Here is a 188,024-nt window from a genome sequence, read left to right on the forward strand (position 1 = left end):
ACTGCGCATACGTTTAGGCACTCATTCGCAACCCAATTGCTATTAAATGGGGCTGATATTAGAACAGTTCAAGAACTCCTTGGACATAATGATTTAAAGACTACACAAATATATACTCATGTCGTTGGCCAGCATTCTTCAGGAACCTTAAGCCCAATTGATAGATAACTCGAACATTACAAAGTACCTAATTTTTTTCATTGATACAAAACACCCATATGCTCTATGGCGGTTTGTGCCCCATTGCGCCATAAAACCATACAAATTTAATGTCTAAAATCATATTAATATAATGACCGCTTTGGTATTTTTGAATCAAATTATAATTCTTGATTTTACAGTTTTTTGATTGAATTTAGTACAATTCTCTTATCAAATGCAGGGCTGATTTGTATCGGTTAAAATGTCGCTAGATAAGCCAAGGCTAACGTCCGTTCGTATCAAAGCTGCCTTTTTAAAATTAAGTAGCCAACTTCTTCTTGTGGCATATTGCTGCATATCAGATTTGATCAAACTCTAATTGGAGTATTTGTGAAATAAGGTACTGACTAATCCAAATTTTAGGATATAAAAAAAGCCCTTAACATTACATTAAAGACTTTAGATAAAAGTAAGTTGTAGCGAGTGTTGTTACTTTTCTATCACTTTACTTTGCTTTTTTTCAACGCGACGTTGTTCAATAATATCTTTAACTTCACCGCCAATATGAATATCGCCCCGTTGCTTAGCTAACTCAATTTGACGTTCGCGCTCTGCAAACCGTGATTTCTGCTCATCGGTCATTTTGTCATGACATTTAGGACAACTGACACCTTTAATATAGTGCTCACTTGCTTTATCTTGCTCGGTAATAGGATAACGACAAGCAAAGCATTGATCATATTCACCTTGTTCTAAGTTATGATTAACCGCAACGCGACCGTCGAAAACAAAGCATTCACCTTGCCATAATGTCTCACTTTCAGGCACTTCTTCTAAGTATTTTAAAATACCGCCTTCTAAATGGTATACTTCTTCAAAGCCTTGCTCTTTCAAGTAAGCGGTTGATTTTTCGCAACGAATACCACCTGTACAATACATAGCAACTTTTTTATGTTGCGTTTTATCTAAGTTATTTTTTACGTATTCTGGGAACTCTCGAAAGCTTTCTGTATTCGGATTAATGGCATTTTTAAATGTGCCTATTTCAATTTCATAGTCATTACGCGTATCTACTAATAACACTTCAGGATCAGAAATTAATGCGTTCCATTCACTTGGTTTAACATAAGTGCCTACCACTTGGTTAGGGTCTATTCCCTCAACGCCCATAGTGACAATTTCTTTTTTCAATTTAACTTTAGTACGCTGAAATGGATTATCTTTATGGTATGAGTATTTACATGAAATTTCATTAAGACGACTGTCTTGTTGGAGATAGTTTAATACCGACTCAATACCTTTAGCACTACCTGCAATAGTGCCATTAATACCTTCATTAGCAATTAATAAGGTACCTTTAACCTCATTTTCTAGCATATGTTTTAATAAAGGTTCTTTAATTTTTTGAAAATTATCTAAACGCACAAACTTATAAAGTGCGCATACTGTCACTTGATTCATAACTTACCCATTGAACTAACCATATCGCAAATATGGTGCTGTAGATTAAAATAGCCGCATATTCTAGCAAACTTCTTCATTATTTACTGTTCAATTTTTAATCAAAACATCTTTTATATTCAAGATTGTTTACTACACTTAAATGAAGGTTCTATTTACACCTTCACACATTAAGGATGATCAATATGAAAGCCATATCATTTTTATTATTAGTTACTGCAAATTTTCTTTTTATGACTTCGTCAATCGCTGGTGTAATTTTCAATAATAACGGTTTATCTGGAGGCTCCCGATGGGACGCAAGTGAACGTGAAGTTTTTGGCGTAGGTGAACGCTCACTAGCTGGCGGCTTACGTTATTCTGTACAAGGTGGGTCTTTTGAAGCTTATCGTGATATGTTTAGTTGGAATGAACAACCAACCGTGAACGCGTTTACTTACACCGTACAAAGTGCATTCGATGTTTGGACCACAGTTGACCCCATCTCAGGCTTAGGCACTAACTTACGGTTTGTCGCCGATTTAGATACCGCAGTTGTCGGTGACTTTCGTGGTAACGGACAAATTAATCGCGCTGGTGCAGAAATCGACCTTTTAGCAAAAACAGATGCTTACTTTTGGAATGAAGGCAATACAAATAGACAAGGCGAAAGTTGGTTTAGCACTTTAGGAAGTACCGTAGATTTAACATCCGGAACAAAAAATTACGCGGGTTCAAGCGCTATTATTGGTGCTGATATTTCATTAAACAGTAACCCAGGCGCCATTTACGATATAGACTTATTCTTCCGCTTGCTTACGCATGAAATAGGACACGCGTTAGGCTTTGGCGATGTAGATGTATTTAATACAAGGTTTATTGACGACAATTATGACGGTACAGCGGCATCATTAAACAACTCATGGGCATCGTCTGTAAATGTATTTAACCCTGCAGAATCACCTCTAAAAATGTACAATGTGGGTAACACGCCACAAGCTGATGGGGTTAATATTTTAATGGAGTCTTATGGTCTTGGTATCTCAGCGACGAACCCCATCAACAATCCTATTCCTTTATCAAATGATGAATATGGCATACGCCAGTTCTTATACCCTTTTATTTCGGTGCCAGAGCCAAGTTCAATGGCGCTCTTGTTTCTTGCATTGCTTTTACTTTATACATCAAAAAGAAGATTGTTACTCAATAATAATTTTTGATATCTCATCAAGTAAAAGCATATTCATCACCATTAATTTCGGTTAAAATTAACTTTTAATTGGTAGATTTAGTGGTAGCGTTATTAATATTTTTCTTAAAACGGCAAAGTATTTAATTGCTTTTGTTTTTGTTGTATTCATTTTAGTTTGGTTGTTTTCACCGCAAATTTCTAACTACTTTATTCAAAAGCAACTCACCCCAAACGCTTTAGTTTTAGGCGGACAGAGTCATGTGCGTTATAACCCATTTCTATCAAAACTCAGTGTTGAAAACTTTGTTATTACAAAAAATAAAAACATCGTTATTGCAATTAAAGAGCTTGAGCTAGGTATTAGCCTATATCAATTATTATTTGATCGTATTTATATTAAACAATTTGACCTAGATGGCTTATTTATAAAAGTAAGACAAGACAAAAACCGAGAAGAAATAGCCGGCTTTTCTATAACTAACGATCCTGATACACAGGCTGGAGAATCAACATCCGCTGAACCATTTAACTATGAAATTATCTTACCTTTACTCAAGTTACAAAATGCTAAAGTCGGTTATGAAAGTGATGGTAAAAAACTTGAATTTATCGCCACTTATTTCAATACAAAAAATATCGCAATAGATAACCAAAAACAATCAGGGCAATTCCAACTCAGTGGAAAACTTCAAGAAGCAATTATCAACCTTTCCGGCAAGTTTGACCTTATTGCTCAGCAAGGTGTAGTTGAAAATGAAATAGATTTAATGGCTCTCGACCTGTCGCTTTTTAGCCCGTGGTTACCTGAAACTAATCAATTAAAATCAGGGTTAGTCACCTTAAGTGGACAACAAAAAATACATCTTATTGATAATCAAACAAAGCTAGGATTAAAAAATTCCCAAGTAAAAATAGAACAACTTGAATTTGTGCACGACAACATTCTGTTATCAATTGATCAACAAGAGTTTTATGCTAAAGAACTGGAGCTTAACTTAAATGAAGCAAGTGAGGTAGAGTTATCAGGCCAAGGGCAATTTTCACTTAATCGATTAGCTTTAACTAATCATCAAAATAAACAACAGTTACTCGCAAGTGTTCGTAGTATATCTTTGCCAGTAATTAATATTGATCAAACACAAACAAGCCCATTAATAGCTCTACCAAGCATAGATATTAATAAAATTATTATCTCTGACGAACTCAATACTGATTTACCGCCACTATTACATATCGATCAAACACAGTTAATTGATGTAAATATTAGTGACCGTAAAACAGCGATCGACTCTGTCTCTGTCGGCGGATTATCAATAGACACCTATATTTCAGACACTAAAAATATTGATAATTTAAACCCTGTTCAAGCATTTATAAATAATGATGAAATAATTGAGGTAAATAAAAACCCTGATGATAGTGCGTTAACACAAGCTAACTCCGATGTTCAAAAAAATAATAAGCCAACATCAACGTCTAATGAAAACCAATACCGCTTTGTACTCAACCAATTAAATTTTAGTACCCCTGCAAGAATTAAATTAGTTGATGCCAGCATAAAGCCTAACTATAAGCGTAACTATACTATCGACACGCTAAAAGTTGGCCCTGTTGATACTCATCAACCCAATCAAGAAACACGTTTAACCGTAGCAGGTTACGGTGACGAGCATGAGAAATTTAACGTAACAAGTGTTAATAAGTTATTCGCTGAAAAGCCCAGTTACAGCGTTAAAGGTTATATTAACGAAATTGATCTATCATCTATTTCACCTTATATAAAAGATGCACTTAAGCATGAAATAAAAAGCGGCCAGTTCAATTTAGATATTGATACGGAAATTAATGATGGTAATTTGTCTGGTAATGCTGACATTTTAATTCGCCATATAGAGTTTTCAACTAAAATAGCTGATGCTCATAACGCGGTTAACACTACAGCAAGCATGCCACTAAACATCGCTTTAGATATGTTAAAAGACAGTAGCGGCAATGTAGAACTATCATTCCCTTTAGCCGGAGATGTTAATTCTCCCGAATTTGGCTTAATTAGTTTAACGACTTTTTTAGTGAAAAAAGCTTCTATGATGGCGGCCAAAGACTATTTAATGCAAACCTTTGTGCCTTATGCCAATGTTGTTTCAATTGCAATGACAGCTGCAGATGCCATCTTGAAAGTACGCTTTAATGACTTAAGCTATATAGCTAAGCAGGTTGAGCCCAGCGTTGAAGATAATGCTTATTTATCGCAATTTGCGCAACTACTAATTGATAAGCCAGATACACATGTGACTATTTGTCCAATAGCGGTTCCTGATGATATCAATTTAAAAAGTGGTGCTAAAGTAACTGAGCCAGAGCAAATAGAGCAACTGAACAAAATTTCAATGCAACGTTTTAATCACTTCAAAAGCCTAATGAATCAGCAATACAACATAGAAACGTCTCGTTTAATTTCATGCTCACCAAGTATCGATTCAAGTATTAAAGCTAAACCAAGACTTAGCTTTTCAACTTAACAAACACTTCAATTATGCCGTAAAAAAGGACCCGCTATTACAGGTCCTTTTTTTTGTTTAACCCTCCACTTAAATCAGTAATCTCTGATTTTTTTAATCATTTTAAAGAAAAAACTTTAACTTTATCACCTTAAAAATGAACAATTTATCAGCAAAACACGCTTAAATAAAATACCATATATTGTATACATTGTGACTTTTATGTTAACTTTATGTTACTTAAAATTATTTAAGTTGAAATATTCGTCATTAGTCAAAGCATTAACCTAATGGAATACCACATAAAAAAATAATGAAGGTAGTTATGAAAATTAATAATTTACTCGTAGCAACTTGTTTGCTTATGGTAGGTGCAAATACCTACGCAGAACAAATGCAAAAAACACCTAAACCACCTCAAACATCAAATAGAGAAGTAATTGATCATCACGGTGTACCTAATAAAAAAATTAACATTAGAGCCCCAAGTAAAGATCGAATTACACTGCCTACACCAACTCAAACATTCACACATTCGAAACACATTAAAAACAAAGTAAGTATCGCAAATGCTGTAGCAACAAGTTGTGACGTTAATGCCTTTGCAACATCAAATAGTACATCACTCATAAACGAACTAAAGTTACAAGGTCCTAATTGTATTAATGAGCTATTTTCAGCCTCATCAAATATCCAAGCGTCAACTTACACCTCAAACAATATGTTTGCAGTCGCAAATCATGTAAAAACTCTATCGACAAATTACGCTGGTGGTGGAGACACCGATATTGAAGGCTTATTTTTATACCTACGTGCAGGCTACTACGTTGAGTTTTATAATGACAACGTTAGTTTTGTATCGTGGGTAAAGCCTGCCGTAAAAAGCGCCATTGATGCATTTGTCAATAATGCTAACTTTTATCAAAACAATGATGCTCATGGTAAGACATTATCTGAAGTGCTGATCACAATGGATAGCTCAGAGCAACAAGATGTTTATTTGCCAATAGTAAAAGAATGGTTAAGCCGTTGGGATCAAAGCTATGCTGATAAATGGAATATGCGCGGCGCCGTAAATAATATTTTTACCATTTTATTTCGCGGTCAATACAATGCAAATTTTGTGTCGCTTGTAGCAACGGATACTACACTAGTAAGTCGCTTAAATAACTTTACTCAACAAACATGGATGATAAATAGCGACTCTGAGTTTTTAATCGCCAACGCAGCACGTGAGCTAGGTCGATTGAAAATGTCCCAATATGGTACAGCTATTCAAGCAACCGTTGATGCTGGCTTAAATGCTATTTTTTCATCTTATGTTAAGTATGGTAATGGTGATGCTGTTTGGTTAGGGGCAGCAGATACGGCAACCTACTACGCCAACTGCTCTACTTACAATATCTGTGACTATGATGTTGAACTTAAAGCATTAGCCTTATCACAAACTCATGTGTGTAGTCCGACACTTAAAATTCTATCTCAAGACCTAACGCCAACTCAGCAAGCTTCTGCTTGTACCACTTTAAGCGCACAAGAAACTTATTTCCATACAAAAACCGAGTCGGGCAACATCCCTATTCCTGGTGACAATAATACGCAGTTACATATTAATATCTTCAACAGCTCTGAAGATTATGGCAAATACGCAGGCCCTATATTCAATATTGACACCAATAACGGTGGTATGTATTTAGAAGGAGATCCGTCAGTTGTTGGTAACGTTCCAAATTTTGTCGCTTATGAGGCTTCTTACGCTGATGCTCCTCATTATGTTTGGAATCTTGAGCATGAATATGTGCATTACCTAGATGGACGATTTAATTTATTTGGAAGTTTTAATTCGCCAACAGAAGAAGTCGTTTGGTGGGCGGAAGGTGTTGCTGAATATGTGGCAAATAAAAATGATAACCAAGCCGCAATAGATACCATTCATGACGGTTCAACTTATACCTTAAGCACTATTTTTGAAACAACATATGATGGTTTTGACCAAGACAGAATATATCGCTGGGGCTATTTAGCCGTTCGCTTTATGTTTGAAAATCACTTTGATGAAGTTAAATCTATGATAGGCGAAACACGTGCTGGTGATTGGTCAGCCTACAAAACACGTATCAATAGATGGGCAAGTGATTACGGCACTGAATTCACTAATTGGACACAAACTGTCACAAGTTCAGGTGGCGGCTCTGACAATAATAATGCGCCAACAGCCAATGCAAATGGCCCTTATACCGCAGAAATTGATAGCACAATAACGTTTAATAGTAATGGCTCTATCGATACTGACGGTAGTATCGTTAATTATCATTGGGACTTTGGTGATGGTACATCAAGTACCCTAGCAAATCCTACACATAGTTATTCAGTAGCCAATAGTTATACCGCAACATTAACCGTTACAGACGACCAAGGCGCTACGGCAGTAGCTTCTGCAGATGTCATAATTTCCGCAGAGCCAAGCCTAGAAATTCTAAATGGTGGCACTAAAAGCAATTTAACTGCTAACATCGGTCAAACTACGGATACTTTCTTTATTAATGTGCCCACAAATGCCAGCAACTTAGTTATTAACATCAGTGGTGGTTCCGGCGATGCTGATTTATATGTACAACAAGGATCTGCGCCAAGTGATAACAATTATACATGCCGACCATATATCGGCGGCAATATAGAAACTTGTACCATAGCAACCCCCGCTGAAGGTACTTGGTTTATCAACCTAAAAGCCTATAACACCTTCTCTGGAGTAACCTTAACCGCCAGCTTTGATGAGGCGCAAACCACACCCAATGTAGCTCCCGTAGTATACATAAATGGTCCATACTCTGGTGATGAAGGGGTTGCAGTAGCATTTAACAGTACAGGTAGTTATGATCCAGATGGTAGTATTTCATCATTCCATTGGAGTTTTGGAGATGGCACCACAAGTACTCTAGAAAATCCTACTCATGTTTATGCAACAGCTAATACTTATAACGTAAGTTTAAGCATTACAGACAATGAAGGCTTAACTGAAACTTCAAGCACAACAGCAATAATTGAAGCAGTAGCTCCAGTAAGTAATGTTATTGATGCATGTGAAATTCAAGGAGCCCAATCAAATGGTGAAGTATTTGATGATACAACAATTTGCTTAGGTCAAACTAACACAACTTGGCTACATATTGCCGAGGTAAATAATCACAACAGTATCGCAATATCTACAGCCCATGGCACAGGCGATTTAGCTATTGAGTTTAGCAACCTAGGATGGCCAAATAGCAGTAATATACAAGGTTCTTCAAATAATGCAGGAAATGATGAATGTATATATTTAACAAATCTTAGTCATTACTGGGGCTATATTAAAGTATCTGGGGCGTCAGCTGGTGCCGCACTCGTAGTAGATTTTGATACAGCGGGTTGCCGTTAAAAAATAAAATAGTATTGATCTATTGAAGGTGTAACGCTAATAACGTTACACCTTTTTGATTTATACATAGCATTTTAAAAAGATGACACCTAGAATAAAAATATGTTCCTAAACAATTTATAAAAATGAATTATTGGTTATTTAAAACAGAGCCTGATGAATTTAACATCGATGACCTAGAAAAACGCGGGGAAAAAGGTGAATGCTGGGAAGGTATTCGAAACTATCAAGCACGTAACTTTTTACGCGATCACATAAAAGAAAACGATTTAGTATTTATATACCATTCAAGTTGTAAAAATCTAGGTATCGCAGGCATAGCGACTGTTGTTAAAGCTGCTTTTCCTGACCCATTTCAATTTAACGTTGAAAGTAAATATTACGATGAAAAGTCTACACAAGTATCACCGCGTTGGTTTGCAGTTCAAATTGCATTTAAACAAAAAATAACACCACTAATTACACTATCTTCCTTGAAAGAAATACCTCAACTACAAAGCTTTCCGCTGTTAAAAAAAGGTAATCGCCTCTCTGTCATGCCCGTTTCAGAAGAACATTGGAAATTGATAGAAAAGATTTATAAATAAACCTATAGGCCAAACTGTTTATTGATTACATACTACCCAAGGATAAGGTGAGTTAATTTACACTTCATCACGTACTACCGTTATAGACAAAAACTAGGGTTAAATTGATAAACCGCTTGCGTTTTGGAAGTACTTTTATTCTCCGCACAATAAAAACTCAATCTCTTAAAATATAATTTTGAAGTAATGCTGTTTGAACAATGACAGAGTTCAGGCACAAAAAAACCGACATCATGTCGGTTTGTAAGGCTTGATAAATCTTAATTATCAAGAAATGGTACCGGAGGACGGACTTGAACCGTCACGCTCGAAAGCAACGGATTTTGAATCCGTCGTGTCTACCAATTCCACCACTCCGGCGACACAGTGACTACAAACAAAGCTGTTTGAAGAGGCTGGCATTATACGAGATATCGTTGCTTGTGCAATAGTTTTTCTTAATTTCTCAGCTAACTGATGATTATTTATGCGCTTAACTACTACTTACATGGCTAACTGTATTTTTCAATAATTTAAATATAAAACATTAGGGTTTATAAGCTTTAATAAATAAGTCTACTGAAGTGTTGATATGCTCAGTAATCTCTTGATCGGTAATTTTAACATTAGGTATCAATGCCGCTTTAAAGTGTAAGCGATCTTTGATCATGGCTATCAGCATAAATGCGGCGTAACTACAGTCATCTATAGCCAAGTCACCTTTATTATTCAAATATGCTAAATAGTCACTTAATGGTGTAATACCGCTCAATGGTCCGCTTTCATATATTAGCTCGCCTACCTCAGGCATTTTAGGTACAACCTGTATGGCTAGTCGATATAATGATATTAACGTGTCAGACAAAAGGCCTTGTACAAAGCGTATTGCCATATCTTTAAGTGCTTGGGCAGGCGTTAGCTCGTAATTGATTGACGCTATGATATTTATTTGAATGTTTACTTGTTGTTGCATTACAGCTAACAGCAAGCCTTTCTTATTACCAAATTCGTTATAAATAGAACGACGCGATCCACCAGCTTCACTGATAATCATTTCAAGCGAGGTTTCATCATAGCCTTTTTTGAGAAATAACTTTTGTGAGACCTCAAGGATCAACTTTCCTCTGGCACTTAATTCATTTTTACATAGAGCGTTGCAACTGTTCATTTTTGCGTCTATACACTAATATTTGTTGACTTAGGTACTACATAGTACCAAAATACTCAGGTACTAAGTAGTACCAATTGTTATATTTAAATTTTTCATCAAATTTTTGACTACACTTTAACGACGCTGTTAACTTTTTAATTAGGACTTTTATGCGCATTCTATTTATTTTGCTGTTTACCTTTATGTTAAACGCTTGTAGCGAGCAAGCCGTTACAGCTGAAAAAGCAATACGCCCTATCGCTTGGGTAGAAGTTTCAGAATCAACGATTAAGCAATTACGTACTTTGTCAGGGATAGTTGCTCCTGTTGAAGCCACCCAATTAAGTTTTGAAGTGTCGGGGAAAGTTGAAACTGTTGACGTTAGATTAGGAGATGCTGTTGAGAAAGGTCAAATATTGTCACAATTAAACCATCGCAATTTCGATTTAAGTTTGCAGTCTGCCCAAGCCCAATTAGATAAAGCTAATTCAGCTCTATCAGAAGCAAAGAGCTCTTTCGAAAGATACAGCCAATTAATAAAGCAAGGTTTAGTTTCACAGTCAGTTTATGACAACGCACAAGCAAGCTTTGATTCAAGTAAAAGTGCTGTAGGCGTCGCGCAAGCACAAGTTGATATTGCCAATAAGAATTTACAAGACAGTACATTACGTGCTCCCTACAAAGGAATAATTACTAAGCGTTTAATTGAACCCTCTCAACAGATCAGTGCAGGCCAAGGTGCATTCGAAATAGAAGGCAATCACGGTTTAGAAGTACATGTTATGGTGCCAGAGACATTAATTCGAGAGTTGAAAAAAGATACCATTCTTCCTATTCGTTTCCCTGTATTAGCGCGTGTTGAAATGCAAGGACGAATTACAGAAATAGGCACACGTGCAGAAACAGCCAATGCTTTTCCTGTAACGGTGATTTTACAAGAAGATAACCCCATGCTTCGTGCTGGCATGACGGCAGAAGTTGATTTTACGTTCGAAGGTGTTGGCCAAACAGGCTATACCGGCGTAACAGTGGCGGTACCTTTCTCCGCATTACGTGCCGGTATTAATCAAAAAACATATACTTATGTTTATAATCCCCAAACTCAAACGGTGCATCAACGTGAAGTACAAACTGAAAATGTACTTAATAATATTGCCTTTATTTCTTCAGGTTTAAAAAGTGGGGAGGTTGTTGCGACTGCTGGTGTAGCCTTTTTAAGGGATGGACAAAAAGTCACTTTATTAGATCAAAAAACACAACGTTTTAATTAAAGGATAGATCAATGAACTTAACCCAGATCTCCTTTAAGTATCAAAAAACAGTTTTTTTAATTGTTGCCTTATTACTCATTAACGGGGTATTTGCTTATTTTACATTGCCCGCTCAAGAAGATCCTACCATCACCATCAGAGAAGCAATTGTAGGTACTTATTTTCCAGGTATGTCACCGGAGCGAGTAGAGCAACTCATCACTAAAAAATTAGAAGAAGAAATACGTAAAATTCCTGAAGTGAAAGAAATACGTTCACTTTCAACCTCTGGCGCTTCTACTATTCATGTAAAAATTTATGATCGCTATTTTAATTTGGACCAAATCTGGCAGGATGTTCGAAATAAAGCCAGTGCAGCTCATAGTAATATGCCAACAGGTACAAGCGAGCCTTTTGTTAATGATCAATTTGGCGATGTATCAGTTGTTACCTTAGCATTAACGGCAGATGGTTTTGATATGAGTGCGATGTACGATATTGCACAGCATATTCGAGATACGTTATATACAGTAGAAGGTACTAAAAAAATAGAAATATTAGGGCAATTAGACGAGCGAATATATCTTGAAGCATCGAATGCTCGACTGTCTCAATTAGGTATTTCCCCTAATGAGTTAATTAACGAACTAAAAAATCAAAATATTATTCGTTCAGGTGGCGAAATAGATACAGGCGCTAAAAGCTTTATTGTTGAGCCCTCTGGCAATTTCAACAATGTCTCAGATATTGCTAACACTCATATTAACATTCCAAATTCTGAAGATTTTATTGCCTTAAAAGATATACTCAGTATTAAACGTGATTATATCGATCCACCTGACAAACTCGCTTACTTTAATGGTAAGCCTGCTATTTTCTTCGCTATTTCAATGCTTTCAAGAAATAATATTTTAGAATATGCTCCGCGAGTTAAAAGTAAACTAGAACATATTACCGCAACATTACCTATCGGTTATCAGCTTGATATTGCAACTTACCAAGCTGATCAGGTAGACAAAACCGTTAAAGGCGTTTCAACTAATGTATTACAAACATTAGCTATTGTTTTAATTGTAGTTGTTTTATTTTTAGGGGTAAGAACAGGGTTAATTGTTGGTGCAATAGTGCCATTTGTTATGTTAACGACACTATCTTTTATGTTGTTTTTTGGCATGAAATTAGAGCGTATGAGTCTAGCCACTCTAATAATTTCATTAGGCTTGCTTGTTGATAATGGAATTGTAATTGCCGAAGACTTTAAACGTAGAATTGAAGACGGTATTAGTCGCTATAATGCAATGATAGAGGGTTGCCGAGAACTTGCGGTTCCATTACTTAGCTCTTCTATAACCACTATTCTATTCTTTTTACCCCTCATGCTTGCCGAACATGTTGCAGGTGAATATACCCGTTCAATTTCATTAGTGATATTAATAACGTTACTTAGTAGTTGGGTTTTAGCCTTATCGGTTACTCCTCTTCTTTGTTATTACTTTATTAAACCTTCAACAAAAGAAAAACAAAAAGAGTCGGTATTAGATAAAATTTACCGAATTTATGAAAAATTTTTACATTGGGTACTAAGATATAAGCTTTTATTTATGAGCTTAATATTGGTGTTATTTATTGGCTCTATTGGTTCAATGAAATTCGTCGCTAAGCAATTTTTCCCTGAATCTGACCGTACTCAAATTCTCATGTATATTGATCTACCCAACGGTACATCATCGCGTGAAACCGATCGTCAAATGAAAGAAATTTTCAAATGGCTAGACAATAAAGACAAGTTCAATTTCATTGATAACTATTCGGGCTACGTTGGTTTTAATGGCCCGCGTTTTGTTTTGTCTTTAAATCCGGAAGACCCTGCGCACAATAAAGGTTTTATTGTCCTCAATGTAGTTGAAGGTACAGACATAACCAAAAGAGTGCTGGAGCTCGATAAGCAACTAGAGGCTGAATTTCCTAATATATCTGCACGTGTGAAGAAAATGTTCTTAGGGCCTTCTGATGCTAAAACCATCAAAATTCAAGTTAAAGGCCCTGATAAAAACGTAATTTATCAAAAAGCCCAGCAAATTATGGATTTACTTCATAAAGTGCCCAACACTATTGATATACGAAATGATTGGGAAAATTTAATTGTTAAAATTGATGTAAAAATTGACCAACATCGTGCAAAAAGAGCCGGTCTTACCTCAACGGAAATTGCGGATGCTTTGCAAACCTATTTTTCAGGTGCTGAAATAACTCAGTTCAGGGAAGAAGATGAAATTATTCCAGTTATCTTAAGAGCTGAAGAAGTTGAACGCCATAATTTAGACCGCTTACGTACGCTTAACGTATATTCGAATAAAACAGGCAAAGCAGTTCCTTTATTTCAAGTAGCAACTTTTCAACCAGTTAACCAGTTTGCCGTAATACACCATGAAGATATGTTTAGAACCATAAGTATCGAAGCACGAAATAACAATATGGCTGCTGAAGACTTACAAGGTATTATTGATGATGAAATTCAAGCACTAGCTGCTGACTTACCTGTTAACCATCTGATTGAATACGATGGCGCAATCAAAGAGTCTAAAGCCGCCCAGAAAGCGTTAAGTGCAAGTATGCCAATGGTATTAGGTTTTATTTTAATTTTATTAGTCGCCCAGTTTAATTCCTTTAGAAAAGCAGCAGTTATCACGTTAACTATTCCACTTTCTTTTATTGGTGCGGTAATAGGACTACTTGTTATGCAAGCCCCATTTGGCTTTATGGTAACGCTTGGCTTATATAGCCTAGCAGGCATAATTATTAATAATGCTATTGTATTGATAGATAGGATAAAAATAGAGATTGAAAGTGGAAAAAGTGAATACCAAGCACTCGTAGATGCTTGCTTAACACGCCTGCGCCCAATAGCAATGACTACAATTACCACGGTAATGGGCTTATTACCGTTGATTTTAGGTAAAGATCCATTATTTTATGGCATGGCAAATGTGATTGCCTTTGGTTTAGGTATCGGTACTATTTTAACCCTCGCAGTTGTACCTGTACTCTATTGCAGTTTTTATAAAGTACAAAAAAGATAGATCTGCTAGTAACAGCCTAATCATTAAATAACTTAGGCTGTTACCTTATTTTTTATAACGCACTCGGATTAATTTTTTCTAACCTTTGCTAACCTTAACTAACCTTTGTTAAACTGTGATGACTTATTAAAGGATACTTTTCTGAGGGCAATTAATGCCTACTTTTGACTATACTCAATTTCCCCGCGCAGGCTTATTTCGAAGGTTAGCTTCTTGGGTTTATGATTTTTTATTAGCTATGGCTGTTTACATGGTAGCCGGTGCAGTAGGGTTTGCTATTTTTGGTATTTTTTATAAATTAGGATTAATCGATATGAGTGGTCATGAACATCTTATTGAAGTTCAACAGTCATCTCTATTTTATTCTAGTCTAATTTATCTTTGGAACTTAGCTTGGGTCGCTTACTTCTTTGTGTTTTTCTGGGTGAAGAGTGGACAAACATTAGGCATGAAAGCATGGCGTTTACGTTTACAAAATACAGATGGCAGTCTGATCACAAGAAAAACGGCTCTTATGCGCTTATTACCAACATTGTTAGGAATAGGTAATTTTTGGCTAATCATTGATAGAAAAAACAAACAAAGCTTACAAGACAAAGTGACAAATACTGAAGTGGTGTTATTAAGCCTTGCCGCTAATCGTGGCCGACTTTAATCATTTATTATTAGTAGAGTGAGACTTGAAAACTTAATCTTGTTAATCAAAATAGGTTTTTTGATTAACATTGCTATGAAATCTCCAAGCATTATGTATATCGCTTTCAACTGTTCTTCCTCTTGAAAGCGCGGGTAAATTATCTAAGCTAAAGTACTCGGCTCCCATAGTTTCAAGACCCGCTTTTAATTCCCCCTCACCTTGAGCTTTACAGAGAAAAAATAACTTATAAAAATCAAGAATATCAGGGGTATATTCACCTTTTGCTTTATGCCTAACCGCATATAAATAAGGCACTGTTACTGCGATACCCGCCTCTTCAAATATTTCTTTTTCAATATTTTCTGCTGGAGATAAACCAACATCAGCAAAGCCTCCTGGTAAGGTCCATAAACCATCTGATTTTTCCTGTACCAAGAGGACTTTATTATCTTGAAAAACAGCACCTCTTACATCTACTTTTGGCGTTATGTAGCCTTTTTTTCCTTCACTTATCAACCCTGTAATTACATCAACCGAGGTATTCCCCAAATCAGAAAGAAGCTTTAATGCAATGTCAGAAATCTCACTATAACGCTCTATGTCATACTTATCTTCAGCATAAACAAGTCCAGTTTCAGCAATAGCTTGAAGCTTTTTAGCATTTGCTAACCAGCTGTTTTCCATAAATCACTCCAACTTTCGATATTAAGGCAATAGCCTATCAGTTACGAATTTCTACACGCCAAGGCGGATTAAGACGGTTATTACCCGCCCAGTAAAGTTTGATTTTATTACCCGATGGATCATGTAATATAGCCTCTCGCCATAAGTAACTTTGATCTGTGGGTTCTTGATCAAAAACAAAGCCTTTTACTTTTAATCCATTAACTAATTCATCTAATTTTTGATGTTCGAAGTAAATCACAGTCCCGCCTGACGAAAATTCAGAATCTAATGATAATGAAAAAGTTGAATCGCCGTCAGGGCATTCAAAGCGCGCATAATGCGGAGTATCAACTATTTGAGTAAAGCCTAAGTCACGGTAAAATTTTGTCGAAACCACCATATCTTTTACCGGTAAGGTTATTTGATTTAAATTCATGAAATTTCCTTGAGTGGTTATGGCGCTAATAAAAATTAGCTTAACATAAATAGAGCGCTACACAATTTATATACAACGGTACTTCAAAGTGTATTTCGTACATTAGCGCAGCTAACAGGTTAATCTTTAAGGGAGAAAAATCCAATAAAGGGCTATACCTAGTGAGGAATTTTGTATTTTAATTATTTAAAGTAGCTATCAATATGATTATAAATACGTAGAAAACAATTCCTAATAAGCAAGCTAAATTAACCTTTGTAGATTTATGACCTTTATAAGCAGTTAAATCTTTAAACTCTATTTCAAACTTACCGAATGTAAGAACTTTCAAAAGTAAGCAGCCCGTAGAATAGAAAATAAAACCAACGATTGTTTCAATGAATAACCACGAAAATATTTCTATCACGATACTCATACTTATCTCTTTACATTGATTGATGCGGTTAATTATTATTTAACTTTTCGTTTTATTAAATAAATAGCAATGCTAACAAATAATAGACTCGGCGCAATTGCGCCAAATATTGAGGGTAATTGATATACTAAGCTTAACGAACCAAATACTTCGTTAGTTAAGAAAAATAAAATCCCCGTGCCTACTCCCATCATAATACGAGCCCCCATAGATACTGAACGCAAGGGACCAAATATATAAGATAACGCAAGTAATAGCATTACCGCCACTGTAATGGGTTGAACAATCTTACGCCAAAAAGCGAGTTGATATCGGCTTGGGTCTTGACCGTTTTCATTAAGGTAATCTAAATAATCGATTAAGCCTCGAATGGATAATGATTCAGGCTTCACAGTTACCACCCCTAATTTGTCTGGTGTTAGCGTTGAAACCCACTCTTTTTTAGCCAAGGTTTGAGTGGTTACTTTATCTTGTGAAACAAAAGTTTCTTTCACTTGCTGTAATTGCCATGACTCTGATAAATAACGAGCACTTTCTGCTGAAAGCCAGCTTGTCATTTTAAGTTGCGAGTCAAAGCGATAAATTTGTATACCTTTTAACGTACCTTTGTCTTGAACTTCAGCAATATGTACAAAAAAATCACCATCTTTTGCCCAAATACCATTCTTAGCGGAAATTAAGCTACCGCCTGAAAGTGCCTGAGCTTTTATTTCCCTAGCCGCAGCTTCTCCTGTGGGTGCTAACCATTCACCAATACACATACTCAAAATAACCAGTATTGCTGCAACTTTCATTACTGATTTAATAATATTCAAACGAGAAAGCCCTGCCGCTTGCATCACCACTAGTTCGCTGTTGCTTGCCAGCATGCCAATACCAATTAAACCACCAATTAATGCCGACCAAGGAAAAAAGATTTCAATATCTCTAGGTACAGCATAAAGTACATACAATGCGGCATGAGATAAATCATAATTCCCATTTCCCACAGCTTTCATCTGCTCAACAAATTTAATAATACCACTTAAGCTGACGAATACGGCTAAGGTAATAAAAGTGGTTGATGCGACGATGCGGCCAATATAAAGATCTAATATCTTCATGGTGTACTTCTCTTCAAGGTTTTAACGCTAGGTAATTTAGCTCGCAATTTCTTACCGCTTGAACGACCTTGAAAAATCAGTATTAATCCTAGTACAAGCGCCATAAAATGAATGGGCCATAAACCAATTACAGATGGAATACTTCCTCGCTCAATTGCTGAACGTAATGCGGTTAATAATAGAAAGTAACCTAAAAATAAGAGGAGTGCTGGTAGCATTTTTGCAAACTTTCCTTGCCGAGGGTTAACCACACTCAAAGGTACGGCTACAAAGGTTAAAATTAGGCAAGCTAATGGAAAAGCGATACGCCAATGTATTTCAGACTGGTAATCCGCTTGTTCGCTACTTAATAATTGCTCAGTAGGTATTGCACTAAGTTTTCTTCTTTTTTGTGCGACTTTTTGATCTTGTATCTGAATATAGTATTTACCAAAAGCAACCTTTCTAAATTCATTATTTTCAGCATCACTTTGATAACGAATACCATCGCTTAGTACTAACCGTTGAGAGCCGCTGTCTTCTTCAATGATCTGCCCCTTGTGAGCGTATACGATACTAGAATTGATGATATTTTCTTTTTGATGAGTACTATTATTCTCATCAGGTAATTGAGCTACGAATACTTTTTCTAAACTATTATCAGAACGATTTTTGTCATGAATAAATACGACCGATTTTTGGTTGCCCGTCTGTTGAAATCGACCAGCAATAAGAGTACTTAAACCAGAATCTGCAGATAATTTTTCTTTTACTTGATATTCATATTCAGAAGCAAGTGGCGATAAATACAAGGTAAATAATCCCGTTAGAGACGCAGTGACTATCCCTAAAATTAACATCACCCGAACGGTATACCATTCGCTAACACCACAGGCATGTAGTACTGTCATTTCGTTATCAGCGTAAATACGTCCGTAGGCTAACAAAATTCCTAAGAAAAAACTCAATGGTAGCATCATTCCCGCTAAATCCGGAATTTTGAGACCAATGAAAATCATCACCATATGACCGGGGATTCCGCCTTCAGATGCATCATCTAAAACACGCACAAATTTCTGACTAATAAAAATAGTCATCAAAACCATAAAAACCGCAAGTTGAGCTTTAGTTACTTCTTTTAATAAATAGCGGAAAATAATCACAAATAATACCTATAAAAACTTAGTTTTTTTCTGACATTTAGGCATTTTTTAAGTAAACTTGTCGTTTTCATAAGTAAAATAATTGATAAGCCTTTAGCTAAAATTGCTGTGTGCGGCTATAATTATAGCCTTTAGCGAAAAAAAATACAGTGTAAACTCAAGTTAAATTAAGTGATTTAAACATGTTATGACTGATATTTTTAATAAAAGTGCCCAATATACGCAAAATTAGGAGAAATCATGGAGTTCAGTGCAAAAAGTGGCAGCCCAGAAAAACAGCGCAGCGCCTGTATTGTTGTAGGTGTATTTGAACCTCGTCGCCTTTCAGCTATAGCAGAGCAACTTGATGAAATTAGTGAAGGTTATATTAGTAACTTACTTCGACGCGGAGATCTTGAAGGTAAGTCGGGGCAAATGTTATTACTTCATCATGTGCCCAACATTTTAAGTGAACGTGTTTTATTAGTCGGTTGTGGTAAAGAACGTGAATTAGATGAACGTCAATATCGCCAAATAATCAGTAAAACAATTAATACGTTAAATGAAACTGGTTCGATGGAAGCCGTATGCTTTTTATCTGAACTACATGTTAAAGGCCGCGATACCTATTGGAAAGTTCGCCAAGCGGTTGAAGCAACACAAGACTGCTTATATAGTTTTAATAGTTTAAAGACTCGAAAAGAAGAGCCTCGTCGTCCATTACGTAAAATTGTATTTAATGTCCCCACTCGACGTGAATTACCCATTGGCGAACGTGCTATTGCTCATGGCTTAGCTGTATCTGAAGGTATTAACACCTGTAAAGATGTTGCTAATATGCCGCCAAACATTTGTAACCCCGCATATTTAGCTGAACAAGCAAAAATACTTGCTAGCGACTATGAAAAGATTACCACTACGATTGTAGATGAAAAAGAAATGGAATCTTTAGGCATGGGCGCTTATCTCGCTGTAGGTCGAGGTTCTGTTAATGAATCATTCATGAGTGTTATTAATTACCAAGGCAGTGATACTGATGCTAAACCGATTGTTTTAGTAGGTAAAGGTCTTACGTTCGATGCCGGTGGAATTTCAATTAAACCAGCCGAAGGCATGGACGAAATGAAATATGATATGGGTGGCGCTGCTAGCGTTTTAGGTGCAATGCATGCCTTAGCTGAGCTAAATTTACCAATTAATGTTATTGGTATTATTGCTGGTTGTGAAAATATGCCAGGTAGCAATGCCTATCGCCCAGGTGACATTTTAACCACCATGTCAGGTCAAACCGTTGAAGTACTCAATACCGATGCAGAAGGTCGATTAGTGTTATGTGATGCATTAACTTATGTAGAAAGATTTGAGCCTGAAGCAGTAGTTGATGTTGCCACCTTAACAGGAGCTTGCATTGTTGCACTAGGTAAGCATGCTTCAGGGTTACTCAGTACTCACAACCCTCTTGCACATGAGTTATTAAATGCATCAGACCAAAGTGGTGATAGAGCATGGCGTTTACCATTATGGGAAGAATACCATGAACAATTAGAAAGCCCTTTTGCTGACTTTACGAACTTAGGTGGCCGAGGTGCAGGAACAATTACCGCCGCTTGTTTTTTGTCAAAGTTTACGAAAAAATATCATTGGGCACATCTAGACATCGCCGGCACCGCATGGCGTAGTGGTGGTAAAGATAAAGGCTCAACAGGCCGACCTGTAAGCATGTTGACACAATTTTTATTGAACCGCTCTGGTACTGAACAAAGCGAATAATCAAACACTAGAATAGTTGTTGCCAATGAACACACATGTAATGTTTTACATTTTAGAGCAAGAAAATACTAGCGCCGACCCACTGGCGTTAGTAAAACTGCACGTGTGTATTCAAGCGGCACACTTTTATCGTCAAAATCAGCGTGTTTTTATTTATACACAAGACCAAGAACAAGCACACGCTATTGATGAGTTATTATGGTCATTTGAACCAGACAGTTTTGTACCTCACAATTTAATAGGTGAAGGTCCTAAAAATGGTGCTGCGGTTGAAATTAGCTGGCAAGCGCCTGTTAATCGTCGCCCTGTACTTATTAATTTAACGAGCACTGTACCGCACTTTGCTCATCAATTTTCACAAATCGTTGACTTTGTACCAAGTGATGAACAATTAAAACAATTGGCAAGAGAGCGTTTCAAAGGCTATCGCCAATTAGGTTTTAAGGTTGATAATCAAAAAATCGGCCAAACTATCAATGCTGAAAAAGTTATCGATGATGCAATCAACAATTAAGTAGTTATTCTGATGGAAAAAACATTTAACCCCGCCGATATCGAACAATCGCTTTACCAAAGTTGGGAAGAGCAAGGTTACTTTAGCCCTACTGGAGAAGGCGATGGTTATTGCATTGCTATTCCACCACCTAACGTAACTGGTAGCTTACATATGGGACATGCGTTCCAGCAAACCATTATGGATACCTTAATTCGTTATCAACGTATGCAAGGTAAATGTGCTTTATGGCAAGCAGGTACGGATCATGCTGGCATAGCGACTCAAATGGTGGTTGAACGTAAAATTGCGGCAGAAGAAGATAAAACTCGCCATGATTACGGCCGTGATGCTTTTATCGACAAAATATGGCAATGGAAAGAGGAATCAGGCGGCACTATCGGAGAACAAATGCGTCGACTTGGTAATTCAATCGATTGGTCACGTGAACGCTTTACCATGGATGATGGTATGTCTGAAGCAGTACAAGAGGTGTTTGTACGCTTATTCGAAGATGATTTAATTTATCGAGGTAAACGCCTAGTTAACTGGGATCCTAAATTTCATACTGCTATTTCAGATCTTGAAGTTGAAAATAAAGATAAGAAAGGTCATATGTGGCATTTGCGTTATCCACTCGCTGATGGCGCTAAAACCGCTGAAGGCTTAGATTACTTAGTTGTTGCCACCACGCGCCCTGAAACTATGCTTGGTGATAGTGGTGTAGCAGTTAATCCTGAAGATCCTCGTTATAAAAACTTAATTGGAAAACAAGTTTTATTACCATTAGTTAATCGTTTAATTCCAATAGTTGGCGATGATCATGCTGATATGGAAAAAGGCACAGGTTGTGTAAAAATAACGCCAGCACATGACTTTAATGATAACGAAGTTGGCAAACGACATAACTTACCGTTAATTAATATTCTTGATAAAAATGCCGCGATCCTGACCCAAGCTGAAGTTTACAATACTACTGGAGAACCTTCAGATGCATATAGCACCGATTTACCAAGTGAATTTGCCGGTTTAGATCGCTTTGAAGCTCGTAAAGCAATTGTTGCAGCCTTTGATACTTTAGGCTTGTTAGTTGAAGTTAAAGAGCATGATTTAGTCGCGCCATACGGCGACCGCTCTGGTGTAATTATTGAACCATTATTAACTGACCAATGGTACGTTCGTGCTGCGCCTTTAGCAGGGCCTGCCGTAGCCGCCGTTGAAAATGGCGATATTGAATTTGTTCCAAAACAATATGAAAACATGTACAACGCTTGGATGCGCGACATTCAAGACTGGTGTATTTCTCGTCAATTATGGTGGGGACATAGAATACCTGCATGGTATGACGATAATGGCACTGTTTATGTGGGTAGAACAGAGGCTGAAGTTCGTGCTAAACATTCTATTGGAAACGATATTAACCTTCGTCAAGACGATGATGTGCTAGATACTTGGTTCTCATCGGCATTATGGACATTCTCAACCTTGGGCTGGCCAAACAATGTTGAGGATTTAAAGAAGTTTCATTCAACAGATGTACTTGTAACAGGCTTTGATATTATTTTCTTCTGGGTAGCTCGCATGATCATGATGACGATGCATTTTATCAAAGATGAAAATGGTAAACCCCAAGTGCCCTTTAAAAAGGTGTATGTTACAGGACTTATTCGCGATGAAAATGGCGATAAAATGAGTAAATCTAAAGGTAATGTAGTTGATCCGTTAGACATGATCGATGGCATTTCTTTAGACGATTTATTAGAAAAACGTACTGGTAATATGATGCAACCCAAGCTTGCAGCAAAAATTGCCAAACTCACTAAAAAAGAATACCCAGAAGGTATTGAAGCACACGGTACTGACGCCTTACGCTTTACTTTAACTTCTGTCGCTTCCACCGGCCGCGATATTAGCTGGGATATGAAACGCTTAGACGGTTACCGTAATTTCTGCAATAAGTTATGGAATGCCAGCCGCTATGTATTGATGAATACTGAAGATCAAGATTGTGGTAAAACCAATTCTAATATGGAATTATCGCTAGCTGATCGTTGGATATTAGGACAATTTCAACAAACGGTTAAAACCGTACATGAAGCCTTTGATACATTCCGTTTTGACTTAGCCTCACAAGCATTGTACGAGTTCACTTGGAACCAATTCTGTGACTGGTATCTTGAATTAACTAAGCCTGTGCTATTTAAAGGTAACGAATCCCAACAACGCGGAACTCGCCATACGTTAGTTACTGTCTTAGAGGGTTTGCTACGCTTAATGCATCCTATTATGCCATTTATTACCGAGACTATTTGGCAGCGTGTCGTACCATTAACTAATTTTGCAAAAACTGCCGATAGTATAATGGTACAAAGTTTTCCACAATTTGACGCCAGCAAAGTAGATACACAAGCCATTGCAGATCTTGAATGGGTGAAACAGTTTATTATTGCAATTCGTAATATTAGAGGGGAAATGGACATTGCCCCAAGTAAACCTTTACCCGTATTATTGAAAAATGTTAACGAAAACGATCAACGTCGTTTAGATGAAAACAATCAATTTTTAAGTGCTTTAGCAAAACTTGAGTCAATTGAAGTACTCGCTCAAGGTAACGAAGGTCCAGCATCGGCTACAGCTGTTGTAGGTGACTTATCAATATTAATTCCAATGGCTGGGTTAATTGACAAAAATGCTGAACTCGCTCGATTATCTAAAGCAATAGAGAAGCTTGAAAAAGACGTTCAACGCATTGAAGGTAAATTAAGTAATGAAAGTTTTGTAAGTAAAGCGCCTGAAGCAGTCATAAAGAAAGAGCAAGACAAGCTTAGCGATGCGCAATCAGCATTAACTAAACTTATTGAGCAAAAAGCGCAAATTGCAGCCCTATAACTAAGACAATTTAGTTATTGAGTTAGCCAATAAAAAAAACCAGCTTTATGCTGGTTTTTTATATTTCATTAAAGCAACCGTAACATTAACAAACTAAAATTTTTCATGATTATTTACAAACTATGTGATAGTCTATGTTCGCGTTGAGTTTGTGCGTTTCGGGAGAAGGATAGGTTAATTAAAATGTTAGTAAATGTTTACTAACCCTGTTAACCAACCTAGGCGCTTTAGTATTGTGTTATTGGATACCTTTCTCTGTCTGTACTACTAGGTAGAGAGCATTTACTCCGTGAGATTGGTCGTTTTGACCACAACAATTTAATATTATTAACTACGGGAAATGTAGGCATGTCTGATACTGTAACTGGTAAAGTAAAATTTTTTAACGAATCTAAAGGCTTTGGTTTTATTGAGCAAGAAAACGGACCTGACGTTTTTGTTCATTTTAGTGCAATTAGTGGTGACGGTTTCCGTACACTAACTGATGGCCAAGCTGTTACTTTCACTGTTAAGCAAGGTCAAAAAGGCCCAGAAGCAGAAAACGTTGTAGCTTCTTAATAAAAGAATTCTTTAAAAAAGCGAAACATTTATGTTTCGCTTTTTTTTTCGTCTTTTTCTCTAACAATAATTTTATGTAATAAGTCATTATCATCACTTCATTTATATAATTCCCTACTTATTTTCATCACTTAAAATGTGCTAAGCTACTTAATCATCACAAGTTTAAAATAATTAAAAGAATATACTCTTGAAACTGTTAAACCTTTTAAAATATATTATTAACTCTGCAAGTTACGGCGTAATACTCGCTGTAGTGCTATTACTATTGATACCTGAATTACGAGAAGGTAATCGCTCTTGGTGGAATATTTTCGCCCCTTCAAAACAAAATGAACAGCCGCTTTCCTATGCTAGAGCAGTACAACAGGCAAGTTCTGCAGTAGTTAATATTTATTCAGAAAAAATTCAATCTACTTTTAATTATAATAAAGGCCAACGCACTACAGAGTTAGGCTCTGGCGTTATAATGAGTACAAATGGTTACCTGCTAACTAATTATCATGTAGTACAAGATGCTGATTTAATTGGTGTAGTACTTCAAAACGGCGATCGTTACCCTGCTGAACTCATAGGTTATGATGTTTACACCGATTTAGCCGTATTAAAAGTCGCGGCAACTAATTTACCTACTATTCCACAAGATGAAAACTTGACAACGTATGTTGGTGATGTTGTTCTCGCTATAGGTAATCCATTTAACCTTGGGCAAACAGTAACCCAAGGCATTATAAGTGGAACAGGCCGTAGCGGTTTAAGTAGTACCAGCTATCAAGAGTTTATTCAAATGGATGCAGCTATAAACGAAGGTAATTCAGGTGGTGCTTTAGTTAATAGTAACGGGGTACTTGTGGGAATTAACTCTCGTAAATACATCAATCCGCAGATCAGTATCCAAGGAATATTTTTTGCTGTTCCCTATAAATTAGCACATAAAGTTATGCACAAAATAATTGAGAATGGTCGTGTGATTAGAGGCTGGCTAGGCGTTTCAACTAATTCTCGCTTTTCCAGTGATAAAGGCTTTTTAATCGGCGGCATTGAGCCCAATAGTCCTGCTCAAAAAGCAGGTTTACAAGCAAATGATTTAATTTACCAGATAGATGGGATTGAAATACACTCTATTAGTCAAGCTCTTGATATTGTTGCTGAAACAAAGCCTAACACCACACTTATTTTCAAAGTCTACAGAGGTAAGCTACCACTTGAAATACCGGTAGTCATTGAAGAAAAGCGTTAACAATTGAAACTAAAACGATAAAAAGCCAATAAGTATTTATTGGCTTTTAAAAGAACACATAGAAAAGCTAATTACAGGTTTTTAACTCGCACAATATTTGCACCAAGACTTTGAAGTTTATCTTCAATATTCTGATAGCCTCTATCAATATGATAAATTCTATCGACCTGTGTTTCGGTAGAAGCAACTAAACCTGCGATAACTAAACTCGCTGAAGCTCGTAAATCAGTTGCCATTACTTGAGCTCCCGTTAACTTGGTTACCCCTTTAGTCATTGCCGTGTTACCTTCTAAAGAGATGTCTGCTCCCATACGCTGTAATTCAGGTACATGCATGAAGCGATTTTCAAATATTGTTTCCGTCGTCGTCGAAACCCCTTCAGCAATAGCATTTAGAGTAACAAATTGTGCTTGCATATCTGTTGGGAAAGCTGGATGTGGCGCTGTTTTAATATTAACCGCTTTAGGTCGCTGCTCCATAGATAATTCAATCCAATCATCACCTGTTGTGATAACGGCTCCAGCTTCTTGTAACTTACTGAGTACTGCATCTAATGTACTAGGATCAGTGTTAGTGCATTTCACCTTACCTTGAGTAACGGCTGCAGCAACTAAGAAAGTGCCTGTTTCAATTCGATCTGGCATTACACTATATTGTTGCCCCTTGAGACTAGGTACGCCTTCAATGGTAAGAGTATCCGTACCAGCACCAGAGACTTTAGCCCCCATAGCATTCAAACAATTAGCAAGATCAACAATTTCAGGCTCTCTGGCCGCATTTTCAATAGTTGTAATACCGTCAGCGAGTGCAGCGGCCATCATTAAGTTTTCTGTGCCGGTTACGCTGACCATATCCATAAAAATAGTAGCGCCTTTTAAACGACCATTATTACGCGCATTGATATAACCATTTTCAACTTCAATATCGGCACCCATTAGTTTTAAACCATGGATATGAAGATTCACTGGGCGAGCACCAATGGCACATCCTCCAGGTAGTGAAACCTCTGCATGACCAAAGCGAGCTAGCAAAGGCCCTAGCACTAAGATAGATGCTCGCATTGTTTTAACTAATTCGTAAGATGCTTTGTATTGATTAACATTACTCGCATCAATTTGAACTGTATTATTATCTTGCCATTGCACAACAGCGCCTAATTGGGTTAGCAATTTAACCGTAGTTTCAATATCCTTTAAACGAGGAACGTTTCTGATAACAATAGGAGTTTCTGATAATAAGGTTGCCATCAGTATCGGCAAAGCAGAATTTTTTGCGCCAGATATTGCGACTTCACCGTTAAGCGGAATGCCGCCAGTTATTTTAAATGCGTCCAAGAGTCTCTCGCTTACTTAGTGGGTAGATTATAAAGGTAAGTTAAACATTTTTTCACGTTGCCAGTCTGACGTAGTGAATGTTTTAATTGTTACCGCGTGAATTACTCCGTCATTTATAATTTGGGCAAGCGGAGAATAAATAGCTTGTTGCCTTTTAACTCGACTTAATTCACCTAAAAAATCTGCTACTGCAATAATGGTACATTGCGAACCATCGAATTTAACATGTAACTCATCTAACGCGACTGCGTCATTTATCAATTTTTCAATTGCTGAAACTTCCACTTCAGTCTCCTATACTTTAATTATGAGAATATATACCTAAACGACCTTGATGTAAGAGTTTCAGGGTGATTTTCAACATATAATTAACTCGGTAAAAAAGCATCTACCGCCGTTAACTTAGCTAAGTTTTGTAATTCTTCAGATAAATGTGTAAAACCAATAGTACAGGTGTTGATAGAAGCCAACTCAACTAAAGTTAACAGCCACGCTAAACCTGCAGTATCAACTTTTTTAATGCCTGCTAAATTAATCACTACATTTTTCTTTTGAAAAAAAGCTTTCGCTTTTTTTTCTAATGCATGGCTTATAGTTTGTTGTGTAAGCTCACCCACCAGCGAAATGTCATTATCGTTCATCGTAATTTCTACAGTCATAATAGCCATAAACCTTATTTAAAAACGATATCTTTTGCGCTTTTTTCTATAAGCATCTGTGTAACATGAGGTAAACCTTTTTGACGTATTAAACTGCTAAACTCTGCTTGTTTACTATCAAGCAAACTTACACCTTCAGCGACCATGTCATAAGCTTTCCACTCTTTTGTTTTTTTATTTTTACGAACTCTAAATGAAATATCAATGGGTTCACGCCCTGGTTCAATAACAGCAGTATTCACAGCAACCACATTACTTTTTGAAAAATCTTTCGCTGGTGCAAATTCTACTTTTTGATTGTTATATAAAGTAAAAACTTGAGCATATGACGTTACTAGGTAGTCTCGAAATGCTTTAGTAAATTCAGCACGTTCGGCTTTTGTTGTGCTTTTAAAGTTTTGACCACCAATAACTTTAAACGCTGCATAACGGTAATTAATGTATGGGAGTAACTCTTCTCTAACAATTGTTTTTAAAATGTTAGGATCTTTACGAATATCATTTTGTTCGTTAGAAAAACGTTTAAAAGTGATATCTGCTACCGTTTGAATTAATTTATACGGGTCTTTATTGTCAATTGTGATATTGCTAACAGCATTGACAGATAAAGAAACCGTTAAGGTTAAAGCCGTTACAATAACTAAAAATTTATTCATTAATTTCATTTACCTCTCCTTCAAACGGATTAGTCACTACCTTGACTAAATAAGAACTGGCCGATTAGCTCTTCTAATACTAACGCGGGTTTAGTATCTTCAATATAATCACCGTTAACCAAAGTACCAACCGATTCATCCATAAAGCCAGGCAATAACCCAATGTATTGTTCCCCTAACAAACCCGCAGTAAGTATAGAAACTGAAGTCGCTTCCGAAAAATGGTTATATTGTGCGTAAATATCTAATGTAACAACAGGTGTATAATCGTCAGGATCTAATGAAATATCACTTACGCGTCCAACAACTACGCCACCCACTTTAATAGGTGAGCGTACTTTTAAGCCGCCAATATTACCAAACTTTGCATACAACTGATACGTTTCATTATTACCTGAAATACCGCTGTCCGCCACTTTCAACGCTAACATTAATAATGCTGCAATCCCTAACGCTGCAAATAAACCTACCATTAATTCAATTTTCTTCGACACCATGTCTTCCACCAAACTTTTAATAAAATAATAATTATTTTGTAAACATTAATGCTGTTAATACAAAATCTAATGCTAAAACTAATAACGATGACTGTACTACCGTTGCGGTCGTCGCCCTGCTAATACCTTCTGAAGTTGGCTCACAATTATAACCCTTATATACAGCGATCCAAGTCACCACAAAAGCAAAAACAACACTCTTAATTACGCCATTTAAAATGTCTTTTTCTAATGAAACTTGTGATTGCATAACCGACCAAAAAGTTCCACTATCAACACCAAGCCATTCAACGCCAACGATGTGTGCTCCTAAGATACCTACGGCTGAAAATATAGCAGCAAGTAAAGGTAAGCTAATAAATCCAGCCCAAAACCTGGGAGCAATAACTCGGCGCAGGGGATCTATCGCCATCATTTCTAAACTTGAAAGTTGCTCGGTTGCTTTCATTAGCCCGATTTCAGCTGTTAATGCTGAGCCTGCGCGACCTGCAAAGAGTAAAGCCGCCACTACAGGTCCTAATTCTCTTAATAGTGATAAGGCTACCATAGGACCTAAACTTGCTTCAGCACCATACCCTACTAGTATAGTATAGCCTTGTAAGGCAAGCACCATTCCAATAAATACCCCGGAAACAACGATGATAACAAGTGATAACACTCCCACAGCATAAAGTTGTTTAACGAGTAATGGATATCCTTTTCTAAAATTAGGTACATGTAATAATGAGGAAAGTAACATCAAAATAGCACGACCTAAACCAGAAAAAACAGCAATAACCTTTTGGCCTAATAGTTGGATCAGATTCATTATTTTACTCCCTTACCAATAAGTTCTTCTTGATAAGGTGCCGCCTTATAATGAAACGGGACGGGCCCATCTGCCTCACCTTTAACAAATTGCTGCACTAATGGTGATGTTTGCTGTGCAATTTCTTCCGGCGTGCCATGCCCTATGATTTTTTGCTCCGCAATAATATAAATATAATCAGCAATACTCATTACTTCAGGTACATCATGCGAAACAACCACAGAAGTTAGACCTAATGCTTCGTTTAATGAGCGAATTAATCGTACAATCACTCCCATTGATATAGGATCTTGTCCCGCAAAAGGCTCATCATATAAAATTAATTCCGGATCTAATGCTATAGCCCTTGCCAAGGCTGCCCGCCTAGCCATACCACCAGATAATTCACTCGGTTTTAAATTGCGTGCACCACGTAAGCCTACCGCTTCAAGCTTCATCAATACCATTTTTTCAATGATATTTTCAGATAATTGGGTATGTTCTCTTATGGGAAAAGCAATATTTTCATAAACACTCATATCACTGAATAAGGCACCACTTTGAAATAACATACTCATACGCTTACGTACTTGATATAACTCAGATCGAGACAGTGCAGGAATATTATGTCCATCAAAGAGAATTTGTCCTGATTGAGGACGAATTTGACCACCAATCAAACGTAATAAGGTTGTTTTTCCTATACCACTAGGCCCCATGATAGCGGTGACTTTACCTTTAGGAATCGACAAACTAATATCATTATAAATGACTCGCTCTTCCCGCTTAAAAGTAATATTTTTAATTTCAACTAATGGCTGTGGCATATTATTGGGCAACATCACTGTTTATCTCTTAAATTCTACGTGCATTTTACCTTAGGGAATAACTAACTGCATTAGAAAATTAAGGGTTTTACCTATTCAAAGGGGGAAATCGATAAAGAAAAACGTAAGGTAATGTAAATAAGTGAGCAAATTTACAATCTTCTACACACTTCTCGAGGGATAAAATACAATTCTCCGTCTTATATCAAAATGATTTAGTAAACGCATATTATTTTACTTTATTTTCCTCAATATTGTTAATATTGACATATAATGACGTTTTTTTTGCTCTATATCGTGATTTAGTTACGATTTCCCTTTTTTTTTGACTAACAACCAGCGACAATTTAGCTGTAATTTAGGAGTTGTTAATGTTTGTACAAATTTTAATCTTATTATTATCCCTCATTGTATTAGTTTGGAGTGCTGACAAATTTGTTTTTGGTGCTTCTGCGCTGGCTAGAAACTTTGGTATATCGCCAATGATAATTGGTTTAACCATTGTTGCCATGGGCTCCTCAGCACCTGAAATGATGATTTCTACCACGGCGTCTTTACAAGGCAATGTAAATACAGCGATTGGAAATGCCATTGGCTCAAATATCACCAATATAGCACTTGTTCTAGGCATAACAGCATTACTTCACCCCTTAACTGTATCTTCTACTACGGTAAAGCGAGAAATACCACTCATATTAGCAATCACCGCAATAGCATACTTTATGCTTTATGATCATGAGTTTAGCTATATTGAAGGGTTGATTTTAATGCTTGGTTTTGTTGTTTATATTGTTGCCTTATTAATGATCACACTACGTAACTCAAAACAAAAGAAAACAGATGATGCGTTAATTATTGGTGCCGAACATGATGTACCAAAAACAACAACCCCTAATGCAATATTTTGGTTAATTATTGGTATGGTTTTATTGCCACTTAGTGCTAAATATTTAGTTAATTCATCAGTATTTATTGCTACCGCGTTTGGAGTAAGTGATTTAGTTATTGGCTTAACCGTTATTGCTATTGGTACAAGTCTACCCGAATTAGCGGCAAGTATTATGAGTATCATTAAAAAAGAAGATGATTTAGCTATTGGGAATATAATAGGTTCCAATATTTTCAATATCCTAGCTGTGCTTTCCTTAGCAGGATTAATTGCACCAGGTAATATTGATCAAGATGTAGCATTAAGAGACGCACCTTATATGCTTGCGGTAACTTTATTTTTATTCTTCTTGTGCTTTAGTCGTCGATTGGGCAATTTTAGGATCACGCGTTTAAAAGGTTTTGCATTAATACTAACTTTTATTTCTTATCAAATACTTTTGTTTAGCCAGTTAAAAGCTTAAATAATGAAAAAGTCAATTAAAGACAAGAGTTAAGGTATGGCGATTTATGAAAAATTTTAAACAACAAGCACTTAATGTTATACAAATAGAACAACAAGCAATCAATGAAATTAGCCAGTTTATTGATGAATGTTTCGAAGATGCATGTCAACTCATGTTCGATTGTAAAGGTCGAGTTATTGTTATCGGCATGGGGAAATCAGGCCATGTCGGTGGAAAAATAGCGGCCACTTTGGCAAGTACAGGCACTCCTGCATTTTTTGTTCATCCTGGTGAAGCAAGTCATGGCGATTTGGGGATGGTCACTAAAGATGATGTTGTACTTACTATTTCTAACTCAGGCGAAACTGGTGAGGTGCTAGCTATCATTCCAGTAATAAAGCGTATTGGTGCAAAACTTATTGCCATGACAGGAAATAACAACTCTACCTTATCAAAGTTATCAGATACTCATATTTGTATAAAAGTATCACGTGAAGCATGTCCTTTAGGCTTAGCACCAACATCAAGCACCACAGCAACTTTAGTCATGGGCGATGCAATTGCCGTAAGCTTATTGCATGCACGCGGGTTCACTGCCGACGATTTTGCTTTATCACACCCTGGTGGCAGTTTAGGTAAACGGCTTTTATTACGCTTATCCGATATTATGCATACAGGCGAACGTTTGCCTGTAGTTCATCAGGAAGCTAAGATCACCGACGCCCTAATGGAAATGTCATTAAAAGGCTTGGGAATGACTGCAGTTGTAGATGACAACAACCAATTAATGGGTTTATTTACAGATGGTGATTTGCGACGCATACTAGATGCAAAAGTAGATATTCATCACGATAAGATTCAAACAGTAATGACTATCGAACCTAAAATAGCTGATGAAGACATGCTCGCCGCACAGGCCTTGAAAATAATGGAAGACAAAAAGATTAATGGCCTGATTATTGTGAATAGTCAAAATCAACCGATAGGCGCAATGAATATGCATGATTTACTCAGATCAGGAGTGCTATAAATGAAAACACTATATGGCGAAGTCAACGATCAGATAATTGAAAAAGCGAAAGCGATTAAATTATTTGTTTGTGATATCGACGGTGTATTTTCTGACGGGCGTATTTATTTGGGCAATGATGGTGAAGAGCTCAAAGCATTTCATACGAAAGACGGTTATGGCATAAAAGCACTAGGAGCTAACGGTGTAGATGTTGCGGTGATCACCGGCCGACAATCAACTATTGTTCAAACACGGATGAGTGCCTTAAATGTAAAATATATCGTTCAAGGTGAAGAAAATAAGCTTCCTGCTCTTAAAAATATGATTAATGCCTTGTCACTTTCCCCTGATCAAGTGGCATATATTGGTGATGATATGCCTGACTATGAGTGCATGGCATACGTAGGCTTTAGTATTGCTGTAAGTGATGCTCACCCTTCAATTTTACAGCTTGCAGACTACACAACAACCATTAAAGGCGGCTTTGGTGCAGTCAGAGAATGTTGTGATTTAATCATGCTAAGTCAAAGTACACTGCAATTTGCCACGGGCGCGAGTGTATGACGCGGTTAACGGGATTTGCTGTCAGTTTTTTTATTATTGCCATAGCTTCATACGGAGTGGTCGAATGGCTTCAAGCTCAAACAAAAACCGAGCAAGTTATTACAGACGCCATGACCCCAGATTTTATTGCTGAATCGTTAAATAGTGATATTTATAATGCCAGTGGTGACTTAACCTACATTATTAATGCCCAACGGATGGAACATTATTCAGCCTTATCTGTCACTCATTTTGAGTTTCCTAAATACACACTATATACAAAAAATAGCGAGACGCCGTGGAAACTAAATGCGAATGAAGGCACTCTATACAGTAATAATCGCGTACGCCTTGAAAATCGAGTAACATTAACGGCAACAGATCAATCAAGCTTAATACAGAAAATTCATGGTCGGTATTTAGAGTTAGATCTTAATACTAATATTATTAGTACTGAACAAACTATAATGATTGAAGGCAAAGACTTCACCATATATGGTTCGGGGTTAATAGTAGACTTAAATACAAAACAAATGACGTTGACTGAACATGTACAAACCATTTTTAAAAGCATTTAAAACTAGCCTTATTGTTTTTGGCTTTAGTTCTGCACTCGTAACTTATAGTTACGCTGATAAACTAGATCTTAAAAAAGAAATTAATATTGATGCTTCTAGGCAAGCTGCCGACTTAAAAAATAAAATATTTAGTTATATTGATAATGTTGTTATCACACAAGGTACATTAGTGATAAAAGCGGATTTAGTACAAGTATTAACTGATAATCAAACTGACGAAAAAACCTATCTTGCCAAAGGAGAACCCGCTACTTTTTCACAGAAACTCGACGATGGTACGCCTATTTATCTCCAAGCTAACGAAATTAAATATCAGCCAGGTCAAAACATTGTCGTTATTTCTGGTAATGCAGAATTACGCCAAGAAGGCAGCAAAGTCAGTGGTTCAGTCATTACTTATAATTTTGTTACGGAACAAGTTAGTGCTGATAGTGAAGACAATAATCGCGTAAAAACCGTTTTGCAACCCAAAGAGTTGGATAAAAAATAGCTTATGGAAATTTCAACACTTTGTGCTTCAAATTTAGCCAAAGCATATAAAGGCCGTAAAGTTGTCAAAGATGTCAGCTTGGAAGTTCAAGAAGGTCAAATTGTCGGCTTGTTAGGACCAAATGGCGCAGGTAAAACTACTTCTTTTTATATGATTGTAGGCTTAGTCCCTAATGATAGCGGTAGTATTGTTCTTAATAGTGAAGATATTACCTTACTACCTATGCATGAACGCGCAAGAAAAGGCATTGGCTATTTACCGCAAGAAGCTTCAATTTTTCGAAAACTGACCGTTCATGACAATATAATGGCTATTTTACAAACACGTAAAGAATTATCTGATGTTGATCGACAAGAAAAGCTTGAACATTTACTAGAAGAGTTCAATATTAGCCATATTAAAGATAATTTAGGTATGAGTCTTTCTGGTGGTGAACGTCGCCGTGTTGAAATAGCTCGTGCATTAGCTGCTGATCCTAAGTTTATTTTACTTGATGAACCTTTTGCTGGTGTTGACCCAATTTCGGTAGGAGATATTAAAAAAATTATCCTACACTTAAAGCAAAGAGGCATCGGTATTTTAATTACCGATCATAATGTTCGTGAAACTTTAGATGTATGTGAACACGCTTATATTGTAAGTCATGGTGAATTAATTGCTCAAGGTAACTCAAACCAAATACTAGCGAATCAAACAGTAAGAGATGTATACCTTGGCGAGCAATTCACGCTATAGTATTAACTAATGCAAATAAACGTTATTAATAATTAAAGGAACTTAAGTATTTCGATGCGCCCTAGTCTGCAGCTCCGAATTGGACAACAACTTACAATGACCCCGCAGTTGCAACAAGCAATTAGGCTTTTGCAATTGTCGACTTTGGATCTTCAACAAGAAATACAAGAAGCATTAGATAGCAACCCATTATTAGAAGTTGAAGAATCTTCTAATTCGGATAGAGAAAGCAGCACTGATAATTTCGATGATGCATTTTCAGCTTCGGCTTCAGACAGTGATACCAAAAATTCGGCTAACAATGATGGTAGTGAAGATTCAACCCCAACCATTGACGAAATTTCAACAACCGAAGCAATGGATAAAAATGAAATCCCTGAAGAATTAAATATCGATACGACTTGGGATGAAAGTTTTAGTGCTGGCGTTTCTAATACCGGTGTCGGTGTTGCTAGTGAAGATTACACCTATCAAGGTGAAACCACAGACTCAATTCAAGATCACCTTCGTTGGCAAATGGATTTAACGCCTTTTTCTGATACAGATCGCGCAATAGCCACCGCTATCATTGATGCTATTGACGACGCTGGCTATTTAACTGTGTCTGCTGAAGATATATTAGAAAGTGTCGGAGTTGATGATGTCGAGCTTGATGAAGTAGAAGCTGTAATCAAACGCATCAATATGTTTGATCCCGTAGGTGTAGGCGCCCGCAGTATTGCCGAATGCTTACTTATTCAATTAAATCAATTTGATAAATCAACACCTTGGTTAGAAGAAAGTAAATTAGTTATCCGTGACTATATTGATCTTTTAGGTAGTAGAGACTATCGTCAATTAATGCGTAAAGCACGTTTAAAAGAAGACGAATTGCGAGAAGTTATTCGGTTAATTCAAACCCTTGACCCTCGTCCAGGTGACAGTGTAATTAAAGGTGAAGATCAGTACGTTATTCCTGATGTGTCTGTTGAGAAAAAAAATGGTCGTTGGGTAGTTGAACTTAATCCAGATACTGCTCCTAAATTATCAGTAAATCAACAATATGCATCAATGGCACGTTCAATGAAGTCTTCTACTGATAGCCAATTTATTCGTTCAAACCTACAAGAAGCAAAATGGTTTATCAAAAGTTTGGAAAGTAGGAACGATACCTTATTAAAAGTATCTAACTGCATTGTGCAACGCCAACAAGGCTTTTTTGAACATGGGCCTGAAGCTATGCGCCCAATGGTATTGAATGATATAGCCGAAGCCGTTGATATGCATGAATCAACTATCTCACGTGTTACCACGCAAAAGTATATGCATACACCACGCGGTATTTTTGAGCTTAAATTTTTCTTTTCCAGCCATGTAAGTACCGAGAATGGTGGCGAATGTTCTTCAACGGCTATTAGAGCATTGATTAAAAAACTGGTGGCTGCTGAAGTACCAGCTAAGCCTTTAAGTGATAGTAAAATGGCTGAACTACTTGCTGAACAAGGCATAAATGTTGCCAGAAGAACAATTGCAAAATACCGAGAGTCGTTATCAATTCCCCCTTCTAATCAACGTAAAAGTTTACTTTAAGTAAACTACAGCTAATAAGGATTTAATATTATGCAAATTAATCTTTCAGGTCACCATGTTGAAATTACTGAGGCGTTACGTGAAAATGTTAATACTAAGTTTGCCAAATTAGAGAGACATTTTGATCATATCAATAATGTATATGTGGTTTTAACGATAGAAAAAATTAATCAAATAGCTGAAGCAACTGTTCACCTTAATGGCACAGAAGTTCATGCTAAAGCTGAAAATGCAGATATGTATGCTTCGATTGACAGCTTAGTCGATAAATTAGACCGCCAAATATTAAAATATAAAGGCAAAATTACTCAACATTAATGCTATTAACCTAGCTAAGTAAATCGGTATTATGAAGTTACTTGAACTACTTAACTTGAATTGCACCTTATGTGCAGTTCAAGCTACAAGTAAAAAACGTATATTAGAAGTTATCTGTGATACCGCTTCTACTGAACTCCAAGATTTTTCAACATACGAGCTATTAACCAGTTTAATGGCCAGAGAGAAAATGGGTTCAACAGGAATCGGGAACGGTATTGCCATTCCGCACGGTCGTTTAGCTAACTCAAATAAAGCCGTAGCGATAGTTGCTACAACTGAAGAACCCATAGACTTTGATGCTATAGATAGCAGACCTGTAGATGTCTTTATTGCGCTATTCGTCCCTGAAGAACAGTGCCAAGAACATTTAGCCACTTTACAAAACATTGCTCAACTATTTACTGATAAACAGCTATCTAAGCAAATAAGAAAAAGTACTACAGCACAAGAGTTATTTGAATTAATAAAACACGCTAGCCAATAATAATAAAAATTTATTTATTATTTCTCTAGTAACTATTCCCTAGTGATTAATATTTAATAACTAGGACAACAAGGCTGATAAATGAAATTAACTATCGTTAGTGGTCGCTCAGGGTCGGGAAAAAGTGTTGCATTACGAATACTTGAAGATTTAGGCTACTATTGCGTTGACAACATTCCGGTAAATTTATTACCCGCATTAACACACACAGTAATTAATGACTATGAGACTGTAGCTGTTAGCTTGGATGTACGTAACTTACCAAATGATCCTAAAGACGTTTCAGAAATTCTTGATTATTTACCTAAAACTGTAGAGCTAAATATTCTTTACCTCGATGCAGATGATTCTGATTTAATTAAACGCTTTAGCGAAACTCGCCGCTTGCACCCGCTAATTCGACAAAATATTGCCCTTGATCAAGCATTAAGTTTAGAAAAGAAACTACTTGAACCCATATCGAGTCGTGCTCATTTATATATCAATACAAGTCAATTAACCCCGCACCAACTTGCAGATTTAGTTAGGGAACGCATTTTAGGTAAGAAAACCGGAACTATGGTCGTGGTTTTTGAGTCTTTCGGCTTTAAACATGGTGTACCACAAGATGCTGATTATGTATTTGATGCGCGATTTTTACCCAATCCTTTTTGGGAAAAAGAGTTGAAAACAAGTACAGGCCTTGATCAACCAGTAAAAGATTTCCTTGGATCTCAACCCATTGTTACAAAGTTTATTTGGCAAATTAATAGCTTTATGATGACATGGTTACCTCATTTAGAACGTAATAACCGCAGCTATGTCACTATAGCGATAGGTTGTACGGGCGGGAAACATCGTTCTGTATACATAGCGGAGTTACTGGCAAATAATTTACGTAAAGAGCGCGCCGATGTGCAATCACGCCATCGTGATATCGATAAAACCTCAACATAAAGCCAAGTAAATATGCCGAAATTCGATAAAACCATCGTTATCACTAATAAACTAGGCTTACACGCAAGAGCCGCAACAAAGTTAGCCCAACTGAGCCAAAAATTTGATGCCAACGTAACCATTACTTTAGCTGACAAAGAAGCCGATGCTAGCAGTATCATGGGGTTAATGTTATTAGCAGGCGCTCAAGGTAAAGAGGTAACAATCACGACTAAAGGTCAAGATGCTGAAAAAGCATTAAATGATGTTTGCCAGTTATTCGATGATAAATTCGATGAAGATGAATAGTCAGTCAGCTTCTCTAAACTCATGTATCTATGGTGAACGATTATTTTAATTGACTAATTTATGCTGTAAAAACAATTAGAAATATTCAAACAGCTTGAATAAAAAGCTGTAAAAAAATTTGATCTACGATAAACTTAACCTAAATAAGCTATTGTCTTCTATTAATAAATAATAAAGTCAAACAGCCAGTCTTTTTCATTTAAATCAAAATCTAATTTCGTTTTTTAACGGCAAAAGGTAACGAATTATGCCGGAAATTGTAGAACAAGAATACAGTCGGACTATACTGCAGCAAGTTAATGAAGCACTTGAAAGCGGTATGTTTGTCTATGTACGAAAGTTACTACAAAATATGCCTGCATATGATCTTGCACTAATTTTAGAATCCTCTCCAAGTAAAAGTCGTACTGTTCTTTGGCAATTAATTGACCCTGATCATCATGGTGATGTACTTGAAGAACTCAATGAAGAAGTCCGTAAAGGTATTCTTAAAAATATTCATCCTGAGAAGCTAGCTGCCGTAGCAGAAGGAATGGATACCGATGATTTGGTTGAAGTTTTAAGAACATTACCAGATACCGTATATAACAAAGTAATCGCATCGATGGATTCGCAAGACCGTGGGCGGGTTGAAGCCGCACTTTCTTACGAAGAAGACACCGCGGGCGGTATTATGAATACCGATACCATAACTATTCGACCTGATGTAACTGTCGATGTGGTATTACGTTATTTACGCTTAAAAGGCGAATTGCCCGAGGCTACCGACTCTTTTTACGTAGTTGATAGACAAGATCATTTCATGGGTGCGGTTTCAATATCTGCCATCGTTACAGCAAAACCTGAAGTAATCATTTCGTCATTAATAGATGAAGAAATAGAAGCGATATATGTTGATACACCAGAAAATGAAGTAGCCCAGCTTTTTGAAAGATACGATTGGTTTTCCGCTCCTGTCATTGATGCAGAAAGACATTTATTAGGCCGGATTACCATTGATGATATTATCGATGTTATTCGCGAAGAAGCCGAACATTCTATGTTAAGTATGGCAGGTCTTGATGATGAGGCCGATACTTTTGCACCAGTGTTTAAAAGTACTAAACAACGATCAATTTGGTTAGGGGTTAACTTAATAACAGCTTTATTCGCCGTAGCTGTTTCATCTATGTTTGAAGATATTCTTGGACAGCTCGCTATTTTAGCTATTTTAAATACCTTGGTACCAAGCATGGGAGGTGTAGCGGGCAACCAAACGCTAACACTCGTTATACGCGGGATGGCACTTGGTCATGTTGGCAAAAGTAACTCACGCGCCTTGCTATATAAAGAACTCGCAGTAGGATTTTTAAACGGTATTATATGGGCAGTGCTAATTGCTGCTGTTGTCGCTCTTTGGAAACAAGACTTTACCTTAGGTCTAGTCATTGCTTTTGCTATGTTAATGAATATGACTGCCGCAGGTATTGCTGGTGTTTCTATTCCTTTAATGCTCAAAAAAATGAAAATAGATCCTGCATTAGCGGGTAGTGTTATTTTAACAACAGTCACTGATGTTGTGGGGATCTTTGCTTTTTTAGGAACAGCTACCTTGCTACTTGGCTAAGATATAACCAACGCTTATAGCGCTTAGAATATGCTAAGCGCTAATACAAGCCATTTAGTTTCCAGCGACCTGCATTTCTGCTAATAAAATAGATCCCGTACGAATACTACCATGCATATCCGTATCATCCCCAACAGCGACTATCCCTTTAAACATATCTTTCAAATTACCAGCAATAGTAATTTCAGATACAGGGTATTGAATAATGCCGTTTTCCACCCAAAATCCAGCGGCTCCGCGTGAATAATCACCATTAACGACATTAACCCCTTGCCCCATTAATTCAGTGACCAATAAACCGGTACCTAACTGCTGTAACATTGAATCAAAATTTCCACCATTGGCAGAAATAAGCCAATTATGAATGCCGCCAGCATGCCCTGTTGTCGTTAGCCCTAACTTACGTGCAGAATAACTGGTTAACAAGTATGTAGCTAAATCGCCTTGTTCAATAATATTACGATCAACAGTAGCAACACCTTCACTGTCAAAGGAACTGCTCGCTAGCGCTGATTTAATATGAGGTCTTTCAGCGATAGTAATAAACTCTGGAAAAATAGGTTGGCCTAAGGCATCAAGTAAGAATGAGGATTTACGATATAAATTACCGCCACTTATTGCTGCAATAAAGTGCCCCCAAAAGGTATTAGCAATGTCAGCTCTAAACATTACAGGTACTTTACCTGTAGGTAATTTTCTTGCATGGAGTCTTGAAAGCGCTTCATGTGCTGCTTTTTTACCAACATTTATCGCTGAATCCATTAAATCAAAACGACGGTCAATGGTATATGCATAATCGCGTTGCATATCATCGTTATCACTTGCGATAGCAACACAGCTTAAGCTATGGCGCGAACTTGGATAACCGACTAATTGTCCATGGCTGTTTCCATACACTTTAAAGCCTTCATAACTATCTAGGGTCGCACCATCAGAATTGGTAATACGCTTGTCTGTTGCTAAAGAAGCCATTTCACATTCTTTAGCAATAGCAATTGCGTCATCTGTTGAAAGTTGCTTTGGATGATATAAATCGAGCGATTCTGGGTTCATTGCTAATAAGTTTTTATCGGCTAGTCCTGAACAATCATCTACCGAAGTAAACTTAGCAATATTAACTGCCGCTTCAACAGTTTGTTTTAAGGCTTTATCAGACAAATCAGCTGTAGAAGCACTACCTTTTCTTCCTTGTTGATAAACGGTGATGCCTAACGCACCATCATTAGTAAATTCGACGGTCTCCACTTCACCAAGACGCGTACAAACACTTAAGCCTTGTTGCTTACTCATTGACACTTCAGCACCATCAACACCTAAAAATTTAGCGAGCGCCAAAACTTCTGCTACTCGTGATTCAACTTGTTCCATTTGCTTGATGATGCTATTTGATTCTGCCATTTCGATGGGATTCTCTATAATTTTATGTATTACGACGATTAACTTGTCTTCTTTGAGCAAAGTTTAGTTTAACGCTAGAGCCAATTATACAGTTTGTTGTATAATGGAATTATCAATCGCTAAATTTGCCCTATTATTATGCCCGAGTCTGCTGAACAATTCGATGAAGAATTAAAAAGTAAGTCAGAAATAAAACGTGAAATGCACCAGTTACAAGATTTTGCTGAACGTTTAGTTAAACTTTCAAAACATCAACGTAGTAAAATTCCTTTTACTGAAGAGATCAAAGCAGATCTTATCTTAGCAGATAAAATCAATAATAAGCATGAGGCATTACGTCGCCACATTCGCCATATGGCAAAAGTACTATCTGAAACAGATCTAGAGCCTATTCATCAGGCACTTGATGTAATGGCAAATAAGCATCAACAAGAAAGTGTTAAGCATACCAAGCTTGAAACTCTACGAAATGAACTTATTGACCTAGGAAGTGAAAAAATTGAAGCAACACTTAACGAGCATCAAACCCTAGAGCGTCAAAAGCTACGCCAATTAGTTCGTATGGCTACAAAAGAAAAAAATAATGAAAAACTAGGTAAACATTATCGTGATTTATTTAGTTACTTAAAAGAAAATATCACGTTCTAATAGTTATATTCCCCAAATATCTTTTTGGGGAATTATTTTATTTTCAGGCGATTAGTTATAGCTCAACGTTATAATTCAAAAAAATTGGTAAATACTTTATACAGCTCGGTTCCTTGATTAACACTTGCCGAGGCGAAATGTAAAATAGGCAATACTTCGTGATCGAGTGATAAATAATGTAAAGGACCACCATTTTCCGTTTCATCATCTGTACCAAAATGATAATTATCCATTCTCAAAATTCGTGCTAATGGCTCACCAGCCGCTAACGGTTTACCAAATTCAGCTAGATAATCAACCATTCCACCCATTGGAGAATAGTAGGCTTTATAGTCTTTTAAATAACAGCCATAACGTGTCATGACTTGAGGTTGATATTCTGGGGCAGCAATAACTCCTTTATATTGCAAGTAAGCTAAAATACTTTTTGCATCATCAAGCGCTACATCAAGATCTATTTGCTCTTGTGAGCCAAGCTCGACAGTAAAGCTTTCTTTATTCAATGCTTTCGAACTAATAGAAAACTTAATCCCAAGCTCGGTAAAAGCTTCTTGCAAATACCACCAAGGACAAAAAGTTGCTTCATCTAATGCGCCACCAAATTCATTTGGGATCAATAACGTATGAGGAATATCAAAATATTGTGCGCTTTCCTGAGCATATTCAGGACAATAAAGGTGTTTACTAGAAATAGGTCCCGTATGTAAATCAAGTACCAAATCGGCTTGATGAGCTAAGCGTTGTAACTGATATGCAATGCGTTGACCCGTAGTTAAACCAAAAATATTGTGCTCTAGTTTCTGTTCGATTTTTTCAATCATTAATTGCTTAAAGTTAGCTTCGATAGTTGCATCGTCTTTACCAATACTGTCACGAACAAAGGGTTTGATTATACTTTCATCAAAGTGATACATCCTGTTCCAATTCACCCCAGTGATAGGATCAAATCGCCCTAACGTATATTCGCCATTTTTATGATTACACGCTACAGGGTTAGCATAAGGTACTAAAGTGATATTTCCTTTAATATCGATATTTTTCAATAACTCTAACAACTGAAAAATAACCGCATTGCCTTGCACTTCAGCGCCATGCATATTGGCTTGTATATAAACACTAGGAGCATCGCTGTCCCCCTTAATTCTATATACGGGAACGGTAAGTGCGGCACCACTTGCCATTTCACCAACATGCATCACTTCTTTAGAAAAATTATTCATTAATAGTTGCTCAATTTCTACTTTTTATAAGACCTAAGCTAGATACCAACTTGCAGGTTGTGCTGTTCTGACTTCTGTCATTAATCCATTTTCAATCACGTATTCTGCCGCTGTTTGATGGCAGAGAAAAAATGGCATACTCTCGGTAAAACCATAAGCACCAGCAAAAGCAAAGATAAGTTCATCACCTACTGTCACATCATCAGGTAAAGGTAAGTGGCCCAATTTGTCCATACTGGTACACAAAGGGCCATGTATATCGAAATTTATATTTTCTGCTTGTGATTCTCGTAGCAAACGTACAGGAAAAGGTTGATCTGTAATTGCTGGGCGGATCAAATGATTTATTCCTGCCGCCAACACTAACTGTTCTTGTTGATAATTAACTTTACGATCAATAACCGGAACCACATAAAAACCACAATGAGCTACCGCATAGCGACCGAGTTCTAACCACAACTCTTCAACACTTGCTTGAGCTTTAATTTTTGCCAAATCACTAATGATTTGTGGCCAAGATAAGACTTGTCCTTCTTCAAGGTAATCAACGCCTAAACCACCACCTAAATCTAATATTTTAAGTTCCATGCCGATCGATTGTGCTAAATCTACTAGCGGGGTCACCATTTGCTGCCATAACGAATACATTTTTTCATTACTGAGCATATTTCCCCATTGAAAAATATGTAAACCACAAAGGTCTAAATGAGGATATTGTTCAATATGAATACCTTGCCATTCAGCAATTGATAAGCCAAACGGTGTTAAGCTATTACCTCCAAGGGGGTTTTTCTCACCCTCTTGCCACTGCAGCTGAACTCGAAGCAAAACCTTTGGACACTTATTCAAACTTTTAGCTGCTTGCTGAAGCCAATTTAATTGGTTTAAGCTTTCAACGACAAAAATTTCAACGCCCTCGGTTAAAAACTCAGTCAGTTGTGATAAAGACTTAGCAGGCCCCGTATTTAAAATACGCTTTGGTTCAATTCCTTGAGCAAGAACTTGTTTTAACTCGCCACTACTCGCCACATCAAAATTAAAGCCTGAACTATCTAATGTTTGAATAATTCGAGAAAGCGGATTCGCTTTAACGGCATACCATAACTTAATAACATTTTGTTCCTGTAGTGTAAGTAAGTGCTTTTTTAGCTCATCAAGTTGATAAATAAAATAAGCCTGCTCGTCAGGGTTATTCCCTTGATGAGATAATAATGTTTGCTGTAGTTCAGGTGTTAGCCAATTTGCATAATCAGACATAAATAAGCCTTAACGTAATACAGATTCTAACGCTAATGACGCATCACTTTTCTCATCACGATACTTTACAATTAATGCACATGCCATATTCAACCCTTGTGCTGCAGCCCAATCACCGGAAACAGGACGTGTGCCAGGAACGACAACCGCACGCTCAGGAATGTCTGCGCCTTTTTCTAACATGACTTCATTAACACAATCGTAAACTGGCACTGATGCCGATAAGAACACACCTGGTGCTAATACTGCACCTTTTTTAACAACGATACCTTCAACAATGACAACGCCTGCACTTAAAAATGCACCATCTTCAATAATGACAGGGCTTGCGCCAATAGGCTCTAAAACACCGCCAATTTGAACCGCTGCAGATACATGAACATTTTTACCTATTTGTGCACATGAGCCAATTAAAGCGTGGCTATCAACCATAGTGCCGCTGTCAACAAAAGCGCCCACATTAATATAAGCTGGGGGCATAATAATCACGCCACTTGCTACATGAGCACCGCGACGAACAGACGATCCTCCTGGAACTAAGCGCACGTTATCTTCACGGGTAAATTCACGCGCAGGTAAATTATGTTTATCAACAAAGCCTTGATATATACCACTAAACTCTTGGTTTTCTCCTGCTTTAAATGCCGCTAATATGGCTTGTTTAACCTCAACATTTGCTTTCCAATTACCACTTTCATCTTGATTTGCAGCGCGGATAGTACCTGCTTCTAGTTGATCTAAAGTTGCTTGCCAATTCATTACTACTTAACTCCGATAATTTGTTGTGACTGATTATCCAGCCATTGATTTATTAATTGATCAACGTCCACTAAACCATTATTTGCGGCTAATTCATGCTCCGTTAATGGCGCCCGTAATGTGGGTGTTGTGATCATAGATTTTTGTGCCATAAGCACTTTTGTTGGAATAGGGCTACTTACTTGAAATAAGGCATCTACTGCATTTTGCCACAATGGAAATAACCCTTGATGTTGTCCTGATAAGGCTAAACTTACATATTGATGTGTTGCTTCAGGCCACACATTACTAGCAACAGATACCAAACCAGCTACGTTAGCACCCGCTAAATAAGGCATCATGGCATCTTCACCACTAAATAATTGAACCTCTGGGCAATGCTGCTTAAAAGCAAGAAACGTAGATAAATCACCACTGGCTTCTTTCAATGCCCAACAATTAGGATGATTTTGTAGCTGTTTTACTGTGGTTATGGGAATATTAACCCCACTTCTTGATGGTACATTATATAACATACAGGGATGCTCAGATCGCTCCAACAGCGCTGAAAACCATTGAGTTTGCCCAACAGCACCAGGCTTAGCGTATATAGGAGTACCTAGTAAATAAGCAGCGATAGGAAGCGAGTTACAATGTGCTATCCACTCAAGCTGTTCAGATAAATTATAACCGCCAACAGCAACCATTATAGGTGCTTCAAGCGCTAGTCCAGTTACAAATTCAACTATAGCTTGTTGCTCTTTAGCAGTTAACGCTAACCCTTCCCCTGTACTACCAAGCAATAAAATGCCATTTCCAGCGTCACTTTGACGCTGAGCATTTCTTTTAAGGCTTGAAAAATCAATCGCACCTTGAGGATCAAAAGGTGTGACTAATGCAGTCCACAGGGTGGTTGTACTGATAGTATAACTATGTGTTTTTTGACTTAATTGATTGTTCTGATTCATTTCTCTCGAACTCACTTCGTTCGGAGAACTTAAAGGCGTTTGCTAGACCCAACGCTCGTGAATGGTTGAGTTTCGACAAAGGCCAGAAGCTCTCCACCCAATAGGTGACAGTTGTTAGGATTCAACCTATACAACCGGCAAATACATCATCAAAAATGTACTTGCCTCGGCGTTACACTAACTAATAAGTGTTAACTTATCGCTAGTTTTTATCCCCTCACTATTAATCACTAGAGTTTGATCTCTTCATAATAGTTACCTGATTAACGCACCTCTTCTGACCCTTTTTTAGCTTGCTGGTTTAGCTTTAAAACAACCAACAGCTCAAATAAAGGACGTGTATATTACATCATTTAATACCTTGAATAGTCAATAGAGCAACGGATAACTAATTAGAACAAATTTTACTAAGAGATAACTTAAGTTTGTCTGAATGAGTACTATGCCAGACGTTGTTATAAAGATTTAAATCTTTTCAAAAGAAAAAAGATAAACCTCGAATGACTATAAAATTTTACTATAGCTAATAATAGCTCGCTCTATTTCAGCGAGTCTATCTTGCCCCCAATAAACTTGTTCTGCATAACGAAAACATGGAACCCCCCAAAAACCTAGTTTATCTAAAATCATTTGATTAGTATCTGACCATTGCTGCCAATCATGCTCTAATCCATACTCGAGAGCATCTTGATAATCCAATGAAAGATCTTGGCATAAAGTAATTAAATTTTCTGTAATAGCCACATCAATATTACGCACGTAAATAGCATCGAAAACGGCTTCAATAAAAGCCTGTGATTTACCTTTTTCGCAAGTATATGCAAATACTTCAAAGCATTTAACGATGCCTTCACCTATAGGATCAACAAAGCTTTTATAAGGAACACCGGCACTTATAGCTTCTCGATTAGCATCCATGTAAATATACTTTTTTTTACATTGAGGTACCTCCACGTTACGCATAACTAAAGGTAATATTGGCTTTAAAATTAATGGTATTTGGTAATGCTCACATAGTGATTTGACTTTATGGAATCCCACATAAGAATATGGGCTTCGTAATGATAAAAACATTTCTATTGGTTGAAATAAGTGATCACTTGTTTTTAACTTACAAAGACTTTTATTATCTTTAGCTAAAAAAGCCATTGAGTTAGCATTATATTTAGGTGTTTGATTGCTTTCACAAGCATAACCTTTTTCAATTAATTTATGCTCTAGATACCATAAACGATCAACCCCAATATACCATTCACCTAAATATTGAATTGACGCCGGAGAATAATGTCCCTTATCAAACAATCGTTGTTGATTCTTTATTTGAAAGTTAATGACAGGTGTAGAAACATGATAATAATGTTCGAAATCGTTGTCCCATGTTTGTCGAAATATAGCTAATGCATTCGTAAGGTTTGTAGTTTGCATTTGCCACAACTGCTGCCCAGTAAATAAAGCATTAGCATTAGGAATTTCACGAATAGTTGAAAAGCCATATTGTCGAGCAATCAGATTAGCGTCGTTAATAACCCATTTTCTCCAAGTAACAGCATCAACTGAAAGACTAATTCTCGATTCATAAACAAGGTACAAGCAAAATGTCGCGGTGAAACGTTGCTCTAGTTCAACTAACGCCTGAATAAGCATATAGCTATGAGGATCATTTAATGCAACATAGACATCTATTTTAGGCGTAACTCCTAAAAATTTGGGTAAACTCGAATACCTAAATGCTAAGCATTGTTTTCTCAAGTCACTTCGCAACCATCGAGTTTGTAATGCAACAAGCTTTTTTGAGCCGATAAATCTCTCCTAAAATACAATCTAATATTAGTATTAATTTGCCATCAATAACACGAAGAAATGAAATCTCAAACTAATACAAGCTTGGTCAGAAGCTACGAATAACGTACAATAAACTTATATTCTTACATAAGATACAACCTTATCATCGGACTTAGTCATGTCATTAACAAATATCAGCCAATTATTGATGCGTAATCAGGACTTATTAATTGCAACTCAACCTTTGTTAGTAAATATGCCCGATGATAATTTTGCCCGCGAATTGTTACGGATTAATCCAATGTGCGATCTAACTGTTTTTGACAATAATTACGCGAATCATTTAGCTCATCAAAAAGCTACTAAAGATAAGCATACAACAATGTTTGATGCTTATTATCACAATACAATTAAACATGACTTAATTGTTATCTATTTTCCCAAAAGTAAGAAGGAATTACCCTTTACTTTAGCAATGTTAAATCATGTATGCACTGACAACACCAGAATATTAATTGTTGGAGAAAATAATGGTGGTATAAAATCGCTTGCTAGTCTAGAAAATAAGCTTTTTAACTACTGTGAAAAAATCGACTCTGCAAGACATTGTGTTCTTTTTGAAATTGGTATCCCCCTACAGCAAAAAGTCTTTAATATAGAAGATTGGTTCGAATACTATACTGTTGAAATAAACCAGTGCGCTATACAGGTTGCTTCACTCCCAGGCGTTTTTAGTCAGGCTAAACTTGATGTGGGTACTAGAGTTTTATTGGAGAACTTACCTAACGTTCAAAAAGGGGAATTGCTTGATTTTGGTTGTGGGGCCGGTGTTATTGCAGCTTTTATAGGGAAAAATTCGGCTAGTGTTACATTATCATTAACAGATGTAAGTGCTTTAGCTTTAATGTCAGCTGAAAAGACACTAACACTGAATAATTTAGTTGCAACGATCTTCCCAACAGATAGCTTAAGCAATATCAAAAAACAGTATCAACATGTCATTTCAAATCCTCCCTTCCATCAAGGCATTAAAACACACTATCTGGCAACAGAAGATTTTCTTAAAGGCATCAGCAAGCATATAATTGATAATGGTAGCTTAACAATCGTAGCTAACAGCTTTCTACAATACCAACCTATTATGGAAAAAGCATTTGCTAAAGTTAGTAAATTAAAACAAGAAAAAGGCTTTAGTATTTATCATTCAATAACTAGCAACAAAAGATAAGTCAATATAATTTCAATCATTTGTTGCAATTTCAATAAATATCTACAATTATCTGTAAAGGGTATTTACTAATTAATGGTAAGAAATATAGCATGCTAGCTCCTAAGAATATAAAATCGATACGACATACTTTGTTGGTTTTAATCGTAGGTGTTATCTTTTCATTTTTCATTCTTTTCGCACTGTATCTCAGCCATTTATTTATAAAAGAAAGCGAGAAACAGTCTCAAATTAATGTGCATTATTGGGCACAGTATATTGCCAATATTAGCTCAGAGTATCTTAACAAAGACCAAAAAAGCAGAGCTGAATTGCATGCTCAGCTTGTACAACTAAAACCCTTAAATTTAATTAAGCTTATTGATATTTATCAATATGATAATGAGACCAAAACAGAAGAATTTTACCTTAGTTATCATAACCAAAAACCCTTTAAAACTGAGAAAGATTACCCCTCCATACAATTATCCCTCGAAGAGCGAGAGAATATAAAGATACCTCATATTACCGAACATTATACTGAATATTTTATACCTGTTGAAAAATCCGGTAACATAATTGGTTATATTTACCTTCAAACAAATACTTATTCAGGCTTAGCTCAAACAAATCAGTTATTAATCATACTCGCTATTGTATTTGTTATTTTATTGAGCATTCTAAGATATGTCACTTCACGTCTTGAGTTTATAATTACCTCTCCGTTGGACAACATAACAAGCAATATTCAACATATTGCAAAATCTAAAGATTATTCTTTAAGGTTAGAAAGTATGCCTTATCAGGAGGTCGATATACTGGCGCGAAGCCTTAATATATTCTTGACTCGAACTGAAAAACATCACATGAAGCTGCAACAATCTGTTCAGCAAAGTATTGAACGCACACAAGAATTAGAAACGAAAATAGTCAATCGTACCGCAGCTCTAAAAGAATCTAATCAAGAGTTACTTTCTACATTAGAAAAACTACACCAGTTCCAAGACCAATTAGTTGAAAGCGGTAAAATGGCTTCACTTGGCGATATGGTGGCGGGTGTTGCTCACGAAGTAAATACACCAATTGGTTTAGGAGTTACAGCGTCAACTTTACTTTCTGACCGTTTAATGGAAATGAAAGGTCACTTCGAAAATAAAACATTAAAATCAAGCCAGCTAAAACGTTTCTTTAATGAAGGTGCCGAGAATGTTGGTATTATATATAGAAACTTAAAACGCGCTGCCGAACTCATCTCTAGTTTTAAAAAAGTGGCCGTTGATCAAAGCAGTGAGGATATCAGAGAATTCAACATGAATGAGCTGATCAGTGAAGTACTTCTCACTCTTGCGCCTCAAATAAAAAATACACCTTATAGAGTAGATGTTGCTTGCCCTCAAGATTTATTAATTTGGAGTAAACCTGGGCCTATCAATCAAATTTTTATCAATTTAATTCTAAATTCTATCTTACATGCATTTGATAATAGAAATAATGGCACAATAACAATAGCTATCAGCTTAATAGAAAATAATATAAATATTAGCTTTAAAGATGACGGTAGCGGTATAGACGAAACTATCAAAAACAAAATTTTTGACCCCTTTATCACTACCAAACGTGGTTCAGGTGGTAGTGGATTAGGGTTACACTTAGTCTATAACTTAGTCACACAAGCATTAGGTGGGAGTATCACTATTGAAAGTGAACTAGACAAAGGAACAGAATTCAAAATTATTTTTCCGTTAAATCTAGACAACAATTACGCTTAAAAATTGATATCGTTCAATAATAACTTTTATTTTCTAGTATAAAGTATAACAACAATTTATATTAACAATTGTAAACAAATAATAACGCTTTTATAATTTAAAATATTATAAATGTACAATTAGCAAAAGTGGACAAACTGACATGCACAAACCTCATATACTCATTGTAGAAGACGAAGATGTAACTCGTTTTAATCTACGTAATTTATTTGAAGCAGAAGGCTATAACGTTTCTGAAGCAATAGATGGGGCTAGCATGGATCAACAATTGCAAAACAATGCAATTAATTTAGTTATAATGGATATTAATCTACCTGGTAAAAATGGATTATTGCTTGCTAGAGAACTAACAAAAAACAATGATCTAGGGCTTATCTTTTTAACTGGCCGTGACAGTGATATTGATAAAATTTTAGGCCTAGAAATAGGTGCTGATGACTATTTAACTAAACCATTTAACCCTAGAGAACTTACTATCCGAGCAAGGAACATTCTCAATAGAATCAATCAAGCCCCTAACGAACAAGACAACGCAATAGTTAAGTTCAACCAATGGGTATTAGACGGTAACTCTCGTAAAATGACAGCGCCAGATGGACAAGTTATTTCTATACCTCGTGGTGAGTATCGTGCATTACGGTTACTAATTGCCAATACAGGACAAATTGTTACTCGCCAACAACTTATAAAAGAGATGACCGGTAGAGATTTACGTTCAAATGATAGGACCGTAGACGTAACAATACGTAGATTACGCAAACACTTTGAATCTGTTGAAGGAGCCCCCGAATTAATCAATACCATTCATGGTGAGGGTTACCGTTTTGTAGGTAAGGCAGAGTAATCTGCCAACAAGCTCTCTGTAATGATTTAAAATCACATAACTTATTGTGGTTTTAAATCTAACCATTTATTAAATGCGGCTTTCGCTTGATTATTTAACTCTATCAGACTTTCAATATCTCCCGTTTTAAGCAACCAATCTTTAGTAGACTTTTCTAACGATGCCACTTGTTTATGCACTTGCAATAAACCAACACTTCCCGCAGCACCTTTCATTTTATGGCAAGAGTCTTGCCAATTTGTTTGAGACTGCTCGCTCATTGATAACGTTATTGCTTCAATATAAAGTGTTGATTGTTGAGTATAAAGTTCAAGCATTTTTCGAACAACAGAGACACCTAAGTTATCAACATAGCCTTGCAACAACTCAATATCTAATTGTGCACTTTCTTCGATAGACATTACTTTTTGCAAATGAACCCCCTTACCTTGAATACTTTTGAGTATTCTAACAAAATTAGATGTAATTTTCTTATTACTAAAGCAAAGATTTACTATTAGCAATTCAAAGTCAAATGTCTCTTAATGTTAGACTTTAGTATTTATTATCGTTGGCAGCGGCACATATTGATTTTCGAGTGCTTTTCATTCAAAATACACGCCCTTAAAAATAGACAATTGTAATCGGCACTGAAACTGTTACGTCTCTTTAGTGAACGAATCAATAATTAATTAAATATCAGTTAGATAGAGAGTTCATACTATTAATCATTATTTATGGTTAATATCCTACTATCTTACTTGCGGAGTAATAATGTCAACATCGATGCCAGATATCGCTAATCATACGACGGCACAAACCGAAGGTACTTTAGATTGGGTAGGCATGAGCAATATAGAAATGCCAATTATGCTTGCTTCCAAAGGTGAGTCTGAGCGAATGGTTTCTGCTTATGTTGACGCATTTGTTAACCTAAAAGAACCTAAAGCAAAAGGCATACACATGTCTCGCTTGTATCTGTTACTGGATGATTTATCCAATAATGGTGTATTAAACTATAAAAGTTTAGTTGCTTTACTTGATGGTTTTATTAGCTCTCATCATGATTTAAGTGATAATGCTAAGGTAAAATTTACCTTTGACTACCATTTACGAAGAAAATCGTTAATCAGTGGTAAACAAGGTTGGAAAGCATACCCAGTGACATTGACTGGTAGACTTAATCAAGGTGCATTAACTATTGAATTAGCTGTTGATGTTCGCTATTCCTCAACTTGTCCTTGTTCTGCTGCTTTAGCTAGACAGTTAATTCAAAGGGCATTTAAAGATAAGTTTTTGAATGAAGATGCTGTTGATCTCAATGATGTACATGAGTGGCTAGGCACTACTGAAGGCATCGTAGCAACTCCTCACAGCCAACGTTCTGTTGCAGAAGTCAAAGTAAAACTTGCAGAAAATATTTCTGAGCTGCCGATAACGGATATTGTTGATGCTATAGAGAATGCATTACAAACCCCCGTTCAAGCGGCTGTAAAACGTGAAGATGAACAAGAATTTGCTCGACTGAATGGGCAAAACTTAATGTTTTGCGAAGATGCCGCTCGTCGTTTACAACATATAATGCTATCAAATAGTAATTATGATGATTTTTGGCTTAGAATCAATCACCTTGAGTCTTTACATGCTCATGATGCGGTAAGTGTTACCACAAAAGGCGTTATTGGTGGCTATCTCCCATAGATAAATATGATTTAATAGCCAATGAAGCTCATTGGCTATCTCCCATAAATAAATTTATTAATAAAAACCCAATCAAAAAGCAACTCTTGATACGACCATGCCAAGTAATCAATATTTTATCCTGCTAACCTATACAAGCCTCATTAAAACCAACTATCTATACTGATCGCTTATCTAGACGTAAGCAATAAAAATGAATACAACATGAATAACTATTCTTAAGTTACTATTCCAACAATAGGTGTAATAAAATTACAATAACAGTCTTGACATCCAACAAAATGCTATAAAACAACAGCTTTATGAGTATAAAAGTCCATAATCAATCTCCAGACAAAACAAAACCTATATAAATCAACATCTTGATATTTGTAATTTTATTACGAGCAAAAGCTCTATTTGCATTGACGTTTGTGCTTTTTACGTTTAAAGTTAGGGGTTCCTCTTGGGCTTAAGTAGAGTATTTATGCATTTTTAGTATAATTCTATTCTTTTTAACTCTATAACCAAGCAGGCATTTTATATTTAGGAGAACAACAATGCAGCTTTATGATCACAACTATCAAAAAGACAACTGTGGCTTTGGCTTAATTGCACATCAACATGGTGAAACAAGCCATAAGCTTGTCAAAACGGCTATTTCAGCGCTTGACCGTATGCAACATCGTGGCGGTATCGCGGCTGATGGTAAAACCGGTGATGGTTGTGGTTTATTAATGCAAAAACCTGATACTTTTTTCAGAGCTGTTGCCGAAGAAAACAAGTGGCAATTAGGGAAAAAGTACGCCGTAGGCATGATTTTCCTCAATCCAGATATTGATATAGCCAATAACTCAAAAAGAATTTTAGAAGAAGAATTAGCCAGAGAAACGCTAACGCTAGTTGGCTGGCGTGAAGTTCCGACGAATAAATCAATTTTAGGTGAGATCGCTGCGGGTAATTTACCAACAATAGAACAAATTTTTGTTGATGCACCTCCAGGTTGGAGAAATAGAGAATTAGAACGTCGCTTATATATGGCTCGTCGACGAGCTGAAAAGCGTATTAGTGACGAACGTTTCTATATTGCAAGCTTATCGTGCTTAGTGACTATTTATAAAGGCTTAATGATGCCGGTTGATCTACCAAATTTTTATTTGGATTTAGCTGATATCAGAATGCAAACCGCTATTTGTGTGTTCCATCAACGTTTTTCGACTAATACCTCTCCACAATGGCATTTAGCACAACCCTTTCGCTATCTAGCCCATAATGGGGAAATAAATACGATTAAAGGTAATCGTCAGTGGAGTCGTGCACGCACTCATCGTTTTCAAACACCACTTTTACCTGACTTGCAAGATGCAGCACCTTTTGTCAATGAAAGTGGTTCAGATTCTTCATCATTAGATAATATGCTTGAGCTATTTTTAGCTGGTGGTATGGACTTATATAGGGCTATGCGTTTACTTATGCCGCCTGCATGGGAAAACAGCCCTTTAATGGATGACGATTTAAAAGCTTTTTATGAATTTAACTCAATGCACATGGAGCCTTGGGACGGTCCTGCCGGTGTGGTAATGACTAATGGTCGCCATGTTGCCTGTAACCTTGATCGCAATGGCCTTCGCCCTGCCCGTTATGTCATTACACGTGATGGTTTTATTACCTTAGCTTCTGAAGTTGGTATTTGGGATTATGGCGAAGATGAGGTCGTAGAAAAAGGCCGTGTAGGTCCAGGTGAAATGTTAGCCATTGACACATACACAGGTAAGATATTTAGCTCTAATGAAATTGATTTAGACTTAAAATCTCGCCATCCATATCGTCAATGGCTAAATAATAACATTAGCCGCTTAGTACCCTTTGAACAATTAGACGCTAAGTTGATTGGACAACGAGTTTTCGATGATAAAGATATCGCCCAATATCATAAGTTGTTTAACTACAGCTATGAAGAAATTCAGCAAGTTATTAAAACATTAGCCGAAAATGGGCAAGAAGCTACGGGCTCAATGGGTGATGACACACCAATGGCTGTATTATCAAGCCAATCAAGAACATTATATGACTATTTCCGTCAACAATTTGCTCAAGTAACAAACCCACCTATCGATCCATTGCGTGAACGTTACGTTATGTCGTTAGGTACTTGTATTGGCCGTGAACATAACGTTTTTAATGAAACAACAGGTCATGCCGATCGTGTAATGTTCGATACCCCCATATTAATGTATACCGGTTTAAAACAATTACGAGAATTAGATCAAGCGCATTATCGTTGCGATACACTTGCTTTAAATTATGATCCTAAAGAAGGCTTAGAAGCTGCTATTAAGCGCTTATGTCAGGAAGCTGATGATCTTGTCCGTAATCAAAAGACTGTAATTTTAGTACTATCAGACCGTCAAATTGAAAAGGGATTACTGCCTATTCCTGCAGCAATGGCTGTTGGGGCAGTTCAGAAACACTTAGTTGATAACCAGCTGCGTTGTGACTCAAATATTATTGTTGAAACAGCCTCTGTACGTGATTCACATCAATTTGCCGTATTATTAGGCTTAGGCGCTACGGCTATATACCCATATCTTGCCTATGAAACTGTAGAGCAACTGGTCGAACAAGGACAAATTGATTTACCTCCTCGTGAAGCTGTACTGAACTACCGTAATGGTATCAATAAGGGCTTATTAAAGATTCTTTCAAAAATGGGGATCGCCACTATAGCAAGTTACCGCTGTGCTGGTTTATTTGAAGTTATTGGCTTAAATAAAAACATCATGCAATTATGTTTCCCTGATTTACCGAGCCGAATTCAAGGTGCTGACTTTGTAGATATAGAACAAGATAATATAAATCTAGCGCGTAAAGCCTTTTTACCTCATCAAAAAATGAGTCATGGCGGATTATTAAAATATGTGCATGGTGGCGAATATCACTCCTACAATCCCAATGTAGTGACCTACTTACAAGAAGCTGTGCGTTCAGGCGATTATATTAAATATCGTAAATTTGCCGATGAAGTTAATAATCGCCCAACAGCTACATTACGTGATTTAATTGCGCTTAAAGAAGATACAACACCAATTTCCTTAAACCAAGTTGAACCTGATAGTGAACTTTTTAAACGCTTTGATAGCGCCGCCATGTCTATTGGCGCACTAAGCCCAGAAGCGCATGAAGCACTTGCTATTGCCATGAATCGCTTAGGCGGTTTTTCAAACTCTGGTGAAGGTGGTGAAGATGAACGTCGCTTTGGTACGGTTAAGAACTCTCGAATTAAGCAAATTGCTTCTGGTCGATTTGGTGTAACACCTCATTATCTAGTTAATGCAGATGTATTACAAATCAAAGTAGCGCAGGGCGCAAAACCGGGTGAAGGTGGACAGTTACCTGGCGATAAAGTAACACCGTTAATTGCTAAATTGCGCTTTTCAGTGCCTGGCGTTACCTTAATATCTCCACCACCACATCATGATATTTATTCAATTGAAGATTTAGCGCAATTAATTTTTGATTTAAAACAAATCAATCCCAAAGCCGTTATTTCTGTCAAATTAGTATCAGGTCCAGGCGTTGGCACAATAGCCTCAGGGGTTGCAAAAGCTTATGCTGACTTTATCACTATTTCTGGTTATGACGGTGGTACAGGGGCTAGTCCACTCACATCAGTAAAATATGCGGGATGTCCATGGGAATTAGGTTTAGCTGAAGCTCATCAATCACTTGTGACTAATGGTCTACGCCATAAAGTACGCTTACAGGTTGATGGCGGCTTAAAAACCGGCTTAGATATTGTAAAAGCGGCTATATTAGGGGCTGAAAGTTTCGGTTTTGGCACAGCTCCAATGATTACACTTGGATGCAAATTCTTACGTATCTGCCATTTAAATAACTGTGCGACAGGTGTCGCAACTCAAGATGAAGTATTGCGCGAGCAATTTTTTAAAGGTCTACCTGACCAAGTAATGAATTATTTCAAGTTCATCGCTCATGATGTACGAGAAATTCTAGCAAAGCTTGGCGTTGAAAGTTTAACCGCATTAATTGGCCGCACCGATTTATTAGTGCCACTAGCAGGTATCAGTGCTAAACAACAGAAGCTCGATTTATCACCAATTATCGCGCCAGTAGTTGCAAGCGAAAATACAGCATTACATCAAACTGAAGACAACATTCCTTTTGATAAAGGGCAGTTAAATCAGGATATGCTAGCCGCAGCAGTAGATGCTGTTGCACATAGCTCTGGTGGTTTATATCGTTTCACCATTCAAAACACAGATCGCTCAGTTGGTGCCACTTTATCAGGCGAAATTGCTCGCCAGCATGGCGATCAAGGTATGGCTGCCAACCCTATCAAGTTTGAATTGACCGGTACAGCAGGACAAAGCTTCGGCGTATGGAATGCAGGCGGTTTAGAACTGACCTTAACCGGTGATGCTAACGACTATGTAGGTAAAGGTATGACAGGCGGAAAGTTAACCATTAAGCCACCAAAAGGTGTTGCTTATGTTAGTCATAAAACCATGATTATGGGCAATACTTGTTTATATGGCGCAACAGGTGGACATTTATACGGATGTGGTCGTGCCGGTGAACGCTTTGCCGTTCGTAACTCTGGTTGCCATGCTGTAATTGAAGGTACTGGCGATCATGCTTGTGAATATATGACCGGCGGTATTGTCACTATATTAGGCCAAATTGGCGTTAACTTTGGTGCAGGTATGACCGGTGGATTTGCCTATGTACTTGATGAGAATGATGATTTAGACATTCGTTTAAATAAAGAATCTATCGAAAGCCTTGCAATTGCTGATTTAACCATTCATCAAGAGCATTTACGTGGCATTATCAACCAACATTTCGAAGAAACGGGTAGTTTGCGCGCTCAGGAAATTCTAGCGAGTTTTGATTCTTACGCGTCGAAATTTAAATTGGTTAAACCTACGGCAACTGATGTAAAAACCTTACTAGGCCATCGTAGTCGTTCATCTGCAGAACTTCGCGTTCAAGCACAGTAGTTCCTAGAGAATGCGAATTGAGGAAGAAACAGTATGAGTAAAAATGTATATCAATTTATCGATGTCAAACGTATCGATCCGCCTAAAAAGGCGTTGGAATCGAGAAAAATCGATTTTGTTGAAATTTATCAGCCAATGGGCGAAGTGCAAAGTGCAGGGCAAGCTGATCGTTGTTTAGATTGTGGTAACCCTTATTGTGAATGGAAATGTCCAGTTCATAATTATATTCCACAATGGTTAGAGTTAGTTACCGAAGGTAAAATAATTGAAGCGGCTGAATTATGCCATGAAACTAATAGTTTACCTGAAATGTGTGGTCGAGTTTGTCCACAAGATAGATTGTGTGAGTCGGCTTGTACCTTAAATGATGAATTTGGTGCTGTCACTATCGGTAATATTGAAAAATATATAACCGATACCGCCTTTGATCAAGGGTGGACGCCTGACTTATCGCAAGTCGTTAAAACCGGTAAACGTGTTGCTGTTGTTGGTGCAGGCCCAGCAGGCCTTGCTTGTGCAGATGTATTAACTCGTAATGGTGTTGAAAGTGTAGTTTTTGATCGCCATGCTGAAATTGGCGGCTTATTAACTTTCGGTATACCGTCCTTCAAACTAGAAAAAGACGTGATCGTTCGTCGCCGTAAAATATTTGAAGGTATGGGTATAGAGTTTCGTTTGAATACAAATGTGGGTGTTGATATTACCTTTGACGAATTAAGTAATGAATTCGACGCAGTATTTTTAGCATTAGGTACCTATACCGATATGAATGGTGGCTTTGAAAATGAGTCAGCCCCAGGTGTTTATAATGCGTTAGATTTTCTCATAGGAAATACCCAAAATATAATGGGCATTACCGAAAATGCTAAGCCTTATGTTAACTTTGCAGATAAAAAAGTTGTGGTACTTGGCGGTGGTGATACCGCGATGGATTGTGTGAGAACCTCTATCCGTCAAGGTGCTAGCAAAGTAACATGTGCATATCGTCGAGACCAAGAAAATATGCCAGGCTCCCCCCGTGAAGTACAAAATGCGAAAGAAGAAGGGGTTAACTTCGAATTTAATATCCAGCCGCTGGATATTGCAGTAGATGATAAAGGCCAAACTGTTGGTGTCAAGTTTGTAAAAACGCAACTTGGTGCGCCAGATGTCAACGGTCGTCGTAATCCAGAGCCGATAAAAGATTCTGAATTTATTATGGAAGCTGATGCTGTTGTTATCGCTTTTGGTTTTTTACCTAGCCCTCCACAATGGATGAAAGATGCTGGCGTCGAGCTTGACTCACGAGGTCGTGTGATCGCAGTTGAAAATAGTGAATTTGCTCTACAAACATCAGCTAAAAATATTTTTGCTGGTGGTGATATGGTACTAGGCTCTGATCTGGTGGTAACCGCTGTTGATCAGGGAAGAAAAGCGGCATTAGGCATTCTAGATTATATAACCGCATAAAAATCTATAATACTTTAAAAAGCTCTAGAACTATCATTCTAGAGCTTTTTGTTATCTGCTAATTGCAAAAGTTATTTTTCATTATTCATAACGTAATGCGTCAATAGGGTCTAAGTTTGCTGCTTTGGCTGCGGGTATTATTCCAAATATCACGCCAACGCCAGCGCTAAAACCTAACGAAAGTGCTACTGCCCAGCCCGGTACTGTCGCAGCAGGTAATTCAATTAAATTACTCACCAAAGCCCCCGCGCCGTAACCTAACGCTAAGCCAATAATTCCACCAAGCAAACAAAGAAAAATAGCCTCAATAAGAAACTGCATTAAAATATCAAAACGCGTCGCACCTAAAGCTTTTTGAATACCTATTTCGCGCGTACGCTCAGTTACTGATACCAACATAATATTCATAATACCAATACCACCAACAAGTAGCGAAATACCAACTACGCCACTTAATACCATAGTGGTACTTGAGGTTAGGTTGTTAACAGTCTCTAACATTTGCTCCGCAGTACTTATTTTAAAATCGTTATTTTGCTCTTTTGCTAGATTATGATTACGCCTAAGGATATTAGTAATATGTTGCTTAACACCATCGATTTTATTGGCATCATCAACTTGCATAGAGATCATAATATCAGGCTCTTCAGCACCACCCAGTAACGCTTGCGTGGTTGAATACGGTAATAAAATATAATTATCTTGGTCAAAACCAAATATCTTACCGCGCTTTTCTAACACACCAATTATCTTAAACCATTCACCACCTATCATTAGGTATTGCCCTAAAGGATCACCTTTTATTTCTAACTTATCTAAAATTGAAGGGCCTAGAACTGCAACACGTCGACGACTTTTATCATCGCTAATGTTAAAAAATCGACCTTGTTCAGGGTAAACACCATATAACATTTGGTACGAAGAGCCTGTACCTGTTACTTGGGTTGTTGTCGACTCACCTTTATATTGTGCAACTGAATTTGCCCCCATTGCCATTACTGTTGGTGTAATGTTACTTATCCCTGGCACTTTGTGCTTTATTTCGAGAAAGTCATTATAATTGAGTTTCGCTATTTTGCCTTGTAACCGCTCTTTTTTAGGGGTGAATGAATTTACATTCAACACATTAGTGCCCATGCCATCAAACTGTTTGGTTATACTACCACTTAAGCCTTGCATAACAGACACTACAGCAATAACAGATGTCACACCAATGATGATACCCAGTGTCGTTAAAAAACTTCTAAAACCATGAGCTTTTACTGAATGTGCAGCTGCTCGGGTGCTTTCCATTAGCTTAAAGAAAAAATTAGACATAAGCCGCCTCCCTTTTTCCATCTTTCGAGGTTTTATTCAAGGTATCTGAAACAAGCTCTCCATCTTTTAGTCGAATCACACGATGGCAACGATCAGCAATTTCTTGCTCATGTGTAACCACAATCAAAGTTTGACCATCTCGATGAAGCTCATCAAATAACGCCATAATTTCAGTCGTGGTTGAAGAGTCTAAATTTCCCGTCGGTTCATCAGCTAATAATATGGCAGGGTTAGTCACTAACGCACGAGCAATTGCAACACGCTGACGTTGCCCGCCAGATAATTGATTAGGTACATGGTTCATACGATCCTTCAAGCCTACACGCGTTAACGCTTCCTGTGCTTTAATTTTTCGTTCTTTTAAAGGAATACCTCGATAAATAAGTGGTTGCATTACATTTTGTAATGCTGTTGAACGAGGTAATAAGTTAAAACTCTGAAATATAAATCCAATTTCTAAGTTGCGAATACCGGCAAGCTCTGACTCGTCCATGTGAGCAACATCTTTGCCTTTTAATATGTATTCGCCTGACGTAGGATAATCTAGACAACCAAGTAAATTCATCAGCGTTGACTTGCCAGACCCTGACGGGCCAATGATCGCTAAGTAATCATTTTGAAAAATATCTAAATCAAGTTGGTTTAATGCATAAAATGCTTCTCCCCCCATCACATAACGTTTAGCTATTTTCTTTAATGCGATAATAGTGTTTTTCTTATCCGGTGAGCTTTGAGCTATATCCGGTACAGTCACTTGAGACTCATTCATCATTAAGCCTCTTTTTTAGCTACTTTAACTAAGCTACCGTCTTTTAATTTACTCAATGTTCTTGCGGGGCCTGTTATGACTTTATCCCCTTCTTTTATACCTGATAAAATTTCTTGATAGCGATCATTTGAAATGCCTAATTCAATTTCTACTTTTTTAGCTTTTTCGCCTTCAACTATATAAACAAAGCTTTGTTCTTCAACATGACGTTTATCATTATCTTCAGAATCATCATCTTCCGTTTGTTTATCAGAGTCTTCCGGTTTTAAAAAGACAATAGACTCACTCGGTACTGCTAATGTTTTATCTTTAGTTTGCGTAAATATTTCTGCGCGACAACTCATACCAGGGCGAACAGCAACTTGAGCGGAATCATCCAACAGTATTTTAACTGTAAAGCTTAAGCCTTGGCGTCCTGCTGCTCGTTTTGCAGATGTTGCTATATTTTGCACAGTACCTTTCAAGGCTTCGTCTGGAAAGGCAACAGCAAAAATATCAGCTTCTTGCCCTACCTCAATGTTAGCTATATCGGCTTCATCTACTTGAACTTCAATAAGGATAGAAGAAGGATCCGCTAAAGTAATTAAGTTTGAACCTGAAATATTAGTTGTACCACTGATCGCTGTTTCACCTTTTTTAATATCAACCGAAGTTGCAATACCATCAATTGGTGATCTAAATACCGTTTTATCTAAGCGCTCTTGTGCTTTGTCTAACGAGGCTTGAGCTTGTAAAAGAGATTCTTCACGTGAGCGTAAATCTATTTTTGCTAAAGCAAATTCATTATCAATGAGTTCATAAGCATCCTGCCCAATGATTGCTAATTTATAAAGCTCATGTTTTCTTTCCCATTGAGAGGCTAAATTTTCAAGCTGCTTTTGTTGACGTTCGATGGCTATGGTTTGCAGACGAACATAAGCTTCTTGTTGTTCAACATCAGCTTTAAAGGTTCTTGGCTCAAGACGCATTAAAATTTGCCCTTTAACGACTTCATCACCTTCTTCAATTAACATTTCTTTTACTTGACCAATCACTTCTGATCGTAACTGAACCTGTTCTTTATAAACAAGCGTGCCCGAAGCTAGAATTGAGCGTTTAATATTTTCTGCTTGAACTTGTTCAACTTTAACCTCTACGGCTTGTTCTTTGCCCGCTTTTTTAAAATAGGCTAGAGCTACAAGCGCAGAAACAACCGCAATTATAATTAGTGCTTTTTTCATTAGAGTAACCAGATGTTTTTGAATGAACTGCCTAATGCTTTACAAATAGCATCAGGCAACCATTGAGCTTGACTAAAGTTGAACTTACAGGACGATATAAAGCGCCCATAAACCATAGATAATGACTGTTGGGATAACCGCTAATATTACCGCTTTTTTAGTTGCTATATTCAGCCAAGTTTTTAAGCCAATACACGCTAATGTGATCACCCAAAATGTGAATAAATTTATACCTTCTAGAAAGTTAAACCATGCACTAGATTGATCAAGAGAGAAAATCAAACTATTTAAACTTGTTGGTTGTAGATCATTCATTGATATATTGCTATCAGCAGCAAATAAAAGCACCAAGATAGACGCTAATGAACTAATAACCATTGGCATACTTGTCCACCAGGTAAATGCATACCAATCTTTAAAGCCATATTCATTTTTTGCTGTAACCTTTGTCGCCAGTAAGTAATATAAGGCACTTAATAAATTAACAACTACGAGTGTAATGGCTACTGAAACTATTGTTTGTATCATTGCGCTGGTCGCATCTGGCTCTGACGAAGCCGCTTTTAATTCTTCAAACGACATTCCTGTCATTGAAGCCGCTTGCTCTAAGGATTGATCTTGAAACCAATCAATATCAACAATGCTAAAATAATGAACAAATACGACAGAGGTCATACCTATTACTAAAAAGAAAGGTAACCACGCCCAACCTTTTTTATCTTTAACTGTAGAAAACGCACTTGTTGGCGCCATTAACATATCTAAACATGCTTGAATTGGATTTGCAGACATTTTTATAGAACCTCTTTTAATTAATTTCCATATATAACAGTAGCCATTATTGGTTTTTGTCTAGTTAAAATTTGTACTGTTTTTATTTCAATTCGCTAAACTCTCTTGTAAAAAATTAGACTTCAATGAGTCGATAGCGTTTTAAACACTTAAATAAAATAACCACAATGACATATTATGTCAAAGTTTTATCTTAATAAATGCTTTTATTTCCGATAAGTAGTCTAAGAAAAATAACATTTATTACAATTTTTTATAAAAAAATTAACATTTATTAATAATAAAAAAGCTACATTATGACCAATGTAGCTTTAATAAATTTAAAACCATTACAACATACTGTTATAAAATGATTTTTCCTATGAAGTAGGAATATAAATAAATTTAAACCATATCTTCAAAAGGATTGTGATTAGGTAATTTAATGGCTTGTGCAAATGTTGGCAGGTTAATTTGATCAGTAGTAATGTCAATCGCCGAATCTTCAACTAAGCCATCTCCGAACCGATAAATTAATTCAAAATTTCCTAAGTCTGCTTTCTCTTGATATTGCTGCTGTGCAATTTTGACCTGCTCATGTTTATCAAAATAAGCATTCATCGCCGCTTTGCCATAACGCTTTTCCATCATATTCAGTGTAACTTTATCGGAAAAAATAGTCGCCGTAGCGTTATTGCCGCCAAAACCTTTTGAATTTATAAAAGCAACATCCATATCTTGGCATTGCCAATGATCTGTCGCAATATTTAAACGCTCTGCATAAACATCATCTGCCACTTTATCAATAGTATTAATACCCGGCATAATATTATGGGCAAAAATCCCTAACGCCCAAGCAACTTGATCACCACTGGCAGGGCCAATGGTGTGCCCAACATAAGCTTTAGGTGCTGCAATAGGCCAACTCGTAATATCGAAACTACGCGCAATCCGATCGTAAATTAACGACTCTGTTACTCTATTCTGTGGTGTACTTGAACCATGTGCAAGAATAAAACTACGCTGTTGGACAGCTTCTTCACCCAATATATTTTTTGCTAAAGCGACTGACTTAGCCATAGTAATATAGTTACCAGGACCTGGAGCCGTAATAGACTTTTTAATACCATCTGCATTAGTAAATACATCAGCAACAGAGCCTAATACATCAGCGCCTAACTCTAATGTTAAGCTGTCATCCATAATCACTAAAAACTGCGCGGCTTCACCAATAGTAAAGCCACAGTTATTGCCAAAAGGTCGACTGGTGCGACGATGATCGACACTATCGGTATTATCTAGTTTTTTAAGACCTTCTTCGTTCGCAAGCGCACTCATATTACCAAAACCTTCGATAACTTCTGGCGTAATTGCACAATCGTTACTTCCAACAATCGCTAATCGAATACGTCCAGCTTGAATGTCATTAACTGCTGCTTTTAAATTATATAAAAAAGTTGCACAAGCGCCTGTTGAAGTGAAAGTAGTACCCACACTGCCAGTGACATAAGCATTAATAAAATCAGTTGACATGGTATTAAGCCCCAATGCCAAATTTTTAGTGGAAACACGCTCACCTTTTTGACGGTTTTGCATCATACCACCAAGTCCTTCAGCCTGTGTCTGTCCAAATACTGAAGCGGAATAGGTGCCTATTTCGTCTGGGCTCACTTTTGCCGCAATCTCTTGCCAGCTAAAACCAGTTGAATGAATTGCATCAGCGGCCCCAAAAATAGTCGCTTGTAAGCCACGTGGCTGATAACGAGAGTTATAAAGGCTTGCGGGATCAAAACCTGTAGGAAATTGCCCTGCCGCTTTAATTGGATTATCGCGTACAGAGTCTTGCTTAAGGGATAATTCTCCTTGAATTTCAACACGTACTCTTTTATCACCTAGTTCTGTTACTTTCCAAGTTCTAGGTAGAGGAGTAGGTAAATCACGTAATGCCGTTTCAAAGCAAATAGCGTGCTCTGTTGATTGAATAGTGAGTTTTTGTTGCCATGGGGTAGCGTCTGGATCAAAGTGCTCTTTTTCAATTTTACGAATGAGTGTACCTGCTAATATTTGCTCACCAAATTTAGCTTCAACTTCATTACGTGCATAAGCATTATCTTGTTGATCAAGTAATTGGCCATTTTCACAACGCAGAATATTCATCAAGGTCGCTAAACCCACAAAAGTTTCTTCTCGTGCTTCAGCATTAAGCTTATCGATCACAATACGGCGAAAGCCTTGGTGAAACGATGTACGGCCAGCAGCATTAATGCCTCCCATACCAACAATAACAGGTAACGCAGTCATTCTTTATATCTCTTATTTTTTTATCATCTAATAACGCTAGTTTAAGCTGAAAGTACAAATAATAATTATTATAATAAGCCAAAAAATATGCCATTATGGCCAAAAAACAAGTTACTTGGTTAAGCATGATGAATTCAAAACGCAAACTAATCACAATATCATTAATTTTGTATGATCACATGTTAGCCACGAGTGTCAGTTTACCCGTGGAGATGTTAAGAGCAGGTGAAGCAATCGCTTTTCAAGAAGATAGATCTGCACCTAAACTCAATATTCAAATGGTTGCTGAGAGTAATAAGGCAGTATCAACTCGTTCTTTGATTAAACTTATACCTGATGTTGATGTTGAGCACGCAACTTTGCCAGACTATGCATTTATTCCTAGCTTATGGCGTAACCCTCGTCCAGCATTAAGTAAAAATCCAAAGTTAATCGCTTGGCTTAATAATATTTGGCAAAAAGGCTCTACATTGATAGGCGGCGGAACTGGTGTCTGTTTTATGGCAGAATCAGGGGTTCTAGATCGCCACTCTGCCACTACACATTGGCATTATGTAGACCAATTCAGACGTGATTACCCTAGAGTTGAACTAAAGCCAGACTTTTTTATTACTCAATCAGATCGTATTTACTGTGCAGCAAGTTTAAATGCATTAGCTGATATTGTAGTCCATATAATTTTTGAAATTTATGGAAGAAATGCCGCTCAGCACGTTGAACGTAATTTCTCACACGAGATAAGAAAACCCTATGAACAGCAACGCTATTTAGAAGGAGCCGTGGATCGTCATCCAGATGAACTTATCAGCCAAATTCAATTTTGGATGCGTACTAATCTCAATGCTAATCTTACAATGAATCAACTTGCTCAACAGTTTGGTATTAGCCAGCGAACATTAACACGCAGGTTTAAAGCCGCTAATGGTATTAATGCCGTTAAATTTTGGCAACGGCAAAAGATTGAAATGGCAAAAGAATTGTTGTCTTCAAGTAATTTATCAATTCAAGAAATTTCATATCAGGTAGGTTACCAAGATCAAGGACAACTCACGCGACTCTTTAAGCAAGAGCTTGATTTAACACCTAGAGAATATCGCGCAACTGTTAGAAAGAAACTATTCTCATCTGATTGAAGTAAAACAAATTACTAGCAAAATTCTTTTTGTAAACACTCGATTAGCACTAAAATCGATGGATTGCCAATACGATAATAAATCGTTTGTGATTCACGTCGCGTTTCAACTAAACCATCAGCACGCAAACGCGCTAGATGCTGTGACAAACTTGACTGACTTAAATCTATCTGAGCGTTAATTTCACTGACTGACATTTCTTGCTGGCCTAAATGACATAAAATTAATAGTCGATTGGCATTACTCATTGCTTTTAATAATTCTGCCGCTTTAGTCGCATGTTTTCGAATTTCAGCTATATCTATATCAGTTGCTTTTGTCATTTCATTCTCGGTTTTATACACGATTTGATAAATTCTATTTCATATTACATTAGATAGTGCTAATATAAAAGTACATTAGTAAAACCTAATATATAATTTTTAATGAGGTTTAGTTTGAATTATACAAAAATCTTAAATTTTGCGCTAAATCAGCCAAAAGTAATTTACTCTTTTGTGCTGCTATTAACTTTAGCAAGTTTAGTCATGATGCCAAATTTAACTATTGATACTGATCCAGAAAACATGCTCAGTAGCGATAATGCCGCTCGATTGTTCCATAATCAAACCAAACAAGATTTTAACATGCACGACATGATTGTTGTCGGTGCCATAAGTAAAAAATCTATTTTCACCCCCGACAATTTAGCCGCATTAAAAACACTTTCAGATCAAATCACAAATATTGACGGCGTGATCAGTAAAGATGTCTTATCTCTTTCTGAAGTAGACAATATTACACAAGAAGTAAGTGGCGGCATTCGTTTTGAATACTTAATGAAGCAAGCGCCGCAAACACAAGCAGCAAGTAGTGCTTTACAACTCGCCATTAAGCGTTTGCCAATGCTTGATAACACCTTAGTATCAGGTGATGGAAAAGCGATAGCGATATATGTGCCACTTACTAAAAAAGAATTAAGTTACACCGTTGCAGAACTTATCAGATCATATACGAATGAATTAACAATAGATTTAGACTTTCATATAACCGGCTTACCCATTGCCGAAGATCAATTTGGTTATGAAATGTTTGTACAAATGGGAGTCGCAGCCCCCTTAGCAGGTTTAGCTATTTTTATTTTACTTTGGTATTTTTTCCGTAATTTTGCACTTATTTTAGCACCTATGATAGTTGCTATGGCTACGGTCATTATTATCATGGGCACCTTAATTGGTATGGGTTTTACCGTTCATATTATGTCTTCGATGATTGCTATTTTTTTAATGCCTATTGCTGTTGTAGATTCGGTTCACATTCTTTCAGAATTTGCTGAAAAATATAAGCCTGGTGCAAACGCAAAAGAAGTCGTTAAGAAAGTAATGAAGCATTTGTATACACCAATGCTATTTACCTCTATTACTTCTGCTGTAGGTTTTTATTCACTGCTTCTCACTCCAATCCCGCCAGTCAAAATATTCGGCGCATTTATCGGTTCCGGTATTTTATTAGCATTTATATTAACCGTGGTTTTCTTACCTGTTTATTTATCACGCTTGAGTGACAAGAACCTAAATAAATTACAACTCGCTATAGCTCGCATGGAGCAAAAAGGCCGTTTATCGTCAAGCTTAGAGAAAATTGGAGTATTTGCCTCCACAAAAACTAAATTCATTTTAATTGCAGCCATAGCGATATTTGCGTTGAGTGCACTTGGTGTAAGCAAAATAGTAATAAACGATAACCCCATCAATTGGTTTAAAGCCGATCATGAGATACGTGTAGCAGATAAGGCATTAAATGCTCACTTTGCAGGCACTTATGATATTTGGCTAGTGTTTAAAGAAACCGACAATTCTCATATAAGCGCGACAAAAGAATTTCTCATCAACTTTCAGGGATTAAAATCAAAAGGATTAGAAGCTAAAGCGCTTGAGACCTATTTAGCAAGTAAAGAAAATCAAGAGCAATTATTTAGTCAAGAGTTATTAATACTTCTTGATGACCTGACATTTAGCGCAGATCCAAGCTTTGAACAAGAATTAGCTGAATTATACAAGTTAGCTGAAACAAGTCATAACCAAAATAAGCTCTTTATTCAGCCCGATATGCTAAATTGGCTAGCGCAATTACAACTAGCAATTAACAATACTGATTTTGTAGGTAAAACCAATGGCTTAGTTGATATAGTTAAAACAGTAAATAGAGAGTTACACTCCGGAGAAGCAAAAGACTTTAGCATCCCAACGAGCCCTGAAGGTGTTGCCCAAACATTATTACAGTATCAATCATCTCACCGTCCCGATGATTTATGGCACTTTGTTTCTAAAGATTACCAACAATCGTTGTTATGGTTACAAATGACTAGTGGTGATAATCAACATACAACAAAAGTAGTAAATTGGGTGAAAAATTATATTGATGAACATCCAGCTCCTGTCGCCTTAGACATCGACTGGGCAGGTAAGTCTTACCTTAATATTGTATGGCAAGATGCTATGGTTAACGGCATGCTCAGTAGTCTAATGTCTTCATTTGTCATTGTATTTTTAATTATGGTAGTGCTATTTCGCTCCTTCAAATATGGAATTTTAGCAATGCTACCGTTAACGTTTACCATTACCATGATTTACGGCCTTATTGGTTGGGTTGGTAAAGCTTATGATATGCCAATAGCAGTATTGTCAGCATTAACTCTTGGCTTATCTATTGACTTTGCAATTCACTTTTTACAACGCGCACGAGAATTAGAAAAAGAAACAGGTAGCTTAAAAACAGCATTAACAGCGATGTTTCAAGAGCCTAGTAGAGCAATATCACGTAATGCAATAGTCATTGCCGTAGGCTTTACACCATTATTATTATCACCACTAGTGCCATATATCACTGTTGGCTTTTTCTTAGCGAGCATTATGGCATTATCGGCATTAGTAACTTTGGTATTATTACCTAGTTTAATGATGACACTGTCAGGCGAGAAATTAGAAGCTAATTAGCAAGGTAATAAGCATTAAAAGATAGAGGAGTTATTCATGAAAAATTTATTTTGGGGATTAAGTATTTTATTGCTTGCAAGTCCCAGTCTGTTTGCTGAAACATTAACTGATGTTAATCAAATAATCCAAAAATCAAATTTAGCGTCTTATTACGCCGGTGATGATGGTCGAACGCAGGCTCGTATGATTATTGTTGACAGCCAAGGCAATAAACAAATGCGACAATTCACAATTTTGCGTAAAGATAAAGCCGACTTGGGCGACCAAGAAATGTTGGTGTTTTTTTCACGACCGAGTGACGTTAATGGTACTGTTTTTAGGGTCACAAAAAAAGTAAACAGTGATGATGACCGTTGGTTATATTTACCCGCTCTTGATTTAGTTAAACGGATCTCCGCTGGAGATAAACGTACTTCATTTGTAGGCGCCCATTTTTTCTATGAAGATGTATCTGGACGCAACCCAGCAGAAGATAACTTTACTTTAATAAGTAGTGATAATGGTCTTTATACCATCAAAGCAATTCCCAAAGATCTCACCACTGTAGAGTTTTCATGGTACAAAGCAGAAATAGATACAAAAACGTTTATCCCAATGAAAGTCACTTATTTTAATGAAAAAGATGAAGCAATTCGCCAAATGCAAGTATTAGACACACAAGTTATTGATGGCTATACAACGGTAATGCATTCAAAAATTATCGATTTAACAAACGATAGTTTCACTGAAATGCAGTTTCGAGGTGTGCAATATAATTTAGGAATTGAAGACAATATCTTCTCAGAGCGCAGTTTACGAACACCACCTAAACAATGGTTAAGATAAGTTTAAAGGATTTATAGTGAATATAAGGTTTAAACATCACTTATTTATTAGCTTAATAATTTTGATATTGTCGAGCCAAACTACATTTGCTCAAGAAACAGTTAATAAGCGTGATTTATCATCAGATAATGAAAAAAAGATTAAAAACACCTTAACAAATGATGCTTGGGCTGATGACGTTTGGGGAGATGATGCCTGGGCAGAAGAACAAAAATCACCTTGGGCACTAAGAGGTTTTATCGAAGTTGGTTATGGGACTTTTACCCAAGATAATATTATTGACGCTACGCAATCATTAAGTGAATTAACCACACGCTTTGAAGTCGATTATCAGCACGACAGTTTTGACATCGCCGCTAAAGCTGATGTTAGATATGATGATGTACTCAATAAAACCCTGTGGGATACCCGTGAACTCAATATCGCTTTTAGTCCGTTAAATAATCTCGATGTTAAATTAGGTCGGCAGGTGTTAACTTGGGGTACGGGTGACTACTTATTTTTAAATGATTTGTTTGCTAAAGACTGGCAATCATTTTTTTCTGGTCGCGACGATGAATATTTAAAAGCTGCTTCGGATAGTATTCGAACCACCTACTACTCTCATGGTATAACGTTCGATCTCGCATGGACACCAGAGTTTACTTCAGATAAATATTTAACTGGTGAACGTTTTTCATTTTATTCACCCCAAGCATTGCAACAAGTATCCCCAGCCAGTGACTTTATAGTTAACAAAACAAATAACCCTCAATGGTCAGCACGATTAGCAACGTCAAACAACGGTATTGAATATGCTATTTATGGTTATCATGGCTATTGGACAACGCCCGTAGGTTCAAAAATCACACCAACGGGGCAAATGGCAGCCTATTTTCCCAAGTTAAATTCATGGGGGGCAAGTGTAAGGATGCCCTTAGTTTCTGGCATTTTTAATGCCGAATATGCCGCATACAATAGTAGTGAAGATTACGCAGGCACAAATCCTTTTATTGCTAATAGTCAACATAGAATACTTTTGGGGTACGAAAGCGAGGTGGTTAAAGACTTAACCACCAGCGTGCAATATTATGTGGAAAAAACACGCCAATACCACAACTTAATCCAATCAAGTTCAACGCCCAACCTGCTTGTAGATGAATATCGTCAACTTCTTACATTACGCTTAACCTACATGACAATGCAGCAAAAACTCATTTATTCATTCTTTAGTTTTTATTCGCCTAGTGATCATGATGGCTATATAAAACCATCTATTACATACCGTTATAGTGACCAATATCGTTTTTCTTTAGGTGCAAATTTATTTTTTGGACAAGAAAAATATTCATTTTTTGGTCAGCATCAAACCAATAGTAATTTATGGTTACGTGCTAAACTCACTTTTTAATTAAGCTATTGTCTTCAGCTGGCAAGGCCGATGATTTAAAACGCACATAATCATCGGTTGTTGCCGTATCATGGCATTCTGCCCTCAGAGTTATTTCATCATTACCATTTAACCGATCTAATACAAAGTAACTTTTGCGGCAAAAAAGCGATATAATTGGTAAGTTAGATAAGCGCTCTTCAAAATAATTGTTTAGCGCTTTATTGCTTGGCATCTTGTCATTAGAGGTTCCATCTGAGCGCTCTTGTCGACCTCCTCTTGCTTCTCGCTCTCCCCTACCTTTTCCTTGACGCTCACCTTTTTTATTACCTGCTTTTTGATCATTACGTTTCTCATTTATCACAAATACCGAAAATTCAAAGACTTTTGAACCGTCACTTTTAATTTCTGTATGAAGAGATTCACGTAAATTAGGTTTTTTAGTCGAAGTACAGGCGCTTATAGAAATAACCATAAGTAAGAGTAATAAGTTTTTCATAAAAAAGTACACAAGTAAGTAATAACTTTAGCTTACCTGATCTAATGTAAATTTGTGTAAATACGTAAAATTTCTTTTTACACATGCAAACATTTCAATTAATTACTTGTCACCGTTGTATAGCAAAGGCAAACTATGACAAGAAATAATCCATTAACTTGATTTAGGAACCTCATGAGTCAATTATCAGCCGCAACAAACCAAATACAGCAAATGTTAAGTTTACAAGACGCAATGAATTCACGAGTGAGTGAAACATGGCGTGAAAATAATTATGAATGGTATCGTGCCATTTGGGTTGAATGTGCGGAAATGCTAGATCATCATGGATGGAAATGGTGGAAACATCAAGAAATTGACGTGCCTCAAGTACAGCTTGAGCTTGTTGATATCTTCCACTTTGGTTTAAGTTTACGCTTAATGACCGGCGCTTCAGTTAATGAAATATCAGAGACTTTAACACAAGAATTAACCCATCAAAGCAACGAGAATGACTTTAAATTAGCACTAGAAGTACTTGCTGGCGCAGCTGTAACCAATAAAGCCTTTGATGCGACTGCCTTTGCTGATTGTATGCGTTTAATTAATATGGATTTAGATGAATTATTTCGTCAATATGTAGGCAAAAACACCTTAAACTTTTTCCGCCAAGATCATGGTTATAAAGAAGGGACTTACATTAAAATTTGGCATGGTAAAGAAGACAACGAGGTACTTGCTGAAGTTGTCCACCAACTTGACACTACCGCCGCTGATTTTCAACAGCAACTTTACCAAGCATTAGAAGATAAGTACCCAAGCTAGTATAATTTAGATATAACAAAAATCAGTTCCAATAGTTAACTCTCTGGCACAAATAATGCTTATTTAATGATAATAAAAATATTGTCAATAATTTGAATTGTCGGAGATGACTATGGAACTAATCCTATTTGCCATGATCAGCCTTGTCGTTGTTGTTGCTTTGCTAGCAAGTCGGTTAAATGATAACAGCTTCCCTTTTCCATTTGATCGTAAAAGCGCCATATTTACCCCTGCTGAAAAAAACTTTCAAAACCTTGTAGAACAGGCTATGGGGCCACAATATCGTATTGTAAACCGCGTAAGATTATCTGATATTGTCACTATTAGAAATGGAGTATCGAGCAAAGCAGGACAAACAGCTAAAGCCAATGCAGATAACAAATATTTAGACTTTGTAATTTGTGATCGCGATACCATGAAATTGCTTGGTACAATAGACCTAGTCGATACCCAAGGTAAAGGCTATAAAATGAAGAAAGACTGGTTTGTTAGTGGTGCCCTAGAAGCAGCTAGCATCCCACATATTCGCATAAAAATTAAGCCCAATTACAGTGTTGATGAAATAAAAAGCTGTATTCATAATCGTTTATTTGGGCAAGCTCCAGCGCCAATTCCAAAATTTAAAGGACGAGTTATTCCTGCCAATATGGTAAAGCCTCGTACTAAACAAGCAAATGGTGATGTAGGTGTTTTAACTGCCGCCGCAGTAACAAATGAACTCGCCGCTAATAAAAATACTGCCAATATTCCGGCACCTAGAGTGGCAGCTCTCCCCCATTAAATTTATTTACAGAACAGTTAATACCAATGCGCATAAAAAACACTCATTTTATTATGCGCATTGGTATAATCTTTTATACAGAGCAAGATTTTTTATCTAGCTCTCGCTATAATAGTGCCTTCAAACATTGATAGAGACGCTTAAATGAAAGCAGGTATTATTGGCGCAATGGAGCCAGAAGTCGCGATTTTAAAAAATAAATTAACCAATCCTCTCATTGAAACACATGCGGGCTTTACGTTTTACCAAGGACAATTAGAAGGCGTTGATGTGGTGATTGTTCAGTCTGGTATTGGTAAAGTAGCAGCTGCTCTTGCTACAGCAATTCTATTAGATCGCTATAATCCTGATTATGTCGTAAATACTGGTTCTGCTGGCGGCTTTGAACAATCTCTCAAAGTCGGCGATATTGTAATCAGCTCTGAAGTACGTTACCACGACGTCGATGTTACTGCTTTTGGTTATGAAATAGGTCAACTACCAGCCAATCCACCTGCCTATATTCCGCACTCAACACTTGTGAATGCAGCTGAAGAAAGTGCCAAGGCATTAGAGAACATTCAAACGCTAACAGGCCTTATCACAACCGGCGATACATTTATGACAAAAGATGACGATATTGCTAAAGCGCGAAATAACTTCCCAACCATGGCAGCAGTAGAGATGGAAGGTGCAGCAATTGCACACACCTGTCATCAGTTTGATATACCCTTTGTTGTTATCCGCTCAATGTCAGATATTGCGGGAAAAGAGTCCCCTATATCATTTGAGGCTTACCTGGAAACAGCATCAGTTAATTCTTCAGCTTTGGTATGTCAAATGCTCAATACACTTAAAGGTCAAACTTTAAGTTAATTATTAACATATTAAAAAAAGAAACCTTTAAAAATAAAGTTTAGCTATGATGATGTTCGATTTTTCAGCACTCCCCTCTGTTACACAAAGCGTTATCATTTTAACGACAGTAGTTGTTACTAAGTCTATTATTGGCCATTTTAGCGCTGATAATACGATGAAGTATTTCAATCACTATTGTCAGCGCTTGTCAGATAAAGTTAATAAATCAAGCAATAGCAATGACCAGCAGAAAATAGCAGGACTCATTGCGTTACTGATTACCATAGTGCCGATAGTTGTTATTTTATGGTTATTTGAAGATTTCATTGCTATTAATTGGTTATGGCAGTTCCTTCTACTTTACTTTGCCTTTGGCGACTTTAATTTAATACGCCTTAATAATAAGATAAGTCAAAAACTCCACATCAACGATAAAAAATCAGCAAGAAATTTACTAGATAACTATAGTTTACGAGATGTAGCTACGTTATCGACAATGGGATTGAGTAAAGCAACAATTGAAATGCAATTATTAAAGCATCTACAACGTCATATAGTTGTAGCTTGTTGTTTTTTAATAGTCGGGCCAATAATGGCTTTTGCTTATCGTTTAATTCTTGAAATGCATTACAGCTGGAATATCAAACTCACTAAATTTCACTATTTTGGTCAAACTAGTAACCTTATTTTACAATTAATTTCATGGTTACCGATTAGAATTTATTATTTAGCTTATTTAGCCACCACAATTGGTAATGGGTTCATCTCTCATTTTCTCCTTACGAAAGTATACTTTTTTCAACTCAATACAAATATTATCATTGCATTACATGCTTTTCGTCTGCATATTAAATTAGGTGGTGTTGCTATATATGATCACAAAAAAATACGACGATCCAGTTTTAACGATATAGGTAAAGCACCAGAGATAACAGATATTGTGAGTGCTAACAAACAGCTAATTTTAGTTAATATAATCCTTGTAATGAGTATATTAATAATAGCAACAATAAATTATTTGCCATTATTCAATCGCTAAAATAGTATAAAATTAAGCCATGATAAATTAATTGGAAACAGAAAATGAGAAATATAATCACATTACTTGTAGTACTTATGAGTTATTTTGCTAACGCATCTGACGTGCCTGTAGTATCTCAACAACAACTATTAAGTATGAAATCAGCTGAAAAAGCACCTCAATTTATAGTATTAGATGTTCGTACCGCCGAAGAATATCAACAACAACATATTGATGGGGCTATCAACATTAGTCATGATGAAATTGAAAGTAAACTTGCGACACTTAACCAATACAAAGATACTATGATTATAGTGCATTGTCGCTCGGGAAAGAGAGCTGATATAGCCGAAAATATTTTGGTTAAAAATGGGTTCTCTCAAGTAAAGCATTTAGCCGGAGATATGAATGCATGGCTAGCAGCAGATTTACCTGTAATTAGCCAATAACAGTTTCACTAATGCCTGAATTACTCTATTGGTTAGATCTATTCGGTGTTGTAGTTTTTGCTTTTTCTGGAGCATTAATGGCAGGTCGATACCAATTAGATCCCTTTGGTGTTGTGGTATTGTCTGCGGTTACCGCAATCGGCGGTGGCACTATCCGAGATGTTATTCTTGATACTCAAGTATTTTGGATAAAAAACCCTCTCTATCTTTATGTAATATTACTAACGGCTATATTAACCATAGTATTAATTCGTTGCCCTAAACGAATACCTAAACGCTTTTTACTAATTGCTGATGCCTTTGGATTAGCTTTATTTGCTGTCCTTGGAACGCAAAAGGCAATGGCGTTGGGGGCGCCTATTTCAGTTTCGATCGTCATGGGTACACTTACAGGTGTCGCTGGCGGTATGATCCGCGATGTAATATGTAATGTAATTCCACTTATCCTTCGTCAAGAAATTTACGCAACAGCGGCTATTTTAGGTGGAGGATTATATGTATTTTTTAATTACTTAGGTTGGTCTGAAAACTTCTCTATTATCTTCGCTATCTTAGGCGCGCTAAAACTTAGATTAGCAGCAATTTATTGGCAAGTTTCCTTACCTGCATTTCAGATAATAGAAAAAAACGATGTATAGGCTTTCTTATGCCTCAACCCCCCAACCATCGTTGTAACCGTTAAATTTAGCTGCAAGTTGCTCAAATTCGGCTTCCTGAGCAATAATAGCATCATAATCTAATAGCATATTAACAGCACAGTCGACATCCCACACGTTGGGAGTTTCATCTGCGTGCAAATTTACTTCCATTTCAGGGGCTTTAGCGGCTAGATGATCTGCCATAGCTTGAGCATCTTCTATATGCTCAAATAACTGAAAAAAAACCACTTTATGAATTATAGAAAAATCAATACCTTCATTATACATTTCAGCTAAAACTTGGCCCGTATCATCGTTTGGAAAAGTCATAAAAATTACCTGCTATAAAAAAGCTAATTATACTCAGAGGCGGCAAAAATGCCTAACGCTTAAATGCTCAAATTACTATTCAATTATTTTGCATTGAATTACCATCGATAAATACGAAAAAGCCAATAATATTTCATTATTGGCTTTTTTAATCGTATCTTTTTATTAGGTTACTTAACTGTAACTCTTGCAAATTTACGTTTACCAACCTGAAAAACAGCAGTGGTGCCAGAAGCTATTTTTATTTTACTATCCGCTACTTTTTCGCCATTCATTTTTGCTGCGCCTTGTTTGATCATACGCATTGCTTCTGACGTGCTTGCAACTAAATTTGCTTCTTTAAGTAAGTTAGCAATTGCCAACTCACCCTCTTCAGTAGGAATTTCAAATTCTGGCATATCATCTGGTATTGCACCTTTTTGGAAGCGATTGATAAACTCTTGATGCGCTGCTTCCGCTGCCGCTTCATCATGGAATCGCTCAATAAGCTCTTTAGCTAACGCGATTTTAATATCTCTAGGGTTCGCACCATCAGCAACTTGTTGTTTGTAACCATCAATAACATCAAGCGCTTTAAAACTTAATAATTGATAATAACGCCACATTAGATCATCAGAAATAGACATGATTTTACCAAACATATCAGAAGGCGTATCTGTAATACCTATATAATTACCAAGTGATTTAGACATTTTTTGCACACCATCTAAACCTTCAAGCAGTGGCATCATTAATACTGTTTGCGGTCGTTGTCCTTCACTTTTTTGCAGCTCTCTCCCCATCAGCAAATTAAATTTTTGATCGGTTCCACCTAATTCAACATCTGAGGCTAATGCAACAGAATCCCACCCTTGAACTAAAGGATACATAAACTCATGAATCGCAATAGCATGACCACCTGCATAACGCTTTTTAAAGTCATCACGTTCCATCATGCGAGCAACAGTTTGACGCGAAGCAAGTTTGAGCATACCAGCAGCACCTAATGCTTCCATCCAACTTGAATTAAACTCAACTCGAGTTTTGCTTGGATCTAATATTTTAAATACTTGTTCTTTATAAGTTTCAGCATTAGCCAATACATCTTCTTTTGTTAAAGGCTTACGAGTTACATTTTTACCCGTCGGGTCACCAATCATGCCAGTAAAGTCACCTATTAAAAAAATGACCTCATGACCCAATTGTTGAAATTGGCGTAATTTATTAATTAAAACCGTATGACCTAAATGTAAATCGGGAGCTGTAGGATCAAAGCCTGCTTTAATTTTTAGTGGTTTACCTTGCTTTAACTTTTCTAACAATTCATCTTCTAGCAAGATCTCTTCTGCACCACGTTTTATTTCAGCAAACGCTTGGCTGACATCGGTCATTTACTCGGCTCCAGTAATAAAATTTATAAAAACTATAAGCGAATTCTACTGTAAATTTGCCTAAGGTGAAAACCATAACGTTGTTTGTTAGTATATTAATTTGTTATAGTAGACGATAGACGTCGTAGTTGAAATAGTTGTAAAGGTAGTAACTCCTTGAATAACATAAAAAACTTATACACACAGTTGCCAAAAAAGCACAGGATAATCCTTAGTGTTATTAGCGTAATCTTGCTGTTATTGATCATACTGCCTTCTGAAAAAGCGACCGCAAGCCGCCAAAGCGAAAATAATTCGTTAAAAATAGGCCAACGCTACCAACTTCAACTACCTGAGGAAGTTGTTACTTCTTCTCCGATTAAAAACGATGAAAATAACATAGCCCAGAACAGTGACATTAATGAAAAAGTTACATGGAAAACGGCAAAAGTACGTAGTGGTGATTCTCTCGCAAAAATATTTAAACGTTTAGGTTTTAGCGCGCAAACCACATACAAAGTAAGTAATGTTGAAAGTAAAGCCAGTAAACAACTTAAAAAATTACAAGTTGGTGATGTATTACACATTGCAACTAATGATAAAAAAGAGTTAGTTGCTCTCGAATATCCAATATCTCAAACTAACACTTTATTCGTCGATTTCATCGATGGGAAGTATCAAGCAAAATTTGAAGAAAAGTCAGTTGAGGTGCAAAGCACTATTGCTCATGGTGTTATTAAAACAAATTTTTGGAATGCTGGTATAGAATCAGGATTGAATGACAGTCAAATCATTAACCTTGCCAATATCTTTGGCTGGGATATCGATTTTGGGCTGGATATTCGAAAAGGTGATAGTTTTCATGTGGTTTATGAAAATAAATATATTGATGGTGAGTTTATTGGTACTGGTAAAATTTTAGCTGCTGAATTCATTAACCAAGACTCCCCCTTCCAAGCAATTCGTTTTAGTGATGGAGAATATTACTCCCCTGACGGAAAAAGCATGCGTAAAGCCTTCCTAAGAGCTCCTGTTAACTTTAAATATATCAGCTCAAACTTTAAGCCTAAACGTTTTCATCCAGTACAAAAGCGTTGGAAAGCACACCGCGGTACTGATTACGCAGCTAAGACAGGGACTCCAGTTGTTGCAGCAGGTAACGGTAAAGTAACCCGAGCCACCTATGATAAATACAATGGCCATCATGTTTTTATTCAACATGGAAACGGGATAGAAACTAAATATATTCATTTTTCCAAACGCGCCGTTAAAAAAGGTCAACGAGTAAAACAAGGACAAGTAATTGGTTATGTTGGTGCTACTGGATTAGCCGCTGGCCCACATTTACATTATGAATTTCTACTAAACGGTGTTCATCGTAACCCAAGAACAGTAAAATTACCTGATGCCCAACCTATAGCTAAAAAGTATAAAAATGAATTTATGCAAATTGCTAAACAACGTCTAAAACAGTTGTCAGGTTCTCGACAAGCACTTCTTGCTGCCAACAGCAAATCGACTAGTAAAGAGCGACTTCAGGCACCATAAACTCTAGTTTTAATACACAAACATAGTATAAATATTATATGTATAGCTTTTAAATTTAAAATGTTATATCAATATAAATCAACACGTTAAAATTTTTTACTACTACTAAGTAACTGAATAAACGCAAGGTCATAAGTGACTAAACATTCACTTATGACAAAACATTCTATCTCGCTAAAGCAAGTTTAATAAGGGATCTCTTAACTTTGTTAGCGTTACAATGATTTTTCTCTATTTTCTATCTAGCTATCATAATTTTTCTCCTTATAATGGTTTGCTCGCTGTAGAAAAAACGAGCGCAATTAGTTAGGTATTCATATTTGAACTAATCTAAAAATAATAACTCTAAACTAATTGAGCTATAGAAATTCATAATTTTATGAGGGGGTTCTATGGAATTTAACGATATTCACATTGGTATGAAATGCGGTAGTAAAAAAGGTAGTGGCACTGTGACCTGGATTGATGGCTCAACCCGTACTATTTATATGGCTAACACAGATGACAATAATAGCTTCGAAGTGGACTACGATGAAATAATATATGATCCCCAGGCTCATAATAGAGAAGATACTTACTATTAATAAATAAAAAGCTTCATAAGAAGCTTTTTTTATGTCTTTACCTTTATTGTGTCTACGAACTCTTTAAATACGCCTATAACAAAATATTGTTTAGCGTGTTGCTTTCCGCTTTTTCTATTCCTGCGGTTAAGCCTTTATCAACGTTTATATGCATATTTGAGCTTAAAATAGGGGCTGCTGATTTAACTTTTCTTAAAGGGTACGAAGAAACACTTGCATTAATTTTAATATTGTCAGAAATAAATTTACGCGCTATAGCATTATTTCTTCTCATAATATTCCTTTTAACATTTAAACAACTAACTAATAGCGAATTTGAAACTTGTAATAATTAAAAGCTTCGCATAGAGCAGGGTAAACAAAGGGGATTAGATGAATACCCCACTCTAATACGAATAAAACAATTAATTTTTGCTAACAGCTTCTTTTACTGTTGTTTCAATTTGAGCAACAACACGGCGATTTACACTGTGATCTGCGCTAGAATTGCCTTTAGCTAATAATTGAGTTTCACCAAATCCTTTAGCTGATAAACGACTAGCATCAATATTAAATGTTCCCATTAATACGGCTTTTACAGCATCTGCTCGCTCTTGTGATAACTTTAAGTTATAGGTAGCATCACCAACAGCGGAACTATGTCCTTCAATAACAACATTAGTATTAGTATATTCTTTCATGAAATCAGCTAAACGCTGAATATCATTGACTACTGTTGAGTTTATCTTTGCACTATTATTTTCAAAAGTTACATTTAAGTTTACTGAAACTTCTTTTTCTGAATATAAAGTACAACCTACAGAATCTACTTTTACGTTTGCAGGTGTATTGTCACAGCGATCATTAGCATTACTTACACCATCATTATCGCTATCTAGTGGTGCTTTTTTAGACGGAGTTTCTTGTGTTATTGGTGCTGGCTGAGGTTTAGCAACAACAGGAGCTTTTCTTTCATTACCAAAAGCATATTTTATCCCCATTTTTATACCTTGATCTGTAAAACCATAGTCAAGATCACGATAAACAGCCGCTTCACTATAAAATGATAAACGATCACTTATTTGTGCCGAAAAACCAGCACCTACATCTAAAGCCGTATAATTTCTGATAGTATTGAAGCGTTTTACTCCAGAGAAAACATAAAGGTTCGAATTTTCTATGTTATATAAGGCATCAATACCAAAACGAGTACCATAATCAGTGTCATTACCATTATTTACATAAAAACGTGTTTTCGCTAATTCAAAGCGCGCAGACCAAGAGTCATTAATAATTTTTTGTAAATCTAAGCCAATACTTTTACCTGCCTCAATTTGTTGCCAAAAAGCATCTTCTCCTTTATGCGTACTTGATTTGATGTAATCACCAAATACACCTAATTCCCATGTTTTATCTATATTTTCTGCTGCTAATGGAGAGCTGATCAATGCAGCTAACAGAGTCATATTAAAAATTTTCACAATTAAATCCTTGTTGAGTTCATGTTGTTTCTAAAGTTATAACGAATGACATTGTCAAAAGTCACATTTTATTTTTTAAAAGTAATAATTATCTATTTAAACTGAAATTTCTCTTCTTAAATTAAACAATCCTCACTATTCGATGTAGAATATAGTTCCAATAATGCAAAGTTAAAACCAACTTATTAAAAAGGTAATTTTTACTATAAATCAAAAACTTAAAGAACAAAAAGTCAATGTACTTAATAAACTATCATTAAAAAAAGAAATAATTTCATAGCTTATTGTAAACCTTACACAAAGAAGCCATTTTTTTGTTGGATAAATCCACCTTATTACAAGGCCAGCATTGAAGATGATAATTATACAAATAAAATGTGACTTTCTAAACAGCCAACCGTTAATAAATAAAGCGGTAAGATTTTACCTAGGAATAAGATGAAAGATTTAGATACTAAAATAGCTAAAGAATTATCAAATGAACCCGAGCATGTTTTTACCACCTCTGATGATGAGTTATTCAAACGGGCAACTTCAACGATAAATAATCAACAAGGCACTAAAGACTTATTAGCATTGGGTATGGCTTCTATATGGATAGTATTTATTAGTATCTTTATGAAAATATTAAACCCCATATTTAAACAAGTTAACAATAATAATGAACTGGCTTCATCAACAAGCCACAAACCTAACAACAGGAATAAATGATGAACACAGCAAATATCTCAGATAAGGCCTATTCGGGATTCGTCACCATCTGGCATAATATGATCACTTTTTTACCCGACCTAATTATCGCCTTTTTATTTTTAATTGTGGGCTGGTTTGTATCATCTCTAATTAAAAAGGTAATCAATAAATCGTTAATAAAAATTGGCTTTAATACCTTTTTAGATAGACTAGGCTTAAATACATTACTCAATAAACTAGAAATCAACATAAGCGGAAGCCAAATAGTAGCAAGCATAATATCTATTTTTTTCTTATTGATTTTTTTATTAGCCGCATTAGATATTATAGGATTAACCATACTTTCTGGCTTAATTGATACTCTTGTACTATTTTTGCCAAAACTACTCGCTTCTTTGGCTGTACTTTTATGTGGTTTTTTTGTCGCACAGATTGTTTTCAATGGCGTCAAAATAGCAGCGAAAAATACAGGTGTAGATTATGGGCGTTCTGTTGCTGAAGTATGTCGTGGCATAATTATCATCATTACTGTGTCACTATCAATTACACAACTTGATATTGATGTATCACTTTTAAATAACATCATGACAGTTGTCATTGCTAGCATAGGTTTAGCCGCAGCAATTTCTTTGGGTATAGGTACAAAATCAATGGCACAAGAAATTGTTGCCGGTGTTTATTTACGAGAAATGTACCAAGTTGGTGATAGCATAGAAGTAACCGAAACAAAGGGCACTTTAATCTCCATAGGAAGTGTTGCGAGCAAAGTAATGGATAGTGAAGAGTCAATCATCACCTTGCCGAATACTTTTTTACTCGCAAACAAAGTAATAAAACAATAATAGAATTTTTTGAACACTTGGCTACGCTCAATGAACGTCAGCTTGTTGCATTGGTGCAAGAGGGGTTACCCTATGACACCCGTTTTTTTCAGCAATTAATAACCCCTTATCTTTCTGATTTAAAAGGTTATTGCTCAAAATTATTGAATCATTCATCAGATGCAGAAGATGCTGTACAAGAAACTCTAATTAAAGCATTAACCCACTTAAAAAGTTTTAAGTGGGTTGTGTCCTTCAAGGCATGGCTATTTAAAATTGCTCATAATGAATGTATTAACAAAATACGCGATCGCCGTTGGAACACACAAATAGAAGACAGTGAGTATTTTATTAACACTATAATAGATGACACTAAGGAAATAGACTTTTCCGAAGCATTATCTTACTTAATGGAGCATTTATCATTTATTGACCGTAACATTATGCTACTGCGATATAGAACCGGTCTAGAGCTTCAAGAAATAGCAGATATATGTGAACTAAAACTCTCTGCAGTAAAAATGCGCCATAAACGAGTTATTGAGTTTTTACAAAAACAATTAAAAGATAATTCAGCACTTAATATAAACGAATATGAAGTAACTGAATAATAACAAAATCTTAATTAATTCATTGGTATTTATTATTAATTATTAATTATTAATTAGATACAACAAAAATTTATCATTTCGACTACAACTACTCGACTTTTATTGTAGCCTTCAAATAATAATACATTAATTAAGATTTCCATAACTTGCGAAAATAACTTATCACTTGCTCTGTGGGTTATTGGTATATTGAAGAGTGGCCCATTCAATTTTTAAGCTTGTTGTACTTTTTGAATGAGCTTCACTATTAGGAAGGTAATGGATAGTATCGCTCGAGACATTATTGCAGCCCACCGCTTTTATTGCTAACAAACGAAATACAACTCCTCTTACGTTAATTAACTAATGTTTCTTTTTCGATTAGTGCCTTCCATTCATCGCTATTAGCACCGACGACACACTCTCCATCAACACGCAGAGACAAGCGTAAAATACATCGTTCTATTATTTCAGAGAAAGGTTCAGAAGGTAGATGTCTAACCGAATCTACCAGCGCTTGGCAATGAGGCACACTTTGCTCACATAATGTGTAATAAACCCACTTCCCTTGTTTTTGCTGTATTAATAATCCCGCTTTAAAAAGCATTTTTAGGTTTCTTGATACGTTATACTGAGTATCACCGGTTACATCTAATGCTTCAGCAACAGTTATACGTTGATCAATATGGAGTAATAGCCAAAATAAGCGTAATCGAGTTGGATCTGATAATGCTTTAAGGGCATCAATATAATTAACATCAATCATAATTTTTTTGCTTGCTGCATAGAAAGAACCTACTAATCATTATACCGCCCTCAATAAGAAAAACTATTCCAAAATGAATAGTATGAAATATTCTTATGCTCTGTTTAGCCACCATCCCCCTAAAAACAACAACCAAAATTTGGTAACAAAAGTTATGTATTCATCCCCTTGCTTAGCCAGTTCTTCGGCCGACTTCTGATACACCGGCAATACAAAAACCTTTGCCCTTGTTTTGATCCCAAAAAGTCTCTGAATATACTTATGTTATATGCCCAAAGCCTCCATTGGTTAAATTCACGATTCAACTATTGCCGATAATTGTCAAAGTATCTTTATAACTCATTCGGTATGTTCTCACACGATAGAATCTTGAGCTTCATACTCCCCCTAAGAAAACGCCACTTCTATGAGTGGCGCAAAAGTCACTAAATTACGTACTGGAATATTATCCCCCCTAAAACAGCAGTGATTAAAACAATTGTTACAAATGCGAATACTGCTTTTTTCTTTAATACTGAAGAAACTAACGCGATCTCAGGTAAGCTCGCGCCTGTACCACCTATTATTAAAGCTAACGCTGGACCCAATCCCATACCTTTCATAATTAGCACTTTTAGTAACGGTATTGCCATTTCAATGCGTAAGTACAAAGGAACCCCAATAACAGCTGCAATAATAATTGCACTTAAGTCATCACCACCAACATATTTTTCTACAAGTTCCGCTGGTAAATATGCGGCAGATAAACCACTTATGAGTGCACCTAATAAAACATAAGGAACAATTCGCTTAAATAGCGCAACCGCGGTTTGCATGGCTCTTCTCATGCGGGCAGGCTGAACTTTATCCATATCCAGTGCAGCTGATGAATCGCAACTCATACTCACTGTAGCACATACATTTGTGCTTGGTTCTTGAGCTACGCTTTGACATGCTGCTATCCCCTCGTTCAAATTAGCGGGTGCACAATTTGATGTACTGCAACTTGAAACCTGCTTTGCATCTTCTAATTCGTCACCTCGTTTAATCTCGTTTTTCCATGGCGATTTAGAAATAATCCAGCCACCAATAACAGCCGCACTAAATGTAAGTGCCAGATAAACGGCTGTTATTTTTAAACCAAACATAGCGTAAATCATAGCTAATACAATAAAGTTACACAGCGGTGCTGAAATTAAAAAGCTCAAAACAGTACCTAAAGAAACTCCCATTGAGGCCATCCCCATAGTAACTGGCACTACGGCAGCACTACAAAAAGGAGTAAGCATTCCAAAACCAGCCCCTAAAACGGTCCCCCATTTTTCATGCTTATTGATTTTTTTCTGTAGTTTATCTTGCGGTACATATTCTCGCATAAGGCCAGTTAAAACCGAAACGACTGCAATAATGAGTACCAACCCACCGCCTACATGAATAAATTCATTAAGCGCTACCATTAATTTTTCTATATCCAAAATAATCTCTCTTCTAAGTGTTGAATCTGGATCATAATATACGCACATATGCACGATTGTGCAACTATTTGCTTTTGAAAACATCATAATTGCTCTAAAAAGGTAATTAACCCCGTATATGGAAAAGCCTTTATCACTTAATGGTTTTCCGATAATTCGTAAAATTTAAACACACTACTAGATAATGGATACCAGAAATGCGAACAACTAAATATTTAATAACAACACAAAAGGCCACTTCGAATGATGCTGATGTTATCAGTCACCAATTAATGTTGAGGGCCCGAAAATTATCATCAGGTTTATACACATGGCTTCCTACTGGTTTAAGAGTACTGCGTAAAGTAGAGAATACTATAAGAGAAGAGATGTATAATATTGGAATAATAAAAGCCTTAATGTCATTAGTGCAACCTTCTGACTTATAGAAAGAAACAGGACGTTGGGATCAATTTGGCGCGGAGTTATTGTGCATTTCAGATCGACACAATTGGTCGTTCGTTTTAGGCCCAACTCATGAAGAAATCATCACAGATATCATCCATAATGAAATAAGCTCCTACAAGAAGCTTCCTTTGAGTGTTTATCAAATTCAAACCAAATTTAGAGATGAAATTAGGCCTCATTTGGGTGTTATGCGATCGGTTATACACGAGTTGTGGCAGCAACGATTAAACAATATCATAATGAATTTGGAATTAAATAGCCTGAATCTATAGCTCCTTTTAATGTAGCTATTATCCCGATCAATATGCATAAATCTTCACCGCACAAAAAGCTGCTGGAATGTTGTACTGCACTTTAAGCTCTAATAAGGTTGAAGTGCTGCTGGACAGCCTTGGTGTAATGATTAATGATATTGAGTTAATTGGAATCCCACATATTATAATCATTAGCGAACGCAATTTAAATGAAGGGATTGTCGAATATAAAAACGACTAGCTGGTAGTAAAGAAAAGGTAAAAATTGAGAGTATAATTAGTCCTTTCAACACTCAAAAATGAGCATTGTAATCATCTAATTTACGTTTTTAAATTTTCAACATTAAATTTCTAATAAAACTAAAAAAGCCGCTTAATAGCGGCTTTCAAAGTTATTTTTCAACATTTCTTACTTTATAAGCATCAGAAGGGAATGTCGTCATCAAAGTCGATGGTTGGCTCTTGAGGGTTTACTTTCGGTGCAGATGCTGGTTGTTGTTGATTATATCCACCACCTTGCTGCTGACCCTGGTTTGAATAACCGCCTTGTTGCGATTGAGCTGGTTGTTGCCCTTGGTTAGAGTAGCCACTTTGTTGCATTGGTGCTTTTGCAGGTTGCTGTTGATTAAAACCACCTGTTTGCGGGGCTGATTGTGATTGATAAGCTGGCTGTTGCTGTGCTTGATTAAAACCACCCTGTGCCGGTTGCTGGTTCTGATTTTGTTGAGCAAAACCACCAGACTGAGCACCTTGACCACGAGAATCCAACATTTGCATATCATTGACAATTATTTCAGTTGTATACTGATCAGCGCCTTGTTGATTTTGCCATTTACGCGTTTGTAAACGACCTTCTAAATATACCTTTGAACCTTTCTTCAAATACTCGCCAGCAATTTCTGCTAAACGTTGATACATTACAATGCGATGCCATTCTGTTTTTTCTTTTTGCTCACCACTTTGCTTGTCTTTCCATGTCTCTGATGTTGCAACAGTAAAGTTGGCAACTGCACCACCGTTTGGCATAAAACGTACTTCTGGGTCTTGCCCTAAGTTTCCTACTATGATGACTTTATTTATACCACGACTGGCCATTTATCACTCTCACTAAAGATTTGCAGTAATAATAAACTACTGACTTATAAGCACTATATTTCGCTGAATTAGCGTGAGTGCTTATAGATTTAATAATTAAGTAGAACATTCTATCACTGTCATTATTGTTGTGACAGCGTTAGCTAAAAATAATTTTTGTTTAGGAATAATTATTGTTTAACTCACTTTTTTGACTTAATTCTGTGTCTTAAACTTTATGTAAATACACATGCATCTGTGTTGATATTGCTTCAGGAATTCTTACTGACTTTTGTTGTTGGTAATCATAATGCACCATTACCGCTGTACCTGAGGCACATAACTTGTCATTCTGCCAAAGCTCTTGATAAACATCGAAAGACGAACCACCGATACGACCAATGTAAGTACGTATTTCCATAGACTGTCCGTAATACATTTGATCGATAAAATTAACGTCTATTTTTGCTAGAATAAGTCGCCAATTTTTAGTGTCTAATTCGGGGCTAAACCAACGAAAAATAGGATCTCTCGCACCTTCAAACCAAATAGGCACCATCGTATTGTTGATATGACCTAGTGCATCTGTATCGCTAAACCTAGGATTAAGTTTTTCACTAAAATATTGCATCGGTGATTGCTACCTTCTTTTATATTGTTATTGATATGAGCGTTATTAATTACCCCATAATATCATCAAATATTTACTCACAATATAAGTAGTAACTAGCTCTCGTTTTAATTAAACACGTTACGAATAATAATTATATGCTAATCTTGATGAATAATTTTTATGTACTTTAACGCATGAAAACCTATAACAGCATTAATCATCATGTCATCAGAGCATTAGATAAAATAATAAAGAGAGCACTATGAAGCATATTTTAATATTTATACTTTCATTTTATTTTTTTTCAGTTCAGGTATTTGCTGATGCAAAAGCACCCAACCGAGAACAAGGAGAAGGTCCATACAAACGCTTAATACTAAGAGGTGGAATAGTTGTAAGTGGTGAAGGTGCACCTGCTCGCGGACCTATGGATATTGTAATAGAAAATGACCGTATAGTTAGAATAGTAAATGTGGGTAATCCTGGTGTTCCAATTAACCCTGACGCTCGACCTAAAGCAAATAAAGGTGATAAGGAAATAGATATTTCCGGTCAATATGTTTTACCCGGATTTATTGATATGCATGCGCATATTGGCGGCAGTGCAAAAAATATTCCAGCAGAATACGTCTTTAAACTGTGGCTTGCACATGGCATAACAACCGTGCGTGAACCGGGGAGTTTTAATGGAATTGAATGGGTAATGGATCATGTTGAGCGTAGTGAAAGCAATACGATTGCCGCCCCACGTATAATTCCTTATTTTGCTTTTGGTATGGGCCAACAAACGCCAATTACGACACCTGAACAAGCCAAAAAGTGGGTTAAGAATATCGCCAAAAAAGGTGCTAAAGGCATTAAATTTTTTGGTGCACCACCGGCAATAATAGAAGCCGCCTTAACTGAAGCGAAAAAACATGGTTTACGCGGTATGATGCATCATGCTCAAATCGACGTAGTCAACATGAATGTAATTGACTCTGCTCGTTTAGGGCTTGTCTCTATGGAACATTGGTATGGCTTACCTGAAGCCTTGTTTGAACAACAAATTATTCAAAACTATTCACCTGATTATAATTACCAAAACGAGCAAGACCGTTTTGGTGAGGCGGGACGATTATGGCAACAAGCCGCTAAACCAAAGAGTAAAAAGTGGAATGCCGTCCGCGACGAACTAATTGCATTAGATTTTACGATCAATCCAACCATGACAATATATGAAGCCAGCCGTGATTTAATGCGAGACATGAATGCTGACTGGCATAAAGACTATACCTTACCCACTTTATGGGACTTTTTTCAGCCAAATAAAAATGCACACGGTTCATATTGGTTTGACTGGACTACCGATGACGAAATCGCATGGAAGAAAAATTATCAGCAATGGATGACTTTTATCAACGATTACAAAAACAATGGTGGTCGTGTTACTACAGGATCTGACGCCGGTTATATATTTAAAATTTATGGGTTTAGCTTAATAAGAGAATTTGAATTACTCAGAGAAGCCGGATTTAACGCTTTAGAAGTATTACAAGCTGCCACTATCAATGGCGCACAAGCGCTAGGTATGGCAGATGAAATTGGCTCAATTCGTGTTGGAAAAAAAGCTGACTTAGTTATTCTTACTGAAAACCCATTAAGAAACTTTAAAGTACTTTATGGCACGGGCCATTTTAGGTTAGATGAAAATAATACACCTACTCGTGTTGGTGGTGTTAATTACACAATAAAAGACGGTATTATTTATGATGCAAAAGCATTATTAAAAGATGTACGTGATATCGTTGTTAAAGCAAAAAATCAAGCAAAAGCAAAAGAGTAACAACTTTTCCCTATTTACATGCGAGCTTAGGCGTTGATTAAAAAAGACTTAGAACTAAGCTTGCAATATAAGATATTAAAAATGATATAAAGGATTATCATCTATGTTAATTAATCGAATAGTACTAATAACATTAGCTTTGCTTTCGTTGAGTTCTTTTGCTCAAAATGTTGAAAGAGAAAAACTACCACCGCCAAGAGAGCTAACACCTGAACAAGCCAAGGTAGCATCAGCTAATTATCAAAAGTATTGTTCATTATGTCATGGGGTCGATCGTCAAGGCCATGCTAATGATCATGCACCATCTTTAAGAAGTAAAAGCTTATTTGAGTCAGGTGTTCCGCATGCAATATTGCGCCCCATGTCTTATGGTCGTCAAGGTACAGCTATGGGGGGTTATTTAGATGAAGTTGGTGGACCAATGACCTTAGATGAAACTTGGGATCTCACCTATTGGCTTTTTTGGCAGGCCGGTGTTGATCGCGTAAAATTGTCGACAAACCCCGTTCTTGGAGATGTGCAACGAGGGGAAGTCGTTTACCAAGAGAACTGTGCGACATGTCATGGTAAAAAAGGAGAAGGTATAACTGCCCCTGCCTTAGGCAATCAATCCGCATTAGCACACAATAGCGATGAATTTATTCGTTATGCCATTGAAAAAGGCAGAAATGACACGCCTATGGTCGCATTTGCAGATAAGCTTAGCTCAGCAGATATTGATAATGTTACGGCTTTTTTACGCAGTCAAGCAAGTGGTTGGAAGCAAGAAACACAGGTACTCAAGCATATTCCAACTCCTAAGGAATATATTATAAACCCAAACAATGACGATCCAAACTTTACCCTTAATGAACAAGGTTATGTCACTTCGGCTGACTTATATGCCGCATTAAAAGCTAAAAAGCGTATGGTATTACTTGATACTAGAGTACCTTCTGTTTGGCAAACCGCTCATATTGAAGGCTCTTTCCCACTTCCGTATTACACTGACTTTGATGCTCTAGAAAAAGAGTTACCAAAAGATGTTCAAATTGTCGCTTATTGCTCTTGCCCTAGAGCTGCTGCTGATTATTTAACTAACAAATTAACAGATCGTGGCTATTTAAAAACAGCTGTACTATGGGAAGGAATTTTTGGTTGGCAAAATTTAGGTTATCCCGTTAAACGTGCTGAAGGCATTAATGACAGTAAAGAGCTAAGTTCTTCAACCCACTAAATAACCAAAATAAAAACGCTAGCCTGAATATATTTAGGCTAGCGTATAAAGATGAGACGCTTAACAATACATTTTTATAAGGTTATGACGCTTGTTGAATCAGCAAGTTTACCCATAAAACTATAACGCAAATAAAGCCAGCCCAAAACGCTAACATTCTATGAATAGTATAGTTATAACTTAAATGAATATAAGCATGAAGGTATCTAAAAAATACAAATGCCCATGCAGATACTACTCCAACAGAACTCTCTAGACCTAAGCTAATATATAACGTACATACCACATAGAAAAGTATCGGGAGCTCAAATTGATTATTAAAGTTACGGGTAGATTTCGTCATAGCATCAGGAATATTTTCCCCTTCCATTAAACGGAAGTACTTAGGACTAACCTCCCCTCTTTTTATACTACCAAACCGTGCTTTTACTGCCACTAAACCAACAAGTACAACTAGCAACACCATGGCAGCCATAGGATATAACATAAGTAAACCTTGATAATTAAAACAAAATAGAGACTAACATAACCCAGGTCCTAACTTCTAGATCCAAAGTTCTTGGTTCTCTATCTTAAATGTTCATTGCTAATTCAGCGGCTTCCCTGATGGCACGTTTTGCATCGAGTTCTGCTGCAATATTTGATCCACCAATTAAGTGTACTGCCATACCCGCATCAATGATTGATTGCTGTAGATTCCTATTCGGTTCTTGGCCAGCACAAACAATCACATTATCAACCGCAAGTAATTGCGCCTCTCCATTCACTTCAATATGTAAGCCTTGATCATCAATTGATTTATAACTCACCCCAGCTAACATTTTGACATTATTTTTCTGTAATGTAGCACGATGTATCCAGCCAGTGGTTTTTCCTAGTCCTCCGCCAACTTTTGAAGTTTTTCGCTGTAATAAATAAATTTCTTTTTCTGAAGCTTTATGAACAGGTGATGTTAATGCGCCATTATGTTGATAGCTTTTATCTACTCCCCAACTTGCTAACCATTCATCAGGCTTATCTACTTGTTTTTCTTCAACTAAATAACATCCCACATCAAAACCAATACCACCTGCACCGATGATAGCTACTTTATCGCCAACAGGTTCTTTATCACGTAACACTTGTAAGTAACTTTTAACTTTAGGATGATCAGCTCCTGGAATATCAAGCTTTCTAGGAATAATACCTGCCGCCAACACAACTTCATCAAAGCCCTGTTCGACCAGCATCGCTACATCAACTTCGGTATTTAAATGAATTGTTACCTGATGTTTTTTCAATTGAACATCGAAATAACGCAATGTCTCATAAAACTCTTCTTTACCTGGCACTTGTTTTGCCACATTAAATTGGCCGCCAATCTCAGTACTACGATCAAACAAAGTCACATTATGACCCTTTTGAGCGGCATACAAGCTAAATGCTAAGCCCGCTGGGCCCGCACCAATTACGGCTAAATTTTTAGGTTTAGTGGTATTACTGATAATGAGTTCAGTTTCATAACAGGCTTGTGGGTTAACTAAACACGAAGCTCGTTTTTGCTTAAAAACATGATCTAAACATGCTTGGTTACAGCCAATGCAGGTATTAATTTCATTACTTTTATTTTCAGAAGCCTTATTAACAAAATCAGCATCAGCCAAAAATGGACGTGCCATCGACACCATATCGGCCTGACCATTAGCTAAAACATCTTCAGCAACTTCTGGGGTATTAATTCGATTAGTGGTCACTAAAGGAATAGAGACCTCTTTTTTCATCTTTTCTGTAATCCAGGTAAACGCGGCGCGAGGAACAGACGTTGAAATAGTAGGAACGCGCGCTTCGTGCCAGCCAATACCTGTGTTGATAATAGTAGCGCCAGCAGCTTCTATCGCTTTTGCCATAGTAACAACATCTTCCCAACTATTGCCCCCTTCAACCAAATCAAGCATCGATAAGCGAAAAATTATAATAAACTTTTCACCGACCTTTTCCCGAACCGCTTTAACAATTTCACAACCTAAACGCATTCTATTTTCTATAGAGCCGCCCCACTCGTCATCACGATTATTAACTCTCACACAGCTAAATTGGTTAATTAAGTAACCTTCAGAACCCATAATTTCAACGCCATCGTAGCCCGCTTTGGCGGCTAAATGAGATGAATAAGCAAAATCTTTAATCGTCGATTTTATTTGTCTTACAGACATCGCCTTAGGGGTAAAAGGATTAATAGGTGATTTTTTCTTACTCGAGGAAAGACTAAAAGGGTGATAAGAATATCGACCAGCATGTAACAGTTGTAAACAGATTTTAGTGGGGTATTGATGTACCGCTTCAGTTACCTGTTTATGCTTATTCACCTGCCAAAAATGACTTAGCTCACAACCAAAAGGGGCAAGTCTGCCTCGCATATTTGGACTTATCCCCCCTGTCACAATTAAACCAACACCACCCTTCGCTCTTGCTTGGTAAAAAGCGGCTAATTTTGCAAAACCATTTTTTTCTTCTTCAAGCCCTGTATGCATAGAGCCCATCAGAGTTCTGTTTTGTATTGTCGTAAAGCCCAAATCAAGTGGCGTTAATAAATGTGGAAATGGTGTTGTCATAATTTTATCTTATTGTGTAAAGGTCTAACCAGATAACTATAAAATAGTTGTTCATTACGCATTTGACAAGCTTTAATTTTGACACCTGTCAGATGGAGGAGAATAAGTACGTAATTATATGACTATCAAAGCACTTAACTCAGTATGTTTAGGCAAAGTATTTCCTACTAATTGGAAAAAACTTTCCTCTTAATCAATTTAATCCGTGAAAACTCTTAGAATGAGTCACTTATCGATAATATATAACTGTGGCGTATGTTTTGCATATATTAACTATCAAAAAATATCGCCATTAATAGAGAGGGACAAATGATAATTAACTCAGGCGTAAATTATGTAAACGGTAGCATACCTACGCAACCGTCTACCTCTGATTCAAGTACTTTATCAACTTTGCTAACTGAGACTCAAATTAATAACAATCAAGTTGATTCTGGCACAAAACAAGCAGACTTTACTCGCATGACTCGTCAGGAATTAAATGATTGGGCCAATACAAAAATCCGTAACGGAGATATGTCTCTTGATGACGGTCGACCTTTCATGGCGATGGCAATGAAGATTCCTGTAAGTGGTGGTTTTAGCGGTGAGCTATCGGTAGATAACGATAAAACGCGGTACAACTTTATTCAAAAGGCGCGTGATGGTATACAAGGCGCACTATCGCGTAACGACGAAGCAACCTTGGATATGCTAAAATCAGCCATGTCGATCATGCAGAATCATCAGGGGCACACCATTGGTGTCGATATCAGCGTTTAGAATAGAAAATGCCATTCTGTTGAGCATTATTATTGAAGATGAAAAATGGATAAAAAAATATTACTTGAGGGTTTGCTTGTTCATTTAGAAAAAGAGCTTTCAATATTAACAACAGCGGCAAACAATGCTCGAGCAGCATCAATTGATGAAGAGTCTGTAGCAGAAACGCAATATGACACTTTAGCTATTGAAGCAGGATATTTAGCAGAAGGACAAGCGAGGCGCGCTCAAGAAATTGAATTAGAAATACACAAAATTAAACAGTTATCGCTAGGCACTTACAACCAAGACACCTTAATAAAAGTAGGATCATTAGTACAATTAAGTAATGATGCTGGTATCAATAAATGGTTTTTTATTGCACCTGCAGGCGCCGGATTTCGTATCGAGCTAGAACAGCATATCATTACTGTAATAACCCCTAAATCACCCATTGGAAAATCTATGCTTGCAAGGCAAATGGGTGATGAAGTCCACCTACTTTTAGCTAATAAATCATTAGTTTTTGAAGTAATAGATGTTTATTAGGAGCTATTAAGTTTTTATTTTAGTCTCTGCTATAGGCTATTTTTCAAGATAACAAATACAAAATAGTGCGGTGTAGTTATTCTGCTTTAAGTTGCAGATAAACGATCCAATAGCGCCATTAATCTTTCACTATCATGCTCCATTTTTTCTAAATGGTTAATCGCTGAATCTATATCCCCTGAAAGGTATAATGCCAAGGCTTCAACACCATTACGATGTACAGAGGCATGAGGGGTATCTAACTGTTGAAAAATATTATTATTTCCATATAGATCCGCACCAGTTGACTGGCACCACTGTCCTAAACGACACGAGCGATGATCTGCAAAATCTTCAACTCGTTTGTGTGATTCCCCTAAAATAACGGAATAAATATCGCCTTTCCACACCACATGATCTAACTTTACGGTTTGAATAAAGGTTTGTTTTGCAGCTTCAGAAATAGTGCTCTTCATAGAGTTGCAACGTTTAACTATCGATTGGTAATCACCTTGAAGTTTTCCTACACCGTCAGATAAATCATCATTTGTCGTCTGAATATGAGAAACAGAATCAACAGTATGTCCGGTCGTGCTAATTATCTCTTTCACTAGATCAGAAACTTCATTAGCTGAGTCATTGGTATTATTGGCAAGAGATCGTACTTCATCAGCAACTACACTAAAACCTCGACCAGCTTCTCCAGCTCTTGCCGCTTCAATAGCAGCATTTAGTGCTAACAAGTTTGTTTGATTAGAAATATTAGCAATAGTCGTAACAAAGGTATTAATACTGTCTGCCATTTTTGACAATCCTGAAATATTTTCGGTCATACCTCCCATATTCTTTGAAAGTTCGCCCATACCAGCAACAATAGATTTCAAAGATTCTGAAGAAAGATCAAACAATTCATTAATCAGATCAATAGACTGACTCTCTTCTTCTATATGATTAAATGAGTGGTAAACACTTTCTCGAATACCATTAACTTGAATTAAGCCCTGTACAGCACATTGCAACAGTCTTTTTTGCTGGTCGCTTTCTTGATGAGATGATGTTTTTTCAAGTTCCAATGAAAGTGTTTGGTTACTTTCAACAAGGGCTGAATTCATTTCCTGATGTTCAGCTAATTGTCCTTCTAATTCTGCGATTTTACTTTCTAATTTTTTAATGGTGGAAAATGGGTACATCGTTCACTACTTTTCAAGTTTACATAAATCCAAGTGTAGTCTTAAAAATCTTTTAGTAAACTAATTTGTAGGCCTTAATAAGCTTTTTACTTTCATTAAATCAACTAACTTCTCATCTACTTTTAAATAAGCCACAGATTCATTATGTACCAGTGTCGCTTCAATTACCCCCGGCATATTAATAAGCTCGTCTGCAACTTGTTCTGCTTGTAATTCAGAAGTAATAGATGTTTTGAGACTATAACTTTTTGACTTTTTCAATGGTTTTAAACCTAATGAAGCGATAAACCAACACAAACAAACCGCCGCCATGACTATAAAGATGGCATGCTCATTTAAAACGCCAGCAATTGCACCACCAACAAGACCACCACAAAATGCCCCAAAAAACTGGCTACTTGAATAGATTCCCATTGCACTTCCTTTAACACCAGCGGGAGCAAGACGAGAAAGTATTGATGGCATAGTCGCTTCTAAATAGTTGAACGCGGTAAAAAACATCACTACCATAAGAACTAAATTGAAAATAGTCGATGGCAAATACCACATCAGTATTAGTGAAAAACTTAACAATAAAATAGCAGCAGCGAACATCTGCGTTTCTTTTTGTTTTTTAATGGCCATAATCATAAACGGCACCATTAAAAAGAAAGAGCCAAGTAACGTTGGCAAATAAAGCTGCCAATGATGATCTAAAGATAGCCCTGCACTAACAAATTGTTTAGGTAAGGTGACAAAACAAGCTGTTAATGCCATGTGTAAGGCAAAAACACCAATATTTAATCTAAATAATTGAGGATCTTTAACCAAAGATAGAAGTTTATCTGGCATCGCCACGTTATCGCCTCGCGGAGATTTATTAACCGAATGCGGCACCATAAATTGAATCATTAACATGGCACCAAGGGTTAGTACCGCTGTAAACCAAAATAAACCACTTAAACCAAATGTCTCGGCTACTATTGGCCCACAAACCATAGCTAAGGTAAACGATAGGCCGATAAACATGCCAATAGTTGCCATTACTTTCGGTCGTTGCTCTTCCCTACTTAAATCAGCAGCCAACGCCAACACCGCACTGGCTATAGCTCCCATGCCTTGTAAAGCTCGACCAAAAACCACACCGTAAATAGTGTCGGACATTGCAGCAACAATACTTCCCAATAAAAAAATAACTAAACCAATTAAAATAATAGGCTTACGGCCAAATTTATCAGACAACATCCCCATAGGAATTTGCAGTAAAGCTTGCGTTAAGCCATAAGCGCCAATGGCTAACCCTATCCAAATGGGGCTATAACCAATTAATTCTTGGCCATAAATAGCAAACACTGGCAGTATCATAAAAAGCCCTAGCATTCGCAGACCAAAAACAGCCGCAAGTGAAAAAGCTGCTTTTTTCTCAATACTATTCAATCCTGATACGCTCATACTTACTACTTTTAACTTTTAATAGAGGAAAAATTTCGCGTAAGTTTATCACGGCAATTCAATGAACAAAATCATATATTCGACGAACAGTTTTTATGCAATAATATGCGGCTGCAATTTACTGTGGATAAATTATGAGAAAGATAGAAGTTAGAGGCGCACGCACACATAATCTAAAAAACATTAGTTTAGATATTCCCCGCGACAAATTAATAGTCATTACTGGTTTATCGGGTTCAGGTAAATCTTCTCTTGCCTTTGATACATTATATGCTGAAGGCCAACGTCGCTACGTTGAATCTTTATCAGCTTACGCACGTCAGTTTTTATCATTAATGGAAAAACCTGACGTAGATCACATCGAGGGATTATCGCCCGCTATTTCTATAGAGCAAAAGTCTACTTCTCATAACCCACGTTCAACCGTTGGTACAATTACAGAGATATACGATTATTTAAGACTACTTTATGCACGTGTCGGCGAACCGCGTTGCCCTACACACCATACACCGCTTGCCGCACAAACTATATCTCAAATGGTTGATAAAGTACTTGAGCTAGAAGAAGGTACTAAAGTTATGGTACTCGCGCCAATACTTCAAAACCGTAAAGGTGAACATATAAAGCTACTCGATAATTTAGCCGCTCAAGGCTATATTCGGGCACGTATTGATGGCGAGGTGTGTGACTTATCAGATCCTCCACCACTTGAGTTACATAAAAAACATACCATTGAAGTTGTCGTTGACCGTGTAAAAGTGAGAGATGATCTACAACTACGTTTATCAGAGTCGTTTGAAACCGCATTAGGATTAACCGCAGGTACAGCTAAAGTTGCCTTTATGGATGAACCTGATCGCGAAGAGTTGTTGTTTTCAGCAAATTTTGCTTGTCCTCAATGCGGCTACAGTATGCAAGAATTAGAGCCACGGTTATTTTCATTCAATAACCCTGCTGGTGCTTGTCAAACTTGTGATGGTTTAGGTATTCAACAATTTTTTGATCCAAACCGTGTTATTGCTAATCCGGAATTAAGTTTATCAGGCGGAGCAATTCGTGGTTGGGATAAACGTAATTTTTATTATTTTCAAATGTTACAAGCATTAGCGGATCATTATAAATTTGCAGTCGATAAACCATTTAATAAACTTGATGAAGAACACCAAAACATAATTTTGCGCGGTAGCGGCTCTCAAGAAATAGAATTTAAATATATGAATGATCGTGGTGATATTGTGATCCGTAAACACGCATTCGAAGGCATTTTAAATAATATGGATCGTCGTTATCGTGAAACAGAATCAAACGCGGTGCGTGATGAGTTATCAAAATATTTAAATAGTCAACATTGCCCTGCATGTGATGGTTCTCGTTTACGTATTGAGGCACGTAATGTTTTTATTGCTGAAACTCCGCTACATAAAGTGGCGGGGCTTGCTATCGCTGACGCACTTGCCTTTTTCCAAGGGCTAGACCTAAAAGGTCAAAAAGGGCAAATTGCGGAAAAAATATTAAAAGAAATTAATGACCGATTAGGCTTTTTGGTCAATGTTGGTTTAAATTATTTAAATTTATCTCGCGGTGCAGACACTTTATCTGGCGGTGAAGCTCAGCGTATTCGCTTAGCAAGTCAAATAGGTGCAGGTCTAGTGGGCGTTATGTATGTACTAGATGAGCCTTCAATAGGATTACATCAACGTGATAATGAGCGCTTACTTAAAACCTTAGTGCATTTACGTGATTTAGGTAATACTGTTATTGTAGTTGAGCACGATGAAGATGCCATTCGAGCAGCCGATCATGTGATCGATATAGGCCCGGGTGCAGGTGTACACGGTGGTGAAATTATTGCTGAAGGTACAGTTGATGACATATTAAAATGTAAAGACTCACTTACTGGAAAGTACCTTTCAGGAAGAGAATTTATTGAAATACCCAAAACACGTACTCCATTTGATAAAAACAATGTCATTAAACTGATTGGCGCCACAGGTAATAACTTAAAAAATGTTGATTTAACCATTCCTAATGGCTTAATGACTTGTATAACAGGTGTTTCAGGCTCTGGTAAATCAACCCTTATCAATGACACTTTATATAAACTCGCTCACATTCAACTTAACGGCGCAACCACCCAAGAACCTGCTCCGCACAAAGCTATTGAGGGTTTAGAGCTACTTGATAAAGTTATTGATATTGATCAAAGCCCCATTGGTCGAACACCACGATCAAATCCCGCTACTTATACAGGAATTTTTACCAATGTACGTGATATTTTTGCTGGCACTCAAGAAGCCCGCTCTCGCGGTTACAAACCAGGGCGCTTTAGCTTTAATGTTAAAGGTGGTCGCTGTGAAGCTTGTCAGGGCGATGGATTAATTAAAGTAGAAATGCACTTTTTACCCGATGTTTATGTTCCTTGCGATGTTTGCCACAGCAAACGTTATAATAGAGAAACACTAGAAGTACGCTACAAAGGTAAAAATATTCATGAAGTGTTAGATATGACTATTGAAGAGGGCTTAGAGTTTTTTAGCGCTATACCTGCGGTAAAACGTAAACTTCAAACCTTAATGGATGTTGGCTTAAGTTATATTAAGTTAGGACAATCGGCCACGACTCTTTCAGGCGGAGAGGCTCAACGGATTAAGCTGTCAAAAGAATTATCAAAACGTGATACCGGTAAAACCTTATATATTCTTGATGAACCAACTACAGGTTTGCACTTTCACGATATAAAACAATTACTTCAAGTTATTCATCGCCTACGAGATCATGGCAATACGATAGTTGTTATCGAACATAACTTAGATGTTGTCAAAACCGCAGACTGGATTGTCGATTTAGGACCTGAGGGTGGCTCTGGTGGTGGTGAAATACTTGCAGTTGGCACACCAGAGCAAGTCGCCGAACATAAGACATCACACACAGCGAGATTTTTAAAACCTTTATTGAACACTTAACACCTGTCGAAATACTGTAACCATTCAATGAGTGGTTACAGTACTCATTTACACATACAATTATCTAAATACTATCTTTCTCTAGCATATCAATAAAACATAAGGTTAATATACTGCTTAACATTTTTAGAGATGAGTAATTCTATTGCAACACGCTAAATCACCTTTCAATTACCACAATTTATTTATTTATCTTCTCGCATTTTCAAGCGGTTTTTCTATTATGGGAATAGAGCTTTTAGGCGGAAGAATATTAGCACCTTATTTTGGCAGTAGTGTTCATATTTGGGGCAGTATTATTACCGTATTTATGCTGAGCTTATCAATAGGTTATTTAGTAGGTGGGCGTCTATCAATTCATGCCGCTTCTTTATCTCGTTATGGCTTAATATTTTTAATCGCAGGCTTTACAGTTTTGCCTGTTGTGTTGTGGGCAGAACCAATAATGGAAGCAATATTTATACGGGTGGAAGATAGCCGTTATGGTTCCTTTTTAGCCTCAATGGCGTTGTTTTTTATCCCCACCATTATATTAGGAATGATCTCACCTTACTCTGTTCGCTTATTAGTAACGGATAAAGAAAGAAGCGGACAAGTAGCGGGTATGCTTTACTTTGTATCAACTTTAGGTAGTGCAATGGGCACAATTATCACCTCTTTCTATTTTGTTTTATTATTTGAAGTTAATACGATTATTTATGCTTTTAGCAGCTTGTTGATGATTTTAGGTCTAGCCGCTATTTTATATCAACGCTTCGTTATTTCATCGTCACACAATCTTCCTGGAGTTACCGTTGAATAAATTACTACCTTTACTATTGGTCACCATCAGTTTTTTAACGCTTCCAGCCTTTGCTGAGATTGTTCACAAAGAACGTTCAATGTACCGAAATATTTTAGTAGAAGATTCTCATCAATTACGTTGTTTAAAATTCAATGAAAAAAACAATAAAACGAATCAAAGCTGTTTATACAAAAATGATCCCCAGCGATTAGTCTTTAATTATACAAAGCTGTTATTTTCTAGTTTATTAGTACTAGAAAAAGCGCCTGAACGCGTATTAATTATTGGCTTAGGCGGCGGCACTATGTCAAACACCATTCATCAGCTTTACCCTAATGCCATTATAGAAAATGTTGAAATAGATCCTGCGGTAATCAAAGTGGCTCAACAGTATTTTGGTTTCATTGAAAATGAACGTATCAGTAGTACCGCTGCTGACGGAAGAATTTTTATTAAACGTGCTGCCATTAAAAAACAAAAATATGATTGGATAATTCTCGATGCCTTTAATGGCGATTACATTCCCGAGCATTTACTTACCAAGGAGTTTTTACAGGAAAGTAAAGACTTACTCACTGAAGGTGGAGTCATTACCGCGAATACATTTTCAGTCAGCGGACTATACGCTCATGAATCAGCTACATATAAAGCCGTATTTGGTGATTTTTTTAACGTAAGAAACAATAAAAACAGTAATCGCGTTATTTTAACTACCAATAAACCTCTACCTAGTGGCGATATTATTGCTAAAAGAGCCTTAAGCTTAAAAGCCAAACTCGCACCTTTTGGCATTGATATTATTGAATTAACCACTTGGATAACATCAACTGAGGACGATCAAGATTGGCCAGAAGAAACTAAAGTACTAACAGATCAGTTTTCACCGGCGAACTTATTAAACCATTAATGTAAATTAGATAACTCAACCTAAGCCAAGCTTCAAAGAATGCATTAAAGATAAAAGAGCTTGGCTATCAGGTGAGTTTTGCATTTTCAAACCATCAACAACTCCTAACTGATCATCACTTGTACGATGTTGTCCAAGTTTAGCTTTAGCATCAATATTATGTATATCAATTTTAAAACCTACAATTCCTTTACTTAACTTTTGCTGATGCTCAGCTGTCACTGTAGTTCTCTTATTTAATAATGAGGGCTCATATTTGGCTATCAATCTATTTAACCCCTCAAGATTTTCTTTCTCAGTCAATAACGATGCACGTCCTTTAATATGTACTGAGGCATAATTCCACGTAGGGACATTAGGTGCTTGCTGATACCAAGTAGGAGAGATATACGCATGGGGGCCATCAATTATCACCAAACATTCTTGTGCTTCTATTTCTCGCCAATGTGGATTAGTACGAGCAAAGTGGCCAATTAAACAATTACTTTCAGAATCAAATAAAACCGGCAACCTAGTCGCCTGCAAGGAAGGGGATACAAGCGTAACAAAACTATACTTATGAATGAATTGATGGATGTCGGCCAACTCAGGCATCTTCCATTTTTCAGGTACGTACACTGAAACGCTCCTTCTAATTGTATGTTTAAGGTGAAAGCTTATTACTGATAACGATTGAAGTATATCGATAAAACCATACGAAACATAAAGTATTCAGCATACCAAGACTTTTAATAATATAAGAAGTGAATAACAGCGAATATCGCTAAGTAATATTTACTAAAAAATAGTGCGCCTTATTACCCCTCAACTCGCGCTTATAGCTATATATGTAAAGGGATAATTCACTTATAAACAATTAACTTATCAGCTACAAGTACATAACAAATCGAAGGTTTGTCCGATTATCGCTTGCGATTTCCCCTTTGAGGAAATATGATTGAGTAATTAAAACTATATCAATGATAAGTTGAAATAAATCTTTAAGTGAAATGGCGAACTATCAGGCATTTAATTAAAGAAGAAACTCTAAATTGTTCGGGAAATAATAAACATGCGCTTGGCTTTACTCGCTCTAACAGTAAGTTGTCTTTCATATGGAACAGCAGCTTACGCCGCTAATTCAATGTCAGATAAATCAGTTGATGGTTTAGAAATTCAATTAGAGACTAAAGAGGCTGAATATAAAGCCTTTATCTCGTCATTGAATGATCTAAATACTCAAGTATCTGGCGAGCAAGAACGCTTAAATTTATTACGTAATCAAGGTGCCGAGTTACAAAATGCCAGAGCACAAGCATTACTTAATATGAACGAACAATATGAAGCAATGGTGGACAACCCTGAACAAGATATTGCCCAAGCACAAAATGCATACCGCCAAGCGATTATTAACCAAAAGCGTAACAAAGAAGAAATTAAAGAAAGTGTACAACTGCAAGAAGAATTAAAAGCCAAACTTGCACAAGCCAATTTAGAACGCTTTACCTTAGCCAATGCTCGTGAAGCCTTGATTGAAGAAATACGTATTGCTCGTGTTAAACGTTTACGTAATGAATTTGAAAAACAAGGTGAATTACAAGCCAAGCAAATGGTAACTTGTGATGCACAAGAAACCTTAAAACAATGTATAACCCGCAGTAATCAGCTAGCGAAACAAAAAGCCTCGAAAGAATTTGTTGATAGTTTATATGCTGCCGCAACTGAATCTAAATTAATTAGTAACTATAAAGACGACTCTGCCGCACAAGTTCGCTTATTAAAGCATAAAGTAATTTCTGGTGAATTTAGTGGTCAAGGTAACTACACCACTTCGGTTACTGTTGAACTACAAGGTTCATTACCGAATGTTGAAGCTTGTAAATTACTAAACTTGTCAGCTCGTTATTGTACTTACGATGAAGAACACCCTGCAACTGCAGCCATAAATGTTGATTCAGGTAACAATATTTCGCTTGATGATAACTCCGTATTGTATGAAGTAACAATTCGCTCAGATCAATATGATGATGAAGTTTTTATTGACGGAGTAAGCTATGGTTCAACTAAACTTTCAGTCATGCTTAGCGCAGGTATGCATGATATTGTTATTACAAAACCTGGTTATTTAGATTACCAACAATCTTTACGTTTAATCAAAAACACCACCATCAAAGCCGAGTTAGTTAAAGCGTCAATTAATTTTGCTAATGGCGAAAAAATTCAAGATATACTTCCAGGTGATGAATTAGGACCTGAGTTAATTGGTATCCCCGCTGGTCGATTTCAAATGGGCGATATGAAAGGTGCAGGTTTAAGCAACGAGAAGCCCGCTCGTGGCGAAGAAATTTTGAAAGCTTTTGCTATTGGACAAAGTCAAATTACTGTCGGTGACTTTAAACGCTTTGTTAAAGCAACTAACTACGTTACCGAAGCCGAGAGCGAAAATGGCTGTGCTGCGTATATTGATGGCGAACCTCAATATAACAGTGTATTAAACTGGCGTAATCCTGGGTTTAAACAAACAGATGAGCATCCTGTAGTTTGTGTCAGTGATAGAGACAGTAAAGCATATTTAGCGTGGCTGACTAAACAAACAGAAAGAAAGTATCGTTTACCTAATGAGTTAGAGTGGGAATATGTGGCACGTGCCGGCAGTGTTGACAATTACTGGTGGGGAAATGACATCGGTAATGGTAAAGCAAACTGCGCTTACTGTGGTAGCAAATGGTCAAATATAAGTACAGCCCCTGTGGCATCTTTTAGAGCAAATAAATTTGGTTTATATGATATCGTCGGTAATGTGTGGGAACTCACTAATGGCGCTAAAGTAGTTGCACGAGGTGGTGCATGGAACTTTGCACCTAAACTAGCTCGTACCTCTGTAAGGTTAGAATTATCACCTGGTTTTCGCTCTAACTACTTAGGTTTTAGAGCATTACGTGAAAATTAAATGCAAATTTAACCCATAAAAAATAGAAGCTAAATAGCTCCTATTTTTTTATTTATCACTCTGTAATTTATTGTTTTTTCGCCTTTAATGATAACCGTGAAGCTGAAGGCTTTTTATTATTTATCTTTTTTAATATTGGCTGATTAGCATTTTTTGTCACTTTAATTTCACTATCAACTTTCACTGAAGTTTTTGAAGATGTTGCTACTGCCGCGTTAATTTCAGCCATTTCATCTTTACTTAGGTTACGCCATTGACCAGGCTTAAGATTACTCAGCTCAACATTCATAATACGGGAACGTTTTAATTTAGTTACCTCATAGCCCAAATATTCACACATACGACGAATTTGTCTATTAAGACCTTGTGTTAAAATAATCCGAAAAACAAACTTACTTTGTGGTTTTACCACACAAGGTTTTGTAATAGTGCCGAGGATGGGAACACCACGAGACATTCGTTCAATAAAGCGCTCACTAATAGGTTTATCCACAGTAACAATATATTCTTTATCGTGGGCATTTTCCGCCCGCAAAATTTTATTAACAATATCACCATCACTCGTAAGGAAAATTAAGCCCTCTGATGGTTTATCTAAACGACCAATTGGAAATATACGCTCCTTATGCCGAATTGCATCAATAATATTGCCTTTAACATGACGTTCAGTGGTACAAGTAATACCAATAGGTTTATTATAAGCGATATATACTCGGTCAGACTTATTCGTTGGCATTGCATTTATCATCTTGCCATCTACACACACGGTATCACCTGGTTGTACTTTGGTTCCCAGCTCAGGAACGTTCCCATTGATAGTCACACGATTTTCTTCAATTAATTTATCAGCCGCTCTCCTAGAACAAAAACCTGATTCACTAATATATTTATTTAATCGCTTTTCTATTTGACTCACAATTAGTTCCCACTCATATTATTTAGCTAGATTATACCAAGTGGACTTAATAAAAAGCCAGCTAGGTAAGTAGCTGGCTTTAATATTACAAAAATAACAATTGAGTTTTATTTTTCAAAATAAAATTTTTCGCGTTTTTTGTCATAATTGCCAATTTCATTCATTGATTCAGCGTCGTAAACGCGACCATTGAGCATAGTGAAAACAACTTTATCACTCACACGAATATCTTGAGTAATATCACCGTCAACAACTACTAAGTCAGCCAACTTTCCAGCTTCAATCGAACCTAAGTTCATATCTAACCCTAAAGACTCTGCTGAATTGATTGTTGCCGTAGCTAATGCTTCTAATGGTGACATACCTCCTTGTGCCATCATCCATATTTCCCAATGCATGGCTAAACCTTCACGCTGACCATGACCACCAGCATTCACTTTAACACCAACATCGTTCATTATTTTTGCCGTTTTAGCGACATTGAAGTGATTATAGTGATGATCTGGTGCCGTTGTTCTTCGCATAGCTCTTGGCGCTAATATTTCACTTGGCACATATTGGCTTAAACGTGGGTGGCGCCAAACTTCAGTTTTATCATACCAATAGTTTTCCCCCCAAATACCACCGTAAGCGACCACTAATGTAGGGGTATATGCCATAGCAGATTGTGACCAAAGTTGCTTTATATCGTCATAAACAGTAATGCTAGGTATTGAGTGCTCTAAAGTTGTATGGCCATCAACAACCATGGTTAAGTTGTGTTGTAGTAAAGAGCCCCCTTCTGGAACCACCATCATATTAGCTTCACGTGCGGCTTGTATAAATTGCTGACGTTGATTTCGACGAGGTTGATTGTAACTTTTCACACTAAATGCGCCGGCTTTTTGTAAACGTTCAATATGAAACTTAGCATCATCTAATTTATCTACGTGTGATGTTAATCCCGCAGCTGTTGCACCATATAAAATGGCGCCAGTTGAAAATAAACGCGGCGCAACAATAGCTCCTGCTTTTTGCATTTCACTGGCAGCAAAAAATTCAGTAGTGTCATTTGATGGATCATGAATAGTCGTAACACCAAATGTTAATCCGGCATAATTTTTCCAATTTTGCTGTGGAATGATTTCACTACTACCTTGTGAACCATGGGCATGAGCATCTATCAAGCCAGGAATAATACTCTTTCCAGTAATATCAATAATTTTGGCAGCTTTAGGAATACTAACCTCACCTTTAGCCCCTACACTGACAATTTTATTATTTTCAACAACAACGACTCCCTCAGTTAGCACTTTATCGCCTTGCATGGTCACTACTTTACCACCAACAAATGCGACAATTCCTGAAGGTATATCGACTTTTTGAGTAAAGCCTAGTTGGGTAGTGCTAACTAAAGTTGCTTTGTCAGTTGATTCATCTTGCTTATCTAAAGAAAATAACTGGTCTATTTTCGCTTGATAAAGCTCATTACCTAAGCTCCAATAAATTTCATCAGAGCCACCATTCCAATTGATACCTTCACCAGCTCGAACAGATAACTTTTCAACGGGTAAGTTCTTAGCTTTAGGGCCAATATCAATCACTTCACCTCTTTCAACTAAGGGAGTAACAAACACATTAAAACGCTCTGCGAACGCAAGAAATTTACCGTCTGGAGAGACTTTATATTCAGTGGCAAACTTTCCTTGATAGAGCTTTTTCTCATGTTGCCCATCAAGATCAACGCGCACTAAATGGGGCATAGCACCACTTCTTGTGAGATAAATGCGATCTGAACGTCCGCCAAAGTGGGGTTGTAAACCATTATCTGTGACTAAACTTGGTTTTCCTCCTTTGCTATCAACAACATATACACCTGCATTTAATCCCCATTCTGGGTTTAAAATGGCTCCCCCTCGCACTTTACGATAAACGATTTGTTTACCATCGGGTGAAAAGCTTGGATCAATATACTTGCCCTTCTCTGCCGTAATCGTTTTACCTTTACCACCACGAGAAGATATAACCTTCACTTTCCCTAGATCTTTATCATCCCAAGTAACATAAACAATTTTCTTACCATCTCGAGAAAAGCTCGGACTAAATTCAAAATGATCATTTTGTTTAGTTAATCGTTTCGGTTTGCCATTTTTTAAATCGCGTACGTATATATGTCCTAATGCCTCAAAAACAACTTGTTTACCATCAGGTGATATTTCAATGTCACGTAACATTTTTAGATCAAACTCTTTTTGATCTAAATTTTGTTTAAACCGCAATGCTTGTTGAATTTTCTTTTCGGTTTTTACATGAAATGGGATTTCCATCGCTTTTTTATTAGCGATATCTAAACGATGAATTTTACCACCAGCCCAAAATACCAGCCCTTTATTATCAGGGGTCCATGCTATGGTCGGATATACTCCATGGATCGCCCATGTTTCTTGCATATCACGCTCTAACCCTTCATAAACTAATGTCTGCTTGCCACTCGCAAGATCATACAAGTATAAATTTGAATCAAAATCGTCACGGCTTATAAATGCTAGCGTTTTTCCATCGGGTGATGGCGTAGGTCTTATAGCGCCCCCCTTGCCTGAAATTATGGTATCTATTTCGCCAGTTTCTAACTCTAAACGCTTAATTTTATAGATACCTTGCACAGAATCTTTACTGTAATGAAACGTTTTTCCTGGAGTGGCATCTTGAGAAAAGTAAACATATTTGCCGTCAGCAGAAAATGCGGGTTCACCTAAGTCTTTTTGATCATTTGGACGCTTTGTGAGTTTAACGCCAGAGCCACCCGTTTTATGATAAAGCCAAACTTCACCGGCACCTAACGAACGACGACTAGAATAATGTTTACGACCGACTAAGTAATTACCATCAGGCGACCAAGCAGGGCTATTCAATAAACGAAAGCTTTCATCGGTAACAGCTTTAGCTTCACTACCATCAGCCTTCATAACCCATAGATTATCCCCACCATCTTCATCGGAAGTAAATGCGATATGTTTTCCATCCGGGCTGAAACGTGGTTGCATTTGCCATGCAATATCTGTCATTAATGCCTTAGCTTCACCACCTAAAATAGGCATGGTGTATATATCACCTAATAGATCAAATACTACAGTTTTACCATCAGGGCTAACATCAATATTCATCCATGTACCTTGAGTAACATCAATACTAGCCGATTTGAATACACCTTGAGGTTCGTTAACAGACCATTTTTTTTCTTTTTGAGTGTCTATAGATGAATTCTCTTTTTGAGCAAAAGTTGATGTTGAAAGTGTTATTGACAACACTAAGGAAAGTGCAATACACACTTTAGAACGTGTAGTTGAAAGCATAATGAATTCCTGAAACTTAAGTTAGTTTTATAGGTTAATTCAATATAAGAGCATATAACGTTAATTTTTGGAATATGTATGCGACAAACTACTGCTTGCGTACCGTAAACAGCAGTTTGTTTTTAATTAGAAATATTATGGGGTGAGCCTTTAGGAGTGGTAGCCCCAACGCGGCATAATAGTTTGATCAATACCTAGGTGGTCTAACATTCGTCCCACCATAAAGTCTATTAAGTCATCTATCGTTTGTGGTTGATGATAAAAACCTGGAGCGGCAGGCATAATAGTTACCCCCATTTGTGAGAGAGTGAGCATATTCTGCAAATGGATAGTCGAGAACGGTGTTTCCCTAGGTACAATAATTAACTGCCCTCGCTCTTTAATCACTACGTCAGCAGCACGTTCAATCAGGTTATCACTCATACCTTGGCTGACCGCTGCTAAAGTGCCCGTTGAACATGGACAAATCACCATAGTTTTAGGTGCTGCTGACCCCGAAGCGACAGGAGAAAACCATTGTTCTTTACCAAAGACGGTAAGTTGGCCACCTTTTGCTTTAAACTTTTCCGTTAGAAATACTGTAGCTGAATCGGGAGATGCTGGTAATTTCATTCCTAGCTCAGTATCTAAGACAATGCGTGCTGCACTTGAGCAAAGTAAGTAAACTTGACAATTAGCCGCTAACAAACATTCCAATAAACGCATTGCATAAGCAGAGCCAGATGCACCAGTGAGTGCTAAGGTAATTTTTCGTTCAAAAGAAGAACTCATTGCTTTATGCCTTTATTGCGTTGAACATAGTGAAATTGACGCTAATAACTTTTGATGAATACCACCAAAACCACCGTTACTCATTACGACAATAGTATCACCGTCTTGAGCTTGCTCACTAATTTGATTAATAAACTGTGTTAGATCGTTATTAACTATACAAGGTTGCTGGCAATCTTTTATAAGCTGGTCAACTGACCATTGCACTTGCTCCCCCTGAAAAATAAAAACCAGATCTGCCAATGCTAATGATTGCGCCAAGGTGTCTTTATGAACCCCTGACTTCATAGTATTTGATCGTGGTTCTAGCACCGCTAAGATTCGCCCATTACCCACATGATCTCTGACGCCAGCTAATGTTCGATTTATTGCCGTAGGGTGATGAGCAAAGTCATCATAAACTTTAATGCCGTTGACTTCGCCTTTTAGTTCCAAACGACGCTTAGTATTAATAAATTCACTTAAACCTTCAATTGCTACTTTTGTGGGCACACCAGCATGCCTTGCCGCAGCTATCGCCATTAAGCCATTATCAATATTGAAGTCACCAATAAGGCGCCAATTTACAGTACCTTGGAACTCATTTTTAAAATAAACATTAAATTGGCTACCATCAGCCACTAATTTTTCGGCATACCATCCTTGAGACTTTTTATCTTGTGTGACACTTACCTCAGTTGGTGTCCAACACCCCATAGCAACGACATCTCGAATGGCTTGTTCATTCTCTGGAAATAAGACTAAACCATTACTAGGTACCATTCGAATTAAATGATGAAACTGGCGTTGAATATCAGATAACTCATTAAAAATATCAGCATGATCAAATTCTAAATTATTAATCACCAATGTATTAGGACGATAATGAACAAATTTCGAACGCTTATCAAAAAAAGCGGTATCATATTCATCCGCTTCAATAACAAAAAAAGGCGCATTACCAAGGCGGGCTGACGATTCAAAATTTTGCGGTACACCGCCAATTAAATAACCCGGCGCTAATTGAGCGTATTCTAAAATCCACGTTAGCATTGAGCTAGTGGTTGTTTTACCGTGAGTGCCAGAAACCGCCAGCACCCAACGATCTTTTAATACATTATCTAGTAACCATTGCGGGCCTGATGTATATGATAATTTTCGTTCTAATACATATTCCACCAACGGGTTTCCACGAGCCATCGCATTTCCGACGATAATTAAATCGGGGGCATCTTGTAAGTGTTCAACTAAATAACCTTGCTTAAGTTCAATACCTAGCTCCGTTAATTGAGTACTCATAGGAGGATAAACATTTGCATCACAGCCCGACACCCTGTGCCCAAGCTCTTTCGCAATGGCAGCAATACCGCCCATAAAAGTACCACAAATACCTAGAATATGAATATGCATATTACGCCTAAAACCACTTGCGTTGCCGGAACGCGCTGGACTAATAAAATTAACGCCAATATAACCGAATTAATAGCTAATACCAATTGGACGTCTTAATTTTTGTGAATTATTACGAATGAATAACTGCCACTTTAAGATTAATTCACGACAATCATTGCTTTGTTTTTTAAATTTCGTCAATATTTACGCCATCTTCACTTACCATAGAATGGTTCATTTAGGTTATGACGCTTACAGAAATCAATATTTATCCAATAAAATCCACTGCTGGAGTTTCTCTTTCAAATGCATGGGTGGATGATTTTGGATTAAGCTTTGATCGTCGTTTTGTTGTTACTGATGAACAAGGACAATTCATTAGTGCACGTACCGAGCCTAACTTATGTCTGATTCAAGCAAGTATCACTCAACAAGGCTTGATATTAACGGCACCAGATATGCCGATACTCGAAGTTAAGTACAATAGTTTCTCTAAAAATTATCAGTCTGTAACTGTCTGGAAAGATACGATAAAAAGTATTCATTGTTCATTAGAAATCGATAAATGGTTTAGTCAGTTTTTAAAACGCCCTTGTCGGTTACACTTTTTTGGAGAAAACTCACAACGACTAGTAAAAAACAGTCATAATCAAGTGGGTTTTGCTGATGGCTACCCTTTATTACTTATTTCACAAGCCTCTTTAAATGATCTTAATCAACGCCTCGCTAATATTAATGAAACAACAGTAACTATGTCTCATTTTCGCCCAAACCTAGTGGTAGAAAATACCGAGGCTTTAAACCAAGCTTTTATTGAAGATACTTGGCGTCATATCCGTATTGGTGAAGTAGAGTTTGAACTGGTCAAGCCTTGCTCTCGTTGTATTATGACAACAGTTAACCCTAAAACTGCTGAAAAGCATAAGTTACAGCAACCATTAAATACACTTAAAGAATACCGACAAGTAGAAAGTGGCGATGTAATGTTTGGGCAAAACTTAATTGCACTCAATAAAGGGCAGCTAAAAGTTGGTGATAACGTTACTATTTTAGATCATCAGGCCCCTCTCGTATTTGTAATCAACAAACCAGTTAAGGAAAAAGCTAAATTGGCTATCAAAAAAGCCCCAAGGAAAAAACGCAGCGTCAATATCCTATTTGACTCTTGGGATAAATACATTAAAGGGAACACTAAAGAGCCAATATTAGATCAAGGAGAGAACGCCGGCTTAATTCTTCCCTACTCCTGTAGAGGTGGGATGTGTGGTCGTTGTAAGATAAAACTTGAGAGTGGCGAAGTAAGGCAACTGGCTGATGACGGCTTAACAGATGATGAAAAAAAGCAAGGTTATGTATTAGCTTGTAGTGCTATACCTGAATCAGACCTCGTGTTAAGCAAACCATAATATTTATAGCTCTTGGGATAAATCTAAAATAATGGGTGAATTGTCTTAGTTCACAATTTAGAATAGCGGCATTTATTTAGGTTGAATTAATCATTACTTATTTTGAAGGGCTGTTTTGTGCTGTTAATGATCGACAATTATGACTCTTTTACTTTTAATCTTGTTCATTATTTTAGTGAATTAGGTCAAAAAGTCGTAGTCCATCGAAATGATGAAATTACCATTGAAGAAATTAACAAGTTATCGCCCCAATATATCGTTATATCACCAGGCCCTTGTGATCCTAACAGTGCAGGTATTTCATTAGAGGTGATTAAACATTTTGCGGGTAAAATACCCATTTTAGGGGTTTGTTTGGGGCATCAATGTATCGCTCAACATTTTGGCGCTAAGATTGTTAAAGCCAAAAAAGTGATGCACGGAAAAACCAGCAAAATACAACATACTCAAAACGACCTTTTTAAATCGTTAGCTATGCCACTTGAAGTAACACGCTATCACTCGTTAATTGTGGATAAAAATACATTACCGGACTGTTTAGCAACAACGGCATGGACTGTCACAACAACCGGTGAAATAGATGAAATTATGGCGTTGAGGCATAACACTCTGCCCATAGTTAGTGTACAATTCCACCCTGAATCGGTATTAACTTCACAAGGATTGGCACTGCTACAAAACTTTATATCCCAATATGCTAAAGTTAAGTAGAGTTTGTAACTATTATTAAGTAAAAAGGGATGTTGCCGATAACGTTACCGATGACATACTCATACGGATTATTAATTTAAACCTAACCTAAAAGTTGCCAATGCTAATATTTGATAATAACAAGCACGTTTTTCCTCTCTACCAACGTGCACTTAGTTTAATGATCAGCAAAGATTTTGCTGATGAAAAAAGCGGTAAAATTACTTTAGTTAAAAAACAACATAGTGAACAAGAAAATAGCCGTAGAGAGTTATTGGCCGTTGAACAAGAAGCTAAACAAGAAAAAATTATCGAACAATACGGTAAAGACCACTTTAAAACTCAGATGATGAGTCAATTTTTCTCTCAAGTGCTTTCAAAAGTAAATAATGACTTTGATGATAAAGAAAGCCTTTATGCCAGTGAAATTCGTATTGAAAATGCTGCCTCCAATATTTTAGAGATACTTGCTGTTAAAGCCGCTTCAATTAATAAGATAACGCCACTAATGCAGTCGTTACCCTGGTTATCCGATGAGTTAATTAACCTTGTCAATAAACCACAGTATAGGACGCGTTCTGACGTACAAGTAACCGATAACCATTTAGCCCTTAGCTATGTGGGATTAGATAACCTTAAACTGGTTATGCCAACCTTCATGCTAAAACACTTATTACCGTCTAACACTACCCCTTATCCATTACTTAAACGTAAATTATGGAATAACGCACTCTCTATTGGTTTAAGTGCAAAAATATTAGCTAATAAATATGAAATAGATGAGTTTAGTGCTTTTGCTGCTGGCTTATTTTCTAATATCGGGCTTATCTTAATTTCACGAGGTGTACTACATAATTTTAATGAAATGCTTAAAGCTGAATTAAAAGATGCATACGACAATAGAGACAAGCGCCTTCACGACATATTAGTCGAATTTGATATGTCACCCGAGCTACTACTTAACCAACTGACTGAACGACATACGCAAATGTCAGCTGATATTGTCGAATTAATGCGTTTTGATCGGTTAATGGTAACTGAACCTTTATTTGATCTCGCAATAATAGATGACATTGAAAAAATGCATCCTATTGCTCAAATGGTCGCTAAAGCAAAAGCCTTTGTAATGTTCCGTTCATTAGCCAAAGAAGAACTTATTGAGAGTGACGAAGCAAAAGCACTTTTAAGTGCCGTAAAGTTAACACCAGCAGATATTTCATTACTAAAACGCAGCGATATTGACCATATAAAGCTTAATTTCGAATAATTTTTTTGATTATTTATGAGGGTACACTAAGTAAGTCTTAAATTCCCAATACAATAGGAAGCTAGCGACAACACATTCATCGCTAGTTTTTTGCACAAAAGATAGTTATGCAATATAACTGAATAAAACCCGCAAACCCTTGTTGTAAAAGGGCTGTAAGGTTTTATTAATAGAGACAACCTAATTATTTTCTGCCATAATGCCCCACTAAATTTCAGTTGTACTAAAATAAAAGACTGAGTTTAATACGGTGCTGTCATTATAAATATTGATCGCCACTTAATTATCAAGATCCCATAATAGAGGAGTTAACAATGACCAATCACTTTCCTGTCAATCGCGCATTATTCGATGAGGTAATGGTACCTAACTATTCACCATCAGCGGTTATTCCTGTACGCGGTCAAGGTTCAAGAGTATGGGATCAGCAAGATCGAGAATTTATTGATTTTGCAGGCGGTATAGCAGTTAACTGTTTAGGACATTGTCATCCAGCTTTAGTTGGTGCATTAAAAGAGCAAGCCGATAAAATTTGGCACTTATCAAATGTAATGACCAATGAGCCTGCTTTGCGTTTAGCTAAAAAAATGGTTGATAATACCTTTGCAGAAAAAGTTTACTTTGCAAACTCGGGTGCAGAATCAAATGAAGCGGCATTAAAATTAGCTCGTCGTTGGGCATTAGAAGTGCATGGTCCAGAAAAAACTCAAATTATTGCGTTTAAGCAAGGTTTCCACGGACGCACATTCTTTACTGTAACTGTTGGTGGTCAACCTGCTTATTCCGATGGTTTTGGTCCAAAACCTGCGGATATTGTACATGCTGAATACAACAACATAGATAGTGTAAAAGCACTTATTTCAGATAAAACCTGTGCCATTGTGATGGAACCTTTACAAGGTGAAGGCGGTATTATTTCGCCAACTAATGATTTTGTAAAAAGTGTTCGTGAATTATGTGATCAGCATAACGCCCTACTTATATTTGATGAAGTACAAACAGGTGTTGGTCGTACAGGCGACTTATATGCTTATATGGGATTGAATGTAACTCCTGATATTCTAACGACAGCAAAAGCATTAGGTGGTGGTTTCCCTATTGGTGCAATGATCACAACAACTGAAATTGCTAAACACCTTAAAATAGGTACACACGGTAGCACATACGGTGGTAACCCCTTAGCGTGTGCTGTAGCAGAAGCTGCTTTTGACACAGTTAATACGCCAGAAGTATTAAAAGGTGTTTCAGATAAAGCACAGCTTTATATCGATGGTTTAAATGCAATCAACGAAAAATATAATGCCTTTACTGAAATCAGAGGAAAAGGCTTATTAATCGGCGCTGTTTTAACTGATGCTTATCAAGGCCGAGCAAAAGAGTTTTTAAATGCCGCGATGGACGAAGGTGTGATGACCTTGGTCGCTGGCGCTAGCATTATTCGTTTTGCGCCTTCTTTAGTAATACCTAACGAAGATATTGCTGAAGGTTTAGCTCGCTTTGAAAAAGCCGTAGCTAAAATCGTAAACGCATAAATGCGACTTCATTGGATATTAACCAAGGTTAATATCCAAGTCTTTCCATCATTGAGAACTTTATATGATTATTATACGCCCTATTCAGCATAGTGATTATGATGCATTACATCGTATCGCAATAGAATCAGGACACGGTTTTACATCACTTCCAGTCAATGAAGAGTTGTTAAAAAAACGTATTAACCAAGCACAAACCTCATTCCAAAAAACGGTAACGCAACCAGGTAATGAAGGCTATTTGTTTGTCATGGAAGATACCGCTACTGGCGAAGTTGTCGGTACCAGCGGCATTGAAGCTGCCGTTGGTTTAGATGATGCTTTTTACCATTACCATTTAGGTAAGGTAGTACATAACTCGCGCGAACTTAATATTTACAATACCGTAGAAACGCTTTCTCTGTGTAATGATTATACGGGCGCTACCGAAATTTGTACTTTGTTTTTAAGTGAAAGTCATCGTAAAAATAATAACGGTCGCTTACTTTCTCGTATGCGTTTTTTATTTATTGCTGAACACTTAGAGCGATTTTCAGATACCGTTATTGCTGAAATGCGTGGCGTTTCCGATGAAAACGGTCGTTCACCTTTTTGGAGTTGGCTAGAAGAACATTTTTTCTCGATGGACTTTCCTACTGTTGATTATTTATCAGGGATAGGAAAGAAAGAATTTATTGCTGAATTAATGCCCAAATATCCAATTTATGTAAACTTATTGAGTAAAGAAGCACAACAAGTTATCAATAAAGTTCACCCAAAAACAGTACCAGCTCTAAGGCTGTTAGAGGCAGAAGGATTAACTCGCAGAGGTTATGTCGATATTTTTGATGGTGGACCGACGGTAGAAGCTGAAACTCGCACAATTAAAAGCATTCGTAACAGCAAAAAATGCCAAGTGATCATTGGTGATGTACCCAATGATAATAAATATATTATTTGCAATACAGAAATAGCTAATTTTAGAGCAACTCAAGCACCTTTATTACTAAGAGAAACAGCAAATCAAGCAGTAATTTCTGAAGAAATAGCCAATGCCCTTAAAGTAAAAGAAGGCGATTGGATCCGTTTAATTCGCAATTAACGAGTAACATTTAGGAAACACTATGACACACCCAATTCAATTAATTAATGGTTCTTGGCAAGCAGGTTTGGGCCATAATGTTAGTTCGTTAAACCCAGCTAAAAACGAACAAATTTGGCAAGGAAAAAGCGCTACAGCAGAGCAAGTGGATCAAGCGGTATTAAGTGCAAGAAAAGCATTTATCGCATGGTCAAAAACGTCTTTAGATGAGCGTATAGCTTTAGCGAGCAAATTTGCAGAAACGTTGACAGAAAATAAAGAAAAACTAGCCACGACTATCGCACTTGAAACCGGTAAGCCGCTATGGGAAACGCGCACAGAAGTGGGAGCTATGATAGGCAAAGTCGCCATTTCAGTTAATGCTTATAATGAACGAACGGGTACAGTTGAAAACCCTATGCCTGGCGCTAAAGCCTTTATTCGTCATAAACCTCATGGTGTAGTTGCTGTTTTTGGTCCTTATAACTTTCCTGGACATTTACCTAACGGACACATTGTTCCTGCACTTATTGCTGGTAATACCGTCATTTTTAAACCCAGTGAATTAACCCCTATGGTTGCTGAGTTAACTTTAAAATTATGGCAACAAGCAGGCTTACCTGAAGGGGTTATCAACCTTGTTCAAGGTGAAATAGAAACAGGCAAAGCCTTAGCTAGCCACCCTCAAATAGATGGCTTATTTTTCACTGGTAGCTCAACTACGGGCAAACTTTTACACCAGCAATATAGTGGGCAACCAGGTAAGATACTAGCGTTAGAAATGGGCGGCAATAACCCATTAATCGTAAAAGATGTGAGTGATATTGATGCTGTAGTACATGACATTATCCAGTCAGCGTTTGTAACGACGGGGCAGCGCTGTACTTGCGCTCGACGCCTATTTATTGAAGCAGGTAAAAATGGTGATGCTATTCTAACCAAACTTATTGCTTCTACAGCGGCTTTAAAAATTGGTTACTATGACGATGAAGAACAGCCTTTTATTGGTTCTATGATCTCTGAAAAAGCCGCCTTAGGTTTAGTCGCCGCTCAACAGCAATTAATAGAATTAGGTGGCAAACCTCTTCTAGCGCTAACACATAAAGAAGTTAACACTGGTTTTGTAACACCAGGTGTTATTGATGTTACCAATGTTACTAATATGCCTGACGAAGAGCATTTTGGCCCATTATTAAAAGTGTATCGTTATAGTGACTTTGATGATGCAATTAAAGAGGCAAATAACACGTCTTTTGGTTTATCTGCAGGTTTACTATGTGACAATGAAGCGGATTATCAGCACTTTTTCTCTCATATTAGAGCAGGTATTGTTAATTGGAATAAACCGATAACGGGTGCAAGTAGTGCCGCCCCTTTTGGAGGGATTGGTGATAGTGGCAACCATAGAGCTAGTGCTTACTACGCTGCTGATTACTGCTCTTATCCTGTTGCTTCTGTTGAAGCCGATAAAATTTCATTACCAGTAACACTAAGTCCTGGTCTTACAATTAAATAATAATCCTCATAAAAATGCTCATGAATAAAAAATGGGCATTTTTTTGAAATTTTATTTGAGTAAATACTTTAAAATAGGTTAAAATATCACCTATGACGACTCATTATCAAATTCAAATAGCTGGCTTTAAACCAGACTTTTTTAAGAGTATCAACCAAATTTAAACTGACCCTTTGCTGGTTAGTCTTTGTGCATTTCCAAATATTTTGTTCGCTGCAAATTTACTTCCCAGTACTGTTCAAAATTAATTTAACAATTTTATATTAACTAATTTCCTTACAAAATGCCTTCATTAGGAGTATCAATATGACAGCACAAGTATCAGAACTATTTAACAACATCTGGAATAATTACCTTGAAGTTACACCTTCAGCTAAAAGAATTCATGAAATATTAGGCTCAGGAGATGACGTGATTAATGATCATGTTGCATACCGAACCTTTAATTTAAAAAAAGTCGGTATAGAAAAACTTGCTCAGCATTTAATTGCACTTGGTTACACAGAGTGTGGTGAATATCACTTTGAAGCTAAAAAGCTTTACGCAAAACATTATGAGCATGCAGATAAAACAATGCCTAAAGTTTTCATCAGTGAATTACTCGTTGAGAAGGTTTCACCAGCAACCCAAGCAATTATTCATAAAATTGTAGAAAGCATTGATGAATCATTAATATCTCAGCAAAACTTCTTATATTCAGGAAAAACTTGGGATATTAGCTTTGCTGATTATCAAACATTACTCGCTGAAAGTGAATATGCAGCTTGGTTGTGTGCATGGGGATACCGCGCAAATCACTTTACTGTAAGTATCAACCATTTAGCACAATACGAAACTATTGATGCGGTAAATAGCACAGTAAAAGCTGGCGGCTTTTTACTCAACACTACAGGTGGCGAAGTAAAAGGAGATCAACAAGTTAAACTAGAACAATCGTCAACTTTAGCTGATAAAGCCCTAGTTCAATTCACAGATCAAGCAGTAGAAATCCCTTCATGTTTCTACGAATTTGCTAAACGCTACCCTTTGGAAAACGGTGAACTATATTCAGGTTTTGTTGCAGCCTCAGCAGATAAAATTTTTGAAAGCACAAATGCAGCTTAATGTTAATAATGAAGGTTAATTAGAAACTAAATACTTGCCTTCTGCTGTACGTAGTATAAAAAGTCAATGACTTCTGTTATTGGCTTTTTTGTTTTTCAAAATAATGTACAAAGCCACTATTATACTAACCTTAACGTTTAATAGGCTAGCATATATTAATTTTGTAATAGCCATTCATATCAATGACAACAACATGTAGAAGAAAAATAAATAGCAAACACTATAAATATATTTAGCCGCTTATTAATTAAGAAAAGTCCAATACTTTTAGTTCTGTTCTTATCAAATTTATCTTGTTTCGCTTGATCGTCATGGCTAATTAAGAGTAAAGTATTAAATCATTTTAATAGTGATAGGTTATTATGGTTACTGATACTGAAGGCTATATACATATAATTGAATATCTTACCGAACACTTAAGTTTGTTTGAAAATTCATCTGCTGCCAACAACTCATCTGAAACCGTTATAGAGGTGATAGAACAAGAATTAAGTGAACAAATAATGATTGTTTGTAACCAAAATGAAGAATTATCATTTAACCAACGTAATATCATAATCAGAGAGATTGATGCTATTGTTTATGATTTAGAAGAAATCCTTTCTGGTGTAATAACGAACCCAATTACCAATTCACAAAAAGAATTTCTGAAAGAATTCGCACTATTGATAAAAAACCTTTTTGATAGTGAAGTTCACACACAATTCCTTTCCTAAAGTTAGCCATCAGCATATATTTTCTATAATATATCGCCCAATAAATCTAGTTCAACATATCAGGTAGTTTAATTATGAAAGCACAAGTAAAGTGGATTTCTGATGAAAAGTTTATTGGTACATCGGAAAGTGGACATAGTGTAGTATTTGACGCTGATGGTGGAAAAAATGCGCCAAGCCCACTTGAAAATATTTTACTCTCACTAGGCGGCTGTTCTTCAGTAGACGTCGTTAGTATCTTAAAAAAATCTCGTCAGAACATCTCAGATTGTACAGTTGAAATTAGTGCTGAGCGTGTTGATACCGTGCCGAGACTATTTTCAGATATACATCTACATTTTATCATAACTGGAGAAGATGTAAGTGAAAAGCAGGTAGCGCGGGCAGTTGAGCTTTCAGCTGACAAATATTGTTCTGTAGCTTTAATGTTAAATAAAACAGTAAATATTACCCATAACTTTTCAATTAAAAATCACTAAAGCTAAATTTCAGTAACTCTTTCTTCTTAGAGAAAGAGTTTACATTACAAATCACTCATCCAATCTAGTTGCTTATTCGCAGCACTTTTCTTCGCCATAAGGTCCTTTATCATTGGGGTCAAAATTAACTCCATTGCTAAACCCATTTTCCCCCCCGGCACGACTAATGTATTAATTCGTGACATGAATGCGCCTTGTATCATATTAAGATAATAAGGAAAATCAACTTGAATACCGTCACGACAGCGAATTACAACAAAACTTTCATCTAATGTTGGAATCGCCTTTGCACTAAAAGGGTTGGATGTATCTACTGTTGGTACCCGTTGAAAGTTAATATGAGTACGAGAAAACTGTGGGGTAATATAAGAAATGTAATCTTCCATGCTCCTAACGATGCTTGCAGTTACGGCTTCTCTGCTATGCCCGCGCTGGTTAGTATCACGAATTATTTTTTGTATCCATTCCAAATTTACAATTGGCACCATACCTATTAATAAGTCAACGTGACTTGCTACGTCATTCTTTTCTGTTACCACACCTCCATGCAAGCCTTCATAGAACAATAAATCGGTACCTTCACCTACCTCTTCCCATGGGGTAAAAGTTCCCGGCATTTGATTATAAGGCACAGCCTCATCAAATGTATGCAAGTAACGTCGCATTTGACCACGACCAGTTTCAGAATAATTTTTAAAAAGTTTCTCTAGCGCATCGAAATCATTAGCTTCGTCACCAAAATAGCTAATTCGTTTTCCACCTTCTTTAGCTTTACGTTTTTCAAGATCCATTTCTGGCCGAGAATAACGATGGAAGCTATCACCTTCTACTTTAGCAGAACGAACACCTAATGAGCGAAAGATATGTTCAAAAGATTCCGTTGTGGTTGATGTACCCGCACCAGACGAACCTGTAACAGCAATTATAGGATTTCTTGATGACATTAATATACGCCTAACAAAATATGGACTAATGTTATACGAATTAACTTAGCTTAGGTCAAGTGATTGAAATCAATTTACCTTTCAAATACCCATAAAAAAACGGAGCTAAGTGCTCCGTTTTAAAATGTTGTAAAAACTTAGTTAGTAACTAATTAAGCTTCTGCACTTGCTTCTTCAACCGTTTCAGCAATCTCTTCAACTGCCGGACGGTCTACAAGTTCAACATAAGCCATTGGCGCTTTATCACCAGTACGGAAACCGCATTTTAAAATACGTGTATATCCACCTGGACGTTCTTGGTAACGTTCACCAAGTTCGTTAAATAAAATACCAACAACTTCTTGATCACGTGTGCGTGCAAATGCTAAACGACGATTTGCTACGCTGTCGGTTTTGGCCAAAGTGATTAGTGGCTCAACAACGCGACGTAGTTCTTTAGCTTTAGCAACAGTGGTTTTAATAACACCGTGCTTAACTAAAGAGCTTGCCATATTGCGGAACATCGCCTGGCGATGACTGCTATTACGGTTTAACTGGCGACCGCTTTTACGATGACGCATAAGTTAATCCTTCTCTCAACTATTAAAAAATGATGACCGACTTAGTCGTTATCAGCAATGCTTTCAGGTGGCCAGTTTTCTAGGCGCATACCTAGAGATAAGCCACGAGACGCTAACACGTCTTTGATTTCCGTTAAAGACTTCTTACCTAAATTAGGCGTTTTAAGAAGCTCAACTTCTGCACGCTGTACTAAATCACCAATATATTGAATTGCTTCTGCTTTTAAACAGTTAGCTGAACGAACCGTTAGTTCTAAATCATCGACAGGACGAAGTAAAATTGGATCAAATAGAGGTTTTTCCTCTTTTTGTTCTACTTCAGTCACATCGCGTAATTCAACGAACGCATCTAGCTGTTCTGCTAAAATGGTTGAAGCACGACGAATTGCCTCTTCTGGGTCCAATGTACCATTGGTTTCCATATCGAGAACTAATTTATCCAAATCTGTACGTTGTTCAACACGCGCAGACTCAACATCATAAGCAATTCTAACAACAGGACTAAATGAAGCGTCAACTAACAAACGTCCTATTGCACGATCTTCTTCCTCGGCTTCGCGTCGAACTGAAGCAGGAACGTAACCACGACCCATTTCAGCTTTAATACGCATACTGATAGAACCATCACCTGTAAGATGACAGATAACATGCTCAGGGTTTGCGATAGTCACATCCCCATCATGTTGTATATCAGCTGCCGTTACAGGGCCTTCACCTGACTTAGTTAAGGTAAGAACTGCTTCATTTTTGCCTTCTAAACCAATAGCAAGCCCTTTAAGATTCAATAGTATTTCAATGATGTCTTCTTGCACACCCTCTTTACTACTGTACTCATGTAATACACCATCAATTTCAACTTCAGTTACAGCACAACCTGGCATTGAAGATAATAATATACGGCGTAAGGCATTGCCTAAAGTGTGACCAAAACCACGTTCCAATGGTTCTAAAGTAACTTTAGAACGAGTTGAACTAACGGTATCAATATCAACCAATCGTGGTCTTAGGAATTCGGTTACGGAACCCTGCATTATGTCCTCTCTTTAAAATGCAACTTTACTTAGAGTAAAGTTCAACAATCAACTGTTCATTAATTTCGGCAGATAAATCAGAACGATCAGGAACACGTTTGAAAACGCCTTCAAGTTTCTTATTATCTACTTCAACCCAAACTGGCTTCTCACGTTGCTCAGCTAAATCTAAAGCCGCGATAATACGCGCTTGAGTTTTAGATTTTTCACGTACAGAAACAACATCTTCGGCTTTAACAGTGAAAGATGGAATATTAACAACAACACCGTTAACTACGATAGCTTTATGGCTAACTAGCTGACGAGCTTCAGCACGAGTGCTTGCATAGCCCATACGGTATACTACGTTATCAAGACGCTTTTCTAAAAGTTGTAACAAGTTTTCACCTGTATTTCCTTTTAAACGAGCCGCTTCTTTATAGTAATTACGGAATTGTTTCTCTAGTACGCCATACATACGACGAACTTTTTGTTTTTCACGAAGTTGAATACCATAATCAGACAAACGACCGCGACGTGCGCCGTGTTGACCTGGAATCATTTCGAATTTACATTTAGTCTCTATTGCTCTTACACCACTTTTAAGGAACAAATCTGTTCCTTCGCGGCGGCTAAGCTTTAACTTAGGACCTAAATATCTAGCCATTATCTTTCTCCAACTATCCTAAAAGTGCCAATTAAACGCGACGCTTTTTAGGCGGACGACAACCATTATGAGGAATAGGTGTTACGTCAGTAATGTTGGTGATTTTAAAACCAGCAGCATTTAAAGCACGGATAGCAGATTCACGACCTGGACCTGGACCTTTAACGAACACTTCAATATTCTTCAAACCAAACTCTTGTGCTGCTTTACCAGCACGATCAGCAGCTACCTGAGCAGCAAACGGAGTAGATTTACGTGAACCACGGAAACCTGAACCACCTGCAGTTGCCCAAGATAAAGCATTACCTTGACGATCTGTAAGAGTCACGATGGTGTTGTTGAAAGAAGCATGAATATGAGCCATGCCATCAGCAACTTGTTTTTTTACGCGTTTACGCGTACGAACTGGTGTTTTTGCCATTGTCTAATCCCTCGTTACTTTTTAATTGGCTTACGAGGACCTTTACGGGTACGCGCATTTGTTTTAGTGCGTTGACCACGTAGAGGAAGACTGCGACGATGGCGTATGCCACGAAAACAGCCAAGGTCCATCAGACGCTTGATGTTCATTGAAACTTCACGGCGTAAATCACCTTCAACGGTGTATTTATCCACTTCAGCACGAAGCAAATCTATTTGAGCTTCGTCCAATTCACTGATCTTAGTTGTTTCTTCGATACCTGAAGCCGCACAAATTGCTTTTGCACGTGTTGCTCCGATACCGTAGATCGCAGTAATGGCGATTACTGCATGCTTACGATCAGGGATGTTAATGCCAGCGATACGGGCCACTAACACATCTCCTATTCTAAATTAAAATTACATCAGGTTGAAAAGCCCGTTAGGATACTCAACCCGTCTTCTTTTTGCAATCGAAGCGGCATTATACAGACTTATCTGCATAATGCTACTGCTAAAGATTTAACCTTGACGTTGCTTATGTTTTGGTTCGATACAAATTACACGAACAACACCAGCACGCTTTACCACTTTACAGTTACGGCAAATCTTTTTTACGGATGCACGAACTTTCATTTTATACTCCGTTAAACCTAGCGGCCATAGCCTTTCAGGTTTGCTTTTTTAAGTACATTATCATATTGATGAGACATCAAATGCGTTTGTACTTGAGCCATAAAGTCCATGATAACAACTACGATGATCAATAATGATGTTCCACCAAAATAGAACTGAACATCCCAGAACATTCTCATAAACTCAGGAACCAAACAGACAAAGGTAATATATAACGCACCGGTTAAGGTTAAACGTGTCATCACTTTGTCTATATACTTAGACGTTTGTTCACCAGGACGGATCCCAGGAATAAACGCACCCGATTTTTTTAGGTTATCTGCAGTTTCACGCGGATTGAAAACCAATGCCGTATAAAAAAAGCAGAAAAATATTATTGCTGCTGTTAAAAGCATCATATATAACGGTTGACCTGGAGAAATCGCAATTGATAACTCCTGCAACACATCAGCAACCATACCGTCACCTTGTCCAAACCAGCTAGCAATAGAGCCAGGGAATAGCAAGATACTAGAAGCAAATATAGGTGGAATAACACCAGCCATATTAACTTTCAGAGGTAAATGAGTACTTTGTGCAGCAAAAACCTTTCGGCCTTGTTGACGTTTAGCATAGTTTACGACAATACGACGTTGACCACGCTCTACAAACACAACAAAGAAGGTTACCGCAAATACGATTACTGCTATTAGCAATAACACCAATAAGTGCAATTCACCTTGACGCGTCATTTCAGCTGTTGTAGCAACAGCTGAAGGCATACCTGCAACAATACCAGCAAAAATGATAATAGAAATACCATTACCAATTCCACGTTCCGTAATTTGTTCACCTAACCACATTAAAAACATGGTGCCAGTAACCAAACTAACTACTGCCGCAAAATAGAAACCGAAGCCGGCATCCATGACTAAACCGGGCATCATACCAGGTAAGCTTTTTGCGATAGCAATAGACTGTACTGTTGCAAGTACTAAAGTACCGTAGCGGGTGTATTGGCTGATCTTACGTCGTCCAGCTTCACCTTCTTTTTTAAGCTCTGCCATAGCAGGGTGAACCACTGTGAGCAATTGCATAATAATAGAAGCTGAAATGTACGGCATAATACCTAATGCCAATACAGAGGCTCGCTCAAGTGCACCACCAGAAAACATGTTAAACATTTCTACGATAGTGCCCTTTTGTTGATCAAACAACTGAGCTAATACAGCGGCGTCAATACCAGGGATTGGCACAAATGAACCTAAACGAAGCACAATTAATGCACCGAATACGAACCACAATCTTTGTTTCAGCTCAGACAAACCGCCTGCGCCTTTGTTATCCATTCCTGGTGTAGCCATAATCTGTATTATTCCTCGATTTTACCACCGGCAGCTTCAATAGCTGCACGAGCGCCTTTAGTTACACCTAAGCCACGAACAGTGATTGGACGAGTAATTTCGCCCGACAGCATAATTTTCGCTGTTACAATGTTACGTGTTACTAAGTTTGCGTCTTTAAGCGCATGAATATCAACAACATCACCAGTGATGCTATTAAGCTCATGTAAACGTACTTCAGCGTGAACTAAAGATTTGCGCGACGTGAAACCAAACTTCGGCAAACGTTGTTTTAATGGCATTTGACCGCCTTCAAAACCTGGACGAACACTACCGCCAGAACGAGATTTCTGACCTTTGTGACCACGACCACCTGTTTTACCTAAGCCAGAACCAATACCACGCCCACAGCGTTTCTTAGCTTTCTTAGCGCCTGGTGCAGGAGATAAAGTATTTAAATGCATTATTAATCCTCCACCTTAATCATGTAAGATACTTGATTGATCATACCACGTACAGATGGAGTGTCTTCTAACTCAACTGTATGATTGATACGACGTAAACCAAGACCCTTCAATGTAGCTCTATGTTTCGGTAAACGACCTATAGAACTTTTTACTTGAGTTACTTTTACTGTTTTAGCCATGCTCAATTACCCCAAGATATCTGCAACGCTCTTTCCACGCTTAGCAGCAACTGCTTCTGGCGACTTCATATTCGCTAGAGCAGATACCGTAGCGCGAACTACGTTGATTGGGTTAGTAGAACCGTATGCTTTTGACAATACGTTCTGTACGCCTGCAACTTCAAGTACTGCACGCATTGCGCCACCGGCAATGATACCTGTACCTTCAGAAGCTGGTTGCATGTAAACTTTAGAACCTGAATGACGTCCTTTAATAGGATGTTGAAGAGTAGTCCCCTTCAAGTCAACAGTTACTAAGTTACGACGAGCCTTTTCCATTGCTTTTTGGATAGCAGCAGGTACTTCACGTGCCTTACCATAACCAAAACCAACGCGGCCGTTACCGTCACCAACTACTGTTAGTGCGGTGAAACTGAATATACGACCACCTTTAACCACTTTTGAAACGCGGTTAACAGCGATTAGCTTTTCAGCCATATCAGTTTGTTGTTGTGTGTTTTCTACATTAGCCATCATCTACTCCTAGAACTGCAGACCAGCTTCACGAGCTGCTTCTGCCAACGCTTTTACGCGTCCATGGTAACGGAAACCCGAGCGATCAAATGCTACAGACTCAATGCCTTTAGCCTTTGCACGTTCAGCGATAGCTTTGCCAACTGCAGAGGCAGCAGCAATGTTACCTGTTTTATCAACTTGGGCACTAACTTCTTTGTCTAAAGTAGACGCTGCTGCGATTACTTCAGAACCAGTTGGAGCGATAAGTTGCGCGTAAATATGACGAGGAGTACGGAATACAACTAAACGATTCGCACCCAACTCGCTGATTTTAGCACGTGCACGCTTTGCACGGCGTAAACGAGATGTTTTCTTATCCATCGTATTACCCTACTTCTTCTTAGCTTCTTTACGACGAACATTCTCATCGCTATAACGAATACCTTTACCTTTATATGGCTCTGGCTTACGGTAAGCGCGAATATTCGCTGCTACTTGACCTACCAACTGCTTGTCAGCACCTTTCAGTACAACTTCAGTTTGGCTCGGAGTTTCAACGGTAATTCCTTCAGGAATAGCATGGTTGATTGGATGAGAAAAACCTAAAGATAAGTTTAAGTTCTTACCTTCAGCTTTTGCACGGTAACCAACACCGTTTAAAACTAATCTTCTTTCAAAACCAGTATTTACACCAATAATCATGTTATTGATTAATGCGCGTGTAGTACCAGCTTGGGCCCAAGCTTCTTTACTTTCAGCAAATACAGTAGTAGAGATAGTGCTATCTTCTTGAGCAACATTTACTAAACTATTGATAGTATGTGAAAGTTCACCAGCTGAACCTTTAACTTTAATGTCTTGACCTGACAACGTTACGGTAACGCCAGCAGGAACAGAAACGGGTGCTTTTGCAACACGAGACATAATTAACTCCTTACGCTACGAAACCGAGGATTTCGCCACCAAGACCCGCAGAGCGAGCGGCGCGATCCGTCATCAAACCTTTAGAAGTAGAAACAATCGCAATACCCATGCCTGCTAATACTTTAGGAAGTTCATTACTACCTTTGTATACACGTAAGCCTGGACGTGAAACACGTTTAATTGTTTCAATTACTTCTTTACCTTCAAAATACTTCAACTCAACAGCAAGCTCAGGTTTTACATCACCTGATACTGAGAAATCTGAAATATAACCTTCTTCTTTAAGCAAGTTAGCAATTGCAACTTTTACCTTAGAAGATGGCATTACAACTGCAGTCTTAGCTGCAGATTGACCGTTGCGGATGCGTGTAAACATGTCCGCGATAGGATCAGTCATCATAACCATTTACTCCCGTGAATTACCAACTAGCTTTCTTAAGACCTGGAACTTCACCGCGCATCATAGTTTCACGCAATTTAATACGGCTTAAACCGAATTTACGTAAATAACCATGTGGACGACCTGTCACGTTACAACGGTTACGTTGACGTGAAGAACTCGAATCACGAGGTAAAGATTGAAGTTTTAATACGGCATCCCAACGTTCTTCTTCTGAAGAATTAACGCTAGAGATGATTGCTTTTAATGCAGCACGCTTTTCAGCATATTGTGCTACTAATTTGGTACGTTTTGCTTCACGAGCTTTCATTGACGATTTAGCCATAACTCTACACCTTATTTCTTAAACGGGAAGTTAAAGGCAGTCAGCAAAGCATGACCTTCCTCATTAGATTGCGCAGTCGTAGTGATAGTGATATCCATACCGCGAATCTTATCGATTTTATCATAATCGATCTCTGGGAAAATAATTTGCTCACGTACACCCATGCTATAATTACCACGGCCATCGAACGATTTAGGGTTCAAGCCACGGAAATCACGAATACGAGGAACAGAAATAGAGATTAAACGCTCTAAAAATTCCCACATACGTTCGCCGCGTAGAGTTACTTTTGCGCCAATAGGATAACCTTCACGAATCTTAAAGCCCGCAACAGATTTGCGTGCTACAGTCGTAATAGGCTTTTGACCTGAGATTGCAGTAAGATCATTCGTGGCATGCTCAAGCACTTTCTTGTCAGAAACGGCTTCGCCAACACCCATGTTCAGGGTGATCTTTTCAATCCGAGGGACTTGCATGACACTTTTGTATTCGAACTTCTTTTGAAGATCGGCTACAACGGTATCTTTGTAAAAATCATGCAGTTTCGCCATCGTTTACTCCAATAATTAAACTAATTCGTTATTAGATTTGAAGAAACGAACTTTTTTGTCGCCTTCAACTCTAAAACCTATACGATCAGCTTTACCCGTTTTAGGGTTAAGGATCGCTACATTTGAAACATGTAGAGGAGCTTCTTTCTCAACAATTCCACCAGGCTGCTGTAACTGAGGTACAGGCTTAGTGTGTTTCTTGATTAAGTTTACGCCTTCTACAAATACTTTGCTTTCTTCAACAAGCACTTTAGTGACTTTACCAGTCTTGCCCTTGTCTTTTCCTGCAAGTACGATTACTTCATCATCACGACGAATCTTAGATGCCATTATCGTGACTCCTTATAGTACTTCTGGAGCTAGAGAAACGATCTTCATGAACTTTTCAGTTCTTAATTCACGTGTCACTGGTCCGAAAATACGAGTACCAATTGGCTGTAAGTTAGCATTCAACATTACTGCCGCGTTTCCGTCAAAACGGATGGTAGAACCATCTGAACGACGTACGCCCTTTTTAGTGCGCACCACTACCGCTGTAAGAACATCACCTTTTTTTACTTTACCGCGAGGAATTGCTTCCTTCACTGCAACTTTGATGATATCACCTATGCGTGCATAGCGACGGTGCGAGCCACCAAGGACCTTAATACATTGCACGCGTCGAGCGCCACTGTTATCAGCAACGTCTAGCTGTGTTTGCATTTGGATCATTTATATGTGCTCCGCTATATATCTTATAAAAGATTAAATTCAAGGCCAAAAATTCGACCCGTCACTGCCTTTCAACCCAACCCAATACGAGCGGGCGCGAGATTATAACACCACTAAATAAAAAGTGGTACTTTATTTAAACAATTTTTAAATATTCAACCACTTTCTCGCACTTTTGAAGTAAAAGACATAAAAAAACAGCCCCATAAGGAGCTGTTCTTAATCAACTAATAAAGCTTAATATTTTAAGCTTTAGTGATTACGTCAACCAATGTCCAGTTTTTAGACTTAGAAATTGGAGCACATTCACGAATAGTTACTACGTCACCCGCATTACACTGGTTCGTTTCATCATGCGCTTTCAACTTAGTTGAACGCGTAATGAACTTACCGTATATAGGATGCTTAACACGACGCTCAATCAGGACAGTGATAGACTTATCCATTTTGTCACTGATAACGCGACCTTGTAGTGTACGAATTTTATCGCTCATTACTTACCAGCCTTTTCAGTTATGATAGTCTTAACACGCGCTATATTGCGACGTACCGTTCTTAGCAAATGAGTTTGTGCTAATTGGCCAGTGCTAGCTTGCATGCGATAGTTAAACTGTTCGCGTAACAAACCAAGCAATTCAGCGTTTAGCTCTTCAATGCTTTTATCTTTAAGTTCGCTTGCTTTCATTACATCACCGTTCTAGTTACGAAGGTTGTTTTGAATGGCAATTTAGCAGCTGCTAATGCAAATGCTTCACGTGCCAATTCTTCTGATACACCTTCCATTTCATAAAGAACACGACCTGGTAGAATTTGACATACCCAATATTCTACAGAACCTTTACCTTTACCCATACGAACCTCAAGAGGTTTCTTAGTAATTGGTTTGTCTGGGAATACTCGAATCCAAATTTTACCTTGACGCTTAACGTGACGAGTCATCGCTCGACGAGCAGATTCAATTTGACGCGCAGTCATACGACCACGTTCAACTGATTTTAACCCGAAAGTACCGAAGCTAACTGAACTACCTACTTGTGCAAGACCGCGGTTGCGCAATTTAAACTGCTTACGGAATTTAGTACGTTTTGGTTGTAACATAACTTATCCCCTACTTGCTCTTGCGGTTATTTCTTTTCTTAGGTTTTGCAGCTGGTTGCTCTGCTGTTAATGGCATATTACCAATAACTTCACCTTTGAAAATCCAAACTTTAACACCAATAGTACCGTACGTTGTTTCACCACGCGCTGTTGCGTAGTCAATATCAGCACGTAAAGTATGTAATGGTACACGACCTTCACGATACCATTCTGAACGCGCGATATCAGCGCCGCCTAAACGACCGCTAACTTCAACTTTGATACCCTTAGCACCTAAACGCATTGCATTTTGTACTGCGCGCTTCATAGCACGACGGAACATAACACGACGTTCTAACTGACTACCAATACTGTCAGCAACAAGCTGCGCATCCATTTCTGGCTTACGAACTTCAGCGATGTTGATTTGAGCAGGAACACCAGCAATTTTAGATACTTGTAAACGTAATTTTTCTACGTCTTCACCTTTCTTTCCAATAACAACACCAGGACGAGCCGTGTGAATAGTTACGCGGATAGATTTAGCTGGACGCTCAATTACGATCTTTGATAATGATGCACGCTTAAGCTTTTCAGATAAATATGCACGAACCAAATGGTCACCGTGTAAGTTATCTGCAAATTCTTTCTTACTTGCAAACCAAGTAGACGCGAAAGGTTTAGTGATACCTAAGCGAATACCATTTGGATGGACTTTTTGACCCATTCTAATATCTCCTAGCTATCAGCAACAATCACAGTAATGTGACTTGTACGCTTAAGGATACGATCCGCACGACCTTTCGCACGAGGTTTAATACGTTTCATTGTAGGACCATCGTCAACCATGATAGTTTTAACGAATAATTCATCAATGTCTGCACCTTCGTTATGCTCTGCATTAGCGATAGCTGAGTTTAGAACTTTTTTCACAAGTTCAGCAGCTGATTTGTTGCTAAATTGTAATACTTCTAAAGCTTTCTCAACGTTTAAGCCGCGGATTTGATCCACAACTAAACGTGCTTTTTGAGCAGAACCACGGGCAAATTTATGTTTAGCAATAGCTTCCATTTAACTTCCCCTTATCTTTTTGCTTTCTTATCTGCGACATGGCCGCGATAAGTACGAGTTGGTGCAAATTCACCTAATTTGTGACCGATCATTTCTTCGGTTACAAATACAGGAACGTGTTGACGGCCATTATGGACAGCTATGGTCAATCCGATCATATTTGGTATGATCATTGAACGACGGGACCAAGTTTTAATTGGCTTTTTATTCCCGCTTTCCAGAGCTTTCTCTACCTTCGTCAACAAGTGTAGGTCAATAAATGGACCTTTCTTGAGAGAACGTGGCATGGTGATTCCTCTTAATTAATAAGTACTATTATTTAGTACGACGACGTACGATAAACTTATCAGTACGCTTGTTTGAACGAGTCTTGTAACCCTTAGTTGGTACACCCCAAGGAGATACCGGATGACGACCGCCTGAAGTTTTACCTTCACCACCACCGTGAGGGTGATCAACTGGGTTCATGGCAACACCACGAACAGTTGGGCGAACACCACGCCAACGTGAAGCACCAGCTTTACCTAAAGAGCGAAGCATGTGTTCAGCATTACCGATTTCACCAAGAGTTGCACGACAATCTGCTTCAATTTTACGCATTTCGCCTGAACGAAGACGTAAAGTTACATAAGCACCGTCTTTAGCAACTAACTGAGCATAAGCACCCGCCGCACGAGCGATTTGAGCACCTTTACCTGGTTTAAGTTCGATTGCATGAATAACACTACCTAATGGAGTGTTACGCAATGGTAATGTATTACCTACTTTGATAGGAGCATCAACACCAGACTGGATTGAATCACCAGCTTTTAAGCCTTTAGGGGCTAGGATGTAACGACGTTCGCCATCTGCATATAACACTAACGCAATGTTAGCTGTACGATTTGGATCATATTCCAAACGTTCTACTTTAGCAGGGATACCATCTTTAGTACGTTTAAAGTCAATCAAACGATAGTGTTGTTTATGACCACCACCAATATGACGAACAGTAATACGACCATTATTGTTACGACCACCTGATTTAGATTTAGTATCTAATAATGGAGCGTAAGGCTTACCTTTGTGCAACTCTGGGTTAACCACTTTAACTAAGTGGCGACGACCCGGAGAAGTTGGTTTACATTTTACTATAGCCATTTATCCCTCTCCTATGCTTCTGCGCCAACGAAGTCTATATCAGAACCTTCAGCAAGAGTAACGTACGCTTTTTTCCAGTCGCTTCTGCGACCAAAACGAGCACCTGTACGTTTTGTTTTACCCTTAACATTTAAGGTACGAACACCTTCAACTTTAACTTCGAAAAGTTTTTCAACGGCAGCTTTGATTTCAGCTTTTTTTGCATCAGTTGCTACTTTGAAAACAACTGTGTTGTTCGCTTCAGCAGCCATTGTGCTTTTCTCAGAAATGTTCGGTGCTAAAAGCACTTTTAACAAACGTTCTTCGCTTATCATGCTAACATCTCCTCAATTTGCTTAACTGCAGAAGCAGTAATCAATACTTTTTCAAAACCTACTAAGCTTACTGGGTCGATACCCGCTACATCGCGAACGTCAACTTTATAAAGGTTACGAGCAGATAAGAATAAGTTCTCATCAACTTCAGGAGTTACAATTAAAACATCTTTTAACTCTAACCCTTTTAACTTAGCGACTAATTCTTTAGTTTTAGGCGTTTCAACTGCAAAATCATTTACCACTACTAAGCGTTCTTGACGAACTAACTCAGATAAGATGCTAGCAATAGCACCACGGTACATTTTACGGTTTACTTTTTGGCTGTGATCTTGAGGCTTAGCAGCGAATGTTACACCACCAGTTCTCCAAATCGGACCACGAGTTGTACCAGCACGCGCTCGGCCAGTACCTTTTTGACGCCATGGTTTTGCACCACCGCCACTTACTTCTGAACGAGTTTTCTGAGCACGTGTACCTTGACGAGCACCAGCTGCATATGCAACTACTACTTGGTGTACTAATGCTTCATTGAACTCACGTCCGAAAGTTGCTTCAGAAACTTCAAGAGCGCCTGACGCGTCTTTTAATGCTAATTCCATCAAAATTCTCCTCAGACGTTAAGCTTTAACAGCTGGTTTAATGATTACGTTACCGTTAATTGCACCCGGAACCGCACCTTTAATAAGAAGCAAGTTACGTTCAGCATCAACGCGAACCAATTCAAGGTTTTGTGTCGTTACACGCACAGCACCCATGTGACCAGACATTTTTTTGCCTTTAAATACGCGACCTGGTGTTTGACACTGACCGATCGAACCATTTGAACGATGCGATAGTGAGTTACCATGTGTCATATCTTGAGTACGGAAATTCCAACGCTTGATACCGCCTTGGAAACCTTTACCTTTAGATGTGCCGGTTACGTCTACTAATTTTGTTTCGTTGAATACTTCAACAGTAATTTCGCTACCAGTAGCTAATTCAGCGCCTTCACCTTCCGCTAAACGGAATTCCCATAAACCACGCCCTGCTTCAACACCTGCTTTCGCAAAGTGACCAGCTGCAGGCTTGTTTACACGGTTAGCTTTCTTAGTACCCGTAGTTACTTGAATAGCTGAATAACCATCGTTGTCTACAGTTTTAACCTGAGCAACACGGTTGGCTTCAACTTCTAGGACTGTAACAGGAGTAGATACACCATCTTCAGAGAAGATGCGAGTCATACCCACTTTACGTCCAACTAGACCTATAGTCATGTTAAAACTCCTATTAACCCAAGCTAATTTGAACGTCAACACCAGCTGCTAAGTCTAAACGCATTAATGCGTCTACAGTCTTTTCAGTTGGCTCTACGATATCAATTAAACGCTTGTGAGTACGAATTTCGTACTGGTCACGTGCATCTTTGTTAACGTGTGGTGAAGTCAAGATAGTGAAGCGCTCTTTGCGAGTAGGAAGTGGAATTGGACCACGAACCTGCGCACCAGTACGCTTAGCTGTATCTACGATTTCAGCTGTTGATTGATCAATCAAACGATGATCGAACGCTTTCAAACGAATGCGAATTCTTTGATTTGACATTAATCAAATCCCCATAATATAAAGAACAACAAAATACTGCCCATCACCTTTTTATTGAAAAGGGGGGAGTATCGCTATAAACATTCAACCCCCTATCGGGGTTGCTGTATGAACTAAATTCTCTCGAAGCAATTTAGTTATTCTCGTTGGCTAGACCAAACGTGAGCGCGAATTATACATGAACATAAAAAAAGAGCAACATATAATTACCTTATTTAGTATTACTGCTTTTCCTTATCCCGAAATTATTAAATGTTGTTTGTTGACAATGACTCTTACTTTAATCGTTGATCTGTTTATATTGTAATCCATTAAACGGCGGGGATAACTTATGTTCTGCTTTATATAGATTGATTTGTCATTGACTTCTGACGTTGATTTTCTTGTGAGTATTCAAACATATTAAAAAGGTACCTTTGATAATTTAAGAGTATCTCCTATTGGTGCATACTATTAAACGCAACTATATATAAGTTAAAACTACTCGAAAGTACTTTCGCCTCCCAGTTAATACTATCAATTAAATCGCTCTTAAACTTATTATAAAATAATTAATCCACCTTTTAACTTTGTTATTATCGTCCTATAAGCAAAGTGCACATCAAAAGGTGGCAAACGTTGAAAATTACTTTCTGATAAACAAATATGAGTGGCTCTGCTTATATATATACTAAACTTATAATGCATTTATTTTTCAATAGCTGTTTTTGTTTTATTGAACTTCTGATATACTCGCGCGCAAATTTTCAACAATTCATTTTCATAAATAGAGTAACCTAATGGCAGATTTAGCTAAATACAGAAACATTGGTATATTCGCTCACGTTGATGCTGGTAAAACAACTACGACTGAACGTATCCTTAAATTAACCGGTAAAATTCATAAAGCTGGTGAAACACATGATGGTGAGTCAACAACTGACTTCATGGAACAAGAAGCTGAGCGCGGTATTACTATCCAGTCTGCTGCTGTAACTTGTGAATGGAAAAAACACCGTTTTAACGTAATCGACACCCCAGGTCACGTTGATTTCACAGTTGAAGTTTATCGTTCACTTAAAGTACTTGACGGTGGTATCGGCGTATTTTGTGGTTCTGGTGGTGTTGAGCCGCAATCAGAAACTAACTGGCGCTATGCTAACGATTCTAAAGTTGCACGTTTAATTTTTGTTAACAAATTAGACCGTTTGGGTGCAAATTTTTACAGAGTTACAGAGCAAGTAGAGAATGTACTTGGTGCTCGTCCATTAATCATGACATTACCAATAGGTGAAGAAGATGATTTCGTTGGTGTAGTGGACGTATTAAGTCAAAAAGCTTATGTTTGGGATGACACAGGTCTTCCTGAAAATTATGAAATAACTGATATTCCAGCTGATATGGTTGATGATGCCGCCTCATATCGTGAACAGTTAATTGAGACAGCGCTGGAAGCTGACGAAGACCTATTAATGGAATATTTAGAAGGTGAATTAACACCTACTGAAGAACAAATTAAAGCGTGTATACGTAAAGGTACTAACGAATTATTATTCTTCCCTACATATTGTGGTTCAGCGTTCAAAAACAAAGGTATGCAACTAGTACTTGATGCTGTTGTAGATTATTTACCATCACCAACAGAAGTAAGCCCGCAGCCATTAACTGATGAAGAAGGTGAGCCAACAGGAGAATTTGCAATTGTTGATGCAAAAGAAACCTTCAAGGCTTTAGCATTCAAGATTATGGATGACCGTTTTGGTGCACTAACGTTCGTACGTATCTACTCAGGTACATTGAAAAAAGGTGATACAATTCTTAACTCATTCACAGGTAAAACTGAGCGTGTAGGCCGTATGTGTGAAATGCAGGCTGACGACCGTACAGAGCTTACTGAAGCTCAAGCTGGTGATATCATTGCTATTGTTGGCATGAAAAACGTTCAAACTGGTCATACTTTATGTGATCCTAAAGCTCCATGTACTTTAGAAGCAATGGTTTTCCCAGCACCTGTAATTTCTATTGCTGTTGCACCAAAAGATAAAGGTGGTTCAGAGAAAATGGGTATTGCAATTGGTAAAATGGTTGCAGAAGATCCTACTTTCCAAGTTGAAACCGACGAAGACTCAGGTGAAACCATCCTTAAAGGTATGGGTGAATTACATTTAGATATTAAAGTGGATATTCTTAAACGTACTTACGGTGTAGACCTTATTGTTGGTAAACCACAAGTTGCGTACCGTGAAACTATTACTCAAGAAATTGAAGATAGCTACACACATAAGAAACAATCTGGTGGTTCTGGTCAATTCGGTAAAATTGATTACCGTATCCGTCCAGGCGAGCCAAATTCAGGGTTTACATTTAAATCAACAGTTGTTGGTGGTAACGTTCCTAAGGAATTCTTCCCTGCGGTTGAGAAAGGTTTTAAATCAATGATGGAAACTGGTGTACTTGCTGGCTTCCCTGTATTAGATGTTGAAGTTGAGTTATTTGATGGTGGTTTCCACGCAGTTGATTCATCTGCTGTAGCATTTGAAATTGCGGCTAAAGGTGCTTTCCGTCAATCAATTCCAAAAGCTGGTGCTCAGTTAATCGAACCGATTATGAAAGTTGATGTATTCACACCTGAAGATCACGTTGGTGATGTAATTGGTGACTTAAACCGTCGTCGTGGCATGATCAAAGATCAAGAAGCTGGTGTTACTGGCGTTCGTATTAAGGCTGATGTTCCACTTTCAGAAATGTTCGGTTATATCGGATCATTACGTACTATGACATCTGGCCGTGGTCAATTCTCTATGGAATTTTCTCACTATATGCCTTGTCCAAATAACGTAGCTGAGCAAGTAATTGCTGAAGTTAAAGAACGTAACGCTAAAAAATAATTAACTACTTTTAGCTTAAGTTATAAAGCCCTACTAATTTTTAGTAGGGCTTTTTTATTACCTGTAAAAACAGCATCACATGTTGTGTAAGTTAATTACTAAAAATAAAATGGTATTGGTCGCAATAATTATTCAACTAAACTTGTGCCCATTAACTTTCATGAAAATATCAGTATTATAAACCCAAACACATAAAATCTAGGATTGGGTATTCACCCATGTCAGAAAAGGAAAGTAATATATGTTGAAGTTAACTAAAATCGCCCTCGCAACTGCTTTACTTAGCACAACAACGTTGAGTAATGCCGAAAATTTCTCTTTTAAAACTCAAGTAGATACTCAATCAGATACATTAGTCGTTTTCCATGGTAAAAATACCGTAGGTGATACTTTTTCTCATTATGATAAGAAAACAGAAGGTCAATTATCAAAAGCAATTAAAGCTGAAAAATTTGAAGGTGGTACCGGTAAATTCGTTACTATATTAGCACCACATAACCTTGATTACGAACGAGTATTGATTGTTGGTGTGGACGATAATGCTCTTAGCAAAAATAAATTAAGCAAGCTAGGTGGCGATCTATCGGCCCAATTAGAGCAAGATAATATTGAAACGATCACAATAGCCGCAGATGGTTTAGGTCAAAATAATGCTCAAGCTACGGCATTACTCGCACATGGCATAAATTTAAGAGCCTATCGATTTGATAAGTACCAAAAAGAAAAACGCCAAAGTAAAAACTACTTTTTCGATGTAGATAACGGACAGCAAAGCCAAGATGCATATACTCCATTATCTTATATTGAAAGTGGCGTATTTCTTGCGCGAGATTTAACAAGTGAAACAGCAACAGAAATGACGCCTATTGAATTTGCGGATGCCGCCAAATCTTTAAAGAAATTAGGTGTTAAGGTTAAAGTTTTAACGCCTAAAGATCTTAAAAAACTAAATATGGGAGCACTTGAAGGCGTTGGTCGTGGCAGTACGAGTGGCTCAAGATTAGTTGTCGCTCATTACGAAGGAAGTAAAGATGCACCAATTGCATTAGCAGGAAAAGGAATTACCTTTGACTCTGGTGGCTACAACATAAAAACTCATAGTTCAATTGCCCACATGAAGGTCGATATGGCTGGAGCTGCTGCTGCACTTGGAACAGTTAAGGCCCTTGCCTTAAGTAAAGCTAAGGTAAATGTGGTTGCAGTAATGGGTATGGCTGCCAATATGATATCTGAGAATTCTGTGGCTCCTGGTGATGTACTTACGACAGCTGAAGGGCTTACTATTGAAATAACGAATACTGATGCTGAAGGGCGTTTAGTGTTATCAGATACTATGTGGTATGCGCGTACTAAATATAAACCAAGTATCCTAGTCGATTTAGCTACATTAACAGGGTCAAAAGTAGGAGCTGTAGGTAACGAATATGCCGCGCTTTTCTCAGAAGATGATCAATTAGTCGAAGAACTTACCTTTGCAGGTAAACAAGTAAATGAAAACCTTTGGCGTTTACCGCTAGGCTATAAAGATAAACTGAAAAGCAATATTGCTGATTTACGTAATACCGGTACTGGTGGCCCCGGCGCTACAACTGCTGCAACCTTTTTGCAACACTTTGCTGGTGATGTTCGTTGGGCACATTTAGATATTGCCGGAAATGCTTTAGCTAGCTCATCAAAAGGAGAAGTTCCTAAAGGAGGTACAGGTTATGGTGTTCGTTTGTTAACCGAATGGATCCTTCATAAAGCTAATTAGCTCTTTAAATTAATACTACATTAAAGCTAACTCAGTGCTAATTTGAGTTAGCTTCTATATGTTTTAATTTATAATCAACATCAACTGCCTTTCATTACATAAACTAGGTTCTTTACTATATTGATTAATTCTTTAATCCAATTACTATAATCGTGTGGTAGACTGAATAAAAAATTTTTATATATTACGATGACAAGCAATAAACTTCTAGCCCAAGCCCAAGCCGTTTGCAGCAAGCGTGGTGTTCGTTTCACAACAGCACGAGAACAGGTATTCGTCCTATTAGCAGAATATGAAGGTGCTATTGGAGCTTATGATCTCCTTGAAAAACTGCAATCAATTGATCCAGCAGCTAAACCTGCGACCATTTATCGCGCTTTAGATTTTTTAAGCAAACAAGGCTTCGTTCATAAAATAGAATCTATTAATGCTTTTGTGTTATGCCATCACTTTGGTGATTGTAACCATCCCGTTCAATTACTTATATGTGATTCTTGCGGTCATGTAGAAGAAATTCAATCAAACAACTTAGACCTCGCCCTAAAAACAATGGCTGACGCTAGCAGATTTACTATTACTCATCAAATTGTAGAAGCACATGGAAGTTGTCAAAACTGTAATTAAAGTGAGCGAACTTCAACTTTTCTTGTTTCCCTTTATAACTACTCACATTTAATCCTAAAAATTGTGCTTTTTATCGTAATCATTAAAGCTTTGACTTAACATTTAGTTTACTTTTATGGTATAAAATTGCGCTCCCACATTCCCTCAGTAGTTAGGCCAAATATGATAAAACTAATTAAATCAGCATTGTTTTGCTTATGCGTTGTTAGCATCAATAGTGTATTTGCAAAAAGTAGCATTAGCGACGATAAATTTCGTCAGCTTGAAGAAAATCTACCAACACCTAATGCTTATCGAACGGCATCAGGTGCTCCTGGGCATCAATATTGGCAACAAAAAGTTAACTACAAAATTAACATTGAGATAGATGATAAAACTCAGCGTTTAACAGGCTCTGAGAATATTGAATATATTAATAACTCACCGGATACACTTCGCTATATTTGGTTACAGTTAGATCAAAATCGATTAAAAAGACAATCAAACACTAATAAAACTAGCACAGCCCCAAATAAAAAAATAACATTTAGTGGGATGCGTAGCATAGTCGAAGGTGATAAGTTTGATGGTGGTTATAATATAACCGCAGTTACTGATAGCCATAGTAATGCCATGAAATATATTATTAATAACACCATGATGCGTATCGATTTAGCTAAGCCATTAAAGTCTGGTGACAAAGTTAGTTTTAATGTTAAATGGAATTATCAATTACACGAACAAAAAGTGTTAGGCGGACGCTCTGGTTACGAGTATTTTGAAGAAGATGATAACTATTTATATGAAGTAGCGCAGTGGTTTCCTCGTGCAGCTTCATATTACGACGCTATGGGTTGGCAAAATAAGCAATTCTTAGGTAATGGGGAATTTGCTTTAGAATTTGGCGATTATGATGTGAAAATTACGGTACCTGCCGACCATATAGTAGCCTCTACAGGCGTTTTGCAAAATGCCAATAAAGTATTAACCAAAACACAACGGGATCGTTTAGCTAAAGCTAAAACCGCTAAAAAACCAGTGCTTATCGTGACTCCAGACGAAGCCTTAAAAAATGAAAAATCTCGTTCAAATAAAACTAAAACATGGCACTTTACTGCTAAAAATGTTCGTGACTTCGCTTTCGCTTCAAGTCGCAAGTTTATTTGGGATGCTCAAGGTTACAAAAAAGGCGGAACGGATACTATGGCAATGTCTTTCTATCCGAACGAGGGAAATCCTTTATGGGAGAAGTATTCAACAGAAGCTATCATTCATACCATGGAGCAGTACAACAAGTATACTTTCGACTACCCCTATCCGGTTTCTATTTCTGTTAATGGACCTGTAGGCGGCATGGAATACCCAATGATTACCTTTAATGGTCCACGCCCCACATTAGACAAAAAAACAGGTGAAAAAACATATTCTCGTCGTACCAAATACGGCTTAATAGGTGTAATCATTCATGAAGTAGGTCACAATTATTTTCCTATGATTGTAAATTCTGATGAGCGTCAATGGACATGGATGGATGAAGGTTTAAACACATTTTTACAGTTTTTAGCAGAACAAGCATGGGAAGAAAACTACCCTTCGCGTCGTGGCCATGCTAATGGCATGACCACATACATGAAAAGTAGTAATCAAGTGCCTATTATGACGAACTCAGAGTCTATTCTACAATTTGGAAACAATGCCTATGGTAAACCTGCTACAGCATTAAATATTTTACGTGAAACAGTAATGGGCCGTGAATTATTTGATTTTGCATTTAAAGAGTATGCTCAACGCTGGAAGTTTAAACGCCCTACCCCAGCTGATTTTTTCCGTACAATGGAAGATGCATCTGCAATAGATCTTGATTGGTTTTGGCGAGGTTGGTTTTACACAACAGATCATGTAGACATTGCTCTTGGTGACATTCACTTATATCGCCCTAACAGTCAAAACCCTGACGTTGAAGAAGCTTGGGAGCGAGCCTTAGATAATGAAAATCCAACTTTTATAAGCGACTTACGCAATAAAGGTGCTTGGGTACGTACTGCTGAAAAGCCTGAACTGCTTGATTTTTATAACGAACATGATGAATTTACAGCAACGAATGCTGACCGTAACAGTTATAACAGTAAACATAAAAAGCTTAAACAATGGGAAAAAGATCTTTTAGTTGATAAGCGTAATTTTTACATTATTGATTTTAATAACCTTGGCGGTTTAGTTATGCCAATAATATTAGATCTTACTTATGCTGATGGTGAAGTTGAACATGTGCGTATTCCTGCTGAAATTTGGCGAAAAAACTCTAAGTCAGTTTCTAAGTTATTTATTCGTGAGAAAGAAATAACCGCCATTACCTTAGATCCGCATTGGGAAACAGCAGACGTAAATGTAAATAATAATTACTGGCCTGCTCGTCCAATTAAGTCAAGATTTGAACTTTATAAACGCAAAAAAGCCGATATGATGCGTGATTATAATGTAGAACTAAAATCTGCAGACGACAATAAAGAAGATGACACTAATAAAAAGGAAAAAAGTAACTAGTGGCTAATAAATTTTTCTTTAAATTATTTTTATTTATTGCCATGGGCTGGAGTATACAATGCTTCGCCCACAAATATTTTTTTGGGTTGACTGAGCTTTCAGTCAACCCAAGAACCCATACCCTTGAAGTTATTCATCAATTTACCGCTCATGATATTGAGAATTCAATTGCAGAATTAACGCAAGAACGTTTCTCTCCTGAGCATGAAAAGTATGAAGAATACATACAGCAATATTTCAATAAACGTTTTACTATTAGTAAGTTAGGTGATGAAATCAAGTTGAATTGGATAGGTTTAGAAATCGTGAATGGTAATATGTATATTTATCAAGAAGCGCCTTTCAAAAACTTTTTATCAGGAATAGTGGTAAAAAATGAATTACTCGTCGATACTTATACCAAACAAGTAAATACTGTGAATTATCAAGATAATAAAGTCCAAGGTAGTTTAACTTTTACCAATTCACAGAAAATTGCTAATATTGATAACACTAATTAGTGAACAATGATTTACATTTGCTAAATAAGTATGCAAAATCAGTTCACTAGTATTAACTAAGGTTTTGGAAAACTTCATGAATGTAGAGTTTATTAACCCGTTTTTATCTTCGATGCTTAACGTAATGTCAACCATGGCACAAATGGAACTGACACCTGAAAAACCTAGATTAAAGAAAAATGAAGTAGCAGCGGGCGATGTATCAGGGCTTATAGGTATGGTAAGTGAGCAAACAAAAGGCTCTCTTTCTATCACTTTTGATGGTCCACTAGCTTTAGCCACAATGAAAGGCATGGTTGGGGAAGCTCCTGATGAAGTTAATGATGAGATAACAGATCTAGTCGGCGAAATAACGAATATGGTTACAGGTGGTGCTAAGCGCATGCTAAGTGAAAAAGGGTTCGAATTTGATATGGCAACGCCTATGGTTGTATCAGGTAAAGATCACACCATCAAACACAAAGCCGATGGACCGATTGTAATCATCCCACTCAGCTCGCCTCATGGAAAAGCTTATATTGAATTTAGTTTCGATAAGTAAATAATGCTGAGCATGGCCAGGCATAGGTTCTGGCTATAATTAACTTTCTCACCGACAACTATGTGGTTACAACACGAAATTCAACTCAGCCCAAAATCAAGAGGCTTTCACCTGATAACTGCAGATGTTATTGATGCTTTACCAGTGATTAAGTCAATTAAGATCGGTATTGTTCATATATTTATTAAACATTCTTCAGCATCTTTAACTATCAATGAAAATGCTGATCCCACCGTTCGTTCAGATCTAGAAGCACACTTTAATCATTTTGTACCAGAACGCGCCGCTTATTATCAGCATACTTATGAAGGTGATGATGATATGCCTGCACATATAAAAGCAAGTATATTAGGCAGTAGTCTCACAATCCCAATTAGTAATGGTCGTTTAAATCTAGGTATTTGGCAAGGGATTTACTTGGGCGAGCATAGAGACCATGCTGGTAGTCGCACGATAATTGCAACAATTCAGGGCTAATTTACTCTATACAAGTGTCACCTTTTTTTACAATAGCTAAAAAAAAATTCTCAATAATAAATTAACCGACTGTAATGTATATATTTTCTTATATCGGCTTAGTTATTGCACTATTTTGTACTGCAGTAGCATATTTATGTGCTACTTTTGCAAAAATAAATGTCGTAGCAGACGTAACAATAAGGTTTACCCATGCATATAAAAAATTTTATTAAGTCAGCAATTATCATTTCAACGATGATTACTATACCGCAAGCAAGCGCCAGTTTGTTATATGATCAAAACATTTCACCTGATGTAATTATGGGCAGTGGTGTTACCAATGGTGGATTCACCACTGATCAATATACTTTGATAGACACGCAAGGGATTCTTGAAAATATTGAATTAGGGCTACGCGCTAAATTACGTCACGATCCTGCTAATGGTTTTGCACCACAAAACACTTATAATAGTAACGGCGATGGCACGTATAGCTTCAATTCCGGTCAAACAATTAATGCAAGTACTGGTGAATGGAGCTTTGAATGGTCTATAAATACCGGCCCCTTAATGTTAGCTGACTATACTTTTTTTCTGAGTATGGTTGGACCTAATGATAATGAAGGATTTGACGTTATAAATGTACCTTGTGCAGATCACTCCTTAGGTAATATGTTTACTGGAAATGGGGCTGGCTCAGAAGTTGATTGTACTAGTGCTACCGCAAACATAGATTATACTGCTGCTATATTAAGCAATAGTGTGGCGCAAAACTCATGGAAGCCCAACTGGTTTTTACCCAACTTCGATCCAAATATGGACGGTACATATACTTTCGCACTATCAGCGTTTGATTTTTCTGGTCGAGAAGTAGCTAAAACAGAAATCAGTGTCTTAGTTGGAGACACAACGCAGGTCCCAGAACCCGCGAGCCTTATTCTTTTAGCTTTAGGCTTATTTGGCCTAAGAACAAAAAAAGCATAATAAATAAAGGGCATCGAAAGATGCCCTAATAAATTATTTTAATGTCATTTGTACACGCCGGGTAATATTGCATAATAATTCATAAGGAATAGTTGTCGAATAACGCGCTATTTCTTCAACAGCCAATCCATTACCCCACAAAGTAGCAACATCTCCAACTTTGTCCATTGAATTAATACCTAATTCGACCGTAATCATATCCATCGATACACGACCGACTAAGGGTACTCTTCTACCATTTAACAATATAGGGGTGCCATTTTCAGCATGTCTTGGATACCCATCACCATAGCCTATCGCAATAACACCAATTTTAGTGGCTTTATCACTTTTCCACGTTGCACCATATCCAACAGTTTCACCAGCCGAAATATGGCGGATGGCAATGACACTAGATTGCAAAGTCATTACTGGGTTAACCGTGATTGTTTCATTCTCTTCAGGTAATGGCGACACACCATATAATAAAAGTCCAGGGCGAATCCATTGGTAATGGGATTCAGGGTAATTAATAATTGCGGCTGAGTTTGCCAAAGAACATTCGTTATTGGTACCGGCAATAGTTTGCTCAAATAATCTAACTTGGTTATCAGTGTCAGCGTTATTATTATCATCCGCACAACCTAAATGGCTCATTAAAATAATCGGTTGTTGAATATTTTTACTTTGTGAAAGCTGTTGATAATATCGAGGAAAATCTCTTGCATCGATACCGAGTCGATGCATTCCAGTATCTATTTTTAACCATACTTTTAAAGGACGATCTAATTGAGCGTTACAGATAGCATTTAATTGCTGTTCATTATGAACGATTGTTTGTAAGTTATTTACCGCTAATACAGGCAAATTTTGTGGTTCAAAAAAACCTTCTAATAAAACGATGGGTTTAACAATACCATCAGCTCTTAATGCTAATGCTTCGTCGATGCGAGCGACCCCAAAAGCATCTGCTTGAGGGAGAGATCTAGCAATTCGTTCTAAACCATGTCCATACGCATTAGCTTTCAATACGGCTAAAACCTTAGATTCTGGTGCAAGAGATTTTATCTTGGTGAAGTTATCAACTAGTGCTGATAAATCAATAGTCGCTGTTGCTGTTGTAATAACCATTTAAGTCACTAGTCTTCATCTAAAACATGAGAACCGGCATAATTGTCAAATCGTGAATATTGGCCTTGGAATGTTAATGCCACACGCCCAATTGGACCATTACGTTGTTTTCCTATTATTATCTCTGCCATACCTTTGTATTCTGAATCATCGTGATAAACTTCATCTCTATAGATAAACATAATTAAATCAGCATCTTGCTCAATAGACCCCGATTCACGTAAATCCGAGTTTATTGGACGCTTATCGGAACGCTGCTCCAAACCACGGTTAAGTTGAGACAGAGCAACAACAGGTACTTCTAGCTCTTTCGCTAAGGCTTTAAGCGAGCGTGATATTTCAGCAATTTCTAAAGTACGATTATCTGAAAACTGTGGGGCACGCATTAATTGCAAATAATCGATCATAATTAAACTAATGCCGCCGTGATCACGAGCAATTCTTCTAGCGCGTGAGCGAACTTCAGTAGGCGTTAAACCCGCAGCATCATCAATGTACATTTTGCCTTTTTCGATCAATAATCCCATGGTTGACGATAATCGAGCCCAGTCTTCATCTCCCAACTGCCCGGTTCTAATTTTAGTTTGATCAATACGGCCAAGTGATGCCAGCATCCGCATCATAATTTGTTCAGAAGGCATTTCTAAACTAAAAATAAGAGCAGGTTTATCTTCTGTCATCGCTGCATTTTCAGCTAAGTTCATTGCGAATGTTGTTTTACCCATAGATGGGCGAGCTGCTACAATAATTAAATCTGATGGTTGTAAACCAGCGGTCATTTTGTCAAGGTCGGTAAACCCCGTAGATACACCGGTTACCCCATCATGCGGCTGTTGATAAAGCTTTTCAATGCGATCGACTGTTTTCTCTAAAACCGAATGAATATTTTCGGGCCCTTCTGACTTATTTGCTCTTTGCTCTGCTATTTGAAAAACTTTCGTTTCAGCAAAGTCGAGTAAATCTGCACTAGTTCGCCCTTGTGTATCATAACCAGCTTCAGCTATTTCATTAGCGACACTTATCATTTCACGTGTCACAGCTCGTTCACGAACAATTTCAGCATACGCAGTAATATTGGCTGCACTCGGAGTGTTTTTCATCATCTCCGCGAGATAGACAAAACCACCAGCATCATCAAGCTTTTGGTCATTCTCCAAGGCTTCGGAAAGCGTAATTAAATCAACTGGTTCACCTAGCTCAATTAAAGCGCCTATGGTTTCATAGACAATGCGATGTGAACGTGAATAAAAGTCTTGTGCTACGACTTTTTCACTCACACGATCCCACGTTTCATTATCAAGTAATAATCCACCCAATACCGACTGCTCTGCTTCTAGAGAATGCGGAGGGACTTTTAAATCATCTACTTGCTGATCTCGTGAGAACTTTTTATCTTTTGAGAAATTTGTTGGCTTACGATCCGCCATTTATACACCTACATGGGCTAAAAATTAAGCTCAGTTTACACCGAGTTTGAAGAAGACTAATGTAGCAGAAATTTGTTTGTAGGAGAAAGAAATTACGTGATATTTACACAATTAGCCAGTAACACATAATTGATGAGTTGCTGGCTAATTCATAACTACAATTTACTAAGCTTGATATCACCACTTACTGTAGTTGCTTTTACTGAACCATTTCCATTACCAGTGGTAAAATTAAGCTTTTCATTTGGTGTATATTTGCCTCGTTCAGCTTTATCGAGGGTCAGCATATTCTCAATTGAGCCGCCAGCATTAGTTTTTAAACGAAAGTTTGCTTCAATGTTATTAGCAAATTTAATATCAAAGTCACCACTCACACTCGAAAGTTTGACTGATCCGTTTTCATTAAGAGATAGGTATGTTTGGTTATCACCACTGACCGTACTAATATCTAATTCGTCTACAGCTGCTAGCTTTAAATCAATATCTCCACTAACTGTCTCAACCAATATTTCGCTTGCATTACTTTTAGATCGAACGCCACCACTGACGGATTTAATAAAAACTCGCCCTGATGAGTTTTTATCTTCGAGATCACCACTCACTGTTGAGATTTGAATTTTTCCTGACAAAGCTTTACTTTCGATATCTCCGCTAATACTGTTGATATCAATGATGTTATTTAAATGACTAGCTGTAATTTCGCCACTGACAGTTTTAATATCAACTCCTTGTTTAAATCCTTCAATATTAACATCAGAAGAAACACCACTAAAACTTACTCTTACATGATTGGGAATTTTAATTGTTAAATTAGAGCCATTATCATTACGCCAACTACGTTGATTATTTGGCATCTCGACTTTGATGATAATGGTTGCGCCAGAGTGCTCGAAAATAAAGGCTTGCGCTTTATCGTCAAGTTCCCCCTGAACAGACACATTTTCATCATTACTTTCAATAATATTAACTTTGCCACGTTGATTCTCAATGACAACTTTACTGGCGCCATTTAAGGCTAATGTTTTATTTACACTATCACCGGCATAACTTATAGTTGAAACGAGCGCCATTAAAAGCAAAACTAATTTTATTACATTACTCATAACTACCTCTTATTGTTAAATCGTTTGCCATTGTGGGCTATATATCTGCTGCAAGAAGTCTAATTCTTGTTGCTGGGTCCATCGCAATAAATTAAGTAAATCACTATTATAAGGATCCGCTTTAAGTGCCTTATTTATAGCCGTTCGTGCTAACGCTAATTCTTTTAATTGCTTTTGCGCCTCTGAAGACAGCCCTTTGGAGCTACTTTGTCCATAACTTGTTAGTATTAACTGCTTATTTTTTTCAAAATTTTGTTCCATCATTAACGCTAAATTTGAAGGTGCTTGCTTTATCTGTGTTTGTGGATAAAGTGCTCCCCAAGTTAGTAAGATAGCGGCAATCACAGATGCTGCCCATGCTAAATGTGTTTTTCTTTTAAATATCGAGCTAGATCTTTCTTGCGCTTGATGTGCAATTGCTCTTTCCACACCAACCCACAGATCTTTGGTTGGGGTTATTTCTGAACTTAACTGAGTAATTTCTACTTCTAACTCTTGGTCAGTTTTTTTTCTATTGTTCATCAATCCATCCACTCTCTGAGTAAACTTCTAGCTCTATGATATTGAGATTTACTAGAACCAACAGCCATACCTAACATAGTCGAAATTTCTTCATGTCGATAACCTTCTACAGCAAATAAAACAAATACTAATCTTGCACGTTCAGGTAAACGCATTATGTGTTTATCTAGCTCAGAAAGTTCAGCCATTTCAACGGTTATCTCATGTACCCCTTGTTCTTCAATACTGAATACTTTTTGTAGCCAATTTTTTTGTTTTCGTAAATATCCCAGAACAATATTTGTAGCAACACTGTGTAACCAAGTTGAAAATTGACTGTCACCACAAAAACTCGATATTTTCAGCCACAGTTGCACAAAAATTTCTTGGCAAACATCTTCTGCACTACTTTTGTCCGCAAGCATTCGCCAACAAAGTGCGTACATACGTCTATGATATCGAATGTATATTTGATGAAATGCTTTTTGATCACCTTCTTTAGCCGCTAATATCCATTCAGCTTCTTTATCTTGGCTAAATAACTCTTCGGCGTTTATGATTTTTTCTGTATCCAAAAAAGCAGTGCTCAATCGTTGATAGTATTAGATTAGATGTAGTATCGCGGAAAAAGGTTTAAATGAAAGATAAGTTTTTCTTATAGAAAAATATTAGGCACAAAAAAAGCGCCATAATAGCGCTTTTTTGTCTTGGCAAAGTAAAAATTACTTCTTGCTAAGCGCACCAAAACGTTTGTTGAATTTATCAACGCGACCACCAGTCTCAGCAGCTTTTTGCTTGCCAGTATAGAATGGGTGACATTCTGAACATACGTCTAAGTGAATATCTTTACCACGTGTAGAACGTGTTGTAATAACGTTACCACAAGAACAAGTTGCCTTGAACTCTACGTAATTAGGATGAATACCGTCTTTCATGGGAAACCTCTGTATAGGCTGTATCGCCACTTGGTCTTTGCCAAGCACCATACAAATTTAAATTAATGGGGGCGCATAATAATGCATCACTTTACAGATCGCAAGTAACTATCTTCTATAATCACTCTTTTTTGACAATCATTTCTCTAATAATCATGAAATAAAAAAATAAATGTGATGATTTCTTGGTTTTATTGTCAGTTAACGTCAAAATAAGCCAATGTTAACTGATCAATTTAATAGGTAATTTGTGCAGGAATATTTCATTCAAGTGGCCATTCCTGTACCAATGCGCCAACTTTTTACTTATAAACTACCAGAGAGTATTCCGCAAACAGATATTCATGTTGGTCAACGTGTCGTTGTACCTTTTTCCCATCGAACAGTTATCGCTATTGTTATTAATATAAATCAACAATTACCTGACAATATTGATATTAAAAAAATCAAAACTATTATTTCTGCTAATCAAGAGCAAACTCAATTACCTAGCTCTCTATTAGCACTCTTAAGCCTTTGTGCTAACTATTATCAACACCCCATTGGTGAAGTAATGCAAACAGCGTTACCCGCCTTATTGCGAAAAATAGATACACCAAGTGCACTACCTAACATGCAATGGTTTTCATGTAATGAAGTTAATCAGGACGATATCATTAGCATGACTAAAAAAGCGCCTAAACAATATCAGTTATACAAATTACTACTACAGCATAATGGGTTATCTTGGAGTGAATTAAGAACGCTAGGTTTTAGTAAATCTCAATTAAACACACTCGAACAAAAAAAAATAATAGTACAAAAGGAAGTTGTAACACCTACTTATAAATGGCAAGACGGTTTAAATGAAAAAGATAAATTATCATTATCAACCGAACAAGCAATTATTGTTTCAGCAATTGATAATTCGCTTGATCATTTTTCTTGCCATTTAATCGATGGCGTAACAGGCAGTGGGAAAACTGAAGTTTACCTGCAAGCTATGGAGCAAACTATTGCCAGCAACAAACAAGTGCTAGTACTAGTTCCGGAAATTGGGCTAACACCTCAAACATTATCGCGTTTTGAACAACGCTTTAATGTCCCTATTTTTCTTCATCACTCAGGACTAAATGACGCAGAACGCTTAATTACTTGGCAACAAGCTCATTTAGGTTGCGCGGCAATTGTCATCGGTACAAGATCTGCGGTATTTACCCCTCTACAAAAACTTGGGCTAATTATCATTGATGAAGAACATGACAGCTCATTCAAACAACAAGATAGTTTCCGTTATCACGCGAGAGACATTGCCATACTGAGAGCTCGCCAGCTAAACATACCGATTGTTTTAGGTACAGCAACCCCGAGCTTTGAAACACTCAATAATGCGTTACAACATAAATATCAGCATCATAAACTCACGCAACGTGCTGGTAATAGCATTCAATCTAAAATTACCTTAATCGATATTGCCAACCAACCTCTCAATTTTGGTTTAGCAAAACCTGTACTTGAAAAAATGAACAATACCTTAGTACGAGGAGAGCAAGTTTTAGTATTTCTTAATAGAAGAGGTTTCGCGCCTGCTATTAATTGCCAAGAATGTCATTGGATTGCTCAATGCCAACGTTGTAATAAGCCTTATACCTATCATAAAGGTCAAGGCTTACTCATTTGTCATCATTGCGCAGGACAAAAGCGTCTGCCTTCACAATGTCCAGAATGTGGCAGCATAAGAGTAACCCCTATCGGTCAAGGCACCGAGCAAATAGAACAGCATTTACAAGAACAATTTAAACAATTCTCAACCATAAGAATTGATAGAGATAGTACGAGACGCAAGGGCGAGCTAGCTAAAATACTCAAACAAGTCACAAACAAAGAACATCAAATACTTGTGGGTACACAAATGCTAGCCAAAGGTCACCATTTCCCAGATGTTACTTTAGTGGTAATGCTCGATATTGATGGAGCACTGTTTAGTTATGATTTTCGAGCCGCAGAACATATGGCGCAACTACTTATCCAAGTAGCAGGCAGAGCTGGTCGTGCAAGTAAACCAGGTAAAGTACTCGTACAAACCCAATACCCACAACATCCGCTTTTACAGGATTTAGTGCATAACGGCTATCGTCACTTCGCCAAACAAGCTATGCTTGAACGACAATATGCAGGTTTGCCGCCTTTTGGTTATCAGGCTTTGATCCGTGCTGAAGCAAATTTCCCCTCTTATCCTGAAAAATTTCTTCGAACTATCGCCTCGCTTAATTTTGAACATTGTGAGGTAGCTGGACCTATGCCCGCTGCAATGGAAAAACGAGCAGGAAAATATCGTTTTCATTTATTACTGCAAGCTAAAAAGCGCTCATTTTTACATCAAGCATTAGCACAACTCCTCGTCAATATCGAAAATAACGAGTGGGCAAAAAAAGTCAGATGGTCAATGGATATAGATCCACTTGATTTGAGTTGGTAGACACAAATGTTTTTTAACACTGAAATACGTGATATTTTCTAAATGACTCGTTACAATGCCAACAGCATTATTTTCTCCTTTTATGTAGTGATTTATATTAATGGCACACCAAGACTACGTTTCGCGTAAAACAAACAAAAAAAACAATCCTTATAAAAGCAATAAGCAGCCACCTCAACCAAATGATTCAACAAAGCTTAAAGTGGTTGTATTTATTACCTTGATCGCGCTCATTGCCTTTGCTTATGGTTTATGGCAAATCAACGATACCGCTGAAACCCCAACTGAAACAAAAACCCTTACAGCTGCACCTAAAACGACGCTTCCTGAACCGCCAAAGGAAAAATGGGATTATCTTGAAAAATTAAAAACAAAAGAAGTTGAAGAAGGGCAATATGAAGTTGAGGAAAAAGGCCCTTACAAACTGCAATGTGGTTCATTTAGAACTCAAAAACAAGCCGAGGTTTTAAGAGCTAATATTGCATTTGTTGGTTTAGAATCACTCATCAGAAAAGCACCAGGTACCAGCTCAACTTGGTATCAAGTTTACCTTGGTCCTTATGCTAAAAAACGTAATGCTGAAAAAGATAAGCATAGATTACGCAGTAATAATGTGAATCGCTGCCAAGTGTTATTATGGAAATAACATTTTTCCCCTTGAAAAGTTAATATATTCCCTTATCTAGTAACAATAGAGTTTAATCGGCATTTGGCTGATAATGAATAGAGGTTTATTGTGACTACGATAGTTTCTGTAAGACGTAATGGTAAAGTTGTCATCGGTGGTGACGGCCAAGTTTCACTTGGTAATACGGTAATGAAAGGTAATGCACGTAAGGTACGTCGCTTATACAACGATAAAGTACTCGCAGGTTTTGCCGGTGGTACTGCTGATGCATTCACTTTATTTGAACGCTTCGAAAGTAAATTAGAAATGCATCAAGGCCACCTTACTAAGGCCGCGGTAGAATTAGCAAAAGATTGGCGTAGCGATCGCGCTTTACGTAAGCTAGAAGCATTACTTGCTGTAGCGGATGAAACAGCATCATTAATTATTACGGGTAACGGTGACGTCGTACAACCAGAGCATGATCTTATCGCTATAGGTAGTGGCGGTAATTTTGCTCAGTCAGCCGCACTAGCCTTACTAGAAAATACTGAATTATCGGCAAAAGAGATCGTCGAAAAGTCGTTAAAAATTGCTGGTGATATCTGTGTATTTACCAACCAGCAACACACCATTGACGAACTTTAACCGCCCTGTCGCCCGGTAAACATAAGGAATAAATAATGTCGAATATGACACCTCGTGAGATAGTTCACGAATTAGATAGCCACATCGTTGGTCAAAGTGATGCAAAACGAGCCGTTGCTATTGCATTAAGAAACCGCTGGCGCCGTATGCAATTAAATGAAGAATTACGCGCTGAAGTCACCCCTAAAAATATTTTGATGATAGGTCCTACGGGCGTGGGCAAAACAGAAATTGCTCGCCGTTTAGCTAAACTAGCTAACGCGCCGTTTATTAAAGTAGAAGCGACTAAATTCACTGAAGTGGGTTATGTGGGGAAAGAAGTAGAAACCATAATCCGTGACCTAACGGATATGGCAGTAAAGATGACTAAAGAGTTGGAAATGACTCGCGTTAAGCATCTAGCAGAAGAAGCTGCAGAAGAGCGTATTCTTGACATTCTATTACCACCAGTACGCGATGCTTATGGTAACGATGAAAAGTCAGACAATAGCAGCACTCGACAAACTTTTCGTAAAAAATTAAGAGAAGGTCAACTCGATGATAAAGAAATAGAAATTGACTTAGCAGCACCGCAAATGGGTGTTGAAATCATGGCACCTCCTGGTATGGAAGACATGACTTCACAGCTACAAAATATGTTTCAAAGCTTATCAAATGAAAAAACAACCAAACGTAAGCTAAAAATTAAAGACGCCTTCAAAGCACTTCAAGAAGAAGAAGCTGCGAAAATTGTCAATCCTGAAGATGTAAAAATGAAAGCCCTTGAGTCAGTAGAACAAAATGGTATTGTATTTATTGATGAAATCGACAAAATTTGTAAACGTGGCGAAAGCTCAGGACCTGACGTATCTAGAGAAGGTGTTCAACGAGATTTACTCCCACTAATCGAAGGTTCTACAGTAAGTACTAAGCATGGTATGGTTAAAACTGACCACATTTTGTTTATTGCTTCCGGAGCATTTCAAATGTCTAAACCCTCAGATCTTATACCTGAATTGCAAGGGAGATTACCAATACGCGTGGAATTAAAAGCCTTATCTGCCGATGATTTTGTGCGTATTTTAACCGAGCCTAATGCCTCGCTTACTGAGCAATATATTGCGCTATTAGCCACTGAAAACTTCCATATAAAATTTAGTAATGATGGCATAAAAGCTATTGCTAACGCCGCTTGGAAAGTCAATGAAACAACTGAAAATATTGGCGCTAGACGTTTACACACTATGTTAGAAAAGCTGACAGAAGAAATTTCTTATTCGGCTAATGACAGATCTGGTGAAGAATTAATAATAGATGAAGCTTTTGTTAATAATATTTTAGGTGATGTAATACAAAATGAAGATTTAAGTCGCTTTATTTTATAACTGTAGATTTATTCAAATAAATGAAAAGCCGTAGTGCTCAACACTACGGTTTTTCATTATGTAGCAGCTTCATTACACTTTAACTAAACTTTGAACTGATTCACTTCTTTATTTAGTACTTCAGCTTGTTGTGAAAGCTCTTCACTCATGTGCGAATTTTGTTTCGATGCTTGACCTGCTTCTTCCGCTACATCTCGTATCATAATAACATGTTGATTAACCTCAGCAGCTACAGTGCTTTGTTCTTGAATAGCAGCGGCAATGGTTGTATTCATATCCATTATGGTTGAAACATCTTGTGTGATCTCTTCAAGCATTGCTCCCGCAGTAGCCGCTTGATCTGCACTTTCTTGTCCTTGTGTACGACAACTCGCCATATGCGTTACAATTTCTTTTGTTCGCACTTGTAAGGAGCTAATAATCCCTTCAATTTCTTGTGTAGAATCCTGTGTTCTACTGGCAAGTGTTCTTACCTCATCAGCAACAACGGCGAAACCACGCCCCTGCTCGCCAGCACGTGCCGCCTCAATTGCTGCATTAAGTGCAAGTAAGTTAGTTTGATCTGCGATAGCACGTATAACATCTAACACCGAAGCGATAGTATCAGAGTCTTTTGCTAATTCTTGAACAACATCTTCAGATTCAACTAGTTTCGCTGATAATTCATCAATTTGTCGAATAGTAGCATCAACACCACCTTTGCCTTTCAGTGCATTTTGATTAGTTAAATCCGCTTTATCTGCTGCTGCTTGTGTATTTTGTGCTATTTCATCCACCGTGGCTACCATCTCTGTTACTGCGGTAGCAACCAAGTCAGTTTGTTGAAGTTGCGAGTCAACCCCTTCATTGGCTTTATGAATATTCTCAGATAAGTTCTGAGTAGCAACATTAACTGTGTCCACAGAATGGTTTACTTCAATAATTAAATTTCTAAAACTGGCAATCATTTTATTGAAAACATCAGCCATATTACCCAGCTCATCATTTGATGTAGACTCAATAACTATCGATAAATCTTTGGTATCGGCAACTTCATTCATTTTATTTTGAAGCCCTGTAATGCCAGTTAAAATGCTACGACTCATATAAAGGGCAAATCCAATGGCAATGATTAATACAACAATAAAAACTGTATAAGCAACGGTTTGAACTGATTCTACGTGTGCTTCAACCCCTTTGCGACTAGAGACTAAAATTCGATCAAGCACTTCATCTACTTGGTGCACGGTGGCACGCATTTTTCCTCTTAACCCTTGATCTGATTGAAATCCCATAGCTCTTTGTGCTTCAACTAACTTAGAAAATGAGTTGCTATAGCCTGTCATATTCGAAATGATTTGCGACTTAATAGAGCTGTCTAACTCACTAGCTTGCACATCATTAATAAACTCTGATGAGTCTTGTTGCCATTGTTCCCAATATTTGTCGTCTAAACGTAACATAAAATCTTTTTCGCTACGTCTCAACTGCAACATACCACTTAATAATTTATAATCGCTATTACCAATTAGCTCTTCTACTGAATGTACCGAACGTCTTAATTCTCCATACATAGCATCTTGAGAATCTAAGCCAATAATTTGTTGTTGCTCAACTATTTCATTAAAAATATCACTATAATCACGAATGACTTTCGTTAAAGTATTGAGCTCCGATTGTTGTTGATCTTGGTCAAAAAATATTTTTGATAATGTTTTGATATCACTATTTAATTCAAGCGTTTTTTGAGTAAAGTTATCATGATATTTAAGCTCTTTCCGCGCCAAAAAGTCTTTTTCATCACGCCTTAACTGTAAAACCTCTATTTCTATACTTCCTATAATTCTTGCAGTTTCAATATCTTTTTCAAGTGAACTAACTGAGTAAGTAAGCAATCCAAGCATAAAGATTAACGCTATTACTAATATCCCTGTATTGGCGATTAGTTTGTGTTTAATTAACATCTAGATTTGACCTTAAAACGTTTAAAAATGAAATAAATCAAGCATGAACTATTTGAGTATAGTCATGTATGGAAATTTTGCGTAAATATAAGCTTATGATTTATCATAAATTGGCTTATTTTTTGTATTTTTGTTCAACTAAATAAAAAATAAACTATATTGTCGGCTAAGGGTTTATATTCTTTAGTATTTTTTATTTTCATTTATCGAAGAATGGCATATACCTATTTAATTCAACAAGTAGTCAGGCTATACTCAATTAAAGTGATAATTTAACCCTTCTAGGATATTCTCATGGAATATAATACGTCAGAATTATGTAATATTTACGCCGACTTAATTGATGTTGTTGAGCCTATTTTTTGTAATTATGGTGGAAGAAGTTCATTTGGTGGTCAAGTAGTCACTATTAAGTGCTTTGAGAATAATGGCTTAATTATTCAACTTGCAGAAACAGAAGGCACAGGTAAGGTCATGGTTATTGATGGTGGCGGTTCAACTCGTAGAGCGCTAATCGACAACGATATTGCGCAAGTTGCTGCCAAAAATGGCTGGGAAGGTATTGTATGTTACGGTAGCGTACGTGATGTAGATATGCTAGAAGAAATTGAAATAGGCATTCAAGGTTTAGTATCAATCCCTGTAGGTGCAACTGACGAAAACATTGGTGACAATGATTTAGCTGTAAACTTTGGTGGTGTTACTTTTTTACCTGACGATCATATTTATGTTGATAATACCGGCATCATCTTATCGCCAGAACCTCTTGATATAGACTAAGGATGAATTAAAAGTCAGGTTAATTTATTTAAATTAGCCTTGATCAGAATTATTCTCAACATGCTCCTTCAGCCATTGTGCAGTCCATGCTTTAACATCGTCTAAATTTATACCATTGGTAATTAAATTTCCTTGACCAATATCTCCACCAATATCAACATATGTATTCTTTATTTCACTGTTATTAATCCCTGTAGCTATTAATGGTATTTTCATTTTACGAATTAGATTGATTAGCGCACTTATAATCGTTTTTTCTGATTGTCCTTCATTTATAGGTCCTTTCAATTGACTACAATCTACTTTAACTTGATCTATTGCTAATCTTCGTAAATACCTTAATGCCTCATAACTACCTGAAAAATTATTAATAGATACTTTTACGCCAATAGCCTTCAACTGATCAATAATTAATTTTGTCTTATCTGCAGCTTTAAATAATAACGCTTCATCTAATTCGATCACCAAATAACGAAGCGATGTGTAGTGTTTATCTGAAATTTCTTCAATAAATTCAATTAGATCATGTTCTAAAGCATCCTGGCTTGATAGATTAACACTGACTTGTACATAAAAATTCTCTCGATGCAATGATGCTATCAATTTACAGGCTCTTTCTATAATTTGACGCGTCAAATGATACATTTCACCACTATACTCAGCGATTTCAATAAACTCCTTCATATCGAGCTCATTGCCGTTGGTGGAATGCCAGTCTGTAAGCAATTCAAATCCAATAAGCTGACTTTCATTTAATGATATTTGCGGCTGAAGTAACCACGTTAATTTATTATCAATGATGTCTTGTTTAAGCCTCTCCATAATTAAAAGCTTCTGCTCGGTATAGATTGCCGTCTCCTGATTGAAATACCAAACTAATTGATGGTTTTGTTCGCTTTCAAGCAAAGCGTCACCAGCAAAGGCAATCGTTTGCTCGATATCGTTATTGTGTTCATTAACAAAAGCAACACCAAATTTTAAATCAAAATTCAATGAAAAACTCTTAAAGCTTAATGCGTGAGGAACCGCTTCATTTAGCTCTCGGCACAATTCTTCTACTAAAATTTTAATTGGATGATGGCTGGCATTTGCATCTATGGCTACAACAAAATCTAGCCCTTGTAAGCGCGCAATTCGTATAGGCGAGTTAGGCTGATGAAAGTTAACTAGCAGTTCATTATCAACTATTGATTTTTGAATGTTATAAGCTAATTGTAGTAATAAAATGTCAGAGTTTTGATGACCCAAAACTTTATTCACTTGAGCGAAATTAATGGGTTTAAAGACAATAATCGCTAAAGAACTAGGATCATGATGATTAAATTCGCGCAAGCAATGTAAGCTTTGATGGTAATTAGGTAAGTTTGTGATGGGATCAAAATGTTGAGTATTACCATATCCTTGTGATGACGGCGATTTATCGGAGGCGGTAGTCAGTTTAAGCATATTGTTTTTCACCACACTTCGACAATAATGAGCGATAAACATCAAATATATGACTATAGCGCTGATAATCACCCCGTAATCTGCCATTGTAGTCATCGACCGCAGATACACAGCGATACAATAGACACTAACTAAAAACCATATGACGAACTCTCTACCTAAATGAAACTTACTCATTTTATGCAGTAAAAGACCACCTATTACGATGAGCAAAAAATTTATTACACTAAATACTAGCCATAATTTATCATTATCTTCTGAAGGCAGAATTAATACACCTACAATAAATAAAGACAATAAGAGAAACGTAGATAAAGTGAATATAATTTTTTTCTTACCCGTTAATTTTTCCGCAATGCTGATCTGTAAAATTGCACTTACAAAGGCACTAGCACCAATCAGAACAAGATTAAATTGATTATCTTCAATTTGATTAAAAGCAAAGAGTTGTATTAATAAGGCGCCCGATAAAATAATAGGATATCTCAAACTAATGTCAGCAATAGGCTTTAATAACACTAGAATTAAAATAACAGGAATGATCATGCCTAGTACGAAAGCGAAGTTATTGTCAGTCAAAACCTGAGGCAACATTTCAGTAGCATTTGCTGGTAATGAAAAAAATACAACCCAAAAGCTACTCAAAAGTGTTGAGAAGCGAGAGAAAATACTATTAAAAGACGTGCTGGTGTTTCTCATAAACTACCTGAAACATACAAAATTAAATTGTACTACGCTAAATCATACGTCAGGTTAATCAAGTATGTCACTTTTGTACAGTAGCAATTAACAGTATAGCTGGACTACAAGCTATATCACTTGTTTACCTGAACGAAATAATTGCCTTAATGGATTCACACCAAACTGATAACACAGTTCCGCTGGTTGACTAATATTCCATAAAGCTATATCTGCATCAAAACCAACTGCCAGTTGCCCTTTTATATCTCCTAAACCAAGCGCTTTAGCGCCATTTCGAGTAACTCCGGCTAATGCTTCTGCTGGGGTTAAACGGAAAAAGGTACATGCCATATTTAGCATTAATTGAAGAGAATGTATTGGCGATGTTCCGGGGTTAGCATCCGTTGCTATTGCCATAGGCACATTGTATTTTCTTAATAATTCAATAGGAGGTAATTTTGTTTCGCGCAAAAAATAAAAAGCCCCTGGCAATAATACGGCCGTCATTCCAGATGCAGCCATGGCTTTAATACCAGTTTCATCTAAAAATTCAATGTGATCTGAAGATAATGCGTTATAACTTGCTGCAAGTTCCGTAGCCCCTAAATTTGATAATTGTTCCGCATGAACTTTTATTGATAAATTATGCTTATGCGCGGCTTTAAACACTTGTTCTGTTTGTGCTAAATCAAAGCCGATACTTTCACAAAAAACATCAATAGCATCCGCGAGTTTTTGCTTAGCAACTTCAGGGATCATTTCTTCACAAACTAGGTCAATATAAGCACTACTATTATCTTTATACTCAAGTGGCAATGCATGCGCACCTAAAAAGGTTCTTTTGACGGTTATCGGAAGAATTTCAGCTAATTGTCCGGCAACCTTTAGCATTTTTATTTCATTGATGGTATCAAGCCCATAGCCTGATTTAATTTCAAGCGTTGTCACGCCTTGTTGATGTAAACTTTGTAAACGCGGTAATGCACTATCTAATAACTCTTGTTCACTTGCCGCTCTAGTCGCTGTCACGGTTGAGACGATACCACCGCCGGCATTAGCGATTTCCTGATAACTCTTGCCTTGCAACCTCATTTCAAACTCATTGGCCCGATTTCCACCGTAAACTAAATGCGTATGACAATCGACTAGCCCTGGTGTAAGCCACTGCCCTTCGCCATCAATAATTTGAACAACGCTTTTATCATAGCTAGGTAGATCATTTATTTTACCCAGCCATGCAATTTTACCATCGGCAATAGCAAGTGCCGCATTCTCTATCGTGCCATATCCGCTTAAACCTTCAGCCATCGTAGCTAAATTTACGTTGATAAAAAGTGATTGCCACTGCTGAGTATGATTCATAAGGTCGCCGTAGTAGAATTGAGTTATTTAGCCTTAAACAATAACAAAAAGATCAATAGTTGTATATACAACTATTGATCTTTTAAAGTATTCATGCGATTGTATATACAACTGAATTGTCATTCAATTTAATAGGTATACAATGAGCCAAGCTAAAACGACCAAAGCCAGTAAATTTGCCATTATTAAGCAGTATATTTGTGAAAAAATTGAGTCAGGGCAATGGTTACAACATAGTAAGGTACCCTCAGAAAATGAATTAGCCGAGTTGTTTTCGGTGAGTCGAATGACAGCAAGACGAGCGCTACAAGAACTCACCGAACAGGGACTTTTAGTACGAACGCAGGGCGCTGGAACATTTGTTGCCACCTTTAAATCACAATCCTCATTGCTAGAAATTAGAAATATAGCAGATGAAATTGCCGATAGAGGACATAACCATCATGCCTTACAGCTTGTACTAACAAGTGTAACCCCTACTGATGAAATGGCAATATTACTTAATATTAAAGCGAATCAACCTGTTTTTTATTCAGAAATTTTACATTTTGAAAATAATGAAGCAATTCAACTAGAACAGCGATACGTCAATAATAAATTAGTCCCGAACTATTTAAATCAAGATTTTACCAAAATAACACCCCATGAATATTTATCACATGAAGCACCTCTGACCGAAGCAACCCATGAGATAGAAGCAGTAATAGCAAGCCAACAAATTTCACAATTATTGGCTATCAACACTCAACAGCCTTGCTTGCAAGTAAAGCGCCGCACTTGGTCAAAGCAAGGCGTTGTTAGTGTTGCCATTTTAACTTCCCCTGGCAATAAATATCGCTTGGGTAGCCATTTAGTATTTTAGAAAACAGATTAGGAACCGCTATGACTATCGATAAACGTATTGATGAAAGTAGAAAAATTCGTGCCGCACGCGGTAGTGAAATAACAGCAAAAAGCTGGTTAACAGAAGCCGCGAAACGCATGTTAATGAATAACCTCGACGAAGAAGTTGCAGAGCACCCACAATCACTGGTTGTTTATGGTGGTATTGGCCGCGCAGCGAGAGACTGGGAATGTTATGACAAAATAGTTGAAACACTCGACCGCTTAGAAGACGATGAAACCTTATTAGTGCAATCAGGCAAACCTGTCGGTGTATTTCGTACCCATAGCGATGCACCACGCGTATTGATTGCTAATTCTAACCTTGTACCAAATTGGGCTAACTGGGAACATTTTAATGAATTAGATAAGCAAGGGTTAATGATGTACGGTCAAATGACCGCAGGCTCTTGGATTTACATTGGCTCACAAGGGATTGTTCAAGGTACCTATGAAACCTTCGTTGCTATGGCTAAACAACACTTTAATGGTATCGCAAAGGGTAAGTGGGTACTTACTGGTGGTTTAGGTGGTATGGGCGGTGCTCAACCATTAGCTGCAACTATGGCTGGCTTTTCTGCACTAGTTGTTGAATGTGATGAATCTCGTATCGATTTTCGTATCAAAACACGTTATGTCGACAAAAAAGCAAAGACCTTAGATGAAGCACTAGCGATAATCACCCAAGCCAATGAAAAAGGTGAAGCGATTTCTGTGGGCTTACTCGGTAATGCCGCTGATGTTTTCCCTGAATTAGTTAAACGTGGCATTACACCCGATGTAGTGACCGACCAAACTTCTGCCCACGATCCGCTTAACGGTTACTTACCTCAAGGTTGGACCATGGAATATGCGGCGCAAATGCGTAAAAAAGACGAAGCCGCAGTAGTAAAAGCAGCAAAACAGTCTATGGCCATTCAAGTACAAGCGATGTTAGATTTACAAACAGCTGGTGCGGCAACAACCGATTATGGTAACAACATTCGTCAAATGGCAATGGAAGAAGGTGTTAATAACGCATTTGACTTCCCCGGTTTTGTACCAGCTTATGTTCGCCCACTATTTTGTGAAGGTATAGGTCCATTCCGTTGGGTTGCTTTATCTGGCGATCCTGAAGACATTTATAAAACTGACGCTAAAGTTAAAGAGTTAATTCCTGATAACCCACATCTGCATAACTGGTTAGATATGGCACGTGAACGCATTGCTTTTCAAGGCTTACCGGCACGCATCTGCTGGGTTGGTTTAAAAGACCGTGCTCGTTTAGCCGTTGCCTTTAACGAAATGGTTAAAAATGGCGAACTTTCTGCCCCCGTTGTTATTGGGCGTGATCATTTAGACTCTGGTTCAGTTGCGTCACCTAACCGTGAAACTGAAAGCATGAAAGATGGTTCAGATGCCGTTTCTGATTGGCCTTTACTAAACGCATTATTGTCAACGTCAGGTGGTGCAACTTGGGTAAGTTTACATCATGGTGGTGGTGTAGGTATGGGCTTTAGCCAACATTCAGGTGTTGTTATTGTTGCTGATGGTACTGATGCTGCAGAAAAGCGTTTATCACGCGTTTTATGGAATGACCCGGGTACTGGCGTTATGCGTCATGCTGATGCAGGTTATGATATAGCAATTAACTGTGCGAAAGAACAAGGATTAGATTTACCTATGGTAGACGGTGCTAACGGCAAACGAGGAGCTTAATAATGGATGTTATCAACAAATTAAACATAGTGCCAGGTCAGTTAACCTTAGCGCAATTACGTGCTGTTAGTAAGTTTGACGGCATTGAGTATAGCCTTGATGAAAGTGCCTTTGACGGTATCAACAAAAGCGCTGAGGCCGTTCAAAACGTGATTAAAAAGAACCAAGTCGTCTACGGTATCAATACAGGATTTGGCTTACTTGCCAGTACTCGTATAAAAGAAGAAGAATTAGAATTGTTGCAACGCTCTATTGTACTTTCTCACTCAGCTGGATTTGGCGAATATATGGAAGATGCCACAGTACGTTTGATGATGGTTTTAAAAATCAATTCATTATCGCGAGGCTATTCGGGCATTCGCTTGGAAGTTATCCAAGCGTTAATCGCGCTTCTTAATGCAGAAGTTTATCCATGTGTGCCTAAAAAAGGTTCTGTTGGTGCTTCTGGGGATTTAGCACCATTATCACACATGGTATTACCTTTATTAGGTGAAGGCGAAGTATCTTACAACGATGAAGTTATACCAGCCATTGAAGGATTAAAAATAGCCGGACTTGAACCTATTACCTTAGCAGCAAAAGAAGGCTTAGCCTTATTAAACGGTACTCAGGCATCAACTGCCTTTGCTTTAGAGGGGCTGTTTTATGCTGAAGATTTATTTGCGGCGGGTATTGTTGTAGGGTCTATGTCCGTTGAAGCCGCTTTAGGTAGTCGAGCACCATTTGATGATCGTGTACATCAAGTACGTGGTCAAAAAGGTCAAATTGATGCGGCAATGGCCTATCGCAGCGTGTTAGATGACAATTCTGAAATTGGCTCTTCTCACGTAGACTGTGAAAAAGTACAAGATCCCTACTCGCTTCGTTGTCAACCACAGGTAATGGGCGCTTGTTTAACACAAATTCGTCAAGCAGCAGAAGTCTTGCACGTAGAAGCTAATGGTGTAACCGATAACCCATTAGTTTTCGCCAATGAAGGCGACTTTATTTCAGCCGGCAACTTCCATGCTGAACCTGTTGCAATGGCAGCGGATAACTTAGCATTAGCGATAGCTGAAATAGGCTCATTATCTGAACGTAGAATGGCGTTATTAATTGATGCGAATCTCAGCAAATTACCTGCATTTTTAGTTGAAAATGGCGGGGTTAACTCAGGCTTTATGATAGCTCAAGTCACCTCTGCTGCTTTAGCTTCAGAAAATAAAACCCTAGCGCATCCTGCTTCAGTCGACAGCTTACCAACTTCCGCCAACCAAGAAGATCATGTATCTATGGCTTGTTTTGCTGGTCGTCGCTTAACCGATATGGCTGAAAATACTACCGGCGTTTTAGCCGTAGAATACTTAGCTGCTGCCCAAGGTTTAGATTTTAGAGCGCCATTAAAAGGCGCGCCGAAAGTTGAGCAAGCTAAAGCTATTTTACGTGAGTATGTTACTTACTACGATAAAGACAGATACTTCGCTCCTGACATCGCAGAAGCCTCGGGCATTATTAACGAAGGTGATTTAAACAATTTAGTCCCCGCTAATCTATTACCTAGTTTTTAATCTAAACATTAATAACCAAGGTAAACGCTAATATAAATAACAAAAATGCCAGCAATAAATTGCTGGCATTTTTATTTTCACACATCGCCCTATAATAGAAAGGAGTTCACCCTGCTTATACTATTTGTCTCTTGGTAGTAGTATACGCTGCACTTTTTACAGAGATAGTGCTTAGGCCACTCGCAATAAAATTAGAAAGTAGAAAACTCACAGAAAAGTTTTATTAGTTTATATCAGTTACAGCAAGCTTGACATATTATGTCAAGCTTGCTAACTTCATATTAACAAAATAGTTAACGAATAATAAGAAATTGAGAATGACCAACAACAAATTAAAGTTAAAAATTACGGCCACTCTGAAAGATCTTAACGAATAATGCTTTTTATATTTGAGGATAAATAATGGAATATATATTATTTTTTCAAACTTGGCTGGTGCTCGCTTTAATCTTCGCTTTCTTGGAGATTTTTATTCCCGGCGGCATACTACTGAACCTAGCAATAGCTTCTGTACTAGTCGCTCTTGGCGTTCATCAACAATGGCTAGATACATGGGTGCTTACATTAACCACATGGTTTATCTGTGCTTCAATATTACTTTTTGCGCTTTATTTTTTCACTGATAAATTTTTTCAGGGAGAGCAAACCGTCAATAATGTGGATGAAGAACTCGATATGTACGGAAAAGAAGTCGAAGTTATTGAGAATATAGGCCCAGGTATAGCGGCTGGGCGCGTAGTTTTTCAAGGGACAACATGGAGTGCACTCGGTGATGGCTCAGAAATAACCAAAGGCTCTAAAGCTATTATTATTTGTAAAGAAAATATCTCATTAGTGGTAGAGCCAAGCGATTTAAAGCTTTAAAACTAATCAATAACAAACGCCATTTCGGCACAGCATATAGCAAGGAGTTTTTATGCTAGCAACCATTACCTTTATTTTACTTGGACTACTGATTATTGTCCTCAAACTCGTACTTATTGTACCCATGCGTGAAGTTTGCGTTATTGAGCGCTTAGGAAAATTTCGAGCCGTTATGCAACCAGGACTACATTTTTTGATCCCGTTTTTCGATCGTGTAGCTTATCGTCATGAAACACGAGAACAAGTGCTCGATATTCCATCACAAAGCTGTATATCAAAAGATAACATTCAAATTGATGTTGATGGCTTAGTTTATATTCAAGTTATGGACGGTGCTAAAGCCAGTTATGGCATTGAAGATTACCGACGTGCTGGCATTAATTTAGCACAAACAACCATGCGCTCAGAAATTGGTAAATTAGGCTTAAGCCAAACTTTTTCAGAGCGAGACACCCTCAATGAAACCATTGTTCGAGAAATTGATAAGGCCTCTGATCCATGGGGCATTAAAGTGTTACGTTATGAAGTTAGAAACATTACTCCATCAGCAAACGTTGTACATACACTTGAAAAACAAATGGAAGCTGAAAGGCAAAAACGTGCTGAAATCACATTAGCCGAGGCGCAAAAAGAGTCAACAATAAACTTATCTGAAGGTCAGCGACAAGAAGCTATCAACTTGTCTGAAGGTGATAAACAAAGACAAATTAATGTGGCTCATGGCCGTGCAAAAGAAATTGAAATTATTACAAAGGCGACTGCCGAAGGTATGGATATTATTGCACAAGCGGCCTCTATACCTGGTGGTAATAAAGCGATAAAAATGCGCTTAATGGAGCAATTTATCAAAGAAACAGGAAAGATATTAGATACCGCCGATATTTCAGTACTACCAACAGAAGTAGCGAAATTAGAAGGCTTCTTTAATGGTATGGAACAAGTAACACAACAAGTTCAAGGAGCCAAATAATGAATTCAGTTAGCGCAGAACCTATGGAAATAGTAGTCTTAGTTATTTGGGCGGCTATATTTTTATATTTAGCATTTAAATTTATTCAAGCTATTTGTTTAGTACCAACCCAGTCAGCTTATGTTGTAGAACGTTTAGGTAAATATAAATGCACATTAGAAGCTGGCTTTCATGTATTACTGCCGTTTATAGACCGTGTAGCTTTTATTCAAGACCTAAAAGAAGAAACTATCGACGTTCCCCCGCAAGAGTGTTTTTCTATGGATGAAGTAAACGTGGAGGTTGACGGTGTAATTTACATTCAAATCACTGATCCATTAAAAGCCAGTTATGGCATCACTGATTATCGTTTTGCTGCAATGCAATTAGCACAAACTACAACACGTTCAGTAATTGGTACTTTAGAACTTGATCGCACCTTCGAAGAGCGTGACATTATCAGCGCTAAAGTAGTAGAAGTATTAGATAAAGCTGGTGAAGCGTGGGGAGTCAGAGTTCATCGTTATGAAATAAAAAATATTACGCCACCATTAACGGTTAAAAACGCGATGGAACTACAAGTAACCGCTGAACGTGAACGTCGCGCAATTTTAGCGAAAAGCTTAGGAGATAAAGCCAGTCGTATTAACCGTTCTGAAGGTCAAATGACGGAAATGATTAATATATCGGAAGGTGAAAAACAGCGACAAATAAACTCAGCGGAAGGTAAAGCTGAAGAGATTATTGCGATAGCCAAAGCCACAGGGGAGTCTATCCGAAGAATTGCGCAATCGATAGAGCAACCAGGCGGTGAAGAAGCATTAAGTATGCAATTAACCGAACAATATCTTGATAAATTAAAAGGCTTAAACCAAAAAGATAGAAAAGTTATTTTACCGATAAACTTACTTGATTTTAATCAATGGGTTGACACACTAGGTATAACAAAAAAATAATTGTGACGAATATTGTCACTAATTAAATAAGTGGTGCGCTGTTAATAAGCGGCAGCGCACGTTCTTTTTCAAACCTAAAAAAATAGAATAAAATAACTAATAAAAGCCATTAACACTAGTGAACTTATCAACCAAAACTTATCACTCATAGAGCGTTTCGTAATTCCACAATAAGCTCTTAATTCAGAAATACCAATATAAAATAGTACTGCAACAAGTGCCGTTAAAAAATGTACAAGAAGAGTTAAAGGAGCGAAATTTTCCTGCCATAAGAATACAATTTTACTCGTCGTAACATAAAATAAATCAAGCACAGTAACATGAAGCCATAGCAGGAAAAATACTGAGAGGTATTGCTTGGATTTTTTTGTCATGGCGCACTTATAGAGACAGGAAAGCGGTCAATTATAATGATTCACGCTAAATGCTCAATGAAAGAATGCATCTAAATTAAATATTGCTATAGCCAAGCCTGTAAATCATCGTATTTAAATTGAAAGGGTAATACTTGTCTTATTTTATTGCTTACCACAAATTTTCCTTTATTTGTTGGCATTGTATTAGGTGTTTCAAATTCAGGTGGCGTTTTACCTAAACTTAGCGCAGCTTTATGATAAAACTCGAGTTTACTCACTTTCATAGCACTTGCGACATTATACACCCCTGTTATTTCAACATTAGCAATAAGGTGAGTGATACAACTAACGATATCTGCTTGATGAATAAGGTTTACATAGGCGTTAGGCTCTTTAAGAGATAGGCCCGGCTTAAAAAAATTTCCAGGTAATCGATTAGGTCCAACCAAACCAGCAACTCTTAAAGAAACTGCGTGTATTCCACTGTTAAATATTATATTTTCGGCTTCTAATAAGGTTTCTACTTTAGGTTGAGAAAGATCGAGCGGCGACGTTTCCGTAACGTCTCCTTTTAATCCACCATAAATAGCCGTACTGTTAATTAGTATAATTTGCTTTACTTTTCCTTGCTGAGCCTTAGCGACTACTTGCGCTATTTTCTTTGGGTAATCTACTTTTCCTGAACGTAATTGAGGTGTGATGGCTATAATTAACGATTGACAATCAAAACATTGGTAGCTGTTTTTATCGGCTAGCTCTAAAGGTAATGTTAGCTGCTCTGAAATTGCACCGAGTGAAGATATTTGTGCTAAACGCTCTAAAGATGTTGCTGTGCCGACAACATAATAGTTATTTTGCAACAGCTGACTTGCTAATGCTTGTCCTAACCAACCACATCCAATAATGCCAACACTCTTATTTATATTCATGTATTTACCAAAAAAAAGGGATAATTGTGATTTTAATCATGATCTTTTATGGTTGAAACCACCGCTTTTGCCGCATCGTTTGGTACAACAAAGGTTAAATTGTATTGTAAGATTTTCCAGCCGTTAACCGTATTTTTTAATACCCCGCTACCTCGACAATAGCCATATTTATCATTTTTAAGTAACTCATCAAAAAAGACAACTTCATTGTCTTTAACCGTTGTTAAATTACGTTCCTGTACCTTATACGTCCACCCTATACCTTTTTTGAAATAAGGTTGAACATAATTTTTGAATGTTTCTTTTGTCCAACGTTCACTACCATCAGTACCAAGAATAATGGCACTATCCTCCATTGTAGAAAAGTAATCATCATAATTAGCATCAGATGCCGCTTGATGATAAAGGTCAAGCACTTGGTTTATCTCAACTTGCACATCTTTTGCGTTACTGTCATTTGAAAATAGTAAAATAATCATTAATAAAATAGATTTAAACATCGGCTAACTCTTCTTTTTAGGTTTAACAACATACGTTGCCGTAAAACGTGCCGCGATTTTCTCTCCACTATACACATTTACGTTTACATTTATTTTTTCATTTCGTAGATTTTTGAATTTTAATAATTCAAGTACTTTATTTTCATTATCCGTCACTGCATAAGCAATCCCTTCAATGGGAGAACAGTATTTTATATTGGCATCAGCAAGCACAATATCGCCAACAACACCCAACTCAATTAATTTACAATGTACCCAGCCCCAACCTGTTAATGTCGCTAGTGTATATATACTCCCAGCAAACATAGTATTGTGTAAATTTTTATTAAAGGCTAAATCACACGTTGTAATTAGTGAGTGATAATCATAAGAAGTAATATTAATCGCCATCGCTTTACTTAGTGGAATAGTGCTGTACCAAGTATCAACCAAGTCATTAACTTCCTCGATCAATTGCTGTGAATTCAGTATTACTGGCTTTTCCATAGCAATATGCTTAATTGTTCCGTAAAGTAAATGAGAAACGGTGTTGCCTTCATACCCAAGTCGTTGATAAAAGCCTAATGCACCTTCTCTCGCATTAAGATGAATGCTCCTTACACCGAATTTACTAGCCGCTTGCTCTAATGCATTGATGATAATTCGTCCATAACCTTGTCCATGACAAGACTCAGCAACCGCCATATATCGGATCTGCGCTTGATTACCTTCAATAAAGTGTAAACGGCCAACAGCAAGTACTTGCTGTTTATCATCAATAATCAAGCGATGAATAGCTTGAGACTCTAGTTCATCTTTTTCACTCCCCTTAGCTTGTTGCCATGGTTCTCTAAGAGTTTGCCAGCGTAAATGATAATATTGTTCAAATTCTTCTGAATTTTTTGGCGCTCTGCATTCAATCATTGACTATATTTAGTTCTACTCACTCATAATTTTTATTATTCTAAATGAAATTAAAGAAACATCTAGCTCAAGGAAATATTATTTATTTTCATGCGGGTGAACAGCAAGTATCCGTAGCTGACAATTTCCATTATCGCTGGCTATCCTTAAACGGTATTGTGCAAAGTGTCATGCTTAATCGAAAGCCATGGCAACTCACTTTACCGCATCAACTAGCAATGGTACTACCTTTACAATTTTTTACGCCTAAAAACATACTTGAATTAGGTTTAGGTGGAGGTGCACTCAATCGGTATATAAAATTTTTAATCCCGAAGAGTCAATTTACCAGTGTAGAATTAAGTCGTGAAATAGTGGCATGTTATACACAATTATTTAATCCAGATAACCATACATTAAATATTATCAACTCCTCAGCTGACCGTTGGTTAGAAGCACAATGTGCTCTGGATTTTGATTGGATAGTCATGGATATTTTTTTATCTATTGAAGATTCTGTGATTTCATTTCATATGATTGATAACTTATTGTATAAAAATCAAAATCAATCATTAATCACACTCAATCTCCCAAATGAAAATGAACAAAAAATAGAAGTATTATTAAAGAAATTAAAATTATTCCCCAATATTCACGTAGTATATTTCAACGTACCACATTATAAAAATATTGTACTTCACATCATTCCCATTACGCTAATGAGTGAATTCAACAATAAAAAAACGGCCTCTATCGCGCCATACAAGGTAAAAAGATGGCAATATTTTTGGCAACAAGGAATTCACCTGTAATCGGCTCTAAAGCGCTTATGCTCTCTATTAAATAGTTAGCGTAAATGTGACTGGCCCGTCATTAATTAAGTCTACTTTCATATCAGCACCAAAGACACCTGTTGGCACAATAAAGTCATGTGTTCTTAATTGTTGACAAAAATATTGATAAAGCTTTTTACTCATTTCAGGTGCAGCCGCGCTGGTAAAACTAGGGCGCATACCGCTGCTAGTGTCTGCGGCTAAAGTGAACTGTGAAACAACTAATATATCGCCTTTAACTTGCCCAACATTAAGATTCATTTTTCCTTGTTCATCTTCAAATACTCGATAACCAGCTACGCGCTGTGCAAGACGTTTAGCTTTTTGTTCAGTATCATTTGGTTCAACAGCTAATAGTACAAGTAAACCTTGTTTAATACTTCCTGTTACTTCACCTTCAACTGTAACACTTGCACGTGTGACTCTTTGTATTAAAGCTATCATTGATGACTCTCATTTAAAAAACTTGCCATAGTATCAGTCGCTTTACATATAGCATCGATAGTTTGACTTTCAAAACCACTATGCCCTGCTTGGGTTAATATTTGCAAGGTAGCATTTTCCCACGCATTGACTAATTCATCTGCTACGCCTAACTGGCAAACCATGTCGTAACGCCCATGGATAATAATTGCGGGTATCTCAGCTATTTCACTCATATTAGCCATAATATAATTTTCATTTAAAAAGCAATTTTGATAAAAATAATAACTAGAGAGTTGTGCCATACATAGTGCTTTATGAGTATCTTCAACTTTTAAAGGCTTGATATGCTGATACTCAATCGTAGATAAGCGAAGTTCCCATAAATACCAAGCTTTGCTAGCCGATGTTTTTGCTAATTCATTATTACCTTGAAAAATACGATGGTAACCTATTAAAGGATCAGCTTGCTCACCTTGTGCTAAAACAGATGAAAACTCTCGGTAATAATCAGGAAAAAAACGCGCTGCGCCATCACTTTTATATAACCAGTCATATTCTTTTTGAGTACCTAAAAATATCCCCCTCAATATAAAAGCAAGTATCTTATCGGAATATTTAATACCGTAACATAAGGCTAAAGTTGTCCCCCATGAACCGCCAGAAACTAACCATTTATCTATTAATAGATGTTTGCGAATAGCCTCTATATCATTAACTAAATCCCATGTAGTATTATTATCTAAGCTCAAAGTAGGTAACGATTTCCCACAACCTCGTTGATCAAATAATATAATACGATAAATTTCAGGATCAAAATATCGCCGATGATTTTCACTCGAACCGCCTCCTGGGCCTCCATGTAAATACACCACAGGAATACCATTAGGGTTGCCGCTTTGTTCTATATATATTTGATGGTGTTGAGATACCGTTAACCATTCTTCTTTATAAGTAGCTATTTGCGGATATAAACAATGCGACATGCTAGCCTCTTAATATTTACATTTCGTCTTCGATTACTTTATCACGGCTAAATTCTTCTAATGTAACCGTAAATAAAGCCCCAAATAATACAACTAACCATGATAAATAGACCCATAAAAATAGAATTGGAATACTGGCTAATGCACCATAAATAGCTTTATATGAAGGTAAATGCGTTACATAAAGCGCAAAACCTTTCTTGGCAAACTCAAAAAGTAAAGCCGCCAGTAATGCCCCAAAAAAAGCATGCTTAAACTTAACCACTTTATTGGGCACAATCATATATAAAATTAAAAATGCAACTAACGACGCTAGTATGGGTAATGCACGCATCAAATAATTTGAAAAACCAAGAATATCGTAATCTCCTAATGAGACTAAAGAGACGATATAAGTAGTAGCAACTAAACTACTTCCCACTAATACAGGCCCTAATGTCAATATCATCCAATATATTGAGAATGCCGTAAGTAATCTTCTTTTTCGCTTTATTTTCCAGATATTATTTAAAGCCTTGTCAATTGAAGAAATCAACAGCAACGCAAATAAAAACAAAAATGAAATAGCTATTGCCGACATTTTAGAGGCATTAGCAACAAATCCTGCAATATGACCTTTTACAGCATCGCCTGCCGCAGGAAGAAAATTGGCATAAACAAAGTTTTCAATAACAGCTTTAATATCAGAAAAAATAGGAAATGCTGTCATTACCGATAATGTCACTACAATTAAAGGTACAAGTGACATTAAAGTAACGTATGAAAGGTACCCTGCGCTAACATGGATCTGTTCAGTTTGGATTTTTCTAATAAAAAACTGAAAGAAATTTATAATTTCTTCTAGTTTAGGGTTCTTTGTTATAAAAGTTGGTAATTTCATTTTTATATTTAATAATTTACTATTAACCACAGTATATTATGATACTAACAATAACCAAGCGAAATAAAATTAAATACGAGGTAATTATGTCAGGTCAAGGTTCAGGTGGTAACGTTATTGCAGCAATATGTAATGTATTTTTCCCAGGCTTAGGGCAATTAGTGCAAGGTAGAATTTTAGCGGCAATATTCTTTTTTCTAGGTATGGCAATATCTTGGGTATTAGTTTGGATCGCTATCGGTTGGTTATTAGTACCTATCGTATATATTTGGTCTATTATTGATGCTGCTAAATTTAAATCAACGGATTAACAATATGTTTTTTAAAAGTATTGCACTATGCCTTATTTTATCAATAACTGCTTGTTCAAGCGCTTATTACTCTGCCATGGAAAAAGTAGGGATTCATAAACGAGAGATTTTAATTGATCGTGTTGAAGAAGCAACTGACTCGCAAGAAGAGGCTAAAAAGGAGTTCACTAGCGCCTTAGAGCAACTTTCAACATTAATTAATTTTGATGGTGGTGAACTTGAAACTCAATATCTTCAGAGTAAATCCCACTTTGAAGCAAGTGAACAAGCAGCGCAAGATGTGTCTGAGCGAATAGATGCTATTGAGAATGTTGCACAGGCACTTTTTACAGAGTGGCAAGAGGAAATTGAGCAGTATAGTAATCAATCGTTAAAGCGACAAAGCCAAACCAAGCTGCGCCAAACTAAAAGTAAATATAACGACGTAATTATTACCATGCAAAGCGCAGAAAAGAAAATGTCTCCTGTACTGCTCGCACTTAAAGATAATATGCTTTATTTAAAGCATAATTTAAATGCACAAGCTGTGGGAGCATTAAAAGGCGAGTATCAATCAATAAAACGCAATATCGATGTATTAATTAAAGAGATGAATAACTCTATCGATGATTCTCAGGCATTTATTGATTCACTTAAAGCCCAATAGGCAATAATTTTCACGTACGGTTAGCAAGCGCTTATCGGGTTGGAGAAATTGAATTAAGTAAAGGGTCTTCATGTAAATGATTAATTTCAGATAAAAGCTCTGAAAGCTCTTTAATTTGTTCGGCTCCAGCAACCCCCTCTTCAAATAATTGACTTAATTTATTTAGTTTTACCAACTGTTCAGGTGACATGGCTCATTTACTCTTTTTTAATTTTTATTGGTTAAAGGCCGTATACTTTTTACTTGAAGGCTCATATTTACGCTGTTTGTTATCACGGCCATCATCGATAAACTCTTTGTATAACCTACCCAACTCATGCTTTTCAATGCTATTAGCACTATTGGCAAGTACTTTCTCAAATAAATCATTCAAACGATCTACTTTTGGTTGTTCCATCATTATTTCCTTTGCGATAGACCCAATCAATTATATCTATAAACTAAAAGTACTTAGCTATAATCTAGATTATCACAATATTTAGCGATGAAATGAGTGTAACATTCGTAAAAAAAGAGGAAAGTGCGTAAAAAATAATGTTTTAACACCGAAATACACCCCCGGAAAAAAATTCAATATATTTATTATAAAACATAGAGTTAACATGGGTGAATGATATTAAAAAGAGTATTAAAATAGATCTACTGACATAAGATTGAGACATGTCTTACATGTTGAAATGAAATATCTTACTTTCAGTTTTCGCAGGTATTAAAAAAGCCACTCTAATGTTCATTACAGTGGCTTTTCATTAATTCACATAATTAAATATTATTTAGGCGCTCTACTTTCGCGTTTACGATCACTTTCTTTTAAGAACTTCTTACGAATACGAATACTTTCAGGCGTTACCTCAACTAGTTCATCGTTATCAATAAACTCAAGTGCTTGTTCAAGTGACATAAGAATTGGCGGCGTTAATGTTTGTGCTTCATCAGAACCCGATGAACGAACGTTAGTTAACTGTTTACCCTTCAGTGCATTTACGGTTAAATCGTTATCACGATTGTGAATACCGATGATCTGCCCTTCGTACACATCAATACCATGTCCAATAAATAAACGACCTCTTGACTGCAAATTAAATAAAGCATTGGTTAACGCTTTACCTGTTGCATTAGCAATCATAACACCATTTAAGCGCTGACCAATTTCGCCACCTTTATGAGGACCGTATTCTAAAAAGGTATGATAAATCAAACCAGAACCTGATGTTAAGGTCATAAATTCAGTTTGGAATCCAATTAAACCGCGGCTTGGCATAATAAAGTCCATACGAATACGGCCTTTACCATCTGGTGCCATATCAGTAAGCTCAGCTTTACGCACACCCATTTTTTCCATGATAGGGCCTTGATGATGCTCTTCAACATCAATAGTCACTGACTCATAGGGTTCTTCAAGTTGTCCATTAACTTCACGAATAATAACTTCAGGACGAGAAACCGCTAACTCGTATCCTTCACGGCGCATATTTTCGATTAAAATCCCTAAATGAAGCTCACCACGACCTGACACTTTGAATTTATCAGCATCATCTAACTGCTCAACACGTAAGGCAACGTTATGAACTAGCTCTTTATCTAAACGGTCTTTAATATTACGTGACGTTACAAACTTACCTTCTTGACCACAAAATGGTGAAGTGTTTACTTGGAATGTCATGTTAATAGTCGGTTCATCAACTGATAACGGTGGTAATGGCGCAACTTCATTCGGACAACAAATAGTATCTGAAATCTTTAGTTCACCTAAACCTGTAATGGCAATAATATCACCAGCATGAGCAATTTCACTTTCATGACGCTCTAAACCAAGATAAGTGTATACCTTACCTACTTTACCGTTATGTAATTTACCGTTAGCACCTTGAACCGTTACTTGTTGATTAGGTTTAACAGAACCTCGAGTAATACGGCCAACACCGATAACACCTAAGTAAGAACTGTAATCAAGCTGAGAAATCTGCATTTGGAATGCACCATCAGAATCTGCATTTGGTGGTGGTACTTGATCAATAATAGTTTCGAATAGAGGAGTCATGTCTTCACCAACAACCCCTTCTTCTAAAGAAGCCCAGCCATTGATTGCTGAAGCGTATACAACTTTAAAATCTAACTGATCGTCAGTAGCACCTAAATTATCAAACAAATCAAAAACTTGATCCATAACCCAATCTGGGCGAGCACCTGGTTTATCAATTTTGTTAATAACAACAATAGGCTTTAACCCTTGAGCAAATGCTTTTTTAGTCACAAAACGTGTTTGTGGCATTGGCCCTTCTTGTGCATCAACAATTAACAATACAGAGTCAACCATTGACATAACACGCTCAACTTCACCGCCAAAATCAGCATGGCCTGGGGTGTCAACAATATTTACACGATACTCATTCCAGTTAATAGCCGTATTTTTAGCTAATATGGTGATACCACGCTCTTTTTCGATATCGTTTGAATCCATGGTACGTTCTTCAAGACCACTTCTCGCATCCAATGTACCGGACTGACTTAATAATTTATCGACTAAGGTAGTTTTACCGTGGTCAACATGGGCGATAATCGCAACATTACGTAATTTCTCTAACACAAGCTTTGCTCAATAGGGCTATAATTGGGCGCGAATTATACAGCAGTATTAACAACAAATATAGTGACAATTTTTTCATCTACTTTCATGTACTATTGTTGGCAAATATAACCTCTAATGGTTAATATTATATGGACCATTCTAGTGCTATGCACCAAAATAAACACACCAAAGCACCAACTTGGTGCATAATGTTATCATGAATAAATTGAAAGCCTTATATAGCAAGGTTTTTAAAACTGGCACAATATTAGCTTTAGTTTGCGGTAAGAATTTTAAATGCTAAGCACAACCTATTTTGGAGAGGCAATATGTCACAAGCTGTATTAGATTTTATAAAAGATAACGACGTAAAATTTGTTGATTTACGTTTTACTGATTCGAAAGGTAAAGAACAACATGTTTCTATTCCTCACCATCAAGTAGATGAAGATTTTTTTGAAGATGGTAAAATGTTCGACGGTTCATCTATCCAAGGTTGGAAAGGTATTAATGAGTCTGACATGGTGTTAATGCCGGACCCAGATAGTATTGTCCTTGACCCTTTTACTGACGAAGTAACATTAAACATTCGTTGTGACATTTTAGAACCTGCTACTATGCAAGGTTATAGCCGAGACCCTCGTTCTGTAGCCAAACGCGCTGAAGAATATTTACGCTCAACTGGTATTGCAGACACAGTATTAATTGGTCCAGAACCAGAATTCTTCTTATTTGATGATGTACGTTTCCACACTGACATGAGCGGCTCTTTTTATAAAATTGATGATAAAGAAGCTGCCTGGAATTCAGGTACCGAATACGAAGGTGGCAATATGGGTCATCGTCCAGGTGTAAAAGGTGGTTATTTCCCTGTATCTCCAGTTGATTCATCTCAAGATATTCGTTCTGCAATGTGTTTAGTAATGGAAGAAATGGGCTTAGTAGTTGAAGCACATCACCATGAAGTAGCTACTTGTGGTCAAAATGAAATTGCTTGTCGCTTTAATACTATGGTTAATAAAGCAGATGAAGTTCAAATATATAAATATGTAGTTCATAATGTTGCTCATGCATACGGTAAAACAGCAACCTTTATGCCAAAGCCTTTAGTAGGTGATAACGGTTCAGGTATGCACGTTCATCAATCCCTTTCTAAAGATGGAGTTAACTTATTTTCTGGTGACAAATACGGCGGGTTATCAGAATTAGCACTATATTACATTGGTGGTATTATTAAGCATGCTAAAGCGTTAAATGCATTCACAAACCCTGCAACTAACTCTTACAAACGTTTAGTTCCACATTTTGAAGCACCTGTAATGCTTGCATATTCAGCACGTAACCGTTCTGCATCTATCCGTATTCCTATTGTACCATCACCTAAAGCAACGCGTATTGAAGCTCGCTTCCCTGATCCAGCAGCTAACCCATATTTAGCGTTTACAGCTTTATTAATGGCTGGTATTGACGGAATTAAAAATAAAATTCACCCTGGTGATGCTATGGATAAAGATCTCTATGACTTACCAGCTGAAGAAGCAGCTTCGATTCCACAAGTAGCTACGTCATTAACTGATGCATTAGATTCATTAGAAGCAGACTATGAATTCTTAACTGCTGGAGGTGTTATGGATAAAGATATGATTGATGCTTATATCGAACTAAAACGTGAAGAAGCACAACGTGTTAATATGACAACTCATCCTTTAGAGTTTGAATTATATTACAGCATATAAGCTAAACTCACATCAAAATAACAAAAAGCTCACTTAATGTGAGCTTTTTTTGTGGCTATCGTTTGTAATATTCGATAAATTATAGCAATAGCTTTGCGAGAATATAATTTAATTGACTCATTTTAATCGGATTATTGTGATTGCCTTACTTTCTGTACTTTGTGCAGAAGTCAGTGCAGGGTCAACAAAAATATATGTATGGCGAAATGCTGATGGGGTTTTAGTATATTCCGACAGCCCTAAGCCTGGCGCAGAAGAAGTAAATGTAAATAGTCCTAATATCTCAAGCTCTTCTGTTGATACTTCTATTTTAGATATTACCCCTAAAGTCATTGAAAATACCTACCAAGTTGAAATCACTCAGCCTGAAAACAATGCAACTATAAGGGATAACACGGGTTCTGTTTATGTCTCAGGCAGAATCAAACCCATTTTTAAAAGAGGCCTAACCATTGCCTTAATTCTAGATGGAAAACCTTACCTTAAACCTCAAACCCACTCTATGTTTGTACTCCGCAATATTGATCGTGGTGAACACCAAATAAAAATGGATTTATTAGATGAAAAAGGCAAGGTAATTGCATCATCTACTCCAATCACTTTTTATATGCATAGAGCATCAGTGAATAAAGCAAACTAGTAATAAAGAGGTGATATTCTCACCTTAAAATATTACACTAAAATTCAGGTTGCACCATGATGGTGCGCAGAGGTTTTATGTTAAGCACCAAAACAAATGTAAAAAAAATAAAACTCGATTATCAGCAGAAAATTCCTAATCAATTGGTAACTGCTATCATTGTGCTCGACAAAAATTTAACAATTCAATACGCAAACCCAGCTACTGAAGCTCTATTAGTAAAAAGTTTCAATAAATTATACGGTAAGCCCCTCAAAAATTTATTCCTTAACGAACCAATCAAACAAGAGCGCTTGACGCAACTGCTAATCTCCGGCCAAGAATTTAGTGACAGTGATGTAACACTAGAGCTTTATATTAACCATCTAATAACAGTCGAATTAATGGCCTCTTCCGTTGAGTTCGATGCAATGCCACATATTTTGCTAGAACTTAAACAAATAGATCAACAAAAAAATATTAGTGCCGAAGCATTCCAGCATCAACAATGGGAATCAGCACGAGAATTAATTAGAGGTCTGGCTCACGAGATTAAAAACCCACTTGGTGGTTTAAGAGGCGCCGCACAGTTATTAAGTAAAGAGCTTTCTCAAGAACAACAAGAATATACTATGATGATCATTGAGCAAGCAGATCGCTTGACCAATCTTGTAGATAGACTTTTAGGACCAAATCAATTACCTAAAATGACCAAGCTTAATATCCATTCTGTTTTAGAGAAAATCTACCAAGTTGTACGCTTTGGCAATGAAAAAAACATCAATTTTATTCGTGACTACGATCCATCAATACCTGACGTTGTTTTTGATGATGATAAATTACAACAAGCATTATTAAATATTGTTAATAACGCAATTCAAGTAATTGAAACTGGCGGACAAATAACCCTTAAGACACGTGCCGCTACAAATCAAACGATTAATGGAAAAAGAATAAAACTCTGCGCAAAAATTTGCATTATTGATAACGGCCCTGGCATCCCTGAAAACCTAAAAGACACCTTGTTTTACCCTATGGTATCAGGCCGTGCAAATGGCACAGGCTTAGGTTTATCAATTTCTCAAACACTAATTCATCAGCATAATGGAAAATTATCTTGTTCAAGTGAACCTGGACATACAGAATTTGAAATATTATTACCAATTATTGATAAGGCAACAAAATGAATAATGAACAAGTATGGATCGTCGATGATGATAGTTCTATTCGGTGGGTTTTAGAAAAAGCCTTATCAGGTGAAAACATAAGTTGCGCATCTTTTGACAGTGCTGAAAACATGCTAATTGCTCTCTCTCACGGTCAACCAGAAGTTATAATTTCAGACATTCGAATGCCTAATATAGATGGTATGGAGCTCTTAAATCAAGTCAGTCAAGAGTTTCCCGATATCCCTATAATTATTATGACAGCACATTCTGACTTAGACAGTGCTGTAAATGCCTATCAAGGTGGGGCATTTGAATACTTACCTAAACCATTTGATATTGATGAGGCGCTTTCATTAACTAAACGCGCATTAGTACATGCAAGAGAGAAAAGTTCCCATAAAAAACAACAAGCAACACCTCAAACTTCTGTTGGAATAATAGGTGAAGCCCCTTCAATGCAAGAAGTTTTTCGAGCTATCGGTCGATTATCTCGCTCAAGTATCAGTGTACTAATCAATGGAGAGTCAGGAACAGGGAAAGAGCTCGTTGCACATGCTTTACATATGCATAGTCCAAGGTCACAAGCACCTTTTATTCCCTTGAATATGGCTGCTATACCAAAAGATTTAATCGAATCTGAACTATTTGGGCATGAAAAAGGGGCATTCACTGGTGCTAATTCAGTTAGACAAGGTCGTTTTGAGCAAGCACATAATGGGACATTATTTTTAGATGAAATTGGTGACATGCCTTTAGATATTCAAACGAGATTGTTACGAGTATTAGCTGATGGACAATTTTATCGAGTAGGTGGTCACTCTCCTATACAAGTAGATGTGAGAATTATCGCTGCAACCCATCAAAATCTAGAAGTACAAGTGAACAATGGAGACTTTAGAGAAGATTTATTTCATCGTCTAAATGTTATTCGAATTCAGTTGCCGAGCCTACGTGAAAGACGTGAAGATATAAATCAACTAACACATCATTTTTTAAAGCTTGCTGCTAACGAATTAGGCGTTGAACCTAAAACATTACATAAAAGTACATTAGCCTTTCTAGAACAATATCAATGGCCTGGTAATGTTAGACAGCTAGAGAATATTTGTAGATTCTTAACCGTGATGGCAAGTGGCAAAGAAATACTTATAGATGATCTTCCTGCCGAGATAACCTCTACTCCCATAGCAAGTAATACAACCTCTACAAGCTGGCAAGATGGCCTACGTCAATGGGTCAATAATCAATTAACGCTCGGTAATGACGATATATTAGATACGGCTTTGCCTGAATTTGAGCGAATATTATTGCAATGTGCTTTATCTCATACACAAGGCCATAAACAAGAAGCGGCTAAAAAATTAGGCTGGGGACGAAATACACTCACACGGAAATTAAAAGAACTTAATATGCTACCGGACTAGAAGTAAAGCTAAAGAACGCCACTTTTAATGGCATTCAGAGGTTTCACAAGGCTTACAGTTATTACATAGTTTTATATTAAGGAAATGGGCACCAATAATCAAAACAGCTCCTAAGACAATAATATAGGGTTGTGCCGCTTCAGAGAAATCATGCTTTTGCCAGTAAACTACCACGCCTAATATAAGAAGATAAAAAGGGTATAGTTTACGATGATAACGTTTAAATCCTGAAAGCATTGCAATCGAACCTAAAATTGCAGTTAAAATAAGAAAGACATGTTCCCAAACATGATCAGCTAGAAACCCGAAACCTAATAAAGGTAAGGCAGGTAATATTACAGGTAACAAAATACAGTGTAACGCGCATAGTGATGTAGCGGTTATACCTATTCTATCTAGCATGATAATTAATTCCAATGTAAGTGAAGAGCTTTAGCAATGAGATAATATCACAAATGATATATTATCACAAAATGATATTTTTATTAAAAACCAAACTTTAAGCGGTTTCTATATTAAAAGTAATAACTTCATCTATACTAGTCTTATCTAAAGCTAGCATCATCAATCTATCCAGCCCTAAAGCAACACCAGAACATTGAGGCAACCCAAGGCTAATAGCCTCAATAAAATTATTATCAATTGGTAACTGCTCTTTACCTAATCTTTTTCGAAAATCGTTATCCCTATTAAAACGATTGATCTGTTCCTGAGGATCAATTAATTCATTATAGCCATTAGCTAATTCAATTCCTTGATAATAACATTCAAACCTTTGTGCCACTCTTGGATCATCTTGAGATATTCTTGCTAATGCAGCCTGTGAAGAAGGAAAATCATAAATAAAACAAGGCACCTCCTTACCAATAGAAGTTTCAACAAAATTTGAAAAGATATATTGTAATAATATATCTTTTTCTCTTTCTTCTTTAATCCAAACATCATTTATTTGTTGTTTACACAAAAACTCTTTTAACTCACTAATGCTCGTTTCTAATGGATTTATTCCAGTCGCTTTATTAAATACTTGTTGGTAACTCTTCTTTTCTGGGAAATCACAATTTAAAACGCACACAAGTAAGTCAGCAACCTGATCAATTAAATCCTGCTCACTGTAACCTAAACAATACCATTCAAGCATTGTAAATTCGGGATTATGAAAACGGCCGAAAGGTTCCCTTCTAAATGCTTTACATATTTGAAATATTGAACCATAGCCTCCAGCTATAAGTCGTTTCATAGCAAACTCAGGGGATGTCTGAAGAAATAAAGTATCTTTACTTTTTATACTCGAATGAGGAAAGTACTCATATTTACTTTCAAAGGCATCTAAGTGAACATCTGTTACAGTTCCGTTGGACAGTAACGGCGTTTCAACTTCGACCACATCTCGGTCATAGAAAAACTGTCTTATCTTACGAATATTAGAAGCTCTTTCTTTTGCAAGTTCCCATGTAAGTTTTGAAGTAGACATTGTTATCTCAAATAATTTTTTTGATACTTTAAACGAAAAAAACCCTTGTCACTAGACAAGGGCTTATATTAGGTGTCTGGTAATGTCCTACTCTCACATGGGAACTTACCACAGTGCTATTGTCACCAGACAAAAACTTTAATTATTTAATTAACTTAAAAATTAACTAAATAATTAATTTTAGACAAAAGCCCGTCACTTTCGTAACGGGCTTTTAACGTGCTTGAATGCACTAATGTCGAACTGCCATTTTCTTACAAAGATGTAAGTCATTAGGGTAATGCAGTAGCAATTACCGAAATGGCAAGAAACGACCTAAATAGGAGTCTAGCAATGTCCTACTCTCACATGGGAACTAATGGG

The 188,024-nt window shown here is 37.2% G+C and carries 185 protein-coding genes, 1 tRNA gene, 1 pseudogene and 1 riboswitch; of the genes and pseudogenes, 92 read left to right on the plus strand and 95 right to left on the minus strand.

The annotated features are described in order from the left end of the window. The coding region (locus IE155_RS11445; RefSeq protein WP_189378394.1) for a tyrosine-type recombinase/integrase at positions 1–168 on the plus strand (168 nt) is incomplete at its 5' end. A gap of 462 nt (positions 169–630) precedes the next feature. Here IE155_RS11445 and trhO read toward each other — a convergent pair. Beyond that, positions 631–1,602: an oxygen-dependent tRNA uridine(34) hydroxylase TrhO gene (trhO, locus tag IE155_RS11450; protein ID WP_189378395.1), complete on the minus strand. Its 972-nt coding sequence runs from the start codon at positions 1,600–1,602 to the stop codon at positions 631–633. A 185-nt stretch (positions 1,603–1,787) separates the two neighbouring features. Here trhO and IE155_RS11455 point away from each other — a divergent pair, with 185 nt between their 5' ends. From IE155_RS11455 to IE155_RS11470, 4 genes are all read left to right on the plus strand, one after another. Next, positions 1,788–2,801 (plus strand): PEP-CTERM sorting domain-containing protein, encoded by a 1,014-nt coding sequence (locus tag IE155_RS11455; RefSeq protein WP_189378396.1) that lies wholly within the window; start codon positions 1,788–1,790, stop codon positions 2,799–2,801. Between the two features lie 232 nt (positions 2,802–3,033). Continuing rightward, positions 3,034–5,292, plus strand: a complete 2,259-nt coding sequence (locus tag IE155_RS11460; protein ID WP_189378397.1) for a DUF748 domain-containing protein — start codon at positions 3,034–3,036, stop codon at positions 5,290–5,292. Between the two features lie 304 nt (positions 5,293–5,596). Beyond that, positions 5,597–8,689 carry a collagenase gene (locus IE155_RS11465; RefSeq protein ID WP_229817253.1) on the plus strand — a complete coding sequence of 1,031 codons (3,093 nt, stop codon included), beginning with the start codon at positions 5,597–5,599 and terminating at the stop codon, positions 8,687–8,689. A gap of 125 nt (positions 8,690–8,814) precedes the next feature. Then, positions 8,815–9,276: an EVE domain-containing protein gene (locus IE155_RS11470; protein WP_189378399.1), complete on the plus strand. Its 462-nt coding sequence runs from the start codon at positions 8,815–8,817 to the stop codon at positions 9,274–9,276. 275 nt (positions 9,277–9,551) lie between these two features. Here the strand turns inward: IE155_RS11470 and IE155_RS11475 are convergent. Both IE155_RS11475 and IE155_RS11480 read right to left on the minus strand, forming a co-directional pair. Next, a tRNA-Leu gene (locus IE155_RS11475) sits at positions 9,552–9,636 on the minus strand. A 166-nt stretch (positions 9,637–9,802) separates the two neighbouring features. Further along, complete coding sequence (locus tag IE155_RS11480; RefSeq protein WP_189378400.1) at positions 9,803–10,423, minus strand: TetR/AcrR family transcriptional regulator; 621 nt, start codon at positions 10,421–10,423, stop codon at positions 9,803–9,805. 152 nt (positions 10,424–10,575) lie between these two features. Between IE155_RS11480 and IE155_RS11485 the strand changes: the two genes are divergently transcribed. From IE155_RS11485 to IE155_RS11495, 3 genes are all read left to right on the plus strand, one after another. After that, complete coding sequence (locus IE155_RS11485) at positions 10,576–11,676, plus strand: efflux RND transporter periplasmic adaptor subunit (RefSeq protein ID WP_189378401.1); 1,101 nt, start codon at positions 10,576–10,578, stop codon at positions 11,674–11,676. 11 nt (positions 11,677–11,687) lie between these two features. Then, the gene (locus tag IE155_RS11490; RefSeq protein WP_189378402.1) at positions 11,688–14,735 is read left to right on the plus strand and encodes an efflux RND transporter permease subunit; all 3,048 of its coding nucleotides are present in this window, start codon (positions 11,688–11,690) and stop codon (positions 14,733–14,735) included. Positions 14,736–14,889: 154 nt separating this feature from the next. Then, positions 14,890–15,390, plus strand: coding sequence for an RDD family protein (locus tag IE155_RS11495; RefSeq protein ID WP_189378403.1), 501 nt, complete (start codon positions 14,890–14,892; stop codon positions 15,388–15,390). Between the two features lie 42 nt (positions 15,391–15,432). Here IE155_RS11495 and IE155_RS11500 read toward each other — a convergent pair whose 3' ends face one another. The 4 genes from IE155_RS11500 to lptF all read right to left on the minus strand — a co-directional run bounded on the left by IE155_RS11500 (position 15,433) and on the right by lptF (position 19,134). After that, positions 15,433–16,056 carry an NUDIX hydrolase gene (locus IE155_RS11500; protein WP_189378404.1) on the minus strand — a complete coding sequence of 208 codons (624 nt, stop codon included), beginning with the start codon at positions 16,054–16,056 and terminating at the stop codon, positions 15,433–15,435. A 37-nt stretch (positions 16,057–16,093) separates the two neighbouring features. Then, positions 16,094–16,474, minus strand: a complete 381-nt coding sequence (locus tag IE155_RS11505; protein ID WP_189378405.1) for a VOC family protein — start codon at positions 16,472–16,474, stop codon at positions 16,094–16,096. 450 nt (positions 16,475–16,924) lie between these two features. Next, positions 16,925–17,992: an LPS export ABC transporter permease LptG gene (gene lptG / locus IE155_RS11510; protein ID WP_189378406.1), complete on the minus strand. Its 1,068-nt coding sequence runs from the start codon at positions 17,990–17,992 to the stop codon at positions 16,925–16,927. Further along, the gene (gene lptF, locus IE155_RS11515) at positions 17,989–19,134 is read right to left on the minus strand and encodes an LPS export ABC transporter permease LptF (RefSeq protein WP_189378407.1); all 1,146 of its coding nucleotides are present in this window, start codon (positions 19,132–19,134) and stop codon (positions 17,989–17,991) included. The genes lptG and lptF overlap by 4 nt, the downstream gene beginning before the upstream one ends. A 240-nt stretch (positions 19,135–19,374) precedes the next feature. Between lptF and pepA the strand changes: the two genes are divergently transcribed. The 5 genes from pepA (at position 19,375) to IE155_RS11540 (ending at position 26,063) form a co-directional block, all read left to right on the plus strand. Next, positions 19,375–20,883 (plus strand): leucyl aminopeptidase, encoded by a 1,509-nt coding sequence (pepA, locus tag IE155_RS11520; RefSeq protein WP_189378408.1) that lies wholly within the window; start codon positions 19,375–19,377, stop codon positions 20,881–20,883. Positions 20,884–20,908: 25 nt separating this feature from the next. Further along, a complete protein-coding gene (locus IE155_RS11525) occupies positions 20,909–21,397 on the plus strand; it encodes a DNA polymerase III subunit chi (RefSeq protein WP_189378409.1) in 489 nt (162 codons plus the stop codon). 12 nt (positions 21,398–21,409) lie between these two features. Further along, positions 21,410–24,265, plus strand: a complete 2,856-nt coding sequence (locus IE155_RS11530) for a valine--tRNA ligase (protein ID WP_189378410.1) — start codon at positions 21,410–21,412, stop codon at positions 24,263–24,265. Positions 24,266–24,613: 348 nt separating this feature from the next. Continuing rightward, a complete protein-coding gene (locus tag IE155_RS11535) occupies positions 24,614–24,823 on the plus strand; it encodes a cold-shock protein (protein WP_189378411.1) in 210 nt (69 codons plus the stop codon). Positions 24,824–25,013: 190 nt separating this feature from the next. Continuing rightward, on the plus strand, positions 25,014–26,063 hold the full coding sequence (locus IE155_RS11540) for a trypsin-like peptidase domain-containing protein (RefSeq protein WP_189378412.1): 1,050 nt from the start codon (positions 25,014–25,016) through the stop codon (positions 26,061–26,063). A gap of 71 nt (positions 26,064–26,134) precedes the next feature. Here the strand turns inward: IE155_RS11540 and murA are convergent, their stop codons facing one another. The 7 genes from murA to mlaF form a co-directional block, all read right to left on the minus strand. After that, positions 26,135–27,397, minus strand: coding sequence for a UDP-N-acetylglucosamine 1-carboxyvinyltransferase (murA, locus tag IE155_RS11545; protein ID WP_189378413.1), 1,263 nt, complete (start codon positions 27,395–27,397; stop codon positions 26,135–26,137). 27 nt (positions 27,398–27,424) lie between these two features. Continuing rightward, a complete protein-coding gene (locus tag IE155_RS11550; protein ID WP_189378414.1) occupies positions 27,425–27,682 on the minus strand; it encodes a BolA family protein in 258 nt (85 codons plus the stop codon). A gap of 83 nt (positions 27,683–27,765) precedes the next feature. Then, on the minus strand, positions 27,766–28,056 hold the full coding sequence (locus tag IE155_RS11555) for an STAS domain-containing protein (protein ID WP_189378415.1): 291 nt from the start codon (positions 28,054–28,056) through the stop codon (positions 27,766–27,768). Between the two features lie 14 nt (positions 28,057–28,070). Beyond that, a complete protein-coding gene (locus tag IE155_RS11560; protein WP_189378416.1) occupies positions 28,071–28,721 on the minus strand; it encodes an ABC transporter substrate-binding protein in 651 nt (216 codons plus the stop codon). Positions 28,722–28,741: 20 nt separating this feature from the next. Then, positions 28,742–29,209 carry an outer membrane lipid asymmetry maintenance protein MlaD gene (mlaD, locus tag IE155_RS11565; RefSeq protein ID WP_189378417.1) on the minus strand — a complete coding sequence of 156 codons (468 nt, stop codon included), beginning with the start codon at positions 29,207–29,209 and terminating at the stop codon, positions 28,742–28,744. 31 nt (positions 29,210–29,240) lie between these two features. Beyond that, positions 29,241–30,017, minus strand: a complete 777-nt coding sequence (gene mlaE, locus IE155_RS11570; protein ID WP_373295368.1) for a lipid asymmetry maintenance ABC transporter permease subunit MlaE — start codon at positions 30,015–30,017, stop codon at positions 29,241–29,243. Continuing rightward, entirely contained in the window at positions 30,017–30,823 is an 807-nt protein-coding gene (gene mlaF / locus IE155_RS11575) for a phospholipid ABC transporter ATP-binding protein MlaF (RefSeq protein WP_189378564.1), read from the minus strand. Before mlaF ends, mlaE begins: the two co-directional genes overlap by 1 nt. Before the next feature lie 371 nt (positions 30,824–31,194). On the opposite strand from mlaF, the gene IE155_RS11580 reads away from it, so the two are divergent. From IE155_RS11580 to mgtE, 12 genes are all read left to right on the plus strand, one after another. After that, on the plus strand, positions 31,195–32,175 hold the full coding sequence (locus IE155_RS11580) for a calcium/sodium antiporter (RefSeq protein ID WP_189378418.1): 981 nt from the start codon (positions 31,195–31,197) through the stop codon (positions 32,173–32,175). A gap of 46 nt (positions 32,176–32,221) precedes the next feature. Beyond that, a complete protein-coding gene (locus IE155_RS11585; protein ID WP_189378419.1) occupies positions 32,222–33,187 on the plus strand; it encodes a KpsF/GutQ family sugar-phosphate isomerase in 966 nt (321 codons plus the stop codon). Next, on the plus strand, positions 33,188–33,733 hold the full coding sequence (kdsC, locus tag IE155_RS11590; RefSeq protein ID WP_189378420.1) for a 3-deoxy-manno-octulosonate-8-phosphatase KdsC: 546 nt from the start codon (positions 33,188–33,190) through the stop codon (positions 33,731–33,733). It begins immediately after the preceding gene. Then, on the plus strand, positions 33,730–34,290 hold the full coding sequence (gene lptC, locus IE155_RS11595) for an LPS export ABC transporter periplasmic protein LptC (RefSeq protein WP_189378421.1): 561 nt from the start codon (positions 33,730–33,732) through the stop codon (positions 34,288–34,290). The genes kdsC and lptC overlap by 4 nt, the downstream gene beginning before the upstream one ends. Next, positions 34,262–34,780, plus strand: a complete 519-nt coding sequence (lptA, locus tag IE155_RS11600) for a lipopolysaccharide transport periplasmic protein LptA (RefSeq protein WP_189378422.1) — start codon at positions 34,262–34,264, stop codon at positions 34,778–34,780. The genes lptC and lptA overlap by 29 nt, the downstream gene beginning before the upstream one ends. A 3-nt stretch (positions 34,781–34,783) precedes the next feature. Continuing rightward, positions 34,784–35,515 carry an LPS export ABC transporter ATP-binding protein gene (lptB, locus tag IE155_RS11605; RefSeq protein WP_189378423.1) on the plus strand — a complete coding sequence of 244 codons (732 nt, stop codon included), beginning with the start codon at positions 34,784–34,786 and terminating at the stop codon, positions 35,513–35,515. A 54-nt stretch (positions 35,516–35,569) separates the two neighbouring features. Next, positions 35,570–37,084, plus strand: a complete 1,515-nt coding sequence (locus IE155_RS11610) for an RNA polymerase factor sigma-54 (protein WP_189378424.1) — start codon at positions 35,570–35,572, stop codon at positions 37,082–37,084. A 30-nt stretch (positions 37,085–37,114) separates the two neighbouring features. Beyond that, entirely contained in the window at positions 37,115–37,402 is a 288-nt protein-coding gene (gene hpf / locus IE155_RS11615; protein WP_189378425.1) for a ribosome hibernation promoting factor, read from the plus strand. Between the two features lie 31 nt (positions 37,403–37,433). After that, a complete protein-coding gene (ptsN, locus tag IE155_RS11620; RefSeq protein WP_189378426.1) occupies positions 37,434–37,889 on the plus strand; it encodes a PTS IIA-like nitrogen regulatory protein PtsN in 456 nt (151 codons plus the stop codon). An 81-nt stretch (positions 37,890–37,970) separates the two neighbouring features. After that, a complete protein-coding gene (gene rapZ, locus IE155_RS11625; RefSeq protein ID WP_189378427.1) occupies positions 37,971–38,825 on the plus strand; it encodes an RNase adapter RapZ in 855 nt (284 codons plus the stop codon). A gap of 12 nt (positions 38,826–38,837) precedes the next feature. Then, entirely contained in the window at positions 38,838–39,113 is a 276-nt protein-coding gene (locus IE155_RS11630; RefSeq protein WP_189378428.1) for an HPr family phosphocarrier protein, read from the plus strand. Positions 39,114–39,360: 247 nt separating this feature from the next. Then, the gene (mgtE, locus tag IE155_RS11635) at positions 39,361–40,719 is read left to right on the plus strand and encodes a magnesium transporter (RefSeq protein WP_189378429.1); all 1,359 of its coding nucleotides are present in this window, start codon (positions 39,361–39,363) and stop codon (positions 40,717–40,719) included. A 54-nt stretch (positions 40,720–40,773) separates the two neighbouring features. Here mgtE and pmbA read toward each other — a convergent pair whose 3' ends face one another. Next, positions 40,774–42,117: a metalloprotease PmbA gene (pmbA, locus tag IE155_RS11640; protein WP_229817255.1), complete on the minus strand. Its 1,344-nt coding sequence runs from the start codon at positions 42,115–42,117 to the stop codon at positions 40,774–40,776. A 138-nt stretch (positions 42,118–42,255) separates the two neighbouring features. Here pmbA and yjgA point away from each other — a divergent pair, with 138 nt between their 5' ends. Continuing rightward, positions 42,256–42,765, plus strand: coding sequence for a ribosome biogenesis factor YjgA (yjgA, locus tag IE155_RS11645; protein WP_189378430.1), 510 nt, complete (start codon positions 42,256–42,258; stop codon positions 42,763–42,765). 68 nt (positions 42,766–42,833) lie between these two features. On the opposite strand, the gene IE155_RS11650 is transcribed toward yjgA, so the two are convergent. The 5 genes from IE155_RS11650 to IE155_RS11670 all read right to left on the minus strand — a co-directional run bounded on the left by IE155_RS11650 (position 42,834) and on the right by IE155_RS11670 (position 48,697). Beyond that, positions 42,834–43,985 (minus strand): succinylglutamate desuccinylase/aspartoacylase family protein, encoded by a 1,152-nt coding sequence (locus IE155_RS11650; protein WP_189378431.1) that lies wholly within the window; start codon positions 43,983–43,985, stop codon positions 42,834–42,836. Between the two features lie 33 nt (positions 43,986–44,018). After that, positions 44,019–45,242, minus strand: coding sequence for a PLP-dependent decarboxylase (locus tag IE155_RS11655; protein WP_189378432.1), 1,224 nt, complete (start codon positions 45,240–45,242; stop codon positions 44,019–44,021). A gap of 9 nt (positions 45,243–45,251) precedes the next feature. Continuing rightward, entirely contained in the window at positions 45,252–46,001 is a 750-nt protein-coding gene (locus IE155_RS11660) for a 2,3,4,5-tetrahydropyridine-2,6-dicarboxylate N-succinyltransferase (protein WP_189378433.1), read from the minus strand. A 2-nt stretch (positions 46,002–46,003) separates the two neighbouring features. Further along, complete coding sequence (dapA, locus tag IE155_RS11665; RefSeq protein WP_189378434.1) at positions 46,004–46,948, minus strand: 4-hydroxy-tetrahydrodipicolinate synthase; 945 nt, start codon at positions 46,946–46,948, stop codon at positions 46,004–46,006. A 78-nt stretch (positions 46,949–47,026) separates the two neighbouring features. Then, positions 47,027–47,233, minus strand: a riboswitch (Lysine riboswitch). A gap of 219 nt (positions 47,234–47,452) precedes the next feature. Then, positions 47,453–48,697 carry a DsbA family protein gene (locus IE155_RS11670; protein WP_189378435.1) on the minus strand — a complete coding sequence of 415 codons (1,245 nt, stop codon included), beginning with the start codon at positions 48,695–48,697 and terminating at the stop codon, positions 47,453–47,455. Positions 48,698–48,908: 211 nt separating this feature from the next. Between IE155_RS11670 and IE155_RS11675 the strand changes: the two genes are divergently transcribed. The 3 genes from IE155_RS11675 to arcA all read left to right on the plus strand — a co-directional run bounded on the left by IE155_RS11675 (position 48,909) and on the right by arcA (position 52,550). Beyond that, complete coding sequence (locus tag IE155_RS11675; RefSeq protein WP_189378436.1) at positions 48,909–49,958, plus strand: methyltransferase; 1,050 nt, start codon at positions 48,909–48,911, stop codon at positions 49,956–49,958. A gap of 92 nt (positions 49,959–50,050) precedes the next feature. Further along, positions 50,051–51,706 carry a HAMP domain-containing sensor histidine kinase gene (locus tag IE155_RS11680; RefSeq protein ID WP_189378437.1) on the plus strand — a complete coding sequence of 552 codons (1,656 nt, stop codon included), beginning with the start codon at positions 50,051–50,053 and terminating at the stop codon, positions 51,704–51,706. Between the two features lie 142 nt (positions 51,707–51,848). Next, positions 51,849–52,550, plus strand: a complete 702-nt coding sequence (gene arcA / locus IE155_RS11685) for a two-component system response regulator ArcA (RefSeq protein ID WP_189378438.1) — start codon at positions 51,849–51,851, stop codon at positions 52,548–52,550. Between the two features lie 41 nt (positions 52,551–52,591). On the opposite strand, the gene IE155_RS11690 is transcribed toward arcA, so the two are convergent. Beyond that, the gene (locus tag IE155_RS11690) at positions 52,592–52,963 is read right to left on the minus strand and encodes an Hpt domain-containing protein (RefSeq protein ID WP_189378439.1); all 372 of its coding nucleotides are present in this window, start codon (positions 52,961–52,963) and stop codon (positions 52,592–52,594) included. Positions 52,964–53,303: 340 nt separating this feature from the next. On the opposite strand from IE155_RS11690, the gene folE2 reads away from it, so the two are divergent. From folE2 to IE155_RS11705, 3 genes are all read left to right on the plus strand, one after another. Next, the gene (folE2, locus tag IE155_RS11695; protein ID WP_189378440.1) at positions 53,304–54,230 is read left to right on the plus strand and encodes a GTP cyclohydrolase FolE2; all 927 of its coding nucleotides are present in this window, start codon (positions 53,304–53,306) and stop codon (positions 54,228–54,230) included. Positions 54,231–54,769: 539 nt separating this feature from the next. Beyond that, complete coding sequence (gene gltB, locus IE155_RS11700) at positions 54,770–59,230, plus strand: glutamate synthase large subunit (protein ID WP_189378441.1); 4,461 nt, start codon at positions 54,770–54,772, stop codon at positions 59,228–59,230. A gap of 33 nt (positions 59,231–59,263) precedes the next feature. Next, on the plus strand, positions 59,264–60,679 hold the full coding sequence (locus tag IE155_RS11705) for a glutamate synthase small subunit GltD family protein (protein ID WP_189378442.1): 1,416 nt from the start codon (positions 59,264–59,266) through the stop codon (positions 60,677–60,679). A gap of 81 nt (positions 60,680–60,760) precedes the next feature. Here the strand turns inward: IE155_RS11705 and IE155_RS11710 are convergent, their stop codons facing one another. The 5 genes from IE155_RS11710 to IE155_RS11730 all read right to left on the minus strand — a co-directional run bounded on the left by IE155_RS11710 (position 60,761) and on the right by IE155_RS11730 (position 67,057). Continuing rightward, entirely contained in the window at positions 60,761–61,996 is a 1,236-nt protein-coding gene (locus tag IE155_RS11710; protein WP_189378443.1) for an ABC transporter permease, read from the minus strand. Next, positions 61,989–62,666 carry an ABC transporter ATP-binding protein gene (locus IE155_RS11715; RefSeq protein WP_373295370.1) on the minus strand — a complete coding sequence of 226 codons (678 nt, stop codon included), beginning with the start codon at positions 62,664–62,666 and terminating at the stop codon, positions 61,989–61,991. The genes IE155_RS11710 and IE155_RS11715 overlap by 8 nt, the downstream gene beginning before the upstream one ends. Positions 62,667–62,767: 101 nt before the next feature. Then, positions 62,768–63,985, minus strand: coding sequence for an efflux RND transporter periplasmic adaptor subunit (locus tag IE155_RS11720; RefSeq protein WP_189378444.1), 1,218 nt, complete (start codon positions 63,983–63,985; stop codon positions 62,768–62,770). 84 nt (positions 63,986–64,069) lie between these two features. Next, a complete protein-coding gene (locus tag IE155_RS11725) occupies positions 64,070–64,777 on the minus strand; it encodes a YIP1 family protein (RefSeq protein ID WP_189378445.1) in 708 nt (235 codons plus the stop codon). A gap of 384 nt (positions 64,778–65,161) precedes the next feature. Next, a complete protein-coding gene (locus tag IE155_RS11730) occupies positions 65,162–67,057 on the minus strand; it encodes a beta-ketoacyl synthase (protein ID WP_189378446.1) in 1,896 nt (631 codons plus the stop codon). 95 nt (positions 67,058–67,152) lie between these two features. On the opposite strand from IE155_RS11730, the gene IE155_RS11735 reads away from it, so the two are divergent. Beyond that, the gene (locus IE155_RS11735; protein ID WP_229817257.1) at positions 67,153–68,190 is read left to right on the plus strand and encodes a GlxA family transcriptional regulator; all 1,038 of its coding nucleotides are present in this window, start codon (positions 67,153–67,155) and stop codon (positions 68,188–68,190) included. Positions 68,191–68,204: 14 nt separating this feature from the next. On the opposite strand, the gene IE155_RS11740 is transcribed toward IE155_RS11735, so the two are convergent. Further along, the gene (locus IE155_RS11740) at positions 68,205–68,513 is read right to left on the minus strand and encodes an ArsR/SmtB family transcription factor (protein ID WP_189378447.1); all 309 of its coding nucleotides are present in this window, start codon (positions 68,511–68,513) and stop codon (positions 68,205–68,207) included. Positions 68,514–68,717: 204 nt separating this feature from the next. On the opposite strand from IE155_RS11740, the gene IE155_RS11745 reads away from it, so the two are divergent. The 3 genes from IE155_RS11745 to IE155_RS11755 are packed head-to-tail and all read left to right on the plus strand — an operon-like array spanning position 68,718 to position 73,380. Next, complete coding sequence (locus IE155_RS11745) at positions 68,718–71,165, plus strand: efflux RND transporter permease subunit (protein WP_229817259.1); 2,448 nt, start codon at positions 68,718–68,720, stop codon at positions 71,163–71,165. Positions 71,166–71,201: 36 nt separating this feature from the next. Further along, a complete protein-coding gene (locus IE155_RS11750) occupies positions 71,202–71,990 on the plus strand; it encodes an outer membrane lipoprotein-sorting protein (RefSeq protein ID WP_189378449.1) in 789 nt (262 codons plus the stop codon). Positions 71,991–72,006: 16 nt separating this feature from the next. After that, positions 72,007–73,380: a hypothetical protein gene (locus tag IE155_RS11755; protein ID WP_189378450.1), complete on the plus strand. Its 1,374-nt coding sequence runs from the start codon at positions 72,007–72,009 to the stop codon at positions 73,378–73,380. On the opposite strand, the gene IE155_RS11760 is transcribed toward IE155_RS11755, so the two are convergent. Then, positions 73,370–73,858, minus strand: a complete 489-nt coding sequence (locus IE155_RS11760) for a hypothetical protein (RefSeq protein ID WP_189378451.1) — start codon at positions 73,856–73,858, stop codon at positions 73,370–73,372. The two genes, IE155_RS11755 and IE155_RS11760, sit on opposite strands and share 11 nt — an antisense overlap. Positions 73,859–74,032: 174 nt before the next feature. Here IE155_RS11760 and IE155_RS11765 point away from each other — a divergent pair, with 174 nt between their 5' ends. From IE155_RS11765 to IE155_RS11790, 6 genes are all read left to right on the plus strand, one after another. Further along, complete coding sequence (locus tag IE155_RS11765) at positions 74,033–74,662, plus strand: dUTP diphosphatase (protein ID WP_189378452.1); 630 nt, start codon at positions 74,033–74,035, stop codon at positions 74,660–74,662. A gap of 112 nt (positions 74,663–74,774) precedes the next feature. Then, positions 74,775–75,443, plus strand: coding sequence for a DUF2726 domain-containing protein (locus IE155_RS11770; protein ID WP_189378453.1), 669 nt, complete (start codon positions 74,775–74,777; stop codon positions 75,441–75,443). Positions 75,444–75,587: 144 nt separating this feature from the next. Further along, on the plus strand, positions 75,588–76,298 hold the full coding sequence (mtnN, locus tag IE155_RS11775) for a 5'-methylthioadenosine/S-adenosylhomocysteine nucleosidase (RefSeq protein WP_189378454.1): 711 nt from the start codon (positions 75,588–75,590) through the stop codon (positions 76,296–76,298). Between the two features lie 46 nt (positions 76,299–76,344). Then, positions 76,345–77,319, plus strand: a complete 975-nt coding sequence (locus IE155_RS11780; protein ID WP_189378455.1) for a cobalamin biosynthesis protein CobD/CbiB — start codon at positions 76,345–76,347, stop codon at positions 77,317–77,319. 44 nt (positions 77,320–77,363) lie between these two features. Further along, positions 77,364–77,750, plus strand: coding sequence for a rhodanese-like domain-containing protein (locus tag IE155_RS11785; RefSeq protein WP_189378456.1), 387 nt, complete (start codon positions 77,364–77,366; stop codon positions 77,748–77,750). Between the two features lie 11 nt (positions 77,751–77,761). Next, positions 77,762–78,388 carry a trimeric intracellular cation channel family protein gene (locus IE155_RS11790; protein ID WP_189378457.1) on the plus strand — a complete coding sequence of 209 codons (627 nt, stop codon included), beginning with the start codon at positions 77,762–77,764 and terminating at the stop codon, positions 78,386–78,388. 6 nt (positions 78,389–78,394) lie between these two features. On the opposite strand, the gene IE155_RS11795 is transcribed toward IE155_RS11790, so the two are convergent. Further along, a complete protein-coding gene (locus tag IE155_RS11795) occupies positions 78,395–78,718 on the minus strand; it encodes a ribonuclease E inhibitor RraB (RefSeq protein ID WP_189378458.1) in 324 nt (107 codons plus the stop codon). 170 nt (positions 78,719–78,888) lie between these two features. Next, on the minus strand, positions 78,889–80,088 hold the full coding sequence (gene tyrS, locus IE155_RS11800) for a tyrosine--tRNA ligase (protein WP_189378459.1): 1,200 nt from the start codon (positions 80,086–80,088) through the stop codon (positions 78,889–78,891). Between the two features lie 156 nt (positions 80,089–80,244). Between tyrS and IE155_RS11805 the strand changes: the two genes are divergently transcribed. Together IE155_RS11805 and IE155_RS11810 are read left to right on the plus strand one after the other, a co-directional pair. Beyond that, positions 80,245–81,615 carry a peptidoglycan DD-metalloendopeptidase family protein gene (locus tag IE155_RS11805; protein ID WP_444545871.1) on the plus strand — a complete coding sequence of 457 codons (1,371 nt, stop codon included), beginning with the start codon at positions 80,245–80,247 and terminating at the stop codon, positions 81,613–81,615. Positions 81,616–82,007: 392 nt separating this feature from the next. After that, on the plus strand, positions 82,008–82,199 hold the full coding sequence (locus IE155_RS11810; RefSeq protein WP_189378460.1) for a hypothetical protein: 192 nt from the start codon (positions 82,008–82,010) through the stop codon (positions 82,197–82,199). Between the two features lie 73 nt (positions 82,200–82,272). Here IE155_RS11810 and IE155_RS11815 read toward each other — a convergent pair whose 3' ends face one another. Together IE155_RS11815 and IE155_RS11820 are read right to left on the minus strand one after the other, a co-directional pair. After that, positions 82,273–82,473, minus strand: coding sequence for a hypothetical protein (locus IE155_RS11815; RefSeq protein ID WP_189378461.1), 201 nt, complete (start codon positions 82,471–82,473; stop codon positions 82,273–82,275). Positions 82,474–82,603: 130 nt separating this feature from the next. Beyond that, positions 82,604–83,659, minus strand: coding sequence for an OmpA family protein (locus tag IE155_RS11820; protein ID WP_189378462.1), 1,056 nt, complete (start codon positions 83,657–83,659; stop codon positions 82,604–82,606). A 438-nt stretch (positions 83,660–84,097) separates the two neighbouring features. Between IE155_RS11820 and IE155_RS11825 the strand changes: the two genes are divergently transcribed. The 3 genes from IE155_RS11825 to sigX are packed head-to-tail and all read left to right on the plus strand — an operon-like array spanning position 84,098 to position 85,784. Next, complete coding sequence (locus tag IE155_RS11825; protein ID WP_189378463.1) at positions 84,098–84,370, plus strand: hypothetical protein; 273 nt, start codon at positions 84,098–84,100, stop codon at positions 84,368–84,370. Next, positions 84,367–85,194, plus strand: a complete 828-nt coding sequence (locus IE155_RS11830) for a mechanosensitive ion channel family protein (protein ID WP_229817261.1) — start codon at positions 84,367–84,369, stop codon at positions 85,192–85,194. The genes IE155_RS11825 and IE155_RS11830 overlap by 4 nt, the downstream gene beginning before the upstream one ends. 17 nt (positions 85,195–85,211) lie before the next feature. Beyond that, the gene (gene sigX / locus IE155_RS11835) at positions 85,212–85,784 is read left to right on the plus strand and encodes an RNA polymerase sigma factor SigX (RefSeq protein ID WP_189378465.1); all 573 of its coding nucleotides are present in this window, start codon (positions 85,212–85,214) and stop codon (positions 85,782–85,784) included. A gap of 334 nt (positions 85,785–86,118) precedes the next feature. Here sigX and IE155_RS11840 read toward each other — a convergent pair whose 3' ends face one another. Beyond that, entirely contained in the window at positions 86,119–86,529 is a 411-nt protein-coding gene (locus tag IE155_RS11840) for an ArsR/SmtB family transcription factor (protein WP_189378466.1), read from the minus strand. Between the two features lie 425 nt (positions 86,530–86,954). After that, the gene (locus tag IE155_RS11845; protein ID WP_229817263.1) at positions 86,955–88,070 is read right to left on the minus strand and encodes a permease; all 1,116 of its coding nucleotides are present in this window, start codon (positions 88,068–88,070) and stop codon (positions 86,955–86,957) included. 110 nt (positions 88,071–88,180) lie between these two features. Between IE155_RS11845 and IE155_RS11850 the strand changes: the two are divergent. Together IE155_RS11850 and IE155_RS18165 are read left to right on the plus strand one after the other, a co-directional pair. Beyond that, positions 88,181–88,627 (plus strand): annotated as a pseudogene (locus IE155_RS11850) (aminoacyl--tRNA ligase-related protein); the annotation flags it as partial. Positions 88,628–88,742: 115 nt separating this feature from the next. Continuing rightward, complete coding sequence (locus IE155_RS18165; protein WP_373295371.1) at positions 88,743–88,925, plus strand: His/Gly/Thr/Pro-type tRNA ligase C-terminal domain-containing protein; 183 nt, start codon at positions 88,743–88,745, stop codon at positions 88,923–88,925. A 182-nt stretch (positions 88,926–89,107) separates the two neighbouring features. On the opposite strand, the gene ssb is transcribed toward IE155_RS18165, so the two are convergent. Continuing rightward, positions 89,108–89,779, minus strand: a complete 672-nt coding sequence (gene ssb / locus IE155_RS11860) for a single-stranded DNA-binding protein (protein WP_189378468.1) — start codon at positions 89,777–89,779, stop codon at positions 89,108–89,110. 208 nt (positions 89,780–89,987) lie between these two features. Further along, positions 89,988–90,389: an acyl-CoA thioesterase gene (locus IE155_RS11865; RefSeq protein ID WP_189378469.1), complete on the minus strand. Its 402-nt coding sequence runs from the start codon at positions 90,387–90,389 to the stop codon at positions 89,988–89,990. 244 nt (positions 90,390–90,633) lie between these two features. Here IE155_RS11865 and IE155_RS11870 point away from each other — a divergent pair, with 244 nt between their 5' ends. After that, a complete protein-coding gene (locus IE155_RS11870) occupies positions 90,634–92,196 on the plus strand; it encodes an amidohydrolase family protein (RefSeq protein WP_189378470.1) in 1,563 nt (520 codons plus the stop codon). A gap of 103 nt (positions 92,197–92,299) precedes the next feature. Further along, the gene (locus tag IE155_RS11875) at positions 92,300–93,412 is read left to right on the plus strand and encodes a c-type cytochrome (protein ID WP_189378471.1); all 1,113 of its coding nucleotides are present in this window, start codon (positions 92,300–92,302) and stop codon (positions 93,410–93,412) included. Positions 93,413–93,494: 82 nt separating this feature from the next. On the opposite strand, the gene IE155_RS11880 is transcribed toward IE155_RS11875, so the two are convergent. Then, entirely contained in the window at positions 93,495–93,899 is a 405-nt protein-coding gene (locus IE155_RS11880; RefSeq protein ID WP_189378472.1) for an MAPEG family protein, read from the minus strand. Between the two features lie 85 nt (positions 93,900–93,984). Beyond that, the gene (locus IE155_RS11885) at positions 93,985–96,003 is read right to left on the minus strand and encodes an NADPH-dependent 2,4-dienoyl-CoA reductase (protein ID WP_189378473.1); all 2,019 of its coding nucleotides are present in this window, start codon (positions 96,001–96,003) and stop codon (positions 93,985–93,987) included. A gap of 309 nt (positions 96,004–96,312) precedes the next feature. On the opposite strand from IE155_RS11885, the gene IE155_RS11890 reads away from it, so the two are divergent. Together IE155_RS11890 and IE155_RS11895 are read left to right on the plus strand one after the other, a co-directional pair. Further along, positions 96,313–96,765 (plus strand): hypothetical protein, encoded by a 453-nt coding sequence (locus IE155_RS11890; RefSeq protein WP_189378474.1) that lies wholly within the window; start codon positions 96,313–96,315, stop codon positions 96,763–96,765. A 45-nt stretch (positions 96,766–96,810) separates the two neighbouring features. Next, positions 96,811–97,293, plus strand: coding sequence for a GreA/GreB family elongation factor (locus IE155_RS11895; RefSeq protein ID WP_189378475.1), 483 nt, complete (start codon positions 96,811–96,813; stop codon positions 97,291–97,293). A gap of 86 nt (positions 97,294–97,379) precedes the next feature. On the opposite strand, the gene IE155_RS11900 is transcribed toward IE155_RS11895, so the two are convergent. Both IE155_RS11900 and IE155_RS11905 read right to left on the minus strand, forming a co-directional pair. Next, on the minus strand, positions 97,380–98,462 hold the full coding sequence (locus tag IE155_RS11900; protein WP_189378476.1) for a methyl-accepting chemotaxis protein: 1,083 nt from the start codon (positions 98,460–98,462) through the stop codon (positions 97,380–97,382). Positions 98,463–98,522: 60 nt separating this feature from the next. Beyond that, the gene (locus IE155_RS11905) at positions 98,523–99,893 is read right to left on the minus strand and encodes an MFS transporter (RefSeq protein ID WP_189378477.1); all 1,371 of its coding nucleotides are present in this window, start codon (positions 99,891–99,893) and stop codon (positions 98,523–98,525) included. A gap of 134 nt (positions 99,894–100,027) precedes the next feature. On the opposite strand from IE155_RS11905, the gene uvrA reads away from it, so the two are divergent. The 3 genes from uvrA (at position 100,028) to IE155_RS11920 (ending at position 104,547) form a co-directional block, all read left to right on the plus strand. After that, the gene (gene uvrA / locus IE155_RS11910; RefSeq protein WP_189378478.1) at positions 100,028–102,856 is read left to right on the plus strand and encodes an excinuclease ABC subunit UvrA; all 2,829 of its coding nucleotides are present in this window, start codon (positions 100,028–100,030) and stop codon (positions 102,854–102,856) included. Between the two features lie 223 nt (positions 102,857–103,079). Continuing rightward, positions 103,080–103,658, plus strand: coding sequence for a fused MFS/spermidine synthase (locus tag IE155_RS11915; RefSeq protein ID WP_189378479.1), 579 nt, complete (start codon positions 103,080–103,082; stop codon positions 103,656–103,658). Further along, the gene (locus tag IE155_RS11920; RefSeq protein WP_373295369.1) at positions 103,651–104,547 is read left to right on the plus strand and encodes a spermidine synthase; all 897 of its coding nucleotides are present in this window, start codon (positions 103,651–103,653) and stop codon (positions 104,545–104,547) included. The genes IE155_RS11915 and IE155_RS11920 overlap by 8 nt, the downstream gene beginning before the upstream one ends. Before the next feature lie 15 nt (positions 104,548–104,562). Here IE155_RS11920 and IE155_RS11925 read toward each other — a convergent pair whose 3' ends face one another. Continuing rightward, positions 104,563–105,165 (minus strand): FMN-binding negative transcriptional regulator, encoded by a 603-nt coding sequence (locus tag IE155_RS11925; protein ID WP_189378480.1) that lies wholly within the window; start codon positions 105,163–105,165, stop codon positions 104,563–104,565. A 433-nt stretch (positions 105,166–105,598) separates the two neighbouring features. Here IE155_RS11925 and IE155_RS11930 point away from each other — a divergent pair, with 433 nt between their 5' ends. Continuing rightward, a complete protein-coding gene (locus tag IE155_RS11930) occupies positions 105,599–107,476 on the plus strand; it encodes an SUMF1/EgtB/PvdO family nonheme iron enzyme (protein ID WP_189378481.1) in 1,878 nt (625 codons plus the stop codon). Positions 107,477–107,543: 67 nt separating this feature from the next. On the opposite strand, the gene rluF is transcribed toward IE155_RS11930, so the two are convergent. The 4 genes from rluF to mpl all read right to left on the minus strand — a co-directional run bounded on the left by rluF (position 107,544) and on the right by mpl (position 113,884). Then, positions 107,544–108,359 (minus strand): 23S rRNA pseudouridine(2604) synthase RluF, encoded by an 816-nt coding sequence (rluF, locus tag IE155_RS11935; RefSeq protein WP_373295372.1) that lies wholly within the window; start codon positions 108,357–108,359, stop codon positions 107,544–107,546. A gap of 140 nt (positions 108,360–108,499) precedes the next feature. Continuing rightward, on the minus strand, positions 108,500–111,724 hold the full coding sequence (locus tag IE155_RS11940; protein WP_189378482.1) for an amidohydrolase family protein: 3,225 nt from the start codon (positions 111,722–111,724) through the stop codon (positions 108,500–108,502). A gap of 150 nt (positions 111,725–111,874) precedes the next feature. Further along, a complete protein-coding gene (locus IE155_RS11945) occupies positions 111,875–112,495 on the minus strand; it encodes a flavin prenyltransferase UbiX (RefSeq protein WP_189378483.1) in 621 nt (206 codons plus the stop codon). Between the two features lie 12 nt (positions 112,496–112,507). Next, on the minus strand, positions 112,508–113,884 hold the full coding sequence (gene mpl / locus IE155_RS11950) for a UDP-N-acetylmuramate:L-alanyl-gamma-D-glutamyl-meso-diaminopimelate ligase (RefSeq protein ID WP_189378484.1): 1,377 nt from the start codon (positions 113,882–113,884) through the stop codon (positions 112,508–112,510). Positions 113,885–114,111: 227 nt separating this feature from the next. On the opposite strand from mpl, the gene IE155_RS11955 reads away from it, so the two are divergent. From IE155_RS11955 to IE155_RS11995, 9 genes are all read left to right on the plus strand, one after another. Continuing rightward, complete coding sequence (locus IE155_RS11955; RefSeq protein WP_189378485.1) at positions 114,112–115,272, plus strand: YcbX family protein; 1,161 nt, start codon at positions 114,112–114,114, stop codon at positions 115,270–115,272. A gap of 117 nt (positions 115,273–115,389) precedes the next feature. Then, the gene (locus IE155_RS11960; protein ID WP_189378486.1) at positions 115,390–115,983 is read left to right on the plus strand and encodes an anthranilate synthase component II; all 594 of its coding nucleotides are present in this window, start codon (positions 115,390–115,392) and stop codon (positions 115,981–115,983) included. 100 nt (positions 115,984–116,083) lie between these two features. Beyond that, complete coding sequence (locus IE155_RS11965) at positions 116,084–117,229, plus strand: HDOD domain-containing protein (RefSeq protein WP_189378487.1); 1,146 nt, start codon at positions 116,084–116,086, stop codon at positions 117,227–117,229. 314 nt (positions 117,230–117,543) lie between these two features. Further along, positions 117,544–118,761 carry an aspartate aminotransferase family protein gene (locus IE155_RS11970; protein WP_189378488.1) on the plus strand — a complete coding sequence of 406 codons (1,218 nt, stop codon included), beginning with the start codon at positions 117,544–117,546 and terminating at the stop codon, positions 118,759–118,761. Between the two features lie 64 nt (positions 118,762–118,825). After that, positions 118,826–119,842, plus strand: a complete 1,017-nt coding sequence (gene astA / locus IE155_RS11975; protein WP_189378489.1) for an arginine N-succinyltransferase — start codon at positions 118,826–118,828, stop codon at positions 119,840–119,842. A gap of 22 nt (positions 119,843–119,864) precedes the next feature. Beyond that, positions 119,865–121,337, plus strand: a complete 1,473-nt coding sequence (gene astD / locus IE155_RS11980) for a succinylglutamate-semialdehyde dehydrogenase (protein ID WP_189378490.1) — start codon at positions 119,865–119,867, stop codon at positions 121,335–121,337. A 306-nt stretch (positions 121,338–121,643) separates the two neighbouring features. After that, on the plus strand, positions 121,644–122,441 hold the full coding sequence (locus IE155_RS11985) for a DUF1338 domain-containing protein (RefSeq protein ID WP_189378491.1): 798 nt from the start codon (positions 121,644–121,646) through the stop codon (positions 122,439–122,441). A 362-nt stretch (positions 122,442–122,803) separates the two neighbouring features. Further along, positions 122,804–123,157: a DUF3802 family protein gene (locus IE155_RS11990; protein WP_189378492.1), complete on the plus strand. Its 354-nt coding sequence runs from the start codon at positions 122,804–122,806 to the stop codon at positions 123,155–123,157. Between the two features lie 74 nt (positions 123,158–123,231). Beyond that, the gene (locus IE155_RS11995) at positions 123,232–123,636 is read left to right on the plus strand and encodes an OsmC family protein (protein ID WP_189378493.1); all 405 of its coding nucleotides are present in this window, start codon (positions 123,232–123,234) and stop codon (positions 123,634–123,636) included. Positions 123,637–123,680: 44 nt separating this feature from the next. Here IE155_RS11995 and IE155_RS12000 read toward each other — a convergent pair whose 3' ends face one another. From IE155_RS12000 to rpsJ, 29 genes are all read right to left on the minus strand, one after another. Next, positions 123,681–124,580: a phosphoribulokinase gene (locus IE155_RS12000; RefSeq protein WP_189378494.1), complete on the minus strand. Its 900-nt coding sequence runs from the start codon at positions 124,578–124,580 to the stop codon at positions 123,681–123,683. A 152-nt stretch (positions 124,581–124,732) separates the two neighbouring features. Beyond that, complete coding sequence (gene rplQ / locus IE155_RS12005; protein WP_189378495.1) at positions 124,733–125,140, minus strand: 50S ribosomal protein L17; 408 nt, start codon at positions 125,138–125,140, stop codon at positions 124,733–124,735. Between the two features lie 41 nt (positions 125,141–125,181). Continuing rightward, entirely contained in the window at positions 125,182–126,171 is a 990-nt protein-coding gene (locus IE155_RS12010) for a DNA-directed RNA polymerase subunit alpha (protein ID WP_189378496.1), read from the minus strand. A 25-nt stretch (positions 126,172–126,196) separates the two neighbouring features. Next, positions 126,197–126,817 carry a 30S ribosomal protein S4 gene (rpsD, locus tag IE155_RS12015; protein WP_189378497.1) on the minus strand — a complete coding sequence of 207 codons (621 nt, stop codon included), beginning with the start codon at positions 126,815–126,817 and terminating at the stop codon, positions 126,197–126,199. A 31-nt stretch (positions 126,818–126,848) separates the two neighbouring features. After that, entirely contained in the window at positions 126,849–127,238 is a 390-nt protein-coding gene (gene rpsK / locus IE155_RS12020; RefSeq protein ID WP_076420861.1) for a 30S ribosomal protein S11, read from the minus strand. 14 nt (positions 127,239–127,252) lie between these two features. Continuing rightward, a complete protein-coding gene (gene rpsM, locus IE155_RS12025; protein ID WP_189378498.1) occupies positions 127,253–127,609 on the minus strand; it encodes a 30S ribosomal protein S13 in 357 nt (118 codons plus the stop codon). Positions 127,610–127,738: 129 nt separating this feature from the next. Beyond that, on the minus strand, positions 127,739–127,852 hold the full coding sequence (rpmJ, locus tag IE155_RS12030; RefSeq protein ID WP_189378499.1) for a 50S ribosomal protein L36: 114 nt from the start codon (positions 127,850–127,852) through the stop codon (positions 127,739–127,741). Positions 127,853–127,869: 17 nt separating this feature from the next. Further along, on the minus strand, positions 127,870–129,195 hold the full coding sequence (secY, locus tag IE155_RS12035) for a preprotein translocase subunit SecY (protein WP_189378500.1): 1,326 nt from the start codon (positions 129,193–129,195) through the stop codon (positions 127,870–127,872). An 8-nt stretch (positions 129,196–129,203) separates the two neighbouring features. Beyond that, complete coding sequence (rplO, locus tag IE155_RS12040; RefSeq protein WP_189378501.1) at positions 129,204–129,638, minus strand: 50S ribosomal protein L15; 435 nt, start codon at positions 129,636–129,638, stop codon at positions 129,204–129,206. Positions 129,639–129,640: 2 nt separating this feature from the next. Next, positions 129,641–129,820, minus strand: coding sequence for a 50S ribosomal protein L30 (gene rpmD, locus IE155_RS12045; protein WP_189378502.1), 180 nt, complete (start codon positions 129,818–129,820; stop codon positions 129,641–129,643). A gap of 6 nt (positions 129,821–129,826) precedes the next feature. Beyond that, positions 129,827–130,333 (minus strand): 30S ribosomal protein S5, encoded by a 507-nt coding sequence (rpsE, locus tag IE155_RS12050; protein WP_189378503.1) that lies wholly within the window; start codon positions 130,331–130,333, stop codon positions 129,827–129,829. Positions 130,334–130,342: 9 nt separating this feature from the next. Next, positions 130,343–130,696, minus strand: coding sequence for a 50S ribosomal protein L18 (gene rplR, locus IE155_RS12055; RefSeq protein WP_189378504.1), 354 nt, complete (start codon positions 130,694–130,696; stop codon positions 130,343–130,345). Positions 130,697–130,705: 9 nt separating this feature from the next. After that, on the minus strand, positions 130,706–131,239 hold the full coding sequence (rplF, locus tag IE155_RS12060; protein ID WP_189378505.1) for a 50S ribosomal protein L6: 534 nt from the start codon (positions 131,237–131,239) through the stop codon (positions 130,706–130,708). A 10-nt stretch (positions 131,240–131,249) separates the two neighbouring features. Further along, positions 131,250–131,639 (minus strand): 30S ribosomal protein S8, encoded by a 390-nt coding sequence (rpsH, locus tag IE155_RS12065; protein ID WP_189378572.1) that lies wholly within the window; start codon positions 131,637–131,639, stop codon positions 131,250–131,252. Between the two features lie 19 nt (positions 131,640–131,658). Further along, entirely contained in the window at positions 131,659–131,964 is a 306-nt protein-coding gene (gene rpsN / locus IE155_RS12070) for a 30S ribosomal protein S14 (RefSeq protein ID WP_189378506.1), read from the minus strand. A gap of 11 nt (positions 131,965–131,975) precedes the next feature. Beyond that, the gene (rplE, locus tag IE155_RS12075) at positions 131,976–132,515 is read right to left on the minus strand and encodes a 50S ribosomal protein L5 (protein WP_189378507.1); all 540 of its coding nucleotides are present in this window, start codon (positions 132,513–132,515) and stop codon (positions 131,976–131,978) included. 15 nt (positions 132,516–132,530) lie between these two features. Further along, positions 132,531–132,845, minus strand: a complete 315-nt coding sequence (gene rplX, locus IE155_RS12080; RefSeq protein WP_189378508.1) for a 50S ribosomal protein L24 — start codon at positions 132,843–132,845, stop codon at positions 132,531–132,533. 12 nt (positions 132,846–132,857) lie between these two features. Further along, positions 132,858–133,226: a 50S ribosomal protein L14 gene (gene rplN / locus IE155_RS12085; protein ID WP_189378509.1), complete on the minus strand. Its 369-nt coding sequence runs from the start codon at positions 133,224–133,226 to the stop codon at positions 132,858–132,860. A 245-nt stretch (positions 133,227–133,471) separates the two neighbouring features. Beyond that, positions 133,472–133,720: a 30S ribosomal protein S17 gene (rpsQ, locus tag IE155_RS12090; RefSeq protein WP_189378510.1), complete on the minus strand. Its 249-nt coding sequence runs from the start codon at positions 133,718–133,720 to the stop codon at positions 133,472–133,474. Next, positions 133,720–133,911 (minus strand): 50S ribosomal protein L29, encoded by a 192-nt coding sequence (gene rpmC, locus IE155_RS12095; RefSeq protein WP_189378511.1) that lies wholly within the window; start codon positions 133,909–133,911, stop codon positions 133,720–133,722. The genes rpsQ and rpmC overlap by 1 nt, the downstream gene beginning before the upstream one ends. After that, positions 133,911–134,324 (minus strand): 50S ribosomal protein L16, encoded by a 414-nt coding sequence (gene rplP / locus IE155_RS12100; protein WP_189378512.1) that lies wholly within the window; start codon positions 134,322–134,324, stop codon positions 133,911–133,913. Before rplP ends, rpmC begins: the two co-directional genes overlap by 1 nt. A 10-nt stretch (positions 134,325–134,334) precedes the next feature. Next, positions 134,335–135,030 (minus strand): 30S ribosomal protein S3, encoded by a 696-nt coding sequence (gene rpsC / locus IE155_RS12105; protein WP_189378513.1) that lies wholly within the window; start codon positions 135,028–135,030, stop codon positions 134,335–134,337. An 11-nt stretch (positions 135,031–135,041) separates the two neighbouring features. Further along, positions 135,042–135,374, minus strand: coding sequence for a 50S ribosomal protein L22 (gene rplV, locus IE155_RS12110; RefSeq protein ID WP_189378514.1), 333 nt, complete (start codon positions 135,372–135,374; stop codon positions 135,042–135,044). 11 nt (positions 135,375–135,385) lie between these two features. Then, a complete protein-coding gene (gene rpsS, locus IE155_RS12115) occupies positions 135,386–135,661 on the minus strand; it encodes a 30S ribosomal protein S19 (protein WP_184425255.1) in 276 nt (91 codons plus the stop codon). 28 nt (positions 135,662–135,689) lie between these two features. Continuing rightward, the gene (gene rplB / locus IE155_RS12120) at positions 135,690–136,514 is read right to left on the minus strand and encodes a 50S ribosomal protein L2 (protein WP_189378515.1); all 825 of its coding nucleotides are present in this window, start codon (positions 136,512–136,514) and stop codon (positions 135,690–135,692) included. 11 nt (positions 136,515–136,525) lie between these two features. Continuing rightward, positions 136,526–136,828 (minus strand): 50S ribosomal protein L23, encoded by a 303-nt coding sequence (gene rplW, locus IE155_RS12125; protein ID WP_184425251.1) that lies wholly within the window; start codon positions 136,826–136,828, stop codon positions 136,526–136,528. Continuing rightward, complete coding sequence (gene rplD, locus IE155_RS12130) at positions 136,825–137,430, minus strand: 50S ribosomal protein L4 (RefSeq protein ID WP_189378516.1); 606 nt, start codon at positions 137,428–137,430, stop codon at positions 136,825–136,827. The genes rplW and rplD overlap by 4 nt, the downstream gene beginning before the upstream one ends. A gap of 18 nt (positions 137,431–137,448) precedes the next feature. Then, on the minus strand, positions 137,449–138,087 hold the full coding sequence (gene rplC / locus IE155_RS12135; RefSeq protein WP_189378517.1) for a 50S ribosomal protein L3: 639 nt from the start codon (positions 138,085–138,087) through the stop codon (positions 137,449–137,451). Between the two features lie 13 nt (positions 138,088–138,100). Continuing rightward, positions 138,101–138,412, minus strand: a complete 312-nt coding sequence (rpsJ, locus tag IE155_RS12140; protein ID WP_019026497.1) for a 30S ribosomal protein S10 — start codon at positions 138,410–138,412, stop codon at positions 138,101–138,103. Positions 138,413–139,191: 779 nt separating this feature from the next. Between rpsJ and fusA the strand changes: the two genes are divergently transcribed. The 8 genes from fusA (at position 139,192) to IE155_RS12180 (ending at position 148,663) form a co-directional block, all read left to right on the plus strand. Continuing rightward, entirely contained in the window at positions 139,192–141,279 is a 2,088-nt protein-coding gene (gene fusA, locus IE155_RS12145; protein ID WP_189378518.1) for an elongation factor G, read from the plus strand. Positions 141,280–141,520: 241 nt separating this feature from the next. After that, a complete protein-coding gene (locus tag IE155_RS12150; RefSeq protein WP_189378519.1) occupies positions 141,521–143,032 on the plus strand; it encodes a leucyl aminopeptidase in 1,512 nt (503 codons plus the stop codon). Positions 143,033–143,221: 189 nt separating this feature from the next. Further along, positions 143,222–143,656: a zinc uptake transcriptional repressor Zur gene (zur, locus tag IE155_RS12155; RefSeq protein WP_189378520.1), complete on the plus strand. Its 435-nt coding sequence runs from the start codon at positions 143,222–143,224 to the stop codon at positions 143,654–143,656. A gap of 162 nt (positions 143,657–143,818) precedes the next feature. Continuing rightward, complete coding sequence (locus IE155_RS12160) at positions 143,819–146,179, plus strand: M1 family metallopeptidase (protein WP_189378521.1); 2,361 nt, start codon at positions 143,819–143,821, stop codon at positions 146,177–146,179. Continuing rightward, positions 146,179–146,679, plus strand: coding sequence for a DUF6702 family protein (locus IE155_RS12165; protein WP_189378522.1), 501 nt, complete (start codon positions 146,179–146,181; stop codon positions 146,677–146,679). The genes IE155_RS12160 and IE155_RS12165 overlap by 1 nt, the downstream gene beginning before the upstream one ends. A gap of 76 nt (positions 146,680–146,755) precedes the next feature. Beyond that, a complete protein-coding gene (locus tag IE155_RS12170; protein ID WP_189378523.1) occupies positions 146,756–147,220 on the plus strand; it encodes a chemotaxis protein CheX in 465 nt (154 codons plus the stop codon). 60 nt (positions 147,221–147,280) lie between these two features. Next, a complete protein-coding gene (locus tag IE155_RS12175) occupies positions 147,281–147,697 on the plus strand; it encodes a secondary thiamine-phosphate synthase enzyme YjbQ (protein ID WP_189378524.1) in 417 nt (138 codons plus the stop codon). A gap of 192 nt (positions 147,698–147,889) precedes the next feature. Beyond that, positions 147,890–148,663 (plus strand): PEP-CTERM sorting domain-containing protein, encoded by a 774-nt coding sequence (locus IE155_RS12180; RefSeq protein WP_189378525.1) that lies wholly within the window; start codon positions 147,890–147,892, stop codon positions 148,661–148,663. A gap of 33 nt (positions 148,664–148,696) precedes the next feature. Here IE155_RS12180 and alr read toward each other — a convergent pair whose 3' ends face one another. The 6 genes from alr to rpmE form a co-directional block, all read right to left on the minus strand. Further along, complete coding sequence (gene alr / locus IE155_RS12185) at positions 148,697–149,767, minus strand: alanine racemase (protein WP_189378573.1); 1,071 nt, start codon at positions 149,765–149,767, stop codon at positions 148,697–148,699. A 14-nt stretch (positions 149,768–149,781) separates the two neighbouring features. Then, positions 149,782–151,200: a replicative DNA helicase gene (gene dnaB, locus IE155_RS12190; RefSeq protein WP_189378526.1), complete on the minus strand. Its 1,419-nt coding sequence runs from the start codon at positions 151,198–151,200 to the stop codon at positions 149,782–149,784. Positions 151,201–151,355: 155 nt separating this feature from the next. After that, the gene (locus IE155_RS12195) at positions 151,356–152,303 is read right to left on the minus strand and encodes a DUF4097 family beta strand repeat-containing protein (protein WP_189378527.1); all 948 of its coding nucleotides are present in this window, start codon (positions 152,301–152,303) and stop codon (positions 151,356–151,358) included. Between the two features lie 15 nt (positions 152,304–152,318). Continuing rightward, positions 152,319–152,825: a hypothetical protein gene (locus IE155_RS12200; RefSeq protein WP_189378528.1), complete on the minus strand. Its 507-nt coding sequence runs from the start codon at positions 152,823–152,825 to the stop codon at positions 152,319–152,321. Next, positions 152,825–153,379 carry an RNA polymerase sigma factor gene (locus IE155_RS12205; protein ID WP_189378529.1) on the minus strand — a complete coding sequence of 185 codons (555 nt, stop codon included), beginning with the start codon at positions 153,377–153,379 and terminating at the stop codon, positions 152,825–152,827. The genes IE155_RS12200 and IE155_RS12205 overlap by 1 nt, the downstream gene beginning before the upstream one ends. 147 nt (positions 153,380–153,526) lie before the next feature. Beyond that, a complete protein-coding gene (gene rpmE / locus IE155_RS12210) occupies positions 153,527–153,739 on the minus strand; it encodes a 50S ribosomal protein L31 (RefSeq protein ID WP_189378574.1) in 213 nt (70 codons plus the stop codon). 250 nt (positions 153,740–153,989) lie between these two features. Here rpmE and priA point away from each other — a divergent pair, with 250 nt between their 5' ends. From priA to hslU, 4 genes are all read left to right on the plus strand, one after another. Then, positions 153,990–156,197 carry a primosomal protein N' gene (gene priA / locus IE155_RS12215; RefSeq protein ID WP_189378530.1) on the plus strand — a complete coding sequence of 736 codons (2,208 nt, stop codon included), beginning with the start codon at positions 153,990–153,992 and terminating at the stop codon, positions 156,195–156,197. A gap of 100 nt (positions 156,198–156,297) precedes the next feature. Continuing rightward, positions 156,298–156,843 (plus strand): SPOR domain-containing protein, encoded by a 546-nt coding sequence (locus tag IE155_RS12220; RefSeq protein ID WP_189378531.1) that lies wholly within the window; start codon positions 156,298–156,300, stop codon positions 156,841–156,843. Between the two features lie 90 nt (positions 156,844–156,933). Beyond that, positions 156,934–157,452 carry an ATP-dependent protease subunit HslV gene (hslV, locus tag IE155_RS12225; RefSeq protein WP_189378532.1) on the plus strand — a complete coding sequence of 173 codons (519 nt, stop codon included), beginning with the start codon at positions 156,934–156,936 and terminating at the stop codon, positions 157,450–157,452. 35 nt (positions 157,453–157,487) lie between these two features. Continuing rightward, positions 157,488–158,816 (plus strand): ATP-dependent protease ATPase subunit HslU, encoded by a 1,329-nt coding sequence (gene hslU / locus IE155_RS12230; protein ID WP_189378533.1) that lies wholly within the window; start codon positions 157,488–157,490, stop codon positions 158,814–158,816. 83 nt (positions 158,817–158,899) lie between these two features. Here the strand turns inward: hslU and IE155_RS12235 are convergent, their stop codons facing one another. After that, the gene (locus IE155_RS12235) at positions 158,900–160,759 is read right to left on the minus strand and encodes a methyl-accepting chemotaxis protein (RefSeq protein ID WP_189378534.1); all 1,860 of its coding nucleotides are present in this window, start codon (positions 160,757–160,759) and stop codon (positions 158,900–158,902) included. Between the two features lie 294 nt (positions 160,760–161,053). Between IE155_RS12235 and rraA the strand changes: the two genes are divergently transcribed. Continuing rightward, positions 161,054–161,539: a ribonuclease E activity regulator RraA gene (rraA, locus tag IE155_RS12240; RefSeq protein ID WP_189378535.1), complete on the plus strand. Its 486-nt coding sequence runs from the start codon at positions 161,054–161,056 to the stop codon at positions 161,537–161,539. Between the two features lie 33 nt (positions 161,540–161,572). Here the strand turns inward: rraA and IE155_RS12245 are convergent, their stop codons facing one another. Together IE155_RS12245 and hutI are read right to left on the minus strand one after the other, a co-directional pair. Continuing rightward, complete coding sequence (locus IE155_RS12245; protein WP_189378536.1) at positions 161,573–163,684, minus strand: EAL domain-containing protein; 2,112 nt, start codon at positions 163,682–163,684, stop codon at positions 161,573–161,575. A 111-nt stretch (positions 163,685–163,795) separates the two neighbouring features. Next, positions 163,796–165,028 carry an imidazolonepropionase gene (hutI, locus tag IE155_RS12250; RefSeq protein ID WP_189378537.1) on the minus strand — a complete coding sequence of 411 codons (1,233 nt, stop codon included), beginning with the start codon at positions 165,026–165,028 and terminating at the stop codon, positions 163,796–163,798. Positions 165,029–165,170: 142 nt separating this feature from the next. On the opposite strand from hutI, the gene hutC reads away from it, so the two are divergent. The 6 genes from hutC (at position 165,171) to IE155_RS12280 (ending at position 171,924) form a co-directional block, all read left to right on the plus strand. Then, the gene (gene hutC, locus IE155_RS12255) at positions 165,171–165,890 is read left to right on the plus strand and encodes a histidine utilization transcriptional repressor HutC (protein WP_189378538.1); all 720 of its coding nucleotides are present in this window, start codon (positions 165,171–165,173) and stop codon (positions 165,888–165,890) included. A gap of 20 nt (positions 165,891–165,910) precedes the next feature. Then, positions 165,911–167,608: a urocanate hydratase gene (hutU, locus tag IE155_RS12260; RefSeq protein WP_189378539.1), complete on the plus strand. Its 1,698-nt coding sequence runs from the start codon at positions 165,911–165,913 to the stop codon at positions 167,606–167,608. Between the two features lie 2 nt (positions 167,609–167,610). Further along, entirely contained in the window at positions 167,611–169,155 is a 1,545-nt protein-coding gene (gene hutH / locus IE155_RS12265; RefSeq protein ID WP_189378540.1) for a histidine ammonia-lyase, read from the plus strand. Positions 169,156–169,557: 402 nt separating this feature from the next. After that, positions 169,558–170,019: an NfeD family protein gene (locus IE155_RS12270; RefSeq protein ID WP_189378541.1), complete on the plus strand. Its 462-nt coding sequence runs from the start codon at positions 169,558–169,560 to the stop codon at positions 170,017–170,019. Positions 170,020–170,071: 52 nt separating this feature from the next. Next, on the plus strand, positions 170,072–170,989 hold the full coding sequence (locus IE155_RS12275) for an SPFH domain-containing protein (RefSeq protein ID WP_189378542.1): 918 nt from the start codon (positions 170,072–170,074) through the stop codon (positions 170,987–170,989). Next, positions 170,989–171,924 carry an SPFH domain-containing protein gene (locus tag IE155_RS12280; RefSeq protein ID WP_189378543.1) on the plus strand — a complete coding sequence of 312 codons (936 nt, stop codon included), beginning with the start codon at positions 170,989–170,991 and terminating at the stop codon, positions 171,922–171,924. Before IE155_RS12275 ends, IE155_RS12280 begins: the two co-directional genes overlap by 1 nt. A gap of 74 nt (positions 171,925–171,998) precedes the next feature. Here IE155_RS12280 and IE155_RS12285 read toward each other — a convergent pair whose 3' ends face one another. From IE155_RS12285 to IE155_RS12300, 4 genes are all read right to left on the minus strand, one after another. Beyond that, positions 171,999–172,298 carry a hypothetical protein gene (locus IE155_RS12285; RefSeq protein WP_189378544.1) on the minus strand — a complete coding sequence of 100 codons (300 nt, stop codon included), beginning with the start codon at positions 172,296–172,298 and terminating at the stop codon, positions 171,999–172,001. 86 nt (positions 172,299–172,384) lie between these two features. After that, entirely contained in the window at positions 172,385–173,209 is an 825-nt protein-coding gene (locus IE155_RS12290; protein ID WP_189378545.1) for an NAD(P)-binding domain-containing protein, read from the minus strand. 32 nt (positions 173,210–173,241) lie between these two features. Further along, entirely contained in the window at positions 173,242–173,709 is a 468-nt protein-coding gene (locus IE155_RS12295) for a nuclear transport factor 2 family protein (RefSeq protein WP_189378546.1), read from the minus strand. A 3-nt stretch (positions 173,710–173,712) separates the two neighbouring features. Further along, on the minus strand, positions 173,713–174,612 hold the full coding sequence (locus IE155_RS12300; RefSeq protein WP_189378547.1) for a bifunctional GNAT family N-acetyltransferase/hotdog fold thioesterase: 900 nt from the start codon (positions 174,610–174,612) through the stop codon (positions 173,713–173,715). Between the two features lie 44 nt (positions 174,613–174,656). On the opposite strand from IE155_RS12300, the gene IE155_RS12305 reads away from it, so the two are divergent. Beyond that, positions 174,657–175,403, plus strand: a complete 747-nt coding sequence (locus IE155_RS12305) for a class I SAM-dependent methyltransferase (RefSeq protein WP_189378548.1) — start codon at positions 174,657–174,659, stop codon at positions 175,401–175,403. Positions 175,404–175,430: 27 nt separating this feature from the next. Here IE155_RS12305 and dtd read toward each other — a convergent pair whose 3' ends face one another. From dtd to IE155_RS12320, 3 genes are read right to left on the minus strand one after another with little or no spacing between them, the layout of a single operon-like run. After that, entirely contained in the window at positions 175,431–175,868 is a 438-nt protein-coding gene (dtd, locus tag IE155_RS12310) for a D-aminoacyl-tRNA deacylase (RefSeq protein ID WP_189378549.1), read from the minus strand. Then, positions 175,865–176,833 carry a prolyl aminopeptidase gene (pip, locus tag IE155_RS12315; protein WP_189378550.1) on the minus strand — a complete coding sequence of 323 codons (969 nt, stop codon included), beginning with the start codon at positions 176,831–176,833 and terminating at the stop codon, positions 175,865–175,867. Before pip ends, dtd begins: the two co-directional genes overlap by 4 nt. Before the next feature lie 16 nt (positions 176,834–176,849). Further along, positions 176,850–177,713 carry a virulence factor BrkB family protein gene (locus tag IE155_RS12320; protein ID WP_189378551.1) on the minus strand — a complete coding sequence of 288 codons (864 nt, stop codon included), beginning with the start codon at positions 177,711–177,713 and terminating at the stop codon, positions 176,850–176,852. Between the two features lie 86 nt (positions 177,714–177,799). On the opposite strand from IE155_RS12320, the gene IE155_RS12325 reads away from it, so the two are divergent. Both IE155_RS12325 and IE155_RS12330 read left to right on the plus strand, forming a co-directional pair. Further along, positions 177,800–178,024 carry a hypothetical protein gene (locus IE155_RS12325; protein ID WP_189378552.1) on the plus strand — a complete coding sequence of 75 codons (225 nt, stop codon included), beginning with the start codon at positions 177,800–177,802 and terminating at the stop codon, positions 178,022–178,024. A 4-nt stretch (positions 178,025–178,028) separates the two neighbouring features. Beyond that, positions 178,029–178,670 carry a DUF2959 domain-containing protein gene (locus IE155_RS12330; RefSeq protein ID WP_189378553.1) on the plus strand — a complete coding sequence of 214 codons (642 nt, stop codon included), beginning with the start codon at positions 178,029–178,031 and terminating at the stop codon, positions 178,668–178,670. Between the two features lie 31 nt (positions 178,671–178,701). Here the strand turns inward: IE155_RS12330 and IE155_RS12335 are convergent, their stop codons facing one another. The 3 genes from IE155_RS12335 to typA all read right to left on the minus strand — a co-directional run bounded on the left by IE155_RS12335 (position 178,702) and on the right by typA (position 181,257). Next, positions 178,702–178,860, minus strand: a complete 159-nt coding sequence (locus IE155_RS12335) for a hypothetical protein (protein WP_189378554.1) — start codon at positions 178,858–178,860, stop codon at positions 178,702–178,704. A gap of 24 nt (positions 178,861–178,884) precedes the next feature. Next, a complete protein-coding gene (locus IE155_RS12340) occupies positions 178,885–179,070 on the minus strand; it encodes a hypothetical protein (protein WP_229817267.1) in 186 nt (61 codons plus the stop codon). 369 nt (positions 179,071–179,439) lie between these two features. Then, a complete protein-coding gene (typA, locus tag IE155_RS12345; protein ID WP_189378556.1) occupies positions 179,440–181,257 on the minus strand; it encodes a translational GTPase TypA in 1,818 nt (605 codons plus the stop codon). Positions 181,258–181,568: 311 nt separating this feature from the next. Here typA and glnA point away from each other — a divergent pair, with 311 nt between their 5' ends. From glnA to glnG, 4 genes are all read left to right on the plus strand, one after another. Next, positions 181,569–182,975, plus strand: coding sequence for a glutamate--ammonia ligase (glnA, locus tag IE155_RS12350; RefSeq protein WP_189378557.1), 1,407 nt, complete (start codon positions 181,569–181,571; stop codon positions 182,973–182,975). Between the two features lie 112 nt (positions 182,976–183,087). Further along, positions 183,088–183,615 (plus strand): DUF4124 domain-containing protein, encoded by a 528-nt coding sequence (locus IE155_RS12355; RefSeq protein ID WP_189378558.1) that lies wholly within the window; start codon positions 183,088–183,090, stop codon positions 183,613–183,615. A gap of 59 nt (positions 183,616–183,674) precedes the next feature. Continuing rightward, positions 183,675–184,781, plus strand: a complete 1,107-nt coding sequence (gene glnL, locus IE155_RS12360; protein WP_444545872.1) for a nitrogen regulation protein NR(II) — start codon at positions 183,675–183,677, stop codon at positions 184,779–184,781. Continuing rightward, positions 184,778–186,187, plus strand: coding sequence for a nitrogen regulation protein NR(I) (glnG, locus tag IE155_RS12365; protein WP_189378560.1), 1,410 nt, complete (start codon positions 184,778–184,780; stop codon positions 186,185–186,187). The genes glnL and glnG overlap by 4 nt, the downstream gene beginning before the upstream one ends. A gap of 24 nt (positions 186,188–186,211) precedes the next feature. Here glnG and IE155_RS12370 read toward each other — a convergent pair whose 3' ends face one another. Continuing rightward, positions 186,212–186,589, minus strand: a complete 378-nt coding sequence (locus IE155_RS12370; protein ID WP_189378561.1) for a MerC domain-containing protein — start codon at positions 186,587–186,589, stop codon at positions 186,212–186,214. A gap of 97 nt (positions 186,590–186,686) precedes the next feature. Continuing rightward, positions 186,687–187,661, minus strand: a complete 975-nt coding sequence (epmA, locus tag IE155_RS12375; RefSeq protein ID WP_189378562.1) for an elongation factor P--(R)-beta-lysine ligase — start codon at positions 187,659–187,661, stop codon at positions 186,687–186,689. Positions 187,662–188,024 lie beyond the last annotated feature (363 nt).

Source organism: Thalassotalea profundi, assembly GCF_014653195.1.
Taxonomy (GTDB): Bacteria; Pseudomonadota; Gammaproteobacteria; order Enterobacterales; family Alteromonadaceae; genus Thalassotalea_B; species Thalassotalea_B profundi.

Bases quoted from the DNA above. Each gene is read 5' to 3' on its own strand.
- trhO (WP_189378395.1), bottom strand. From the start codon at position 1,602: ATGAATCAAGTGACAGTATGCGCACTTTATAAGTTTGTGCGTTTAGAT.
- IE155_RS11455 (WP_189378396.1), top strand. From the start codon at position 1,788: ATGAAAGCCATATCATTTTTATTATTAGTTACTGCAAATTTTCTTTTT.
- IE155_RS11465 (WP_229817253.1), top strand. From the start codon at position 5,597: ATGAAAATTAATAATTTACTCGTAGCAACTTGTTTGCTTATGGTAGGT.
- IE155_RS11470 (WP_189378399.1), top strand. From the start codon at position 8,815: ATGAATTATTGGTTATTTAAAACAGAGCCTGATGAATTTAACATCGAT.
- IE155_RS11480 (WP_189378400.1), bottom strand. From the start codon at position 10,423: ATGAACAGTTGCAACGCTCTATGTAAAAATGAATTAAGTGCCAGAGGA.
- IE155_RS11485 (WP_189378401.1), top strand. From the start codon at position 10,576: ATGCGCATTCTATTTATTTTGCTGTTTACCTTTATGTTAAACGCTTGT.
- IE155_RS11490 (WP_189378402.1), top strand. From the start codon at position 11,688: ATGAACTTAACCCAGATCTCCTTTAAGTATCAAAAAACAGTTTTTTTA.
- IE155_RS11495 (WP_189378403.1), top strand. From the start codon at position 14,890: ATGCCTACTTTTGACTATACTCAATTTCCCCGCGCAGGCTTATTTCGA.
- IE155_RS11500 (WP_189378404.1), bottom strand. From the start codon at position 16,056: ATGGAAAACAGCTGGTTAGCAAATGCTAAAAAGCTTCAAGCTATTGCT.
- IE155_RS11505 (WP_189378405.1), bottom strand. From the start codon at position 16,474: ATGAATTTAAATCAAATAACCTTACCGGTAAAAGATATGGTGGTTTCG.
- lptG (WP_189378406.1), bottom strand. From the start codon at position 17,992: ATGAAGATATTAGATCTTTATATTGGCCGCATCGTCGCATCAACCACT.
- pepA (WP_189378408.1), top strand. From the start codon at position 19,375: ATGGAGTTCAGTGCAAAAAGTGGCAGCCCAGAAAAACAGCGCAGCGCC.
- IE155_RS11525 (WP_189378409.1), top strand. From the start codon at position 20,909: ATGAACACACATGTAATGTTTTACATTTTAGAGCAAGAAAATACTAGC.
- IE155_RS11530 (WP_189378410.1), top strand. From the start codon at position 21,410: ATGGAAAAAACATTTAACCCCGCCGATATCGAACAATCGCTTTACCAA.
- IE155_RS11535 (WP_189378411.1), top strand. From the start codon at position 24,614: ATGTCTGATACTGTAACTGGTAAAGTAAAATTTTTTAACGAATCTAAA.
- IE155_RS11555 (WP_189378415.1), bottom strand. From the start codon at position 28,056: ATGACTGTAGAAATTACGATGAACGATAATGACATTTCGCTGGTGGGT.
- IE155_RS11560 (WP_189378416.1), bottom strand. From the start codon at position 28,721: ATGAAATTAATGAATAAATTTTTAGTTATTGTAACGGCTTTAACCTTA.
- mlaD (WP_189378417.1), bottom strand. From the start codon at position 29,209: ATGGTGTCGAAGAAAATTGAATTAATGGTAGGTTTATTTGCAGCGTTA.
- mlaE (WP_373295368.1), bottom strand. From the start codon at position 30,017: ATGAATCTGATCCAACTATTAGGCCAAAAGGTTATTGCTGTTTTTTCT.
- mlaF (WP_189378564.1), bottom strand. From the start codon at position 30,823: ATGCCACAGCCATTAGTTGAAATTAAAAATATTACTTTTAAGCGGGAA.
- IE155_RS11580 (WP_189378418.1), top strand. From the start codon at position 31,195: ATGTTTGTACAAATTTTAATCTTATTATTATCCCTCATTGTATTAGTT.
- IE155_RS11585 (WP_189378419.1), top strand. From the start codon at position 32,222: ATGAAAAATTTTAAACAACAAGCACTTAATGTTATACAAATAGAACAA.
- kdsC (WP_189378420.1), top strand. From the start codon at position 33,188: ATGAAAACACTATATGGCGAAGTCAACGATCAGATAATTGAAAAAGCG.
- lptC (WP_189378421.1), top strand. From the start codon at position 33,730: ATGACGCGGTTAACGGGATTTGCTGTCAGTTTTTTTATTATTGCCATA.
- lptA (WP_189378422.1), top strand. From the start codon at position 34,262: ATGTACAAACCATTTTTAAAAGCATTTAAAACTAGCCTTATTGTTTTT.
- lptB (WP_189378423.1), top strand. From the start codon at position 34,784: ATGGAAATTTCAACACTTTGTGCTTCAAATTTAGCCAAAGCATATAAA.
- IE155_RS11610 (WP_189378424.1), top strand. From the start codon at position 35,570: ATGCGCCCTAGTCTGCAGCTCCGAATTGGACAACAACTTACAATGACC.
- hpf (WP_189378425.1), top strand. From the start codon at position 37,115: ATGCAAATTAATCTTTCAGGTCACCATGTTGAAATTACTGAGGCGTTA.
- ptsN (WP_189378426.1), top strand. From the start codon at position 37,434: ATGAAGTTACTTGAACTACTTAACTTGAATTGCACCTTATGTGCAGTT.
- rapZ (WP_189378427.1), top strand. From the start codon at position 37,971: ATGAAATTAACTATCGTTAGTGGTCGCTCAGGGTCGGGAAAAAGTGTT.
- IE155_RS11630 (WP_189378428.1), top strand. From the start codon at position 38,838: ATGCCGAAATTCGATAAAACCATCGTTATCACTAATAAACTAGGCTTA.
- mgtE (WP_189378429.1), top strand. From the start codon at position 39,361: ATGCCGGAAATTGTAGAACAAGAATACAGTCGGACTATACTGCAGCAA.
- pmbA (WP_229817255.1), bottom strand. From the start codon at position 42,117: ATGGCAGAATCAAATAGCATCATCAAGCAAATGGAACAAGTTGAATCA.
- yjgA (WP_189378430.1), top strand. From the start codon at position 42,256: ATGCCCGAGTCTGCTGAACAATTCGATGAAGAATTAAAAAGTAAGTCA.
- IE155_RS11650 (WP_189378431.1), bottom strand. From the start codon at position 43,985: ATGAATAATTTTTCTAAAGAAGTGATGCATGTTGGTGAAATGGCAAGT.
- IE155_RS11655 (WP_189378432.1), bottom strand. From the start codon at position 45,242: ATGTCTGATTATGCAAATTGGCTAACACCTGAACTACAGCAAACATTA.
- IE155_RS11660 (WP_189378433.1), bottom strand. From the start codon at position 46,001: ATGAATTGGCAAGCAACTTTAGATCAACTAGAAGCAGGTACTATCCGC.
- dapA (WP_189378434.1), bottom strand. From the start codon at position 46,948: ATGAATCAGAACAATCAATTAAGTCAAAAAACACATAGTTATACTATC.
- IE155_RS11675 (WP_189378436.1), top strand. From the start codon at position 48,909: ATGTCATTAACAAATATCAGCCAATTATTGATGCGTAATCAGGACTTA.
- IE155_RS11680 (WP_189378437.1), top strand. From the start codon at position 50,051: ATGCTAGCTCCTAAGAATATAAAATCGATACGACATACTTTGTTGGTT.
- arcA (WP_189378438.1), top strand. From the start codon at position 51,849: ATGCACAAACCTCATATACTCATTGTAGAAGACGAAGATGTAACTCGT.
- folE2 (WP_189378440.1), top strand. From the start codon at position 53,304: ATGTCAACATCGATGCCAGATATCGCTAATCATACGACGGCACAAACC.
- gltB (WP_189378441.1), top strand. From the start codon at position 54,770: ATGCAGCTTTATGATCACAACTATCAAAAAGACAACTGTGGCTTTGGC.
- IE155_RS11705 (WP_189378442.1), top strand. From the start codon at position 59,264: ATGAGTAAAAATGTATATCAATTTATCGATGTCAAACGTATCGATCCG.
- IE155_RS11710 (WP_189378443.1), bottom strand. From the start codon at position 61,996: ATGTCTAATTTTTTCTTTAAGCTAATGGAAAGCACCCGAGCAGCTGCA.
- IE155_RS11715 (WP_373295370.1), bottom strand. From the start codon at position 62,666: ATGGGGGGAGAAGCATTTTATGCATTAAACCAACTTGATTTAGATATT.
- IE155_RS11720 (WP_189378444.1), bottom strand. From the start codon at position 63,985: ATGAAAAAAGCACTAATTATAATTGCGGTTGTTTCTGCGCTTGTAGCT.
- IE155_RS11725 (WP_189378445.1), bottom strand. From the start codon at position 64,777: ATGTCTGCAAATCCAATTCAAGCATGTTTAGATATGTTAATGGCGCCA.
- IE155_RS11730 (WP_189378446.1), bottom strand. From the start codon at position 67,057: ATGACTGCGTTACCTGTTATTGTTGGTATGGGAGGCATTAATGCTGCT.
- IE155_RS11735 (WP_229817257.1), top strand. From the start codon at position 67,153: ATGGCCAAAAAACAAGTTACTTGGTTAAGCATGATGAATTCAAAACGC.
- IE155_RS11740 (WP_189378447.1), bottom strand. From the start codon at position 68,513: ATGACAAAAGCAACTGATATAGATATAGCTGAAATTCGAAAACATGCG.
- IE155_RS11745 (WP_229817259.1), top strand. From the start codon at position 68,718: ATGATGCCAAATTTAACTATTGATACTGATCCAGAAAACATGCTCAGT.
- IE155_RS11750 (WP_189378449.1), top strand. From the start codon at position 71,202: ATGAAAAATTTATTTTGGGGATTAAGTATTTTATTGCTTGCAAGTCCC.
- IE155_RS11760 (WP_189378451.1), bottom strand. From the start codon at position 73,858: ATGAAAAACTTATTACTCTTACTTATGGTTATTTCTATAAGCGCCTGT.
- IE155_RS11765 (WP_189378452.1), top strand. From the start codon at position 74,033: ATGAGTCAATTATCAGCCGCAACAAACCAAATACAGCAAATGTTAAGT.
- IE155_RS11770 (WP_189378453.1), top strand. From the start codon at position 74,775: ATGGAACTAATCCTATTTGCCATGATCAGCCTTGTCGTTGTTGTTGCT.
- mtnN (WP_189378454.1), top strand. From the start codon at position 75,588: ATGAAAGCAGGTATTATTGGCGCAATGGAGCCAGAAGTCGCGATTTTA.
- IE155_RS11780 (WP_189378455.1), top strand. From the start codon at position 76,345: ATGATGATGTTCGATTTTTCAGCACTCCCCTCTGTTACACAAAGCGTT.
- IE155_RS11785 (WP_189378456.1), top strand. From the start codon at position 77,364: ATGAGAAATATAATCACATTACTTGTAGTACTTATGAGTTATTTTGCT.
- IE155_RS11790 (WP_189378457.1), top strand. From the start codon at position 77,762: ATGCCTGAATTACTCTATTGGTTAGATCTATTCGGTGTTGTAGTTTTT.
- IE155_RS11795 (WP_189378458.1), bottom strand. From the start codon at position 78,718: ATGACTTTTCCAAACGATGATACGGGCCAAGTTTTAGCTGAAATGTAT.
- tyrS (WP_189378459.1), bottom strand. From the start codon at position 80,088: ATGACCGATGTCAGCCAAGCGTTTGCTGAAATAAAACGTGGTGCAGAA.
- IE155_RS11810 (WP_189378460.1), top strand. From the start codon at position 82,008: ATGGAATTTAACGATATTCACATTGGTATGAAATGCGGTAGTAAAAAA.
- IE155_RS11815 (WP_189378461.1), bottom strand. From the start codon at position 82,473: ATGAGAAGAAATAATGCTATAGCGCGTAAATTTATTTCTGACAATATT.
- IE155_RS11825 (WP_189378463.1), top strand. From the start codon at position 84,098: ATGAAAGATTTAGATACTAAAATAGCTAAAGAATTATCAAATGAACCC.
- IE155_RS11830 (WP_229817261.1), top strand. From the start codon at position 84,367: ATGATGAACACAGCAAATATCTCAGATAAGGCCTATTCGGGATTCGTC.
- IE155_RS11840 (WP_189378466.1), bottom strand. From the start codon at position 86,529: ATGATTGATGTTAATTATATTGATGCCCTTAAAGCATTATCAGATCCA.
- IE155_RS11845 (WP_229817263.1), bottom strand. From the start codon at position 88,070: ATGATGTTTTCAAAAGCAAATAGTTGCACAATCGTGCATATGTGCGTA.
- ssb (WP_189378468.1), bottom strand. From the start codon at position 89,779: ATGGCCAGTCGTGGTATAAATAAAGTCATCATAGTAGGAAACTTAGGG.
- IE155_RS11865 (WP_189378469.1), bottom strand. From the start codon at position 90,389: ATGCAATATTTTAGTGAAAAACTTAATCCTAGGTTTAGCGATACAGAT.
- IE155_RS11870 (WP_189378470.1), top strand. From the start codon at position 90,634: ATGAAGCATATTTTAATATTTATACTTTCATTTTATTTTTTTTCAGTT.
- IE155_RS11875 (WP_189378471.1), top strand. From the start codon at position 92,300: ATGTTAATTAATCGAATAGTACTAATAACATTAGCTTTGCTTTCGTTG.
- IE155_RS11880 (WP_189378472.1), bottom strand. From the start codon at position 93,899: ATGTTATATCCTATGGCTGCCATGGTGTTGCTAGTTGTACTTGTTGGT.
- IE155_RS11885 (WP_189378473.1), bottom strand. From the start codon at position 96,003: ATGACAACACCATTTCCACATTTATTAACGCCACTTGATTTGGGCTTT.
- IE155_RS11890 (WP_189378474.1), top strand. From the start codon at position 96,313: ATGATAATTAACTCAGGCGTAAATTATGTAAACGGTAGCATACCTACG.
- IE155_RS11895 (WP_189378475.1), top strand. From the start codon at position 96,811: ATGGATAAAAAAATATTACTTGAGGGTTTGCTTGTTCATTTAGAAAAA.
- IE155_RS11900 (WP_189378476.1), bottom strand. From the start codon at position 98,462: ATGTACCCATTTTCCACCATTAAAAAATTAGAAAGTAAAATCGCAGAA.
- IE155_RS11905 (WP_189378477.1), bottom strand. From the start codon at position 99,893: ATGAGCGTATCAGGATTGAATAGTATTGAGAAAAAAGCAGCTTTTTCA.
- uvrA (WP_189378478.1), top strand. From the start codon at position 100,028: ATGAGAAAGATAGAAGTTAGAGGCGCACGCACACATAATCTAAAAAAC.
- IE155_RS11915 (WP_189378479.1), top strand. From the start codon at position 103,080: ATGGGAATAGAGCTTTTAGGCGGAAGAATATTAGCACCTTATTTTGGC.
- IE155_RS11930 (WP_189378481.1), top strand. From the start codon at position 105,599: ATGCGCTTGGCTTTACTCGCTCTAACAGTAAGTTGTCTTTCATATGGA.
- IE155_RS11940 (WP_189378482.1), bottom strand. From the start codon at position 111,724: ATGCTTTCAACTACACGTTCTAAAGTGTGTATTGCACTTTCCTTAGTG.
- IE155_RS11945 (WP_189378483.1), bottom strand. From the start codon at position 112,495: ATGAGTTCTTCTTTTGAACGAAAAATTACCTTAGCACTCACTGGTGCA.
- mpl (WP_189378484.1), bottom strand. From the start codon at position 113,884: ATGCATATTCATATTCTAGGTATTTGTGGTACTTTTATGGGCGGTATT.
- IE155_RS11955 (WP_189378485.1), top strand. From the start codon at position 114,112: ATGACGCTTACAGAAATCAATATTTATCCAATAAAATCCACTGCTGGA.
- IE155_RS11965 (WP_189378487.1), top strand. From the start codon at position 116,084: ATGCTAATATTTGATAATAACAAGCACGTTTTTCCTCTCTACCAACGT.
- IE155_RS11970 (WP_189378488.1), top strand. From the start codon at position 117,544: ATGACCAATCACTTTCCTGTCAATCGCGCATTATTCGATGAGGTAATG.
- astA (WP_189378489.1), top strand. From the start codon at position 118,826: ATGATTATTATACGCCCTATTCAGCATAGTGATTATGATGCATTACAT.
- astD (WP_189378490.1), top strand. From the start codon at position 119,865: ATGACACACCCAATTCAATTAATTAATGGTTCTTGGCAAGCAGGTTTG.
- IE155_RS11985 (WP_189378491.1), top strand. From the start codon at position 121,644: ATGACAGCACAAGTATCAGAACTATTTAACAACATCTGGAATAATTAC.
- IE155_RS11990 (WP_189378492.1), top strand. From the start codon at position 122,804: ATGGTTACTGATACTGAAGGCTATATACATATAATTGAATATCTTACC.
- IE155_RS11995 (WP_189378493.1), top strand. From the start codon at position 123,232: ATGAAAGCACAAGTAAAGTGGATTTCTGATGAAAAGTTTATTGGTACA.
- IE155_RS12000 (WP_189378494.1), bottom strand. From the start codon at position 124,580: ATGTCATCAAGAAATCCTATAATTGCTGTTACAGGTTCGTCTGGTGCG.
- rplQ (WP_189378495.1), bottom strand. From the start codon at position 125,140: ATGCGTCATCGTAAAAGCGGTCGCCAGTTAAACCGTAATAGCAGTCAT.
- IE155_RS12010 (WP_189378496.1), bottom strand. From the start codon at position 126,171: ATGCAGGGTTCCGTAACCGAATTCCTAAGACCACGATTGGTTGATATT.
- rpsD (WP_189378497.1), bottom strand. From the start codon at position 126,817: ATGGCTAGATATTTAGGTCCTAAGTTAAAGCTTAGCCGCCGCGAAGGA.
- rpsK (WP_076420861.1), bottom strand. From the start codon at position 127,238: ATGGCAAAAACACCAGTTCGTACGCGTAAACGCGTAAAAAAACAAGTT.
- rpmJ (WP_189378499.1), bottom strand. From the start codon at position 127,852: ATGAAAGTTCGTGCATCCGTAAAAAAGATTTGCCGTAACTGTAAAGTG.
- secY (WP_189378500.1), bottom strand. From the start codon at position 129,195: ATGGCTACACCAGGAATGGATAACAAAGGCGCAGGCGGTTTGTCTGAG.
- rplO (WP_189378501.1), bottom strand. From the start codon at position 129,638: ATGCATTTAAATACTTTATCTCCTGCACCAGGCGCTAAGAAAGCTAAG.
- rpmD (WP_189378502.1), bottom strand. From the start codon at position 129,820: ATGGCTAAAACAGTAAAAGTAACTCAAGTAAAAAGTTCTATAGGTCGT.
- rpsE (WP_189378503.1), bottom strand. From the start codon at position 130,333: ATGGCTAATGTAGAAAACACACAACAACAAACTGATATGGCTGAAAAG.
- rplR (WP_189378504.1), bottom strand. From the start codon at position 130,696: ATGGATAAGAAAACATCTCGTTTACGCCGTGCAAAGCGTGCACGTGCT.
- rplF (WP_189378505.1), bottom strand. From the start codon at position 131,239: ATGTCTCGTGTTGCAAAAGCACCCGTTTCTGTTCCTGCTGGCGTTACC.
- rpsH (WP_189378572.1), bottom strand. From the start codon at position 131,639: ATGATGACTGATCCTATCGCGGACATGTTTACACGCATCCGCAACGGT.
- rpsN (WP_189378506.1), bottom strand. From the start codon at position 131,964: ATGGCTAAATCGTCAATGAAAGCTCGTGAAGCAAAACGTACCAAATTA.
- rplE (WP_189378507.1), bottom strand. From the start codon at position 132,515: ATGGCGAAACTGCATGATTTTTACAAAGATACCGTTGTAGCCGATCTT.
- rplX (WP_189378508.1), bottom strand. From the start codon at position 132,845: ATGGCATCTAAGATTCGTCGTGATGATGAAGTAATCGTACTTGCAGGA.
- rplN (WP_189378509.1), bottom strand. From the start codon at position 133,226: ATGATCCAAATGCAAACACAGCTAGACGTTGCTGATAACAGTGGCGCT.
- rpsQ (WP_189378510.1), bottom strand. From the start codon at position 133,720: ATGAGCGATAAAATTCGTACACTACAAGGTCGCGTTATCAGTGACAAA.
- rpmC (WP_189378511.1), bottom strand. From the start codon at position 133,911: ATGAAAGCAAGCGAACTTAAAGATAAAAGCATTGAAGAGCTAAACGCT.
- rplP (WP_189378512.1), bottom strand. From the start codon at position 134,324: ATGTTACAACCAAAACGTACTAAATTCCGTAAGCAGTTTAAATTGCGC.
- rpsC (WP_189378513.1), bottom strand. From the start codon at position 135,030: ATGGGTCAAAAAGTCCATCCAAATGGTATTCGCTTAGGTATCACTAAA.
- rplV (WP_189378514.1), bottom strand. From the start codon at position 135,374: ATGGAAGCTATTGCTAAACATAAATTTGCCCGTGGTTCTGCTCAAAAA.
- rpsS (WP_184425255.1), bottom strand. From the start codon at position 135,661: ATGCCACGTTCTCTCAAGAAAGGTCCATTTATTGACCTACACTTGTTG.
- rplB (WP_189378515.1), bottom strand. From the start codon at position 136,514: ATGGCTATAGTAAAATGTAAACCAACTTCTCCGGGTCGTCGCCACTTA.
- rplW (WP_184425251.1), bottom strand. From the start codon at position 136,828: ATGATAAGCGAAGAACGTTTGTTAAAAGTGCTTTTAGCACCGAACATT.
- rplD (WP_189378516.1), bottom strand. From the start codon at position 137,430: ATGGAATTAGCATTAAAAGACGCGTCAGGCGCTCTTGAAGTTTCTGAA.
- rplC (WP_189378517.1), bottom strand. From the start codon at position 138,087: ATGACTATAGGTCTAGTTGGACGTAAAGTGGGTATGACTCGCATCTTC.
- rpsJ (WP_019026497.1), bottom strand. From the start codon at position 138,412: ATGTCAAATCAAAGAATTCGCATTCGTTTGAAAGCGTTCGATCATCGT.
- fusA (WP_189378518.1), top strand. From the start codon at position 139,192: ATGGCAGATTTAGCTAAATACAGAAACATTGGTATATTCGCTCACGTT.
- IE155_RS12150 (WP_189378519.1), top strand. From the start codon at position 141,521: ATGTTGAAGTTAACTAAAATCGCCCTCGCAACTGCTTTACTTAGCACA.
- zur (WP_189378520.1), top strand. From the start codon at position 143,222: ATGACAAGCAATAAACTTCTAGCCCAAGCCCAAGCCGTTTGCAGCAAG.
- IE155_RS12160 (WP_189378521.1), top strand. From the start codon at position 143,819: ATGATAAAACTAATTAAATCAGCATTGTTTTGCTTATGCGTTGTTAGC.
- IE155_RS12170 (WP_189378523.1), top strand. From the start codon at position 146,756: ATGAATGTAGAGTTTATTAACCCGTTTTTATCTTCGATGCTTAACGTA.
- IE155_RS12175 (WP_189378524.1), top strand. From the start codon at position 147,281: ATGTGGTTACAACACGAAATTCAACTCAGCCCAAAATCAAGAGGCTTT.
- IE155_RS12180 (WP_189378525.1), top strand. From the start codon at position 147,890: ATGCATATAAAAAATTTTATTAAGTCAGCAATTATCATTTCAACGATG.
- dnaB (WP_189378526.1), bottom strand. From the start codon at position 151,200: ATGGCGGATCGTAAGCCAACAAATTTCTCAAAAGATAAAAAGTTCTCA.
- IE155_RS12195 (WP_189378527.1), bottom strand. From the start codon at position 152,303: ATGAGTAATGTAATAAAATTAGTTTTGCTTTTAATGGCGCTCGTTTCA.
- IE155_RS12200 (WP_189378528.1), bottom strand. From the start codon at position 152,825: ATGAACAATAGAAAAAAAACTGACCAAGAGTTAGAAGTAGAAATTACT.
- rpmE (WP_189378574.1), bottom strand. From the start codon at position 153,739: ATGAAAGACGGTATTCATCCTAATTACGTAGAGTTCAAGGCAACTTGT.
- IE155_RS12220 (WP_189378531.1), top strand. From the start codon at position 156,298: ATGGCACACCAAGACTACGTTTCGCGTAAAACAAACAAAAAAAACAAT.
- hslU (WP_189378533.1), top strand. From the start codon at position 157,488: ATGTCGAATATGACACCTCGTGAGATAGTTCACGAATTAGATAGCCAC.
- IE155_RS12235 (WP_189378534.1), bottom strand. From the start codon at position 160,759: ATGTTAATTAAACACAAACTAATCGCCAATACAGGGATATTAGTAATA.
- rraA (WP_189378535.1), top strand. From the start codon at position 161,054: ATGGAATATAATACGTCAGAATTATGTAATATTTACGCCGACTTAATT.
- IE155_RS12245 (WP_189378536.1), bottom strand. From the start codon at position 163,684: ATGAGAAACACCAGCACGTCTTTTAATAGTATTTTCTCTCGCTTCTCA.
- hutI (WP_189378537.1), bottom strand. From the start codon at position 165,028: ATGAATCATACTCAGCAGTGGCAATCACTTTTTATCAACGTAAATTTA.
- hutC (WP_189378538.1), top strand. From the start codon at position 165,171: ATGAGCCAAGCTAAAACGACCAAAGCCAGTAAATTTGCCATTATTAAG.
- hutU (WP_189378539.1), top strand. From the start codon at position 165,911: ATGACTATCGATAAACGTATTGATGAAAGTAGAAAAATTCGTGCCGCA.
- hutH (WP_189378540.1), top strand. From the start codon at position 167,611: ATGGATGTTATCAACAAATTAAACATAGTGCCAGGTCAGTTAACCTTA.
- IE155_RS12270 (WP_189378541.1), top strand. From the start codon at position 169,558: ATGGAATATATATTATTTTTTCAAACTTGGCTGGTGCTCGCTTTAATC.
- IE155_RS12275 (WP_189378542.1), top strand. From the start codon at position 170,072: ATGCTAGCAACCATTACCTTTATTTTACTTGGACTACTGATTATTGTC.
- IE155_RS12280 (WP_189378543.1), top strand. From the start codon at position 170,989: ATGAATTCAGTTAGCGCAGAACCTATGGAAATAGTAGTCTTAGTTATT.
- IE155_RS12285 (WP_189378544.1), bottom strand. From the start codon at position 172,298: ATGACAAAAAAATCCAAGCAATACCTCTCAGTATTTTTCCTGCTATGG.
- IE155_RS12290 (WP_189378545.1), bottom strand. From the start codon at position 173,209: ATGAATATAAATAAGAGTGTTGGCATTATTGGATGTGGTTGGTTAGGA.
- IE155_RS12295 (WP_189378546.1), bottom strand. From the start codon at position 173,709: ATGTTTAAATCTATTTTATTAATGATTATTTTACTATTTTCAAATGAC.
- IE155_RS12300 (WP_189378547.1), bottom strand. From the start codon at position 174,612: ATGATTGAATGCAGAGCGCCAAAAAATTCAGAAGAATTTGAACAATAT.
- IE155_RS12305 (WP_189378548.1), top strand. From the start codon at position 174,657: ATGAAATTAAAGAAACATCTAGCTCAAGGAAATATTATTTATTTTCAT.
- dtd (WP_189378549.1), bottom strand. From the start codon at position 175,868: ATGATAGCTTTAATACAAAGAGTCACACGTGCAAGTGTTACAGTTGAA.
- pip (WP_189378550.1), bottom strand. From the start codon at position 176,833: ATGTCGCATTGTTTATATCCGCAAATAGCTACTTATAAAGAAGAATGG.
- IE155_RS12320 (WP_189378551.1), bottom strand. From the start codon at position 177,713: ATGAAATTACCAACTTTTATAACAAAGAACCCTAAACTAGAAGAAATT.
- IE155_RS12325 (WP_189378552.1), top strand. From the start codon at position 177,800: ATGTCAGGTCAAGGTTCAGGTGGTAACGTTATTGCAGCAATATGTAAT.
- IE155_RS12330 (WP_189378553.1), top strand. From the start codon at position 178,029: ATGTTTTTTAAAAGTATTGCACTATGCCTTATTTTATCAATAACTGCT.
- IE155_RS12335 (WP_189378554.1), bottom strand. From the start codon at position 178,860: ATGTCACCTGAACAGTTGGTAAAACTAAATAAATTAAGTCAATTATTT.
- IE155_RS12340 (WP_229817267.1), bottom strand. From the start codon at position 179,070: ATGATGGAACAACCAAAAGTAGATCGTTTGAATGATTTATTTGAGAAA.
- glnA (WP_189378557.1), top strand. From the start codon at position 181,569: ATGTCACAAGCTGTATTAGATTTTATAAAAGATAACGACGTAAAATTT.
- glnL (WP_444545872.1), top strand. From the start codon at position 183,675: ATGGTGCGCAGAGGTTTTATGTTAAGCACCAAAACAAATGTAAAAAAA.
- glnG (WP_189378560.1), top strand. From the start codon at position 184,778: ATGAATAATGAACAAGTATGGATCGTCGATGATGATAGTTCTATTCGG.
- IE155_RS12370 (WP_189378561.1), bottom strand. From the start codon at position 186,589: ATGCTAGATAGAATAGGTATAACCGCTACATCACTATGCGCGTTACAC.
- epmA (WP_189378562.1), bottom strand. From the start codon at position 187,661: ATGTCTACTTCAAAACTTACATGGGAACTTGCAAAAGAAAGAGCTTCT.